The organism is Streptomyces sp. NPDC007164 (assembly GCF_040634135.1).
GTDB classification, from domain to species: Bacteria; Actinomycetota; Actinomycetes; order Streptomycetales; family Streptomycetaceae; genus Streptomyces; species Streptomyces sanglieri.
In genome coordinates, this window is record NZ_JBEYFB010000005.1 from 1 (window position 1) to 230,686 (window position 230,686).

At 71.2% G+C, this 230,686-nt stretch carries 193 protein-coding genes, 6 pseudogenes and 1 riboswitch (1 of these 200 cut by a window edge); of the genes and pseudogenes, 88 read left to right on the plus strand and 111 right to left on the minus strand.

The features are described from left to right. Positions 1-353 precede the first annotated feature (353 nt). Both ABZ622_RS10230 and ABZ622_RS10235 read left to right on the plus strand, forming a co-directional pair. Complete coding sequence (locus ABZ622_RS10230) at positions 354-581, plus strand: antitoxin (protein WP_093551072.1); 228 nt, start codon at positions 354-356, stop codon at positions 579-581. Further along, on the plus strand, positions 578-949 hold the full coding sequence (locus ABZ622_RS10235; protein ID WP_360541924.1) for a fic family toxin-antitoxin system, toxin component: 372 nt from the start codon (positions 578-580) through the stop codon (positions 947-949). Before ABZ622_RS10230 ends, ABZ622_RS10235 begins: the two co-directional genes overlap by 4 nt. A gap of 119 nt (positions 950-1,068) precedes the next feature. On the opposite strand, the gene ABZ622_RS10240 is transcribed toward ABZ622_RS10235, so the two are convergent. From ABZ622_RS10240 to bioB, 4 genes are all read right to left on the minus strand, one after another. Beyond that, entirely contained in the window at positions 1,069-1,767 is a 699-nt protein-coding gene (locus ABZ622_RS10240) for a methyltransferase domain-containing protein (protein ID WP_360541925.1), read from the minus strand. Positions 1,768-1,845: 78 nt separating this feature from the next. After that, a complete protein-coding gene (bioD, locus tag ABZ622_RS10245; RefSeq protein ID WP_360541926.1) occupies positions 1,846-2,535 on the minus strand; it encodes a dethiobiotin synthase in 690 nt (229 codons plus the stop codon). A gap of 1 nt (position 2,536) precedes the next feature. Next, positions 2,537-3,841, minus strand: coding sequence for an adenosylmethionine--8-amino-7-oxononanoate transaminase (locus ABZ622_RS10250; protein ID WP_360541927.1), 1,305 nt, complete (start codon positions 3,839-3,841; stop codon positions 2,537-2,539). Continuing rightward, on the minus strand, positions 3,834-4,997 hold the full coding sequence (gene bioB / locus ABZ622_RS10255; RefSeq protein ID WP_360541928.1) for a biotin synthase BioB: 1,164 nt from the start codon (positions 4,995-4,997) through the stop codon (positions 3,834-3,836). The genes ABZ622_RS10250 and bioB overlap by 8 nt, the downstream gene beginning before the upstream one ends. 142 nt (positions 4,998-5,139) lie before the next feature. Here bioB and ABZ622_RS10260 point away from each other — a divergent pair, with 142 nt between their 5' ends. Further along, a complete protein-coding gene (locus ABZ622_RS10260; protein ID WP_360541929.1) occupies positions 5,140-6,282 on the plus strand; it encodes an 8-amino-7-oxononanoate synthase in 1,143 nt (380 codons plus the stop codon). A gap of 88 nt (positions 6,283-6,370) precedes the next feature. On the opposite strand, the gene ABZ622_RS10265 is transcribed toward ABZ622_RS10260, so the two are convergent. Continuing rightward, on the minus strand, positions 6,371-6,577 hold the full coding sequence (locus tag ABZ622_RS10265) for a DUF397 domain-containing protein (RefSeq protein ID WP_360541930.1): 207 nt from the start codon (positions 6,575-6,577) through the stop codon (positions 6,371-6,373). A 24-nt stretch (positions 6,578-6,601) separates the two neighbouring features. Beyond that, entirely contained in the window at positions 6,602-7,462 is an 861-nt protein-coding gene (locus tag ABZ622_RS10270) for a helix-turn-helix transcriptional regulator (protein WP_360541931.1), read from the minus strand. 204 nt (positions 7,463-7,666) lie between these two features. Here ABZ622_RS10270 and ABZ622_RS10275 point away from each other — a divergent pair, with 204 nt between their 5' ends. Further along, positions 7,667-8,098, plus strand: a complete 432-nt coding sequence (locus tag ABZ622_RS10275; RefSeq protein ID WP_360541932.1) for an ATP-binding protein — start codon at positions 7,667-7,669, stop codon at positions 8,096-8,098. A 9-nt stretch (positions 8,099-8,107) separates the two neighbouring features. On the opposite strand, the gene ABZ622_RS10280 is transcribed toward ABZ622_RS10275, so the two are convergent. After that, on the minus strand, positions 8,108-9,046 hold the full coding sequence (locus tag ABZ622_RS10280; protein ID WP_360541933.1) for a LysR family transcriptional regulator: 939 nt from the start codon (positions 9,044-9,046) through the stop codon (positions 8,108-8,110). A gap of 114 nt (positions 9,047-9,160) precedes the next feature. On the opposite strand from ABZ622_RS10280, the pseudogene ABZ622_RS10285 reads away from it, so the two are divergent. Next, a pseudogene (locus ABZ622_RS10285) lies at positions 9,161-9,346 on the plus strand (LysE family transporter); the annotation flags it as partial. 124 nt (positions 9,347-9,470) lie between these two features. Further along, on the plus strand, positions 9,471-9,746 hold the full coding sequence (locus ABZ622_RS10290) for a LysE family transporter (RefSeq protein ID WP_360542135.1): 276 nt from the start codon (positions 9,471-9,473) through the stop codon (positions 9,744-9,746). 60 nt (positions 9,747-9,806) lie between these two features. Here ABZ622_RS10290 and ABZ622_RS10295 read toward each other — a convergent pair whose 3' ends face one another. From ABZ622_RS10295 to ABZ622_RS10305, 3 genes are all read right to left on the minus strand, one after another. Further along, the gene (locus tag ABZ622_RS10295) at positions 9,807-10,280 is read right to left on the minus strand and encodes a C40 family peptidase (RefSeq protein WP_360541934.1); all 474 of its coding nucleotides are present in this window, start codon (positions 10,278-10,280) and stop codon (positions 9,807-9,809) included. Positions 10,281-10,283: 3 nt separating this feature from the next. After that, positions 10,284-10,464: riboswitch (cyclic di-AMP (ydaO/yuaA leader) on the minus strand. 392 nt (positions 10,465-10,856) lie between these two features. After that, a complete protein-coding gene (locus ABZ622_RS10300) occupies positions 10,857-11,165 on the minus strand; it encodes a hypothetical protein (protein WP_266917678.1) in 309 nt (102 codons plus the stop codon). A gap of 7 nt (positions 11,166-11,172) precedes the next feature. Beyond that, the gene (locus ABZ622_RS10305; RefSeq protein WP_360542136.1) at positions 11,173-11,808 is read right to left on the minus strand and encodes an ATP-dependent Clp protease proteolytic subunit; all 636 of its coding nucleotides are present in this window, start codon (positions 11,806-11,808) and stop codon (positions 11,173-11,175) included. Between the two features lie 80 nt (positions 11,809-11,888). Here ABZ622_RS10305 and ABZ622_RS10310 point away from each other — a divergent pair, with 80 nt between their 5' ends. Continuing rightward, complete coding sequence (locus ABZ622_RS10310; protein WP_360541935.1) at positions 11,889-12,389, plus strand: winged helix-turn-helix domain-containing protein; 501 nt, start codon at positions 11,889-11,891, stop codon at positions 12,387-12,389. 109 nt (positions 12,390-12,498) lie between these two features. Here ABZ622_RS10310 and ABZ622_RS10315 read toward each other — a convergent pair. Together ABZ622_RS10315 and ABZ622_RS10320 are read right to left on the minus strand one after the other, a co-directional pair. Next, positions 12,499-12,966, minus strand: a pseudogene (locus ABZ622_RS10315) (MFS transporter); the annotation flags it as partial. Positions 12,967-13,144: 178 nt separating this feature from the next. Then, positions 13,145-13,699: pseudogene (locus ABZ622_RS10320) on the minus strand (MFS transporter); the annotation flags it as partial. Between the two features lie 287 nt (positions 13,700-13,986). Here ABZ622_RS10320 and ABZ622_RS10325 point away from each other — a divergent pair. Then, a complete protein-coding gene (locus ABZ622_RS10325) occupies positions 13,987-14,271 on the plus strand; it encodes a type II toxin-antitoxin system Phd/YefM family antitoxin (RefSeq protein WP_360541936.1) in 285 nt (94 codons plus the stop codon). 81 nt (positions 14,272-14,352) lie between these two features. Here ABZ622_RS10325 and ABZ622_RS10330 read toward each other — a convergent pair whose 3' ends face one another. Continuing rightward, positions 14,353-15,342 carry an ABC transporter permease gene (locus ABZ622_RS10330; RefSeq protein ID WP_360541937.1) on the minus strand — a complete coding sequence of 330 codons (990 nt, stop codon included), beginning with the start codon at positions 15,340-15,342 and terminating at the stop codon, positions 14,353-14,355. 105 nt (positions 15,343-15,447) lie between these two features. Here ABZ622_RS10330 and ABZ622_RS10335 point away from each other — a divergent pair, with 105 nt between their 5' ends. The 7 genes from ABZ622_RS10335 (at position 15,448) to ABZ622_RS10365 (ending at position 20,771) form a co-directional block, all read left to right on the plus strand. After that, a complete protein-coding gene (locus ABZ622_RS10335) occupies positions 15,448-16,068 on the plus strand; it encodes a TetR/AcrR family transcriptional regulator (protein WP_360541938.1) in 621 nt (206 codons plus the stop codon). A 194-nt stretch (positions 16,069-16,262) separates the two neighbouring features. Continuing rightward, entirely contained in the window at positions 16,263-16,565 is a 303-nt protein-coding gene (locus ABZ622_RS10340) for an urease subunit gamma (protein ID WP_360541939.1), read from the plus strand. A gap of 15 nt (positions 16,566-16,580) precedes the next feature. Continuing rightward, positions 16,581-16,892 (plus strand): urease subunit beta, encoded by a 312-nt coding sequence (locus ABZ622_RS10345; protein ID WP_360541940.1) that lies wholly within the window; start codon positions 16,581-16,583, stop codon positions 16,890-16,892. Next, positions 16,885-18,606 (plus strand): urease subunit alpha, encoded by a 1,722-nt coding sequence (locus ABZ622_RS10350; RefSeq protein ID WP_360541941.1) that lies wholly within the window; start codon positions 16,885-16,887, stop codon positions 18,604-18,606. Before ABZ622_RS10345 ends, ABZ622_RS10350 begins: the two co-directional genes overlap by 8 nt. 34 nt (positions 18,607-18,640) lie before the next feature. Continuing rightward, entirely contained in the window at positions 18,641-19,303 is a 663-nt protein-coding gene (locus ABZ622_RS10355; RefSeq protein WP_360541942.1) for an urease accessory UreF family protein, read from the plus strand. A gap of 26 nt (positions 19,304-19,329) precedes the next feature. Continuing rightward, positions 19,330-20,007, plus strand: a complete 678-nt coding sequence (ureG, locus tag ABZ622_RS10360; RefSeq protein WP_360541943.1) for an urease accessory protein UreG — start codon at positions 19,330-19,332, stop codon at positions 20,005-20,007. Then, complete coding sequence (locus tag ABZ622_RS10365) at positions 20,004-20,771, plus strand: urease accessory protein UreD (protein WP_360541944.1); 768 nt, start codon at positions 20,004-20,006, stop codon at positions 20,769-20,771. Before ureG ends, ABZ622_RS10365 begins: the two co-directional genes overlap by 4 nt. Before the next feature lie 20 nt (positions 20,772-20,791). Here ABZ622_RS10365 and ABZ622_RS10370 read toward each other — a convergent pair whose 3' ends face one another. The 8 genes from ABZ622_RS10370 to gcvPA all read right to left on the minus strand — a co-directional run bounded on the left by ABZ622_RS10370 (position 20,792) and on the right by gcvPA (position 29,656). After that, on the minus strand, positions 20,792-21,841 hold the full coding sequence (locus tag ABZ622_RS10370; RefSeq protein ID WP_360541945.1) for an NAD(P)-dependent oxidoreductase: 1,050 nt from the start codon (positions 21,839-21,841) through the stop codon (positions 20,792-20,794). A 64-nt stretch (positions 21,842-21,905) separates the two neighbouring features. Further along, positions 21,906-22,625, minus strand: coding sequence for a lysophospholipid acyltransferase family protein (locus ABZ622_RS10375; RefSeq protein ID WP_360541946.1), 720 nt, complete (start codon positions 22,623-22,625; stop codon positions 21,906-21,908). Positions 22,626-22,696: 71 nt separating this feature from the next. Then, on the minus strand, positions 22,697-23,914 hold the full coding sequence (locus tag ABZ622_RS10380; protein ID WP_360541947.1) for a DUF4032 domain-containing protein: 1,218 nt from the start codon (positions 23,912-23,914) through the stop codon (positions 22,697-22,699). Between the two features lie 104 nt (positions 23,915-24,018). Continuing rightward, the gene (locus tag ABZ622_RS10385) at positions 24,019-24,660 is read right to left on the minus strand and encodes a GntR family transcriptional regulator (protein WP_360541948.1); all 642 of its coding nucleotides are present in this window, start codon (positions 24,658-24,660) and stop codon (positions 24,019-24,021) included. A gap of 49 nt (positions 24,661-24,709) precedes the next feature. Further along, positions 24,710-25,456: an SDR family oxidoreductase gene (locus ABZ622_RS10390; protein ID WP_360541949.1), complete on the minus strand. Its 747-nt coding sequence runs from the start codon at positions 25,454-25,456 to the stop codon at positions 24,710-24,712. A gap of 44 nt (positions 25,457-25,500) precedes the next feature. Then, complete coding sequence (locus ABZ622_RS10395) at positions 25,501-26,673, minus strand: NAD(+)/NADH kinase (RefSeq protein WP_360541950.1); 1,173 nt, start codon at positions 26,671-26,673, stop codon at positions 25,501-25,503. Next, positions 26,670-28,268 (minus strand): aminomethyl-transferring glycine dehydrogenase subunit GcvPB, encoded by a 1,599-nt coding sequence (gene gcvPB / locus ABZ622_RS10400; RefSeq protein ID WP_360541951.1) that lies wholly within the window; start codon positions 28,266-28,268, stop codon positions 26,670-26,672. Before gcvPB ends, ABZ622_RS10395 begins: the two co-directional genes overlap by 4 nt. Next, positions 28,265-29,656, minus strand: coding sequence for an aminomethyl-transferring glycine dehydrogenase subunit GcvPA (gene gcvPA / locus ABZ622_RS10405; protein WP_360541952.1), 1,392 nt, complete (start codon positions 29,654-29,656; stop codon positions 28,265-28,267). The genes gcvPB and gcvPA overlap by 4 nt, the downstream gene beginning before the upstream one ends. Positions 29,657-29,882: 226 nt before the next feature. On the opposite strand from gcvPA, the gene ABZ622_RS10410 reads away from it, so the two are divergent. From ABZ622_RS10410 to ABZ622_RS10430, 5 genes are read left to right on the plus strand one after another with little or no spacing between them, the layout of a single operon-like run. Beyond that, a complete protein-coding gene (locus ABZ622_RS10410) occupies positions 29,883-31,139 on the plus strand; it encodes a sugar ABC transporter substrate-binding protein (protein WP_360541953.1) in 1,257 nt (418 codons plus the stop codon). Between the two features lie 4 nt (positions 31,140-31,143). Next, entirely contained in the window at positions 31,144-32,070 is a 927-nt protein-coding gene (locus tag ABZ622_RS10415; RefSeq protein ID WP_360541954.1) for a sugar ABC transporter permease, read from the plus strand. Further along, on the plus strand, positions 32,067-32,924 hold the full coding sequence (locus tag ABZ622_RS10420) for a carbohydrate ABC transporter permease (protein WP_360541955.1): 858 nt from the start codon (positions 32,067-32,069) through the stop codon (positions 32,922-32,924). The genes ABZ622_RS10415 and ABZ622_RS10420 overlap by 4 nt, the downstream gene beginning before the upstream one ends. Continuing rightward, positions 32,921-34,954, plus strand: coding sequence for a beta-galactosidase (locus tag ABZ622_RS10425; RefSeq protein WP_360541956.1), 2,034 nt, complete (start codon positions 32,921-32,923; stop codon positions 34,952-34,954). The genes ABZ622_RS10420 and ABZ622_RS10425 overlap by 4 nt, the downstream gene beginning before the upstream one ends. Continuing rightward, entirely contained in the window at positions 34,951-37,155 is a 2,205-nt protein-coding gene (locus tag ABZ622_RS10430) for a trehalase family glycosidase (protein ID WP_360541957.1), read from the plus strand. Before ABZ622_RS10425 ends, ABZ622_RS10430 begins: the two co-directional genes overlap by 4 nt. A gap of 82 nt (positions 37,156-37,237) precedes the next feature. Here the strand turns inward: ABZ622_RS10430 and ABZ622_RS10435 are convergent, their stop codons facing one another. From ABZ622_RS10435 to ABZ622_RS10455, 5 genes are read right to left on the minus strand one after another with little or no spacing between them, the layout of a single operon-like run. Then, positions 37,238-41,302 carry a hypothetical protein gene (locus tag ABZ622_RS10435; RefSeq protein ID WP_360541958.1) on the minus strand — a complete coding sequence of 1,355 codons (4,065 nt, stop codon included), beginning with the start codon at positions 41,300-41,302 and terminating at the stop codon, positions 37,238-37,240. 9 nt (positions 41,303-41,311) lie between these two features. After that, a complete protein-coding gene (locus ABZ622_RS10440) occupies positions 41,312-42,187 on the minus strand; it encodes a carbohydrate ABC transporter permease (protein ID WP_360541959.1) in 876 nt (291 codons plus the stop codon). Then, a complete protein-coding gene (locus tag ABZ622_RS10445) occupies positions 42,184-43,146 on the minus strand; it encodes a sugar ABC transporter permease (RefSeq protein WP_360541960.1) in 963 nt (320 codons plus the stop codon). Before ABZ622_RS10445 ends, ABZ622_RS10440 begins: the two co-directional genes overlap by 4 nt. Continuing rightward, a complete protein-coding gene (locus ABZ622_RS10450) occupies positions 43,143-44,450 on the minus strand; it encodes an extracellular solute-binding protein (protein ID WP_360541961.1) in 1,308 nt (435 codons plus the stop codon). Before ABZ622_RS10450 ends, ABZ622_RS10445 begins: the two co-directional genes overlap by 4 nt. Then, a complete protein-coding gene (locus tag ABZ622_RS10455; RefSeq protein ID WP_360541962.1) occupies positions 44,447-47,362 on the minus strand; it encodes a family 78 glycoside hydrolase catalytic domain in 2,916 nt (971 codons plus the stop codon). Before ABZ622_RS10455 ends, ABZ622_RS10450 begins: the two co-directional genes overlap by 4 nt. A gap of 315 nt (positions 47,363-47,677) precedes the next feature. Between ABZ622_RS10455 and ABZ622_RS10460 the strand changes: the two genes are divergently transcribed. Then, entirely contained in the window at positions 47,678-49,276 is a 1,599-nt protein-coding gene (locus tag ABZ622_RS10460) for an alkaline phosphatase D family protein (RefSeq protein WP_360541963.1), read from the plus strand. Between the two features lie 48 nt (positions 49,277-49,324). On the opposite strand, the gene ABZ622_RS10465 is transcribed toward ABZ622_RS10460, so the two are convergent. The 5 genes from ABZ622_RS10465 to ABZ622_RS10485 all read right to left on the minus strand — a co-directional run bounded on the left by ABZ622_RS10465 (position 49,325) and on the right by ABZ622_RS10485 (position 53,824). Further along, positions 49,325-49,483 (minus strand): hypothetical protein, encoded by a 159-nt coding sequence (locus ABZ622_RS10465; protein ID WP_107408259.1) that lies wholly within the window; start codon positions 49,481-49,483, stop codon positions 49,325-49,327. Between the two features lie 66 nt (positions 49,484-49,549). Next, positions 49,550-50,500 (minus strand): cytochrome c oxidase assembly protein, encoded by a 951-nt coding sequence (locus ABZ622_RS10470; RefSeq protein WP_360541964.1) that lies wholly within the window; start codon positions 50,498-50,500, stop codon positions 49,550-49,552. A 111-nt stretch (positions 50,501-50,611) separates the two neighbouring features. Further along, entirely contained in the window at positions 50,612-51,640 is a 1,029-nt protein-coding gene (locus tag ABZ622_RS10475; RefSeq protein WP_266692303.1) for a 6-phosphofructokinase, read from the minus strand. 185 nt (positions 51,641-51,825) lie between these two features. Continuing rightward, complete coding sequence (locus tag ABZ622_RS10480) at positions 51,826-52,551, minus strand: glutamine amidotransferase (protein ID WP_360541965.1); 726 nt, start codon at positions 52,549-52,551, stop codon at positions 51,826-51,828. Between the two features lie 34 nt (positions 52,552-52,585). Further along, on the minus strand, positions 52,586-53,824 hold the full coding sequence (locus tag ABZ622_RS10485) for a MurT ligase domain-containing protein (protein WP_124719156.1): 1,239 nt from the start codon (positions 53,822-53,824) through the stop codon (positions 52,586-52,588). A 114-nt stretch (positions 53,825-53,938) separates the two neighbouring features. Here ABZ622_RS10485 and def point away from each other — a divergent pair, with 114 nt between their 5' ends. Then, the gene (gene def / locus ABZ622_RS10490) at positions 53,939-54,496 is read left to right on the plus strand and encodes a peptide deformylase (protein ID WP_360541966.1); all 558 of its coding nucleotides are present in this window, start codon (positions 53,939-53,941) and stop codon (positions 54,494-54,496) included. A gap of 52 nt (positions 54,497-54,548) precedes the next feature. Here the strand turns inward: def and ABZ622_RS10495 are convergent, their stop codons facing one another. Then, positions 54,549-55,199: a TetR/AcrR family transcriptional regulator gene (locus ABZ622_RS10495; RefSeq protein ID WP_259930293.1), complete on the minus strand. Its 651-nt coding sequence runs from the start codon at positions 55,197-55,199 to the stop codon at positions 54,549-54,551. 173 nt (positions 55,200-55,372) lie between these two features. On the opposite strand from ABZ622_RS10495, the gene ABZ622_RS10500 reads away from it, so the two are divergent. Further along, entirely contained in the window at positions 55,373-56,599 is a 1,227-nt protein-coding gene (locus ABZ622_RS10500; protein ID WP_360541967.1) for an acyl-CoA dehydrogenase family protein, read from the plus strand. A 47-nt stretch (positions 56,600-56,646) separates the two neighbouring features. Here the strand turns inward: ABZ622_RS10500 and ABZ622_RS10505 are convergent, their stop codons facing one another. The 3 genes from ABZ622_RS10505 to ABZ622_RS10515 form a co-directional block, all read right to left on the minus strand. Further along, a complete protein-coding gene (locus tag ABZ622_RS10505; protein ID WP_360541968.1) occupies positions 56,647-57,135 on the minus strand; it encodes a glutathione peroxidase in 489 nt (162 codons plus the stop codon). A gap of 216 nt (positions 57,136-57,351) precedes the next feature. After that, complete coding sequence (locus ABZ622_RS10510; protein ID WP_360541969.1) at positions 57,352-57,894, minus strand: GNAT family N-acetyltransferase; 543 nt, start codon at positions 57,892-57,894, stop codon at positions 57,352-57,354. A 13-nt stretch (positions 57,895-57,907) separates the two neighbouring features. Next, a complete protein-coding gene (locus ABZ622_RS10515) occupies positions 57,908-58,489 on the minus strand; it encodes an XRE family transcriptional regulator (protein WP_360541970.1) in 582 nt (193 codons plus the stop codon). A 160-nt stretch (positions 58,490-58,649) separates the two neighbouring features. Here ABZ622_RS10515 and ABZ622_RS10520 point away from each other — a divergent pair, with 160 nt between their 5' ends. Then, entirely contained in the window at positions 58,650-59,090 is a 441-nt protein-coding gene (locus ABZ622_RS10520; protein ID WP_360541971.1) for a hypothetical protein, read from the plus strand. A gap of 18 nt (positions 59,091-59,108) precedes the next feature. Here the strand turns inward: ABZ622_RS10520 and ABZ622_RS10525 are convergent, their stop codons facing one another. Next, positions 59,109-60,428 carry a chloride channel protein gene (locus ABZ622_RS10525; protein ID WP_360541972.1) on the minus strand — a complete coding sequence of 440 codons (1,320 nt, stop codon included), beginning with the start codon at positions 60,426-60,428 and terminating at the stop codon, positions 59,109-59,111. Positions 60,429-60,607: 179 nt separating this feature from the next. Continuing rightward, positions 60,608-62,032, minus strand: coding sequence for a DUF2252 domain-containing protein (locus tag ABZ622_RS10530; protein ID WP_360542137.1), 1,425 nt, complete (start codon positions 62,030-62,032; stop codon positions 60,608-60,610). Between the two features lie 304 nt (positions 62,033-62,336). Between ABZ622_RS10530 and ABZ622_RS10535 the strand changes: the two genes are divergently transcribed. After that, positions 62,337-64,169, plus strand: a complete 1,833-nt coding sequence (locus tag ABZ622_RS10535) for a glycoside hydrolase family 15 protein (RefSeq protein ID WP_360541973.1) — start codon at positions 62,337-62,339, stop codon at positions 64,167-64,169. 6 nt (positions 64,170-64,175) lie between these two features. Here ABZ622_RS10535 and ABZ622_RS10540 read toward each other — a convergent pair whose 3' ends face one another. Beyond that, a complete protein-coding gene (locus ABZ622_RS10540) occupies positions 64,176-65,954 on the minus strand; it encodes a cation:proton antiporter (RefSeq protein ID WP_360541974.1) in 1,779 nt (592 codons plus the stop codon). A gap of 49 nt (positions 65,955-66,003) precedes the next feature. Then, positions 66,004-66,849 carry an SDR family oxidoreductase gene (locus ABZ622_RS10545; RefSeq protein WP_360541975.1) on the minus strand — a complete coding sequence of 282 codons (846 nt, stop codon included), beginning with the start codon at positions 66,847-66,849 and terminating at the stop codon, positions 66,004-66,006. 290 nt (positions 66,850-67,139) lie between these two features. Between ABZ622_RS10545 and ABZ622_RS10550 the strand changes: the two genes are divergently transcribed. Further along, positions 67,140-67,583 (plus strand): DUF6325 family protein, encoded by a 444-nt coding sequence (locus ABZ622_RS10550; RefSeq protein WP_360541976.1) that lies wholly within the window; start codon positions 67,140-67,142, stop codon positions 67,581-67,583. A gap of 60 nt (positions 67,584-67,643) precedes the next feature. Beyond that, positions 67,644-67,937: an SHOCT domain-containing protein gene (locus ABZ622_RS10555; RefSeq protein WP_360541977.1), complete on the plus strand. Its 294-nt coding sequence runs from the start codon at positions 67,644-67,646 to the stop codon at positions 67,935-67,937. 39 nt (positions 67,938-67,976) lie between these two features. Here ABZ622_RS10555 and ABZ622_RS10560 read toward each other — a convergent pair whose 3' ends face one another. Further along, entirely contained in the window at positions 67,977-68,636 is a 660-nt protein-coding gene (locus tag ABZ622_RS10560) for a hypothetical protein (protein ID WP_360541978.1), read from the minus strand. Positions 68,637-68,723: 87 nt separating this feature from the next. On the opposite strand from ABZ622_RS10560, the gene ABZ622_RS10565 reads away from it, so the two are divergent. Then, positions 68,724-68,975: a DUF6011 domain-containing protein gene (locus ABZ622_RS10565; protein ID WP_360541979.1), complete on the plus strand. Its 252-nt coding sequence runs from the start codon at positions 68,724-68,726 to the stop codon at positions 68,973-68,975. Between the two features lie 11 nt (positions 68,976-68,986). Here ABZ622_RS10565 and ABZ622_RS10570 read toward each other — a convergent pair whose 3' ends face one another. Beyond that, positions 68,987-69,859, minus strand: a complete 873-nt coding sequence (locus tag ABZ622_RS10570) for an acyl-CoA thioesterase II (RefSeq protein ID WP_360541980.1) — start codon at positions 69,857-69,859, stop codon at positions 68,987-68,989. Positions 69,860-69,908: 49 nt separating this feature from the next. Beyond that, a complete protein-coding gene (locus ABZ622_RS10575; protein ID WP_360541981.1) occupies positions 69,909-72,482 on the minus strand; it encodes a DUF3516 domain-containing protein in 2,574 nt (857 codons plus the stop codon). A gap of 78 nt (positions 72,483-72,560) precedes the next feature. On the opposite strand from ABZ622_RS10575, the gene ABZ622_RS10580 reads away from it, so the two are divergent. Beyond that, the gene (locus tag ABZ622_RS10580; RefSeq protein ID WP_360541982.1) at positions 72,561-73,352 is read left to right on the plus strand and encodes a metal-dependent hydrolase; all 792 of its coding nucleotides are present in this window, start codon (positions 72,561-72,563) and stop codon (positions 73,350-73,352) included. A 35-nt stretch (positions 73,353-73,387) separates the two neighbouring features. On the opposite strand, the gene ABZ622_RS10585 is transcribed toward ABZ622_RS10580, so the two are convergent. Next, on the minus strand, positions 73,388-74,446 hold the full coding sequence (locus ABZ622_RS10585) for a LacI family DNA-binding transcriptional regulator (RefSeq protein ID WP_360541983.1): 1,059 nt from the start codon (positions 74,444-74,446) through the stop codon (positions 73,388-73,390). A 115-nt stretch (positions 74,447-74,561) separates the two neighbouring features. Here ABZ622_RS10585 and ABZ622_RS10590 point away from each other — a divergent pair, with 115 nt between their 5' ends. Genes ABZ622_RS10590 through ABZ622_RS10605 form a run of 4 tightly spaced genes read left to right on the plus strand, consistent with a single transcriptional unit; the run spans position 74,562 to position 78,580 of the window. Beyond that, positions 74,562-75,857, plus strand: coding sequence for an extracellular solute-binding protein (locus ABZ622_RS10590; RefSeq protein WP_360541984.1), 1,296 nt, complete (start codon positions 74,562-74,564; stop codon positions 75,855-75,857). After that, positions 75,854-76,765 carry a sugar ABC transporter permease gene (locus ABZ622_RS10595; RefSeq protein WP_360541985.1) on the plus strand — a complete coding sequence of 304 codons (912 nt, stop codon included), beginning with the start codon at positions 75,854-75,856 and terminating at the stop codon, positions 76,763-76,765. The genes ABZ622_RS10590 and ABZ622_RS10595 overlap by 4 nt, the downstream gene beginning before the upstream one ends. Positions 76,766-76,769: 4 nt before the next feature. Beyond that, positions 76,770-77,636, plus strand: a complete 867-nt coding sequence (locus ABZ622_RS10600; protein WP_360541986.1) for a carbohydrate ABC transporter permease — start codon at positions 76,770-76,772, stop codon at positions 77,634-77,636. A 59-nt stretch (positions 77,637-77,695) separates the two neighbouring features. Next, entirely contained in the window at positions 77,696-78,580 is an 885-nt protein-coding gene (locus tag ABZ622_RS10605) for a nucleoside hydrolase (RefSeq protein WP_360541987.1), read from the plus strand. Positions 78,581-78,714: 134 nt separating this feature from the next. On the opposite strand, the gene ABZ622_RS10610 is transcribed toward ABZ622_RS10605, so the two are convergent. The 5 genes from ABZ622_RS10610 to ABZ622_RS10630 all read right to left on the minus strand — a co-directional run bounded on the left by ABZ622_RS10610 (position 78,715) and on the right by ABZ622_RS10630 (position 87,783). Next, complete coding sequence (locus ABZ622_RS10610; protein WP_360541988.1) at positions 78,715-80,496, minus strand: ABC transporter ATP-binding protein; 1,782 nt, start codon at positions 80,494-80,496, stop codon at positions 78,715-78,717. Further along, a complete protein-coding gene (locus tag ABZ622_RS10615) occupies positions 80,493-82,391 on the minus strand; it encodes an ABC transporter ATP-binding protein (RefSeq protein ID WP_360541989.1) in 1,899 nt (632 codons plus the stop codon). Before ABZ622_RS10615 ends, ABZ622_RS10610 begins: the two co-directional genes overlap by 4 nt. 252 nt (positions 82,392-82,643) lie before the next feature. Next, positions 82,644-84,101, minus strand: coding sequence for a Gfo/Idh/MocA family oxidoreductase (locus ABZ622_RS10620; RefSeq protein ID WP_360541990.1), 1,458 nt, complete (start codon positions 84,099-84,101; stop codon positions 82,644-82,646). A gap of 213 nt (positions 84,102-84,314) precedes the next feature. After that, positions 84,315-87,266, minus strand: a complete 2,952-nt coding sequence (locus tag ABZ622_RS10625) for an FAD-binding and (Fe-S)-binding domain-containing protein (protein WP_360541991.1) — start codon at positions 87,264-87,266, stop codon at positions 84,315-84,317. A 73-nt stretch (positions 87,267-87,339) separates the two neighbouring features. Continuing rightward, positions 87,340-87,783 (minus strand): MarR family transcriptional regulator, encoded by a 444-nt coding sequence (locus ABZ622_RS10630; protein WP_124719176.1) that lies wholly within the window; start codon positions 87,781-87,783, stop codon positions 87,340-87,342. Between the two features lie 166 nt (positions 87,784-87,949). Here ABZ622_RS10630 and ABZ622_RS10635 point away from each other — a divergent pair, with 166 nt between their 5' ends. Then, entirely contained in the window at positions 87,950-89,755 is a 1,806-nt protein-coding gene (locus tag ABZ622_RS10635; protein WP_360541992.1) for an ABC transporter ATP-binding protein, read from the plus strand. 383 nt (positions 89,756-90,138) lie between these two features. Then, positions 90,139-90,993 (plus strand): endolytic transglycosylase MltG, encoded by an 855-nt coding sequence (mltG, locus tag ABZ622_RS10640; protein WP_360541993.1) that lies wholly within the window; start codon positions 90,139-90,141, stop codon positions 90,991-90,993. Between the two features lie 12 nt (positions 90,994-91,005). Here the strand turns inward: mltG and ABZ622_RS10645 are convergent, their stop codons facing one another. From ABZ622_RS10645 to ABZ622_RS10670, 6 genes are all read right to left on the minus strand, one after another. After that, complete coding sequence (locus ABZ622_RS10645) at positions 91,006-92,118, minus strand: NAD(P)-binding domain-containing protein (protein WP_360541994.1); 1,113 nt, start codon at positions 92,116-92,118, stop codon at positions 91,006-91,008. Positions 92,119-92,240: 122 nt separating this feature from the next. Then, complete coding sequence (locus tag ABZ622_RS10650; RefSeq protein ID WP_360541995.1) at positions 92,241-93,449, minus strand: LLM class flavin-dependent oxidoreductase; 1,209 nt, start codon at positions 93,447-93,449, stop codon at positions 92,241-92,243. Then, positions 93,446-94,474, minus strand: a complete 1,029-nt coding sequence (locus ABZ622_RS10655; RefSeq protein ID WP_360541996.1) for an ABC transporter substrate-binding protein — start codon at positions 94,472-94,474, stop codon at positions 93,446-93,448. Before ABZ622_RS10655 ends, ABZ622_RS10650 begins: the two co-directional genes overlap by 4 nt. Before the next feature lie 77 nt (positions 94,475-94,551). Continuing rightward, positions 94,552-95,331 carry an ABC transporter ATP-binding protein gene (locus tag ABZ622_RS10660; protein ID WP_360541997.1) on the minus strand — a complete coding sequence of 260 codons (780 nt, stop codon included), beginning with the start codon at positions 95,329-95,331 and terminating at the stop codon, positions 94,552-94,554. After that, positions 95,304-96,164 (minus strand): ABC transporter permease, encoded by an 861-nt coding sequence (locus ABZ622_RS10665; protein WP_360542138.1) that lies wholly within the window; start codon positions 96,162-96,164, stop codon positions 95,304-95,306. Before ABZ622_RS10665 ends, ABZ622_RS10660 begins: the two co-directional genes overlap by 28 nt. A 242-nt stretch (positions 96,165-96,406) precedes the next feature. Next, positions 96,407-96,490 (minus strand): putative leader peptide, encoded by an 84-nt coding sequence (locus ABZ622_RS10670; protein WP_356089011.1) that lies wholly within the window; start codon positions 96,488-96,490, stop codon positions 96,407-96,409. Between the two features lie 92 nt (positions 96,491-96,582). On the opposite strand from ABZ622_RS10670, the gene ABZ622_RS10675 reads away from it, so the two are divergent. Further along, on the plus strand, positions 96,583-97,005 hold the full coding sequence (locus ABZ622_RS10675; protein ID WP_360541998.1) for a secondary thiamine-phosphate synthase enzyme YjbQ: 423 nt from the start codon (positions 96,583-96,585) through the stop codon (positions 97,003-97,005). Between the two features lie 358 nt (positions 97,006-97,363). Here the strand turns inward: ABZ622_RS10675 and ABZ622_RS10680 are convergent, their stop codons facing one another. The 14 genes from ABZ622_RS10680 to ABZ622_RS10745 all read right to left on the minus strand — a co-directional run bounded on the left by ABZ622_RS10680 (position 97,364) and on the right by ABZ622_RS10745 (position 111,732). Beyond that, on the minus strand, positions 97,364-97,933 hold the full coding sequence (locus ABZ622_RS10680; protein ID WP_360541999.1) for a GNAT family N-acetyltransferase: 570 nt from the start codon (positions 97,931-97,933) through the stop codon (positions 97,364-97,366). Positions 97,934-98,442: 509 nt separating this feature from the next. Continuing rightward, the gene (locus tag ABZ622_RS10685; RefSeq protein WP_360542000.1) at positions 98,443-99,192 is read right to left on the minus strand and encodes a DUF6390 family protein; all 750 of its coding nucleotides are present in this window, start codon (positions 99,190-99,192) and stop codon (positions 98,443-98,445) included. Continuing rightward, the gene (gene hypE, locus ABZ622_RS10690) at positions 99,193-100,281 is read right to left on the minus strand and encodes a hydrogenase expression/formation protein HypE (protein WP_360542139.1); all 1,089 of its coding nucleotides are present in this window, start codon (positions 100,279-100,281) and stop codon (positions 99,193-99,195) included. 8 nt (positions 100,282-100,289) lie between these two features. Further along, positions 100,290-101,393 (minus strand): hydrogenase formation protein HypD, encoded by a 1,104-nt coding sequence (gene hypD / locus ABZ622_RS10695; RefSeq protein WP_360542001.1) that lies wholly within the window; start codon positions 101,391-101,393, stop codon positions 100,290-100,292. Then, on the minus strand, positions 101,390-101,686 hold the full coding sequence (locus ABZ622_RS10700; protein ID WP_266692350.1) for a HypC/HybG/HupF family hydrogenase formation chaperone: 297 nt from the start codon (positions 101,684-101,686) through the stop codon (positions 101,390-101,392). The genes hypD and ABZ622_RS10700 overlap by 4 nt, the downstream gene beginning before the upstream one ends. Before the next feature lie 56 nt (positions 101,687-101,742). After that, a complete protein-coding gene (hypF, locus tag ABZ622_RS10705; RefSeq protein ID WP_360542002.1) occupies positions 101,743-104,295 on the minus strand; it encodes a carbamoyltransferase HypF in 2,553 nt (850 codons plus the stop codon). A 2-nt stretch (positions 104,296-104,297) separates the two neighbouring features. Beyond that, positions 104,298-104,828, minus strand: a complete 531-nt coding sequence (locus ABZ622_RS10710; RefSeq protein WP_360542003.1) for a hydrogenase maturation protease — start codon at positions 104,826-104,828, stop codon at positions 104,298-104,300. A gap of 7 nt (positions 104,829-104,835) precedes the next feature. Then, complete coding sequence (locus ABZ622_RS10715; RefSeq protein ID WP_360542004.1) at positions 104,836-105,048, minus strand: hypothetical protein; 213 nt, start codon at positions 105,046-105,048, stop codon at positions 104,836-104,838. Between the two features lie 151 nt (positions 105,049-105,199). Beyond that, positions 105,200-106,603 carry a hypothetical protein gene (locus ABZ622_RS10720; RefSeq protein ID WP_360542005.1) on the minus strand — a complete coding sequence of 468 codons (1,404 nt, stop codon included), beginning with the start codon at positions 106,601-106,603 and terminating at the stop codon, positions 105,200-105,202. Next, entirely contained in the window at positions 106,600-107,241 is a 642-nt protein-coding gene (locus ABZ622_RS10725) for a DUF6084 family protein (protein WP_360542006.1), read from the minus strand. Before ABZ622_RS10725 ends, ABZ622_RS10720 begins: the two co-directional genes overlap by 4 nt. Next, a complete protein-coding gene (locus ABZ622_RS10730) occupies positions 107,238-107,798 on the minus strand; it encodes a DUF5947 family protein (RefSeq protein ID WP_360542007.1) in 561 nt (186 codons plus the stop codon). Before ABZ622_RS10730 ends, ABZ622_RS10725 begins: the two co-directional genes overlap by 4 nt. Before the next feature lie 89 nt (positions 107,799-107,887). After that, positions 107,888-108,838: a NifU family protein gene (locus ABZ622_RS10735; RefSeq protein ID WP_360542008.1), complete on the minus strand. Its 951-nt coding sequence runs from the start codon at positions 108,836-108,838 to the stop codon at positions 107,888-107,890. Continuing rightward, positions 108,838-110,631, minus strand: a complete 1,794-nt coding sequence (locus tag ABZ622_RS10740) for a nickel-dependent hydrogenase large subunit (protein ID WP_360542009.1) — start codon at positions 110,629-110,631, stop codon at positions 108,838-108,840. The genes ABZ622_RS10735 and ABZ622_RS10740 overlap by 1 nt, the downstream gene beginning before the upstream one ends. A 45-nt stretch (positions 110,632-110,676) precedes the next feature. Beyond that, complete coding sequence (locus ABZ622_RS10745; protein ID WP_360542010.1) at positions 110,677-111,732, minus strand: hydrogenase expression protein HypE; 1,056 nt, start codon at positions 111,730-111,732, stop codon at positions 110,677-110,679. 259 nt (positions 111,733-111,991) lie between these two features. Between ABZ622_RS10745 and ABZ622_RS10750 the strand changes: the two genes are divergently transcribed. Both ABZ622_RS10750 and hypB read left to right on the plus strand, forming a co-directional pair. Then, the gene (locus ABZ622_RS10750) at positions 111,992-112,321 is read left to right on the plus strand and encodes a hydrogenase maturation nickel metallochaperone HypA (protein ID WP_360542011.1); all 330 of its coding nucleotides are present in this window, start codon (positions 111,992-111,994) and stop codon (positions 112,319-112,321) included. Positions 112,322-112,324: 3 nt separating this feature from the next. Continuing rightward, on the plus strand, positions 112,325-113,122 hold the full coding sequence (gene hypB, locus ABZ622_RS10755; protein WP_360542012.1) for a hydrogenase nickel incorporation protein HypB: 798 nt from the start codon (positions 112,325-112,327) through the stop codon (positions 113,120-113,122). 22 nt (positions 113,123-113,144) lie between these two features. Here the strand turns inward: hypB and ABZ622_RS10760 are convergent, their stop codons facing one another. Continuing rightward, entirely contained in the window at positions 113,145-114,830 is a 1,686-nt protein-coding gene (locus tag ABZ622_RS10760; RefSeq protein WP_360542013.1) for a hydrogenase maturation protein, read from the minus strand. A 514-nt stretch (positions 114,831-115,344) separates the two neighbouring features. Here ABZ622_RS10760 and ABZ622_RS10765 point away from each other — a divergent pair. From ABZ622_RS10765 to ABZ622_RS10800, 8 genes are all read left to right on the plus strand, one after another. After that, the gene (locus tag ABZ622_RS10765) at positions 115,345-119,829 is read left to right on the plus strand and encodes a hypothetical protein (RefSeq protein WP_360542014.1); all 4,485 of its coding nucleotides are present in this window, start codon (positions 115,345-115,347) and stop codon (positions 119,827-119,829) included. 138 nt (positions 119,830-119,967) lie between these two features. Next, entirely contained in the window at positions 119,968-120,690 is a 723-nt protein-coding gene (locus ABZ622_RS10770) for a Crp/Fnr family transcriptional regulator (protein WP_360542015.1), read from the plus strand. 109 nt (positions 120,691-120,799) lie between these two features. Then, on the plus strand, positions 120,800-121,585 hold the full coding sequence (locus tag ABZ622_RS10775; protein ID WP_360542016.1) for a hypothetical protein: 786 nt from the start codon (positions 120,800-120,802) through the stop codon (positions 121,583-121,585). Continuing rightward, the gene (locus tag ABZ622_RS10780; RefSeq protein WP_360542017.1) at positions 121,582-121,866 is read left to right on the plus strand and encodes a hypothetical protein; all 285 of its coding nucleotides are present in this window, start codon (positions 121,582-121,584) and stop codon (positions 121,864-121,866) included. The genes ABZ622_RS10775 and ABZ622_RS10780 overlap by 4 nt, the downstream gene beginning before the upstream one ends. After that, the gene (locus ABZ622_RS10785) at positions 121,863-122,606 is read left to right on the plus strand and encodes a hypothetical protein (RefSeq protein WP_360542018.1); all 744 of its coding nucleotides are present in this window, start codon (positions 121,863-121,865) and stop codon (positions 122,604-122,606) included. Before ABZ622_RS10780 ends, ABZ622_RS10785 begins: the two co-directional genes overlap by 4 nt. Continuing rightward, positions 122,603-122,911 carry a helix-turn-helix domain-containing protein gene (locus ABZ622_RS10790; protein ID WP_360542019.1) on the plus strand — a complete coding sequence of 103 codons (309 nt, stop codon included), beginning with the start codon at positions 122,603-122,605 and terminating at the stop codon, positions 122,909-122,911. Before ABZ622_RS10785 ends, ABZ622_RS10790 begins: the two co-directional genes overlap by 4 nt. After that, on the plus strand, positions 122,908-124,044 hold the full coding sequence (locus tag ABZ622_RS10795; RefSeq protein WP_360542020.1) for a hypothetical protein: 1,137 nt from the start codon (positions 122,908-122,910) through the stop codon (positions 124,042-124,044). Before ABZ622_RS10790 ends, ABZ622_RS10795 begins: the two co-directional genes overlap by 4 nt. Before the next feature lie 283 nt (positions 124,045-124,327). Next, positions 124,328-124,921 carry a TetR family transcriptional regulator gene (locus ABZ622_RS10800; protein WP_360542021.1) on the plus strand — a complete coding sequence of 198 codons (594 nt, stop codon included), beginning with the start codon at positions 124,328-124,330 and terminating at the stop codon, positions 124,919-124,921. Position 124,922: 1 nt separating this feature from the next. Here the strand turns inward: ABZ622_RS10800 and ABZ622_RS10805 are convergent, their stop codons facing one another. Further along, positions 124,923-126,968, minus strand: a complete 2,046-nt coding sequence (locus tag ABZ622_RS10805) for a discoidin domain-containing protein (RefSeq protein ID WP_360542022.1) — start codon at positions 126,966-126,968, stop codon at positions 124,923-124,925. 299 nt (positions 126,969-127,267) lie between these two features. On the opposite strand from ABZ622_RS10805, the gene ABZ622_RS10810 reads away from it, so the two are divergent. From ABZ622_RS10810 to ABZ622_RS10820, 3 genes are all read left to right on the plus strand, one after another. Further along, entirely contained in the window at positions 127,268-129,319 is a 2,052-nt protein-coding gene (locus tag ABZ622_RS10810) for a phosphocholine-specific phospholipase C (RefSeq protein ID WP_360542023.1), read from the plus strand. Positions 129,320-129,658: 339 nt separating this feature from the next. Further along, positions 129,659-131,899, plus strand: a complete 2,241-nt coding sequence (locus ABZ622_RS10815; RefSeq protein WP_360542024.1) for a serine/threonine-protein kinase — start codon at positions 129,659-129,661, stop codon at positions 131,897-131,899. Between the two features lie 143 nt (positions 131,900-132,042). After that, positions 132,043-132,714 (plus strand): hypothetical protein, encoded by a 672-nt coding sequence (locus tag ABZ622_RS10820; RefSeq protein WP_360542025.1) that lies wholly within the window; start codon positions 132,043-132,045, stop codon positions 132,712-132,714. A gap of 1,813 nt (positions 132,715-134,527) precedes the next feature. Here ABZ622_RS10820 and ABZ622_RS10825 read toward each other — a convergent pair. From ABZ622_RS10825 to ABZ622_RS10835, 3 genes are all read right to left on the minus strand, one after another. After that, positions 134,528-134,944: a hypothetical protein gene (locus tag ABZ622_RS10825; RefSeq protein WP_360542026.1), complete on the minus strand. Its 417-nt coding sequence runs from the start codon at positions 134,942-134,944 to the stop codon at positions 134,528-134,530. Positions 134,945-135,154: 210 nt separating this feature from the next. Next, positions 135,155-135,382: a helix-turn-helix transcriptional regulator gene (locus tag ABZ622_RS10830; RefSeq protein ID WP_360542140.1), complete on the minus strand. Its 228-nt coding sequence runs from the start codon at positions 135,380-135,382 to the stop codon at positions 135,155-135,157. Between the two features lie 66 nt (positions 135,383-135,448). Beyond that, a complete protein-coding gene (locus ABZ622_RS10835; RefSeq protein WP_360542027.1) occupies positions 135,449-136,192 on the minus strand; it encodes a site-specific integrase in 744 nt (247 codons plus the stop codon). Positions 136,193-136,477: 285 nt separating this feature from the next. On the opposite strand from ABZ622_RS10835, the gene ABZ622_RS10840 reads away from it, so the two are divergent. Beyond that, entirely contained in the window at positions 136,478-136,747 is a 270-nt protein-coding gene (locus ABZ622_RS10840; RefSeq protein WP_360542028.1) for a hypothetical protein, read from the plus strand. A gap of 387 nt (positions 136,748-137,134) precedes the next feature. On the opposite strand, the gene ABZ622_RS10845 is transcribed toward ABZ622_RS10840, so the two are convergent. Beyond that, positions 137,135-137,974: an NAD(P)H-binding protein gene (locus tag ABZ622_RS10845; protein WP_360542029.1), complete on the minus strand. Its 840-nt coding sequence runs from the start codon at positions 137,972-137,974 to the stop codon at positions 137,135-137,137. 92 nt (positions 137,975-138,066) lie between these two features. On the opposite strand from ABZ622_RS10845, the gene ABZ622_RS10850 reads away from it, so the two are divergent. Next, the gene (locus ABZ622_RS10850) at positions 138,067-138,519 is read left to right on the plus strand and encodes a helix-turn-helix domain-containing protein (RefSeq protein ID WP_360542030.1); all 453 of its coding nucleotides are present in this window, start codon (positions 138,067-138,069) and stop codon (positions 138,517-138,519) included. 198 nt (positions 138,520-138,717) lie between these two features. Then, positions 138,718-139,281: a dihydrofolate reductase family protein gene (locus tag ABZ622_RS10855; protein ID WP_360542031.1), complete on the plus strand. Its 564-nt coding sequence runs from the start codon at positions 138,718-138,720 to the stop codon at positions 139,279-139,281. Positions 139,282-139,732: 451 nt separating this feature from the next. On the opposite strand, the gene ABZ622_RS10860 is transcribed toward ABZ622_RS10855, so the two are convergent. Further along, on the minus strand, positions 139,733-140,152 hold the full coding sequence (locus ABZ622_RS10860) for a MerR family transcriptional regulator (protein WP_360542032.1): 420 nt from the start codon (positions 140,150-140,152) through the stop codon (positions 139,733-139,735). 52 nt (positions 140,153-140,204) lie between these two features. Between ABZ622_RS10860 and ABZ622_RS10865 the strand changes: the two genes are divergently transcribed. Beyond that, positions 140,205-141,161, plus strand: a complete 957-nt coding sequence (locus tag ABZ622_RS10865; protein WP_360542033.1) for an SDR family NAD(P)-dependent oxidoreductase — start codon at positions 140,205-140,207, stop codon at positions 141,159-141,161. Positions 141,162-141,246: 85 nt separating this feature from the next. Here ABZ622_RS10865 and ABZ622_RS10870 read toward each other — a convergent pair whose 3' ends face one another. The 3 genes from ABZ622_RS10870 to ABZ622_RS10880 all read right to left on the minus strand — a co-directional run bounded on the left by ABZ622_RS10870 (position 141,247) and on the right by ABZ622_RS10880 (position 144,391). Then, on the minus strand, positions 141,247-142,095 hold the full coding sequence (locus ABZ622_RS10870; protein WP_360542034.1) for a hypothetical protein: 849 nt from the start codon (positions 142,093-142,095) through the stop codon (positions 141,247-141,249). An 840-nt stretch (positions 142,096-142,935) separates the two neighbouring features. Continuing rightward, positions 142,936-143,601, minus strand: a complete 666-nt coding sequence (locus tag ABZ622_RS10875; protein WP_360542035.1) for a hypothetical protein — start codon at positions 143,599-143,601, stop codon at positions 142,936-142,938. Between the two features lie 178 nt (positions 143,602-143,779). Next, entirely contained in the window at positions 143,780-144,391 is a 612-nt protein-coding gene (locus tag ABZ622_RS10880) for a hypothetical protein (protein ID WP_360542036.1), read from the minus strand. Between the two features lie 217 nt (positions 144,392-144,608). Here ABZ622_RS10880 and ABZ622_RS10885 point away from each other — a divergent pair, with 217 nt between their 5' ends. Continuing rightward, on the plus strand, positions 144,609-145,538 hold the full coding sequence (locus tag ABZ622_RS10885) for a nucleotidyltransferase domain-containing protein (RefSeq protein WP_360542037.1): 930 nt from the start codon (positions 144,609-144,611) through the stop codon (positions 145,536-145,538). A gap of 124 nt (positions 145,539-145,662) precedes the next feature. Here the strand turns inward: ABZ622_RS10885 and ABZ622_RS10890 are convergent, their stop codons facing one another. Both ABZ622_RS10890 and ABZ622_RS10895 read right to left on the minus strand, forming a co-directional pair. Continuing rightward, a complete protein-coding gene (locus ABZ622_RS10890; protein WP_360542038.1) occupies positions 145,663-146,058 on the minus strand; it encodes a hypothetical protein in 396 nt (131 codons plus the stop codon). Positions 146,059-146,493: 435 nt separating this feature from the next. Further along, positions 146,494-147,009: a hypothetical protein gene (locus ABZ622_RS10895; protein ID WP_360542039.1), complete on the minus strand. Its 516-nt coding sequence runs from the start codon at positions 147,007-147,009 to the stop codon at positions 146,494-146,496. Positions 147,010-147,201: 192 nt separating this feature from the next. Here ABZ622_RS10895 and ABZ622_RS10900 point away from each other — a divergent pair, with 192 nt between their 5' ends. Both ABZ622_RS10900 and ABZ622_RS10905 read left to right on the plus strand, forming a co-directional pair. Further along, complete coding sequence (locus tag ABZ622_RS10900) at positions 147,202-147,453, plus strand: hypothetical protein (RefSeq protein WP_360542040.1); 252 nt, start codon at positions 147,202-147,204, stop codon at positions 147,451-147,453. Positions 147,454-147,614: 161 nt separating this feature from the next. Then, complete coding sequence (locus ABZ622_RS10905; RefSeq protein ID WP_360542141.1) at positions 147,615-148,481, plus strand: peptidoglycan DD-metalloendopeptidase family protein; 867 nt, start codon at positions 147,615-147,617, stop codon at positions 148,479-148,481. A gap of 185 nt (positions 148,482-148,666) precedes the next feature. On the opposite strand, the gene ABZ622_RS10910 is transcribed toward ABZ622_RS10905, so the two are convergent. The 11 genes from ABZ622_RS10910 to ABZ622_RS10960 all read right to left on the minus strand — a co-directional run bounded on the left by ABZ622_RS10910 (position 148,667) and on the right by ABZ622_RS10960 (position 164,044). Then, a complete protein-coding gene (locus tag ABZ622_RS10910; protein ID WP_360542041.1) occupies positions 148,667-149,215 on the minus strand; it encodes a DapH/DapD/GlmU-related protein in 549 nt (182 codons plus the stop codon). 160 nt (positions 149,216-149,375) lie between these two features. Continuing rightward, the gene (locus tag ABZ622_RS10915; RefSeq protein ID WP_360542042.1) at positions 149,376-150,371 is read right to left on the minus strand and encodes a LysR family transcriptional regulator; all 996 of its coding nucleotides are present in this window, start codon (positions 150,369-150,371) and stop codon (positions 149,376-149,378) included. Positions 150,372-150,500: 129 nt separating this feature from the next. Next, positions 150,501-152,150: a bifunctional aspartate transaminase/aspartate 4-decarboxylase gene (locus tag ABZ622_RS10920; RefSeq protein ID WP_360542043.1), complete on the minus strand. Its 1,650-nt coding sequence runs from the start codon at positions 152,148-152,150 to the stop codon at positions 150,501-150,503. A gap of 37 nt (positions 152,151-152,187) precedes the next feature. Beyond that, complete coding sequence (gene aspT, locus ABZ622_RS10925) at positions 152,188-153,891, minus strand: aspartate-alanine antiporter (RefSeq protein WP_360542044.1); 1,704 nt, start codon at positions 153,889-153,891, stop codon at positions 152,188-152,190. 21 nt (positions 153,892-153,912) lie between these two features. Then, positions 153,913-155,589: an aspartate-alanine antiporter gene (gene aspT, locus ABZ622_RS10930; protein WP_360542045.1), complete on the minus strand. Its 1,677-nt coding sequence runs from the start codon at positions 155,587-155,589 to the stop codon at positions 153,913-153,915. Positions 155,590-155,892: 303 nt separating this feature from the next. Then, the gene (locus tag ABZ622_RS10935) at positions 155,893-157,455 is read right to left on the minus strand and encodes a mucoidy inhibitor MuiA family protein (RefSeq protein ID WP_360542046.1); all 1,563 of its coding nucleotides are present in this window, start codon (positions 157,453-157,455) and stop codon (positions 155,893-155,895) included. An 8-nt stretch (positions 157,456-157,463) separates the two neighbouring features. Continuing rightward, positions 157,464-159,554: a DUF4139 domain-containing protein gene (locus ABZ622_RS10940; protein WP_360542047.1), complete on the minus strand. Its 2,091-nt coding sequence runs from the start codon at positions 159,552-159,554 to the stop codon at positions 157,464-157,466. Between the two features lie 64 nt (positions 159,555-159,618). After that, positions 159,619-160,266 carry an isochorismatase family protein gene (locus ABZ622_RS10945; RefSeq protein WP_360542048.1) on the minus strand — a complete coding sequence of 216 codons (648 nt, stop codon included), beginning with the start codon at positions 160,264-160,266 and terminating at the stop codon, positions 159,619-159,621. A gap of 39 nt (positions 160,267-160,305) precedes the next feature. Next, positions 160,306-161,943, minus strand: coding sequence for a (2,3-dihydroxybenzoyl)adenylate synthase (locus ABZ622_RS10950; protein ID WP_360542049.1), 1,638 nt, complete (start codon positions 161,941-161,943; stop codon positions 160,306-160,308). Continuing rightward, positions 161,940-163,145 (minus strand): isochorismate synthase DhbC, encoded by a 1,206-nt coding sequence (gene dhbC, locus ABZ622_RS10955; RefSeq protein ID WP_360542050.1) that lies wholly within the window; start codon positions 163,143-163,145, stop codon positions 161,940-161,942. Before dhbC ends, ABZ622_RS10950 begins: the two co-directional genes overlap by 4 nt. A gap of 68 nt (positions 163,146-163,213) precedes the next feature. After that, positions 163,214-164,044, minus strand: a complete 831-nt coding sequence (locus ABZ622_RS10960; RefSeq protein WP_360542051.1) for a 2,3-dihydro-2,3-dihydroxybenzoate dehydrogenase — start codon at positions 164,042-164,044, stop codon at positions 163,214-163,216. Positions 164,045-164,444: 400 nt separating this feature from the next. Between ABZ622_RS10960 and ABZ622_RS10965 the strand changes: the two genes are divergently transcribed. The 12 genes from ABZ622_RS10965 to ABZ622_RS11020 all read left to right on the plus strand — a co-directional run bounded on the left by ABZ622_RS10965 (position 164,445) and on the right by ABZ622_RS11020 (position 184,453). Next, the gene (locus ABZ622_RS10965) at positions 164,445-164,684 is read left to right on the plus strand and encodes a phosphopantetheine-binding protein (RefSeq protein WP_266692388.1); all 240 of its coding nucleotides are present in this window, start codon (positions 164,445-164,447) and stop codon (positions 164,682-164,684) included. Continuing rightward, positions 164,681-165,532 carry a siderophore-interacting protein gene (locus tag ABZ622_RS10970; RefSeq protein ID WP_360542052.1) on the plus strand — a complete coding sequence of 284 codons (852 nt, stop codon included), beginning with the start codon at positions 164,681-164,683 and terminating at the stop codon, positions 165,530-165,532. The genes ABZ622_RS10965 and ABZ622_RS10970 overlap by 4 nt, the downstream gene beginning before the upstream one ends. Positions 165,533-165,637: 105 nt before the next feature. Then, a complete protein-coding gene (locus ABZ622_RS10975; RefSeq protein ID WP_360542053.1) occupies positions 165,638-166,636 on the plus strand; it encodes an ABC transporter substrate-binding protein in 999 nt (332 codons plus the stop codon). Beyond that, positions 166,633-167,655, plus strand: coding sequence for an iron chelate uptake ABC transporter family permease subunit (locus tag ABZ622_RS10980; RefSeq protein ID WP_360542054.1), 1,023 nt, complete (start codon positions 166,633-166,635; stop codon positions 167,653-167,655). The genes ABZ622_RS10975 and ABZ622_RS10980 overlap by 4 nt, the downstream gene beginning before the upstream one ends. A gap of 62 nt (positions 167,656-167,717) precedes the next feature. After that, complete coding sequence (locus ABZ622_RS10985) at positions 167,718-168,647, plus strand: iron chelate uptake ABC transporter family permease subunit (RefSeq protein ID WP_360542142.1); 930 nt, start codon at positions 167,718-167,720, stop codon at positions 168,645-168,647. Beyond that, positions 168,644-169,429 carry an ABC transporter ATP-binding protein gene (locus tag ABZ622_RS10990; RefSeq protein WP_360542055.1) on the plus strand — a complete coding sequence of 262 codons (786 nt, stop codon included), beginning with the start codon at positions 168,644-168,646 and terminating at the stop codon, positions 169,427-169,429. The genes ABZ622_RS10985 and ABZ622_RS10990 overlap by 4 nt, the downstream gene beginning before the upstream one ends. Before the next feature lies 1 nt (position 169,430). Then, a complete protein-coding gene (locus ABZ622_RS10995; protein ID WP_360542056.1) occupies positions 169,431-179,396 on the plus strand; it encodes an amino acid adenylation domain-containing protein in 9,966 nt (3,321 codons plus the stop codon). Continuing rightward, positions 179,393-180,793 (plus strand): MDR family MFS transporter, encoded by a 1,401-nt coding sequence (locus tag ABZ622_RS11000; RefSeq protein WP_360542057.1) that lies wholly within the window; start codon positions 179,393-179,395, stop codon positions 180,791-180,793. The genes ABZ622_RS10995 and ABZ622_RS11000 overlap by 4 nt, the downstream gene beginning before the upstream one ends. Positions 180,794-180,902: 109 nt before the next feature. Then, entirely contained in the window at positions 180,903-181,469 is a 567-nt protein-coding gene (locus tag ABZ622_RS11005; protein WP_360542058.1) for a YciI family protein, read from the plus strand. A gap of 79 nt (positions 181,470-181,548) precedes the next feature. Next, positions 181,549-181,713 carry a hypothetical protein gene (locus tag ABZ622_RS11010; protein ID WP_360542059.1) on the plus strand — a complete coding sequence of 55 codons (165 nt, stop codon included), beginning with the start codon at positions 181,549-181,551 and terminating at the stop codon, positions 181,711-181,713. Next, positions 181,713-182,738: an FAD-dependent oxidoreductase gene (locus tag ABZ622_RS11015; RefSeq protein WP_360542143.1), complete on the plus strand. Its 1,026-nt coding sequence runs from the start codon at positions 181,713-181,715 to the stop codon at positions 182,736-182,738. Before ABZ622_RS11010 ends, ABZ622_RS11015 begins: the two co-directional genes overlap by 1 nt. Positions 182,739-182,926: 188 nt before the next feature. Further along, a complete protein-coding gene (locus ABZ622_RS11020; RefSeq protein WP_360542060.1) occupies positions 182,927-184,453 on the plus strand; it encodes a DUF4874 domain-containing protein in 1,527 nt (508 codons plus the stop codon). Between the two features lie 151 nt (positions 184,454-184,604). Here the strand turns inward: ABZ622_RS11020 and ABZ622_RS11025 are convergent, their stop codons facing one another. Beyond that, positions 184,605-186,935 carry an FdhF/YdeP family oxidoreductase gene (locus ABZ622_RS11025; protein ID WP_360542061.1) on the minus strand — a complete coding sequence of 777 codons (2,331 nt, stop codon included), beginning with the start codon at positions 186,933-186,935 and terminating at the stop codon, positions 184,605-184,607. 217 nt (positions 186,936-187,152) lie between these two features. On the opposite strand from ABZ622_RS11025, the gene ABZ622_RS11030 reads away from it, so the two are divergent. Further along, positions 187,153-187,788 (plus strand): DUF1345 domain-containing protein, encoded by a 636-nt coding sequence (locus ABZ622_RS11030; protein ID WP_360542062.1) that lies wholly within the window; start codon positions 187,153-187,155, stop codon positions 187,786-187,788. A gap of 4 nt (positions 187,789-187,792) precedes the next feature. On the opposite strand, the gene ABZ622_RS11035 is transcribed toward ABZ622_RS11030, so the two are convergent. Further along, a complete protein-coding gene (locus ABZ622_RS11035; RefSeq protein WP_360542063.1) occupies positions 187,793-189,208 on the minus strand; it encodes a PQQ-binding-like beta-propeller repeat protein in 1,416 nt (471 codons plus the stop codon). Positions 189,209-190,053: 845 nt separating this feature from the next. Further along, complete coding sequence (locus ABZ622_RS11040) at positions 190,054-190,524, minus strand: GreA/GreB family elongation factor (RefSeq protein ID WP_360542064.1); 471 nt, start codon at positions 190,522-190,524, stop codon at positions 190,054-190,056. 206 nt (positions 190,525-190,730) lie between these two features. Between ABZ622_RS11040 and ABZ622_RS11045 the strand changes: the two genes are divergently transcribed. Beyond that, positions 190,731-191,351 (plus strand): L-threonylcarbamoyladenylate synthase, encoded by a 621-nt coding sequence (locus ABZ622_RS11045; protein WP_360542065.1) that lies wholly within the window; start codon positions 190,731-190,733, stop codon positions 191,349-191,351. Here ABZ622_RS11045 and ABZ622_RS11050 read toward each other — a convergent pair. After that, positions 191,335-192,090, minus strand: a complete 756-nt coding sequence (locus tag ABZ622_RS11050) for a CbiX/SirB N-terminal domain-containing protein (RefSeq protein ID WP_360542066.1) — start codon at positions 192,088-192,090, stop codon at positions 191,335-191,337. The two genes, ABZ622_RS11045 and ABZ622_RS11050, sit on opposite strands and share 17 nt — an antisense overlap. After that, positions 192,087-193,214, minus strand: coding sequence for a uroporphyrinogen-III synthase (locus ABZ622_RS11055; RefSeq protein ID WP_360542067.1), 1,128 nt, complete (start codon positions 193,212-193,214; stop codon positions 192,087-192,089). The genes ABZ622_RS11050 and ABZ622_RS11055 overlap by 4 nt, the downstream gene beginning before the upstream one ends. Before the next feature lie 190 nt (positions 193,215-193,404). Here ABZ622_RS11055 and ABZ622_RS11060 point away from each other — a divergent pair, with 190 nt between their 5' ends. From ABZ622_RS11060 to ABZ622_RS11085, 6 genes are all read left to right on the plus strand, one after another. Next, positions 193,405-195,483, plus strand: coding sequence for a molybdopterin oxidoreductase family protein (locus tag ABZ622_RS11060; RefSeq protein WP_360542068.1), 2,079 nt, complete (start codon positions 193,405-193,407; stop codon positions 195,481-195,483). Then, positions 195,480-196,703, plus strand: a complete 1,224-nt coding sequence (locus ABZ622_RS11065; RefSeq protein WP_360542069.1) for an FAD-dependent oxidoreductase — start codon at positions 195,480-195,482, stop codon at positions 196,701-196,703. Before ABZ622_RS11060 ends, ABZ622_RS11065 begins: the two co-directional genes overlap by 4 nt. Positions 196,704-196,770: 67 nt before the next feature. After that, entirely contained in the window at positions 196,771-199,311 is a 2,541-nt protein-coding gene (nirB, locus tag ABZ622_RS11070; RefSeq protein WP_360542144.1) for a nitrite reductase large subunit NirB, read from the plus strand. After that, positions 199,308-199,709: a nitrite reductase (NAD(P)H) small subunit gene (locus ABZ622_RS11075; protein ID WP_360542070.1), complete on the plus strand. Its 402-nt coding sequence runs from the start codon at positions 199,308-199,310 to the stop codon at positions 199,707-199,709. Before nirB ends, ABZ622_RS11075 begins: the two co-directional genes overlap by 4 nt. Then, complete coding sequence (locus ABZ622_RS11080) at positions 199,709-201,073, plus strand: nitrate/nitrite transporter (RefSeq protein ID WP_360542071.1); 1,365 nt, start codon at positions 199,709-199,711, stop codon at positions 201,071-201,073. Before ABZ622_RS11075 ends, ABZ622_RS11080 begins: the two co-directional genes overlap by 1 nt. A gap of 68 nt (positions 201,074-201,141) precedes the next feature. Further along, a complete protein-coding gene (locus ABZ622_RS11085; RefSeq protein ID WP_164495262.1) occupies positions 201,142-201,297 on the plus strand; it encodes a DUF6131 family protein in 156 nt (51 codons plus the stop codon). A gap of 29 nt (positions 201,298-201,326) precedes the next feature. Here the strand turns inward: ABZ622_RS11085 and ABZ622_RS11090 are convergent. Both ABZ622_RS11090 and ABZ622_RS11095 read right to left on the minus strand, forming a co-directional pair. Then, a pseudogene (locus ABZ622_RS11090) lies at positions 201,327-201,596 on the minus strand (LysR substrate-binding domain-containing protein); the annotation flags it as partial. Positions 201,597-201,781: 185 nt separating this feature from the next. Continuing rightward, entirely contained in the window at positions 201,782-202,270 is a 489-nt protein-coding gene (locus ABZ622_RS11095; protein ID WP_360542072.1) for a MarR family winged helix-turn-helix transcriptional regulator, read from the minus strand. A gap of 75 nt (positions 202,271-202,345) precedes the next feature. On the opposite strand from ABZ622_RS11095, the gene ABZ622_RS11100 reads away from it, so the two are divergent. The 3 genes from ABZ622_RS11100 to ABZ622_RS11110 all read left to right on the plus strand — a co-directional run bounded on the left by ABZ622_RS11100 (position 202,346) and on the right by ABZ622_RS11110 (position 205,312). After that, positions 202,346-203,011: a non-oxidative hydroxyarylic acid decarboxylases subunit B gene (locus ABZ622_RS11100; protein WP_360542073.1), complete on the plus strand. Its 666-nt coding sequence runs from the start codon at positions 202,346-202,348 to the stop codon at positions 203,009-203,011. Positions 203,012-203,024: 13 nt separating this feature from the next. Then, a complete protein-coding gene (locus ABZ622_RS11105; RefSeq protein WP_360542074.1) occupies positions 203,025-204,536 on the plus strand; it encodes a UbiD family decarboxylase in 1,512 nt (503 codons plus the stop codon). 152 nt (positions 204,537-204,688) lie between these two features. Then, positions 204,689-205,312 carry an MFS transporter gene (locus ABZ622_RS11110; RefSeq protein WP_360542075.1) on the plus strand — a complete coding sequence of 208 codons (624 nt, stop codon included), beginning with the start codon at positions 204,689-204,691 and terminating at the stop codon, positions 205,310-205,312. A gap of 241 nt (positions 205,313-205,553) precedes the next feature. Here the strand turns inward: ABZ622_RS11110 and ABZ622_RS11115 are convergent, their stop codons facing one another. Next, positions 205,554-206,774, minus strand: coding sequence for an MFS transporter (locus ABZ622_RS11115; RefSeq protein WP_360542076.1), 1,221 nt, complete (start codon positions 206,772-206,774; stop codon positions 205,554-205,556). Positions 206,775-206,908: 134 nt separating this feature from the next. Between ABZ622_RS11115 and ABZ622_RS11120 the strand changes: the two genes are divergently transcribed. After that, a complete protein-coding gene (locus ABZ622_RS11120) occupies positions 206,909-207,421 on the plus strand; it encodes a nucleoside deaminase (protein ID WP_360542077.1) in 513 nt (170 codons plus the stop codon). A gap of 56 nt (positions 207,422-207,477) precedes the next feature. On the opposite strand, the gene ABZ622_RS11125 is transcribed toward ABZ622_RS11120, so the two are convergent. Continuing rightward, complete coding sequence (locus tag ABZ622_RS11125) at positions 207,478-207,882, minus strand: DUF5997 family protein (protein ID WP_360542078.1); 405 nt, start codon at positions 207,880-207,882, stop codon at positions 207,478-207,480. Between the two features lie 58 nt (positions 207,883-207,940). Here ABZ622_RS11125 and ABZ622_RS11130 point away from each other — a divergent pair, with 58 nt between their 5' ends. Continuing rightward, positions 207,941-208,738: a LysR family substrate-binding domain-containing protein gene (locus ABZ622_RS11130; RefSeq protein ID WP_360542079.1), complete on the plus strand. Its 798-nt coding sequence runs from the start codon at positions 207,941-207,943 to the stop codon at positions 208,736-208,738. 79 nt (positions 208,739-208,817) lie between these two features. Here ABZ622_RS11130 and ABZ622_RS11135 read toward each other — a convergent pair whose 3' ends face one another. From ABZ622_RS11135 to ABZ622_RS11155, 5 genes are all read right to left on the minus strand, one after another. Then, the gene (locus ABZ622_RS11135; RefSeq protein WP_360542080.1) at positions 208,818-210,146 is read right to left on the minus strand and encodes a geranylgeranyl reductase family protein; all 1,329 of its coding nucleotides are present in this window, start codon (positions 210,144-210,146) and stop codon (positions 208,818-208,820) included. Positions 210,147-210,395: 249 nt separating this feature from the next. Next, on the minus strand, positions 210,396-211,031 hold the full coding sequence (locus ABZ622_RS11140) for a response regulator transcription factor (RefSeq protein WP_360542145.1): 636 nt from the start codon (positions 211,029-211,031) through the stop codon (positions 210,396-210,398). Further along, positions 211,031-212,248 (minus strand): histidine kinase, encoded by a 1,218-nt coding sequence (locus tag ABZ622_RS11145; protein WP_360542081.1) that lies wholly within the window; start codon positions 212,246-212,248, stop codon positions 211,031-211,033. The genes ABZ622_RS11140 and ABZ622_RS11145 overlap by 1 nt, the downstream gene beginning before the upstream one ends. 95 nt (positions 212,249-212,343) lie before the next feature. Beyond that, entirely contained in the window at positions 212,344-213,006 is a 663-nt protein-coding gene (locus ABZ622_RS11150; RefSeq protein WP_360542082.1) for a DedA family protein, read from the minus strand. 190 nt (positions 213,007-213,196) lie between these two features. Further along, on the minus strand, positions 213,197-214,153 hold the full coding sequence (locus ABZ622_RS11155; RefSeq protein ID WP_360542083.1) for a DUF3048 domain-containing protein: 957 nt from the start codon (positions 214,151-214,153) through the stop codon (positions 213,197-213,199). A 709-nt stretch (positions 214,154-214,862) separates the two neighbouring features. On the opposite strand from ABZ622_RS11155, the gene ABZ622_RS11160 reads away from it, so the two are divergent. Further along, positions 214,863-216,308, plus strand: a complete 1,446-nt coding sequence (locus ABZ622_RS11160; protein WP_360542084.1) for a helix-turn-helix transcriptional regulator — start codon at positions 214,863-214,865, stop codon at positions 216,306-216,308. Between the two features lie 60 nt (positions 216,309-216,368). Here ABZ622_RS11160 and ABZ622_RS11165 read toward each other — a convergent pair whose 3' ends face one another. The 4 genes from ABZ622_RS11165 to ABZ622_RS11180 form a co-directional block, all read right to left on the minus strand. Beyond that, entirely contained in the window at positions 216,369-219,878 is a 3,510-nt protein-coding gene (locus tag ABZ622_RS11165; RefSeq protein WP_360542085.1) for a M28 family peptidase, read from the minus strand. Positions 219,879-220,104: 226 nt separating this feature from the next. Continuing rightward, entirely contained in the window at positions 220,105-220,644 is a 540-nt protein-coding gene (locus ABZ622_RS11170; RefSeq protein ID WP_360542086.1) for a hypothetical protein, read from the minus strand. A gap of 197 nt (positions 220,645-220,841) precedes the next feature. Further along, positions 220,842-222,056 (minus strand): serine/threonine-protein kinase, encoded by a 1,215-nt coding sequence (locus ABZ622_RS11175; protein ID WP_360542087.1) that lies wholly within the window; start codon positions 222,054-222,056, stop codon positions 220,842-220,844. Positions 222,057-222,413: 357 nt separating this feature from the next. Then, the gene (locus ABZ622_RS11180; protein ID WP_360542088.1) at positions 222,414-222,899 is read right to left on the minus strand and encodes an Lrp/AsnC family transcriptional regulator; all 486 of its coding nucleotides are present in this window, start codon (positions 222,897-222,899) and stop codon (positions 222,414-222,416) included. A gap of 230 nt (positions 222,900-223,129) precedes the next feature. Between ABZ622_RS11180 and ABZ622_RS11185 the strand changes: the two genes are divergently transcribed. The 6 genes and pseudogenes from ABZ622_RS11185 to ABZ622_RS11210 all read left to right on the plus strand — a co-directional run. Further along, complete coding sequence (locus ABZ622_RS11185; RefSeq protein WP_360542089.1) at positions 223,130-224,107, plus strand: alpha/beta hydrolase; 978 nt, start codon at positions 223,130-223,132, stop codon at positions 224,105-224,107. After that, entirely contained in the window at positions 224,100-225,266 is a 1,167-nt protein-coding gene (locus tag ABZ622_RS11190) for an acyltransferase (protein WP_360542090.1), read from the plus strand. Before ABZ622_RS11185 ends, ABZ622_RS11190 begins: the two co-directional genes overlap by 8 nt. A 75-nt stretch (positions 225,267-225,341) precedes the next feature. Continuing rightward, positions 225,342-226,007: pseudogene (locus ABZ622_RS11195) on the plus strand (response regulator transcription factor); the annotation flags it as partial. A 44-nt stretch (positions 226,008-226,051) separates the two neighbouring features. Then, complete coding sequence (locus ABZ622_RS11200; protein ID WP_360542091.1) at positions 226,052-227,206, plus strand: glycosyltransferase family 4 protein; 1,155 nt, start codon at positions 226,052-226,054, stop codon at positions 227,204-227,206. A 273-nt stretch (positions 227,207-227,479) separates the two neighbouring features. Continuing rightward, positions 227,480-228,550 (plus strand): tRNA (adenosine(37)-N6)-threonylcarbamoyltransferase complex transferase subunit TsaD, encoded by a 1,071-nt coding sequence (gene tsaD / locus ABZ622_RS11205; protein ID WP_360542092.1) that lies wholly within the window; start codon positions 227,480-227,482, stop codon positions 228,548-228,550. 631 nt (positions 228,551-229,181) lie between these two features. Next, positions 229,182-229,532, plus strand: a pseudogene (locus tag ABZ622_RS11210) (acyl-CoA dehydrogenase family protein); the annotation flags it as partial. Positions 229,533-229,676: 144 nt separating this feature from the next. Here the strand turns inward: ABZ622_RS11210 and ABZ622_RS11215 are convergent. After that, positions 229,677-230,438 (minus strand): (2Fe-2S)-binding protein, encoded by a 762-nt coding sequence (locus ABZ622_RS11215; protein ID WP_360542093.1) that lies wholly within the window; start codon positions 230,436-230,438, stop codon positions 229,677-229,679. After that, on the minus strand, positions 230,435-230,686 hold the 3' portion of the coding sequence (locus ABZ622_RS11220; protein ID WP_360542094.1) for an ABC transporter ATP-binding protein. The gene runs 537 nt beyond the window's last position; the window shows 252 of its 789 coding nt (coding positions 538-789); the start codon falls outside the window, past its right edge; its stop codon occupies positions 230,435-230,437. The genes ABZ622_RS11215 and ABZ622_RS11220 overlap by 4 nt, the downstream gene beginning before the upstream one ends.

The following is a 230,686-nucleotide window of genomic DNA, read 5'->3' on the forward strand; positions in this document are numbered from 1 at the left end:
GGCGGGCGGGGCGGGGGCCCCTGGTGGTCCGGCGGGTGTCCGTCCGGGCCGGTCGCGTTGTCCGGCGACGGGATCCATGGTTAGCGGCGGCCGGGACGGGGGTCAATGATGTGACGTACTACCCCAATACGGAGCAATGTCCGAAATGAACCACTCTGGGCAGTTTCTGTGCCGTTCGGACGGGCCCCGCACCTACTACCCGGCCTAGGATGTGACGTGGCCCCTATGGGTGGCATCACACCCACAGCGCCGTTTCGAGGGATTCGGCGGGCGTTCCGTGCGAGGAGACCCGGGTGTGCGGCGCCGGTGGACTCCTCTTGCCGGTGCTAGCGCATGCGCGCTAGCGTGTTGATGTGCCCAAGACTCAGCTGAACGTGAGAGTGGACGAGGCGACCGCCGAGGCCGCGCGACAGCGCGCGCTGCAAAGGGGGATGAGCGTGAACCGCTACATAGAGGAGCTCGTGCGGCAGGACGCGGGGGAGGTCGGACACACCTTCGTCGAGGCCGCGGCCGACTTCATGAAGCAGTACGAGTCGGTGTTCGCCGAAGAGTTCGGCCCGGAGCGCAAAGGCACGCGTTGAACCTCCAGATCGACCTTTCCTGGCTGCTCATGGTGGCCGAGCACAAGACCCCCGGCGATCCGCAGGTGGTCGACTGGGGTGCGCTCTTGGCCGCCGTGGCCCGCCACGAGGCCGAGATCTTCGGCAGCCCCGTCTACAGCGACCCGCATTCCCGGGCTGCCGCGCTCCTGCAGTTGCTGCTCCACGTCCCCGCGCTCGAACACTCCAACGCGATGTTCTCCTCGGCCGTCGCGTACGGCTACCTCGTCGCCTCCGGACTCAAGGTCATCACCTCGCCCGAGCAGGTGCGTGACCTGGCCCGGCTGGTGAAGGAGGGCAAGGCGGACGTCCGGGCCATCGCCGACGAACTCCGCCAGTGGAGCCTGTGACAGCCCCGGCGGCGTGACGGCGGACCGACGCCCACCCGGCACCGGGCCGACGCACGCATCGGCCCGGCCCGACGTCGGCCCGACGCATCAGCCCGGTCCGCGCCGGCCCGATACGTCAGCTACGCCCTACACCAGCTACGTCGGTGCGGCACCTCCGGCCGGCGTGCCACCCCCAGCACGCAGGTCGACACGGGCAGCCGGATCCCGCACTCCGGCATCCTGACCCTGCGGTACGTCTCCACCACGAATCCGGCCCTCTCGATGGCGGCCAGAGTGTCGCGTCCCGTATGGCACCCGCCTGTCAGCAGTGGCCAGACCGTACGGTCCAGCACCCGCTGCGTGGCCGCCATGGCCCGGTCGTCGGCCCGCACATGTTCGAAGAAGCGCAGCTCACCACCGGGCCGCAGCACCCGCACGATCTCCGCGAGCGAACGCTCCACATTCCGTACGCTGCACAGCACCAGCGAGGCGACGGCCCCGTCGAAAGCCTCGCTCTTCACCGGCAGCGCCTCCGCGGCGCCCGGCACCACATCCACCGGGAGCCCGGCACGCAGCGCCGACCGCACCGCCAGCCGCCGCAGGCTGCGCTCGGGTTCGATGGCCACCACCTCCGACACCGCGGGCGGGTAGTGCGCGAAATTCAGGCCATTGCCCGCACCTATCTCGATGACTCGCCCGGACAGGCCGGCCAACAAATCCGAGCGCACCGCGGCCAGCCCCGCCCTGGTCTCCGCGACCACGCTCATCCGGGCGTAGAACCGGGCGAAGACGGGGTGGTGGACCGCGTCCTCCGGGATTCTCGTGCTGCGCAGTCGCATGACGGACCTCCTCGACCGGGCGCTCCGGCAGAAGTACGGCTACTTAGATTCTCCCCCCGTCCGGCGCGGCTCATCCGCTCATTCGGCCGGCCGATTCCCGCCCAGCTCCGCCGCGAGCCAACTCCGGGCGCGCGCACGGAAGTCGGCGGGATTCAGGGCCCCCGCACCGGTCGGCACCGCACCCAGCAGCGGGGCGCCCGCCGCCACGGGAAGGTCCGCCAGGTTGCAGCGCGCCGCGAGGTCCGGCTCGGCGGGCATGCTGCCCACCACCACGCCGAGACACCCCAGCCCCCGGGCCCGCAGCGCCTCCGAGGTCAGCGCCGTGGTGTTGAGCGTGCCCAGACCGGCGGGCGTCACGACCAGCACCGGCGCGTCCAGCAGCCGGGCGGCGTCGGCGAGGGTGGAGCCTTCGTCGTCGAACCGTACGAGCAGACCGCCCGCACCCTCGATCAGCACCAGGTCGTGTTCGGTCGCCAGCTTCTGCGCCGCATCGGCGATCTCGTACGGCCGCACCGGCGGGAGGCCCGACCTGCGGGCGGCCGTGGCGGGCGCCAACGGCTCGGGGAAACGGGCCAGTTCGACCGCGGTGACATGACCTCCCGCCAGCCGCGCCACCTCCGCGGCATCACCGGGCTCGCCCGGTGCCAGTCCCGTCTGCGCCGGCTTGAGCACCGCGACACGGAGGTCCGGGCGCGCCGCCGCCACGGCCGCGGTCACCACCGTCTTGCCGATCTCCGTGCCCGTCCCCGTCACTACCAGAATCGTCATCTCAGCCCTCCCGCGCGGCCGCGCACACGGCGCGGCAGATCCGTGCCACATCCTCGTCACCGGTCACATACGGCGGCATCGTGTAGACGAGGTCGCGGAACGGCCGCAGCCACACCCCCTCCCTCACCGCGGCACGGGTCGCGGCCGCCATGTCCACCTCGTGATCGAGCTGTACGACACCGATCGCGCCCAGCACCCGCACATCCCGCACCCCGGGCAGTTCCGCCGCCGGGGCGAGGCCCTCCCGAAGCCCCGTGCCGATCCGCTTCACCTCCCGCTGCCAGCCCTGGCCGAGCAGCAGATCGACGGAGGCGCACGCCACCGCGGCGGCGAGCGGATTGCCCATGAACGTCGGTCCGTGCGCGAGCACCGGCACCTCGCCGCTGGAGATGCCCTCCGCAACCCGGGAGGTGCACAGCGTCGCCGCCATCGTCAGATAGCCGCCGGTCAGCGCCTTGCCCACGCACATGACATCGGGGGAGACACCCGCGTGCCCGGCGGCGAACAGCTCTCCGGTCCGGCCGAAGCCCGTGGCGATCTCGTCGAACACCAGCAGCACCTCGTGCGCGTCGCACGCCTCGCGCAGCACCCGCAGATACGCGGGGGAGTGGAACCGCATCCCGCCCGCGCCCTGTACCACCGGCTCCACGATCACCGCGGCCAGCCGGTCGGCGTGCTCGGCGATCAGCTCCCGCAGATGCCGTACGTAGGCGGCGTCCGGCTCCGCGTCGAAACCGGCCGGGGGCTCGTCGGCGAAGACCTGGCGGGGCAGCACCCCCGACCACAGCTCGTGCATGCCGCCCTCGGGGTCGCACACCGACATCGGCTGCCAGGTGTCCCCGTGATAGCCGCCGCGCCAGGTCAGCAGCCGCTGCTTGGCGGGCCGCCCGGCCGAGCGCCAGTACTGCAGACACATCTTGACCGCGACCTCGACGGCCACCGACCCCGAGTCGGAGAGAAAGACATGCCGCAGCGGCTCCGGGGTGATCTCGACCAGCCGTGTGGCCAGCCGCACGGCGGGCTCATGGGTGAGCCCGCCGAACATCACATGGCTCATCCGGCCCAGCTGATCACGGGCCGCCTCGTTGAGCACCGGATGGTTGTAGCCGTGCACCGCCGACCACCAGGACGACATGCCGTCAACCAACTCGCCCTGCCCATGGGCCGGTTCGGCCAGCTTCAGTCGTACCCCGGACGCGGACTCCACGACCAGCGGCTCCTGGCGGCCCGGCATCGGACCGTACGGATGCCAGACGTGGGCCCGGTCCAGGGACCGCAACTCGGCCGGGGAGAGGGACTCAGGCATTGGGGGCGAGGTCCGTTCCCGCGCCGCGACGGCGGACCGCCACCAGGTCCGTGCGGGCGGCCGGTACCTCCGGTGAGCCGGGCGCGGCCTCCCCGGGCGCCTCTCCGCACGGGGCGCAGCCGCCGTCGTGCGAACCGCAGCCGCCGGACTCCGCACGGTGCGCGGGCAGCGTCGTCGTGCCCGCCCCCTCCACCTCGAAACCGGCGTCCGCGATCATGTCCAGATCCGCCTGACCCGCCTGGCCCTCGCTGGTCAGGTAGTCGCCCAGGAAGATCGAGTTGACCAGATTCAGGGCCAGCGGCTGCATCGAGCGCAGATGCACCTCGCGCCCGCCCGCGAGCCGCACCTCCACATCCGGGCAGACGAACCGGACCATCGCCAGGATCCGCAGACAGCGCTGCGGAGTGAGGTTCCACTCCTTGGCCAGCGGTGTTCCCTCGAACGGAATCAGGAAGTTCACCGGCACCGAGTCCGGGTCCAGTTCGCGCAGCGAGAAGACGACATCGACCAGGTCGGCGTCGCTCTCGCCCATCCCGGCGATCAGCCCCGAGCACGCGGAGAGCCCGGCGGCCTGCGCCTGGTGCACCGTCTCCACCCGGTCCGCATAGGTGTGCGTGGTGGTGATGTCCCCGTACGTCCCCTCGGACGTGTTCAGGTTGTGGTTGTACGCGTCGGCGCCCGCCGACCGCAGCCGGTCGGCCTGCCCGTCGGAGAGCAGACCGAGGCAGGCACAGACCTCGACGCCCTCGTTCTGTTCCTTGATCGCCCCGATGGTCTCCGACACCCGGTCGACATCGCGGTCCGTCGGACCGCGGCCGCTCGCCACCAGGCACACTCGCTTGGCCCCGCCGGCCACCCCGGCGGCGGCGGCCTTCGACGCCTCGTCCGGTTTCAGCCAGGTGTACTTCAGGATCTCGGCCTTGGAACCGAGCCGCTGCGAGCAGTACGAGCAGTCCTCGGGGCAGAGTCCGGACTTGAGGTTGACCAGATAGTTCAGCTTCACGCGCCGCCCGAACCACTGACGGCGTACCTTTCCGGCCGCGGCCACCACATCGAGCAGATCGTCGTCGGAGGTCGCCAGTACGGCGAGGGCTTCTTCGCGGGTCGGCAGCTCGCGCCGCAGCCCCTTGTCCACCAGCGTGTTCAGGAGGTCCATGGCCAAGATCCTGGCCTACCGCACGGCTCCCAGCCAAGGAGGAACCGGACAACAGAGCCCGCCGAGGGTGTGTGTATTGCCACACCATGACCTGTTGCAAGCCCGGTTAGGGTCTGTGAGCTGCCTACAAAAGGGACCGCTCATGCCCTTCGACCCGTTCGACTGGATCGACGCCGAGGCGCGCCGCCGCGCGGACGCCGGACTCGTCCGTATCCTGCGCCCCCGGCCCGCCGCGTCCGGACTTCTGGACCTCGCGAGCAACGACTATCTGGGCCTGACGCGGCACCCCGACGTCACCGCCGCCGCGGCCGGGGCCGCGCGTGAGTGGGGTGCGGGCGCGACCGGATCCCGGCTGGTCACCGGCTCCACCGCACTGCATGCCGAACTTGAGAGCGAGCTGGCCGAATTCTGCGGTTTCGAGGCGGCCCTGGTCCTGTCGTCCGGCTACGCGGCCAACCTGGCGGCCGTCACGGCCCTCACCGGCCATGGCTCGCTGATCGTCTCCGACGCGGGCAACCACGCCTCGATCGTGGACGGCTGCCGGCTCTCCCGCGCCGGTACCGCCGTCGTTGCGCACGCGGATCCCGAGGCGGTGCGCAAGGCCCTGCGGGCGCACCGAGGCCGGGCGCTGGCCGTCACCGACTCGGTCTTCTCGGTCGACGGCGACGCGGCACCGCTGCCCGAACTGGCCGCTGTCTGCCGGGCCGAGGGTGCCGCACTGCTCGTCGACGACGCACACGGCCTGGGCGTGCTGGGGGAGGGCGGCCGAGGGGCGCTCGCCGCCGCCGGTCTCGCGGGCGACGCGGACATCGTCACCACGCTCACCCTCTCCAAGTCCCTGGGCAGCCAGGGCGGAGCGGTCCTGGGACCGGCCCGGGTCATCGAACATCTCGTCAACACGGCCCGTACGTTCATCTTCGACACCGGCCTCGCGCCGGCCGCGGCGGGTGCCGCACTGGGCAGCCTGCGGCTGCTGCGCCGTGAACCGGAGCGGGCCGGCCGGGCCCGCGCGGTCGCCGCGGCACTGTACGAGCAGCTCACCGGGGCCGGCCTGGCCGCCATGCGGCCGGACGCGGCCGTGGTCTCGGTACGCGCCCCATCGGCGGACGCGGCAGTCCGCTGGGCGGCCGACTGCCGTTCCGCCGGAGTCGCGGTGGGATGCTTCCGGCCCCCGTCGGTGCCGGACGGGGTGTCCCGGCTGCGGCTCACCGCGCGAGCCGATCTGACCGAGGAGCAGATCGCCCGCGCAGTGTCGGTCGTGCGGCGGGCCGCTCCTGTCGGCTGACCGGAAGGGTCGGGACTGCTCCTGTCGATCGACGGGAAGGGGCCGGACCGCTCCCGTCGGCTGACCGGAAGGGGCCGGGCCGCTCCTGTCAGACCGCCGGTCCCCGGTGCAGACCGACGACGAACGAGGTCCAGGCCGCCGCCGAGAACCGCAGCGGCGGCCTGGACACATTCTTGGAGTCCCGCACGGCCAGCCGCCCGTCACCGAACGGTGCGGCCTCCACGCAGTTGTTCATACCCGTGCTGCGGCTGCTGCGCCGCCAACGTAAGTCGTGCTGTGCGAGGCAGTCAGACATGAGGCCCCCTCGGGCGGTCCGAAGTCACCGACCGTCGCGGTCGATCGCGGCGATCAGGTCCAACGAGTGCTCCGGCGACAGTGCGTGAGCCTGCATCGTGCGGAAGGCCGAGCTGTACGCCTCAAGGTCTTCTTTCCGCTCCAGGTACAGACTACTCGTCAAATGGTCGAGAACGACCACATCCAGATCAGAAGTGCTCGGAAATGAGAAGATAACGAAAGGCCCGGTGAGGCCGGCATAGCCGCCCATCGAGAACGGCAGCAACTGAAGCTGCACATGGGGCAGTTGGGCCACACGGGCCAGATGGCGCAGCTGCTCCCGCATCACCCGGCACCCGCCGACCTGGCGCCGCAGCACGGCCTCGTCGAGCACCGCGCTCAGCCGCAGCGGCGGATCGGTCCGCAGCACCCCCTGCCTGGCCAGCCGCACCTCCACCAGCGAGTCCAGCTGGCCGGCCGGCAGCCCGTCCAGTGACGCCCGGGTCACCGCATGCGCGTAGTCGGCCGTCTGCAACAGCCCCGGCACCACCGAGGTCTCCAGCGTGCGCGCGGTCCGGGCCTGGGACTCCAGACTGATGAAGTCGCGGTACTGGGGCGGGATCAGACCGCGATAGGCGTGCCACCAGCCGGTGCCGCCACCGCCCGCCGAACCCGCGAGCGTCGCCAGGAGATCCCGCAACTGGGTGTCGTCCACGCCGTACGTGTCCAGCAGCCGGGTCACATCGGCCGGCCGCACCCCGCTCACCCCGGTCTCGATCCGGCTCACCTTCGACTGGTGCCATCCGAGCATCCGCGCCGCGTCCCGACTGGTCAGTCCCGACGCGTGGCGCAGACCCCGGAGCTCCTCCCCGAGCTTGCGGCGTCGAACCGCAGGGCCGTGCTGCATCCGCGGCCTCCCTCCCTCTTCTGCCGAGCGGACAGTGTGCCGCCCACATACGGTCTTGCGTCGCAGGGTTCACCGCTTCGAGCGACAGATATATGCATATCTTTGTGGATCGCCGTCACAGCGGGCAGCATCAGTGGCAATCTGGCGCGAAGCACAACCTCTACCGATCGCGGGTCGGTACGGGTGAGAAAGGGACGGCTCGCCATGGCAGACCACAGGGAAGCAAACGTCACTCTGCCGAGCGAGCCGGTCTCGGTCTCGGCAGCCCGCAGGTACGTGGCCCGGGCGCTCACCGAATGGGGCCTGGCCACCGACACCGATTTCGCCGACAGCATCCAGCTCATCGTCTCGGAGCTCGCGACCAACGCCGTCCAGCACACCTTCGGGCAGTCGCCCACATTCACCGTGGAGCTCCGGCTGGAGCGGGAGGAGCAGCTGCACCTCGGGGTGACGGACAGTCACCCCCGCTGGCCCCGGCGACTGCCCGCCGCCGTCCAGCAGGACAACGGACGCGGCATGGTGATCATCCGCTGTCTGGCCAAGGAGTGCGGGGGCCGGCTCACCGTCACCCCCACCGCCGACGGCGGCAAGACGGTGTGGATCGCGCTGCCGTGGAGCATCCCCGTGCAGAGCTGACCGACGCGCTCACCCGGCCCCGCCGCCCGGCCGCTGCGCCGACCCCGCCCGCCCGAACCCGCTGCGCAACAGGGCCTGGAGCGTCGCCGCGGCGGCGCTCGCCCGGTCACCGCGGTGCACCACCGAGATCGTCCGCCGGAAGGAAGCGGGATCCAGCCGCCGGACCGACAGTGGCGTCGGCGACATCGCGGCGACCATCTCCGGGACGACCGCCATCCCGATGCCCGCACTGACCAGCGCGCACACCAGCGCGTAGCCGGGCGACTCGCAGATCACGGCGGGCGTCGCCCCGGCCTCGGCCAGCGCCTGCTCGACCCCGCGGCGCGGCGGATGCGTGGGCGCGCTGCTGATCAGCGGCCGCCCCGCCAGTTCCGTCACCGGCAGTCTCCCGCTGCCCTCGGCGAGCATCTGCCCGACCGCCGTGATCAGGACCAGCTCCTCGACCAGCAGTGGTTCGGCGAAGACTCCGGCGGGCCACGGCGTCGCGGCGGCCGGCTCGTACACATGGGTCAGCGCCAGATCGACCTCACCGGCGGCCACCGCGGCGACGCCCCGGGGCGGTTCGTACTCGGTGACCGCCAGCTCCACATCCGGGTGGGCGCGCCGGAAGGCGCTCAGCACCGGCGGCAGCAGATGCACGCCCGCCGTGGTGAACGTGCCGACCCGCAGACGTCCGCCGGAAAGCCCGGAGAGGCGGGCCAGCTCATGACGGGCCCGGTCCATCTCGTCGAGGATGCGCCGGGCGCGTCCGGCCAGCAGCTCGCCCGCGGCCGTGAGCCGGGCCCCGCGGTGGTGACGTACCAGCAGTGCCGCGCCCGCCTCCCGCTCCAGCTTGGCGAGCTGCTGGGAGAGGGCCGGCGCGGTGTAGCCCAGGCGCGCGGCGGCCCGGGTGATCGATCCGGCCTCCGCGACCGCCACCAGCGCCGCCAGCCGTGTCGGGTCGTACATTAAGCGTTCCTTTTGGCAGACCCAGAAGATTGCAAGTACACGCTAAAGGCTCCGCCGGGTCAGAGTGGACCCATGGACGCACAACTGATCGCCTTCACCGGGGTCGCCGCAGGGATGGTCGCGCTGCCCGGCGCCGACTTCACCGTCGTCGTACGCAACGCGCTCGCCTCCCGCAGCGCGGGTGTGGCCGGCGCGCTGGGGGTGGCCGGGGGACTGCTGGTGCACACCGCCCTGGCCGTCGCCGGGCTCGCCGCGGTGCTGGTGGCGGTCCCCGCACTCCTGCGTACCGTCCAGCTGCTCGGCGGGGCCTACGTCCTGTACCTCGGCATCAGCGCCCTGCGCGCGGCGCGGCACCCCGGACGGGGAAGGCCCCGAGGACCGGCACGCGGACCGGGGGCGTGTACGCGCACTGCGGCAGGGCTTTCTGACCAACGCGCTCAATCCGAAGGCGCCGGTGCTCTTCCTGAGCCTGCTGCCGCAGTTCGTCCCCGACGGGGAGCCGCCACTGCCCAGGACCCTGCTGCTCGCGGCGATCGTCGTCGCACTGGCGCTGGTCTGGTTCCCCGCCGTGGCGCTTCTCGTGGACCGGCTGGGCCGGTGGCTGCGCCGGCCCCGCACCGCGCGCGCCATCGAGGGCGGCAGCGGTGTGGCGCTCTCCGCGCTGGGCCTGGTGCTGGTGACCGGTTCGCTGCCGCACTGAGCGGGGGCCGGTGGCCCGGCCTCGCTCAGTGCGGCCCCGGACCGCCGGCCGCGCGGTGCCTCAGCGGACCCGGCCGTAGTAGACGCTCTTGGTCCAGATCTTCTCCAGCCGCACCACGGCGCCGGTCCTCGGCGAGTGCCAGATCTTGCCCTTACCGGCGTAGATCCCCACGTGGTAGACGCTGCGGCCGTAGTGGAAGAACACCAGATCCCCGCGCTGCCGGTGCGAGGCCGAGATGTGGCGGGTCCGGTTGTACTGCTGCTGGGCCGTGCGGGGGAGCTTCTTGCCGGCCTTCTTGAACGAGTAGAGCGTCAGCCCCGAGCAGTCGAAGCGGTTGGGGCCGGTGGCCCCCCAGCTGTACGGCGATCCCTTCTTCGACGCCGCGATGTTGAGCGCCTTCATCGACAGCGTCGCCGCCTGGGCGTCCGTCGCGGCGCCCGGGGCGAACATGGTGCCGCCGACGGCGGCGAGCGTGAGAACCGAGGCCGTACCGGCCCGGACGAGCAGAGACGGGACATGAACCTGCGCAGTCATGCGCAACCCTTCGTCAGCCGCCTGTGAAGGATGACCTGTCGGGTTCGGGCTGGCGAAGTTGCCCGGCCGCGTTCGGCGGCTTCACCCCGAGGGTCGACCGGTGTTCAGGTCGACCCGTTGTGCTCGGGTCCTCCACTCCTGCCGATCCACTTCTGTCGACCAGGCATCCGGGCGGCGGCAGGACTCGGCGTCCGCCCGGACCGCCCCGCCGCGGTGGCGGGGGCTTGTCGTCCCAGGGATCTTGACTCACCGACTGACGGATTTCCGAGCCGAAACAGGGATATGTGAGGCTCCTCACGACTGATCCGTTCGGGTGGGCATGATGATTTTTTGCGGCTCCGCCAGTGATTCGGACCAGGTTCGTACCTGGGGCGGAAGGGCAGATTTCGTGCACCGTCCACGCGGAAGACGCAAGTTGAACGGTCCCCCCTGAGAGGGACTCCCTACGCCGAACGAGCGAGGATTTCCGGTGGACCCGTCGGGCGTGTCGGCTACGGGAGTCGGGTGAGGCCGACGGGCGCCGGACCAGGGGTGGTTGGCCGGCGCCCGTCGGGCGGTTGGCGCCGCGGAAGTCGGTCAACTCGGCGGAGCGGGGGGTACGGTGACGCGCCCCGCCCGCCGTTCCCCGTCCAGCACCCGCAGCGCACGGGCGAGCGTGGCCGCGTGGAGCTGCGCCTCGCCGCGCTCGTGCATCAACGCGAGGGCGTCCCGCAGCGTGCGTGAGTGCGCGACAAGCGCCTGGGCGGCGCGCAGCGCTCCGTAGGTGTCACTGCCGCGGGCCGGGTTGATCCGGCCGACCTGGTCGAGGACTTCGAGGTAGCCGTCGATGAACTCCCCCTCGGCGCGGGTCAGTGCGGGCAGTGGCGGGAACTCCGGTGGCCGCATCTGGTGTTCACCTCTCGCCGTGCGGCCGCAGTGCGGAATTCCGGTTCTCCAGGACGTGGTCCACCAGCCCGTACGCCTTGGCGCCGGCCGCGTCGAGGATGAGGTCGCGTTCGGTGTCCTCGGCGATCTGCTCCTCGGTGCGCCCCGTGTGACGGGCCAACAGGGTGGTGAGCATCGCGCGGACCCGTTCCAGTTCCTGCGCCTGGATCTCCAGGTCGGAGGGCTGGCCCTGCACCGGCTCGGTGAGTTCGGGCTGCCGTACGAGGACCCTCGCGCCGGGCAGTGCGTGCCGTTTGCCGGGAGTGCCCGCGGCGAGCAGTGTGGAGGCGCAGGAGCCAGCCTGGCCGAGGCAGTACGTCTCCACCTCGCAGTTGAGGTACTGCATCGTGTCGTAGATCGCGGACATGGCCCCGAACGAGCCGCCGGGCGAGTTGATGTAGAGCGACACCGGCCGGTCCGGTGCGTCGTGCTCCAGATACATGAGCTGCGCGATCAGATCGCCGGCCGCGGCGTCGTCGACCGGGGTGCCGAGGAAGACGATGCGTTCGGACAGCAGCTTGGAGTACGGGTCGAGGGTGCGGGTCCCATTGGTCGTGCGCTCGGTGAACTCGGGCAGTACATGACGGGCGGTGGGGCGGAACAGCATGGCGATGCCTCTCCTGCGGGGTCTGCACAAGCTTCTGTGAAAAATGTACAGGACGTACAGAAGGTTAGGATGGGGGCATGACTGATCAGCGTCGGGACGGTGCCGAAGTGCGGGCGAGCGCCCTTGCGTCGGGGGTGCGGCTCCGTATCATCCGGCTCACGCGCACGCAGGCCATGACCAACAAGGAGCTGGCCGAGCGGTTGGGCAGGGATCCGGCGACCACACTTCACCACGTACGCAAGCTGGTGGACGCGGGGCTCCTGGAACCGCAGTCCCCACGTCGGGGGAACCGGGGGGCCAAGGAGATCCCTTATCGGTCCAAGGGTCTCCCCTGGGCCCGGGGGCCCCGGAACGAAGGCCCCGTCGCCGAGGCGATGTTGGAGGCTTTTCTTTCCGAGGCGGGTGAGCTCGACATGAAGGATGTCGATCAGGTCCGCTTCGTGCTGGATCTCACACCGGAGCGGCGTGAGGAGTACGAACGGCGACTGGATGAGCTCTTCGAGGAGTTCGACCATGACGCCGTCGCGCCGGACACCGAGCGGACGGCGGTGTACGTCGCCCTCTATCCGAGCCTGTGATCGCCGTCCGTCCGCACCTGCGAAAGGCGCGGGTCGGGGACGGGACGGGAGGGGAGGGGACCTCTTCCTCCTGAACCGCTGGAAACTCCCGCAGGGTGCGCGGCGGGGACAGGAGGAGCGGCAGGGGAGTCAGGGCGAGTGCGGAGCACGAGACCCACAGGGTGGCCCGGACGCCGATCCAGCCTCCGAGGGCACCGCCCAGCAGGCCGCCCACGGGCATCGCACCCCAGGTGATGAAACGTACGGTGGCGTTGACTCGCCCCAGCAGTCGGCCGGGGCAGATCGCCTGCCGGTAGCTGACGTTGACAACGTTGAAGACCGTGGTGCCGTACGCCCGCAGGGCAAGACCGAGAACGCAGAGCGCGGTCAGCAGGCCGGGCTCGGCGAGGGGTACGACCAGCGCCACGGGCGAGATGACCAGCGGGATCAGCCAGATGGCGCGGGCAGGGCCGATTCGCTCGGCGCAGCGGCCTGCGGTGAGCGCCCCCAGCAACCCGCCCGCACTGCTCAGTGCCAGGACGGCGCCGACGGCGCCCGGCGTCAGGCCGAGGTTCCGTGTGAGGAAGAGGATCTGCATCGACAGCACAACCGTGATCGCCAGTGCCGTGGAGACAGTGATGGCCCGCAGCGACTTCTCTCCGAATACGAACCCCAGCCCCTCCTTCAGCTGCGTGCGCACCCGAACGCCGTCGCGGCCCACGGGCCGGGGCTCCGGGGTCCTGATGCGGAGCAGCAGGAGGCCAGAGGCCAGAGGCCAGATAACCGACAGATGTCGTCAGGGCCGTGGTCGCCGCGCCGACCAGTTGCGCGAGCCCGCCGCCGACGCCGGGGCCGATGGCCTCGGCGGCGGAAAGACTCGACTGAAGCCTGGTGTTGCCCTCCATGAGCTGGGCGCGCCCGACCAAGGACGGCAGATAGGACTGGTGGGCGACGTCGAAAAGCACCGTGGCCACACCGGCGAGCAGAGCCACCGCGATGAGCTGGGTGAGCGTCAACGCATCGGCCCAGGCGGCGAGTGGGACGGTGAGCAGCAACGCGGCGCGGGTGAAGTCGGCCGTCAGCATCACAGGCAGCCGTCGTGCGCGATCCACCAACACCCCGGTGGGCAAACCGATCAGGAGGAAGGCGGCTGTCCCGGCCGCGGTCAGAACCCCCATTTGGAACGGCGACGCCTTCAGCGTCGTCGCCGCGAGCAGGGGCAGCACGGTCTGCCCCACGTACGTGCCGAACTGACTGACTGCCTGCCCCGCCCACAGCTGACGGAACTCTTGATGGAACCAGAGGGAGCCTCGGTACATGGCTGCCAGCATGGCTCAAGTGATTGGGGGTTACCAATCACTCTCACGGATCAGGTGCGAGGTGGCACATACCGGGATCCCCTCGTGCCGAGGCACTGGGCAAGGACGACCGGAGGTCGGCCGTCGCTGATTCTCGGGGTGCGAAGCGCCTCACTCGCCATGGCTGGGCGGCACCACGTCCGCACAGGGCATCTCTCACCAACGAGAGCGCACGGGAGCACGCGCGAGCCCCTGGCGTGGATATTCGCTGTCGCCACGGACCACGGTGGACCGGGTGGACATTACATAAGCTGGGGAGCATGGCCTACGAGATTCCGGTGACGCAAGCCCGAGCTGAGCTCGCCGAACTGATCAACCGCGTTGTCTACGGTGGCGAGCGCGTGGTCGTGACGCGGCACGGCAAGCCGCTGGTGGCGCTCGTCTCGGCCGCTGACCTGGAGCGACTGGAGAAGGAGGAGGCGGCCGTCGAGGAGCAGGTGATCAGCTCGGTCTCCTCGATCGGCTCCTCGGCATCCGCTACCGGCGAACGGCGGCGCTTCGGCATCGCGGCGGAACACAGGGACCACGGCGAGCCGGGCAACTGACCCCGCCCGGCGGCCCACGACGCGGAGGAGCCGTGTACCCCCGTCCGCCGCGACGGGGGTACGGCCTGTCCGGGCGGGGGGTCAGCCCGCCAGGGCCGGTTCGCGGGTGCGTGCGGGAGGTACGACCGGCGGCCGGGTGCGGCGTCGGCCGCCGATGAGTACGGCGCCCAGTCCGACCGCCGCCCACAGTACGAGGGTGAGCAGCGGTGCGGCCGCGCCGCTGCCGTCGAAAAACGCGACCGAACGCAGCAGTGAGCCGCCCGCGCCCGGTGGCATCAGCCGGCCGATCGCCCCGACCGGCCCGGGGAGCAGTTCCGGTGCGCTGGTGACGCCCGAGAAGGGGTTGCCGAGCAGCACCATCAGCACGGCGCCCGCGCCGATGCCGGGCGGGCCGACGAGTGCGGCGAGCCCTGCCACCGTCCCGCCGATGGCCAGCACGGTGAGTCCCAGCGTCCCGGCCTCCGCCCACCAGTTTCCGGTGATCACACCGAGCCAGTCGGCGGTGAGCGCCGTCGCGCCGAGCCCGGCCGTCACGGCCACCCCGATCAGGGTCAGCGCGGCCCGCCCGCCGCGCAGCCGCAGCAGTGTGACCGCCGAGCCCGAAAGCACACCGGCGATCGCCAGCGGAAGGAAGCTCGCGCCGAGGACGCTGCCGCGCGGATCCGTGTCGGGCGCCGCCACCACGTCCGTGACCTGTGTCCGAGCCCCGTCGGGGGCCTGTGCGGTGATCGCCTCGCGCAGCAGCTGGGCGACCGCCGGGCTCGCCGCGGACGCGGTCAGGAGCCGGGCGCCCCGGGGGGAGGCCACTATCGCGCCGTACACGGACCGGTTCTCGATCGCGTGACGGGCCTCGTCCTCGGAGGCGTATCGGTGCACCTCGAAAGCGCCGTCGCGCTGTTCGAGCTGCTGCTGGAGCCGGTCGGCGGCGGGGGCGGAGCCGGCGATCGCGACGGGCAGGTCGCGGGGGGCGAGCCGGGCCGCGGGCCAGGCGAAGGCCCAGAGGGCGACCATCACCACCAGGGGGATCAGCAGGATGACCGCCACCATGCGGCGGTTCTGGGTCGCGGGCACGAAGGGCCTCGATTCAAAGAGAAGGATCGTTCGTTTTACTTGCGGCCCACTGTTCATACGGTGTCGGAACTTGTCAAGAAGGAATGTTCGTTTTAGATTCGTGGCATGGCCCGTGTATCCCAGGAGCACCTGGACGCCCGCCGTCGGCAGATCATCGACGGAGCGGCGCGCTGCTTCGCGCGCGACGGCTTCCACGGCGCGTCCATGCAGGGCGTGCTGAAGGAGGTCGGACTGTCGGCCGGGGCGGTCTACCGCTACTTCAGCGGCAAGGAGGACCTGATCGCGGCCATCGCCGACGAGGCGTTCACCAGTATCCGCCGGGCCTTCTGGGAGGCCGCGGACGCCACCCCGCCGCCGGCTCCGGACGTGCTGCTGGGCCGGGTGCTGCGCGGGCTGTTCTCCGGGGAGGTGTGCGGTCTGGACGGGCGGCAGTTCGCCTCACTGATCGTGCAGGTGTGGTCCGAGAGCCTGCGCAACGAGCAGCTGGCCGCCACTTTCGAAGACGGATACGGCGCCATGCGGGTCGTCTGGACGGGCGTGGTCGAGGGATACCGCGAGGCGGGGATCCTGCGGGCGGACGTACCCGCCGACCATGTGGCGCGGACGATGATGGCGGCCACGCAGGGGTTCTTCGCCCAGATGGCGCTCTTCGGCGATGCCGATCCGGCGGTGCTGGAGAACGGCATGCGCGGCCTGATGGCCATGGACCGGCCGGAGACCGGCTGAAGCGCGGGAATTTACCCGCCGGAATCGACGTGCCGGAAATGTCGCGCCGGAGTTAACACGCCGGAAAAACTCCGGCCCTAGTGTGCGGCGTCTCGCGCGAGTCAGCGGTTCGTTGTTCAACGGCCGTGTTGGGCACGGCCGATGCCTCGCCGCGCCCAGGGACGGTACTGGGCACCGGACTGTGAGGTGGACGCATGCGACTGACCCCGCACGAGCAGGAACGCCTGCTCATCCATGTCGCCGCCGATGTGGCGCGACAGCGCCGGGCGCGCGGGCTGCGGCTCAACCACCCCGAGACGATCGCGCTGATCACCGTGCACCTGCTGGAGGGTGCCCGCGACGGCCGTACGGTCTCCGAGCTGATGGCGTCGGGCCGCACGGTGCTCGGCCGCGACGACGTCATGGACGGGGTGCCCGAGATGATCCACGACGTCCAGGTCGAGGCCACCTTCCCGGACGGCACCAAGCTCGTCACCGTCCACGACCCGATCGTCTGACGGGAGGCACCACCGATGATTCCCGGAGAGATCCTGTACGCGGACGGGCCCGTGCCGTTCAACGAGGGGCGCACCGTCACCCGCCTCACCGTGCTCAACGCCGCGGACCGGCCCGTCCAGGTCGGCTCGCACTATCACTTCGCCGAGGCCAACCCCGGCCTGGACTTCGACCGTTCGGCCGCGCGCGGACTGCGGCTGAACATCGCCGCCGGCACCGCCGTGCGCTTCGAACCCGGCATCCCGGTCGACATCGAACTGGTCCCGCTCGCCGGACGGCGCATCGTCCCCGGTCTGCGCGGCGAGACCGGAGGTGCCCTCGATGGCTGAACTCGAACGTGCCGTGTACGCCGACCTGTTCGGCCCCACGACCGGTGACCGCATCCGGCTGGCCGACACCGATCTGCTCGTCGAGATCGAGGAGGACCGCTCGGGCGGCCCCGGACTCGCCGGTGACGAGGCCGTGTTCGGAGGCGGCAAGGTCATCCGCGAGTCGATGGGACAGGCCCGCACCACCCGCGCCGAGGGCGCCCCGGACACCGTCGTCACCGGCGCCGTGATCATCGATCACTGGGGCGTCGTCAAGGCGGACATCGGCATCCGCGACGGCCGGATCACCGGGATCGGCAAGGCCGGGAATCCGGACACCATGGACGGCGTCCACCCCGACCTGGTCATCGGCCCCGAGACCGAGATCATCGCGGGCAACGGCAAGTTCCTCACTGCCGGGGCGATCGACGCGCATGTCCACTTCATCTCGCCGACCCTGATCGACCAGGCGCTCTCCTGCGGGATCACCACCCTGGTCGGCGGCGGCACCGGACCGGCCGAAGGCACCAGGGCCACCACCATCACCCCGGGGCCGTGGCACCTCGCCCGGATGTTCGCGGCGCTGGACGCCCACCCCGTCAACATCGGGCTGCTCGGCAAGGGCAACACCATGTCGCGCGAGGCCATGCACTCCCAACTCCGGTCTGGTGCACTCGGGTTCAAGATCCACGAGGACTGGGGCGCCACCCCCGCCGTCATCGACACCTGCCTGGGCGTCTGCGAGGAGACGGGCGCCCAGCTCGCCATCCACACCGACACCCTCAATGAGGCCGGATTCGTCGCCGACACCCTCGCCGCCATCGCCGGACGCTCCATCCACGCGTACCACACCGAAGGCGCCGGCGGCGGACACGCACCCGACATCATCGGCGTCGTGTCCGAGCCGTACGTCCTGCCCAGCTCCACCAACCCGACCCGGCCGCACACCGTCAACACCATCGAGGAACACCTCGACATGCTGATGGTCTGCCATCACCTCAACCCGGCCGTGCCGGAGGACCTGGCCTTCGCGGAATCCCGGATCCGGCCCTCCACCATCGCGGCCGAGGACATCCTCCACGACCTCGGGGCCATCTCGATCATCTCCTCCGACTCCCAGGCGATGGGCCGCATCGGCGAGGTCGTCCTGCGCACCTGGCAGACCGCCCATGTGATGAAGAAGCGGCGCGGAGCGCTGCCCGGCGACGGACGGGCCGACAATCGGCGAGTGCGTCGCTATGTCGCCAAGTACACCATCAACCCGGCGGTCGCCCAGGGGCTCGACCGGGACATCGGCTCGGTCGAGCCGGGCAAGCTCGCCGACCTGGTGCTGTGGGAGCCGGCGTTCTTCGGCGTCAAGCCGCAGACCGTGATCAAGGGCGGCCAGATCGCCTACGCGCAGATGGGCGACGCCAACGCCTCCATCCCGACTCCGCAACCGGTGCTGCCCCGCCCGATGTTCGGCGCGGTGGGCCGCTCACCGGAGGGCAACTCCTTCAACTTCGTGGCCGAAGCCGCCGTCCGGGACGGGCTGCCGGAGCGCCTCGGTCTCGGCAAGCGGTTCGTGCCGATCAGCAGTACGCGCGGCGTCACCAAGGCGGACATGCGGGAGAACGACGCGCTGCCACAGGTTCACGTCGACCCCGACAGCTTCGCCGTGACGATCGACGGCGAACCGGTCGAACCGGCACCGGCCGCCGAACTGCCCATGACCCAGCGCTACTTCCTCTTCTGATGCGGAACGCATCCAGCCCGGAACGGGGCGTGCGATGAGCCGGGCGGCCCTGCTCGTCCTCGCCGACGGCCGGTTCCCCGCCGGCGGCCATGCCCACTCCGGCGGGGCCGAACCGGCCGTGAAGGCGGGCCGGATCCGTAACGCCGAGGACCTCACCGAGTTCTGCCGGGGCCGTCTGCACACCACCGGACTCACGGCCGCCGCACTCGCCGCGGCAGCCGCCCACGGCCACGACCCGCTCGCGCTCGACGAGGCCGCCGACGCCCGCACCCCGTCACCCGCTCTGCGCGCCGTCGCCCGCAGGCTCGGCCGGCAGCTGATGCGGGCGGCCCGCGCCACCTGGCCGAGCCCCGAACTCGCCGCGCTCGCCGGGGCCCGGCCGCGCGGCGCCCACCAGCCGGTCGTCCTCGGCCTCACCGCACGCTCGGCGGGGCTCGGCCCCGAGGACGCCGCACACTGCGCCGCCTACGAAACCGTCGGCGCACCGGCCACCGCGGTAGTCCGTTTGCTCTCCCTCGACCCCTTCGAGGCCACCGCCGTACTCGCCCGCCTCGCACCCGAACTCGACCGGATCGCCGCACGGGCCGCCGCGGCCGCGCACGGAACCATCGACGCGCTGCCCGCCGCCTCGGCGCCCCTCCTGGACATCACCGCCGAGGCTCACGCGGCCTGGCCGGTCCGTCTGTTCGCCTCATGAACCCGCACGAATCAGGAGCCGCACCCATGCACCTCGACCACGACCGGCACGGCCCCGCCGCTGTGAGCGCCGACGCCGCCCGCCCGGACGGCACCCGGCGCGCCCTGCGTATCGGGCTCGGCGGACCGGTCGGCTCCGGCAAGACCGCGACCGTCGCCGCCCTGTGCCGGGCCCTGCGCGACGAGCTGTCCATCGCGGTGGTGACCAACGACATCTACACCCGTGAGGACGCCGCCTTCCTGCTCCGTGAGGCCGTCCTGCCGCCCGAACGCATCCAGGCCGTCGAGACCGGCGCCTGCCCGCACACCGCGATCCGCGACGACATCTCCGCCAACCTCGAAGCCGTCGAAGACCTGGAGGACAGCGTCGGCCCGCTCGATCTGATCCTGGTCGAGTCCGGCGGCGACAACCTCACCGCCACCTTCTCCAAGGGCCTCGTCGACGCACAGATCTTCGTCATCGACGTGGCCGGCGGCGACGACATCCCGCGCAAGGGCGGCCCCGGCGTCACCACCTCCGACCTGCTCGTCATCAACAAGACCGACCTCGCCCCCCATGTCGGCTCCGACCTGGCGGGCATGGCCCGCGACGCCGGGGCCCAGCGCGGGGAACTCCCCGTCGCCTTCACCTCCCTCAAGAGCGAGGACGGCGTGAGGCCCGTCGCCGACTGGGTCCGCGGCCGGCTCGCCGCCTGGACCGCATGAGCGTCCGGGCCACCGCCCGGATCACCGCGGCCCTGGACGGCCGTGGCGTCACCTCGCTGCCCGTGCTGGCGGGCGACGGACCGTTCGCCCTGCGCCACACCCGGACCACGACCGGGTCCGGCGCCCGGGTCACCGTGGTCGGCGCCATGAGCGCACCGCTCGGCGGGGACCGGCTCGGCATCGTGACGCGGGTCGGCGAAGGCGCCCGGCTCACCGTCGACTCGGCGGCGGCGACCGTGGCCCTGCCGGGGGAGGGGCGCGAACCTGCCACGTACGACACCGAGTTGAGTGTCCAGGAGCGGGCGGAGCTGCGCTGGCTGCCGGAACAGCTCGTCTCGGCGCACGGCAGCGTTCTGCACACGACCACCCGGGTCCGGCTCGCTCCCACCGCACGCCTGGTGCTCCGCGAGGAACTGATCCTCGGTCGCCATGCCGAGACCACCGGCACCCTCGTCGGCCGTCTCACCGTGCACCGCGCGGGCCGGCCGCTCATCGACCAGCAGCTGGCGTACGGGCCGGGCGCCCCCGGCGGCTGGGACGGTGCGGCGGTCCTGGGCGGCCACCGGGCCGTGGGGCAACTCCTCGTAGTGGACCCGGTGTTCGAGGAGAGGCGCCGCGAAGCGCGGATGCTCGGGGACACCGCCGTGCTCACCCCGCTCGCCGGCCCGGCGGTGCTGGTCACCGCCCTCGCCGCCGATGCGCGCCGACTTCGCGGCGTCCTGGACGAGGCGCTGAACGAGCTGCTCGACGCCGCCGCGGGGTGATGAACCCCGAGCGCCCCGTCTCACCCCCGCCGGTCGTACGCAGCCAGCCAGGCGTCCTCCGCCGCGTAGTCGAAGAGCTTCTTCCCGTACGAGCGCAGCATCGCGGGGAAGGCCTCCGTCCAGTCCCGGCCCGTAAGCCGTGCCGCGATCCACTCCACCGTCTCCGGGAGCGACTGCACATAGCCGGTGACCGGCCGGTACCCGAGCTCACGCTCGGCGGCCGTCATGTCGTACACGATGGGGTGGGGGCTGCTCCAGGGCGTCCCACCGACGCCGTCCTCCCCGGGCGGGCCCGCCGACAGCACCGTCGAGGTGCTGCGGCCGAACACCGCGTCGACGGCCTCGCCGATCTCCGCGACCGTCGGCGCCTGCGGATCCCCGGCGTTCAGCACCCGCGAACCCGGCCGCAGGGCGGCGAGCCGGATCAGCTCGGCCAGGTTGGAGGCATGGACCGGGTGGAAGCGGGACTCGCCGCCGAACGCGAGCACCCGCCGGTCGCGGCCGTCCACGAGCCGCTTCACGAAGAACAGCTCACGCGGCGATCGGCAGTGCTTCCCGTGAATCGCCCCGGCCCGCAACAGCGTCACCGGCAGCGCGTCCCCGGCCGCCAGCAGATCCCGCTCCAGCTCGATCTTCCGCGTGGCGTACGTCGTGTCGCCGGCCGGCACGGTGCGCTGCGACTCCGGGATCGGCAGCGGGTAGTGCGGAGCACCGTCGGGTTCGCCCTGTGTGTCGAAGCTGCGGCCCCGGTCGTCCTCGTACGTCGCACCGCTGGAGATCACCACCGCCGAACCGATCCGGTCCGCGAGCCCGGTCAGCTGGCGGGCATGGCCCGCGTCGTACGCCACCATGTCGACCAGTACGTCACAGCCGTCGCCCAGCGCCGCCGCGAGCGCCCCTTCGGCGTTCCGGTCCAGGGCGGTCGTGCGCACCGCTCCGTCCCACTCCGCGTCCCGGCCGCCGCCCAGCGAAGCGGCCGTCACCTCCCAGCCGTCCTCGACGAGCGACCGTACCGCCACCCGGCCGATCTGTCCCGTCGCACCCAGCACCCACGCGTTTCCTCTGCTCATGGGACCGACGCTAGGTCCGGCCGGGCGCCCGGACCCGCGAAGTTCACCGAGCGCGGATCCGCTGTCAGCGTCGCAGTTTCGGGAACTTCCGCGACCGCGCCGCCTTTTCGGCCTGCGCGGCCTTCACCTTGCCCGCGTACTCGTCGACGTACTCCTGACCCGAGAGCCCCAGGATCGCGTACATGATCTCGTCGGTGACCGCCCGGACCGCCGCCTTCTGGTTCTCCAGCCCGGCGTAGCGGGAGAAGTCCAGCGGCTCACCGAAGCGGATGGTGACGCGCTTGATGCGCGGGACGACCTGCCCCGGCGGCTGGATCTCGAACGTACCCACCATCGCGCACGGCACCACGGGCACCTGCCCCTTGATCGCCATGACGGCGACGCCCACCTTGCCCTTGTAGAGCCGGCCGTCGTGCGAGCGGGTGCCCTCCGGGTAGATCCCCAGCAGTTCGCCCCGGCTCAGCACTCCGAGCCCCTCACGGATCGCCGCCTGCCCGGCCTCCTTGCCGGAGCGGTCCACCGGGATCTGCCCGATCCCGCGGAAGAATGCGGCGGTCAGCCGCCCCTTCACACCCGGCCCGGTGAAGTACTCGGCCTTGGCGAGGAAGGTGATGCGCCGTTTGAGGATCGCGGGCATCAGGAAATGGTCGGAGAACGACAGGTGGTTGCCGGCGACGATGGCCGCGCCGTCCTCCGGGATGTGTTCCAGACCCTCGATCCTGGGGCGGAAGAACAATCGGAGAAGCGGCCCGATGAAGACGTATTTGAGCACGTGGTAGAACACGGGGCGGCTCCTAGGGCCTCTCGTCTGGGATCATCCCTGGGCTCGCCAGGGAACGGCTCCGGGAGGGCAGCCTATGTGCAGCCGTCGTCCGCTGCAGCCGTCTTCCTGACGTAGTCCTCGACCGCCGCGTCGAGTCCGATGTCGTGCTGGGCCTGCTCGGACAGGTACCAGCGGTGTTCCAGGAGTTCGTGGTAGAGCTCGGCCGCGTCCATCCGGGCGGGCACGTGGTCGCGCGCCGCGCGCACGGTGGGCCGGAAGATCTCCCGGACCCAGCGGTGGGCCAGCACCTCGGTGCGGGCGCCGTGCCGGTCGCCGGGGGCGTAGTCGTCCTGGGTGGCCATCCAGCCCTCCAGGTCGCCCAGGAGCCGCCGCGCCTGGTTCTCCTCCGCGTCCATCCCGGTGAGCCGCAGGAGTTGGCGCTGATGATGGCCGGCGTCCACCACCTTGGGCACGAACGTGACCGTGTCCCCCTGGTCCGAGTGCGAGATCTGCATCTCGGCGACGTCGAAACCCAGGTCGTTGAGACGGCGGATGCGACGCTCCATGTAGTGGTGCTTGCCCGCCGGGTAGACGGAGGTGCGGGTCAGCTCCGTCCACAGCGCCTGGTAGCGCTCCTCGATCTCCAGGCCGAACGCGATCGGGTCGATGGACGGATGCAGCGCGCCGGCCGCCTCCAGATCGAGCATCTCCCCGCTGATGTTGACCCGGGCCAGCTCGATGTCGTATCCGCGCTGTCCGTCGCTCAACCGGGGGTGCAGCTCACCGGTCTCGGCGTCCACGAGATAGGCGGCGTAAGCGCCCGCGTCCCGCCGGAACAGGGTGTTGGACAGTGAGCAGTCCCCCCAGGCGAACCCGGTCAGATGCAGCCGTACGAGCAGGACGGCCAGGGCGTCCATCAGGCGGTGCACCGTGCCGGGGCGCATGGTCGTCTCGAACATCGACCGGTAGGGCAGCGAACCGCCAAGATGACGGGTGATCAGAACCGGTTCCAGGGGCGAGCCGTCGGCCTCGGTCCGGCCGGTGACCACGGCGAGCGGGTCCACGGCGGGTATCCCGAGCCGGTCGAGCGTACGCAGGAGTTCGTACTCGCGCAGCGCGGGCCGCTCGGCCAGCTCCTTCACGGCCACGGTCTCCTCGCCCGCCCGCGCGTAGCGCACCACGTGGCGGGAGATGCCGCGGGGGAGCGGCACGAGGTACTCGTCGGGCCACTGCTCCAGGGGGATGTGCCAGGGCAGTTCGAGCAGGAGGGCCGGGTGTTCGGGGTTGGTGGCGCTGATCTGCAGAGTCATGCGGTCACAGTCCCTGGGTCGAGCGGCGGGTCCACCGTGATCGGACCCCGAGGAGGCGGTGCGGGTCAAGACCCGTGCGGGGCCCGCACCACCGCCCCGCGGCATCAGTCCTTCAGGTGCTCCAGGATCCGGTGCATCCCGCTGTTCCAGTTCTCCTTGAGCGCCGCGACGGCCGCGTCGAGATCGCCGCGTTGCAGGCATTCGGCGATCCGTTCGTGCTCCTCCGCGGAACGCTCCAGGATGTCCTGGTCGCCCAGGGCCACCCGCTCGTAGCGGTGCATCGTCACCTTCAGGGAGGTGATCAGCTTCATCAGGCGGTCGTTGGTGCAGCCGGACAGCAGCAGGTCGTGCCACGCGTCGTCGTAGCGCTCTATGACGTCGTGCGGGGCCTGCGGGACCGAGAACGCGCGGGCCTCCTCCAGGAGGCGCGGTGCCGTCGCCGCCAGGTGCTCGGGATCGCTGGACTCCAGGGCGAGCGCCTCCAGCGTCGCGACGATCGCGGACAGATCGCGGAACTCCTGCGCGCTGAGCGGCGTGAAGCGGAAGCCCTTGCCGCGCTCGCTGGTGATGACGCCCTCACGCTCCAGCGTGATCAGCGCCTCGCGCAGCGGAGTACGGCTGACGCCGAGCTCGGTGGCGAGCTGCCCCTCGTTGATCGGCGAGCCGGTCGCGATCGTGCCGCGCCCGAGGCGCTTGATCAGTTCCTCCTTGACCTGTTCGCGCAGCGGGCGGTTTTCGATTGGCATGTGAGGCTGCCCTCCCCTTCGGTCCGGTCGATTATCCGCTACCGGCGCATCACGCGGTACCGGCGCCGTCGACGGGGATGATCGCCCCGCTCAGGAACGCCGAGGCGTCGGAGGCGAGGAACGCCACCGTCTGCGCGATGTCCCGGGGCTGCCCGATCCGGCCGAGCGGCCGGTCGGCGGCGTCGGCGTAGAACGCGTCGGAGCTCTCGCCGAGCTGGCGGGCCTCCTCGGCGAGCATCCCGGTCGCCGTGTCGCCGGGGCAGACACAGTTGACGCGGATGTTGTCGGGGCCGTGGTCGATGGCCATGGCGCGGGTCATGTTGACTACGGCGCCCTTCGACGCGCAGTACGAGACGGCCCGGACACCACCGCGGATGCCCCATCCGGAGCCGGTGTTGACGATGGAGCCGCCGCCCCGGGCCGCCATCCCCGGGATCACCAGGCGGCTCATCAGCATCACCGAGCGGATGTTCACGGCCATCACCAGGTCCCAGTCGTCCTCGGTGATCTCGCAGACCGTGGAACGGCGGATGATCCCGGCGTTGTTGAACAGGACGTCCACACCGCCGAACCCCTCCTCGGCCGCCCGCACGACGGCCTCGCAGTCCTCGCGCCGTGACACGTCGCAGCGTACGAAGGTTCCTCCGGTGTCCTTCGCGGTGCGTTCACCGCCGTCGGTGTCGATGTCGGCGATCACCACGCGGGCGCCGAGCTCGGCGAGGACCTGGGCGGTGGCACGGCCGATACCGGCTCCGCCGCCGGTGACGATCGCGCGCTTGCCGTCGAGGGAGATCATCCTGGGCTCCTTGTGTTCTGGGTCGGGGTGTCCGGGTTGAGCGGTCACATGGCCAGTCGGTACAGCGAGGTGCGCCGCCTGCCGGTGATGACGGGAAGATGGCCGGACAGCTCCGCGTCGAGCGCGTCGTCGCCGGTGTCGAGGAGCAGCGGGCGGCCGCCGAGCGCGGCCAGTTTGGCCTCCGTGCACAGCACCAGCAGGTGCTCGCGGCCACCTGCCGCGCGCAGCACGCGCGGTGAGATCTGCTGGTTGCCGCGGCCGAGGAGGAACCCCTGGCCGCCGATGGGGGAGAGGGCGATCCGGGCGGGGCCGAGTGCCAGGAGGGTGTCCTCGCGGGCGTCGCGGGCCACGACCCGGGGCGGACCGCCCGGCCGCAGGGCGAGCGCGTCGACCCCGGTGAGCGAGATGCCCGCGCCGAGCGCGGCCGCGACCGCCCGGGTGGTGCTGCCGGGGCCGAGTACCAGCAGCCCTTCCCCGACCCGTTCGGCGACCTCGGCCGCGATCCCGCCGACCGCCCCGGGCGAGACGGCGGTGCTGCCGGTCTTGCGCTGCTGCACCCGGACCGGGACGTCGGGGACGGGCAGCCACCCGTGGAGCCGGGAGGTGACGCGCCCCTCGCCCAGAGCGTCTTCGTCGCGGTCCATCACCTCGGCGTCCCGCAGCCGGACGCCGCCCGCGCGGGCGAGCCACGCCGCCGCGACCTCGCCCGCGGCACGCGGGCCGACGGCGAACACGGCCGAGTGCATCTTGACGCCGGTCGGCACGCCGAGGACCGGGCAGCGCACGTCGCCGAGGGCGCCGAGCACATCGCGCGCGGTGCCGTCGCCGCCGGCGAAGAGCAGCAGGTCGACGCCCTCGGCCACGACCGCCCGCACCGCGGCGACGGTGTCCGCGGCCGAGGTGTCCCGTCCGGTGCCCGCGGCGTACACGACCCGCCCCGCGAGCCCGGCCGCGGCGACGGAGCCGGCGCCCAGGGAGCCGGCGGCGGTGACGACGAAGAGCCCGGGGGATGCCGGGGCGTCCCGCGGACCGGTGTCGGCCAACGCGCCCCGGCGAACCGCCAGTTCACTCAGGGCCGTGGCCGCGCGCTCTCCCGCCTGCGGGCGTGCGCCCAGTGAGAGTGCCACCCGCGGCCGGTCCGGGCCGTCGGTGCCGCCCAGACCCACCCGGCCGCCGAGTCCGGCGACCGGGTTGACCACCAGACCGATCCGCGTCACCGACCGGCCTCGCCGAGCACCTTGCGGCGGTAGGCGCGCCAGGAGACCGCCCAGGTCGCGGGGTCGTCCAGGGCCTCCGGCCGTACCCGGTGGACCGTCGAACGGTGCGGCGCGGTGCGCACGGTCTCCGGGTCCTCGTACGCCTCGCGGGCGATCTCCGCAAGGATCGCCGCGTACTCGTCGAGGTCGGCGCGCGTGTAGGACTCGGTAGGCTCCAGCGTCATGGGCTCCGGCACCACGTACGGGTGGTGGCTGGTCCAGTAGTGCGTGCCGAAGTCCGCCGCGCGCAGACCGAGGTCCTCGGAGTGCAGGCCGGTGTCCTCGTGGAGCTTCTCCCAGCTGTAGCGGACCTGCTCCACGCGCGGCCGGCCGGCCGCGTACGGCACCGAGACGCCCGGGATCTGCCGGACCTTGTGGAGCAGATAGTTGTTGTTGAGCACGGCCGTCTCGGCGGCGGCCCGCAGCCCCTCCGCGCCGAGCGACATGATCCACGCGTAGGCGCGGACCAGGTTCGGCACGACGCCGTAGAACGGCCGCATCTTGCCGACCGACTCGGGCCGGTCGTCGTCGAGCCGGTACCTTCCGGTCGCCGGGTCGAACTCGACGGTCGGGCGCGGGAGATACGGGGCCAGCTCCTCGGTGACCGCACAGGCGCCCGCCGCCGGGCCGCCGCACGCGTGCGGGGTCGAGAACGTCTTGTGCAGATTGAAGTGGCACAGGTCGAAGCCCGCGTCCCGCGCCCGGGTGATGCCGAGGATGCCGTTCGCGTTGGCCTGGTCGTACGAGCACAGGCCGCCCGCCTCGTGCACGATCCGTACGAACTCCTCGATGCGCGGGTTGTAGATCCCGGTGTCCTCGGGGTTGGTGATCAGGAGCGCCGCCGTGCGCGGGCCGGCCGCCGCTTTCAGCGCCTCGATGTCGGGGTAGCCGTCCGCGTCCGGGTGGAGGGTGATGACCTTGAAGCCGGCCGTCTTCGCGCAGGCGGCGTTGGACGGGTGGGAGAAGATCGTCGTGATGACCTCGTCGCGCCGGTCCAGCTCGCCGCGCGCGGCGAAGTGGGCCCGGATCATGGCGACGTTGGTGTAGATCGCGGCGGAGCCGGCGCCCGGCTGGAGCGAGACCCGGTCCATGCCGGAGATCTCCTTCAGCAGCTGCTCCAGGCTGTGGATGATCCCGAGGACGCCCTGGACCGTGTCCTCGTCCTGGAGCGGGTGCAGCGCCGCGATCCGGGGGTCGCGGACGAACTGGTCGTTGACCTTGGGGCTGTACTTCATGGTGCAGGTGCCCTGGCCGACGTCGATGTTGAGATCGGCGCCGAGGTTCTCCTGCGACAGGCGCAAGTAGTGGCGCAGCACCTGCTGCTGGGACATCTCCGGCAGGGCGGGCGGCTCGGCGCGGCGCAGGGCGGCGGGGATCGCGGGCATCCCGACGGACGGGTCCGCGGCCGGCACGAGGACGCCCCGCTCGCCCGGCGAACCCAGCTCGAAGATCAGCTTCTCGTCCCAGGACGCCTGCTGGAACCGGCGCAGGCGAGGCTTCGGGGCGATGCGCGCCTCCTCGGGGGAGACGGGCACGGGCGCGTGCGAGGCGGTCACTTGACGATCTCCTTCAGGGTCGCGGCGAGCAGGTCGATGTCGGCCCTGGTGTGGACCTCGGTGACGCAGTACGCGGCTTCGTGGGTGCCGGTCGGTGTGGAGCCGAAGATGCCCCGCTCCTTGAGTTCGGCGCGGATCTCGGCGGCGGTCCTGCCGCCCGTGTAGCGGACGGTGAAGTCGGCGAAGTGCAGGGCGTCGCCGTACGGGACCTCGATGCCGGGCACTTCGGCGAGGCTCCTGCGCGCGTACGAGGTGAGCGCGAGGATCGTCCCGCCGATCTCCCGCATGCCCTGCGGTCCCATCAGCGCGAGATAGACCCCGGCACCGATGCCGTGCAGCGCGGCGGCCGTGCCGACCCACTCCTTGCCCTCCTCGCGCAGCGCGAACGAGGTCCGCTCATAGGCGACGTCACCGAAGCCGTACTCGCCCTCGACGCTCGTCGGCACCAGCCCGAACAGCCGTGACGGGTACTCGGCGACCAGCCTCTCCTCGTCACGGGTGGCGATGAAGCCCGCGTTGCCGCCGCCGAAGCTCTGGTGCAGGCCCAGCGGCTGGATGTCGCCGCACGCGATGTCGGCGCCGTACGCGGAGGGCGGCGCGAGCACGCCGAGCGTGAGCGGATTGCAGCCCGCCACGTACAACGCACCCGCCCCGTGGGCGAGTTCGGCGAGGCGGGGGAGCGCCTCGTCGACGATTCCGAGCGCGGACGGGGTGTCCGCGTACACCGCCGCGGTGTCGCCCGCGGCGAGCGCCTCGCGCACCGCGCCGAGGTCGGCGCAGCCGGTGTCCGGGTCGACCGGCACCACCGTCACGTCGTGGTCGGGGCGAACGTAGTCACGGATGCGGGAGAGCTTGTCGGCGTCGATCGCGGTGGCGACCAGCACCCGGCGGCGACCGGTGATCCGGCCGGCCATGCGCAGCGCCGTGCCCGAGGCCTGGAAGCCGTCGTACACCGGGACGTTGACGATCTCCACGTCGAGCAGCTCGGCCATCATCGACTGGTACTCCCACAGCGCCTGGAAGCGGCCGTGGTCCTCGTAGGGCTCGCCCGCGTACGCCGTGAGGAACTCACTGCGGTTGACCACCTCGTCCACCACCGCCGGTACGTGGTGCTGGTAGCAGCCGGAGCCGAGGAAGCTGAGCGCCTGCCGCGTCGATGTGTTGCGGCCGAGCAACTCCTCCATGTGGCGGGTGAGTTCGGCTTCCGAACGCAGTGGGGCAGGCAGGTCTAGGGGGCGGTGCAGCCGGATGCCGTCCGGGATGTCGGCGTAGAAGTCCTCGACGCCCGCGGCGCCGATTTCCTCCAGCATCGCCTGCCGCACGGCCGGCACGGCGTTGGGAATGTAGGGATGGGCGTAGGGGGGAACGAAGTCCTGGGATGACGTCATGCCGCGCCTTTCGCGTGGGCCGACTCGGTCGGTCCGGTCATCAATCACAGCAACAGAAGTCTTTGGCTGTACACCTCTTGACGGCAGGCTCCGTCATTCAGTGTTCTGAATACAGCATTAGGCATTCAGGCTCCAGGAGGCAAGAGTGTCAACGAGACCCACCCGACGGGTTGTTCTGGCCACAGGTTTCGCGGCCGCGGCATCGTCCCTGGTCAGCGGATGTGCCATGGGCGGAGCCGGCGGCGGAGAGGCCCGGGACATCGACGGCAGGAAGGACGACGAAGGGGGCCAGGTCAGCGGCAGCATCACCGTCTGGTCGTGGGACGTGGCCGCCAAGGCCATGAAGCGCCTCGCCGGCGACTTCGAGAAGCGCCACCCCGGCACCATCGTCGACATCGTCGACATCGGCTACGACAACGCCTACGACAAGATCACCGTGGGCCTGCGCGGCGGCTCCGGCCTCGCCGATGTCCTCACGGTCGAGGGCAGCTACATGCCGCGCTACACCGGAAACTTCCCCAGCGGCTTCTACGATCTGACGAGCCTCGGCGGCCGCTACGGAGGCGACTTCGACCGCGCCGCGTGGCGCACCGTCACCGGCAAGAACAGCGCAGTGTTCGCCCTGCCCTGGGACATCGGCCCCTGCGCGCTCTACTGCCGCACGGACCACTTCCGTGCCGCCGGAGTCGACCCCACGTCGCTGCTGACCTGGGACGACTACGTGGCGGCGGGCGTCCGTATCAAGAAGGCCACCGGCCGCAAGCTGCTCATCATGGACTCCACGGACGCCGGGATCCTGCCGATGCTGCTCCAGCAGCAGGGCCAGTCCTACTTCAAGGGCGGCCGGGTCGCCGTCGACACTCCCGAGGCCGTCAAGGCCCTCACCCTGATGAAGACCCTGCACGACAAGGGGCTCGTCGACTACGAGAAGGGCTGGGACGGACTCGTCACCGGCACCAAGGAGGGCAAGGCCGCCACCACGCCCACCGCCGCCTGGTGGACGGGCACGCTCACCGACGAGATGCCGGAGCTGAAGGGGAGGTTCACCGTGGTGCCACTGCCCGGATTCACCGCCGACGGCACCCGCACCTCCAACATCGGCGGCTCCACCCTCTGCGTCCCCGCACAGAGCAAGAACCCCCGCCTCGCCTGGGCGTTCATCCAGTTCCTGCTCACCGGCAGGGCGAACCAGGTCTCCATGCTCAAGCGCGAGGGCCTCTTCCCCGCCTACCTGCCCGCGCTCGACGACCCGTACCTGAGCGAGAAGCAGGAGTACTTCGGCGGCCAGGCGGCCCTCGACGTGTTCGCCCGGCTCGCCCGCAACATCCCGCCGGTCGAGAACAACAAGGACGACGCGAAGGCCTCCGACATCATGATCTCCGCCGTCACCGGCGTGATGCTGCGCGGCAAGGACCCGCGCACCGCCCTCGACTCGGCCGCGCGGCAGCTCGCCACCGCCACCGGCCGCGAAAGGGTGAAGTAGCCCGATGGCCGTCCACACCACCTACGACCGGCCGGTCGCCCCCACCCGCGCCCCGGCCGCTGCACGGCGCGGACGACGGCGCCCCACCGCCTGGATATTCGCCGGGCCCGCAGCCGTCCTCTTCGTGCTCTTCTTCGCCTACCCGCTGGGCGCCAGCCTCCTGCAGAGCTTCACCACCGAGGACGCCGGAGCCACCCGCTGGGTCGGACTCGACCAGTACCGGCGCATGATCGACGACCCCGCCTTCCTGGAGTCCCTGTTCAACACCGGGGTCATCCTCGTCGTGCAGGTCCCCGTCATGATCGGCCTGGCCCTCGTCCTGGCCGTCCTGCTCAACCAGTCCTGGCTGCGCTTCCGAGGCACCTGGCGGGCGGTCTACTTCCTGCCCGCCGTCACCACACTCGTCGCGTACGCCGTCGTCTTCCAGGTGCTCCTCAAGACCGACGGCGGCCTCGTCAACCAGATCCTCGGCGCCGTCGGCATCGGCCGGGTCGACTGGCTCAACAGCCCCACCTGGGCCCGCGTCTCCCTGATCGCGTCCCTGACCTGGCGCTGGACCGGCTACAACGCCGTCATCCTGCTCGCCGGACTCCAGTCCATCGGCAAGGAACAGTACGAGGCCGCCGCCATCGACGGCGCCACCACCTTCTCCACGTACACCAGAGTGATCCTTCCGCAGCTGCGCCCCGTCGTCCTGTTCTGCGTGATCACCTCCACCATCGGAACACTCCAGCTCTTCGACGAGAACTACGTCCTCACCCGCGGCGGCCCCGACGACGCCACCCTCACCCCGGTCGTCTACCTCTACAAGACCGGCTTCCAGCAGCTCGATTTCGGCTACGCCGCCGCCATCGCCTGGGTCGTCGTCGCCCTCATCGCCGCGATCTCCGCCCTCCAGTACTTCGCCTTCGGAAGGGAGCGCCGCCGGTGACCGCCCTCCAGCAGGCCCCCGTACGCGTCCACCCGGCCCGGCGCCTGGGCCGCTGCGCCGTACGGCTGCTGCTCGCCGCCGGTGCCGTGGTCAGCCTGGTGCCGTTCCTCTGGATGGCGATCGCCGCGACACACTCCACGTCCGACCTGTTCCACTCGCCGCCCCCGTTCCTGCCCGGCGGCCGGCTGCTCGACAACCTCGTGCGGCTCCAGGACACCATCGGCTTCGGCCGGGTCCTCCTCAACAGCGTGGGCATCGCCGTCGTCCACACCGCGCTCAGCTCACTGATCTCCGCCATGTGCGGCTACGGACTCGCCAAGTACCGCTTCCGCGGCCGGGGACTGCTGCTCGGCGTCGTGCTCGCCACCATGATGATCCCGTTCCAGGTGCTGCTCGTGCCGCTGTTCCAGATGATGGCGAGCGTCGGCTGGATCGACTCCTACCAGGCGGTGATCCTGCCGTTCCTGGCGAACTCCTTCGGCATCCTCCTGATGCGGCAGAGCTTCGTCGACTTCCCCGACGAGCTCCTCGAATCGGCCCGGATCGACGGCTCCGGCGAGCTGCGCACCTTCTACCAGGTGGTGCTGCCGTGCGTGCGCCCGCAGCTCGGCGCCCTGGTCATCTTCACGTTCATGGCGCAGTGGAACAGCTTCATCTGGCCCCTGCTCATGCTCAACTCGGAGGACAAATACACCGTGCCCGTCGCACTCAACACCCTCACCGGGCTCTCCCACGTGGACTACTCCGGACTGATGCTCGGCTCGCTCCTCGCCACGCTCCCGCTGATGCTCCTCTTCCTGCTGTTCCAGCGGCAGTTCGTGGCCGGACTGCTCGGCGGGGCGGTGAAGGGATGAGCCGCGCGACCCGCGTCCCGGGCATCCTCTACGGCGGCGACTACAACCCCGAGCAGTGGCCCGAGGAAGTCTGGGCCGAGGACGCCGCCCTGATGCGCGAGGCCGGGGTCACGATGGTGACCGTCGGCGTCTTCTCCTGGGCCCGGCTCCAACCCGGCCCGGATACCTGGGACTTCGCCTGGTTCGACCGGCTCCTCGATCTGCTGCACGCCCACGGCATCGCCGTCGACCTGGCCACCGCGACCGCCTCACCGCCCGCCTGGCTGGTGCGCGCCCACCCGCAGATCCTGCCGGTCACGGCCGACGGCGTACGCCTCGAATTCGGCTCCCGCCAGCACTACTGCCCCTCCTCGCCCGAGTACCGCGCCGCCGCACTCCGCCTCACCCGCACCCTCGCCGAACGCTACGCACACCACCCGGCGCTCGCCCTGTGGCACATCCACAACGAGTACGGCGACCACATCACCGAGTGCTTCTGCGCCCGCTCGGCCGACCATTTCCGCAGCTGGCTCACCGACCGCCACGGCACCGTCGAAGCCCTCAACCACGCCTGGGGCACGGCCTTCTGGTCGCAGCGCTACGGCAGTTACGACGAGATCGAACCACCCCGCACCGCACCCGGCCCGGTCAACCCGACACAGCTCCTGGACTGGCGGCGCTTCTGCTCCGACGCCCTCCTCGAATGCCACCGCGCCGAACGCGAGGCACTGCGCGAGATCAGCCCGGACATCCCGGCCACCACCAACTTCATGTCGATGTTCAAGGCACTCGACTACTGGAAGTGGGCCGAGCACGAGGACCTCGTCTCCGACGACGCCTACCCGGACCCCGCCGACCCGCACGCCCACGTCAACGCCGCCCTCAACTACGACCTGATGCGCTCCCTCAAGGGCGGCCGGCCCTGGCTGCTCCTCGAACAGGCACCGTCCGCCGTCAGCTGGCGGCCGGTCAACGTCCCCAAGCGGCCCGGACTGCAACGCCTGTGGTCGCTCCAGGCGCTGGCCCGCGGCGCCGACGGCATCATGTACTTCCAATGGCGCGCCTCCCGCGCCGGCGCCGAGAAGTACCACAGCGCACTGCTCCCGCACCGGGGCACCGCCTCACGGGGCTGGCGCGAGACCGTCCGCTTCGGCGCCGAACTCGCCCGGCTCGGCGAGATCACCGGCACCACCACCCCGGCGGACGTGGCGATCGTCCTGGACTGGGACTCCTGGTGGGCCCTGGAGGCCGAGGACCACCCCTCCGCCCGGATGCGCTGGCGCGACCTGCTGCGCCCCTGGTACGCGGCGCTGCACACCCGCGCCGTTTCCGTCGACTTCGTCCCGCCGCACGCCGTTCTCGACGGCTACCGGGCCGTCCTCGCACCCAACCTCCACCTGCTGCGGCCCGAGCACGCCGCACGCATCGCCGCCTACGTGCGCGGCGGCGGCCACTTCGTCTGCGGACCCTTCAGCGGTGTCGTCGACGGCCACGACCGCATCCACGACGGCGGTGCGCCGGGACCGCTGCGGGACGTGCTCGGCGTGGCCGTCGACGAGTTCTGGCCGATCCCCGACGGCGCGGAGGTGCCCCTGGCCTCCGGCGCACGGGCCACCCTGTGGAGCGAGTGGATCGAGCCCGAGGGCCCGGACACGGAGACCGTCGACACGTACGCGGCCGGCGAGCTGACCGGCCGCCCCGCCGTCACCCGCCACCGCTACGGCACCGGCACCGCGTGGTACGCCGGCGCCCACCTCGGCGACGGCATCGCCACCGTGCTCGACGAAGCGCTGCGGGCGGCGGGCGTACGCCCCGTGCTCGACGTACCCGAGGGCGTCGAGGCGGCCGTGCGCTCCGGCGCACAGGGCACGTACCTCTTCCTCCTCAACCACGGCGACCACGACACCCGCACACCACTGACCGGCCGCTACGGGGCCGGCGGCACCGACCTGCTCACCGGAGCCGCCGTCCGCGACCACCTCGACCTCGGCCCGCTCGGCGCCGCCGTCCTGCGCATCGCCACCGACTCCCCCGAAGGGACCACGACATGACCCGCCGGAGACACCGACACAGCACCGCCCACCGTCCCCTGAGCGCGCTGACCGCACTCCTGCTGGCCGGCGGCGCCCTCGCCGTACCGCAGACGGCCGACGCCCACGGACACCCGAAACCCCCGCCCGCCTACGCCGACGTCCTCGACCTGCACGGCACCCCCACCACCGCCCAGCCCGGCGACGGCGAGGACAACAACCCCGTCACCGTCTTCGCCGACCGGGGCGCCTGGCACGCCTACGCACTGCCGGAGGCCGGCGACAAGGACGCCTACGGCGGCTTCTCCGGGCCCCTCTACATCGCCCAGGAATACCCCTGGTGGCTCAGCAGGTCCTTCAGCCGCATCCGCCTCACCGAACACGGCCGCACCCTGGACCTGGCCGCCGGCGGCGCGCCCCGCTCCACCTCGCTGCCGGGCCGGCTCGTCCAGTCCTACGACCTCGGCCGCGGCCTGCGCCTCACTCTCGAACTCCGCTTCGCCACCGACCGCACCGCCCTGGTCAGGGCCGAGGTCCACAACACCGGCCCGGCCACCCGCACACTCGGCGCCGACTGGACGGGCAGCCTGCTGCGGCCCGCCGACAAGCCGATGCGCGACGCGCCTTCGCTGACCGCCACCGGCTCCGGCGTCGGGGTCGACTTCGGAGAGGTCCGCGAGACCTGGGACTACCTCACCGACGGCACGGAACGCTTCGAGGTCACCCACAAGGACCGCGTCCGCACGACCGTGGACGGCGACACGTACCGCACCGAGGCCGCGAAGCCGGTGACCCTGGCACCCGGCCGCTCGTACAGCTTCGACTGGACCGAGTCCTACACCTTCACCGCCGCCGAACGCACCGAGGAGCGGGCGAGGGTCCGCGGCGTACTGGCCAGGCCCGCCTCCGTGGCGTCCGCGTCCGACGCGCGCTGGCGCGGCTATGTCGCCGGGGTGACCCGGGGCGTTCCGGCGGAGCGGCGGCGCACGGCCGTGAAGTCCCTTCAGACCCTCGTCACCAACTGGCGCAGCGCGGCGGGACAGATCAAGCACGACGGCATCACACCGTCGATCTCCTACAAGTGGTTCACCGGCGGCATCTGGGCCTGGGACACCTGGAAGCAGGCGGTGGGCACGGCGCGCTTCGCGCCCGGTCTGGCCCAGTCGCAGATCCGCGCCATGTTCGACCGGCAGGTACGCCCGGACTCCGGGACCCGCCCGCAGGACGCCGGGATGATCCCCGACGTCATCTTCTACAACGACCCCGAACGAGGCGGTGGCAACTGGAACGAGCGCAACTCCAAGCCCCCGCTGGCCGCCTGGGCCGTGTGGGAGGTGTACGCGAAGAGCGGGGACCGGGCGTTCCTGCGCGAGATGTACCCGAAGCTCGTCGCGTACCAGGACTGGTGGTACCGCAACCGGGACCACGACCACAACGGTCTCGCCGAGTACGGTGCCACCGTCGACCCGGCCAACGACTCCCCGGAGGAGCGGCGCCTCGCCGCCGCCTGGGAGAGCGGCATGGACAACGCACCCCGCTTCGACGCCGGCCTCGGCACCGCGATCGTCGCCAACAAGGCCGCCGACGGAACGCTCCTCGGCTACTCCGTCGACCAGGAGTCCGTCGACCTGAACTCCTATCTCGCCGCGGACCAGGGCTACTTGGCGCGAATAGCGGGCGCGATCGGCCGCGGCGCCGACGCCAGGCACTGGAAGCAGCGCTCCACCGCGACCTCCGCCGCGGTGCGCGACACGATGTACGACCCGGCGGACGGCTGGTTCCACGACACCGCGCTCGGCACCGGCGCACCGCTCACGGCCCGCGGCCGCGGCATCGAGGGCGCCGTCCCGCTGTGGACCGGCACCGCGTCCGCCGCTCAGGCCCGTGCCGTGCGCGACAGACTGACGGACCCGGCGGAGTTCGCCACGACCGTCCCCTTCCCGACCGTGGCGAAGAGCTCGCCCTACTTCTCGCCGACCGCTTACTGGCGCGGCCCCGTCTGGTTCGACCAGGCCTACTTCGCCCTCGGCGGCCTGCGCCGATACGGCTATGGCAGGGACGCGCAAGCCCTGACGGACCGGCTCCTCACCCAGGCCTCCGGCCTTACGGGCGACAGTCCGATCATGGAGAACTACGACCCGACGACCGGGGCGCCGCTCAACTCACCCAACTTCAGCTGGTCCGCGGCACTGTTGCTGCCGATGCTGACCGGCGACGAGTAGGGGGGCGGACGGCAACGGTCCCCGGAGTGCGCGGGTGACGGGCCGCCCGGGACCGGACACAACGGCCCCGGGCGCTGCCCCGTCACCCCCGCCCGGTCCGCAGCCACACAGGACCGAACAGGCCGCTGACACGCTGACCGGCAAAGACGAAATGGGTCGGGCTCGTCGCGTCCAGGCGGGGCGCCAGCGTCCCGAACACGGTGATCTCCATGGTGTTGTCCCCCGGCACCACCAGACCCGTCAGGTCGAACACATACGGGGAACACACCCGCACCCCCGCGGCGACGCCGCCGACGCGGACCTCCGCCGTCCCCCGGACCCGCCCGAGGTCCAGCGACACCCGTCCGGCGACGGCATCGGCCGGCACGTTCACCACCCGGCCGTACCGCACCCCGCCGCTGTACTCGGCGAGGCCCTGCCCCTCCCAGTCACCGAGCCGGATCCGCCCGGGGCCGACCGTGCAGCGCACCGGACCTGCCAGCGCGGCGCCCCCCTCGTACCCGGGGCGGGTCCGGATCCGCAGTGCCGCGGTCACCGGACCGCCGCGGTCACCGGACGGCAGCCCGGCCGTCACGGCGCGCACCCCACGGGCATCGGGGGCGCCCACGTCGGCGCGGCACTCGGAGCCGTCCACGTACACCGTGATCGCGCCGTGCACCTGCGCCGTCAACCGGATGGTGCCGGGCGGGAGTTCGCACCAGAACCACTCCACACCGCCCCGGCTCCCCGGAACCGCGAACCGGACCGGCACCACCGTGCCGTCGTCGGCCTCCGGGTCCAGCCACGCGGCACCCGGCAACGGATGAGGTCGGCGGCGCAGACACAGCGCGGCAGGGTCACCCACCGGCGCGCGCCGCACCCCGACCGGCCCGCGGCCCTGCGGCCCCTCCGCCCACCAATGGGCGTCACTGTGCAGCGTCGCGACGGGTTCGCCGTCCTCGCCGTCGAGGACCGCGTCCACCAGGACCGCGCGCTCGCCGCCCCCGGACGTCTCGACCGTGATGTCGTTGTCACCGATGTGCAGGGCGGCCGTCACATCGTGCCGTCGCACGCGTGGCACCGCGTGCTCGGCGTACGGGTCGAATCCGCCCTGTCTGCCGATGAGCCGGCCGTTGACGCGCAGCGTGCAGGGCACCAGGGCGGCCACCTGCACGACGGCGCGGTCGGGGAGCGCGGTCAGCTTCAGTGTGGTTCCCATCGTCCCGGGCGCGTGGATCCACTCCGGACGCCCGTAGCGCCCGGGATCGCGCACAAGCGCCAGATGCGCCCGCAGATCACAGTCCTGATCGGGCGTCAGATCCAGTTCGAGCAGATGGAGTCCGGCGGTCGTCCGCACCGGGCCCAGCGCGAGATGGCCCCCGTCGTCGAGCGCCACGGGCACACCGTCGAGCCGGACCCGCTTCACCGCCCCGGCCCCGATCGCGAGGTGCCCGTCGAAGTCCTCGTCCAGGTGGATCTCCGTGCGCAGCCGCACCACTTCTCCGGCGACCGTCCGGCCGATGTGCACGAACTCCTCCGGCACATGCCCCTTCGGTCCCAGAACCGCGCGATGCACCGGGTCCTTGTGCACGCCCAGGCTCTCGGACCATTCGAGCACCGACGGGCCGTCCCGGTCCGGCCCCTCGCCCAGGACCAGCGCGCGGGGACCGAACGTCGCGTGGACGGTGGCCCGTGCCGGATGACCGGGGCCGGAGGGCGCCGCGGCCCAGCCGTCCCGTACGCCGTCCTCGCCGGGCGCCTCCACCCGGTGCCGGAAGGTCCGGTACTCGGTGACGGCCGGGCCGGTGGGCGGACCGGTCGCGGGGCGGGCGAAGTCGCCCCAGGTGTTGTCGAGCGTCGGCACGAGCACCATGTCCCAGTCCGCGTCCGGGGGGATCTCGACGGTGGTGACGTACGACGGCCCGGCGCCGGGAACCACGGGTGGGGAGGGCTCCCGGTCCCAGGCCGGGAAGACCAGTACGGCCGCCGGGCCGGTGTCGAAGGGGACGTCGACCTCGACGGCCCGGGCATCGTCGGCGACGGGCAGCACCGGCAGCCTGCGGGGAGCCCCGCCGAACGGGTCCACCACAACGGCCGGGCCCGAAACGTCCCGCACCCGCACCCGGGCGCGCCGTACGTAGCGGCCGGGGTCGAAGTCGTAGCGGGCGTCCAGCCAGCCCAGCGCCGCGCCCCGCTCGTCGGGGGCCGCGACATCCGCACGGGTCGCCCGGGGGGTTGCCGCGGTCAGGAACACCACAGTGGCGCCGTCCACCCGCCGCGCGAGCGCGGGGACCGGCGCGCGGACGGCCGGCCGCACACCGCCGAGAGCGGCGGCGAGCGCACCGGCCGGGTCGTCGGTCGGAGGAACGTGCACGGCCCGGCCGTCCGCGAAGCACGCCCGCAGGGCGTCAGCGGCCGTGGCCGCACCGGAGCCCACGACCTGCTCGGGCAGCTCGCCCCAGGCGATCAACCTCCCGCCGGCCGAAGCGAATTCCACCAGCCGGTCGGCAGTCGTCCGTTCGAGGACGGTGCACGCGGGCAGCACGATCGTCGAGTACGCCTCGTCCGCCACCCGCAGCCGTACGCCGTCGTCGAGCCGTGAAACATGGGCGCGGTCCAGCGAAGCGTCGTCGATGACATCCGCGTCGAGACCCAGCCGGTCCAGCAGCCCCGGCCGGATGCGGAACCAGGCCATGTCCCCGACGAGTTCGAGATAGGCCCACTGGGCGCGGGCCGCCGCCTCGTCGACACCGTCCAGGGCGGTGCCCGCCTGGGCGGTGGTGGTGGGCAGCAGGACCGCGACGTCGCACAGATGGTGACCGAGGCTCAGGACCGCGCAGAGCCGGGTCACCGCGTCGGCGAAGACACGGTGGTGGCGCCAGTACGGCTGGCGCCAGTCGGTCCCGGGCGGCGCCCACTCCCACCAGCCGCCCTTGGTCGTGTAGTAGACGGCATGCGGGTTGTAGAGCGTGGCCCCGGCACGCAGCCAGGGGAGCAGCCAGTCGAGGGTCTCCTCCAGGGTGCCGCCCCAGCCGGTCGAGTGGAAGGCCTCGACCCAGGTGCGGGGACGGCCGTAGAGGTGGGCGAGCGACGAGTGGACACGGGCGTCCCCGTGGTGGTCGGAGCCGGGCGCCGAGAACCAGCGGTGGGTGCGCGCGTAGTCGGCGTACAGCTCCACGCCCGCGACCGGGTGTCCGGCGCGGGCGGGATCCTGCTGGTCGCAGCCGATGAGCAGCCCGTGCCGCTCGTGCCAGGCGGCCAGCGGCCGGAAGAACGCGTCCTCGGCCAGTTCGGCACGGGTCAGGTGGTAGTCGCGGCGGATCCGGTGGACGTCCGGATCCGCGCAGTCCTCGTACAGGGCGTCCAGCCGCTCGGTGAGGTCGTAACCACGCAGGCGCAGAAAGGCGTCGGTGAAACCGGTGGACCAGGTCGGCAGGGACGGCAGTTCGTCCTGGAACGAGCCGACGACGACGGTCCCGAGCCGGTCGCCGAGCCGACGCTCGAACTCCCCGTGCACCCGGTCGAGCAGCGCCGCGCACGCCCCGGCCCCGAGATGGTCGAAACCGAGCGCCTCGTGATGGTGGAGCGTCAGACGCCAGCGGCCGGTGCCGGGCGCCCGTACGACCCCGTCGGCCACCGGCACCGCGACCGCCGGGCCGGTGGGCCGGCCGTCGTCGTCGACCGGTTCGGCACGGCCCGCGAGCGGACGGCCGTCCGGCGGGCACCGCAGCTCACCGGCCTGTGCCGCCGAGGAATCGACCACGGCCCGCACCCGGCCGAGCCGACGGCCGGCGTAGTCGGGCCGCTCGTCGACGAGGCGTGCCTGGAGATCCGCGCCGGAGAAGCCGAGCTGGTCGTAGAACCAGAGCCCGACCCCCAGCTCCCGGGCGTCCTCGCACACCCCGTCGAGCAGCGCCCACCACGCGTCGGACAGAAACGGCGGGTCGTCGGCGTCCGAGCCGAACAGCGGGCCCGACGGCGCCAGGTTGAGGAGCACCAGATTGTGCACCCCGCCCCGGGCGAAGCGCTCCAGCTGCGCCCGAAGCCGCGCCCGGTCGAGCCGCTCCCCGCTCCACCACCAGATCGCGACGGGCGAGAAGGCGCGCGGGGGCGCCGCGAGGACAGCCGCGACGCTCGGTGGCAGGAGCGGATCACCCGGGTGTGTCATGCGAGGTCCTCAGCCCTTGAGGCCGCCCGCGAAGCCCTTGATCACATAACGCTGGAGGACCACGAAGACGATCAGGATCGGCAGTGCGGCGAGCACCAGTCCGGCGAAGACGAGCCCGTAGTCCGAAACGTACTGGCCGACGAACGCGAAGATGCCCACCGGCACGGTCTCCTTGTCGGAACCGCCCAGATACAGCAGTGGAGTGAAGAAGTCGTTCCAGATGAACACCGCGTTCAGGATGATCACCGTGCCGGTGATGGGGCGCAGCAGCGGGAACACGATCCGGGTGAACGCCTGCCGGTGGTTGCAGCCGTCGATCAGCGCGGCCTGGGCGTAGTCCTGCGGCAGCGCACGGATGAATCCGGTGTACAGGAAGACGGTGAACGGCAGTTGGATGCCGGTGTAGAAGAGCACCATGCCCTGGTACGTGCCGAGCCAGCCGAGGTCGTCGACGAGCTTGTACAGCGGGATCATGCCGAGCTGGAACGGCAGCACGATGCCCAGCAGGAACAGGATGTACAGCCCGTAGCCCAGCCCCCGGGCGCGCCGCGCGAGGTAGTAGGCCCCGGTGGAGCCGAGGAAGATGAGGAGCAGCAGGCTGATGACGGTGATGACCGTGCTGTTGAGCAGTGCGGGCCCCAGCGACGCGGAGGACCAGGCGTCGCCGAAGTTGCCGAAGGTGGGCGGCGAGGGCAGCGAGAGGGGCGACTCGGAGATCTGCCGGGGGTCCTTCATCGCCAGGGTGATCAGGGCGTACACCGGGAACAGGAAGACGACGGCGACGGCGATCATGACCAGTTCGAGGGCGTACTGCCCGTACCGAGGTCTGCGGCCCTTGCGGCCGGCCTTCCGGTTCGCCGGTCCGCGGGCCGTGGTGGCGCTCACGCGGTGACCTCCCTCGCGCGCAGATAGCGGAGCTGGACCAGGGAGACCGCGGCGACGAACAGCGCGAGGACCAGGGCCACGGCGGTGCTGTAGCCGAACTTCCCGTAGACGAACGCCTCCTTGTACAGGACGGTCGACAGGGTCTCGCTGGAGGTGCCGGGGCCGCCGTTCGTGGCGGCGTAGATCTGGTCGAAGAGTTTGAGCCCGCCGATGGTCGACAGCATCAGGTTGATCGTCAGCGCCGGGGCCAGGAGCGGCCAGGTGACATAGCGGAAGCGCTGCCAGGAACCCGCCCCGTCGATCCTCGCGGCCTCGTGGAGTTCGGCGGGCACGCCCTGGAGCCCGGCCAGGAAGACGACCATCGAGTAGCCCGCGTACTGCCACACGACCATCGCCGCGACGGACCACAGGGCGAGCGAGGGATTGCCGAGCCAGTCCTGACGCAGCCCGCCGAGCCCGACGGCGCCGAGCACTCCGTTGAGCCCGGCGCCGTTCTCCGGGTTGTAGACGTACTTCCACAGGATCGCGACCATGACGGGGCTGACCACGGCCGGTGCGAAGAAGATCAGCCGCAGCACCGCACGGGACTTGATGTTGGTGTGCACACCGAGCGCCAGCAGCAGGCCGATGCCGTTCTGGACGACGACCACGGCGATGGTCAGGAGCAGGGTGTTGGTGACGGACTCCAGGGCCCGGCTGTCGTCGAGCAGGGCGCGGAAGTTCTCCGTACCGGTGAAGGAGAAGCCGCCGATGCCGGACCAGTCGGTGAAGGCGTACATCACCCCGGCGAGGCTCGGGTAGAGCACGACGACGGCGTAGACGACGAGGGCCGGGACGACGAAGAACCAGGGCGGGACGGTGTGGTCGCGGCGCCGGGCCGGCCGGCCGCGACCCGTTCGTGGAACGTCCCCGGCCTCTTCGACCACGCCGGGGACGGTCTTCTGGGGAGTGCTCGTCACGATTTCTTCCCGTAGGCCTTGTCCATCTGTCCCAGGGCGCCGTCGACATCCGTCTTCCCGGCGAGCAGATTCTGCACGGCGGCGAAGTGGGCGGGCTGCACCTCGGCGTTGGGCCAGCTCTGGTCCATGAAGGGAACGGCCCGGTTGTCGTCGATGATGGGCAGGAAGCCGGAGAGGACCGGGTCGATCTTCGTCGAGGCATCGCGCTTGAACGGGATCGCGGCCACGGACTGTGCCCAGCGGTCGACGTTCTCCTGCTTCCCCAGGAAATCGATGAACGCCTTCGCCCCGGCCGACTTCCCGGACCGGGCCGAGACGCCGAGCCCGACGACGATGCCCGCCGGGATCCACAGCTTCGCGGGGTCGTCACCACCGGGGAACGGGAACATGCCGAGGTCCTGCGGAGTCCGGGTGGCCTGGCGGAAGTTGGCGAGCACGGCGGAGACCTGGACGGCCATGGCGGCCTTGCCGCCGGCGACCATCGAGGTCTGCTGCTCGTACGTCGTCCCGTTGGGGTTCTCGTTGAAGAAGCCCCGGCGCTGCAGCTCCTGGTACTTGCCCATGGCGTCGGCCCACCCGGAGCCGCGGAAGTGCGCCTTGCCGGAGGCCATCTCGGCGTCGAACCCGGGGTTCTTCGCATAGACGGCGTTCGGGACCAGCGCGTACGAGATCAGCTGGGTGACCCACGGGGTCTGTGCGCCGAGCGCGATCGGAATGATGCCCTTGGCCTTCAGCCTGGCGCAGACGTCCAGCAGCTCGTCCCACGTACGGGGCGGCTCCACTCCTGCCTCGGCGAAGGCCTTCTTGTTGTAGATGGCGCCGATGGCGCTGCTTCCCGCCGAGTACAGATACGTTTTTCCTTCGCGCCGGTAAGCAGGGTGGAAGTTCGCCGGGACCTCCTTGGTCCACGCCTGGTCGCTGAGGTCGGCGAGCAGCCCGGCCTTGGCGAGCTCGACCATGGACATGGCGCTGCCACTGCCCGGATAGAGCACATGCACATCCGGGGCGTTGCCCCCGGCGAGCTGGGTGCGCAGCACCGTCTGCACCTGGTCCGTGGGTGCGAAGGAGGTGGCGAACGTGTCGTCGGGATGGGACTTGCGGTAGAGGCCGACGAGTTCCTCTATCGGTTTCTGCTGGTCGGCGACGCCGACGACGCGCAGCTTGCCGGAGCCGCCGCCGGAGTCCGAGCAGGCGGTCAGAGCGGGCGCCAGGGCGGCGAGCGCCGCGACCCCGCCGCCGATCCGGAGAAATCCCCGGCGGTCGACCGTGCTTCTGCCCGGCCGGAAGCGAGAACCCGTCGTCATGGTGTGTCCTCCTCGTACGAACGAGCGAACGAAGGTTTCGTCGCCGGTCCTGATGTGCGTCGGCTCGGGGTGAGCGACGGCGGCGGTTCAGCCCCGGGCGGCCCCGCGTGGCAGTCCACCGGGGGATGGGCCGCGGTGAAGCGGTAGGAGCCCGAGGACACGCGGTGGACCACGTGGTCGGAGGCGGTCGCGATCACCGCGACGTGGCGGTCGTCGGCGCCCGGCACCAGGCCCGATTCGCGAACCGAGCCGGGGTCCGTGGTGGGCACGTACACATCGGCGGTCGCGCCGGGCGGCACCTGGACGCGCAGGGCGATCCGGTCGCCCTGCCGCTCCCAGGTCACCCGCACGGTGCCGCGCACGGACTCGTGGTGGGCGCTCGCGTGGCGCAGGCCGCCGGGCCGGGGCCGGATCCGCAGCTTCCGGTACCCCGTGGAGTCGGGCGCCTGGTCCAGGCCGGCGACACCCCGGTAGAGCCATTCGCCGATCGACCCGAGCGCGTAGTGGTTGAAGGAGTTCATCGACGGTGCCCGGAATGCCGTGCCCGGGGTCCAGCCGTCCCAGCGTTCCCAGATCGTGGTGGCACCGTGCCGCAGCGGGAACCGCCACGACGGCACCTCGTCACGGAGCAGCAGGGCGTGGGCGAGGTCGGCCCTTCCGTGGTCGTCGAGGACGGGCGCCGCCAGCGCCACCCCGAGGAAGCCAGTCAGCAGGGCGGGCCCGGCCGACTCGACGAGTTCGGCGAGTCGGCGGGCGGCCGCGCCGGCGAGCCCGGCGGGCAGCAGGTCGAAGGCGAGCGCGACGAGATACCCGGTCTGAGTGTCACCCGCGACGCGTACGGACAGGCCGTCCGCGGTATTCCGGGACGTGACGAACTGCTCGGTGAACGCACGGCGGATGTCGTCGGCCAGCCGGTGGTGGCGCTCGCCGACGTCCTTGCGCCCCAGTACATCGGCGGCCCGCGCCGTGAGCCGGGCACTCTGCGCGAAGTACGCCGTGGCGATCACGTCGCGCGGGGTGGGGGTGCCCGGGGCGAGCCAGTCGGAGAAGTGCGGGCCCACCCGGTCGCGCCAGATCAGCCCGGGGTTGTGACGATGGATCAGATCGACCCAGGCACACATGCCTTCCAGGGCCCGGGAGAGGAACCGCGGATCGTCGTAGACGCGGTAGAGGTGCCACGGGACGATCACCCCCGCGTCGGCCCAGCCGGGCGCCCCCTCGTCGGCGACGCCCACGAGGCGCGGGGCGACATTGGTGAAGCCGCCGTCGGGGGTCCGGGCGTCGTCGACATCGCGCAGCCACTTGGTGAAGAACGCGGCGACATCCGCGTTGAGCGCGGCCGTGGGCAGGAAGACCTGCGCGTCGGCCAGCCAGCCGAGCCGCTCGTCGCGCTGCGGACAGTCCGTGGGCACACTCACGAAGTTCGAGCGCTGCCCCCACGCCACGCAGTCGTGGAGCCGTCTCAGCTCCGCGTCCGAGCAGTCGAACTCCCCGGCCCACGGGGTGTCGCTGTGCAGCGCCACGGCGACGACATCGGCCTCGGCCGGCTCGGGCACGCCGCTGATCTCCGCGTACCGGAACCCGTGATACGTGAAGCGCGGCTCGAACACGATGTGCTCGCGCCCGTCCCCGACCAGCACATCGGTCGCCGCGGCGGTGCGCAGATTGGCCGTGTACAGCCGCCCCGCCCCGTCCAGCACCTCTGCGTGACGGATCACCACCCGGGCCCCGGCCGCGAGCCCGCGCACGCTCAGCCGTACGCGTCCGGCGAGGTTCTGGCCGAAGTCGACGATGTGCGTGCCGGGGGAGACGCGTGTCACCGAGCGGGGGCGCAGTTCGGTCATCGCCCGCACGGGCTCGTCGGCGGAGGCCACCAGCAGGCGGTGATCGGCGTCCGTGACCCGGGCCCGGGACCAGCCGGAGTCGTCGAAGCCGGGCAGCTCCCAGCCGTCGGCGCAGCGCCGGAGGTCATGGCACTCGCCCATCAGCAGATCCGCGTGGCGGACCGCCCCGGTGCCGGTGCGCCAGGCCTCGTCGGTGACCACCACCGAACCCCGGCCGTCCGCCCCGGTCAGGTGGAGTTCGGCCAGGAACTGGGGATACGAGCCGTAGTGAGCCCCGGCCCGGCGCGGCTCGAAGCCGACGAACCCGCTCCACCAGCCGTCCGCGACGGTGGCCGCCAGGACGTTCTCGCCGTCCCGCAGCGACGCGGTCACGTCGTACGTCTGGTACTGGACGCGGTGGTGGTAGTCGGTCCAGCCGGGTGCGAGTTCGGCGTCGCCGACCCGTTCGCCGTTGAGCCGGACCTCGTACAGGCCGCGCGCGCTGACGTACAGCCTGGCGCGGGTGCCGGCCGATGCGGTGAAGGACCGGCGCAGTACCGGGCACGGGGCGAGCCCGTGGTCGTCGAGGGCGAACTCGCCCTCGGTGGGCGCGTCCATGACATCGATCGGGCGCGGGTCGTGGGTGATCCACGAGGCCCGCCATTCGTCGGTCCGGGTGAAACCGGTCTCGAACCACGAGGATTGCTCGGCGGGCGTGTCCGTGCCGGCCGGCCACACGGAGACCCGCCAGTGCAGGCGCGTGCGGCTTCCGAGCGCGGGGCCCGCGTAGTCGACGGCCGTGGCGCCGGGATCGGCCACCCGGCCGGTGTCCCAGAGGAGCCGGCCGCCTCCGTCCAGGTCCCCGGCGCACTCGGCGACGCGGACCCGGTAGGCCACCGGGTCGTCGCCACGGACGTCGGAGGCCAGCCGCCAGGAGAGCCGGGGAGCGGGTTCGTCGATCCCCAGCGGGGTGGCGCGGTGCTCGCACCGCAGGGCGTACGGGCGCAGCCTCCGGGCCTCTGGACGGCCGGTCACCGGCCCTTCGGCGGGGCGGCGGGCGGGGACACCCGCTGCCGGGGGACCGGACACGAACACGTCCTTCCGTCGCACCGAATTTCCCGATGTGAAATCTAACGTTAATTCTGTGGCGTGGAGACTATGAGCCGACCTCAGGGGTGTCAAGGGTGTTGCCGACACGTCCTCGGTCGCGTCGGAGAAGGGCTGATGTCTCCTCAACTAACCGCCTGTGAACGGCAATATGGCCACTCGTAGGTGGTCTTGTGGCGTGTGTTTCCTCTGTGATATTCAGCCTGTGATTACCACATGGACGGGCGTGAAATCACGCGCCGATCCCATCTCGTACCGGACGGAATTCCGCCCGACGAAGGGACGAGTTTCATGCAAATGAACAGTGCGTCAGGTGGTACCGGAGGCTTCGGAAGACGGGTGATGCTCGGCGGCACGGTCGGTATGGCCCTGGCCGCGTCCGGCCTGTCCGCGGGCCGGGCCTGGGGTGACACGCCCCTCCACGAGGACCCGTTCACCCTCGGCGTGGCGTCCGGCGACCCGTGGCCGGACGGGGTCGTGCTGTGGACCCGTCTCGCCCCTCAGCCCCTCGCGCCCGACGGCGGCGGCGGCATGCCGCCGTACGCCGTCGACGTGCAGTGGGAGGTCGCCCGCGACGACCGCTTCCGGTCCGTCGTACGCCGGGGAAGGACCCGCGCGGTGCCCGAGCTCGCCCACTCCGTCCACGTGGAGGTCTCCGGACTCCAGCCGGACCGGCACTACTACTACCGCTTCCGCGCCGGCCGCGTGCACAGCCCGGTCGGCCGTACCCGCACCGCGCCCCCGCCGCACAGCCGCCCCAGGGAGCTGGACTTCGCCTTCGTCTCCTGCCAGGCGTGGTTCGAGGGCTTCTACACCGCCTACCGGCACCTCGCCGAGGAGGACGTCGATCTGGTCCTGCACCTGGGCGACTACATCTACGAGAACGCCATCGACGCCATGGGAGGCGTGCGCAACGTCCCCGTCGCCGCCGAACTGCGGCCCGAGCCGATGAACCTCGTCCAGTACCGCAACCGCCACGCCCTGCACCGCTTCGACCCCGACCTCATCGCCGCCCACCAGGCCCACCCGTTCGCCCTCGTCTGGGACGACCACGAGGTCGAGGACAACTGGGCGCGCGACCGGTCCAAGGCCGACACCGAACCCGACCAGGACCCGGCGGTCTTCCGCGAGCGGGCGGCAGCCGCCTTCCAGGCGTACTACGAGCACCTGCCACTGCGGCTGCCGAACAAGCCGAACGGCTTCGAGGCACGGATGTACCGCCGGCTGCGCTACGGGCGGATGGCCACCTTCCACATCCTCGACACCCGGCTCTTCCGTGACGACCAGCCCTGCGGCGACGGCACCAAGAGCGGCTGCGACGAGCGGCTGACACCCGGCCGCACCATCCTCGGCCCCGAGCAGGAAGAGTGGCTGCACCGCGGCCTCGGGCGCTCCGACACGACGTGGAACATGATCTCCCAGCAGATCCCCGTGACCCAGGTCGACACCGACCCCGGACCCGGGCAGGCATTCGTGATGGACTTCTGGGACGGCTACGTGGACGCCCGCCGACGGCTGTTCAAGGAGCTCACCGACCGCAGCGTGAACAACCCGGTCGTCCTCACCGGCGATATGCACCGCCACCTCGCCGCCGACCTCAAGCAGAACTTCGACGATCCGGACTCACCGACACTCGGCGTCGAATTCGTCGGCTCGTCCATCTCCACCACCAAGGACGGGATGGACCTGGATCCCTCCGGGATCAAGCTGCTCGCGGCCAACGAGCACATCAAATTCACCAATTTCCAGCGCGGATATGTGCACTGCTCGCTGACCCGGGACAGCTGCCGCGCCGACTTCAAGGTGCTCCCGTACGTCACCACCCCCGGCGCACCCATCTCGACCCGGACCTCCTACGTGACCGAGGCCGGTCACCCCGGGCTCAAAGAGGCCTGAGGCCGCATCCGCCGAGCGGTGCCCCGGCCAGGGGCGCCGCCCGCGCGGTCAGGACTCGCGTGTCGCCGCCATCCCCAGGGTGATCAGGCCGAGCACCACCCAACCGAACCAGAGCCAGCCGCTGCTCCCCAGCGCCACCGTGTAGGCGGTGACCACGACCAGGGCCGTCAGCGTGAGCACTCCCATGGCCTTCGTGGATCCGGACATGCCCGCACCCTCCTCACCGGCCGCACGGCCGTGGATGCCATCGTCACCCCTGAGGCATGCCCACCGCTACTGTCCGCGTGCCTGCAATGAGGCGAGATAGGCGTTGTACGCCTGAAGCTCCTGGTCACCGTCGCGGTCGGCCGCCCGGTCGGAGCGCTTCGCCGTCCGCTGCTCGGAGCGGTACCACTGGAAGACCAGCGCGATCAGCACCAGCACCGACGGGATCTCACTGAAGGCCCAGGCGATACCGCCCGCCCAGCCCTGGTCACTCAGCGCGTCGACGCCCAGCGAGGCCGGGGGATTCTCGTACGTCTCCACCATCGGCGTCGTCGCCATCATCAGCGCGATGCCGAAGAACGCGTGGAACGGCATCCCGGCGAACAGCTCCAGCATCCGCATCACATAGCCGGGCCGGTGCGGGCCCGGATCGACGCCCATGATCGGCCAGAAGAACACCAGGCCGACCGCGAGGAAGTGCACCATCATCGCGATGTGACCGGTCTTCGAGCCCATCAGGAAGTCGAAGATCGGGGTGAAGTACAGGCCGTACAGGCTGGCGATGAAGAGCGGAATCGTGAAGACCGGATGCGTGATGATCTTCATGTACCGGCTGTGCAGCAGCTTGAGCAGCAGCTCGCGGGGACCCGTGCGGCCACGGCCCGCGACCGGCAGCGCACGCAGCGCCAGGGTCACCGGAGCACCCAGCAGCAGCAGGATCGGCGACAGCATGCTGATCACCATGTGCTGCACCATGTGCACGCTGAACATGACCATGCCGTAGTCGTTGAGCCTGGTGCACATCACCAGGGCGATGCTCAGCACCCCGACGACGAAGAACACGATCCGGCCGGCCGGCCAGCTGTCCCCGCGTCTGCGCAGCCGCAGCACGGCGTACGCGTACAGGCCGATGCCGAGAAGGCAGCCGACGAGGAAGAACGGGTCCGCGGAGAATTGGAGCCCACGTCCCAGCGTGAACGGCGGCAGATCCATGTTCATGCCGTGCCCGCTGTGATCCATCTGTTCACTCCTGCTGGGGGCGTCCCCGTTTCGTGCCGGTTGTCCCGACCAGAGTAGAACCGCCCCCGGCCGCAGCTGCGGCCGGGGGCGGTCCGTAGGACGAGGTGTCGCTCAGAGCACGCACTCGGCCTCGGCGTACCGCTCGGCCGGGACGGTCTTCAGCGTCTCCACGGCCTCACCCAGCGGGACCATCACTATGTCCGTGCCGCGCAGCGCCGTCATCATGCCGAATTCACCGCGGTGCGCGGCCTCCACCGCGTGCCAGCCGAAGCGGGTGGCGAGCACCCGGTCGTACGCGGTCGGTGTGCCACCGCGCTGCACATGGCCCAGGATCACCGGGCGGGCCTCCTTGCCCAGGCGCCGCTCCAGCTCACCGGAGAGCTGCGTGGCCATGCCGGCGAACCGCTCGTGCCCGTAGATGTCCTTGGTGCCCTGCTCGATCTCCATGGACGTGCCCTCGCGGGGCTTGGCGCCCTCGGCGACGACGACGATCGCGAACTTCTTGCCCGCCGAGAACCGCCGGCCGACCACCTCGGTCAGCTCGTCGATGTCGAACGGGCGCTCCGGCACCACAATGGCGTGCGCGCCGGCCGCCATTCCCGAGTGCAGGGCGATCCAGCCGGTGTGGCGGCCCATGACTTCGACGATCAGCACCCGCTGGTGCGACTCGGCGGTCGTCTTGAGCCGGTCGAGCGCCTCGGTCGCGACGCCGACCGCGGTGTCGAAGCCGAAGGTCACATCGGTCGAGGCGATGTCGTTGTCGATGGTCTTCGGAACGCCGACGATCGGCAGGCCCGCCTCGGAGAGCAGGTTGGCCGCCTTCAGCGTGCCCTCGCCGCCGATCGGGATGATCGCGTCGAGACCGAGATCGGAGACATGGCCCCTGGCCTGCTCCACACCGCCGCGCAGATGGGCGGGCTGGACCCGGGAGGAGCCGAGGATCGTACCGCCGCGGGCGAGGATGCCGCCGACCGCGTCGAGGTCGAGCTTGCGGTAGTCGCACTCGAGGAGGCCCTTCCACCCGTCGTGGAAGCCGATGACCTCGTCGCCGTGGTCGACCACCGCGCGATGAACGACGGAACGGATGACGGCGTTGAGGCCGGGGCAGTCGCCGCCGGAGGTGAGCACACCAATTCGCATTGCCCGGGAAACCTTTGCAACGTGGGCCGACGACCGGACCACGTCGTCCGGTTGGATCCCCGCCACCCTACCGGCGCAGGGTGGCGGGACCGAACCGGGCGTCCGCCTGCTGGACTCCGCTCAGAAGAGCGAAAGCAAGAGCGTTCGGGCAACCGGGGGCGGGAGCCCGAACGCTCAGCGCCTCATCAGGCGGGCTGTGTCGCCGACGCGATGCGCTCGGCGCGCAGCGCCTCGTACCAGCGGTCGTCCGTCGGCGGCAGGGCGTTCACATCGAGGGCCAGCTTCAGCAGCAGGTCCGCGATCAGCGGGTTGCGCGCCATGACCGGGCCGTGCATGTACGTACCGAAGACGGTGTCGTTGTACGCGCCCTCCGTGCCGTCACCGGTGCCGTTGCCCCGGCCGAACTGCACCCGGGCGAACGGCCGTGCCGTCGGGCCGAGATGGGTGACGCCCTGGTGGTTCTCGAACCCGGTCAGCGGAGGCAGGCCGAGGTGCGGGTCGATGTCGGCCAGCACGTCACCGACGCACCGGGCCCCCTCGCCGCGGGTGGAGACCACGTCGAGCAGCCCGAGACCTGGCTCGCGCTCGCCGAGATCGTTGATGAACTCGTGGCCGAGGATCTGGTAGCCCGCGCAGACCGAGAAGATGATCGCGCCGTTCGACGCGGCCCGGCTGAGCCCGCCGTCGCGGCGCAGCCGCTCCGCGGCGAGCCGCTGCGGCCGGTCCTCACCGCCACCGATCAGATAGATGTCGCCGGACGTCGGGACCGGCTGGTCGCTGCGCACATCGACGCGCTGCACGTCGAGACCGCGCTGCCGGGCGCGGCGCTCCACCACCAGCGCGTTGCCCTGGTCGCCGTAGGTGCTGAGGAGGTCGGGGTAGACCCAGACCAGACGCAGACCGTTGCTCATGCTTCGTCCTCTCCGGAGGTGGCCGGGGCCGGGGTCAGTTGCCGACACGACGGCGCAGATCCTGGAAGGCGGTGTAGTTGGCGATGACCTCGATACGGCCGGGCGGGGCCTGCTGCACGGCCTCGTCGAGGTTCTCGCAGACCCGGAAGTCGAGACCGGCCACTTCGAGACGGACGGCCAGGTCCAGCTTGCGGTCGCCGAGCACGAAGATCGGGTGACCGGCGAGCTGGGTGTAGTCCACGTCCCACAGCCAGGAGGTGTCCGTGCCGTCCGCGCCGCGCGCGTTGACGGAGAGGATCACCGGCGTGGGCGGCGGGTCGATCAGGGAAAACGTTTCGAGCCAGCCCGCCGGGTTCTTCGCCAGCAGCAGCCGCAGCTCGCGGCCGAGGAAGGAAACGACGTCGTAGCGGCCCGCGACGGCCTGCACCTGGTACATGCGCTCCAGCGCGACCTGCGGCGGCACACCGAAGACGGCGGCCACGGCGGCGGAGCTGGTGGCGTTGGCCTTGTTGGCCCGGCCGGGCAGCTGGAGGTGGATCGGCCACGCCGAACCGTGCGGGTCCAGGACGTAGTCGCCGTGCAGGACCCAGCTGGGAGCGGGCCTGCGGAATCCGCACTCGCCGCAGAACCAGTCGTCGCCGGGGCGCTGCATCACACCGCCGCAGGAGGGGCAGGACCAGGCGTCGTCCTTCCACGCCTGTCCCGCCGCGACCCACACCACATTGGGGGAGGAGGAAGCCGCCCAGACGATCAGCGGGTCGTCCGCGTTCGCGACGATCACGGCCTTCGAGCCGGACAGCCCCTCACGCCACTTCTCCGCCAGCATCCGGGTCTCCGCCGCGCGGTCCAGCTGGTCGCGGGAGAGGTTGAGCAGCGCGATCACCTTGGGCGTCGTGTCGCGCGCGACCCCGGCGAGGTACTTCTCGTCCACCTCGATCACGCCGTACTGCGCGTCCGAGCCGCCGGCCAGCGCCGAGGTGATGCCCGCCGGCATGTTGGCGCCGAGCGCGTTGGACACCACCGGGCCCGCGGCCCGCAGTGCTTCGGCGATCAGCCGGGTGGTCGTCGTCTTGCCGTTCGTCGCCGACACGAGGATCACGTCCAGGTGCTGCGCCAGCCGCCCCAGCAGGTCGGGGTCGAGCTTGAGCGCCACCCGGCCGCCGATCACCGATCCGCTGCCGCGCCCTGCGGCGCGTGACACCGCCGCCGCGGCCTTGCCCGCCGTCACGGCCAGCTTGGCCCGCGGCGACAGCGGGTCCGTGTTGCCTGCCATCGTCCTAGATCCTCCTTGCATCGGTCCACGCCCAGCCTATCGATGTCCGGCGCGGCGACCGCACCCTGGCACCGCCGGGAAGGTGGAGGTCGCGTGGAACGTACGATTGCGGCCATGCGAAACCGCCCGATCCCCGGCAGTTCCGGACTGATTCGTGCCATGAGCCTGCTCGGTGATCCGGTGTTGCACGGGGCCTGTGAACCCGTCACCGACTTCGGCCCCTCGCTCGCCCGGCTCGTCGAGGACATGTACGCCACCATGTACGCGGCCGAGGGCGTCGGTCTCGCGGCCAACCAGATAGGCGTTCCACTGCGGGTGTTCGTCTACGACTGCCCGGACGACGACGACATCCGTCACCTCGGGCACCTCGTCAACCCCAGGCTCGTCGGGGCCGACGGCATCACCGTACGCGGCCCGGAGGGCTGCCTCTCGCTGCCCGGACTCGAAGCGGCCACCCCGCGGTTCGACCACGCGGTCGTCGAGGGCCGCACGGTCGACGGCGAGCCGGTCCGGATCACCGGCACCGGGTTCTTCGCCCGCTGCCTCCAGCACGAGTGCGACCATCTCGAAGGCACGGTCTACACGGACCGGTTGACCGGGCTGCGCCGCAGAAGGGCGGTGCGAGCGGCCCGCCGCGCGCCCTGGGCGCGGCCCGGCGAGGCCGCGTCCTAGAAACCGGGGCCGGGAACCCCGGTCCTGGAAACCGGGTCCTGGCAACCGTGTCCTAGAAACCGGGTCCGCCCGGACGGTCGCCCGCCGCGGCCAGCCTGCCCCACAGCAGATCGGCCAGACTGCTCACCAACTGTTCGCGGGAGCACGGGCGTTCGCCCAGCCACCAGTCGCCCGCGGCGTGCATCATGCCGACGATGCCGTGGCCCCAGATCCGGGCCATGGCCTCGCTGTCCGGGCCCAGGTCCACCCGCTCGGCGATCACCAGCGCGAGTTCCTCGCCGAGTCTGCGCAGCAGGGGTGCCGAGTGCCGTCCGACGTCGAAGCCCTGCTCCGTGGAGGGTGCCGCGTCGTCGGACGGGTGCATCAGGAAGCGGTAGACCTGCGGGCGCGCCTCGATCGCCGCGAGATAGGTGTCGAGCGTCGACTCGACGCGCCGACGGCGCTCGGCGGGGGCGTCGAGCGCCGCCCGCAGCGCGATCAGCAGGGCGTCGGTGTGGCGCTTGGCGAGGGCGCGGTAGAGGCCGCCCTTGTCGCCGAAGTGCCGGTAGAGGATCGGCTTGGTGATTCCGGCCTCCGCCGCGATGGCGTTCATCGAGGCCCCGGGCCCGTCCCTGAGCACCACGCGGTCGGCGGCTTCGAGCAGCTCGCGGCGGCGGCTCTCGGCCGCTGTCCGCTGTCGCTCTGCCTGTCGTGTGCTCTCCATGTCGCCTCTCCCCGCCCCTGGCCGCGCAAATGCGTCCTGCCTGCGCAACGTAACACCCTGCCCGGCGCCGTGCGGATCCGAACCTGAGCGGTTGACAGAGGCTACTTGTCGGTAACAGACTGTGGTTACCGCAAGTAACGAGTGGTTTTTCACAGCAGTACGTGGAGGGGAACATGGCGGAGTTCACGCTCGAACTCAACGATGACCAGAAGCAGGTCCGTGACTGGCTTCACGGTTTCGCCGCGGATGTGATCCGTCCGGCGGCTTCGGAGTGGGACGAGCGTGAGGAAACGCCCTGGCCGGTCATCCAGGAGGCGGCCAAGGTCGGCATCTACTCCCTCGACTTCTACGCCCAGCAGTTCTTCGACCCGACGGGCCTCGGCATCCCGATGGCGATGGAGGAGCTCTTCTGGGGGGACGCCGGCATCGCCCTGTCCATCGTCGGTACGGGCCTGGCGGCCGTGGGCGTCCTCGCCAACGGCACCGAGGAGCAGATCGGCACCTGGATCCCGCAGATGTACGGCGACGCCGACGACGTCAAGGTCGCGGCCTTCTGCTCCTCCGAGCCGGACGCCGGTTCCGACGTCGCCTCGATGCGTACCCGCGCGGTGTACGACCAGGCCAAGGACGAGTGGGTGCTGAACGGCACCAAGACCTGGGCGACCAACGGCGGCATCGCCAACGTCCATGTCGTCGTCGCCGTGGTCGACGCCGAGCTGGGGTCCAAGGGGCACGCCTCGTTCATCGTGCCGCCGGACACCCCCGGTCTCTCCCAGGGCCAGAAGTTCAAGAAGCACGGCATCCGGGCCTCGCACACCGCCGAGGTCGTCCTGGAGGACGTCCGGATCCCCGGCCACTGCCTCCTCGGCGGCAAGGAGAAGCTCGACCAGCGCCTGGCGCGGGCCCGCGAGCGCGCGGCCTCCGGCGGTGAGCGGGTGAAGAACGCCGCGATGGCCACCTTCGAGGCGTCCCGCCCCGCGGTCGGCGCCATGGCGGTCGGCACCGCCCGCGCCGCGTACGAGGTGGCGCTGGACTACGCGAAGACCCGCACCCAGTTCGGCCGGCCCATCATCGACAACCAGGGCATCGCCTTCCAGCTCGCCGACATGCGTACGCGGATCGACGCGGCCCGGCTGCTGGTGTGGCGCGCCTCGTGGATGGCGACCACCGGCAAGCCGTTCACCTCGGCCGAGGGCTCGATGTCCAAGCTGTACGCGAGCGAGACCGCGAAGAAGGTCACCGCCCAGGCCGTCCAGATCCTCGGCGGCAACGGCTTCACCCGTGAGTACCCGGTGGAGCGGATGCACCGGGACGCGGCGATCTACACGATCTTCGAGGGCACCAGCGAGATCCAGCGCCTGGTGATCGCCCGCACCCTCTCGGGCATGCCGATCCGCTGACCGTGTGTGTCCCCGGCCGCCGGCCCGGCGACCGGGGACACGGCCCGTCAGGCAGGCAGCAGGGCCTCGATGGCCGCGACGAGCTCGGGCGCCTGGGGCTCGACGCGCGGGCGCAGACGCGCGACCGGTTCGCCCGCCGGCGAGATGAGGAACTTCTCGAAGTTCCACTGGACGTCGCCGGCCTCGCCGTCCGCGTCCGCCAGCCGCGCCAGCTCGGCGTAGAGCGGGTGGCGCCCCTCGCCGTTCACATCGGTCTTCTCCAGCAGCGGGAAGCTGACCCCGTACGTGGTCGAGCAGAAGGTCTGGATCTCCTCCGGGCTCCCCGGCTCCTGGCCGGCGAACTGGTTGCACGGCACGCCGAGCACGGTGAAGCCGCGGCCCGCGTAGTCGTTCTGGAGCTTTTCCAGGCCCTCGTACTGCGGGGTGAGCCCGCACTTGGACGCGACATTCACCAACAGGACGGCCCGGCCCCGGTAGTCGGCCAGGGACGTGGGCTCGCCGGTGAGCGTGCGCAGGGGGATGTCGTGCAGCGTCATGAGGTCTCCTCGTGAGGTGTGGCTTCCGCAGCCATTGTCACGCCCGAGTCCGCTCCGTACGAAGCCCGTTCCCCGGCCGTCCGGGCCCCCGCACACCACCGACCTGCGGGAGTCCGGCCACCGAGGTGCCCGAGGCATGACCCCGACGAGCGACCCGTGTACGGATACCGGCCGGGCGCCGAACTCCTGTGCCCCGACCGGGGACCGGCGCGCCGGTCACCGGCCGGGCCGCGCCTGCGCGGGCCCGATCGCCTTGTAGTAGAGCGTCGTCGGCCTCAGCACCCCGGCCGGATCGCCGGCGTAGTCCGGGATCGAGCCGCACTCCGTCCAGCCCGCCGAACGGTAGAGCCGCTCGGCCGGACTTCCGCTCTCGGTGTCCAGGACCAGCAGCGTGACACCCGCCCCGGCGGCCGACCGCTCGGCGGCGTCGAGCAGCGACCGGCCCACACCCCGGCCACGGGCCGACGGGCGCACCATCAGTTTGGCCACCTCCGCGCGGTGCCGGGCGTTGGGAAGCCGGGCCCGGTCCAGCGCGATGGTCCCGGCGACCCGTTCCGCGTCGCGCGCGATCCAGACCTCCAGACGGCCCGCGTCGACGGCCCCGGCCCGCTCCCGCCACCAGTCGGCGGCCGCCTCGCGGTCCAGCGGCGCGAGGAAACCCACCGACGATCCGCCGTCCACGGTGTCCACCAGGAGCGCGGCCAGCTCATCGGCGTAGGTGACCAGCTCATGGCCGCGTACAGGGACGATCTCGATCATGTGCGGGGTCCTCTCACGGCAGAACGATCACCAGTGCGTAGCGGACCTGCCCCGGCCCGGGGCAGTGGAAGTGTGAGGGGCCGCGCAGCCGGAAGCGGAGGCAGTCGCCGCGGCGCACGGTGTGCACGGTGCCGTCGACGGTGATCTCGACCGTTCCCTCCAGCACCCAGACGTGCTGCTCCACGCCGGACACCGGCGCGTTCTCGTACGCGATGGCGGCCCCCGCTTCGAGGGTGCCCTCGATGACCTCCGCGCGCAGGCCGCTGTGCGGCGGCGACACCGAGCGGCGCACGAAGCCCGATGCCTCGTCCCGCCAGACCGGTTGCCGTGCGGCCGGCACGAGCTGCGGGGGTTCCGCCTCCACCTCCAGCAGCAGCCGGGACATCGTCCGCCCGTAGACCGTGCACAACTTGCCGAGCAGGGCGGCGGTCGGGCTCAGCTCGCCGCGTTCCAGCCGGGACAGCGTGGACCGGCTCACCCCGCTGCGTCGCGAGAGCTCGTCCAGCGACCAGCCGCGTTCGGTGCGCAGTTCACCCAGCCTCGCGGCGAGCCGGGCATCGACGGAGCCGGGCTCCGTCTCTTCGGTTTCTCTCATCGTGGAGATGATATCCCTGTACGGAGACGGATCGGGCGCCGGTGGCGACCCTGGGAATCGGCTGTTCTGCCGGGCGCCTGCCGACGTGACACGCTTGGCCGGGGAGGCCCCGGTGGCCCACTCGGTCCGCCGGGTCGCTCGGCTACCCGAGGAGGCCGCAATGGCCAGTACCAGCAGCGGGCCGTCGGTGGCGCCCGCCGCCGCTTCGAGTTCGCACCATCCCTTCCGGATCGGCTGGACCGCCTTCGCGGGGGTGCTGATGATCTTCGGCGGAGCGATGGCGATCTTCGAAGGAATCGCCGCCATAGCCAAGAACGACGTGTTCATCGCCACCCGCGACTATCTGTTCCGGTTCAACCTCACCGGCTGGGGCTGGATCCACCTCGCACTCGGCGTCCTCATCGTGATCGCCGGCTGCGCGCTGTTCACCGGAGCCGTATGGGCACGTGTGGTGGGCATCGTGCTCGCGGGCCTGAGCGCACTCGCCAACTTCCTGTGGCTGCCCCACTACCCGCTCTGGTCGCTCGTGCTCATCGCCATCGACGTCTTCGTCATCTGGGCGCTGTGCGCGGATCCGTTCCAGGAGAAGGAGAGCGTCTGAGGTCACGGCGGAGGTCCGTCATCCCCGATCCGGCCGGGCACCGGCCGGGGACGGTGCGAGCCTGATCGTGACGACATAGGAGACCACGACCGAGACGATCACGAGCGGCATGACGGTGAGGCCCTCGGACCCCAGCAGCAGTGTCGCCAGCAGCACCGACGTCATCGGGAGCCTGAGCATCGCCACGCACATGGCGCCGATGCCCATCGCGAAGCCCGAGGTGAGGCCCAGCCCCGGCAGATGGGACAGGGCGATGCCGCCCGCCGCCCCCACGAACATCGCCGGGAAGACCGGGCCTCCCCGGAAGCTGCTCAAGGACGCGCAGTACGCCGCCGCCTTGCAGGCGACCAGCAGTACGAGTGCGCCCACCGAGTACCCGGCGCTCTGCGCCAGCAGCGGATCGAGGGCGTTCTCCCCGGAGTACAGCACCCCGGACGCGTCCCGTCCGGTGCTCTGCGCGTACACGAGCGCGGCCACGCCGACGACCGCGCCCATGACGACGGTGGCCGTCACGGTCCGCCGCTCCACCCGCTCCTGGAGGAACCCGGCGAGCCGCTGGATGCCCGTGCCGACGAAGGCCGCGGCCAGGCCGAGGACGACGGCCCAGCCGAATTGCGCGATGTCCGGTTCTGCCGCCCGGGGTACGTGATGCAGCGCCAGGGAGTACGTCCCGAGCCCGGTCCAGGAACCGAGTCCGGTGAAGATGAGCGCGCCGATGCCGGCCGCCAGCAGACCCGGCACCAGGACCATGGCGAGCATCGTCCCGGCCAGCCCCGAGGCCTCCATCAGCAGAAAGGCCCCCAGGAGCGGCGAGCCCAGCAGCGCGCTGATCGCGGCGAAGCTCCCCGCGGCCCCCACCACCGCGCTGGGGCCGGGCCCGATGCCGGGCTTGACCAGGCGCGCCGCGTACACGGCCAGTCCACCGCCGAGCGCGATGAGCGGCGCCTCGGGGCCGAGCACCGCCCCGAGACCGAGCGAGGCGATCGCCGCCAGCGCGACGCCGGGCAGCTCCACCGCCGAGGGCGCCCCCGTGGCCACCATCCCGTCGGCGGGCCGGTGACCGCCCTGCCCCGGCAGGTGGCGGACGGTCAGCCCGACCAGCAGACCGGCCACGGCGAGCAGCGGCACCGGCCACCAGGACGGTGTGCCGGCGAACCCCAGCGCCCGGGGCAGGTCGTGGTAGGTCAGCGACTGGAGTTCGTGGGTGAGCGCCAGGAAACCGAACGCCACCACCGAGACCGGGATGCCGAGGGCCGCCGCGAGTACGAGGAGCGCGGCGTACCCGCGGGTGCGGATCCGCGCGAGGGGGTCGCCCGCCGCGGCGGGTTCGGCCGACATGATCGTTGCCTCCTCGGCGTCGCGACCCGTCCGGAACGGGCTCCCACAAGCATCGACAAGCGTCCACAACGAGTTAGCACAATGTGCTGATTCATCCACGACGCACCCGCTGGGCGGATGCACCGGTTCCCGTACTGCCATCCCCCTGGACCAGTGCGCGGCGGGGCCGACGAAGCGCCTCAGCGGTCCTTGGCCGCAGGGAGCCGGCCCGCCCGCACCGCGTCGACCAGCGCCCGGTGGTCCCGCTCGTTGCGGTCGGCGTACTTCTCGGCGAAGCGGACCAGCGCCCGGTCGAACGAGGGACCGCGCCCCAGGTACGCCGCGATGGCGATCCGGTCGCCGGAACGCGCGTGGGCACGGGACAGGGTGGCGCCGCACACCTCGCCGAACACCCGCATGCCCGACGGCAGCATGTCCTCCGGCTCGACGATGCCCTTCCAGTCGCGCAACTGGCGAACGTAGAAGTCGCGGCGCCTGCCGTCGATCCCGTCCACCCGCTCCCAGCCGAGGAAGATGTCGCTCGCCGCCTGCATCAGCCGCTGCCCCGAGACCACCCGCTCACCCTGGTTCCGGTACGGCCCGGCGCCGGCGTGCGGCGCGAGCACCGAGGTTCCGGCCTCCTTCGCCTGGAGGAGGAGCGGATCCCCGCCGTCCCTGCCGAGCATCAGGATGACCCAGCAACGCGTGCCCACGCTGCCGACCCCGACCACCTTGCGTGCCATGTCCACGAACCGGAAGTCGGAGAGCAGGGTCCGCCGGTCCGACGGCAGGCTGCGGCCGTAGTTCGAGATCAGCGCACGGAACTGCTCCTGCACCGCCTGCCGCTCGTCCTCCGGGAGCAGATCGGCCGCCGGTACGAGCAGCGGCGGGTCCGCCGCGATGCGCGACTGCCCGTCCACCGTCACGGTGAGCCTTCCGAAGGCCTGGAGACTGTCCCGGGTGCGGGCCTTCGCCGCGAACCGGGCCAGCTTTCTGCGGCCGCGCTTCGCCAACTGCTGGGCCGCCAGCGCTTCGAGGCGGCCGATGTCGATCCGCGAGTACCAGACATCGAGGTTGCGCATGCCGGCGAACCGGATCATCGATTCCCGGTACGACCGCACCGTGGTCAGCACGATGTCCGCGCGCTCCCGTTCGGTGAATCCGTTCGCGCGTCCCGCGATGACGAAGCTGGCCGCCAGGCGTTTGACATCCCACTCCCAGGGGCCGGGCGACGTCTCGTCGAAGTCGTTGATGTCGAACAGCAGATTCCGCTCGGGCGAGGCGAGCAGCCGGAAGTTCAGCAGATGGGCGTCCCCGCACAGTTGGGCCCTGATCCCGGAGTCCCCGGTGGTGGCCAGGTCGGCGGCCATGATCGCGGCGGCACCCCGGTAGAAGCGGAACGGCGACTCGGTCATCCGGCCATAGCGGATCGGGACGAGTTCGGGCAGCCGGTTCGCGGACTGGGCTTCGAGGACGGCCAACGGGTCGGGCCGGTCGGCCGGCGGTTCGAACTCGGCATGGCTCGACCTCGGCGTCGCCCGCCGGGCCGCCTTCCCGCGGGCCGCCCGCTGCTCCGGCGTCGCGTCCGGTGCTGTCCTGAGCATCGAGGTCACGTCCTGCGGCATCGGGTCCTCCTGGCTGCTCACGGGCGCGCGCCACGGCTCCGCGGGCGCACACCGCTCCCGCCGGCGCCCGCCTGCCCGGATCGGGGGTGCGGCATCGTTCGGCGCGTCCGCGCCCCGAGTCCGATCATCGCGGCTCGGCCCGGTTCCGGCATCATCTGGACGCCGCCCGTCACCTCCCGTGCCCGGACCGCTACCGGCGGACCGCCGGCCGAGGCGGACCGGGCGAGCGGGCACGGGGCGCCTGGCGGATAGTGGAGCCGGAGCGGTCCGTCCGGAAACGGACGGTCACGGACCCCGGGAGTGGATGCTCATGGACCGATACCCGCCCATCGCCGAACACGGGCTCGTCGGCGACCTGCAGACGGCCGCACTGGTCTCCTCGCGCGGGGTCGTCGACTGGTTCGCCGCCCCGAGGTTCGACTCCCCGAGCATCTTCGCCGCACTGCTCGACCACGACGACGGCGGCCACTTCCGGCTGGCCCCCGACGACCCCGGGATCACCTGCCGGCAGCTCTACTACCCGGACACCGCGGTCCTGGTCACCCGGTTCATGTCGCCGGACGGCGTCGGCGAGGTACTCGACTGGATGCCACCCGTACCCACGGGGATCCCCACCGACCGGCACACCCTGGTGCGGATCGTGCGCGCGGTGCGCGGGACCGTCCGGCTCGCCATGGAGTGCCGGCCCCGGTTCGACTACGGCCGGGCCGATCACGAACTCGAACTGTGCCCCGGGGGAGCGGTGTTCCGGTCTCCGGGGATCGCGGCCCATCTCCGCACCGGATTCCCCGTGGCACGCGACGGCCGGGACGCGGTGGGCGAAGTGGTGCTGAACGACGGCGAGTCGGCCTTCGCGATCCTCACCGTCTGCGCGGCGGACGGGCCCGCGCCGCCCGAACCGACCGTCGACGCCGTCACGGAACAGCTCTGGGAGACCGTCGACCACTGGCAGCGGTGGGTGCGCGGCTCCCGCTACCGGGGCCGCTGGTCCGACATGGTCAACCGCTCCGCCATCACCCTCAAACTGCTCACCTACGCCCCCTCCGGCGCACCCGTCGCGGCGGCGACCATGGGACTGCCCGAGCAGGTCGGCGGCGAACGCAACTGGGACTACCGCTACACCTGGGTCAGGGACGGCTCGCTGTCGGTCCGGGCCCTGCTCGACCTCGGGTTCGTGGACGAGGCGATCGCCTTCACCCACTGGCTGGGCGACCGGCTCCGGGAGGACGACAGCGGGGACGAACCCCTCCGGATCATGTACCGCGTCGACGGCGAGCCCCTGCTGACGGAGGAGACCCTGGCCCATTTCGAGGGCTACCGGGGCTCGTACCCGGTACGGCTCGGCAACGCGGCCGCCGACCAGCTACAGCTCGACATCTACGGTGAGGCCCTGTACGCCTTGTCCGAAGGCCGCGAGGTGGGCCTCCAGGCGGGCCACCGGGGCTGGCAGGTCGTGGCCCGGACCCTCGACTGGCTCGTGGACCGCTGGGACCGGCCCGACGAGGGCATCTGGGAGACCCGCGGCGGACGGCAGGACTTCACCTACAGCCGGGTGATGTCCTGGGCGGCGTTCGACCGCGGCCTGCGCCTGGCGGCCGATCTCAGCCGGCCCGCCGACACCGCCCGGTGGACCCGGGCCAGGGACACCATTCTCGAACAGGTCATGGAACGCGGCTGGAGCGGGTCCGAGCAGGCCTTCGTCCAGTACTACGGCAGCGGAGTGCTGGACGCCTCGCTGCTGCTGATGCCCAGGGTGGGATTCCTCGCCCCGAAGGACCCCGGCTGGCTCGCCACGCTCGACGCCATGGACCGCACACTCGTCTCCGACAGCCTCGTCTACCGATACGACCCCGCGGCCTCCCCGGACGGACTGCGGGGCTCCGAGGGCACGTTCAGCCTCTGTACGTTCCTGTACGTCGACGCCCTGGCCCGCTCGGGCCGGCTGCGCAAGGCCCGCTACACCTTCGAGAAGATGCTCACGTACGCCAACCACGTCGGCCTGTTCGCCGAGGAGATCGGCCCCAGCGGCGAGCAACTCGGCAACTTCCCCCAGGCGTTCACCCACCTCTCGCTCATCATGGCGGCCCGGACCCTGGACGAGGCGCTGGACGCGGCACGCGCCGGGGAACGCGGCTGACGGCGCTCAGAGGCTCTCGGGCGACGGCGGCCGGGACGGGGGCCCGAGAAGGACGGCGGTGTCGCCCGGCCGGGCATCCGGGGTGTACGTGTGGGTGACCGGGGCGAGCAGCCCGTCGGCGCGCACGACGAACAGCACGTCGTGTCCGGCCGGTACGGCTCCGTCGGCCCGCCGGGTGAGCACCCGGGCCCCGGCCTCGTACCGGCGGGCCAGCTCCGGCCCGGTCAGACCGGTACGGAAGAGGGGTTCGCCCCCGGTGTACGGCGCCACCACGCCCTGGCTGTCGGTGTCCGGAGCGAGCCGGTGGACCGGGCCCTCGACGCTCTCCCGCAGGGTCATCGCGGCCAGCGCGTTGAAGTCGTCCTCCTCGGTGAGCAGCAGCACACCGGTGATGCCCTCCAGCTCCGCCCCGGCACCGGAGGCCGCCGCGAGCAGTTCGCCCGTCGCCAGGGGCAGCCCGGCTTCCTCGATCCGGGCCCGCTGGCGCTCGGCACCCGCCCACATCAGCACATCCAGCCCCGCCGAGTTCAGCGCGCGCCCCAGATCGACCGCCCAGGGTGCGCCGCCCACCAGCAGCGGCCGGGACCGGGACGGGCGCAGCACCCCCAGCCGCCGGGCGACCGGAAACGCAGTCAGGCCGTAGAGCGTGACGGTGGCGACGATCACCACGAAGGTCGCGGGAAGGATCCGCTCGGCGCCGTCGACGCCCCGCGCCACCAGAGTCGCCGAGAACGTGGAGGCGGTCGCCGCGGCGACGATGCCGCGCGGGGCCATCCACCCGATGAACCACCGTTCCCCGCCCCGGACATCGGTACCGGCCGTCGACACCAGGGCCACGAGCGGGCGCACCACCAGCACCAGGAGGGCCACCAGCGCGAGCGAGGGCAGCACCACGTGGCGCAGCGACGCCGGGGTGACCGTGGCCGAGATGGAGATGAACAACAGGCCGATGATCAATGAGACCAGGGTGTCGAGGAACGGCCGGCGGGCCGGAAGATCCAGGCCCCGAAGATTCGCCATGGCCATACCCATCACGACCGCGGAGATGAGCCCGGTGTCCTCGCGGAGCGCGTCACAGGCGGCGGCGATCCCGATCACCGCGGCGATCTGCGCCGACGTGGCCAGTTCCTCGTTCAGTCGGGCACTGCGCAGCAGCAGCCACAGCACACCGGCCCCGACCACTCCGCCCACCACGCCCACTGCGGCGCTGGCCGAGAACTGCTCCAACTGGCTCCCGAAGCCCTTGCGTTCACCGGCTACCACGGCATGGAAGACCAGCGCGCCCAGGATGCCGCCGACCGGGTCGATCAGGGAGCCCTCCCAGACGAGGATGCGCTGCAGACGCTCGGAGGGCCGTACGAAGTTGAGCAGTGGCCCGACGACCGTCGGGCCGGACACGACGAGGATCGCGCCCAGCATCACGGCCGCGCCCTTGGACATGTTCAGCACCGGCACCGCGAACAGCGCGGCGGACAGCCAGGTGACGAGCGCCCCCAGCCAGAGCAGTCTGACCACGATGCGACGGGTATGGCCCCGCAGCCGGCTGATCTCCAGGCCGAGCCCGGCCTCGTAGAGGATCACCGCCACCGCGAGCGAGACCAGCGGCGAGAAGGCCTCGCCGAGCAGCTTCTCGGGATCGACGTCGTCCGTCAGCGCTCCGGCGGCGAAGCCGACCGGCAGCAGGACCAGCAGGGCGGGAACCCGCAGTCGGCTCGCCAGCAGCTGGGAGCCGACCGCGAGCACCACGATGAGCCCCACACCCACCATCACTTGATCAGCCGTCATGTCCGTGCCTCCTCGGATGCCAGGTGACCGGCCGCCTTCGCGAACAGGGTCAGCCTCCGGTGGCGAAGCCGGGGAAGAGCGTCATCCCGCCGTCGACGTAGAGGGTGGTGCCCACGACGTAATCCATCAGGTCGGACGCCAACAGGGTCACCGCGGTGGCGATGTCCGGCGGATCGCCCACCCGGCGGTAGGGGATCAGCCTGAGGAGTTCGGCCTCGGCCTCGGGGGTGTCCCAGGCGCTGGTGTTGATGGGGGTGCGGATGGCACCGGGGGCGACGGCGTTGACCCGGATGCCTCGGGGTGCGCATTCCTGGGCCAGGGTCTGCATCATCATGAGGACGCCGCCCTTGGACGCGGCGTAGTTCAGATGTCCCGACCACGGAATGATCTGGTGGACCGAGCTCATGCAGATGATCTTCCCCGCGGCGCGGGACACCGCCGGCACGACGCCCCGGCGGTCGAACTCCTTGACCGCCTCCCGGGCGCACAGGAACTGCCCGGTGAGATTGACGTCCAGCACCTTGTTCCACTCGTCCAGGGTCATCTCCGCGGCCGCGGCGTCCCGTTGAAGACCGGCGTTGGCGACCAGCACGTCGACCGTGCCGAACTCCTCGACCATCCGGGCGAACATGGCGACGACCTGCTCCTCCCGTGAGACGTCCGCCTCGTGGGCGTACGCCCGCACACCGAAGGCCTCGATCTCCCGTACCACGTCTTCGGCCGCCTCACGGCCGGCGACGTAGTTGACGACGACATCGGCACCCGCCCGCCCCAGTTCCACCGCGGTCGCCCTGCCGATGCCGGAGCTCGCCCCCGTCACCAGCGCCTTCTGGCCCCGCAGCAGGGGCAGCGGCATCCGCTGCCGGGCCGCGTCCGCCGGTGAAGATGAAGTCATCGTCGTCTCCCGTCGTCCCGCACATGGCGCCATCCGGCCCACACAGGAATCCGGACCGGTTGCCTGCGCGGGCCGCCCGCGCGCGACAACCATCCGTGGCGGCCGGGCACGGGCGGGGCACGGCTCGCACCACTCGGCCGTCGGAGGGACCCGCTGACCCTCCAACGGCGTAACCGGGGCCGCGTCCGCCCACCGCCACGACCGAGATGCGCACCGGCTCGCCCACTGCTCCAATGACGGAGGCACAGGCCCTGGCGGACCCGGGGCAGTCGACATTCTGAGGAGCCGGTGTGAGCAGCGAGACCGACGAGACGGGGCCGATCGACTACCTGGTGATCGAGTTCCCGGGAAGCCGGATGACGGGCGAGGGACTGCCCCTGCTGGTCGACCTGGTCGACCGGGGAATCATCCGGATCCTGGACCTGGTCTTCTTCAGGAAGGACGAGGACGGCACGGTCGCGGGCCTTGAGCTCTCCGAGCTGGCCGCGAACGGCCACGAAGACCTCACCGTGTTCGAAGGGGTGTCCTCCGGCCTGCTCGGCCGGGACGACATCGACGAGGTGAGCGCGGTTCTCGAACCCGGCAGCTCCGCCGGGATCGTCATCTACGAGAACGTGTGGGCCGGACCGCTCGCGGCCGCGCTGCGCCGCTCGGGAGGGCGCCTCGTCGCCAACGGGCGCATCCCGGTCCAGGAGATCCTGGCATCGCTCGACGCTGCCGAGGCCGGCGTCTGAGCCGGCCGGCCCCTCGGCGTCGGCCCGCCCCCGCACCAGCCAGTCAAAAGGAGATGCACCATGCCAGGCCTTCTTCGTGGCGTCGCCCGTACAGCGGTGATCGCCGGAACCGCCACCTCGGTCTCCAACCGGGTCTCCCGGCGCCAGGCGGGCCGCTGGGCACAGCAGGACGCCCAGCAGGCGCAGGCCCGGCCCGCCGCCGCGGCGCCGCCCCCCGCGGCCACGTCCCTCGCACCGGAGGACGAGATGAGCAACAAGATCGCCCAGCTCAAGGACCTCGGCGACCTCAAGAGCCAGGGTGTGCTGAGCGAGAGCGAGTTCGAGGCACAGAAAGCCAGGATCCTCGGCTCCTGACCGGTCCGGAGAGGCGACCGGGACCGAGCAGGCCCCGGCTCACTCCCGCTTCTCGTCCCAGGGCGTGCCCAGCCAGCTGTCGAAGGTACGGATCAGCGCGCTCAGCGCCGCCGCGAGCCGCCAGTCGACCCACGGCGCGTGGACATGGACCTCGTCGTCGTCCGAGAGGAACTCCAGCGGAACCTCCCGGCCGGCCCGCCAGATGATGCGCCGCGGCCCGCGTGCCACATCGCCCCCACCGCCCAGGAGGCTGCCCACGCAGATCACCACCTGGGCCGGGAACAGCAGCCACCACACGTACCACCAGAAGATTCGGCCCTTGAGACCGACCGCCTCCGGACAGCCGGTCTGGGCGACCGTCCACCGGGTCCGCAGCCCCTTGCCGTACATGGCCTTCTCCCGGACGAGTGTGCCGATCGGCTCGCCCCGCGCACCCAGCACCCGGTACGTGGCCACGCCGTCGGACGCGGACTCGGTGACCAGGGTGGCCAGCCGGGACCGGCGCTCGCCGTCGGTCCACAGGACGAAGGAACGCGCCCCCGACTTGCGGGCCGCGAGGTAGGCGGGTATGCCGCCCTCCGGCAGTTCCCGCTCCACATGGGCGACCACCCGGGACTCGCCGCCGGGCGCGTCGGCGAACTCGACGACATGGCCGGCGGGCGAGGCCGCGGCCCGCTTGAAGGTCAGCACGCTGCTCACTGGTGAACCCTCCGTTGTGTGCTGCCCGGATGTCCGGGCACTGCTGGGACGTCGCGCGGTCGGACGGCGCCCTGAGAAGATCGATCCGTGGAATCCGCCGAGCCCCTCCCCGAGCCGTCCCCCGGAACCGGCACCGAGCCCCCGCCCGGGGACGGCCCGGCCGGCCGCACCGCCCGCCGAAAGGTGGTGCGCTGCCGCATGTGCGGCCGCCTGCTCACCGGTACGGTCTCACGCCGCACCGGCCTCGGCCCCGCCTGCGACGCCAAGCTCCACCCGGCACCCCCGGACATCCGCACCCGCCGCCACGAGGTCGAGCAGGACCCGTTGCCCGGCATCTGAGCCGGACACGGCTACTCACCGAGACGGCGGAACAGCCCCTCCTGCACCACGGACACCAGCAGGTTGCCGCCCCGGTCGTAGATCCGGCCACGGGCCAGCCCCCGGCCGCCCGTCGCGACCGGCGACTCCTGGTCGTAGAGGAACCACTCGTCCGCACGGAACGGACGGTGGAACCACATGGCGTGGTCCAGCGAGGCCATGTCGAACCCACGCGGCCCCCACAGCGGCTCCACCGGGATACGGACCGCGTCCAGGAGCGTCATGTCGCTGGCGTACGTCAGCGCGCAGGTGTGCACCAGCGGATCGTCGCCCAGCGGGCCGACCGCGCGCATCCACACCGCGCTGCGCGGATCGGCGTCCCTGACTTCCTCCTTCGTCCAGCGCAGCCGTTCGGCGTACCTGATGTCGAACGGCATCCGCCGGGCCATGCGCTCAAGTGCTTCCGGCAGCGCGCCCAGGTGCTCACGGACCTCCTCGGCGACGGTCGGCAGCTCCTCGGGGTCCGGGACCTCGCGGGCCGGCGGCAGCTGGTGCTCGAAGCCCGCCTCCTCCGGCCGGTGGAAGGACGCCGTCAGATTGAAGATCGTCCGGCCCTGCTGGACGGCGGTGACCCGGCGGGTGGTGAACGACCGGCCGTCCCGGACGCGCTCCACCTCGTAGACGATCGGCACCCCCGGCCGCCCCGGACGGAGGAAGTACGCGTGCAGCGAATGGACCGGCCGGTCTCCGTCGGTGGTCCGGCCCGCCGCGACCAGGGCCTGCCCGGCGACCTGCCCGCCGAAGACCCGTTGCAGGGACTCCTGGGGGCTGCGGCCACGGAATATGTTGACCTCGATCCGCTCCAGGTCGAGCAGATCGACCAGGCGCTCGGCGGGATTCGTCATGCCGTTCGTCTCCACTCTCGCAGCGGCGCCGCCCCCGCGGCGTACGCCCTCACAGCTGACCGACGGAGGTCACGCGGACCACGGCCCGGCCCTCCTCGTCGGAGGCGGCCAGATCGATCTCCGCGCTGATGCCCCAGTCGTGGTCGCCGTTCGGATCGGCGAAGGTCTGCCGGACCCGCCACAGCCCGTGTGCCGCGTCCTCGTCGATCTTCAGCAGCTTCGGACCACGCGCGTCCGGACCGGTGCCCAGGTCGTCGTACTCGTCCCAGTAGGCGTCCATCGCGTCGCCCCACGCGTCCTCGTCCCAGCCCGCGTCGCCGTCCAGAGCGCCGAGCTCGCCCACCTTGTCCAGCGCGGCCAGCTCGACCCGGCGGAACATCGCGTTGCGCACCAGCACCCGGAAGGCGCGGGCGTTGGCCGTCACCGGCTTCACCTCGTCGGCCCGCTCCTGCGCCTGCTCGGCGGTCTCCACCTCCGGGTTGGCCAGCTGCTCCCACTCGTCGAGCAGACTGGAGTCCACCTGACGGACCATCTCGCCCAGCCAGGCGATCAGATCCTCCAGGTCGTCGGACTTGATGTCGTCCGGGATGGTGTGCTCCAGCGCCTTGTACGCACTGGCCAGATACCGCAGCACGATGCCCTCGGTGCGGGCCAGCTCGTAGTTGGAGGTGAACTCCGTGAACGTCATGGCACGTTCGTACATGTCACGGATCACGGACTTCGGCGAGACCGGGTGGTCGCCCACCCACGGGTGGCTCCTGCGGTACACGTCGTAGGCGTGCCACAGCAGCTCGCTCAGCGGCTTCGGGTACGTGACCTCCTGGAGCAGCTCCATCCGCTCCTCGTACTCGACACCGTCCGCCTTCATCTGCCCGACCGCTTCGCCGCGCGTCTTGTTCTGCTGCGCGGCGAGGATCTGCCGAGGGTCGTCGAGCGTCGACTCGACGACGGAGACCATGTCCAGGGCGTACGAGGGGGAGTCCGGGTCCAGCAGGTCGAACGCGGCCAGCGCGAAGGTCGACAGCGGCTGGTTGAGCGCGAAGTCCTGCTGGAGGTCGACGGTGAGCCGGACGATCCGGCCCTCCGCGTCCGGCTTGTCGAGCTGCTCCACCACGCCGCCGTCCAGCAGCGAGCGGTAGATCGCGATGGCCCGGCGGATGTGGCGCAGCTGCGCCCGGCGCGGCTCGTGGTTGTCCTCCAGCAGGTGCCGCATCGCCTCGAAGGCGTTGCCGGGACGCGCGATCACGGACAGCAGCATGGTGTGCGTGACCCGGAAGCGGGAGGTCAGCGGCTCCGGGTCGGACTGGATCAGCTTGTCGAACGTGGTCTCCGACCAGGCGACGAAGCCCTCGGGGGCCTTCTTGCGGACCACCTTGCGTTTCTTCTTCGGGTCGTCGCCGGCCTTCTTGACGGCCTTCTCGTTCTCGATGACGTGCTCGGGCGCCTGCGCCACCACGAAACCCGCCGTGTCGAAGCCGGCCCGGCCCGCGCGGCCGGCGATCTGGTGGAACTCCCGGGCGCGCAGCGTACGCACGCGGGTGCCGTCGTACTTGGTGAGCGCGGTGAACAGCACTGTGCGGATGGGGACGTTGACACCGACGCCGAGGGTGTCCGTACCGCAGATCACCTTCAGCAGACCGGCCTGGGCGAGCTTCTCCACCAGACGCCGGTACTTCGGCAGCATGCCCGCGTGGTGCACCCCGATGCCGTGGCGCACATAGCGGGAGAGGTTCTGGCCGAACTTGGTGGTGAAGCGGAAGTTGCCGATCAGATCGGCGATCTTCTCCTTCTCCTCCTTGGTGCACATGTTGATGCTCATCAGCGACTGCGCCCGCTCGACGGCCGCGGCCTGGGTGAAGTGCACGATGTAGACGGGCGACTGCCGGGTGTCCAGGAGCTCGGTGAGGGTCTCGGTGATCGGGGTCAGCCGGTACTCGTAGCTGAGCGGGACCGGCCGGGTCGCCGAGCGCACCACGGAGGTGGGGCGGCCGGTGCGGCGGGTCAGGTCCTCCTCGAACATCCGGACGTCGCCGAGCGTGGCCGACATCAGGATGAACTGGGCCTGCGGCAGCTCCAGCAGCGGGATCTGCCAGGCCCAGCCGCGGTCCGGCTCGGCGTAGAAGTGGAATTCGTCCATCACGACCTGGCCGATGTCGGCGTACTTGCCGTCACGCAGCGCGATGGACGCCAGCACCTCGGCCGTGCAGCAGATCACCGGGGCGTCGGCGTTGACCGAGGCGTCGCCGGTGAGCATGCCGACGTTCTCCGTACCGAACAGCTTGCACAGGTCGAAGAACTTCTCCGAGACCAGTGCCTTGATCGGCGCCGTGTAGAAGGTGACCTTGTCCTGGGCCAGCGCGGTGAAGTGCGCACCCGCCGCGACCAGGCTCTTCCCGGAGCCGGTCGGGGTGGAAAGGATCACGTTCGCGCCGGAGACCACCTCGATCAGCGCCTCCTCCTGGGCCGGATAGAGGGTGATGCCCTGCGTCTCGGTCCATGACGAGAAAGCCTCGAAGAGGGCGTCGGGGTCGTCGGTCGGGGGCAGCTGATCGATAAGGGTCACGCCCCCATCTTGCCTGCCTTCCGCCCGGATGAGGGAACCGGACGACGGTATGAAGATCATGGGCGATACGCTTCCCACTCAACTCGGCCGTGCCTGGGCGGCAATGGCAGCGATACGACTCTGGGGGCGGGAAGAATCATGATGGGACCGGCACACTCTCTGTCAGGGGCAGCGGCCTGGCTGGGGGTGGGCGCGGCGGCGGCGGCCGCCGGCCACGCGATGCCGTGGCCCGTCCTCGTCGTCGGGGCACTGATCACCGCCGGGGCCGCGCTCGCCCCGGACCTGGACCACAAGTCCGCGACCATCTCGCGCGCCTTCGGACCGGTGTCCCGGGGGCTCTGCGAGATCGTCGACAAGCTCTCGCACGCCGTCTACAAGGCGACCAGGATGCGCGGCGACTCGGCCCGCAACGGCGGCCACCGGACGCTGACCCACACCTGGCTCTGGGCGGTCCTGATCGGCGCCGGAGCCTCCGCCGCGGCGATCACCGGCGGCCGGTGGGCGGTCCTGGCGATCCTCTTCGTCCATCTGGTGCTCGCCGTCGAAGGACTGCTGTGGCGGGCCGCCCGGATGTCCAGCGACGTCCTGGTCTGGCTGCTCGGCGCGACCAGCGCCTGGATACTGGCCGGCGTCCTGGACAAACCGGGCAACGGCTCGGACTGGCTGTTCACCGCCCCCGGCCAGGAGTACTTGTGGCTCGGCCTGCCGATCGTGCTCGGCGCCCTCGTCCACGACATCGGCGACGCGCTGACCGTCTCCGGCTGCCCGATCCTGTGGCCCATCCCGATCGGCCGCAAGCGCTGGTACCCGATCGGCCCGCCGAAGGCCATGCGGTTCCGGGCCGGGAGCTGGGTGGAGCTGAAGGTGCTGATGCCGGTGTTCATGGTGCTCGGGGGCGTGGGCGGGGCAGCCGCGCTGAACTTCATCTGACGGCGCGTCCGGCGTCCGGACCGGGGCGGGTCCGCTCAGGCGGACTCGCGTGGCACCAGCCGGTGCGCCAGGACGATCTCCCTGGCCGCCCCCGTATCCTCCCCGTCGAGTCGGTCCACCAGCAGCTGTGCGGCCGAACGCCCGATCTCCCGAGCCGGGTTGAGCACGGTGGTGAGCGCGGGGGAGACCAGTGAGGCCGCCTCGATGTCGTCGTACCCGGTGATGGCCACATCGTGCGGCACCCGCAGTCCGGCGGCCCGTGCCGTGTCCAGTGCGCCGATCGCGATCAGGTCGTTGGCGCACACCACGGCGTCCGGGCGCTCCGCCGCGTCCAGCACGGCCGCGGCCCCGGCCCGGCCGCCCTCGCGGGTGAAGCCGGTCCAGACGACCAGTTCGTCCGGGACCGGCAGCCCCGCCGACTCCAGGGCCTTGCGATAGCCCGCGAACCGCTCCTCGCCCGGCTCCACCCCCGGCGCACCGCCGATGAACGCGATACGGCGGTATCCGAGGCCCACCAGATGGCTGACCAGGTCGTACATGCCCTCGGTCTCGGCGGCCCGCACGACGTCGCCGAGCGCGGGCTCCAGTCGCCCGCCGAGTCGCACCAGCTTCGATCCCGAGGCCACGATCCGGTCCAGATCGCGCCGGGTGGCGCCGTACCGGCCGATCACGATGCCGTCGATCCGGCGCGCGACCAGCTGTCGGATCACCGCGGGCAGGTGCGGGCCGTCCATCGGGGCCTCGCAGACCACCGTCAGGTACTCATGGGCCAGGGCGATCTCCTGCATGCCCGCGGCGATCGAGGTGTTGAACGGGTTGGTGATGTCCGGGACGACCAGCCCCAGGGTGCGGGTGCGCTGGGTGCGCAGGCCGCGCGCCGACGGGTCGGCCTGGTAGCCGAGGCGCTGTATGACGTCCTCGACCCGGGCGCGGGTGGCGGCCGAGACGGGGCGACGGCCGCTCAGCACATGGGAGACCGTGGTGACGCTGACGCCCGCCTCGGACGCCACATCGACGATCTTGACCCGGCTCCCGCTCTGCACCATCGGCCTCCCGTAGTCGTCCAGGAATGTTGTCCTGGTGTTCGAGGTCACTCTATCCATTGTGCAAAACGTTTTGTATGGTGCTTGCGATCGCGCCGCACATGGGCCGAGTCAGGAATGCAAAACGATTTGGAGACGTGATGTCCATTGCAGGCCGGAGAGCCGTATGACGAGCTCTCCAAGCCGCAGAACCGTGCTCGGTGCCGCGCTCGCCGCGACGTCCGCCGCGGCCCTGGCGGGCTGCTCGGGCGGCCGCCCGGCGGACGGCAGAACAGCGGTACGGTTCCTCGGCCCGGAGACCCCCGAGACGTTCCGGGCGGTCATCCGAGGCTTCGAGCGGGCCAACCCCGACCTCCGGATCGACTACACGCCCGTGCCGCCGGACCAGCTCGGTGACGTCCTCCAGTTGCGGCTCTCCGCGCAGGACGACGCGATCGACGTGTACGCCGTGGACCAGCCCCGCGTACCGGCACTCACCGCGCGCGGCTTCCTCACCGACCTCTCCCCGATCGCCGGGCGGGCCAGGGCCGCCGTCACCCCCGAGCAGTACGGCGTCAGCTCCTGGAAGGGCAGGCTCCGCTCGCTGCCGATCTGGACCTCCACCCAGTACCTCTTCTACAACGCCGACCTGCTCACCAGGGCGGGCGCGCCGCTCCCCGGAGCCGCGCCCGCCGACCGGTGGAGCTGGGAGCGGACCAGGAGCACCGGCCGCCGGGCGATGGACCGGGCGGGCGCCGACTACGCCCTGCTGCTGGAACAGACCGACCTCTACTACGGACTCCAGCCCCTGGTCGAGTCCCTGCACGGCGGCTCCGGCATCACCGGCAAGGACATGCTCACCCCCGCCGTCACCACCCAGGGCTGGATCGACGCCCTGAACTGGTACCGCACCCTCTTCGCCGACGGCTCGTCACCGCGCGGCGTCCCCTCGTACCAGCTCTCCTCGCTCTTCACCTCCGGCCGGGTGCCGTTCTTCGTCGGCGGCCCCTGGAACCTCGGCGCCTTCGCCGGGCTGAAGGACTTCGCCTGGGGCACCGCGCCGCAGCCGAAGTTCGCCCACGGCCGCGCCGTCACCCCCACCGACTCCTGGTCCTGGGGCGTGAACCCGTACGCCGAACACCCCGAAGCGGCCCAGCGGTTCATGGAATACGCCGCACTGACCACCGAGGGCAGCCTCAGCACCGTCGAGGCATCCCCGCTCATCCCCTCCAATCGCCGGGCCTTCGACCGTTACGCGGCGGACCTGGAACACAAGGCCACCAGGAGCACCACAGGAGTGGCCACGATCATGCGCCACGAACTCGCGCACACCGCCGTCAGCCGGCCGCGCAGCATCGGCTACACCCAGTTCGAGACCGTCATGGGCTCCGCGTTCTCCGACATCCGCAACGGCTCGGCGGTGGAACCCCGGCTGGCGAGGGCCTCCGGAGAACTCGTGCGCACCTGGGAGCGACTGCGATGACCACCACAGCCACCCGGAACCCGAAGCGCTCCCGGCGCCGCCGCTCCACCTCGCAGGGCAGGACCGCCCTGTACTTCCTGGCCCCCGCTCTCCTCGCCCTCGTCGTGCTGCGACTGCTGCCCGCCGCGATGGCCGTCATCAGCAGCCTGCGCCACCACAGCCTCGTCGACGGCGTCACCACCTTCGTCGGCCTCGGCAATTACGCGGACCTCTTCGCCGACAGCCAGTTCTGGCAGAGCGTCCGCGTGACGCTGCTGTTCAGCCTGGTCATCAATCCGCTCCAGGTGCTCATCGCCCTCGGCCTCGCCGTCCTGCTGAACCGCCGCTTCGCGGGAGTCCGGTTCTGGCGGTCGCTGGTCTTCGCACCCATCGCCGTGCCACCAGCCGTCTCCGCGGTCATCTGGGGCATCCTCTACCGCCCCGAAGGACCGCTCAACGCCATCCTCGGCACGATGGGCATCCCGCCGCAGCCCTTCCTCACCAGCTCGCAGCAGGCACTCTTCGCCCTCGTGGTCCTGATGTCCTGGGTCGGCGTCGGCTACTGGATGATGTTCCTGATCGCCGGACTCCAGGACATCCCGCAGGAGTGCTACGACGCGGCCGCCGTCGACGGCGCCTCCGCCTGGCAGCGGTTCGTCCACGTCACACTGCCGCTGCTGCGCCGCCCGCTCGCCTTCGTCCTGGTCGCCGACACCGTCTCCAACTTCCTGGTGTTCGCCCCCGTGCAACTGCTCACCCGCGGCGGCCCCGACGGCTCGACCAATCTCATGATGTACGACGTCTTCCGCCGCGCCTACAGCGTCGGCGACATCAACTTCGCCCAGGCCGAAGTGGTGGTGCTCGTCGCCATCACCCTCGCGGTCGTCATCGTCCAGTTCCGGATGATGCAGGGCAAGGGCGAGGAGTGAACCGATGAGGACAACCACCGCTCCCCAGCAGCCGACGCGACGCCGGCCCTCCGTGCTGAGGCACATGCCGCTCGTCACCGCCGTCGTCATCGGTGTGCTCTTCGCGCTCCCGCTGCTGTGGGTGCTCACCGGATCGCTCCGCCCCGGCGACAAGGTCCTCGGCGGACTCGACCGGCTCTCCTGGAGCAGCCTGATCCCGACCGACGCCACCTTCCACAACTATGTGACGCTCTTCCAGGGCGACTTCGGCCGTGCCGTGCTCAACTCCATCGGCGTGGCCGCCGCCACCGTCCTGATCGGACTGCTGCTCTCCGCGATGGCCGCGTTCGCCCTCTCGGTCTTCCGGTTCCGCGGCCGCGGGCTCGTCTTCGCAGTGATCCTGCTCAGCTTCATGATCCCGTTCGACGCCATAGCGATCCCGCTCTCGGACATCTTCCGGGACTGGGGCCTGCAGAACACCTACACCGGACTGATCCTGCCCGGCATCGGCAACGGCCTGGCGATCTTCCTGCTGCGCCAGTTCTTCCTGGCCATCCCGCGCGAACTCGTCGAGGCCGCGCGGATGGACGGACTCGGCTGGTGGGGCGTCTTCCGGAAGATCTACGTACCCCTGTCGCGGCCCGCCCTGATCGGCGCCGGAGTGACCCTGTTCACCTTCCAGTGGCAGTCCTACATGTGGCCACTGCTCGTCGGCACCGAACCGGACAAACAGCTCGGCCCGATCGCGCTCGGCACCCTCCAGGGCCAGATGGTCGTCGACTACGGCCAGGTGTTCGCCGCCGCCGTCGTCCTGACCGTCATCCCGCTCGTCGTCCTGCTGCGCCTGCAGCGGTACTTCACCCAGTCGATCGCGGGCAGCGGCCTGAAGTGACCGCCCGCCGAACCGGCCGCCCGGCCCACGAAGCCCATCCCGAACACCCGAGGAACACCGTGACCCAGCCCCCCGCAGACATCCTTCTCGACACCGACATCGGCAGCGACGTCGACGACGCGCTCGCGCTCGGTGTGCTGCTCGGCTCGCCCGAGGCCCGGATCACCGGCGTCACCACCGTCTACGGCGACACCCTGCTCCGGGCCCGCCTCGCGCACCGGCTCGGCACCCTCGCCGGCCACGACCTCACCGTCGTCCCCGGCGCGGCCGAGACCCTCTCCGGCAAGGAGGTCTGGTGGGCCGGCCACGAGGGCAGGGCCTTCACCGACCTGGAGACCGAGCCGGTGCGCGACACCGTCGCCGCCGACCGCTTCCTCGTCGACTCCGTCCTCGCCCGGCCCGGCGCGACCGACGTCGTCGCCATCGCCCCGCTCGCCAACATCGCCCGCGCGATCCACCTGGACGACCGCTTCGCCACCGGCGTACGCACCCTGTACATGATGGGCGGCAGCTTCGGCCCCGGCGCCAAGGCCGAGCACAACATCGTCAGCGACATCACCGCCGCCCGCATCGTCTTCGGCTCCGGCATCCGCACCGTCGTCACCGGCCTGGACATCACCACGCGGCTGCGCATCGAACGGCCCGGCATCGAAGCGATCCGGGAAGCCGGCGCGTACGGTGCGGCGCTCGCCCGCGAGATCGACGCCTGGACCGGCTTCACCGGCGAACCGTGGAGCGTCCCGCACGACCCGATCACCGCGCTCTCCCTGCTGCGCCCCGACCTCTACACCACCGAGCGCGGCACGGTCGAGGTCACCGACGAAGGCCTGACCGTCTTCACGGCGGACCCGGACGGCCACGTGGACCTGGTCGTGGACGCCGACGTGGAGGCCGTCGCGGCGGAGATCGTGGCCCGGATCGTACGGGCCTCGAAGCTCGGCTGACGGTCCCCGCGGACCGGTCACGTCCGCCTGGGCCCGGTCGTCAAACCGCCGCCCTCCGGGCGACGGCAGTTTGACGACCGGGCCTGGGGGACCGGCCACGGCCTCCCGGCCGGCCGGGAGGCCATCCGCGCCGCTCAGCCGTGCCAGGACCGCCAGAGCGCCGCATACGCGCCGTCCGCCGCCACCAGCTTGTCATGGCTGCCCAGCTCGCTGATCCGGCCGCGCTCCACCACCGCGATCACATCCGCGTCGTGCGCGGTGTGCAGCCGGTGGGCGATCGCCACGACCGTGCGGCCGTCCAGCACCCGGGCCAGTGAACGCTCCAGATGGCGGGCGGCCCGCGGGTCCAGCAGGGATGTCGCCTCGTCCAGCACCAGAGTGTGCGGATCGGCCAGGACCAGCCGGGCCAGCGCGATCTGCTGGGCCTGCGCCGGGGTCAGCGCCAGACCGCCCGAGCCGACCTCGGTGTCCAGCCCCGCCTCCAGGGCCTTCGCCCAGCCGTCCGCGTCGACCGCCGCCAGCGACGCCCACAGCTCGGTGTCCTCGGCGCCCGTCCGGGCCAGCAGCAGGTTGTCGCGCAGCGAACCCACGAACACATGGTGTTCCTGGTTGACCAGCGCCACATGCGTACGTACGTCCTCCGCCTTCATCTGCGACAACTCGGCGCCACCGAGCGTCACTTCGCCCGAACGCGGGGCGTAGATCCCGGCCAGCAGCCGCCCCAGTGTGGACTTGCCCGCGCCGGACGGGCCGACCAGGGCCAGGCGCGTACCCGGTGCCACGTCCAGCGACACCCGGTGCAGCACGTCGAGCCCGGCGCGGTACCCGAAGCGCACCTCGTCGGCACGGACCTCACGGCCGTCCGGGACGACCTCCGCATCGCCCGCGTCCGGCTCGATGTCCCGCACCCCGACCAGCCGGGCCAGCGAGACCTGAGCGACCTGCAACTCGTCGTACCAGCGCAGGATCAGACCGATCGGGTCGACCATCATCTGCGCCAGCAGCGCGCCCGTCGTCAGCTGTCCCACGCTCAGCCAGCCCTCGATGACGAACCAGCCGCCGAGCATCAGCACCGCGCCGAGAATCGTCACGTATGTGACGTTGATGACGGGGAAGAGCACGGAGCGCAGGAAGAGCGTGTACCGCTCCCACGCGGTCCACTGCCGGATACGGGTGTCCGACAGCGCCACCCGGCGCGCACCCAGCCGGTGCGCCTCCACCGTCCGTCCGGCGTCCACGGTCTCCGCGAGCATCGCGGCGACCGCCGCGTACCCCGCGGCCTCCGAACGGTACGCGGACGGCGCCCGCTTGAAGTACCAGCGGCAGCCGAGGATCAGCACGGGCAGCGCGAGCAGCACCGAGAGCGCCAGCGGCGGAGCCGTCACGGTGAGAGCGCCGAGAAGCAGCCCCGCCCACACCACACCGATCGCCAGCTGCGGCACGGCCTCGCGCATCGCGTTGGCCAGCCGGTCGATGTCCGTGGTGATCCTGGAGAGCAGATCACCGGTACCGGCCCGCTCCAGCACCCCCGGCGGCAGCCCCACCGACCGCACGAGGAAGTCCTCGCGCAGATCGGCCAGCATCTCCTCACCGAGCATCGCGCTGCGCAGCCGCATCAGCCGGGTGAACACCGTCTGCACGATCAGCGCGAGCGCGAACACCCCGGCGACGCGCTCCAGATGAAGGTCCCGCACCCCCTCGGAGAGGTCCTCGACCAGCCCGCCCAGCAGATACGGGCCGACGATCGACGCGATCACCGCGATGGCGTTGAACGCGACGAGCACGGTGAACCGCCCGCGATGGCGCCGCAACAGCTCCCGTACATAGCTCCGTACGGTGGTGGGGGTGCCGACCGGCAGGGTCGTCGCCGACTCCGGCGCGGCCGGGTCGTACGCCGGTACTGCGACGCCGATCATGCCCGTTCCTCGATTTCCTCGATCGTTCCGGTCGCGCCCCTGGGGGTCAGGGCCTCGATCTCGTCGTCCGTCTCACGTGTGACGACCGCCCGGTAGTGGGGGTCCGTGTGCAGCAGCTCACGGTGCCCGCCGACCGCCACGACGGTGCCCCGGCGCACCAGCACCACCCGGTCCGCGAGGTCGAGCAGCAGGGGTGAGGAGGCGAACGCCACGGTGGTACGGCCCTGGCGCAGCGCCTTGATCCCGGCGGCCACCCGGGCCTCGGTGTGCGAGTCGACGGCGGAGGTCGGCTCGTCGAGCACCAGCGCCTCCGGGTCGGCCACCAGGGAGCGGGCCAGCGCCAGCCGCTGGCGCTGGCCGCCCGAGAGCGACCGGCCGCGTTCGGTGATCCGGGTCGTCATCGGGTCGCCGTCCGTGGCGACGGACGCCTGCGCCAAGGAGTCCAGCACATCGGCGCACTGCGCCGCCGTCAGCGCGTCCTCGGCGGTGACCCGGCCGGACGACGGAACGTCCAGCAGCTCGCGCAGTGTGCCCGAGAGCAGCACCGGGTCCTTGTCCTGGACCAGCACGGCGGTCCGGGCGGCATCCAGCGGGAGTTCGTCCAGTGGCACGCCACCGAGCAGGACGGACGGGGCCCTCCGCGCCGCGGTCTCCCGGTCCGTGGAGCCGGCCGCCGCGCCTCCCGTCGCCGCCGCGGCAGGCCCGTCCCCGTCCGGGTCGGTGTCCGCCTGGGCGTGTCCGCCGAGCCGCTCGGCCAGCCGGCCCGCCTCGTCCGGATCTCCGCAGACCACCGCGGTGAACAGACCGGCCGGGGCCATCAGGCCGGTGGCCGGGTCGTACAGATCACCGGTCGGTGCGCCGTCCACGGCCGGTGCGGCATCGACACCCGACGGCTCGGTCGTGCGGCGCAACGACAGCACCCGGACCGCACGCTGGGCGGAGGGCCGGGAGAAGGAGTACGCCATCGCGATCTCCTCGAAGTGGCGGAGCGGGAACAGCAGCAGGGTCGCCGCGCTGTACACCGTGACCAGCTGGCCGACCTCTATCCGGCCGTCCCGGGCCAGCGCCGCCCCGTACACGACCAGCGAGATGAGCAGCACGCCCGGCAGCAGCACCTGGATCGCCGAGATCAGCGACCACATCCGGGCGCTGCGCACCGCGGCCTCGCGGACCTCCTGGGAGGCACGCCGGTAGCGGCCCAGGAACAGCTCCTCGCCGCCGATCCCGCGCAGCACCCGCAGCCCCGCCACGGTGTCCGAGGCCAGCTCCGTGGCCTTGCCCGCCTTCTCGCGCTGGAGGTCCGCGCGCCGGGTCGCCCGGGGGAGCAGCGGCAGCACGGCGAGGGCCAGCAGCGGTACGGAGACCGCCACCAGGACGCCCAGCGACGGCAGATACAGCACGAGCCCCACACAGATCAGCACCAGCGCCGCGGCCGACGCGGCGAACCGCGAGAGCGCCTCGACGAACCAGCCGATCTTCTCCACGTCGCCCGTGGAAACGGCGACCACTTCGCCCGCCGCGACCCGACGCGTCAGCGCCGAACCCAGCTCCGCGGTCTTACGGGCCAGCAGCTGCTGGACCCGGGCGGCGGCGGTGATCCAGTTGGTGATCGCCGTCCGGTGCAGCATCGTGTCGCCCACCGCCATCAGCACGCCCAGGGCCGCGATCAGCCCGCCCGCCCAGGCGAGCCGGCTGCCGGAACGGTCGACGACCGCCTGGACGGCGAGGCCGACCGCGGGGGGCAGACCGGCGAGGGAACACTGGTGCAGCAGCCCCCAGGACATGGACGCGAGCTGGCCCCGGAGCTGATTGCGGCCGAGCCAGAGCAGGAAGCGAGGACCTGACCGGACATCGGGATCGCCTGGATCTGGGTAGGGAAGATCGCGAATGTGCATGACGTCCCATGGTTCGGTGTGACAGTTCGTTCGGTGTGACGTTTTGTTCGATGCGACGGTTGTTCGATGTCGCCGGTTGTCCGATGAATGACTCAAACCGTGCAAGGTTCGCCCCGGGACGTCGGTCGGGGCAATTGGTTTTCTGTCCGGAAACGGCACCGGTCGCGCCATGGCCGCGAGACGGGACGGGCGAGCCGGATACGACGCTGCGGGGCCCGGCCCGGCCGGCCCCCGCAGCGTCGTATCGGCCGGTCAGGCCTTCTCCGGGTTCTCCGAGTCCATACCGGAGCGGGCCTTCTTCCACTCACCGCGGGTGAAGTCCGGAATCTGCTGCGGAGCGCCCTTCGCCTTGATGGACAGGTGGCTGAGCGGCACCGGCGACGTCCAGGTCGCCGCGTCGTACACATCGAAGTCGGGGACGAGTCCGAGCCGTATGCACTGCATCAGCCGGAACACCAGCATGTAGTCCATGCCGCCGTGGCCACCGGGAGGGTTGGCGTGTTCCTTCCACAGCCAGTGGTCCCACTCCTGGTACTTGGCGAAGTCGCCCCAGCTGTCATTGGTGTGGTCGGGCTCGATGTAGATACGGGCGGGGTAGTCCTCGAAGACACCCTTCGTGCCGCCGAGGCTGTTGATCCGCGAGTACGGATGCGGAGTGGACACATCGTGCTCCAGCCGGACGACCCGTCCCTTGGCGGTCTGGACGAGACTGATGGTGCGGTCGGACTCGACATAGGTCTCCTTCCAGCTCGGGTCGCCGGCCGGCATGTTCTTCTCGCGGTACTCGGCGAGCCCGAGGGACGGGGAACCGACACTGGTGATGCTCACCGCACGGTCGCCGCGGTTGATGCCCATGTAGTTGGCGACCGGGCCGAACCCGTGGTTGGGGTAGAGGTCGCCGCGCAGCCTGGTGTGCCAGAGCCTGCGCCAGGGGCCCTCGTAGTAGTCCGGGTCGAACATCAGGCCGCGCAGATCGTGGTTGTAGGCGCCCGCGCCGTGCAGCAGATCACCGAAGAGACCGGCGTGCGCCATGCGCAGCACCCGCATCTCGTTCTGCCCGTAACAGCAGTTCTCCAACTGCATGCAGTGGCGCCTGGTGCGCTCGGACAGGTCGACCAGCTCCCAGAGCTGGTCGACCTGGAGCGCGATCGGACACTCCACACCGACATGCTTGCCGTTCAGCATGGCGGTCTTCGCCATCTGGAAGTGGAAGTCCCAGGGCGTCGCCACATAGACGAAGTCGATGTCACCGCGCTTGCAGAGGTTCTCGTAGTCGTCCTCGCCGTTGGTGTAGACGGCGGGCGCCGGCTGACCCGCGGCGGTCACCTTCGCCGCGGCCCGCTGCGCCTTGGCCTTGACCGGGTCGCAGACGGCGACGACCTGTACACCGCTCACGGCGAGGAAGAGGTCGATCATGCTGCCACCGCGATTGCCGAGGCCGACGATGCCGACCCGCACGGTGGACCGCCGGTCGAAGGGGACGCCCACCATGGTCCGGCCCTGGCGCTTCGGAGCGGCCGTCGGGTCGGCGGCGGCCTCCGGGCCCCGGCCGGGGGCGGCTGCGGCCGCGGCTGCGGAGGAGCTTCCGAGGGCGCCGAGTCCGAGCCCGGCCCCGGCCACCGTGGCGGTCGTCCGGAGGACCGAGCGACGGCTCATGGAGCCTTCCTCGCCATCCTGCGTACCGTCGTGTCGCTGTGCTGCGTCGTTCATCGATCCTCCAGAAAGGGGGTCTGACGTGCGCGGCTGGTGCGTGAACCTCGGTAAGGACCCTGGTAGTTGAGTCCGCTGTTGCGCAAGGGGAGGGATTGGACTCCTGTGCCGAAACCATGGACTTTCGTGGCGCACGAAAACGCCGGGCGAGCTCGAACACGTCGAGCCCGCCCGGCGATCCGGGGCGGTTGCGGGGGCCGGACGGCCCGGTGATCAGCGCGCGGCGGGCCCCGGCCGGGTGGCCCGCTCCAGCTCCATCAGCACCGAGTAGTACGACTGCCCCGTGGCCCGGTCCATGCCGATCTCGCACATGCGGTTGGCCGAGAGATAGGCGTCGTACTCGCGGGACTTCACCTCGGCGGCCTCCTTGGCGGTCGCCGAGGCCGTCAACTCCTTGTGCAGCATGCCCCGGTCGCCCGCGAACGCGCAGCACCCGGCGTCGTCGGGGATCACGACCTCCTCGGCACAGGCCTCCGCGACCGTACGCAGCTGCTCCACATCGTCCAGATGCTGCATGGAGCACGTCGGATGCAGGACCGCCGAACCGGTCTTCCGGAGGACCGTCAGCTTCGGAAGCAGCTCGTCGGCCGCCCAGACCAGGGAGTCGACAATGGTCAGCTCCCGGTGCAACTCCCGGTTGTCATCGGTGAGATACGGCACCACCTCATGGGCGATGCCCAGGGTGCAGGACGAGGCGTCGACCACCAGCGGCAGCTTTCCGCCGGCCGTCCAGCCCCACGCCGCCTCCACGATGCGGTTGGCCATCACGGCGTTGCCCTCGTCGTACCCCTTGGAGTGCCAGATCGTCGCGCAGCAGGTCCCCGCGACATCGTCCGGGATCCACACCGGCTTTCCGGCACGGGCGGACACGGCGACGACGGCCTGGGGCAGCGAAGGACCACGATGGCCCTCGGGGCCGCCGAAGATGCGGTTCACACACGCCGGGTAGTACACGGCGCTCGCCCCGACGCGGGAGGTCCGGGGCAGCTTCCGGGCGGCGGCGCCGGGGATCTCGGGCAGCCACTCGGGCACCAGATCGGGGCGCACGGCCCTGCGGGCGAGAGCGGTGATGGTCTCCAGCGGTCCGTCACCGAGCCGGTCACCGATCCGGTCGGCCGCGGCCACCGCGAGCCGCGCCGCCGCCTCCACCGCCTTGAAGTTCTTCGCCGTGAGCGCCGCGACCCGCTCCTCGCGCGGCGAGTGCCGCCGGTGGCGGAAGTCCTTCATCATCGCGCCGGTGTCGATGCCCACCGGACAGGCGAGCTTGCACGTCGAGTCGCCCGCGCAGGTGTCGACGGCGTCGTAGCCGTACGCGTCGAGCAACCGCGTCTCCACCGGGGAGCCGTCCGGCTGCCGCAGCATCTCCCGCCGCAGCACGATCCGCTGACGCGGGGACGTCGTCAGATCGTGGCTGGGACAGGTGGGCTCGCAGAAGCCGCACTCGATGCAGGGGTCGGCGATCGCCTCGACCTCGGGAATGGTCTTCAGCCCGCGCAGATGGGCTTTCGGATCGCGGTCGAGGACGATCCGGGGCGCCAGGACACCATCGGGGTCGATGATCTGCTTGGTGCGCCACATCAGGTCGGTCGCCTTCGGACCCCACTCCAGCTCCAGGAACGGGGCGATATTGCGGCCGGTGGCGTGCTCGGCCTTCAGGGAGCCGTCGAAGCGGTCCACCGTCAGCCGGCAGAAGTCGTCCATGAACGCGGCGTAGCGGTCGACGTCGGACGGCTTCGCCGCGTCGAAGGCGAGCAGGAAGTGCAGGTTCCCGTGCGCGGCGTGACCGGCTACGGCGGCGTCGAAGCCGTGCTCCGCCTGGAGCCCGAGCAGCGCCTCGCAGGCCTCGGCCAGCCGGGACGGCGGCACCGCGAAGTCCTCCGTGATCAGCGTCGTACCCGAGGGGCGGGAACCGCCGACCGCGGTGACGAACGCCTTGCGGGCCTTCCAGTAGCCGGAGATGACCTTGGCCTCGCGGGTGAACGCGTTGGTCACCGACGGGACGGGCGCGACCAGGTCCAGTCCCTCGACGACGGCCGCCGCGGCCCGCTCGTACGCCTCCTGACCGGACTCGTCCGGAGCGCGGAACTCCACCAGCAGCGCCGCGGTCTCCTTGGGCAGCTCGGCCCAGTCCGCCGGAACGCCCCTGACGCTCACCGACGCGCGCAGCGTATTGCCGTCCATCAGCTCGACGGCGATCGCCCCCGCCTCGTTGAAGCGGGGCACGGCGGCCGCCGCCGCGGTCAACGACGGGAAGAACAGCAGGGCCGTGGAGATCCGGCGGTCCAGCGGCAGCGTGTCGAAGACGACCTCGGAGATGAAGCCGAAGGTGCCCTCGGAGCCGACCATCAGACCGCGCAGGATCTGGACCGGCGTCGCACCGTCCAGGAAGGCGTCGAGGCGGTAGCCGTTGGTGTTCTTGATCTCGTACTTGGCGCGGATCCGGGCCGTGAGCTCCGGATCCGCCTCGATCTCCGCCTTCAGGGCCAGCAGCCCTTCGCACAGCTGCGGCTCGGCGCGGGCCAGGGCCTCGTCCGCGGCCGGGTCGCCCGTGTCGACGACGGTGCCGCTGGGCAGCACGAAGGTGAGGGAGGAGACCGTGCGGTACGAATTGCGGGTGGTGCCCGCGGTCATTCCCGAGGCGTTGTTGGCGACGACCCCGCCGATCGTGCAGGCGATCGCGCTGGCCGGGTCGGGGCCCAGCAGCCGGCCGTGCCGGGCGAGGGCGGCGTTGGCCCGCACGACTGTCGTACCCGGGCGGATCCGGGCCTGCGCGCCGTCGGCCAGGACCTCGATGCCCGCCCAGTGGTGGCGGACGTCGACCAGGATGTCCTCGCCCTGGGCCTGGCCGTTCAGGCTGGTGCCGGCGGCCCGGAAGACGACCTCGCGGCCCCGGCCGTGCGCGTACGACAGGATCGCCGAGATGTCGTCGATGTCCTGGGGGACCACGACGACCTGGGGGAGGAATCGGTAAGGACTGGCGTCGGAGGCGTACTTCACGAGGTCGGAGACCTTCCAGAGCACCTTCTCCGGACCGAGCAGGGCGATCAGCTCGCCGCGCAGCGGTTCGGGCGTGCCCGGAGCCTGCCGGTCGGGGACCCGGTCCACGGACGGCGTGCGCACCGCGTCGGGGCGCAGTGATTCCGGCTTCGGCTCCAGCAGTGGCATGTCGAGGTCTCCTCGGCGGTTCGGTTCGGTACCACGGCGGCGGGGGCGCCGCCCGGTGTCCAGGGGCTGCTCCTCAGCAGCGGCGCTCCGGCATTCCGTTGACCAGGGCGGACAGGAGTCCGCCGAGCACCTCGCGCTGATCGGCGGTCAGTGGGGCCAGGATCTCCTCTGCGGCGGCCCGGCGCGCGTCGCGCAGCGACCGGAGGGTGGCGAGCCCCTCCTCGGTGATCTCGATGCGGACCACCCGGCGGCTGTCCGGATCGGGGGCACGGCGCACCCGCCCGCTCGCCTCCAGCCCGTCGACCAGGGTGGTCACGGCGCGCGGGACGACGTCCAGGCGCTGCGCGAGATCGGCCATCCGGGGCGGGCCGTCGTAATGCGCGACGGTGCGCAGCAGCCGGAACTGCGCGGGCGTGATGCCGATCGGCTCCAGCTGGCGGCTTTGAATTCGCTGGAGCCTGCGGGTCACCCGCAGCAACTGCTCGGCGAGCACGCCGTCGGCGTCGGAGGAGTCCATGGAGGGAACAATATCAGGACCTCGTTCATTGTGAGTATAGGTAACAATGAGCTATGCTCTCAAAATCCGTTCGCCGGAGCTCCGTGCTCGATTCTCCGCTCCTGTCCCTTGAGCCCATCGAGTCCCTGCACCGGCCACGGCCGCCGCACGCCCGACGAAGGAGCCCATGAAACCCGACGCGATCAACTGGACACCCCCACCGCGGGACGAGAGCCGTCCGCCCGCCGAGGTGCGCCGCATCCTGCGCCTCTTCCACCCCTACCGAGGCCGGCTCGCGCTGGTCGGGCTGCTGGTCGGCGCCTCGTCCCTGGTGTCGGTCGCCTCCCCGTTCCTGCTGCGCGAGATCCTGGACACGGCCATTCCCCAGCGGCGTACGGGACTGCTGTCGCTGCTCGCCCTCGGCATGATCCTCACCGCCGTGATGAACAGCGTCTTCGGTGTCCTGCAGACCCTGATCTCCACCACGGTCGGCCAGCGGGTCATGCACGACCTGCGCACCGCCGTATACGCCCAGTTGCAGCGGATGCCGTTGGCCTTCTTCACCCGGACCCGCACCGGCGAGGTGCAGTCCCGCATCGCCAACGACATCGGCGGCATGCAGGCGACCGTCACCTCCACGGCGACGTCGCTGGTCTCCAACCTCACCGCCGTCATCGCCACGGTCGTCGCCATGCTGGCCCTCGACTGGCGGCTGACCCTGGTCTCGCTCCTGCTGCTGCCGGTCTTCGTCTGGATCAGCCGCCGGGTCGGCCGTGAGCGCAAGAAGATCACCACCCGGCGCCAGAAGCAGATGGCCGCCATGGCGGCCACGGTCACGGAGTCGCTCTCAGTCAGCGGCATCCTGCTCGGCCGGACGATGGGCCGCGCGGACTCCCTGACCAAGGGCTTCGCCGAGGAGTCCGAGAAGCTCGTCGACCTCGAAGTGCGCTCCAGCATGGCCGGGCGGTGGCGGATGTCCACGATCGGCATCGTCATGGCCGCCATGCCCGCGGTCATCTACTGGGCAGCGGGCCTCGCCCTGCAGTCCGGCGGACCGGCCGTCTCCATCGGTACGCTCGTCGCCTTCGTCTCGCTCCAGCAGGGCCTCTTCCGCCCCGCAGTGAGCCTGCTCTCGACCGGTGTGGACATGCAGACCTCCCTCGCGCTCTTCCAGCGGATCTTCGAATACCTCGACCTCGAAGTGGACATCACCGAGCCCGAGAGCCCGGTCCGGCTGGAGAAGATCCGCGGCGAGATCCGCTTCGAAGACGTCGATTTCAGCTACGACGAGAAGAGCGGCCCGACCCTCAGTGGCATCGATGTGACCGTCCCGGCCGGCGGCAGCCTGGCGGTCGTCGGACCGACCGGGTCCGGCAAGTCCACGCTCAGCTATCTGGTGCCCAGGCTCTACGACGTCACCGCCGGCCGGGTCACGCTCGACGGCGTGGACGTACGCGATCTGGACTTCGACACCCTGGCAAGAGCCGTGGGTGTGGTCTCCCAGGAGACCTACCTCTTCCATGCCTCGGTCGCCGACAATCTGCGCTTCGCCAAGCCGGACGCCACCGACGCGGAGATCGAGGCGGCGGCCCGTGCGGCCCAGATCCACGACCACATCGCCTCACTGCCCGACGGCTATGACACCCTCGTCGGAGAACGCGGCTACCGCTTCTCCGGCGGCGAGAAGCAGCGGCTCGCCATCGCCCGCACGATTCTGCGCGACCCGCCCGTCCTGGTGCTCGACGAGGCGACGAGCGCCCTCGACACCCGTACGGAATTCGCCGTGCAGGAAGCGATCGACGCCCTCTCCGAGGGGCGCACCACCATTACCATCGCGCACCGGCTCTCCACCGTTCGCGACGCCGACCAGATCGTCGTCCTGGACCACGGCCGCACCGCCGAGCGCGGCAGCCATGAGGAACTCCTGCAGCGGGGCGGGCGTTATGCCGCGCTGGTCCGGCGGGACACCCAACTGGCCCCCGCGACCAGCTGATCGGTGGTGTCGGGGGTGCCCCGTCGAGGCCGGACACGCGGCGACGCCGCCGCTCCCGTGGGACGGGGAGCGACGGCGCCGGGCGGAGCGATGGTCAGACGAGCCAGCCCACGAAGTGGATGACGCCGGCGAGCAGGTTGGTGATGACGTTCATTCGGTGTTTCTCCTTGTGCGTATTGCAAATCTGGGACAGCACAGTCGCGGTCTGCAGCCCGTCGCTTGCGCCCTGTAATCATCCAGCGCCGCAGGGGAGTTGAGCAACGAATCCTGGAACGATCACGCGTTCCAGCGAACATCCGATCCCCTGTTCGTGTGTTCCATTCAGGAACTGCGGGCCCGTGTCGTCCGGGTCCGGGTCCCGGACGGCGGGATAGCGTTCCCGCATGGTGAACGAATCGCCGGACACCCCGCCCCGTCGCACTCTCCGCCCGACCCGGCGCGGCCGTCTGGCGCTGTTCATCGGCATCGGCATCGTCCTCGTACTGGTCGTGGCAGCGGCCGTGCTCGTACCGCTGCTGACGAGGGGGCCGCAGGTCGAGCGGGCCCGCTCGCTGTTGATCCCCGAGGGACGGCGGGCCTCCCAGGTCTACGAGGCGGTCGACAAGTCCCTCGACGTCGAGCCCGGCACCACCGGGAAGGCCGCCACCACGGCGGACCTGCCGCTCCCGGCCGAGGCAAAGGGCAACCCCGAGGGCTACCTCTTCCCGGCCACGTACCCGATCACCTCTGACACGACCCCGCAGAGCCTGCTCAGGTACATGGTCGACACCGCGGTGCAACGATTCGGCGCGGACCACATCTCCGCGGGCGCACAGCGCAACGGTGTGTCGGTGTACCAGACGGTGACGATCGCCTCCATCGTGCAGGCCGAGGCGGACACCACGGCCGACATGGGCAAGGTCGCCAGGGTCGTCCACAACCGGCTGGAGCGGGGCATGCCGCTCCAGATGGACTCCACGCTCAACTACGCGCTGAACCGCAGCACCCTGCACACCACCACGAGCGACACGAAGATCGACAGCCCGTACAACAGCTATGAGCACAAGGGGCTGCCTCCCACGCCCATCGGGAACCCGGGGGAGCAGGCGATGACAGCGGCGATCAACCCCACTCCCGGAGCGTGGCTGTACTTCGTCACGGTCGCGCCGGGGGACACCCGCTTCACCAGCAGCTACACGGAACAGCAGCGGAACGTGGCGGAGTTCAACCGCAACCGCCGCAGCGCCTCCGGCGGCTGAACAGCCGCGCCGTCACACCACGGCGGGCGCGAACACCTCTTCGGCGTCCATCGCCACCGTGTCCGCCCCGTCCAGCAGTCGGCCGATCTCGCGCACCGCCGCCCGCCCCGCCCGGTTGGCTCCGATCGTGCTGGCGGACGGCCCGTAGCCGACGAGATGGATACGCGCGTCCCGCACCGCCCGGGTGCCCTCGACCCGGATGCCACCGCCCGGCTCGCGCAGCTTCAGCGGCGCGAGATGGTCGATGGCGGCCCGGAATCCGGTGGCCCAGAGGAGGACATCCGCCTCGACCGTCCGGCCGTCGTCCCACGCCACCCCGTTCGGAGTGATCCGGTCGAACATCGGGAGCCGGTCCAGCACACCCGTCTCGCGGGCCCGCCGCACCGCGTCCGTGAGCGGCAGCCCGGTCACGGACACCACACTCTGCGGCGGCAGCCCGCGCCGCACCCGTTCCTCCACCATCGCCACCGCGGCCCGCCCCAGGTCCTCGTCGAAGGGGCCGTCCCGGAAGACCGGCGGCCGACGCGTCACCCAGTACGTCTCGGCCGCCACCTCGGCGATCTCCATCAGATGCTGTGTACCCGAGGCACCGCCACCGGCCACCACCACACGCTGTCCGGCGAACTCCGCCGGACCCGGGTAGTTCGCGGTGTGCAGCTGCCGCCCCCGGAAACTCTCCTGACCCGGGTAGCGCGGCCAGAACGGCCGGTCCCAGGTGCCGGTGGCGTTGATCAGGGCACGGGTGGCGTACGTACCCTCCGAGCTCTCGACCAGCAGCCGCCCGCCGTCGCCCTCGCGCACCGCGCTCACCTCGACGGGCCGGTGGACCCGTAGGCCGAAGGTGCGCTCGTACTCGGCGAAGTACTCACCGATCACCTCGGAGGAGGGCCGGGCGTCGTCCGCTCCGGTGAGTTCCATGCCGGGCAGTGAATGCATGCCGTGGACCTTGCCGTAGGTCAGCGAGGGCCAGCGGAACTGCCAGGCGCCGCCCGGGTGTGGGGCGTGGTCGAGCACGACGAAGTCGCGATCCGGCTCCAGGCCGGTGCGGCGCAGATGGTAGGCGCCGGACAGTCCTGCCTGCCCGGCGCCGATCACGACGACATCGACCTCGCGTGCTGCGCCCACCCCAAAGTTGTTCACGCTTCTACCAACCCCGTCGGGGGTGAGGATCTTCCCTGATCGACCGCCGGCTTCCGCCGTGCAGACCCGGCCCTGCCCCCCCGCCGGTCTTCGGCCGCTCCGACCGGTCAGCGGCCCCCGGCGACCAGCAGCGGCGCACCGCCCGGCGCGGACGCCGGCCTCCCGTTCACGGCAGCCACCCCGAGCAGCGGCGACGCGGGCACCGTCGACAGCAGGCCGCGCCCCGCCAGCTCGGGTGTCACACCCTCGCCGAACCAGTACGCCTCCTCCAGATGCGGATAACCGGACAGCACGAAGTGCTCCACACCCAGCGAGTGGTACTCCTCGATCCGGTCGGCGACCTCCGCATGACTGCCCACCAGCGCGGTGCCGGCCCCGCCCCGGACCAGACCGACGCCCGCCCACAGGTTCGGCGAGATCTCCAGCTTGTCGCGCGAGCCACCGTGCAGCGCCAGCATCCGCTGCTGCCCGACCGACTCGCTCCGCCCCAGCGCCTGCTGGGCGGCGGCGATCGTCGCGGGGTCGAGATCGCCCAGCAGCCGGTCGGCCGTCGCCCATGCCTCGCGCGAGGAGTCGCGCGAGATCGTGTGCAGCCGGATGCCGAAGCGGACCGTACGGCCCTGCTCCTCGGCCAGACCACGGATCCAGTCGATCTTCTCCTTCACCGCGGCCGGCGGCTCGCCCCAGGTCAGATAGACATCGGCATGAGCCGCGGCCACCGGCCCGGCCGCAGCCGACGACCCGCCGAAGAAGATGTCCGGCAGCGGGTCCGGCGGCAGCGCGGTCAGCCCGCCCTCCACCTGGAAGTGCTCACCGTCGTAGTCGAAGGGCCGCCCGCCCCACACACCCCGCACCACCGACAGGAACTCGGCGGTCCGTGCGTAACGCCGGTCGTGGTCCAGGTGGTCACCGAACCGCCGCTGCTCCGTCGAATCCCCACCCGTGACGACATTGAGCAGCAGCCGCCCCCGGGTGATCCGCTGATAGGTCGACGCCATCTGCGCGGCCAGCACGGGCGAGATCACCCCCGGTCGGAACGCCACCAGGAACTTCAGCCGTTCGGTGTGCTGGGCCAGCGCCACCGTCGTCAGCCAGGCGTCCTCGCACCAGGTGCCGGTGGGCGTCAGCACGGCTTCGAAGCCCAACTGCTCGGCGGCCTTGGCGATCTGCGCCAGATACTCGATGTCGGGGGCGCGCACCCCGCTCACCGGAGTGATCCGGTCCCGCCCGATCCCGCCATCGGTGTACGCGTGCCGGTCGACGAGCGTACGCCCGTCACCGCCGGTGGGCAGGAACCAGTGCAGATGGACATTCATGACGAGGCCTTTCCGTAGGAGCGGGGAGCGGTGGAGGACGGCGGCAGATCGCGGTTGAAACGGGTGTCCACGTACTCCTTGAAGGAGAAGCGCCGCGGAATGAGCTTCAGATCGGCGAAGGTGTCCGCGATCGCCTGCTCGGAGGCGATCGCGGCAGGATCGAGGGCCACGGACACCCGGGTTCCGGCACTGAGCCTGACCGCGTCCATGGCCACCTCGTACGGCAGTCCGGTCTCCTTCGCCCAGACCTTCGCCCAGGCCTCCGGATGCTCGAACACCCAGGACTGCGCCCGCTGTAGCCGGACCAGCAGATCGCCGATCGCCCCGGACTTCGCGGGATCCTTCAGCGCGGCCGGCGACGCCACCTGGAAGCTGAGACCGTTCACGACGCCCCGACCGGTGGTCAGCACCCGGGACTTCGTGCCGCGCAGCACCTGCGAGGTGTACGGATCCCAGATCGCCCAGGCGTCGACCTTGCCCCGGCTGTACGCGGCCAGCGCGTCCGCCGGCTGAAGGTACTTCGGCTTCACGTCCTCGATGCCGAGTCCCGCCTTCTTCAGCGAGGCGATCAGCTGGTAGTGGGCCGAACTGCCCTGAGCCACCGCGATCGACCTGCCCTTGAGCTGGGCCGGGGACTTCAGCGGCGAGTCCTCGGGTACGACGATGGCCTCACCGGCGGACGATCCGTGCGCGGCGCCCACCACGACGATCCTGGAATCGGAGCCCGCCGCGAAGACGGGCGGCGTGTTGCCGACGCCCCCGAGGTCCACGGCCTTGGCGTTGACGGCTTCGAGGAGGGGCGGGCCCGAGGTGAAGGTCGACCACTTGATCCGGTAGTCGAGATCGTCCAGCTCACCGGAGGCCCGCAGAATCGCTTCGTAGCCACCCTTCTGGTCACCGACGTCGAGGACGACACCGCCCTTCCCGTCGGTGTCACCGGTGGTGGAGGCGGACGTGGCACCGCCGCAGGCGGACAGCAGCAGAGCGAGTGGCAGCAGGAGGGCGGGCAGGGCGCGACTTCTCATCGGATCCTCTTTCGTCGTGCGCGGAGGCGGGCGGGGTGGACGGGCGCCCGTGGGGCGACCGACGGACGGTCCCTGTCTCAGGCGGCCGCGACGGATGCGGCGCCACCGGCGTCGCCGTCGACGCCCAGCTCGGTCAGCAGCCGGGAGCGCAACGTGGCGAACCCGGCACTGCTCGCGCCGCGCGGCCGGTCCAGATCGACGGGTGTGTCGTACGCGATCGCCCCGTCCCGCATCACCAGCGCGCGGTCGGCCAGCAGCAGCGCCTCGTCCACATCGTGGGTGACCAGCAGTACGGCGCAGCCGCGTCGCTGCCAGAGCTCGGCCACCAGTCGCTGCGCCTTGATCCGGGTCAACGCGTCGAGTGCGCCGAACGGTTCGTCCAGCAGCAGCAGATCCGGCTCACGCACCAGGGCGCGGGCCAGCGAGGCGCGCTGAGCCTCACCGCCGGAGAGCGTCCTGGGCCACGCCCCGGACCGCTCCGCGAGCCCGACCTCGTCCAACGCACGCTCAGCGACCGCCCGTTCGGGCTTCCCGGGCAGTCCCAGCAGCACATTGCGCCAGACCCGCTTCCACGGCATGAGCCGCGGCGCCTGGAAGGCGACCGCCCGCCGTTTCGGCACCAGCACCGTGCCCTCGATCTCGCGGTCCAGCCCGGCGAGCACCCGCAGCAGCGTCGACTTCCCGCAGCCGCTGCGCCCGAGCAGTGCGGTGAACTCCCCGGCGCGCAGGGTGAGATCGAGCCCGTCGATGACGGCCGCGCCGCCGAAGGAACGGGTCAGTCCCGCCACCCGCACCGCGGTCTCGGCCGGTCCGGCCGGAGCGGCGGGGCTCACTGCCCCGTGAAGGTCGGTCGCCATTGCAGCAGCAGCCTTTCGAGTGTGCGGACGATGACATCGGCGGCGAGGCCGAGGAAGGCGTAGACGACCAGGCAGACGACGATGACGTCCGTACGGAAGAACTCCCGGGCCTGGTTCATCAGGAAGCCGATCCCGGCATCGGCGTTGACGGACTCGCCGAAGACCAGGGCCAGCCATGCGGTGGCGAGCGAGTAGCGGAGCCCGGTCATGGCCCCGGGCAGCGCGCCCGGCAGCACCACATGCCGGATCAGACCCCACCGCCCGAGCCCCAATGACTCACCGGCCTCGACGAGTTGGGCATCGACTCCGCGAATGCCCGCGTACACATTGAGATACAGATGAAAGGCGACGCCGAGCGCGATGAGCGCCACCTTCGGGGCTTCGCCGATCCCCAGCCAGATGATGAAGAGTGGGATCAGCCCGACCCAGGGGACGGTGCGCAGCATCTGCACACTCGCGTCCACCAGATCCTCGCCGAGCCGGGAGAGCCCGGAAACCAGCGCGAGCGCCGTCCCGACGGCACCCCCGAGCACCAGCCCGACGGCGACCCGCTGGAGCGAGATCCCCATCGCGGACGGCAGTGTCCCGTCGGCGATCAGATCCGATCCGGCGCGGGCGATGGTGCCGGGCGACGCGAGCACATCGGCGTGCAGAACACCGGTGGCACTGAGCACCTGCCACAACGCGAGCAACAGCAACGGGCCGACAGCACGCCGAACCCAACGGGGCGGCGCACCCAGGCGCACACTCCGCACGGAGGCCGGAACGACGGGCTCCAGGTCGAGCGACCGCCGATCGGAAGAAACTGGCAATTTCCCGGATTCTGAAGACATATCCGGTGGTGCGAGGGCATGGCCGATGGTCATGAGGGCTCCACGAGCAGTCCACGGGCAGGGGGAGTCGCACCGCGACCACGGCCGCGCGAACCACTGCTGCCGTTACGGCACAGGGGTCACGCCGAGCGGCGGACGGGGCGGGACACGTCGGCGCGCGTACGGGCAGGCGCGTACGGCAGCGGGAACAGACGGAAGAAACGCCTGGTCACCGACGCGACGGAGAAGGAGCTGAAGGAACGTCAGCAGCCGTGACGACACGCGGCGGAGGCCACCCGCAGCAGGTCGATGTGACCGCGCGAAGTGAGCAGGGCTGAACGGAACATGCCGCCGAACGTAGCTATCCACCACTGAAACGGTCAATGATGTCTCGCCAGGTGGACGCGCGATCTTGCCGATTGGGCGAGATGATGGACCCATGCCCCACGCCTTCGCCACCAGCGTCCTGCACATCACCACCGGCACGACGGAGACCATCACCGACCTGACCGCCGAATGCGAGCACTTCCTCACCCGGAATGCCGCTTCGAGGGACGGCCTGCTCAACATCTTCGTACCCCACGCGACCGCCGGCATCGCCATCCTGGAGACCGGATCGGGCAGCGACGACGACCTCCTGGCCACCCTCCATACCCTGCTGCCCGCCGACGACCGCTGGCAACACCGCCACGGCAACCCCGGCCACGGCCGCGACCACGTACTCCCCGCCCTCGTCCCACCGCATGCGACGCTGCCGGTGATCGGCGGACGGCTGGAACTGGGGACGTGGCAGTCGGTGTGCCTGGTCGACACGAACACGAGCAACACCAACCGTCAGGTGCGCCTGAGCTTCCTCGGCTAGGAGCGTGGGCCGGTAACGAGCAAGCGCTCAGGTTCGGGCGGCGGCCAGTCCGGGGTTCCGACCTGCCCGAAGACGGGTTCGACGATGGCTTTGCGTTGGACGCAGACGGCGCGTCCGGGTTTGGTGTGCAGTCGGCCTGGGCGTTGTGGGCCTGGATGAACGCGCCGGCCCCGTTCTTCATGATGCGCGATTCGGGGCCGGTGAAGTTGGCCTGCGCCTTGTCCTCCGGCCGCACGGTTTCGGCCGCCAGGTCTCCGGCTTCACCGTCGCCGCCGGATCCACCTCGAACAGGCCATCCCCACCAGGCATACCAGGATTCTCCCGTACGGAAGATCACGAACAGGAGGCGGCGTCGGGCTCAATCGCCTGATCGACTGCCAAGATCCGCGGACAGCGCCGCGTAGATGTACTCGCTGCCCCAGCGATCCCCGTCGAGGTCGTTCTCGACCAGGTGCGCCTCCCGGCGCATCCCGAGGCGCTCACAGACCCGCACAGACCCGGTGTTCTCCACATCCAGCCGTGCGTAGAGCCGGTGCACGCCCAGCGTGTCGAAGGCAAACCCGGCCAGCGCCGCAGCCGCCTCGGTCGCGTAGCCGTGCCCCTGGTGACCCGGGTCGAGAGTCCAGCCGATCTCGGCCTGGGAGGCGCGGGCATCGGCCAGGGCGAGGCTCACCTCGCCAAGGACGCCGGGCTCGTCGCGTCGGCAGACAGCGAGCGCCAGCTTGTCCCCGTCGGCGCGCCAGGCCGTCTGCCCCGCACGCTCGGCGGCGACCTGCTCGCTGCGCTCACGCGTGTGCGCCGGCCGGTACAAGTAGCGCGCCACGCTCGGCAGGCTCTGGTAGGCGTACAGGTCGTCGGCGTCGCCGGGAGTGAACAGACGCAGCGACAACCGGGATGTGGTCAACGGCAGCAGCGAGGCGATGTCCATGCGGACCTCCGGGACGCGGATGTGGATCAAGTTGCGGACGGATTGTCGCATCACGACTGCCCGGCAGCCACGCCTTTTCAAGAGCAGCGCTCGGCAGCCGCACTTCACCACGAGGCGCGGCATTCCAGGAGTTGTCTACTGACCAACGCTCCTAGTCACGCGCTTCGACCAGCATGCTCAGTACAACCGGCGGGACCTGCCGCCACTCCGGGCCGTGGACGGTCCGAATCATGGATGTCTTCCCCATCGATCGTGAAGGTTCACGGTCGGCTCCCGCCCGAGGGCGCACAACATCGCGGCCGGGAGTGCCTCCACGTCTTTCGTCGAGCGAGGCGCGGGGTTCGACTTCGTAGAAGGTGCAGAAGGTTCCGTCGCCGACCGTGGCCAGGAAGGCTGTGGTCCTGACGCCGGCGCCGGGCATCGACGTGAGGACCCGGGCAAGGAGGATGGCCGTCCAGTATCGCCTCGATCCGGCCTGCCGGGCCAGGAATCGACGGAGCCGTCGGGCATCAGCCCGGAGCGCCGTGGACGCCGACGCTCGGGTCGGAGGACGAGAGGCCCAGGTCGATGCGTCGGCGCTCCTCAAGGAGTTCGATGCGCAGGGCCTGCTCGTCGGTGATCACATCGCACACCCAGTCCCAGTGCAGCGCCACCCGGTCACCGGCGGCCAGCCCGTCGAGCAGCGTCAGCCCACCGGCCGAGCAGCGTACGGACTCCTCCCGCCACGCGCCGTCGGCCAGCCCCGCACCGTCCCAGCACAGCGGGCGTGACCGCACGGTCGCGATGTCCCTGTCGGCGGCCACGACCACTCCCGTACGGATGCGGCACTGGTCGAGCACGGACAGGGCGGTCGGACGGCCTGCCGACCGAAGCATCGGGGCCCACGGATACACCTCGAACACCTGGAAGCTGTGATGGGCCAGGGCCCGCCGGCCTGCGTCGCGCCAGGTACCGCCGAGCTGTCCCCGGAACCGGTCGGTCATGCGCTCCACCAGAGCGGCGGGATCGGCCCGGTCCAGCAGTTCGTTGCCGATCCAGTACGCCTCGACCACCCGCACGTCGAGCGGGTCCGCCAGCCCGGCCGTCTCCGCGAGGAACTGGAGATAGCACCAGGCACCCTCGAACTGCCGGGCCCGCCGCTCGATGTCGGCGGTCGCGTCACGGCGCAGCAGGGCCGCCGCGTCGGCCGGACCGCAGTAGCCGAGCTCGTTGGGCGGGTAGGCGTATCGCGCGAACAGGAGGGCGCCCTCGGTACTCACTCAGCAGATCCTCGGTAGTTGTTCGCCGATCGGCAGCCCGATCACCCGGCTCCCGCCCAGCCCCGTCTGCGCCACGACCATCCCGGCGTGATCCGGAACGCAGCTGCCGATCCAGCAGGCGGACCGGCCCAGGGGATGGGCCCGCATCGCGGCCAGTACCCGGTCCGCGTCCTCGGCCGGGACGATCGCGATCAGTTTTCCTTCATTGGCCACTTGGAGCGGGTCGAGCCCGAGCAGGCTGCACGCGTCGCGCACCGCGGGCGGTACGGGAAGCAGCCGCTCGACCAGCTCGACGCCCACGTCCGAGGCGCGGGCGATCTCGTTCAGCGAAGCCGAGACGCCCCCGCGCGTGGGATCCCGGAGCACATGGAGGTCGGTACCGGTGGCGAGCATGGCGGCGACCAGCCGGTGCAGCGCGGCGGTGTCGCTCTCCACCGTCGTGCCGAAGTCGAGGCCTTCCCGGCAGCTCATCACCGCCACACCGTGCACACCGATGTCGCCGCTGATGAGCACCGCGTCGCCGGGGCGTGCCCGGCGCGCGTGGATGTCGACACCGGGAGGGATCATGCCGATGCCCGAGGTGTTGAGGTAGACGCCGTCACCACTGCCGTGCTCCACGACTTTCGTGTCCCCGGTGACCAGGCGTACGCCGGCGTCCTCGGCGGCCCGGCCCACGGCCTGCGCGATCCGGCCGACGGCGCTCAGCGCGGTGCCCTCCGCGAGGATGAACGCGGTGGACAGGAACAGGGGTGTCGCACCCGACATGGCCAGGTCGTTGACCGTGCCGTTCACAGCCAGGTCACCGATCGACCCGCCGGGGAAGAACATCGGCTTCACCACGAACGAGTCCGTGGAGAACGCGAGGCGGGGGCCGGAGCCGACCGTCAGGACGGCCGAGTCACCGAGGTCGGCGGCGGCAGCGGCACCGTACGCGGGCAGGAACAGGTGCTCGATCAGCTCACCGGACATCGCGCCGCCGCCCCCGTGGCCCATGACGACGGACGGGATGTCCCGCAGCGGTACTGGGCAGGCCCATCCGTCGAAGTCGAGGTCGGGAACCTCGTTCACCAAGGCGGTCACGTCCTGCATCGCGTCAGTCACTTCGCATCGACCAGTTCGAGGCGGCGGTGGGTGTAGTACGCGGCGCACGCGCCCTCGGACGACACCATGGTCGCGCCGAGCGGGTTCCTCGGCGTGCACTCCTTGCCGAACGCCTCGCACAGATGCGGCTTGATCAGGCCCTGGAGGACCTCGCCCGAGCGGCAGAGCGACGACTCGGCGGTGCGAATGTCCGTCACGTCGAACCGCTGCTCCGCGTCGAACGCCCGGTACTTCTCGGAGAGCCGCCAGCCGCTGCGGGGAATCGCCCCGATGCCCCGCCAGGTCCGGTCGGTCACCTCGAAGACATCGGCGAGCATCTCCATGGCGGGCACATTGCCCTCCTCGCGTACGGCCCTGGGGTAGGCGTTCTCCACCTCGTGCCGGCCCGCCTCCAGTTGGACGACGGTCCGGCGGACCCCTTCGAGGATGTCCAGCGGTTCGAAGCCGGTGACCACGATCGGGACCTTGTACTTCCGGGCCAGCGGCGGGTACTCGGCCGTCCCCATCACGCTGCACACGTGGCCTGCGGCGAGGAACGCCTGCACCCGGCACGTCGAGGACTCCATGATCGCGGCGATCGCCGGCGGCACCAGAACATGGGACACCAACAGGGAGAAGTTCCGCACCCCGAGCCGCTGGGCCTGGTACACCGTCATGGCGTTCGCGGGGGCGGTGGTCTCGAACCCGATCCCGAAGAAGACGACTTCGCGGTCGGGATTCTCCCGGGCGAGCTTCAGCGCGTCGAGGGGCGAGTACACCACGCGTACGTCGCCGCCGGCGCTCTTGACGGAGAAGAGGTCCTGGCTGCTGCCGGGCACGCGCAGCATGTCGCCGAACGAGCAGAAGATGACGCCGGGACGGGCGGCGATCGCCAGCGCCCGGTCGATGGTCTCCAGCGGGGTGACGCAGACGGGACATCCCGGTCCGTGGATCATCTCCACACTGTCCGGCAGCAGTTGGTCGATGCCGTGCCGGATGATGGAGTGGGTCTGGCCGCCGCAGACCTCCATCAGCGCCCACTTCTGCGTGGTGGCCGCGTGGATCCGGTCGATCAGCTTCTTCGCGACATCGGGGTCACTGAACTCGTCGAGGTACTTCACCGGCCGACTCCTTCGGGAGAGGCTCCCTGTTGGGCTGCGCGTTCGAAGCCGTCTCCGAACTCCTCGGCCAGGATGCCGAGCCGCTCGAAGTCGGCGAGAGTGTCCAGGGCCGACCGTTCGTCGAGGCGCTGGATGGCGAAACCGACGTGCACGATGACGTATTCACCGACGGTCGCATCGGGGATGTACTGGAGGCACACCTCCTTGCGCACCCCGCCGAAATCGACCTCGGCCATCACGGTGCCATCGACTTCGGCGGTACTGAGGACACGCCCCGGAACAGCCAGACACATGGTCCCTCTCCTCTGTGGATCCCTCTTGAGGCAGGCGGTACGGTCGTGCGGCAACGTCAGCCCGATGCGGCGATCATGAGCTGGCCGAGGGCGATCCCGCCGTCGTTCGGGGGGAGCAGGCGCGGCCGCAGGACGGTGAAGCCCCGCTCGGTCAGGCCGCGTTGTGTCGCCTGGAGCAGCACGGCGTTCTGGAAGACCCCGCCGCCCAGCGCCACGGTGCCGAGACCGGTGCGCTTGTGGCAGAGGTCCGCGAGGCGGACGGCCAGAGCGGCGACGGCGGTGTGGAAGCGCGCGGCGATCAGCCCGGCCGGAACGCCGTCCCGTACGTCCGACACCACGGCCCGGACGACCGGGCCCGGATCCGCGACGGCGGGTTCCTCCCTGTTCCCGGGCCGGATGCCGAAGCAGTAGCCACCCTCCGGTGCCGCGGGGCCGGCTGCCGCGGTGCGGGCCAGCCCTTCCAGTTCCATCGCCGCCTCCGCCTCGTACGCCACCACGTGGCGGACGCCGGCCAGGGACGCGACCGCGTCGAAGAGCCGGCCCATGCCCGACGTGGGCACGCAGCCGAATCCGGTGGCGAACTGATGGGCCAGTACGTCGCGTTCGGCGGGCGGACAGGCACGGACCGCGGGCATGTCGTCGTCCCAGGGGATGCCGGCCGCGTGCAGATGTGCGAGGGCCATCCGGTACGGCCGCAGCACACTCGCGTCGCCCCCGGCCAGCGGTACGCAGCCCAGGTGCGCGGCCCTGCTGAACGACGCGTAGCCGGCCACCAGGACCTCGCCGCCCCAGGCCGACCCGTCGGCGCCGTAGCCCGTGCCGTCGAAGGCGATGCCGATCACGCGCTCGTCCGCGCCCAGGCCGTGCTCCGCCATCACGGACGCGATGTGCGCATGGTGGTGCTGCACGGTGCGGACCGGTCGCCCGCCCGCGTGGGCGCGAGCCCAGTCACCGGAGTGGTAGCCGGGATGGAGGTCGGCCACCAGCCGGGTGGGCGCCACCCCGGTGAGTTCCTCCAGATGCGTTTCGGTCCGGGTCAGGGCGTCGACCGTGGACAGGTCGTCCATATCGCCGATGTGCTGGCTCAGCCAGGCGTAGCGGCCCTCGGCCAGCGCGCAGGTGTTCTTCAGGTCGGCGCCCACGGCGAGCGTCGGGGGCACGTCGAAGGGCAGTGCGAGCGGCAGCGGAGCGTATCCGCGTGAGCGGCGCAGGGGCAGCTCGGCACCGGCGGCCCAGCGGCTGACCGAGTCGTCGCACGGCACCTGGATACGCCGGTCGTGCCGTAGCCAGGCATCGACCAGCGGTGCCAGGACGGTCAGCGCGTCGCCGTCGTCGGTGACGATCGGCTCGCCCGACAGATTGGCCGACGTCATCACGAGCGCGTCCGGGCCCGGCCGGTCGTCACCGATCCCGAAGAGCAGGAAGTGCAACGGGGTGTACGGCAGCAGCAGTCCGAGGTGGGGGCTGCCGGGCGCCACCGCGTCGGACACCCCCGCCTCGGGCCGGCCGGCGCGACGGGGGAGAAGGACGATCGGCCGACGCCCACCGCTCAGGAGCTCCTCCTCGTCCGCCGTGAGAGTCACCAGCTCACGCGCGACGTCGAGGCCGGGCACCATCACCGCGAACGGTTTGCCACCGCGCTGCTTGCGCCGGCGCAGATCCGCCACCGCCGCGTCGTCGCGGGCGTCGCACACCAGGTGGTAGCCGCCGAGGCCCTTGACCGCGATGATCCCGCCCTCGGCGAGAAGCTTCCGCGCGGTCCGCAGCGCGTCGGCGTCGTGGGACGCGACCACACCTTCCTTGCCGACGAGTTCGAGCCGCGGTCCGCAGTCGGGGCAGGCGATCGGCTGGGCGTGGAAGCGCCGGTCGCGTGGGTCCTCGTACTCCGCCCGGCAGGCCCCGCACATCTCGAAGTCCGCCATCGTGGTGGCGGCGCGGTCGTACGGAAGACCAGTGACGATCGTGAACCGGGGGCCGCAGTGCGTGCACGTGATGAAGGGGTGGCGGTAGCGCCGGTTCGCTGGATCGTTCAGCTCCTCCAGACAGTCCCGGCAGGTGGCGATGTCGGGCGAGACCAACGTCCTGGCCCGGCCGGACGCGCTGGACCGCTCGATGGCGAAGCCCGTTCCGCCGCGGATCGGCTGTTCGCTCGTGCGCACTTCCCCGACGACCGCGAGCGGTGGGGCGTCGGCGCGGAGACGGCGGCCGAACTCCTCCACGGCCCCGGCCGTTCCCTCGACCTCGGCGAGCACCCCGTCGCCGGTGTTCGTCACCGAGCCCGTGAGCAGCAGCTCCGAGGCGGTGACATAGACGAAGGGCCGGAAGCCCACGCCCTGCACGACGCCCCGCACCTCGAATCTGCGCCGGATCCGCTGCTCCCGGCCGCGGCCCATCATCTCCAGTCCCGACAGGGCCTCCCGGGCCTTCGCCCGGTCGATGAGCTCGACTGCGAAGCCCATATGGAGAAGCACCCAGTCGTCGCGACCGGGCGCCTCGTCGAGCATGCCGATGTTGACGCGGCGCTCGGCGCCCTCCACGTCCACGAGAGCCAGCTGGCCCGCATACCCGTCCACGATCTCCACGACGCGGCCAGGAATGCCTAGGCACATGATCAGGATCTCCGGGGTTCGGCGCTGTTCGCGGACGCGGTCGGTACGGACGGCACGAGCTGCTGGACCAGGGTGTGCACTGCCTGCATCGCCTCGGGCACCGTGCTGTCGACGGCTTCGCTGAGCCCGATGCCCTCCTCGACTCCGGCGGGTGTGCAGCCGACGAGGTAGGTGAGCGGAAGCGTACCGCCCAGTTGACCCAGATTTGCCAGGACCGCGACCGGATTCATCCCATGCGCGTCGAATTCACCCGAACCGAGGTCATCCACACCGATGCGGAGCACCGTCACCTCCCCGGGGGCGCCGCCCCCCGGGTACGCGTCGACCAGAACCAGCGCGTCGTACCCGTCGAGCAGGTCGTACGCGAGATGCATGCCCCGGATGCCGTAGTCCACCACCCGGACCTGCGGGGGCATCCCGCCGTCGCGGGCCAGCCGGCGCACGACCTCCGGGCCGAAGCCGTCGTCGCCGAGAAAGAGATTGCCGATGCCCGCGACCAGCACCCGGGCGGCCGTGTCGGGTCCGTTCGTCATCCTCGGCTCAGCCGCCCCCGGACTGGAGGTCGGGCGATTCCGGGTCCTGAGCCCTCTCCGGCTTCACGGAGGTGTCGGAGCGTTCGTCCGAGGGGCCCGAGGGGCGGTCGGCCGGGCCGCCCGACGGTCGGTCCGAGCCGGTGCCGCGGGACCCCTTCGGGCCCCGTTCCTCCTGCGGCTCTTCCTCGACGCCGCTGTTCTTCTCCGGTGTGTCCGCCACGGGATGCTCCTTACTCACTTCACTCGGACCGGGATTCACATCGAACGGATGCGCAGGTAGCGGCGGATGTCGGGGATCGACCTGATCCCGACCGCCATGGCGACGACCGCCACGGCCGCGGCCGCTCCGGCGGTGATGATGCCCAGGGTTTTCACGATCGGTTCTCCTCTCGTTGCTGCGCCGTCTCTTCGACGCTCAGGGGTGTCAGTTCGTCGGGCGCGAAGTAGAAATAGCGGCCGTACCAGTCGTGCAGGTCCGACGCGGGGTCGTCGACGAGGACCAGGGCGATGTGCGTACCGCCGTCCACGTCCGAGAGAACCGCGGTCACCCGGGCCACCTGGCCGGCGAAGAAGAGATCCTGCGCGTCTGCCCGCCGGGAGGGGTGGACGCGGACCAGGCTGCCCTTGGCCACCCTGACCCCGTCGATCACGACCGCGTCACTCCCGGGTCGTACCGAGGCGTCGGCCGCCGGGTCCCACCAGGGGGCGCCCGCGGTGTCGAAGGCGGCGGGCTCCGGATCCCGGACACCGGCCGCCGGGCTCACGGGAACCGCGGGCCGCGGCGGGTGCGGGTCGCGCAGCAGGCCGTGCAACTGCTGGAGGTCGGCGGGCGACATGCGGTCGCACCGGTCGATGATCTCCCGGGCCCGGGGATCGGTGGCCCGGGCCTCCGCCTTCTCCTCCTCCGTCATGGTCATCACGCGGAGGGTCAGGATCTCGTCGATCTCGGTCGAGTCGAACAGGGCGCCGGGGCTCTGCTCGGCGACCTCCGGATAGTCGTACAGGATGATCGGCGCACCGAGCAGGGTGTCGGTGGACCCTTTCGGGCCGGCCAGCACGGGCCAGCACCTGCGCTGCAGGCAACGGCCGGCGGCCGCTGCCGCCCCGGCGGGCGGTTCGAGCAGCGAGACGAACTCGGCGTCGTGCGCCCGCAGCAGCAGATGCGTGCCGATCAGCGACGACCGGATCGCGGCGTCCTTGGTGGCCGTGGGCTCCGGATGCTCGTTGCGCACCGCCACCGAGAGGCGCACGTATCCGTCGTCCATGACGGCCCGGGTACGGATCCGGACGGCCAGAGGAATCCGCCGGCGCACGATCCGGCCCACCGCCACGCCCCGCGCGTCGGCCACCGGCTCGGTGTCCTCGCCGCCCGGGACCTCGTGGACGGCGTCCGCCACCTCTCCCAACGGAAGGGCGGTCAGCACGACTTCACGTTCGACGGCCTCGTCCCAGGACATCACCGACACCCCGTCGACGGTGAGCTGCTCGACCGGTACGTCCACCCCGTCCGCGCCCGTACTCCGCACTTCGCGGACCTGGAGCTGGAGGAAGCGCAGATGCACGGTGACAGCCGCCGGCCCGTCGTGCGGTACCAGCAGGCACTGCATCTCCATCTCCGGCTCCTCGCCAAAACTCGCGGCCGTGGCGTGCGGCGGACCGAGGACCCCGAACTGCCAGCGCGACCGGTTCTTGTGCGAGCTCGCCCGGTACGGGTACAGGAGGTACCCCTCGTACAGGACGGCGTCGGCGATCGAACGCACCTGGTCAAGACTCACAGGACCACCTCGTCGTGTTCGGCCAGGAGGGCCTGGACCGTCTCGTCCCAGCTGATCAGCCCGCGCCGGGCCCGGAAGTCCGCGAAGCGCGCCAGCACCTCGTGGTCCAGCCGGATCCACCCGGTGTTCGGGTAGTGCGCCGCCACCATGCGTCGCCACACCTCGACCGGCATCGGGTGCCGGGCCTCGCAGTCCCACGGCACCTGCTCGACCCCGAAGCCATTGCTGCCGCGGGTGAAGACCGTGCCGGAGAACAGGAGGGCGAGGGGCACAGAACCCTCGCCCAGGGCGTGCAGATAGCGGGAACCGATCACGTCGAAGTCGTATGTGCAGGGCAGCGCGAGATCGACCTCGGTCGCAGCGCTGAACCCCTGCACGGTGGTGTCGCAGCTCATCCACTGGAACGGCTTCAGGGTGTCCGTCCAGCGGTCCCGGCCGCCGAACAGCGCCACCAGGCCGCTCTGTTCGGCCTCGTCGTAATGGCGCCGCTGCGGCTCGATGCGGACCTGGCAGTGCAGCGCGATGGCGTGGATCCGCCGGCCCGTCCGCTCCTCGATCCGCAGCCGAGCGGTCAGCTGCGGAGCGGCCGCGTACGGCTCGGCGACGACGTCGAGCACGGAGAACGCGAGGTCGTTCACGGCGCCCCGATCCCCGCGGCGGGCCGGCTGCGGTCCGCCACCCGCGCGAAGAAGCCGTCCATCGCGGCACGGGCCTCGGGGCCACCGTCGAACCCGCGCCACAGCGAGCGCAGTTGCCCCACCAGCTCGTAGCAGGCGTCGATCGGCACCAGATGGCACGAACCATCGCTCTCCGCCGTACGCCGGATCAGCAGCGCCTCCACGTCCGGACGCAGCACGGCGAGCTCCTGGCTCGACTCGACGACGGCCGCCCAGGCGTCCAGCGGCAGTTCCGACTCGGTGGCCCCGGCGGGCCCGGGGTAGAACGCGACCATCCGGTCCTGGACGGAGTTGCGGAACAGGAAGGCGAGCCCCACGGGAATCTGCAACTCGTCCCAAGCGCCCCCGTCCACGGTCAGCCCGGCGAAGTGCAGATAGCGCTCGGGGACCGCCCGGTAGCGCAGCTCCGCGTTCTCGTCGGTGAACAGCAGATAACAGGCCCGGCAGCCGCACATCAGGGCGCGGCTGTCGAGGTTCACCACATGGGGGTGGTTCTCGCCGATCGGTTCCGCGCACATCTCGCAGCGCTCACCGGCGGACGGCCGCGGCCGGTTGCGCGTGAGCCGAAACAGGGTCGCGGCCGGTGAGGCGGAACGGCCGGCGGCGATCACGTCGCCACCGCCGCGGGGACCGACACCGAGACCGTGGCACCGTCCGACAGCAGGGGCAGCGGGGTCAGATGCACACTGTCCCCGTCGAGGCAGACCCCGGCCCGCCGTACGTCGTAGTGCGCACGGCACTCGGCGCAGCGCAGGATCGCGTCCCCGGAACGGCCGCCCAGCCGCCGCGCCAGCGTGGCACCCTCGAAGGGCCGCTCGCAGCGCGCGCACCGGTCCTCGAAGGCGAAGAGATCCCTGCCCACCCGGCAGGCCACCACCCGCATCGTGCCGACACCGATCCGGGCCACGGTGCCGGACTCCAGCCCCGACAGCTGCGGCACGGCCTCCCACGACACGCCGTCGTCGGCGGCCGTCCCGGACCCCGCGTGCAGCCGGGCGAACAGCGAGTCCACCGCTACCAGCGGCCCCGCTGCCCCGGCGTCCCCGCCGGCCTCGGCCTCGGTCTCGACCTCGATCGAGGTGATCTCCGGCGCCGCCGCCTCCACGGCACCCTGCACGGCCAGCTTGAGTGTGACCGAGGACGACGGGCAGCCGTCACAACTGCCCAGCAGCCGCAACCGGACAGTGCCCTCGTCGGTGACGGCGAGCAGCTCCACATCACCGCCGTGCGACCCCAGATACGGTCGTACGCTCTCCAGCGCCTGCTCGACCCGGGTCTCCACGCCGTACGGATGCAGCCCGTGCACCAGTAGGACGCCGGACACCAGCTCGTCGCCGGCCAGGGCGGCCAGGACGTCGTCGTCCAGCCGCCCCCGCTCGTGCACGAGGTCGAGCAGCCGTTCCAGCCCGGCACCGTAGAAGTCGGCGACGAGCCGGACCAGTTCCTCGCTGCGCTCGCGGGCGATCGCGCCGCCCGAGCCGCTGGCGGCGATCAGGGCGTCGATGCGTTCACCGGTCGTCCGCCAGTCGGGCGCGGCCGGGGACTCCTCCCGCGCCATCACTCAGTGCCCGCGGACTGGGTGGGGGAGTGCAGGAGTTCCAGCTTCTTGCCCTCGCCGAGGTACATGTGCACACCGCAGGGCAGACAGGGGTCGAAGCTGCGTACCGTGCGCATGATGTCGATGCCCTTGAAGTTCTCCCGGTCGTTCTCCTCGAAGATCGGCTGGCCCTGCACGGCGTCCTCGTAGGGTCCGGGCGTGCCGTACGTGTCGCGGGGGCTGGCGTTCCACGGAGTCGGCGGGTATGGGTGGTAGTTGGCGATCTTGCCGTCCCGGATCACCATGTGGTGCGAGAGGACACCGCGGACCGCCTCGGTGAACCCGCAGCCCACGCCCTCCTCGGGCACCTCGAACTTCTCCCAGGTCTTGGTGTTCCCGGAGCGGATCTCCACGAGTGCCTTCTCCGCGAAGTGGAGCGCGCAGGCGGCCGCGTAGGCCTGGAAGTAGCTGCGCGCCCGGTTGCGCTCGATGGTGTTGCTCCACTTCGGGACGTGCCACTCCAGCTCCACCGGCCCCTTGAGGGCGGTCTTGGGGAGGTTGATCTTGACGCTGTGGCCGGTGGCCTGGATGTAGCCGATGTCGACCAGACCGGCCAGCGCGGTGGTCCACAGCCGCGCGAGCGGCCCGCCGCCCGTGTCGAGCGCCAGGTAGTCCTTGCCGTCGAACCACCGCGGTGACATGACCCAGCTGTACTTGTCGTCCAGGTCCCGCTTCTGCGGCTGCGGGTTGGTGTGCTGGTTCCACGGGTGGCGCCGGTCGACCGGATTGCCGAGCGGGTCGTGGGAGACGAAGGTCTCCTGCTCGTCCCAGTCGTTGTAGTACGACGAACCGAGCAGGATCCGGATGCCGAGGTTGATCTTCACCAGGTCGGTGGTGACCAGCTTCCCGTCGATGACGACACCGGGGGTGACGTACATCTTCCGGCCCCAGTCGGTCATGTCCTTGTACTCGAAGTTGCAGTGCTCCGGGTCCTGGAAGGAGCCCCAGCAGCCCAGCAGGACGCGCCGGTTGCCGACCTGCTCGTACCCCGGCAGGGCTTCGTAGAAGAAGTCGAAGAGATCGTCGTGCATCGGCACGACCTTCTTCATGAACTCGACGTACCGCTGGAGGCGGGTGATGTAGTCCGTCATCAGCTGGATGGTCGCCACGGTGCCGACCCCGCCGGGATAGAGGGTGGAGGGGTGGACGTGCCGGCCCTCCATCAGGCAGAACATTTCCCGGGTCATCCGGCTGACCTGGAGCGCCTCGCGGTAGAACTCGCCGGTGAACGGGTTCAGCGAGCGCATGATGTCGCCGATCGTCTTGTATCCGTGTGCGTCGGCGTGCGGGGAGGGGGTGCGGTTGGCCTGTTCCAGCACTCCGGGGTTGGTCTCCGCGACCATCTTCTCGCAGTAGTCGACCCCGACCAGGTTCTCCTGGAAGATGTTGTGGTCGAACATGTACTCCGCGGCCTCGCCGAGATTCACGATCCATTCGCCGAGGTGCGGCGGCTTCACCCCGTACGCCATGTTCTGCGCGTAACAGGAACACGTGGCGTGGTTGTCACCGCAGATTCCGCAGATGCGACTCGTGATGAAGTGCGCGTCCCGCGGGTCCTTTCCCTTCATGAAGACCGAATAGCCCCGGAAGATGGAGCTGGTGCTGTGGCACTCGGCGACCACCTTCTGCTTGAAGTCGATCTTCGTGTAGATGCCCAGGCTGCCGACGATCCGGGTAATGGGATCCCACGCCATTTCCACCAGGTCGTTCTTGCCCTGGCCGCCTCCGGCACCTCTGTGCTGCGTCGCGGTCATTGGCCGCCTCTTCTTTCTGTCCGTTGCGGTGATGTACGAGGTCACTCACCAGGTGCGTGTGGCGCCGGTAGTGAGTTTCCCGCCGGGCCTACGCCATTTCGGTTCGCGGTCCAGGGTGTGGGTGGTGAGGTGGCGCAGCCGCCGCATCGTCGACCCGTACAGCCCGACCGCGTTGGTCGAGAGCTTTCCGCCGGGGGGCTCGTCCATGAACGGCATGAACTTGTCCGGGAACCCGGGCATGGTGCAGCCGATGCAGATGCCACCGACGTTGGGGCAGCCGCCGATGCCGTTCATCCAGCCGCGCTTGGGCACGTTGCACTTGACCGCGGGGCCCCAGCAGCCCAGCTTGACGATGCACTTCGGCGAGCCGTACTCCGTCGCGAAGTCGGCCTGCTCGTAGTAGCCGGCTCGGTCGCAGCCCTCGTGGACCGTCGACCCGAACAGCCACGTAGGACGCAGCGCGTCGTCGAGCGGGATCATCGGGGCCTGGTCGGTGGCCATGTAGAGCAGGTAGGTGAGCGTCTCCGAGAGGTTGTCCGGCTGGATCGGGCACCCGGGGACACACACGATCGGGATCCCGGCCTTGGACTCCCAGTCCCAGCCCAGGTAGTCGGGAACCCCCATTGCGCCGGTCGGGTTCCCCGCCATGGCGTGGATGCCGCCGTACGTCGCGCAGGTGCCGACCGCGACGACCGCGGTCGCCTTCGGAGCCAACCGGTCGAGCCATTCGCTGGTCGTCATCGGCTGACCGGTGGCGGGATCGTTGCCGAACCCGCACCAGTACCCCTCGTCGTGCAACCGCTCGTTCGGAATGGATCCCTCAACCACCAGAACGAACGGTTCCAGTTCTCCGCGATCGGCCTTGAAGAACCATTCGAGAAAATCATCGGCACCGCCGTTCGGACCGCATTCGAAATCGATGAGCGGCCAGTGGACGGCGACCTGCGGAAGTCCCGGCAGGGCGCCGAGCGCGATCTCCTCGATGCTCGGCTGCGTGGCTGCGGTCAGGGCGACGGAATCGCCGTCACAGCTCAGTCCTGCGTTGATCCACAGCACGTGGATCAGTGTGTCCTCCGCCTTTACCGCTTCCTCTGTCGGCATGGCAGTATCGCCTCTCAGGATGACGGCCTACCGGCCATCGGCCCCCACAGGTGGGTACGCGCACATTGCTACCATCACGCCTCGATTCGCGGGCATCGGCAACAGGGGAAATCGCCGCTCCGGCTGGTCACCGGGGCCCGAATGACGGCATGCGGTGGGCCGCTCGGGTGGTCCGGGCGGGGGACCGGTCCTGTCGGGCGGCGCCATGGTCCTCCCGTGGCCCTACGGTCGGAGCCACCCGCGGAAGGACGAGGCACCGGTGCACGAGCTGGCCATCACACAGAGCGTCGTCGGCTCGGTGTGCGAACGCGCCGGGGGGCGTCCGGTCCGCTCGGTCCGCGTCCGCGTCGGCGTGCTCACGGCCGTGGTGCCCGACTCGATGCGGTTCTGCTTCGGGCTGGTCACGGAGGGAACGGCCGCGGAGGGCGCGCAGTTGGAGATCGACCAGCCGCCCGGCGCCGGCCGCTGCCGCACCTGTGACCTCGAATTCGCCCTGACCGACCTGATTCTGCTGTGTCCCTGCGGCAGCGCGGATGTGGAGATCACATCGGGACAGGAACTGCAGATCGTCTCCATGGAAGTGGGCTGAACCATGTGCGGTACCTGCGGCTGTGCCGAGGAGTCCGGCGGGACCAGGATCGTGATGCTGCGGGAGGAGGATGCGCCGGACCACGGACATCCGCATCCGCATCCGCATTCGGACCCGTACCCCCGTCCGCACGAGCATCGTCGGCCGAGTGAAGCCGGTGAGACCGTCACCATCGAGCAGAAGGTACTCGCCAAGAACGACCTGCTCGCTGAACGCAACCGGACGTGGATGACCGACCGCGGCGTAGTGGCGGTGAACGTGATGAGCTCGCCGGGCGCAGGCAAGACGACCCTGTTGGAACGCGCCGTCACCGACCTCGGCGGCCGCCGGCCGGTGGCCGTCATCGAGGGCGATCAGGAGACGAGGCTCGACGCCGACCGGATCAGGCGTACGGGCTGCGCCGTGGTGCAGGTGAACACGGGGGCCGGGTGCCACCTCGACGCGGAGATGATGCGGGACGCCCTCACGGCGCTGTCCCCGGCCGAGGGCTCGCTACTCATGGTGGAGAACGTCGGAAACCTGGTGTGCCCCGCCCTGTTCGACCTGGGTGAGCGCAGCAGGGTCGTGATCATCTCGGTCACCGAGGGCACGGACAAGCCGCTGAAGTACCCGTACATGTTCGCTGCTGCCGACCTGATCCTGATCAACAAGTCCGATCTGCTGCCCTATGTCGACTTCGACGTGGAGCAGTGCGCGCAGCACGCGCGCTCCGTGAACCCGGACGTGCGCGTGCTGACGCTCTCCGCGACCACCGGAGAGGGCCTGGCCCACTGGTACGACTGGCTGGCGGCGCAGCGGTAGCAGCTGCGCCGCCGCACCGCGGTCAGTCCCGGAGGAACGGGGGCTGCGGGACCGTGGTGCCCGACGCGGGGCGCTCCTTGCGGACGAAGGCCCGGCGCAGCCCGTGGTACGGGTGGTGCGGGTCCGCGAAGATGCGGTGCATGCGGACGAGTTCGGCCTCCCGGTACGGGGCCAGGTCGACCCGGTCCCGCTCCTCCTTCTTCGCGTGGATCCGGGACTGCGTAGCCGGCAGGGCTGCCAGGCGGGCAGCCAGGGCGCCGACTTCCGAGTCGAACGACTGAGGGGCGCAGGGGATCACCCTGTCGATCAGCCCGAGCCGGTGGGCCGCCGTGGAGCTGACCGGCAGGGCGTCCCGCATGAGCCGGTCGGCCGCCGCAGCACCCACCCGCCGCGGCAGCGTGTACGTCCAGTACTCCGATCCGTACAGCCCCATCAGGCGGTAGTGCGGATTGAACACCGCTCCCGCCCTGCACCACACCTCGTCGGCGGCGAGGGCCAGCATCATCCCGCCCGCTGCGGCGTTCCCGGCCAAGGCGGCGACGACCAGCCGGTCCGTGGTGGTCAGCACCGCCTCCACCATGTCGTCCATGGCATTGATGTTGGCCCAGGACTCGGCGCCGGGATCGGCCGCTGCCTCGATCACATTGAGGTGGATGCCGTTGGAGAAGAAGTCCCGGCCGCCGCCGACGACCAACACCGAGGTGGGCCGGGAGCAGGCGTACCGGTAGGCGCGCAGCAGGCGCTGGCACTGCGCGGTGCTCATCGCGCCGCTACGGAACGAGAAGGACAGGAAGCCTGTCCCGGCCTCCTCCCGGTAGCCGATCTCGGACCAGGTGTTGTCGTTCCCGGACCGGTGCAGCGGAGTCGGCCGCTCGGGTACGACGGGCAGCCTCCCGGCCAGCGCGGAGGTGGCGGGGAGCTTGAAGGTGGCCGGGCCGCCCGGCGCCCGCCGCGGCCGCAGCTCGGGGATCCACACCGCGCCATCGGTGGTGGCCCGGCAGATCGCGCCGTCCCGGGTGGCCACCACCTCCCCCGGACGCCCGCCCAGCCGGGGCTCGGGATACCCGCCGTGCAGGAACCACTCTCCGCCCAGCAACTCGTCGAGCACACCGGGCTGAGAGTCCGCCGCCCTGAGCTTGCGGACCACCGTCGCGGTGGAGTCCGACCGCCAGTCGATGCGGCGCAGCGACTGGCGGAACGGAGGACGGCAGCCGTTGCCGTCGCCGGAGGCCTGCGGTGCCGGGGTGTACGTCCCCGACGCGAAGCGTCCGACCGCCAGAAGCACCGCCTCCACGGCGGCGTCGGAGATCTCGTTGCGGTACAGGTCGCTCTTGCCCATGGGGGGCAGCGGACAGTCCACGGACGCCCAGACGTCGCCCGCGTCCATCTCCGCGTTCGCCTGAAGTACGGTGACGCCCCAGCTGTCCGCTCCCTCGTGGACGGCCCAGTCCAGGGAGGAGGGCCCGCGGTCACCGACCGGCCCCGGATGGACGACGAGACAGGCATGGACCGACCAGACGTCCCTCGGGATCGCGGTCTTCAGGTACGGCGCCACAACAAGGTCCGGGCACTCCCGGCGGACGGCTTCCCGGACTGGGCCTTCCTGGTGCGTGAGTTGCACGGCAACGGAGTGCCCGCGGTCCCTCAGCTCCGTCTGGACACGTTGGGTAAGGCTGTTGAAGGCGCTTGCGACAAGCAGGATGTGCACGGCGATCTCCCGGTGGCTGCGGTCCGTCCTGATCGAGCGTGAGCGTGGACACTCGCTCAGCGGAACTCACGCGGCGGGAACAAGCCGGGAATTCACTCGAAGCGCACACAGAGGAGGGGGAGCCGACGCGCAACCTCGTTCGCCGCAAACCATGTGGGCGGCGTGGTCCGGAAACGGACCGGACCTTGGCCCCGACCGGTCGGACTCGGGTGGTCACCCGGAGCGCCATCGGGATTCGGTCCGGGCGGCCGCATGGGCCGACCGTCCGGGTGAGCCCGTACGCCGCCCGGGTAAGCGCGGGCGAGGGCGCCGGGATCCTCGGCGGCTCGGCTGTCGCGATGCTCCCGGGCGTTGTTTCCGCAGGAATCCTGGGACACTACGGAGAGATGGGCTCAGAGGTGTCCGATTATGCGCAGGGTGCGATCGGTTGCCTTAACTGAGTTTGGTGGATATGGACAGGAGCCATCCCGACAGGCAGGTGCGGTTGAGCCTCTCCGGTCAATGAGTCGCTTCGGTGGGACGGGCAGGGGGCGCGGTGGCACCGCGGCTGGGTGGCGGGACGGGCGGGTTCGGCAACCGCTATGAGGGAGCCTGGACGATCAGACACGCCCTGCACGTACTGCTGGGCTCGGGCACGTCGCTCCGTGTCGATCCGGGCGGGCCGCTGGGCGACGGGGTCGACTTCGTCTACCGGCACGACCACGGGACGGAAGCGCACCAGGTCAAGCGGAAGAACCGCGATGCGAACAGCTGGAATGTGGCTTCTCTTCGCGACGAGGGAGTATGGGAGAGCCTGCGTTCGCACGTCGAGGCGGGCCGGGCGTTCCACTTCGTCTCCCTGGTCCCCGCCCGTGCGCTCGATGAACTCGCCGACCGTGCCCGCCGCTCCGACGACGTCGCCTCCTTCGAGACGGAGTGGCTGACGGACGGACTCCGGGGCCCCTTCGACGCCCTCGCCTCGGACGGCATCTACGGTTCGACCGCGATGGCCTGGAGGATGCTGAGAGGGCTTCGGGTGGAGCGGCACGATGAACGGGACCTCGTACGCACCAACGCCGTCCTGGCCGAACAGGTCCTGGCCGGAGCACCGGGCCGCCTGGCGGCGCTCGCCCTCGGCCAAGTCCTGATCGACAACCCGGGAACCACACTTGACGCCGCGGCCCTCACCACCCGGCTGGCGCCGTACGGACTGCGGAGTGTCGCGCGGGCCGACGCCGTCGCGGTGTCCGATGCCGTGCGCACGGTGACGCGCCGGTGGGCGGCGAGTGTCGAACGTACCCTGCTCCGGCCCGCGATCCCCCGCGAGGAGACCGTCCGCCTCGTGACGGAGGCCAGGCAGGGCACCCGACGGCTCATCCTGCTGACCGGAACCGCGGGCGGCGGGAAGAGCGCCGTGCTGCACCAGACCTTCACCGCTCTTGTCGAGGCGGCCACTCCGGTACTCGCCTTCCGGCTCGACCGTCCGGAACCCTTCGGCTCGACCCACGAACTGGGGCAGCGTGTCGGCCTGCCCATGTCCCCGGTCGGCGCTCTCGGCGCCATGGCGGACGGGCAGCCCTGCGTCCTCGTCGTGGACCAGCTCGACGCCGTCAGCATGGCGTCGGGGCGCATCCCGGAAACCTTCGACGCGGTGGCCGACCTGGTGGACGAGGCCGCGGCACATCCTCGCATGCGGGTGGTCCTGGCCTGTCGCGCGTTCGACGCCGAGGCCGACGCCCGCATCCGCAGGCTCACCGCCCCGGACCACTGCACACGCGTCTCCGTCGGATCGCTCTCCGACGCCCAGGTCGACACCGCCGTCACCGGCATGGGCCTGGACGTCTCCCGATTGGTCCCGTCGCAAAGGGAGTTGCTGCGCACACCGCTGAATCTCGTCCTCCTCGCCCAGGTCGCGGACCAGGAGGAGGCCCTCCTTCTCCGCACCACTCGGCAGCTGTTCGACGCATTCTGGGACACCAAACAGGAGGAGTGCGCCCGACGTCCGTCCGTGCGATTCCACGAGGCCGTCTCCGTCGCCGTCGCCGCCATGAGCGCGGGCCGGCGGCTGTCCGTGCCGTACAGCATCCTTGACACGGACAACCTCGCCGCCAGCCGGAGGGTGCTGGAGTCGGAAAACGTCTTTGTGCGCGACGGCCGTCAACTTGCCTTCTTTCACGAGAGTTTCTTCGACTACGCCTTCGCCCGCGGCTGGCTCCGGCGCGAAGAGAGCCTGGTCGCCTTCCTCGCCGGAGGGGAGCAGGAGCTGTTCCGTCGCGGACAGCTTCGGCAGGTGCTCGATCACCTGCGGGATCTCGACCCGGAACGGTTCGCCGAGGAGGTCGAGGCGCTGCTGACCGGTCCGGACATCCGCTACCACCTCAAGCATCTGACCCTGGCAGTGCTCCGCGGTCTGGACGCGCCCACCGCCATCGAGTGGGGCATGGTGGCCCGTGTGCTGGACACGCGCCCGCTCTTCCGCGACCGCCTCGTCGACATGCTCGGCACCCCCGCCTGGTTTTGTCGCGGCGACGACGAAGGGGTCTTCGAGAGCTGGCTCGCCGGCGTCGACACGAGAGAACAGGAGTGGGCGGTACGGCTGTTGGCGGCGGTGGTGGGTGTCCAGCCCGGTCGGGTGGCCCGCCTGCTGGAACCGCACGCCGCCGACCCCCGGTACGGTGCGTGGCTGATGCGGATCGTTCCCCGTGCCCGCCTCGCCGGCAGCCGCCCGCTCTTCGGCCTTCTGCTCGACGCCGTGCGAGCGGGGCTCTTCACCGGCCTCGAACACGCCCTGTGGGACCCGGTGGGCGACCTGGTGGCCGAAGAACCCATGTGGGTGGCCGAGTTGCTGGGCGCGCTGCTGGCGGAACGCCCGGACAATCTCCGGCTCGACGACCACGGCAGGGTGGCGGCACTGGCGAACCGGGACCACACGGTACTTCGGGCAGTGACTGCGGCCGCTGTCGGCGCACCGGAGGAGTTCTGCGTCCGGGTGCTGCCGGTCCTGCTGACCGTCATGGGCCTGACCGCCTGTCCGTCACGGACGGGGTGGCCCGTCGGTGACCGCCACTTCTCATACCGCCATCCCGACGACGACCCCGGCGACCTGGGCGAAGCTCTGCTGCAAGGCACGGCCAAGGCTCTCCGGATCACGGCGGGCCGGGACGCCGCGCGAGCGCGTCAGCTCGTGGAACACCTGGTGAGCGAGGGGTACGAGGCGGCGCAGTGGCTGCTCTACCAGGCGCTGGCCGCGGGGGGACCCGATCTCGCCCCACGGTCCGCCGAGATCCTTCTCCAGGGCGGACACCGTCTGCTGTCCGGCTACGTCGGCAATGCCGTGTGGGGCGCCCGTGAGGTCCTCGGCGCCATCGGCGGAGCCTTGCCCGACAGCACTCTCCGGCAGGTGGAGCAGTCCCTGCTCCACCTGCGCCTCCCCCCGGACCAGGAACTCTCGCCCTGGCACGAGTTCACCCTGTTGACAGCGCTGCCCGAAGGGCGGCTCTCCGAAGGGGCGAGGCGCCGGCTCGGAGAACTCCGCCGACTCCACGGCGGCCGACGGGAGCCGGACGAACCGGAGGGGGTGACAGGTGGGTTCGTCGGCCCGCCCATCCCGGCGGAAGCGGCCCAGTACATGAGTGACGACCAATGGCTGAGCGCCATGAGAAAGCACAGCCGCGACCGGATCGACTGGGAGACCCACACCGGCGGGGCGCGCGAACTGTCGCACACGCTGCGGAGCATGACGGTGGCGGACCCCGGCCGGTTCGCGCGGCTCGCCGTGCGGATCGACGCCGGGACGCACCCGGCCTACGGTGCCTCGCTGCTCCTCGGCTTCGGTGAGGCCGAGACGTACCACGATCCGGAGACCGTCTTCGCGGCGGTGCGCCACTTGGCGGGCCTGGGCAGGCCGGAGCAGGACAAGTGGCTGGGGCACGCCCTGCGGAAGTATTCCGGCCGTGTGCCGCTCGACCTGGTGGGGGTCCTCCTGAGCCGCGCGCTCGACTCGGGAGAGCCGGGCGACGCCGACGATCCGGCCAGCGAGCCCGTGTCCGGCGAGGACGGGAACAACGCGACACACGACCTGCTCTCCGCCGGGATCAACACCGTACGGGGCAGCGCGGCCGAGAGCCTGGGCGATCTGCTCGTCCACGACGCGGACGGGTCCCGTGCCGCCCTGATCGTTCCCCACCTGGGCCGCCTCGCGGCCGATCCCTCCCTCGACGTCCGGGCGTGCGTGGCCCACGTGCTGCGTGCCGCGATCCGTCACGACCGCCCGGCGGCGGTCGATGCCTTCGCGGTGCTCGTCCGGGCCCCCGACCACCTGCTGGCGTCACCGTACGTCGCCCGCCTGGCCGTCGCCCTGATGCACGGGGACCCGGCGTCGGCAGGACCACTGACACAACGCATGCTGTACTCCCCGGTCGCGTCGGTGCGCCGGGTCGGCGGCCGGATCGCCGCGCTGGCCGCGATGGAGTGGGAGACGCGTGACCTGCTGGCCGAGGTGCTCGACGGGAACGACACGGAACAGCGGCAGGGGGCCGCAGTCGTGTGCGCCCAGCGGCTCCTGAACACCGGTGACGCGGCGCTCGCCCACCATGCACTCCTCCGGTTCTTCCACGACCCCGAGGAGGGCGTGCGAAAGGCTGCCGCCACGGTGGCGGCCGAGTTGCGCGGCCGGCGTCTGGGGCCGCACCGGCGGACACTGACCGCGCTGATCGACTCGCGCGCCTTCGGGGTTGCTCTGCCCCAGTTGCTGATCACTCTTGAGGAGGCTCCCGACCGGGTGGACGAACTGGTCCTGACATGCGTACGGCGCTTTGTGACGGTGTTCGGAGCCGCTTCGGCCGACTTGTCCCGCGATGCGGCGGCCGACGCCCACCACATCGGCCGCCTGCTGGTCCGCGCGTATGCCCAGGCACCTTCCCCCGCGATCCGGTCCGCGATCCTCGATCTGCTGGACCAATTGCTGCTTCTCGGGTCCTACGGTGTGGCCGAGGCGATCAACGACTCCGACCGGAGCTGAACGAGACCCGCTCCGCCCGGATCCGGCCCGCAGGATGCTCCGGCCATGCGCCGCCGCGCGCCCCGGCGTGCATCCGGCACATCGGCGGACGGGGCCGAAACGTCCGCCGCCGCGTGGACCGAGTGCTGTGCTGTGCAGATGATGCACGGCTCGAACCCCAACCCTCGCGCGGCGTTCCTCGACACGTTGTCGACCGAAGCACGCGGGGCCCTCACCCGGCTCGGTACTCGACGCCGCTACGCCGTGGGAGACGTACTCATCCACGAGGGCGACCACGCACAGGAACTGGTGGTCCTCCACGAGGGCTTGGTGAAGGTGACCGCCCGGCTGGACCGCGACCGGGTGTCGCTCGTGGACATCAGGATCGCCGGGGACGTCGTGGGCGAGGTGGCGGCGATGGACGTCGGACCCCGATCCGCCACGGTCACCTCCTGCGGCGACGTGTCCGCCACCGTCGTCCCGCGCGACGAACTGGAGCCCTTCCTCCTCGCGCACCCCGACGCGTTCCTCGCCCTGTATCGCTGGCTCTGCGGCAGGGTGCGCCGATCCGACCGCCTACGGCTGGAGCTGGGCGGATACCCGGTCCCGGTGCGGCTCGCACGCGTCCTGGTCGAACTCGCGGAGTTGTACGGGCGGCCCAGGCGGACTTTCAGGGGGCCCGACTGGAACAGGGTGCACATCGATGTGAATCTGTCCCAGCCGGAGTTCGCCGCCCTCACCGCATCCACCACGCACACCGTCCACAAGGCGCTGGCCCAGCTGCGGAAGGACAAGATCATTACCACCGGCTGCCGGCAGACCTCCATCGGGAACATGGCCCGTCTGCGCGAGGCAGCCCTGCTGAGTGTGCCGGACACATAGGGCCACGCCGAGAAAGCCGCATTAATGCGGCTTTCTTCGTCGCCCCCGCCCCCTCGGAACACAGTTGGCGTGCATCGCACCCAACCCCTTCTGAAGGTGGCGAGTTGTCATGAAAGAGATCTCTCCTCCTCGGCCGCAGGCCGGCCTGCCGCGCCGTCGGCTGTGCCTGGCCGCGGACGTGGAGCAGTACAGCCGTCTCGACACCCGTACCCAGTCGGCCGTCCAGTCCGAGCTGGTCCGGATGCTGGACGAGGCGGCGGCACTGACCGGGCTGGACCGGGCGGCCTGGACGCGTCAGCCGCAGGGCGACCTGGAGTTCGCCGTCCTCCCCGAGGCCACGCCCGAGGATGCCGTGCTGGGCCCCTTCGTCCACCATCTCGCGGTCCGCCTCGGGGACCGCAACGCCCGTCCGGCCGCCCAGCGGGTCAGGCTGCGGATGGCCGTGGACACCGGCGTGGTCGCGGACGCCGCCCTCGGCCACGCCGGCCCGGCCCCGGTCGCCGTGGCGCGGTACGTCAACGCGCCCCAGCTCAGAGCCGTACTCGCCACCCTCACCGCGGCGGATCTCGCCGTCATGGTGTCGGACCGGCTGTACCAGGACGTCGTGCGTTCCGGGCGCCGGGACCTCGACCCCTCGCAGTACGTGCGGGCCCATGTGCGGGTCAAGGAGTTCGGCGGCTACGGATGGATCCGCGTGCCGGGCCATGCGCCGGACGACGTGCGGTCGGCCGTGGCGGAGACTCCGGAGCCCTCGCCGGACGCCGAGGCCCCGAGCTGGACGCCGCCGTCCCAGTACGTCCACCAGGGGGCTGCCGTCGGCCGGGATGTCGTCGGCGGTCTCACCATCGGCCTGCCTGTGCCCCCTCCGCCGGCCGGCTCCGGGCCCGCCCGGTGACGGCCTCCCACAAGGCCCCGTTCCGGCGTGAGCAGGCCGACGGCCAGTGGGCGGACTACGGGGTCAACGTCGGCCACGCCGTATATGGCGGTATTCACTTCCACCCGCCGGCCTCGCCCGCCGCGCGGCTCCGGCGCGGGAGCGGGACGGCGCACCCGGCCGGCACGACGTGGCACGTTGCCGTGCGGTCGGCCCTGGCGGCGCTCGCACACACCTGCGGCCGGGCTGCCGCCGCCCTGACGTACCTCCGGCCCGACGAGGCCGGAAAGGAGGAGCGATGACAACGACCGGACCAGGGGGCGTCTTCGCCCGGATCGACCGGAGCGTTCTCGGACCGCCGGACGGCACCCGGCCGTCCCTCACGGTGCACGTCGGCTCCCGCACGGTCCTGCTGTCCCCGGAGGAGAGCAGGAAGGCGCTCTACGGGGCGCGGCGGGATGCGACGCTGCGCGCCGCGGTCTGGCGGCAGGCCGTCACCGAGGCCCGACAGGAGCCGCCGGACGGTGACGGCGCCGGACGGCTGCTCGTCGTCTGGCTGGTCCTTCCCGGGCTGTACCGGAATCTGCACCGGATCCTGCGCCTCTGGCGGCGGATCGACCGGGCCGACCTGGAGGCGGAGGCCGTCCTGGCCGTGCTCGCCGCTCTCGATGCGGCGGACCCGGAGGGACCGGACACGGGAGGCTGCCTGATCAAGGAGGCGGTGAACCGGATGTGGGCCTACGCGAAGCGCGTCACACGGGAGATTCCCGTCGTCGATGTCGGTGCCTTCGCCGAGGCCCGCAACGCCACCGTCGCGCCGGAGGAAGGGACCCGCCCGCCCGAGGGATGGGAAGTGCACATCACGCCCCCGCCCCGCCGCGAGGGTGTGTGCGCAACGCTCCGCTTCGCCGAGCCGCGCCGTCGTCGAGACGGGGGTCGGACGGGTACCGGCCTGACCGACCTGGTGCTCCGGGCCCGCCGCCACGAGGAGGCCGACCTCATCGGCACGCTGGTCCTGCGGCCCGCGGGAGCCCGGCGGTGAGCGGGCGGTCCGGCCCGCCGCTCGGCTTCGCGGAGGCCCTCGACCTGCCCCTGAGCGTCGACCTGCGCACAGCCGCCCGCGCTTTCGGGATCTGCCCCGGGACGGCGTACAAGCTGATCCGCCTCGGCGCCTTCCCCTGCCCCGTGCTGCGGGTCGGTGGACGCTACCGCATCCCCACCGCCTACCTGCTGCGCACCCTCGGCATCGAGGAACGGCCGGTGTACGCCGTCCCCCTGGAGGACGACCACGCGCCCGCGGACCAACCCCACGAAACCCACCCCCGCGCATCGGAGGAGCCCTCATGAACACGTCACAGACACTCCGGCAGGAATCCGGCCGGCCCCAGAGGTGCTTCGTCGTCGGCCCCATCGGTGATCCGCACGCCGCCCACGGCAGCCCCGAGCGCGAGGTGTACGAACACAACCTCGGCATCTTCGAGCAGGTGATCGCCCCCGCCTGCGAGAAGTACGGCATCAGCGCCGTGCGCGCGGACGGCATCGCGCACGCCGGTGACAGCAACGAGCAGATCTGCCGGCACGTCGTCGAGTCCGACCTGGTTGTCGCGGACGTCAGCGGCGGCAACCCCAACGTGATGTACGAGCTGGGGCTGCGGCACATCACCGGCAAGCCGACGATCCACATCGGAGAAACCGGTCAGCTGCCCTTCGACATCGCGTCGATCAGGACGATCCGATACCAACGGACGCGCAGCCATCTGGCCGGAGCGCGCAAGGAGATCGAGAGCGCCTTGGAGGCCGGCCTCCGGGACGGCTTCGAACTCCTCACGCCGGCACGGGTGCTGCGCGGACTCCAGACCGGTGACGGGCCGGCCGCCGCCTCGGAGGCCGGCGACGGCGGGAAGGAGGAGGACGAGGATTCGCCCGGTCTGCTCGACGACTTCGCGGTGATCGAGGACGGGCTGGACGAGATGGCCAACGACATGGAGGCGATCACGAAGACGATCGAGACGATTGCAGCGCTGACCGAGCAGTCCGGCACCGAGATGCTCGACCTGACCCAGGCGAACGCGCCCATGAGCGCACGGCTCGCCGGCGTCGCCCGGTACGCGGAGAAGATTGGCGTACCCGCGGGCGAACTGCACACCGTAGCCGCCGCGTTCGCCGACCGGATGGCGACTCTGGACAGCGGGGTACGGGCCGCGCTGGGGCTCATCGAGATGACGCCGCCCGACGAGCGCGGTGAGGAAGCGGAGGAGTTCCTGGGGCAGTTGATGTCCCTGGACGATGCCGCGCAGGACGGTCTGGCGCAGATCGGCTCCTTCGGTACCTCGGTGGGCGCCATGGTCCGAGTGAGCCGGCACCTCCGCAAGCCGGTGAAGGAGATCTCCGCCGGGGTGAAGCTGATGACCTCCGCCATCACGAGGATGGGGGAGTGGGCGGCCAAGGCCCGTGAGTTGGCGGGCAGCGCCGCCGTCTGACACCGCCCTCGCGGGACCCGGTCCTCCTCGGAGGTCCGGGTCCTGTGTCGTCACGCCCGCTGCTCGCACACTCACGGGCGGCAGTCGCCCGACTGGACTGCGGGTCACTCGCCTGCGGCTCTTGAGAACACAAGCTCTTGAGGACACAAGCCCCTGTCACGGCAGGAGGGCGTCCTGGCGGGCCCGCACGGACAGTGGGGCGAGAAGAACGCGGGCCGTCACAGCGGCCCGCTGCTCCGCACCCCTGCGGCGTATGCTTGCGCCGGTCAGGGGAGGAGGCGTCATGGGGCGGATGCCGTCGGCGCAGCGGCGCAGGCAACTGGTCGAGGCTGCGATCCGGGTGATGGCCCGCGACGGCGTCGCGAAGACCACAACGCGGTCCGTCGTGGCGGAGGCGGGTGTCTCGCTGAGCGTCTTCCACTACTGCTTCGCATCCAAGCAGGAGCTGCTCGAAGCGGTGATGGACACCATCTCCGAGCACTCCGAGTCGGACGTCCTGACCACGCTCGTCCGCAGGCCCACCCTGCGCGAGACGGTCCGCGCCGGGATCCAGGCGTACTGGGATCATGTGCTGGCCAATCCCGGCGAGCACATGCTGACGTACGAACTGACCCAGTACGCCCTGCGGGAACCCGGCTACGAGCATCTCGCCCGGCGCCAGTACGAGCGCTATCTCGCGGCACACACCAAAGTCATCCGCCAACTCCCCGCGGTCCTCGGCGTGGAGCTGACGATGCCCGAACCCGCGGCCGCCAGGTATCTGGCCGCGCTGACCGACGGACTCACCCTCAACTTCCTCGTGCTGGGCGACGAGGAGAAGGCGGGCGACGTGCTGGACATCGTCGCGGACCAGATCCTGACGTTGGTGCGGGAGTAGCTCAGCGGCTGTACACCGCTGCCTCGTTGACCGAGTAGCCGTACTTGGTGGCCCGCGTCACGCCGTGGACACGGACGTACCGCGCCTGCACCGGGCTGAACACCGCGTTGTCCAGGCCGCCGTCCCCGTTGTCCGTGGACCACACCGTCCGCCACGCGGTCCCGTCGTCCGAGACCTCGATCCGGTACGCACGCGCGTAGGCCTGTTCCCAGTCCAGGGACACCTTGCCGACCGTACGGGAGCCGCCCAGATCGAGTCGCAGCCACTGGTCGTCCGACCAGCCGCTCGCCCATCTCGTGCCGGTGTCGCCGTCCACGGCCTTCCCTGCGGCGTAGCTGGTGAACGGGTTCCACTCCGTGTCACTGGCGCTCGCCGCGGCGCCGGCGGCGAGGTTGGGCTCGGGCTTGTGGAGTTCGGTCGCCTGCCAGGTGCGGAGGTAGGACTCCGCGCCGCCCAGCAGGTCCTGCACGGTGTCCGTGCCGCCGCTGAGCCGGATCTGCTCGATCCAGTCGGGCACCATGCCGACATGGGCCGCACCGTCGGTGTTGAAGTCCCAGGTGCGTCGGCCGGTCTGCTGACGGTCGACGACGGAGCCGCCGTCGGCGCTGCGGAAGGGGTACTTGACCGCGTTGGGGGCGTCGGGTCCGACCGGTCCCGGCCAGCCGCCGACGCCGTTCATGTCGGTGCCGTAGCCGAGTCCTACGCCGTACTTCTGGCGCAGTGTCCTGGTCCCGGCGGACTCCTTGGCGAAGCTGTCCGCGCTCGACATGTACGACGCCTTGAAGCCGCCGAGGCGGTGGACGCGCTCCAGCCAGCCGTCGTCCATCCAGCTGTGGCTGGAGAGCACGCCGGGGTAGTCCGCCGACTCCAGCAGGTCCAGGGCACGGCCGGCCGCCTTGACGCTCATGTGGTCGGCCTCGAACATCATGTTGCGCTTCATCAGCCCCTTGACCGCGTGCTCGCCGAGGCGGGTCAGCCCACGGGTGTTGCACTGCGCGGCGCTGTCGTATGCGGGCACCTTGATCCCGGCGGGCAGCAGTTTGGTCACCTCGGCCGGGGCGGCCACGTTGCCCGAGGGGTTGTCGTGCTGCGGACCGGTGCACTTCTCCGTGGTCCAGAAGGTGCCGGTGGAGAGGAACTGACCGATGTTCACGGCCGTTCCGATGGTGCCGGAGTCCATCCGCACCCCGCACAGGGCGTTGTCGAACTTGTGGCACAGGAACATGCTGCGCACACCCAGCTTGTGGAGCTCGTCCAGACCGCTGTCGATGTCGGCCTGGCTGCACTGGGGGACGTCGAGGATCTGCTTGCAGCCGAAGGGCTCCGAGGTCTCGACGCCGAGCACCACGGCGAGCTTGCCCTCCGCGACGACCTGGCGGGCCTGGGTGGAGTCGGTGACGATACGGAAGAAGCCCTTGCCCGTTCCGCCGTAGATCTTGTCGATGTAGTCCTGCATCTCGTAGGTCTTGCGGGCTTCGAGACGAATGGCGTCCATCTCGTCGCAGCCGCGGTCCCTGACGTAGATCGAGCACAACAGACCGTTGGTCACCAGGTCGTTGACCAGGATCCGCTGGCCGCCGCGCCAGGCGCGCTCCAGCCACGCGTAGTAGTTCTGCTGGTGGCTCAGGGAGTTGTGGGCGGGCCAGGACTTGAACGTCGGCCAGCCCACCGGGTCGTGATGGCCGTTCGAACCGCCGGTCACGTTCTCGAAGAGGGCGAGCGAGCCGTCGGGATAGTGCTCGGGGCAGTCCGTGAGCGCGTCGGCGATGCCCGCTTCGGAGAACGGCTTGCCGCAGATGATGCGGCCGCCGAAGCCCTCGTTGGACATCACGTGATTGTGTGCGTCGACGAAGCCACGGACCCGGCCCCGGCTGTCCGTGCCGTGGAAGGGCTCGCCGGTGACATCGATCCGGGAATCGGCGGCGGGCCGTGCCGTGGGTTCCCACCAGGGGGTGTCGGCGCCGACGGCCGGCGGGTTGCCCACACCGAGAGCCAGCAGGAGGGTGACGACAACGGCAAACAGTCCACGTCTGCGGAGCAGAGTCATCCGGGCTACCTTCGCTGTCCGGGATGGGCGCGCCAACTTACTCGCGCGTAGGTCCCGTCGAGGATGGCGCGAACCTGACAACCAGTCAAGAGTCCGGGACGGACGACCTATTTGACATACCGTCAGTGATTCAGGCCGGGAAAGCTTCCCCCTCGGGCGGCCTGCCACCGGGGCGCCGCCCACATTTTGCCCGACCGTCACCTCGGCCCACTTTCCTTGAGCCCGGGCCCTCTTGAATACTCCGTCTGCCCCTCTTCGTGGACGGACATCGTCGAAGCAACAGGGAGGACCCCACAGCCATGACCGAAATCAATCGGCGTCGCTTCCTTCAGATCGCCGGAGCCACCGCAGGGTTCGCCGCCCTGTCCGGCTCCATCGACCGCGCCGCGGCCATCCCCGCGGCGCGCCGCAGCGGAACCGTCCAGGACATCGAACACATCGTCGTCCTCATGCAGGAGAACCGCTCCTTCGACCACTACTTCGGGTCGATGAAGGGCGTCAGGGGCTTCGGGGACCCCCGCCCGGTGACACTGCCCAGCGGCAAACCGGTATGGCACCAGACGAGCGGCGGCAAGGAGACCCTGCCCTACCACCCCGACGCCGACGACCTGGGCATGCAGTTCATCGCGGGCCTCGACCACGACTGGGGCGGCGGCCACAGCGCGTTCAACAACGGCAAGTACGACAACTGGATCCCCGCCAAAGGCACCGGCACCATGGCGTACCTGACACGGGAGGACATCCCGTTCCACTACGCACTCGCCGACAAGTTCACCATCTGCGACGACTACCACTGCTCGTTCATCGGCGCGACCGACCCGAACCGCTACTACATGCTCTCCGGGCACGTGGGCAACGACGGCACCGGCGGCGGCCCCGTCCTCGGCAACCAGGAAGCGGGCTACGGCTGGACGACGTACGCGGAACGCCTTGAGAAGGCGGGCATCTCCTGGAAGGTGTACCAGGACATCGGCGACGGCCTCGACGCGGCCGGCGGCTGGGGCTGGATCGACGACGCGTACCGCGGCAACTACGGCGACAACTCCCTGCTGTACTTCAACAACTACCGCAACGCCAAGCCCGGCGACTCCCTGTACGAAAAGGCCCGCACCGGCACGAACGCAAAGGCGGGAGACGGATACTTCGACATCCTCGAAGCCGACGTCAAGGCCGCCAGGCTGCCGCAGATCTCCTGGATCGCCGCCCCCGAAGCGTTCTCCGAGCACCCCAACTGGCCCGCAAATTACGGTGCTTGGTACATCTCGCACGTCCTTGACGCGCTCACCTCGAACCCCGATGTGTGGAGCAGGACCGCCCTGTTCATCACCTACGACGAGAACGACGGCTACTTCGACCACGCCGTGCCGCCGTATCCTCCGGCTTCCGCCGCCCAGGGACTGTCCACCGTCGACACCACACTCGACCACTACAAGGGCGGCGTCGGATACGCCGCAGGTCCCTATGGCCTCGGACAGCGCGTCCCGATGATCGTTGTCTCACCGTGGTCCACCGGCGGATATGTCTGCTCCGAGACCTTCGACCACACCTCGATCCTGCGCTTCATGGAGAACCGGTTCGGAGTGAAGGAAACCAACATCTCACCATGGCGGCGTGCCATCTGCGGTGACCTCACATCCGCCTTCGACTTCTCCCTCAAGGTCACAGACCCGGCCGGCCTGCCGGACACCGCGGGCTACACCCCGCCCGACCGCGACCGCCACGACAGCTACGTACCGAGGCCACCCGCCCAGGGCGCCCTGCCCCGGCAGGAGGCAGGGGCGCGGCCGAGCCGCCCGCTCTCCTACGCTCCCTACGTCGACGGAGCCGCAGACCTCGCCACCGGCAAGTACAAGCTGACGTTCAGCGCGGGGGACCGGGCGGGTGCCGCCTTCCAGGTGCGCTCGCAGAAGCGCGCCGACGGCCCGTGGACGTACACGACGGCAGCCGGGAAGCCCGTGTCCGACAGCTGGAACTCGGTGTACTCCGGCGGCAGCCACGACCTCACGGTCCACGGCCCGAACGGTTTCCTGCGCACCTTCAAGGGCAACAACAAAGCCGCCGAACCGGAGGTGACGGTACGTCACGACGCTGGCAACCTGAAGCTCACCATGACCAACCCGTCGGCCACCGACGCGCACCTCACCGTGACCAACGCGTACGGCGGGGAGCGCCAGACCTTCACGGTCCGCGCCGGCGCCACCGTCGTGCAGGGCGTCGATCTGCGCGCCACCAAACGCTGGTACGACCTGACGGTCGTGGTCGAGGGCAACGCAGGGTATCTGCGGCGCATGGCCGGGCACGTCGAGAACGGTCAAGCCGGCGTGAGCGACCCGGGCATCGCAACCGTGTGAGCCCCGCACTCGGCCGGGATGCCGTGGAACGCCAGGAACTCGTGTTCGGCGCCCGCGACCTTCTTGACAGCTTTGCGTAAATTTTGCCCCGTTCTGTCAGGCTGGTGATGCTCTGCGATGTCTTCGTGGCCGAGGCCGGGCCGGCGTCGGGTTGGTGGGGCTCTGTCCTGCGGGGCCCTGCGGGGTCCTGCGGGGTCCTGCGGGGCGCGGGGGCGGTCATGAGCCCCCAGTTCGTCACCCGCTTTGCTCTGCCGTACTGCCCTGCGGCTAGTTTGTGTGCAGGACAGGTACGCAGGCCCGTGGCGGCAGAGGTACACGGGGGACGGGAGGTCGGGAAGAGTGTCGCTGCGCGGAGGTGATCCAGCCGAGATCGGCGGCTATCCGCTTGAGGCGCGGCTCGGCTCGGGTGGCATGGGCACGGTCTTCCTGGCCCGTACCAGCTCGGGGCGGCCCATCGCGATCAAGCTGATCCACCAGCAGTTCGCTGGGGACGACGAGTTCCGCATCCGTTTCCGGCAGGAGGTGGCGGCGGCGAGGCGGGTGAGCGGCGCATTCACCGCCGCCGTGGTCGACGCTGCCCCCGATGCCGAGCATCCGTGGATGGCGACGACCTATATCGAGGGGCACACGCTCGCCCAGCGCATCGCGGCGGAAGGCCCGCTCAGCGGAGCAGAGCTGAGAAGGCTCGCCATCGGGCTGGCGGAGGCGCTGCGCGACATCCACCGCGTGGGGGTCGTCCACCGTGACCTGAAGCCCTCGAACGTCGTGCTCTCGCCCGAGGGCCCGCGCGTCATCGACTTCGGTATCTCGCGCGCCGTGGACCAGCAGACGCTGACGATGACAGGACGGGTCATCGGTACGCCGCCGTTCATGTCGCCGGAGCAGTTGCAGGCGCCGCGTGGTGTGGGGCCGCGGTCCGATGTCTTCTCGCTGGGGACGTTGCTGGTGTACGCGGCGACGGGGCACGGGCCCTTCGACGCGGACAGCCCGTACATCACGGCGTATCAGGTGGTGCACGACGAGCCGTCACTGGGTGCGGTGCCGGCGGCCCTGCGCGTGGTCGTCGAGCCGTGCCTGGCCAAGGAGCCCGAGGGGCGTCCCTCGGCGGACGAACTCCTCGTGCTCTTGCGGGACCTGCCGGCCGATCTCGGCGGGGCCGACGCGAACGGGGCCGGCGTGGGTCGCACCCGCGACATGATCACCCAGCATCACCTCGCGACGCCGGCCACTCCGGCGCCGAATTCCCCGGCCACCGCCACGGCCGGTCCCGGTGCAGTGGGCGCCGGGACCTCGGTCGGCGGTCGTCTGCGTCGCCGATGGCGTCCCGTGCTCGCCGCCGCGGTCGCGGTGGCAGCGATCGGCGGGGGAGTCGCCGCGCTGGCGGCGGGCGGCTTCGGGGGGAATCGCGGCGACAAGGGCAACAGCGTCGCGGAGCCGGTTCCCGCGCTTCCGGACGGCTTCGGGCCATGGCGCAAGTCCGTGCTGGGCGGTAGCGAGGACACCCCCGACGAGCTGCGTTGCGTCGCGCGGGGCGACGCGCTGTTCTGCGGGGGCGGCGGTGTCGTCGCGACCCGGATCAGAGCCTCGGACGGCTCCCGGGTATGGACGGCGAAGAGCCCGGGCGTACCTGTCCAGGGCATGCACCTGGTGGGCGCGACCGATGACACGGTGCTCGGTTACCGCTTCGCCGCCCAGGATGCCCCGCAGGGCCCTCCCAGTGAGGTGGTGGCCATCGACGCGAACAATGGGCGGGAGCTGTGGTCCGTGCCGTCCGGCGCCCAGTCGCAGGCCGTCACGGGCCGGACTCAGGACGCCATGGTGGTCGGCTCCGCCGTTGTGACGGTCGACGCCTACAACTCCCGCTTCGAGGCCCGGGACGCGCACAGCGGCAAGGTCGCCTGGAAGACGCCGTTCCCCGCGGCCACGCAGTGCGCGCCCGTCCTGGCGGGCGCGCAGCTCCTCGCGATGTGCGCGACGAATGAGGAGGTGGACGCCTCAGCGGTGTGGCACTCCACCCTGTACCCGGTCGACCGCGCCTCGGGGACACTGGGCAGGCCCATCGCGGTCGACGGCCCCGCCGTGCCGATGGGCGTCGCCGACGGCAGGCTCGTACTCCTTCAGGAGCACATGGAGGGGCCGGCGCTGGCCGGCTACGACGGGGTGGCGCGGGTCGACCCGGTCTCGCGGAAGGTCACGTACTCCCGGCTGACCGAGACGTACTCGGGGACGCCCGGCATGGTGGACGGCACCCTCTACTTGAGCGGGCGGACGGGTCTCGTCACGGCGCTCGACCCCGCGACCGGCCGGAAGAAGTGGTCCCGGCAGATGGGCGTGGAGGGCGCTTCGGGGCCCGTGGCGGGAGTCGACGCGCTGTATTTCAGCTCGGCCACCGGCCGGGTGGTCGCACTGTCGCCGCACGACGGCAAAGCCCTGTGGACAACAGATCCGCAGGCCGACGGTCTGACCGGCGAGGAGGGCGCAAGCCCGCGCGTGACCGTCGTGGGGCGCGCGCTGATCGTGGCTGCGGCCAAGAACACACTCTTCGCCTTCGACGCTCGGAACCCGCCGAAGGCGGGCTGACCCTGTCGGTAGGTTCGGATATTCGGGCGTGCGGAACAGGGCGGCCAAGCCCATGTCTTCAGCTCGACCGGGGCACGGTGCCCCGGGAACCAAAGGGGGGTCGGGGCCCGCCGCCCCTGAGGCTACTGGGTAGCGTCCTTCTGGTGAATCTCAACCTTTTCAACGATGTGCCCGATGGTCTGACCCAACGGGCCCGCTCGTTCGTCCGAGCGCACGGTGTCAAGGTCGATGTCATGCACGTCGAGGAGCACAGACAGTGGTGGCTCGACCGAGACATCCCAGCGGCGGTCATCGACCGGATGGTGACCTATAGAGAGCGCTGGGGCGGTCTGGTTCTACCACCCGCATCGCAGTACGACGGTGGCCCGAGGTATCTCGAAGCGGACTCTCCCGAAGGCTCTGCATCCGAGGGATGGTCGTTCGAAGCAGGGGTGCAGCGGACCGCGGTCCCCTACTCGTTCATGATCGGGCCGTCCGGCGAGTTCGGTATTCACGGAGGTCAGTGGGTGCCCCTCCATGCCACCGTCGAGGGCTGGGTCGAGTCGCTCGCGCTGACCCACCACGCGTCCATGTGGGCGAGGCAGATCGTCAAGGTCACCGGCGACGATGTCGACGGCATCGTGCTGGACGGGTTCGAGCCAGTACGCGAAGTGATGGGCCTGGCCGATACCTGGTGGCGAGGAGCCGACTCTCTGGTGGCGGTCTATACAGGTATGGCCGAGGCGCTCTCCTTTCCGCGGGGGCGCACTGCATTGATCTATGCCGGCTTGGATGAGTGGGGTCTGCGCGGAGGCGTCGAGGACAGCGCTGACTGAGATCAGAAGTGATCGAGAGTCTCGTCGGCGTCTGATCGGCGTCTGATCGGCGGGCCACCTCGGCTGCCCATCGGCTGGCTGCTGCGGGGCTGATGCCGAGGAGCCGTTCGAGGACGCCCGCCGGCATCGTGGTGCAGATGTCGAGCAGGGCCGCGCAGCGAGCGGCCTCGGAGGGGAGCCCGATCTTCCGAAGTCGGGAGAGGAACTGCTTGCTGGTCAGGTGCTTTCCCGGCTGCTGGGTCGGGAAGAGCCAGGGTGCGTTGGACGCGTTTGCCATCACGGTGTGCTGGTGATCGTTGGCGATGCCGACGAGTCGTAGGACCGGGGCGTCCAGGGGCGGCGGCAGCCTCAACGGGATCTCGCGGAGCTGAAGGGCGACGCCCTTGCCGTCGTGGATGACGTGTGCGGTGGTCGGACGGCAGGTTCGGGCGGGGGTCTGGCCATAGAGCAGGACCATCAGTCCGGCGACGCGGTCCTTGGTCTCGATCGAGTCGTCGTTCAGGAGCCGACGGGCGATGCTCCAGCGTGCGTCGGCGTCCAGCGGGCGGTGGAAGACGCGCCGGGGACGGGCGGGGATGCTGATGTTGAAGGCGAACTTGCTGCGGACTGCCCAGGTGACGAACGGGCGTGCGCTGTAGGGGCCCTGGTGGTCTTCGGAGGTGAGCCAGAGGTCGATCTGTGCTTGCCGGCAGGTGGCCGGCGTCTCGCCCTGGTCCTTGATCCAGCTGAGCAAGGCGATGGCCTTGGCGATCTGGTCTGGATGATGTCGGCCGCCTGGGCGGATAGCGGCTTGCCGCGGCATCGTCGTCCGAGTCGTGCGATGCGGTCCCAGCGGGCGAACGCGGTGATCAGCTTGCGGTCCTCGGCGTCGTTGATGGCGGCGAGCTTCCGTTCGATCCAACGTTCCAGCCGGGCCATGTACTCGTCGCGGACGGGCAGGACGCCGGCGGAGACGAGGACGGCGCGGAAGTAGGACAGACGGCCATGTCCGTCTGTCCGGCCATGCGGGCATCGAGAGCTTCGTGGGTGAGCTCGCAGGTCCCGGAGGCGAGGTCGGTGACCAGGCGGGTGGCGGTCGCCGACTCCCGCAGATGGAGCAGCGTCCGGCGGGAGTTCAAGTTCAGCAGCGCGTCCACGACCTTGTCGGGTTCGGGCCGCCTGGTGCCGTCCGGTGAGGTCAGCAGGTTCCGCGGGTGGCGTTCGCCGGCGCATCGGCGGCAGAGGCCGAAGTGGAAGAGCTTCTCGACGGTGCCGCACTGCTGACAGGGCTTGCGGGCCTCGGGGGGCGTCCTCCCAGCAGTTCTCGCAGAACGGTCCTCGCGGTGTTCGGGCGACCACGCGCAAGGTGCGTCCGCAGTCGGTGCAGGGCTCCAGTTTCCTCAGGCAGGCCCGGCAGCGTGGGGTGCCGGCAGCGCTGTGGAAGCAGGGGCGGATCTTGCCGCAGGTGCCGCACTGCATCCTGGGTGGCTTGCGGCATGACGTGCAGAGCGGCCCGTTCTCGGTGCGTGCGGCAACAGCACGGTGACGGCCGCAGCCGACGCGTTCCTCCTGTCAGGTGGCGTCCTTGTTGCGGCAGTCGCTGCAGAAGGGGGCGCCGTCGGGTGTGCGTCCGGCGACGGGACGCGAGCGGCCGCAGTGCGTGCAGGGCTTGGCGGTCGAGCGGTTGCAGCAGGTGCCGCAGCCCCGGAGCCGCTTGATGGAGTGGCTCAGCCGGACGGCGCGGTCGCAGTGCGGGCACTTCGGCGTCGGAACACTGTCGGCGCCGGCCTGGTGCAGTCGCTCGGCCAGCAGGAGGGTCCGGGGCCCGTGGTGGTCAAGCCTGCCCGGCCAGCAAGGCCGGCTGGCTCTGAACGTCCCGGAGCAGGCGCCGGGTGATGGAGGTGCTGCCTTTGGTGACCTCGGCGATCACTTCCCGGAGCACGGACTCACCGAGCCCGAGGGCAAGACCGCTGAGGTAGTTCAGGAGGTCAGCGGCCGGGTCCTCGGTGCACTCGGCCCGGTAGCAGGACCGGCAGACTTCACGACCGGAGCGGTCCAGCCCGTAGCGCGGGATCTTGCTGTTGCCGCAGACGCTGCAGGCCCAGCGGGTGTCCGGGCGTTTCCCGCCGCATGAGGCACAGGTCCGCGGGCCAGAGCCATTGGTGTTCGTCAGCGGCCCCAGCCTGCCGCAACGCGAGCAGGGCGGCCGGCCGACGTTGACGGCACCAGCCTGCGCGAGAAGGCGGATCAAGCGTTCGACCGAAGCCGGGCCTTCGGCCCGGCCGAGGTCAGCAGCCCCGGATCACCCTCCGGCGTCCGTGCCAAGAGGACAGCACGCGGCTTGGCGTGTACGGCCTGAGATATCGCGTGCTGGACCGTCTGCGGTGGCAAGTCGGGCCGACCGCGGCGACGAGGCCGACGATCACCGCGTTCGGGTCCGTCTCGGCTCTCGGGGTGGTGGTCACGACGGCCGAACGATCCGGGCTCGCTTGGGCCGGAAGTCGCCGACGCCGGTGGTCCCGGTGCCGTCTGCGGCCTTGTTCGCCCGGGGCCGGCCTGCGGCGACCGGATCGATCACGTCGTCCATCGAGCAGCCGAGGGTGTCGAGCAGGGCCATCAGCACCTTGAGGTTGAGCCGTTCCGGCGTCTCGACCACCAGGCGGTAGATCTGGCCGGCCGACAGATCGATGCCCCGCTCGGTAGAGGGCGAACCGGTCCTCTGTCTCGCGGACCCGCAGCCGGCCGCCGCGTTCGGTCAGCCAGAGGGCCGGGTGGCTGGGAAGCCGTAGCGGGGACGGAGGTTGACGACGTAGTCCTCCAGGGCCTCGACCGCCCACGGCTTGATGCCGGCGACGTTCCGCCGCCGGGGTCCCGAGCCCTTGGCCCCCTCGGTCTTACGGACGTGCACCATGCCGTAGCGGCCGAACTGCGGGGCCTTCGCGCTGCGGTAGAGGTCTACGACATCCAGGCCGGATGCCTCCGAGGCTCTCAGCCCCCACCCGTAGATCGTCTTGAACAGGGTGGAGTCCCGGTAGTCGGTCAAGGCCCCCTTGCGGCCCCGCTTGATGGCCTTCTCGACCCGCTCGTCGATGTGGTCGAAGAAGAGCTGGCACTCTTCCCGCGTCATCGGCCGACGGTCTTCCTCGCCCTCATAGTCCACGAGGTGTTCACGCCGGTTGCCGTCGTGGAGGATCGGCGTCGGGTGCGTACCGAACCTCTCCAGACAGACCTCCACCCACCCGTAGACCGGGTTGAGCAGGTAGTCCATGAACACGCCCACTGCCCCCTGGTAGGTGCGGAGCGCCGTCTTGGCACGGTCGTGGCGCATCACCAGGTCGGCCATCCACTCGTCGATGTCCGCGGCCGTCCACTTCCCCGGGTACTCGTTCGTGAAGTCCCTGAACTGCTCAACGATCTCGCGACGGTCGCTGACCGTCTTCTTCTGAAGGCCACGGCCACCTATCTGTTGGCGTGCCCATCCCGCCAGCATCGCCTCCAAGACCGCGTCCTCGGGGTGTAGCAGATGCGCCCCGAGACCAGCTCCGGCCGAGCCGAGCCAGCGACCTCTCGCGTACCTTCGAACACTCCCCACCCCTCTCGCTAGAGGGCAGAATCACGCATCTGATGCAATTCCCCGGGGTTCGGCGGAACCGGCCGCCGGCCGCCTACCGTGCTGTGCGAACCCTTCAGAGGCTCACCCGGTCGTCTGCGCAGCGGGGTCGCGTCATGTGCGAGTGCGCCGCTCCAGGGGCCGGATCTCGCGGGCGAGCGCTTGGACGGAGCGGTGGGCGCCGGCTCCCACGACGTCGCAGCCGCCGTCCGGGCCGGAGGCCGGGCGATCGGCAGCCACGCTTCGGTGACGGCGACGAAGTCGATGACAGGTCGCATGATGGGCGCGTCCGGAGCGGTTGGCGCCTTGGCCGCCCTGTTCGCGCTCAGGGACGGCACGGTGCCGGCCACGCGCAACCTCGATGAACTCGACCCGCGCGTGGAACCGGACGTGGTCCGCAGTGATGTGGGGTCTCGCGGTTCGTGTCCTATTGAGCGGCTGTGAGCTGCGGCTGGTCCTGGTGTCTCACGCCGTTTCCACGCCATCCGGTCTCACGGTTGCGTCCGAATCCGCGGGTCGGCCACGAGGAGCGGGCGGCCTGGCCCGCAGGAGGCCATCCACCGGACATGGCTCCTCTTCCTGGGAGCTGACATCCGCGCCTGAGTCAAGCCGATGGAACGAGAACTCGACCCGTTCACCGGGACCGAAACAGCCGGAGAGACCTCGACTCCCTCGCCCGCTCCTGCCGAAGGCTCACCGTCGCAGCACACCAGTAGGACCCTGTCGGATCGCTCCGGCTCTTGAGCGCTGGTTGGTGGTGGGCGGTGATGGGGCCGCCCCGTGCGGCCGTAGTCGCACGGGGCGGCCCGGGCGTTTCAGTGGAGCGGTGTCTCAGCGGAATGCCGCGATGTTGCGGTCGACCCAGTCATTGAAGGGGCGTGGGGCGCGGCCGAGGACTCGTTCCACGTCGGGGCTGATCCGCAGTTCGGCCGGGTTCGGGGCAGCGATGATGTCCAGGGTGTCGTCGGCGAGTTCCGCCGGTACGAACCGGGTCATCGTGGCCTTGGCCTCGTCGCGGGTGAGTTCGTGGAACCGTACCGGCGAGTGGAGTGCCGTTGCGATGGCCACTGCCTGCTGACGGGGCGTGATCACCTCCGGCCCGGTCAGCTCGAAGATTCCGCCGGTGTGCCGGTCGTCCAGCAGGCAGGCCGCCGCGACCTCCGCGATGTCGACCGGGTCGATGACCGGTACCCCTGTGTCGCCGAAGGGCGCGGCGACCGTCCCGTGCGTGCGGACGGACTCCGCCCAGGCCAAGGCGTTGGAGGCGAAGCCGCCCGGTCGCAGGACGGCCCAGTCCAGGCCGGACTCTCTCAACGCGTCCTCCAACGCGCGCATCGCGACCCGCGACGGGCCGAGTGGCCTGGTCGCCACACCCTGCGAGGACAGCAGGACGACCCGGCGGACCCCACTGGCCGCGGCCAGGCCGATGATGTCGGCCGGCCTCGCTTGAGGGGCGTGCAGGTCGCCGGAGAGCAGGAGGAACAACGCCTTCGCCCCGTCCAACGCGGGTGCGAGGCTCAGCGGTTCGGCCAGATCGGCCGCCACGTGGCGGACGCCGTCCGGCACCTCCACCGCGTGCCGCGACACCGCTGTCACTTGCTCGCCCGCCTCGGCCAGGGCCCGCGTCAGTGGCCGGCCAATATTTCCGGTAGCCCCGGTCACCACGATCATGTTCAGCTCCTAGTCCGTTGTGCGCTGTGGCAATTGACGCTAGGAGTAGGGCTTACTTTTCGTAAGAACATACCCAGAGGTAAGCTCCGGACATGAGGGAAGGCGCGCAGCTCACGCAAGCCGGAACGAGCAGTCGGTATGACGTGTTTCACACCGACTGCCCCGCACGCGACGTGGTCGATCACGTGACCAGCAGGTGGGGCATTTGGGTGCTGATCTCGTTGCGGAAAAACGACCTTCGGTTCTACGAGTTGCGCGACAGCATCCAGGGCATCAGCGAGAAGATGCTCGCTCAGACTTTGCGCGCGCTGGTCCAGGACGGGCTGGTCCGGCGTGAGGTCGCGCCGACGACGCCACCCCAAGTCACCTACGGGCTGACCGAGTTCGGTCAGGACGTCGGCGAGCCGCTGACGGACCTGTTCAACCGGATCACACGGCGGCTGGCAACCGACGAGGCGTCCGCCACGGAGCGGCTGAGCGCAACAGGCCGCCCGGACAGTCTCAGTTCCGTGGCTGATCGGCCACGGAATGGCCACCGGCCGTGAGATTCGGCCAGCCGATCCGAGATCCCACATTCGTTTGCAGGATCTCGCCGCCGATGACATCTCGCTCTTCCGTGACCTGCTGGTTCTCTGTCGTCTCACCGCGATGTCACCCAAGATCGGTCTCAGATCGCGCACCGATGAGTTTCCCGCGCCGCGCCGGTCTGTACGCGTGAGACCGACTCACGGAAGGCTGGCGCCATGCGGAAACTGATCTACGGCATGAACCTGACCCTGGACGGCTACATCGCCGCGCCCGGCGACGACATCGGCTGGAGCGTGCCGAGCGACGACCTGTTCCAGTTCTGGTCCGACCAGTTGCAGGCGACCGACCTCTCGCTGTACGGGGGCAAGCTGTGGCGGACGATGAGCTCCTACTGGCCGACCGCCGAACGGCAGCCCAACGCCACCTCGGCGGAGATCGAGTTCGCGCGCCGCTGGCGGGACATGCCGAAGGTGGTGTTCTCCTCGACGATCGACGAGGTCGACTGGAACACCCGCCTGGTCACCGGCGACGCGGTCGCCGAGATCACCCGGCTCAAGGCCGAGGACGGCGGCCCGATGGACATCGGCGGCGCGACGCTCGCCGGGGCGGCCATGCGGGCCGGGCTGATTGACGAGTACGTGCTGGCCACCGCGCCGGTCCTGGTGGGCGGTGGCACGCCGTTCTTCACCGTGCTGGACAGCTGGGTGAACCTGAACCTGGTGGAGACGCGGATGTTTCCCTGCGGCGTGATCCTGACCAGGTACGAGACGAGGCGCTGAGCGTCCGTCACGCGACTCGACCGCCTGCCGGGTCCACGCGAACGTGAACGCCGCCGCCGGGGGGTGGGCAGCCGGCAGTGCCGCTTCACATCGACCCCTGCCGGACCCTGCTCAGTGGTCAAGAGCAATCCGGCATGCGCTTGCGAACCTGCCGCTCCACCACGGAAACTGTCCATCGCGTACCCCCGCCCCACGGGCAACGCCCCGTACAGCCAAGGGCGTCAGCCAGGCACTGACGGGCGGAGCAGGCCGGAACCTCGCCACCCGAAAGGGTGAGAACCCCGACCAGCGATGTCCTGGCGCAGGACGTCTGGCGGGTGGCAGGTTGCTGAACTGGTGGGCTGCCATCTGGTTTGAGAAAGCCGGCCTCCGGCCTTCTCAAACCAGATGGCTTCCGCGGAAGGCACGTCGGCGATGGGGGTACGCCTCGCCCCTGAATGGCTGGAACGGTTCACCGAGGCAGCGTCGGTGACCAGAGCCCGACTGCTGTCCCATCCCGAAGGTGCTGCTCGTAAGTGACGACCTTGCCGTGGACGACGTCGAGGCTCGCGTTCAGGTCGTCAATCTTGGCCCGCACGTTCCGTTCGTGCTCGCGCAGCAGAGCGAGGCGATCCGTCTCGTTACCCGGCCCCGACCGGACAAGTTCGGCGAACTTCTTGATCGTGGCGATTGGCATACCTGAGTCGCGGAGGCGACCGCACAACACGAGCCAGTCCACATCGGCCTGTTCATAGATCCGCTGCCCGCCGCCGGAACGCGGGATCGCGCGCAGGAACAGGCCCTCGCGTTCGAAGAACCGCAGCGCATGCACACTCAACCCGGTCGTCTCGGCGACCCTGCCAATGGACAGGCCGCCCGCCTCCTTGCTCACAGCCGCAACTTACCTTGACCTAGCGTGCGGTCTAGGTTTTAGCGTCACAGGCGTGATCACGAAGCAGATGAAGATCGGCACCGGATTCGGTGCCCACAGCACGGCCGACGATGCCCTCGCAGGCACCGATCTGACCGGCACTACCGCCCTTGTCACCGGCGGCTACTCCGGCCTCGGCCTGGTGACCACCCGCGCTCTCGCCCGCGCGGGAGCGCACGTCGTCGTCCCCGCTCGCCGGCCCGCTACCGCCGAACAAGCCCTGCACGACATCCCGAGGACGGAGGTGTACGCACTCGATCTGGCAGAACTGGAGAGCGTCCGAGCCTTCTCCGAACGTTTCCTGGAAACGGGCCGTCCCCTCGACATCCTCATCAATGGCGCCGGCCTGATGGCTTGCCCAGAATTGCGTGTCGGCGCCGGCTGGGAGGCACACTTCGCGATTAACCACCTCGGCCATTTCGCCCTCACCCACCATCTCCGTCCGGCTTTCGCCCCCGCCGGGGCCCGGGTGGTGTCCGTGGCCTCGTCCGGTCATTTCCTGTCCGACATCCGCTGGGACGACATCCACTTCCACACCGGCTACGACCGCTGGCTGGCCTATGCCCAGTCCAAGACCGCCAATGCGCTTTTCGCCCTTCACCTCGACACCCTCGGCGCGGACAGCGGCCTGCACGCCTTCGCGGTGCACCCCGGCAGCATCCTCACGCCGTTGCAGCGTCACATCCCCCGCGAGGAGTGGCTTGTGCAGGGCTGGGTGACCCCCGACGGCAAGCCGGCCGACGGCTTCAAATCCCCGGAGCAAGGCGCGGCAACAGCCGTGTGGGCGGCAACGTCACCACTGCTCGACAGTCACGGAGGGGCCTACTGCCAAGACTGTGACATCGCTGCACCGGCGGCCACCGACGACATGCTCATCGGCGGAGTCAAACCCTGGGCGACCGACCCCGAGGCGGCATCCCGGCTCTGGGAACTCTCCAGCAGGCTGACCGGGATGAATGCGTTCCGATGAAAATCCGCCACTGTGAATGAGAAGGACTGAGAATCTGCCCACTGGAAGACGGCAGGGCACCAGGTGTCCTGCCGAAGTGCATGTGTCAGGTAGCGGGCCGTTGACCTGCTGGGATGCCAGGTCGTTTGAGAAGACGGAGGCCCAGGGTTCTCAAACGACCTGGCGTTCGCGGAAGCCGCGATCTCGGTCGAGGCCGAACCTCCGGTAGAGGGCCGGGTCGCTGCCGCGACGGGTGACATCGGAGCCGGTGTAGCCGACGACGTACCGGCAGAAGAGCGAGTTGATCGACGCGAACGTCCTCTCCGCGATCGCCTTGTCCGTCGAGAGTCCTGGGCCGGGCGAGCTGCAGCGAGATTCCCAGCAGCGAGCAGGCGGAGGAGAAGGGGCCGGAGACGAACACCTTGTCGTGGTCGATCACGATGGTGTCCGGGACGATGACCGGCTTGGCCGCTGCTTTCTCCAACTGCGCATCCACCGCCGTGAGCCGCTGGTGCGGGAGGATCGAGTCCGACATCGCCAGGGTCTGGCCCCAGCCCGGCCGCATCGGCGCGGGAACCAGCATCCTCGCCAGCAGCACCGCGGCGTCGACGCCTATCGTGCCCGCGGGCCTGAGCAGGGCCGTGCAGATCGTGCGCGTCGTGACATCGACCGCGATCGTCAGTTCCGGGCGGGCCACGACTCTGTCGTCCAGCACCGCCATCACGTCCAGCCGCGTGGAGTCGATCTGCACGATCTTTCCGGGGCGGGCAGCCATGGACGGGGTGAACGGCCCCACGGGCCGAAGAGCCCGCTGACGGCGGACCGTGGCCGGCCCGAAGGACTCATTGTTTTTGGCGAGGCTGTTCACCAGCCGGCAGAAGGTAGCCCGCGTCGGCAGGAGTATCACCGCTTCCTCGCCGCGCTTCGCGGCGAGAATCTGTTCGGCGTGCAGCATGAGCCGCTTGCGGTCGCCTGTCGAAGGGTCCGTCTGCCCGGCCTGTGCCTCGGTGGCCGCCTTGACGACGCGCTCGTCCGTCCTTCCAGCGCCGGGGACCGGGGCCGGTGGTTTGCGGGACCGGCCGTCCACCAGTCCCCACATCCCTTCGGCCTCGTATCGGGACATCGACGACCAGGCCCGAACCGTCCTCCAGCCGTGCGAAGTAGTCCGGCGTGTGCGCGATCCGGCGTTACTTCCCCGGCCATGTCACCCGGAACGGCTGCGAGGCGCTCGTGAAGTGCCGCTGCCCGCGGTACGACGTGAACCGTCGCACCGGGAGCACCGACTCGAACCGAACCCGGGACACAGCCTCCAGCACGGACTTCCGCAGCCCGCCATCCTCGCCGTCAGCCCACTCGATATCGACCAGACTCAGATCCGTCGCCACCCCCGGCTCCGCGTACCTGCCGAGACGACCGTGACAGGTAGCGCGAGAACAGGACCAGGAAAATGAGATCAATTCCGATGTACGGGGCAAACATCATTGCTCGGCGCGCAACGCTATGAGAATCCGACAGGACAGTGTGCGTCGCAGCGGCATGGCCAACTGGCCAAACAGTGGCTATCTGCTCTGAGATTTGGCCATGAGATCTGAGACCCTACAGGTGAACGGCGCACCGGTCAGTGGTCTGCCGCGCTGGCCAACTCGTTGGGGTTCGGCGGACACAACGTCGGTCTCGTCTTCACCAAGTGGCCGCGAGGCCTTGACCACCGCCCGGGCGACGTGGGCCATCAGGCCCGGTGGCCGCCCGATGCCGGGGCAGACGCCCTGCCCGGCCCGCGCGAGTGTCGGATGGGTCACCGCCGGGAATCCGGTGTCTCGCGGTGCGGTCCGATTTCCGGGGTGGGGGAGCCGCCGAGCAAGTGGCTTCGGTGATGGGTGAGGGTTCGGTCGAGCTGTTTTGCCAGTTGGGGGACGGTTGCCGGGGGGAGGTACACCTCGGCGCCCGCGTCGAGCAGGCGACGGACCGGGCCCTGGTAGCTGACTCCGAGTTCGTCGTCCTCGATTTCGGCGACGACGACCCGGGCCTCGGGGAACGCCGACCGCAGGCTGCCGATCAGCTGCGGGCTGACCGGCGGCACCAGCAGGACATCGGCCGATACGGGAGCCGCGTGCATGTCGAGCACGATGTAGTCCGCGCCGAGTTGGTCGGAGAGTGAGGTGCGGGCCGAATCCGACAGTTTCATCGCGGTCACGACGACCGTGACGCCTTTGTGCGTGTCCGACGGCTCCTCATCGGTCGTGCCCGGCGTGACCGGATCGATGACGGTGCCGATGACTACGGCGCCGGGGACGCCAGTACTGGGGACGCCAGTACCGGGGATGCCGGAGATCCTCGCTACTGGTTCCCCGTCCCGGGTGATCACCAGGTCCTCGCCGGGGGCGAGGGCGTCGATGCGTGCCATGACGTCCTCGGGCAATCGCTTCGCGTCGATCCCACGCGCGGCGCGTCCGTCAGTCATGGGGTGCGGAACGGGAGCGGGGCGAAGCCCGGTGTGCGGCCGGGGCACAACTGTGGTGGTGGGCCCTCCGGAGAGTGAGCGATACCGGCCGGCCTGGTCCGATGGGTGCGGTGGACTGAAAGGGGAACGTCCTCACAGCGGCCGATCCTCCCATACTCAACAGGTGATCACCGGGTATTCAGGATCGAGGATCCTGTCTCTGTGACGGCAGCCCGAGCCTCTCCCGCTCGGCATAGTAGAGCCGCCTGTGCATGTCTTCCGGGGCAGGGTCGGCCGACGGTTCGGCGAGGTCCTCACCGGAACTGACAGGAATGGATATGTGCAGCTGTGCGAGCTCCGCGGCCACCTTCACGAACAGCTCGTCATCGTCGAAGGCGATGTCGTACAAGCAAGCTTCGGAGAAGGTGCGCCCGCCCAATTCCCAGTACGTCGACTCCGTATCGACCTTGATGACCGGCGGCGGCTGCTGGTCCTCCCGCTGCTGCGGGTACAGCCAGTACCCATAGAAGCTGCCGTCCTCGTCCTGGGCCACGGCCTTGAGATACTTGGCCATCCGCTCGGATGCCGCACAGTTGGCCATGATGTCGGGATTGGCGAGCTCCTTCTCGCTGAGATAGCTGGTGTCGATCAGCGGGTGTTGGGCACCGGGCTCCAAGATGGTGATGCCGAACTGCTCGAAGGGGTGTCCGCGACCCTCCCACTGTGCTGTCGCCAGGAGCCGTACGTCCTCGGGCACGGGACGTCCGCCCAGCCGCTCCCGGGAGAACTCTTTCAACCGCTCGTCAAACACAGGTGAATCCTCTCGCTGCCCAGGATGACACCTCAAAGGTTAGGAGGCACCTCTGACAACCGGTGCGCCGCGGCCGGTGACAGCCCAATTGGGTGGGGCGCATCAATGGTGAGGGCGCCCGGGCAGCGGCGTCGGGATCCGGCTCCGTAGTGGTTCGGCCAGCCGTGTTCGCAGTTCAGGCACAGGTATCCCCAATGTTCGCGGAGCGTCGAACTTCGTGATCAAGAAACCTGCACCCGTTCTGTCGGGCTGTCACCGCCAGCATGCGCGCATCCGCACGATTTCTGAGAAGGGCGTCGAGTTGACTTCTCCATATGTGATCGATTCCGACCAGGAACCGTGGGTTCTCGCACGGCGTTTCACGAATCGACTGACCGACGCCCTGGGCGACACTCTCCGTGATGTCGTGGTGGTGGGATCCGCGTCGCTCGGCGACTGGCAGGCGAACAGCGATATCGACCTTGTCTGTGTCGTGGAGCGGGGAATGGATTCACAGGCGTGCGACGCCGTCTCGCCGCTGCACGAGAACTCCGAGCACGAATACGGTCACACGATCGATGCGATGTATGTGACAAGAGACGGCCTGGCCAAGGGGCCTGACGCCCTTCGGTCCGTCGTGGCGTCGGTCGCCGGAACTCTGCACCCCGAGTCGGCGGACGGACCCATGAACTGGGCGACCTGGCTCAACATCGTCCAGTCAGGTGTCCGTGTGCCCCTCGCCGAGGACGGGGCGGTGACGGCGGTGGATCCGAGGAGCGCAGGGCTGCCGATCGAGGAGGAGACCGCGTGCGACGGGGCGATCAGGTTCTCCCGCGCCAATCTCGACAAGTACTGGCGCAACAGGATCACCCTGTCCGAACAGATCTGCCTGAGCAACGAAGCGGACCACCCGGTCTCCGCGTTCGAGGTCGAGTGGATGTCCCTGGGGCCGGCCCGCCTGCTGGCGACGGTGCTCACCGGGCGCATCGTCTCGAAGTCGGAGGGTGGCGAGCTGGCCTCCGGCAGGTCGCCGGAGTTCCGGCAGCACCTCACGCAGGTGCTCGACGCCCGCAGGGGGCCCGAAGCCACCAGGACGTGGGGCCGCGGGGACCTGGAGCGTTCGCTCGACCTCGCCCGCATCTGTGTGCGACTCGGCGCGGGCGGCTAGCCCCACTGCTTTCGCCTGCGGGCGAGGGGATGACGAGGGGATGAAGGGACGAGGTGACGCCCGTGGAGCCGGTCGAATGGTGGGAAGCGTGCGCAGGCGGGTCGCCGGACCCTGAAGAGGGCTCCTAGCCGACCTGCTGCAATGCCCAGTAGTGCGGCTCGATGGGGGTCTGCTTCACCACGAGCCGACCGATTACGTCGGGAGTGTCCACCAGCTTCCCCCATGAGCCGGAGTGGTCGCCGGGGGTGTGCTCGATGTTGGCCCACACCACGCTGCCGGGCCCGGCGGACCCGTAGGAGACGGTCCACTCGGCGTATTTGTCGGTGCAGTTGTCGCTGACCATCACGCGGTGATCCGTCGACACCCTCAGGCAGGTACTCGGGTTCGAGTCAGCCGTGGAGACTTCCATGGTTCCGTTGGGGCGTTGCCGTACCCGCCAGTTCGCCGAGGCGGTGGAGTCGTCCGTGCAGGCGCCCAGCGACACCGCGCCGGTACTCCCGTTCAGCTTCGGCCAGACCAAACACTTGCCGTCCTTGAGAGCCGCGAACCGATAGACCCAGTCGATGGGCGGGGCGGCATGGGGCGGGTTGCGTGAGTGCCGCGGCGGTCGCAACCGCGGCGACCAGGACTGGGATGACGCGTGAACGCATGAGACGGGACTCCTCGAACAGCTGTGAATCGGGCCGATCACACCTGCAGACGTGGTCGACACCCATTGCGCCGGAGGCGGCGGCACCGATCCTGGAGCATCGGCCCACCCGGCAGCAGTCCACGATGGCCGCTGTCACTCGCCTGGCTGAGCCGCGTCACCCAATGGCGTGTTGGCTTGAGGTGGTGCCCTCGTCGATGGGCGCCCGGACATGCCGAACAACGGCACCGTCGCCGAAGCCCGCACCGCACCTCCGCCCAGGACCGGGACGGGAACGCCTGAGAGGCGACGATGCGACGGGCGGGTTCATTGCTCGTCGGTGAGGCCTTGGAGATCGACGGGCTGTGTTCCGTTGAACGTCACGAGGATTCCGTAGGGGTCCGCCAGCCGGAGTCTGCTCTGGGTGAAGCGGATGGCCCAGGTCTGGTCGGCCCACACCGTTGCTTCGGGAGCCGCGATTGGCAACTCGGGAAGGTCCAGCCAGTTCAGTTCTTCGCTTGTGAGCTCAAAGTGCCGTTCCCGGAGCCGGGTGCGGCAGTACTCCAGGGCATGGTCGACGAAAGCGCCGAAGCGGCCCACAACGTCGTGAGCGAGCTGGAGGGTGGACTCGTCCGGCGGGGCCGCCGGCTCGATGACCAGAGTTATGGCGACCTGGTCCGCGTCCGCCGACTCGGCGAAGTAGCAGGTCCAGCAGGCCGACGACGGAGGGCTCTCCATCCGGCCCAGCGCAAGCCCGGCGACATGCAGGGTAGTGGGCAACTGCGATTCGATGCTCGGAACTTCAGTGCCCGAGCCTTTCGGTGGTGCGCCGTTCTCGGACATGGGCTCAAGCCTAGGCCATATGCGGCCATGGCGAAGTTCGCATACGTCTGGGTCTCGGCGACGGTGCAGACCGGTACCGCCGGCACCGTGCAACCGCACAATGGGGCCGGCGAGACGAATGGCCGGCGTTTTTGAGGGGCCCGTCTTCCGACGAGCGTGGCGGCGTGCGGCGTGCGGCGGGCGCCATGCGGCGTGCCACTCCCGCACCTCGACGGCGACTACGCGATCACCGCGATGCGCTCCGTACCCGACTACGCCCGGTACCGGGAACTGGAGCTGATCGCCGGGCAACAGAACCTTCTGACCGCGATCGTCCCTGAGGGGATCCCGCACGGGAACCGGCGGTGTGCTTCAGCCCTCGCGGAGGATGCGTGGATGTCCCGTACGAGGGCCCTGGAGTACCACCGCTCTCTCTGGCATGCTCTCGTCAAGCAACGCGCGTAGAGCGAGTGGAGACCTGAGGAGGACGGGACATGTGTGAGCAGTGCGGTCTGGTCGACGGTGCGGCGGGCGCCCACCCGGATCACCCGGATCACCCGGGTGGCCTCCGGCCGGCGGGGCCGTCACGCAGAAGGCTGCTGCTCGGTGCCGGCGCCGGGTTCGGGGTGGCGCTGACGGGCGTACCGGCCCTGACCTCACCGGCCTCGGCAGCGACGCTCAAGGACGGCCGGTGGTGCAACCCCGCCCGGGGCCACTTTCCCGCAGGCGGTCACTACGGGGCCCCGCGCGGCCCCTACCCGCACGCCGGCCAGGACGTCACCAACTCGACGGGCACGGCCGTCTACGCCGCGGCCGCTGGCACCGTGGTACGCCGGGGAACGGGCGTCCTGTCGGGGCGAACGGGGAACGGCCTGGTCATCGCGCACGGCGGCGGGCGGTACACCTACTACGGGCACCTCAGCGCGTTCCGGATCTCGCTCAACGCGAAGGTCGCCGCGGGGCAGCGCATCGCCGACATGGGTGCCACGGGCCATGTGACCGGCCCCCACCTGCACTTCGAGACCCACAGTGGAGGGTTGGGGGCCACGGTCAATCCGGTCTCCTACCTCGCCGCTCGCGGCGTGGACCTGGGCGGTGGCTGGCCGGTCATCAGCCCCGGTGCCGTGGGTGCGACCGTGAAGGCCATCCAGTATCTGATCACCCGGCGCGGAACCACACTGGTCGCCGATGGCAACTACGGCTCGGTGTCGGTCAAAGCCGTCAAGAAGTTCCAATCGTCCCGTGGTCTGGTGGCGGACGGTCAGGTCGGACCGAAGACCTGGCCGAGCCTGGTCTACTCGCTCCGGCGGGGCAGCTCCGGCGCGCATGTACGCGGCCTTCAGGTGGCCCTCAACAAGCACAGTGCGGGACTTGCCGTCGACGGCGACTTCGGTGCCGTGACCAACTCCGCCTTCCGCGCCTACCAGAGCGCCAACCGCCTGGTCGTCGACGGCAAGGCGGGCCCCAAGTCCTGGGAGACTCTCGTCGGGTGATGGTTCCGGCGGTTGCACACGTACGCGGCGGGGCGGGGTCGATTCTGCGGCTGCGCCACGTCCGGTGGTGTGAGTGTGTTTCGCCAACTGTTCGCGCCGGTCGCTCTGTTGGCGGTGAGAGATGGTTCCGTGGGGTGGTCTGACCGTCGTCGCGACGTCGGTTCGTCGCTCTGGGCGGGAGGCCGTCACCACTGGCGGCGTACGGTCGCCTTGCTGCCGGTCACCAGGCTTGCCGGTGGAACGTCATCGGCCACGACCGCGCCGGCGGCGATCACCGCATCACGGCCGATGCTGACGCCGGGCAGGATCGTGGCCCCGGCGCCGATCCACACGTTCTCCGCCACGTCGATGGGGGCGCCGGTGAGGTACAGCCGTCGCTCCTCGGGATCGACCGGGTGGCCGCTGGTGATGAACGTGACCTTCGGGCCGATCATGACGCGCTCGCCGATCCGGATGCCCGCGTAGTCCAGGAACGTGCAGTTCTGGTTGATGAACACGCGCTCGGCGCGGTCGAGGTCGAGGTTGAGGCCGTGGTCCGTGTAGAAGGGCGGATAGATCGTTACTCTCGGCGGCAGTGGCTTGCCGAGGATCTGTTCGAACAATTCCTCTTTGCCCGCTTCGTCATCGAAAGGCAGGACGTTGAGGCGGGACGTGAGTTCCGTGACCTGGAGGACCCTTTCGGCCATGGCCTGGAACTCGGCGCTGTGGATGCGCATGAGTCGGTCGCTGGACATGCCGTGACTCCTTCTGGGGTGCCGGGGTGCCGGGCTGGACTGGGCAGGACTGGACGGGACCGGGTGGGACTCGCTGGTTGCCGACGGAGGCGGCCGTCGGACAGCCGGTCGAGTCACCTCTGTCGTGGTCGGCGGCTCGTGGTCGGGCACGTGGTCGCGGTCAGGGACGGGGGCAGGGGCGGGGCCGCAGTCCGCGAGCGTTTTCGGTGTTGTCGTAGCCGCGTTGTGGCGTCGTTGCCCAGGACGGGAGCCAGGCCGTGTCGGGGAGTTCTGGCAAGGTTTTGAGGTGGGCGATGATGCCGCGGAGCCCCGGATGTGGACTCGCGCTCGGGAGGATGAGCGAGAGCGGGTACGCGAGGGCCGGATCGACGATGGGGATGCGGCGCAGGTCGTGATTGATCGGCCACATGTACCGGTCGCGTGCCCCGACCAGTGTGGCCACGTCCGCCGACTCCGCCAGGGTGTCCAGGAGTACTTCGTCTCCGAAGTGCGGGCCTGCCGCGTCGATGCGCAGGTCGAAGTCGGTGGCGAGCTGATCGTAGAATTCCGCCCATTCGCTTCGGGGTGCGATGCCCGGCACCCAGATCCGGTGCTTGCGCAATTGTGGCGGCGTCAGCCTTCGCGCGGCGGCGAGTGGATGTCCCGGGCCGACGAGAAGCTCCAGCGGGGTGTCGAACGCGTGGATCATCTGCACACCGGGCGGCAGCGCGGCCGGGTCGGTGACGGTTCGGAACGAGGCATCGATGTCGCCTGCTTCGATGGCGGCGACCACCACGCGTGGGTCGTTGACCCTGAGGGTCACCACGTCGAGATTGATTTCGGGATGCGACCGCCAGTAGTCGTGCAGAACGACGGCCTGTGCGCTTCGCAGGCCCAGAACATCGATCCGGAGGGCCCGGGAGCCCGGCCTGACCGCGGTGACGGCGCGTTCGACACCTGCGACGATGCTCTGCGCATGGGGGAGAAACGCCTGACCGTCGAGCGTCAGCTCGACCCCTCGGGCGGTGCGTGTGAACAGGCGGACTTCCAGCTCGCGCTCCAGGGTGGCGATCCGCTTGGACACCGCCTGCTGTGTCACACCCAACTCGTCGGCCGCTTGCTGGAACTGTCCGAGCTCGGCCGCCCGGACGAACGATCGCAATGCGTTGGTGTCCACCGACTCATCCTAGGGGCGCCCAACCAATCGTTGTGGCTCGCCGGGGACCGGTTGGCCCGAGTGGGTGCGGGGCGCCGCGAGCGGCGCCCTGTCAGGCCCGGCCACGCCCGCCCCGGGCATCGACGTGGGTCAGGACTCCGACGCCCGCCACTCCTCCGCGTAGTTGTCGAAGATCTCCCGCAGGTGATGCCCGATCTTCAGGTAGTCCAGGTCGTCCAGGTTGGCGAGAGAGACGCGGACCGACCACTGCGGGCCCTCGAAGCCGCCCCCGTTGAGGAGCACCACGCCTGTCTGCTGGGCGAGGCGGAACAGCGGGTCGATGGGCTCGTAGTTCTTGTCGAGGAAGGCCGCGAACGACTCGCCGTGTTCGAGTTGGGCCTGTGCCATCAGGTCCAGCTCGATGTAGTAACCGGCGCGGTGCGGGTCATTGGCGATCTTCATCCGGGAGCCCTCCAGCAGGAGTTGGAGGCGCTGCTGCACGATGGCGCGGATCCGCCGCTTGTAGGCCTGGCCCTCGTCGAGCATGCCGAAGAGGGAGAACAGGCCGAGCATGACCTGCTGCGGGAGGGAGAGTCCCGCGGTGTGGTTGAGCGCGACCTGGCGCGAGTCGGCGACCAGCCGGTCGATGAACCTGATCTTCTCCGGTTCCAGGCTCAGCGTTCCGTACCGACTGCTCAGACTGTCCTTGTCCGCCTGCGGCAGGGCGGCGATCTGTTCGTCGACGACGTTGTCGTCGTGCAGGCCGATGACGCCCAGTCGCCAGCCGGTGCAACCGTAGTGCTTCGAGTACGAGTAGACGAGGAGGGTGTTGCGGGGCAGGTCGGCGGCGAGGGACCGGAAGCCGTCCACGAACGTTCCGTACACGTCGTCCGTGACGACGAGCAGGTTCGGGTTCTTCGTCGCGACGATGTCCTTGATCTGGTCCGTCACCCGCCGGCTGAGCGCCAGGGAGGGTGGGTTGGAGGGGTTGACCAGGCAGACCAGCTTGATCTCCGGGTCCGCCAGCTTGTCGATCTCCTCGGCCGGGTAGCGCCACTCGCGCACGCCCGCCTCGGCGTACATGTTGGCCTCCACGTACGTCACGTCGAACTCGTACGTGTCCAGCTCGGGGATCTCGATGTACGGGGTGAACACGGGAACCATCAGCGCGATCCGGTCGCCCTTGTGCAGGATCCCGTTCTTCATGAGTGAGTCGAAGATGTAGCACATGGCGGCGGTGCCGCCCTCGGTCGCGAAGTACGAGAAGTCCCCGGCCGGCGGCTCCTTGGCGAACAGCTCGTCCGAGATGTAGCCGCGGACGATCTCCTGGGTGTGGTGCAGGATGCGGTCCGGCACCGGATAGTTGTCGCCGATCGAGCTGTCGGTCAGTTCGTGGACGAAGGCGTCCTTGTCGAAACCGAAGCGCGTCACCGCCGACTCGACGCATTTCTGGAGGAGTTCGATGCCGGGAAGGCCCGGGTGCTGCCGTACGAAGGCGTCGAAGCGGTCGCCGGAACCCACCAGCTCCGGCATGCCGCCGAGGTTGTCGGCCGTCCACACGCGACGGGACTCGGTGAGCGCGAAGGAGCCGAGTGCGTGGAACGCCTCACGGGGCCCGGTGGCGACCCAGTTCGGGTTGCCGCGGCCCGCGTTGAGCATCTGGACGCTCGACTTGTCCTTCTGACCGGGCCTGTCGGCCTGCGCCTCCTGGGCGAGTTCGATGAAGACGTTCTTCAGCTCGAAGGGGGAGAGCCGGGCGTACTGCTGGATCTGCTCGCGGGTCAGACTCGTCTTGTGCATGGTGTTTTCCTTACGTCCTTGTGCCCGTGAGAGGCGCTCAGTGGTGGAGGAGGACGATCACGGCGCCCCAGATGGTCAGCAGTACGTTTCCGACGGCGTACGGGATCGTGTAGCCGAGCGTGGGAACCTGGGACCGGGACGCCTCGTTGATCGCGCCGATCGCGGCTGTGGTGGTCTGGCCGCCCGCGAGGACGCCCATCAGGACCGGGAAGCGGATCTTCTGGATGTGGTGACCGACGAGGAATCCCACGATCAGGGGTACCACCGTGGCCACCGCCCCGAAGACCAACAGGCCCCAACCCGCCGTGGAGAGACCGGAGGTGAAGCCGGGGCCGGCGTTGATGCCGACGACCGCGACGAACAGGCACAGGCCGAGCGTGTCCATGAACCACTGGGCACCGGGCGGCACATTGCCGTACGTGGGGTACTTGCCGCGGATCCAGCCGAAGACCAGACCCATGATGAGCGCGCCACCGGAGGTGGAAAGCGAGATCGGTACGCCGCCCGCGGTGAGTGCGGGGATGCCGATGCAGCCGCCGAGGAAGATGCCGAGGCCGACCCAGATCATGTCGGTGGCGAAGGATGTCGGGACCGGCTTGCCGATCGCCCGGCCCGCCGGGTCCACGAGCCGTTTCGGCCCGGTGAGGATCAGCGTGTCGCCGCGCTCCACCTTCGTCGACAGGCGGTACGGGAACTCCGTCCCCGACCGGTACATCTTGTCGATGTAGACACCCACCATGAAGGGCTCCTTGCGCAACTCGGCAACCGACTTACCGAGTTGGGCCTTCTCGGAAGCGACCACGTGCAGCGTCTCGGTCCGGTAGCCGAGCAGTTCGATGTCGTCGGTCTCCGCGCCGAGGTGGGTACGGGCGTCGAAGTCGACGAGCGAGCCGCGCAGCGCGCTGAGCGCCACCACGTCGTTCTCGCGCAGCACCGTCTGCTGGGTGTGGTCGAGGACGGCGCCGTCACGGCGCACCCGCGTGATGTAGATGCGGTGGCCCAGCTCCCGCTGTTGCTGCTCGAAGTCGTCGATGGTGCGCCCGACGATGTCGGGGCGCTGGATCGTGTACGCCCGCAGCACCACCTCGTAGTAGCCCTCGTGGAGGTCGGGGTCGTCCTCCGGGGCATCCAGCTCCTGCGCCAGTGCGGCCGATTCGGCGGCGAGGTCCTTGCCGTAGAGCCTCGGCAGTACGTTCGCCAGGAGCATCGCGCACAGGATCGTGCCGAGCGGATACGTCACCGCGTAGCCGATCGCGACGAGGTTCTCCTCGGTCCTGGCCTGCCCGGAGGAGAGCCCCGGCAGATTGCCGATGGCGTCCTGTGCGACACCGATCACCGCGGACTGGGTGAGGGCGCCGCCGAGCAGGCCGGCGCTCAGGCCGGGGCCGTAACCGAGCACGGCCGCGAAGCCCCAGCAGACCAGCAGACCGGTGACGCAGACGATGACGGCGTTGACGACCTGCGGCAGGCCGTCCTTCTTCAGGCCGCGGAAGAACTGCGGGCCCACCTTGTAGCCGAGCGCGAACAGGAACATCGTGAAGAACAGGTTCTTCACCGTTCCGTCGATGGTGACCTTGAACTGGGCACCGAGCAGCAGCCCCGCCACCAGGCAGCCGGTGACGGCTCCGAGCGCGATGGCCCGGTAGCGCAGCTTCCCGAAGAGGAAGCCGATCGCCACGGTGAGGAAGACCAGCAGCTCGGGATGGGGATGGAAGATGTTGCGATTCAGGAAATCGATCATTTCCCGGAGCTCTCCGATCTATCAGGAACCGAGGACGCCGACGAGTACCGGGCCGGTCAGAGGGAGCAGGAAGTTCGAGAGGGCGTAGGTGATGGTGTAGCCGAGCATCGGCACCGACGACTGCGCCACCTGGGTGACGGCGGTGATCGCGGGCGTCGAGCACTGCTGGCCCGCGATGGCGCCGATGAGGAGCGGCTTCTCGATACGGAGGAGTTTGAGGCCGACGACGAGCGAGATCGTCGCGGGGATCAGCACCATGGCGATCCCGGCGAACGGCAGCAGCGCCCCGTACTCCTTGAGCAATGGCCAGGCCTGCGGTCCCGACACCAGACCGGTGCAGGCGATGAAGACCGCGAGCCCCATGTCCTTGATGGTGGAGGCGGCCTGCGGCGGGAACGCCCCGAAGGTCTGGCTGCGCGAACGGAACCAGCCGAAGAGCAGCCCCGAGACGAGACAGCCGCCGCCGGTGCCGAGGGACAGCGGTACGTCGCCGAACTTCACCACGACCTGCCCGAGCAGTGAACCGGCCGCGATGCCGAGCCCGAGGTAGATGAAGTCGGTGGCGTCGTTCTTGACCACGGAGCCGAGCTTCGCGACCAGTTTGTTGAGGCCCGAGCGGGCGCCCACCAGGGTCAGTACGTCACCGCGGTGCACGACCGTGTCGCCGTTCGCCGGCAGTTCCTGGCCGGTGCGCGTGACATCGGTGACGTACACGCCGGACGAGAGGAACTCGGGATTCTCGCGCTGGATCCGGTCGATCGTCTTGCCGTCGTTGGACTTGCGGGTGATCGACACCTGCTCGGTCGCGAGAGGCGAATCCAGACCGGGGACGCCCGGTGTCTCCGGGCCGATGAGCCGCCCCGCCTCGATGGTCTGCGCGCGCCGGCCGACCACGAGGATCAGGTCGGAGAGGGTGAGCCGGAGACCGGGGGAGGGCGTGAGGACCTTGCTGCCGCGTTTGACGGATTCGATGGTGATCCGCTCTTCGAGGGCGGACTCCAGGTTTCCCACGGTACGGCCGTCGGCGGTGGTCACCAGATACGTACGGCCCACCATGGTCGGCAGGGCGGGGCGCTCGTCCGGCTCCAGGGTGCCGCTGCTGCGGGTGCGCTGCCACAGCTCCCGGGCGGCGTCGCGCAGGTTGATGCGCAGCATCATCGGCATGATCTGGCTCGTGTAGAGGACGATCGTGATCAGGCCGAAGAGGTAGCAGACCGTGTACGCGGTGGCGACGTTGCCCTGGTACTCGGACACCTGCTGAGCGGTCAGACCGCTCAGTTTGCCGATGGACTCGGTGGCCGTACCGACGACGGCGGACTCGGTGGCGGCGCCGGCCAGGATGCCCGAGGCGGTGCCGACGTCGAGGTCGAACCACTTGGCGAGGCCGAAGGCGATGCCGAGGGCACAGACCAGTTCGATCCCGCACAGCACGAAGAAGCGCAGGCTCTTCTTGTTGAGGTTGTGGAAGAACTGGGGCCCGGCCATGTAGCCGAGGGCGAAGATGAACAGCGCGAAGAACACGGTCTTCACGTCGTCGGAGACCTGCGCCTTGGTCCAGGCGCCGAGGAGCAGGGACACGATGAGCGTTCCGCAGATGCCGCCCAGGGTCAGCGGCCCGACCCGCAGCTTCCCGAGAAGGTGGCCGAGTGCGAGGCTCGCGAACAGGACGAGCTCGGGGTGGTCCTTGAGTACTCCCACGGCGGCTCAGTGAATCTCAAATAAAGAAATATGGGGCATGGCTGGACAATAGGTGACGGTTCGTGGTGTCGCCACGCGACGCCCGCAACGGTCGTCACGACGCGTACGGCCGCCCCGCGGTGAACGGGTCCGGACGCAGCCCTCCGAGGACGGCCGCTCGTCCGACGGCAGTGGTCATCCGGCGGCGAACAGGGCGCAGTTGAGGCGCGCCTCTGGGGGCTGCTGCGGACTGCTGCCGTACGAGGAGAAGTGTTCCCACGCACGGGCCCTGTTCACCGGGGGCCGTCGCTCCGGCCACCGGCCTCACAAACCGGTGACCTTGGCGCTCGCCGACAGTTCGTAGGCCAGGGTGAGCGTGCGGTGGCTGCCGGGCGGGAGGGCGATGTCCCAGCGGGCGATGCCCTCGGTGTCGACCGTGTCGGGAACCGGTGAGCAGGAGTTCTTCCGCAGCCGGACCTCCACCGCCGAGACCTCGGAGACGGGGACCCGTTCCCGCAGGACGACGACCCGCTCGTCGTGTTCGCCGGGGGCGGAGAACCGGGACAGGTGCAGCCGGACCGTGCGGGTCACCACGGTGCGCTGGGTGATCCCGCCGGAGTCGCGGGACTCCTCGGACTGCCGGACCACCCGGTAGTCGTCGCAGCTGCCGAAGGCCAGTTCGGCGGGGGCGCCGGGGGAGGTGAAGTCCAGTGTGCCGCGGCCGCTGAATCCGCTGCCCCGGACCAGGTCGACGGGCCCGGCGAGCAGTGCGTGGCCGGACCGGTTGTCGAACCGCACCACCTGGGTGACCAGCGGGGACAACTCCGGTGTGCAGGCGTACTCACTGCGCGCGGCCGTGGTGAACGCGGACAGCGGCACGCGGTGGGCGCGGCCGTCACCGGGCACCGAGACCGGTGCGGGGGATCGCAGTACGCGCGCCTCGCCGCCGTCGTCCACCCCGGGCAGACCGAGCACGGGCGTCGGGCCGGGGTCCGCGATCTCCTCCTCGCGCAGTTCGACGTCGACCGTGCGGCGCTCCGCCGCCGAGCGGTCCTTGAGCGTCAGCCGGTCCTCGCCCAGTTGTGGCGGATCGGTGGCCAGCGCCGAGCGGGCCGTGGACAGGGTCAGCCGTACGTCCGACCAGTCCTCCCCGGTGCGCTGCCAGACCATCGCGTCGGTCTCCAGCGTCAGCGAGTCCCCGTCGAGCACGGCCCGGTAGGCCGGCCGCCACAGCGCACACGCGGTGAGATGGCTCAGCCGCAGCCCGACCGGGCCGGCGGCCGCGGTCTCCACGGTCAGCTCGACATGGCCGACCAGCTCCGCGGGCTCCTCCTCGGCGAGCTGCACGGCCCGCTCGGCCTCCCCGAGTTCGACGGCGATGCCGGCCAACCCGGCGTCTGCGGCGCGGAGTTGCTCGCTGTATGTGTCACGCTCCCCGTCCACCCGGTCCAGTTCGCGGGCCCAGCGGTGCTGTTCGGTCTCGCCGGAACCGGCGCCTTCGCCGATCTCCCGCAGCAGATCGGCGGCGAGGCGGCCGAGCAGGTCGAGGCGGGCCTTCAGCCGGTCGCGTCGCCGGCCCAGGGACAGCCGCTCCTCTCCGAGGTCGTGTACGCGGTGGCGCAGGGCGGAGTCGTCCTCGGTGGGCGGCAGCGGCGCGCGCGGTGTCCAGCTGCGGACGATCCGTACGTCGAGCACGGTCGCATGGTGATCGGCGGTCAGTTCGGCATGGAGGGTCCGGTCGACGGCCAGCGCACTGACCGGCCCGAGGCGCAGCCGCTGGACCCCGGTCTCCAGGTCGAGCACGACGGAGCGTTCGACGTGGGCGCGGTCCTCCAGGCAGGTGACGGCGGTGACGGGGAGAGCGATCGGCTGCTGGGCCGTGGACATGGTGGGTGTCAGCTCCTGCGGTTGCCGCCGACCAGGGCCTTGCCGGTCGGGATGCGGATCTCGTAGCCGCCGTCGAGGGCGGCGGTTGCGCCTGCGGGCAGGTCCAGGCGCCAGACGCGGGTGCCCGGCGCGTGCCGGTCGGGGCCGGTGCCTTCGTCGGGGGCGGTCCAGTCGGCCCGTTCCTCGATCCGGACGTCCGGATCGGCGGTGACCGGAATCCGCTCGCGGACCTCCACGGTGACGGGCCGCGCGAGCCCGTTGACCAGCTCCACGTGGACGCGGTGGTCGAGCACGGTGGTGTTGTTGCGCAGACCAGAGGTCGACTCGTTCAGGCTCGTACGGCGGGTGACCCGGATGCCCTCGGCCGCCCCGAGCCCCACCCGGCGGACACCGCCGGGGGCGAGCGTGGGCAGTGCGGTGGTGAGCAGGAAGTCGTCGTCCACGGTGACCTCCACCGGGCCGGCCAGCAGTGCCTGGTCGGTGGAGTTGGAGAGCACCAGCGTCGCGTACACGGTCTGGTCGACGGACGGAACGCAGAGGTATTCGGTACGCAGACCGACCGGGATCTCGCCGACGGTGACGGTGTGCCAGGTGCCGTCCGACGGGATGTCGGCGCGGGCGGCGGCGTCGAAGCGGTGGTCGAAGGAGCCCGCCGACTCCCGCGGCCGCACGGCCCGTCCGGGCAACGGCAGCGCGGCCACCGCTTCGGCGCGGCGGCGGTACTCGGCCGCCACCGGGTCGAAGGGCGAGCCGGGGAACAGCCGGCCCCTGCGCCCTCCCGTCTCCTCGGGGCCGCACAGGACGAGGCCGGCGTAGTCGAGCTCGGCGCCACTCGGCCGAGGCGGACTGGCAGCCGGCGCCGGAGGGGGCGGTGGCACGGCCCCGGCGGGAGCCGCGGGCATCATGGCGCCGGGCGCACCGGCGAAGGGGCCGCCGGCACGCCGCCTGTCGGACGGGTGCGTCCAGGCCGGTTGTGCGGGGGCGGGCATCCCGCCGCCGAAGGCCTCCGGGGGAGGGCCGCCGGGCGCCGGGAGCGCGCCCGGTGGAGCGCCGTAGCCCTGCGGTGCCGACGGGGCCGGCGGGGGAGAGGGAGGCGGCGGCGGTGGCAGAGCGGGCTCGGATGCGGCAACTGCGACGGCGTAGCCGCCCCCGGGAGCCGAGGGCGCGGCGGCCGGGGCCGGGCCGGGGCCCGCCGAGTCGAACCCGGCGAACAGCTCGACGAGCCCGGCCGGGGGCTCGCGCCAGCCGGAGGGCGCGGGGGTCGGCTGACTGCGTCCGATCCGGATCGAGCGCAGCCGCGGCAGGTCGGTGCGGCGCCGGAGATCGGCGGTGGCCAGGGCGATGCGTACGCCGGTCCAGTCCTCGCCGGTCCGCTGGGCGACCGAGGCGCGCAGCACCAGCCGGCCGCTGCCGTCGCCCTGACGGTGGGTGAGTCGGTAGGCCGGCACCCAGACGGCGCCCGGGACCCCGTATTCCAGCTCCACTTCGGCGTCGCCGGTGCCGTCGAGGGTCAGTACCGCGCAGACCGTGGTCTCCACGTGTGCCGACGGCGCGTCGGTGGAGGCACGGGCGAGTCTGTCGGCGACGCCGCTCAGCTCGTGCTCGACGTTGCGCAGCGCCTCCTCCAGCTCGACGAGACGATTGTGCAGCCCTGCCAGCCGCTCGTCGACGAAGTCGGCGAGTTCCAGCCAGGCGTCGACCGGGGTGCGGCGGTGCGGGTCGTCGCGCTTGCGGGCAGGCGGTACCGGCTGGAGGGCCCTGACCTCCTCGATCAGGCTCAGTTGCCGGTCCCGCCGGCCCTGCGCGGCCGCGTGCTCGTCGCTCAGCCGTTCCACCTCGCGCCGCAGCTCGTCGGGCGCACGCCGGCCGGCCGGCTCGGCCTCGACCTCGACCCGGGCCTCGGTGACGCGTACCCCCGAGGCGCCGAGTACCCGGGCCCGCAGCGAGCCCGGGTCCAGCGAACGGGGCAGCCCCGTCACCCGCACCCGGCCGTCGGGCGACACGCTGCCCCGGGCCAGGCGCCTGCAGATCGCGCCCTGCGCGTACACCACGACCGAATCGAGGGCCGACCCCCACCGCCGTGCCGACTCGTCCGTCATGTGCTCAGCCCCCCCCGTGTGCTGAGCGCAGCTTACGCCCGGGGCCCGCGGCGTCCGAGTCACATCAGGAGGACGGCGACAGGTTCCCTTCGAGGACGGCTCGGGTGCTCGTGACCACGGCGCATTTGCCCGCCGCCCAGCGCAGGGCCATCGCATGGTCCCCGGCGGAGAAGTCGGCCACCGCGTCGGCCACCACGAAGGCCTGGATGTCCTGCATCCAGGCGTCGCACGCGGTCATGAGGACGCCGATGTGGGCGTAGACGCCGGTGACGACGATCTGGTCGCGGCCCTGTTCGCGGAGACGTTCCAGGAGGTCGGTGCGGACGAAGCCGCTGTACTTCCACTTGGTGAGCACCGCGTCGCCCTCGTCCGGCGCGACGGCTTGTGCGATGGCGGCGGCGTACGGGTCGGCCGGCAGACCCGGGCCCCAGAAGTCCTGTTGCAGTCCGCGCTCGTCCGGGCTCTGGCCGCCCGGCTGCGCGGTGTAGAGCACCGGCATGCCGAGCCGCGCGGCTGCCTTCTTCAACTTGGCCACGTTCGCGAGCAGTTCGGGAATCGGTGCGGACGTGCGGTCGTAGGCCGACAGGAAGTAGTTCTGCAGATCGTGGACGAGGAGGACCGCGCGCGCCGGGTCGACGGTCCACTCGACCCGGTTGGGAGGCAGTTCGTCGGCGGTCGGCATGGGGTACGGGGCGATGGCGGGCAGTGCCATGTTGCGGGGATTCCGTTCAGAGGAGGAGAGTTCGGCGGGTCAGGCCGGTGTGGACGTGGCTGCGCCGCGGGCCGCGGCGGTCCGCAGGGCCTTCTTGGAGATCTTTCCGACGCCGGTCTGCGGGAACGTGTCCACGAACTCGACGCGGTCCGGCACCTTGTACGCGGCCAGATCCCGCTCCCGTACGAACCGTTTGATGTCCACCGGCTTCAGCGGACCCGCGCCCGGGCGCAGGATCACGTAGGCGCAGGTGCGTTCGCCCAGGTACGGGTCGGGCTCGGCCACCACGTTGGCGTCGTGGACGAAGGGGTGGGCGAGGATGTGGTTCTCCACCTCCTCGGCGGCGATCTTCTCGCCGCCCCGGTTGATCTGGTCCTTGGCGCGGCCCTCGACGACGATGTGGCCGCTCGGGGTGACCCGGACGACATCGCCCGTGCGGTAGAAACCGTCCTCGGTGAATGAGCGGGCGTTGTGTTCCGGCGCCCGCCAGTAGCCGCGGATCGTGTATGGGCCGCGTGTCAGCAGATGGCCCGTCTCGCCCGGTGCGACCTCGTGGTTTTCGTCGTCGACGACCAGGATCTCGTCGTCCGGCGAGATGGGCCGCCCCTGGGTGGTGACGATCACCTCGACCGGGTCGTCCAGCCGGGTGTAGTTGACCAGGCCCTCGGCCATGCCGAAGACCTGCTGAAGGGTGCAGCCGAGCGCCGGCCGGACCCGCCGCGCCGCCTCCTCGCTGAACTTGGCGCCACCCACCAGCAGGACGTCCAGGCTGCTGAGGTCGTGCGCGGTGGCGGTGGCCGCCTGGGTCCACAGCAGGGCCAGTGGGGGGACCAGTCCGGTGAGGGTGACCCGTTCCCGTTCGATCAGCGGGAAGGCCACCTCGGGGGAGGGCTGCGGGCACAGCACCACGCGGCCGCCGGCGTAGAGCGTGCCGAGTGAACCGGGGGAGGACAGGGGGAAGTTGTGGGCCGCGGGCAGCGCGCAGAGGTAGACGCTGTTCTCGTCGACGCCGCAGATCTCGTTGGAGCCGCGGAGCGAGTAGATGTAGTCGTCGTGGGTGCGCGGAATGAGTTTCGGTACGCCGGTGCTGCCGCCGGACAGCTGGAGGAAGGCCAGGTCGTCCGGGCGCGGAGCACCGTGGCCGACCGGATCCTCCGCCACGTCGGACAGCGCCTCGAACCCGCCCGGCTCTCCGCGGGCGACGAACACATGGCGCAGTGCGGGAGCGGCGGCCCGGGTGCGCGCCGCCAGTTCGCGGTAGTCGTAGCCGCCGGGTTCCGCGGCTATGACGTACGCGACCGCCTCGGTGAACTCGCAGAAGTACGAGATCTCCGTCTCGCGGTGGGCCGGCAGTGCGAAGACGGGCAGCGCGCCGATCCGGAACAGCGCGAAGACGACTTCGAAGAACTCCGCGACATTGGGCAGTTGGACCACCACGCGGTCGCCCTTGGCGATGTTCCGGGCGAGGAGACCGGCAGCCAGCCGGTCGGCGCGCCGGTCCAGTTCCGCGTAGCTCCAGCGGATTTCCGCGGCGGGGTCGACCACGGCGATCCGGTCCGGGTGCGCCTCGGCGCGTTCCCGGAGCATGGAGCCGAACGTCTCGCCGCGCCACCAGCCCGCGGCCCGGTACCGCTCGGCGAAGTCGGACGGCCAGGTGGGTGCGTCGTGCGGGCTCACAGCTCGGCCCCCACGGCGCCGAGGAAGGTACGGAACTTGGCGGCCGTCTCGGCGGTCTCCGCCTCGGGCTCGGACGCCGCGACGATGCCGGCGCCCGCGTAGAGGCGCAGGGTGCGTTCCTCGGCCTCGGCACAGCGGATCGTGACGACCCACTCGCCGTCGCCCCGGGTGTCGCCCCAGCCCACCATCCCGGTGAAGAAGCCGCGGTCGAACGGCTCGGTCTCCGCGATGATCCGCCGGGCCGTCGTGGTGGGGGTGCCGCACACGGCGGGGGTGGGGTGCAGGGCGCAGGCGAGGGCCAGGGCCGAGATGTCGGGGGAGGCGAGCGTGCCGGTGACCACGGTGGACAGATGCCACATGGTGGCGGTGCGGATCAGGGTCGGCCGGGCGGGGACGGTCAGCTCCGTGCAGTGCGGGGCCAGGGCCTGGTGGACGGCGTCCACGACGACGGCGTGCTCGTGCAGGTCCTTCGCGGACTCCAGCAGTGCGGCGGCGCGGCGGACATCCTCGGCGAGGTCGGTGCTGCGCGGGGTGGAACCGGCGAGCGGATTGGCGACCACGCGCTTTCCCTGCCGGGAGACCAGCAGTTCCGGACTGGCGCCGATGAGGGTGCGTCCGGGCCCGGTGGGCAGGGCGAAGGTGTGGCCGGCGGGATCGCGGCGGGCCAGGCGCTGGAGCATCCCGGGCAGGTCGAGCGGGGCGGCGGAGGTGAGTTCGAGGGTGCGGGCGAGCACCACCTTGCTGAACTCCCCGCGCCACATGCGTTCCACGGCCGATGCGACACCCGCTCCGTAGACCTCGGGTTCGGGTACCGGGCGTATCCGCCAGTCCGCCTGGCCGGTCACGTTGGCGGGCAGGGCGATCAGTGGATCGGAGGCGAGCGGGGGAGCGATGCGCAGTGCCGCCGGCACGCTCAGGGCGGCCGGTGCCTCGTGGTCGAACGGGACGGCGCCGATGACCACGGGCGATTCCTGCCCGGCCGCGCCGGCCTCGATCAGGGTGGCGTTCACCCGTTCGTCCAAGGGTCTCGCGTCGTGCGGTACTCGGCGTGCCGCGCCGTGCGCGAGCAGGGTGCGGCCGGGGGTGGCGAGGAAGTGATCGCCCGGGGTGTAGGCGTCCAGGAGCGAGGTGGCGGCGCCTACGGCCGGGTGGTCCGGATCGGCCGGGGGTAGGTGCGTGGCGACCTGGGAAGCCGTCGACACGGTGACTCCATTCTCGAAGGTTCTGCCGGTGGGGGGTTGAGCGGGGTTGTGACGGAGCTGACAGTGGGTCAGCGCAGAGTTGCGCCGCCGTCGACGTACAGCTCCTGCATGGTGATGTGGCGGGCGCGGTCCGAGGCGAGGAACGCGACGGCGTCGGCGATGTCCTCGGGGGCGGCGATCCGGCCCAGCGGGATGCCGGTGCGGTAGGTGGCCGGGTCTCCGTCGACGACCCGTTGCTCGGCGCCGGGGTCGGTCCACAGGGCGCGTTGCATCGCCGTGTCGGTGGATCCGGGTGCGACGACGTTGCACCGTACGCCGCTGCGGGCGAGTTCGAGCCCCAGGCATTTGGTGAACATGACCGCGGCCGCCTTCGACGCGGCGTAGGCGGCCATTCCGGTGCGCGGGATCCCGGCGGCGTTGGAACCGACGGTGATGACACAGCCGTTGCCCCGGCCGGCCATCAGCGGTGCGACGGCCTGTGAGGTGTGGAGGACGCCGTTGGTGTTCACCGCGAAGGTGTCCGACCAGTCCTCGGCGGAGAGTTCGGCGGCGGGGCCGGTGCGCAGGACTCCCGCGACGTTCACGAGTACGTCGATGGGGCCGAGCCGGCTCTCCGTACGGGCCACGGTGCGCTCCACCGAGGGCCGGTCGGTGACGTCCATGACGTACGGCTCCAGACAGCCCGTCGACCGCTCGCTCCCCGGTTTCTCCGCCTGCCGCCGGTCCCACTCCGCGGCCAGCGCGTCGATGCCGTTCCGCGCGCGGTCGGTGGCGGCCACCCGGGCGCCGAGGGTGGCGAACAGCTCGGCGACAGCCGCCCCGATGCCTTGTGCGGCACCGGTCACCAGGACAGTACGGCCGTTGAACTCCCCGTTTCTGCCCGGTATGTGCTCAGGCATGAGCAACCTCCGTTCGAGAAAGTTAGGTAAGGGTAACCTAATTGAAATTCGACGGAGAGGGGGTGGGGCGGGTTTGTGTGGCGGTGTGACGAGTGCTGGCACGGCGGGAGTTGGGGCGCGCGAGTCGCGTGGCGCCGGGGTCGCTGTTCCGTGTCCAGTGCTTGTGGGTTAGGTTAGCCTTGCCTGAGTTTGGGGCGGTCGTCGGTGTTCCGGTGCGGCCCGTCATGGACCATGGCGAACCGGCCCGCATCGCCGCCCGGACGGCCGCTGCGGTCGCCGGTTCTTCCCGTGAACGCCCTGACCAGGCGGGCGCGGACGTCGCCCCGCGCCGTGGCGTCGTACCCATCACCGCCGACGCGTCGACCGCGCTGCCGGCGTCCATTCCCGCAGGAGCAACCCGATGAATCAGACCTTGTCCCCCGAGCGCGTCCGTGCGGATGTCGCCGAACTGCTCGACTGCGATCCCGCGGGGATCGCGCCCGAGGAGAACCTTGTCGACCTCGGCCTGGACTCGGTGCGGATCATGGTCCTGGTCGACCGCTGGCGGACCGCGGGGGCGGCCGCGCTGGAGTTCGCCGACCTGGCCGAGCAGCCCGAACTGGGGCACTGGACCGAGCTGCTGACGGGTGGTGCCGCATGAGCCGCGTCGACCACCGGCACCGGCACCTGGAGCGGATCGCGGAGGTCCGGGCGGGTCGTCACGCCGAGAAGGTCGGCTACCCGATCGGCATCCGGGCGACCGAGGTGGTACGCACCGCCACGGTCGGCGCGGGTCTGCTGCGGGTGACCCTGGGCGGGGCGGGCGCGGAGGGGTTCGAGGCCCACGCGCCGGACGAGCACGTGAAGCTGCTCTTCCCGGATCCGGACGGCTCGCTGCGGCTTCCCGAGCCGGACGGGCTGATGCTGAGCTGGCCGCGACCGGCGTCCGTCTCGCGGGAGTACACCGTGCGCCGTTACGACCCGGTCGCGGGCGAGATCGACATCGACGTCGCCCTGCACGACGGCGGCCTCGCGTCGGAGTGGGCGTGCGAGGCCCGGCCCGGCGACATCATGCACCTCGCGGGGCCGCCCGGCGGGATGATCGTCCCGCACACCTACGACCGCTATCTGCTCGCGGGTGACATCACGGCCCTGCCCGCGATCGCTCGGTGGCTGGAGGAGCTGCCCAGGACCGCGAGGGGCTGGGCGTTCGTCGAAGTCGTCGACGCCGCACAGGAGATCGAGCTGTCCGCGCCCGAGGGCGTCGAAGTGCACTGGCTGCACCGCGGCGACCGGCCGGCGGGGACCGGCGACGCGCTGGCGCGGGCCGTGACCGCGGTGAGGGTGCCCGAGGGGGAGCGGGTGTACGTGTGGGCCGCCGGTGAGGCGGGGCAGATCAAGCCGCTGCGCCGCTGGGCCCGCGACGAGCTGCGGCTGGAGAAGGCCGACAGCGACATCGCCGGCTACTGGAAGTGCGGCGTCGCCGACTTCGACGAGGACGACCACTGACCGACCGGCCGGACCGGGGGCGCGCGTGCTGCCGCTCTCCGGTCCGCCCCGTCCAGAAAGCCATCTAGTAAGGTGAGCCTTACCTAACCAGCAAGGAGCATTTTCATGTCCATACGCAGATCGTCCGGCCTGGTCGGAGCCGCTTCGCTGGCCCTGATCCTGACCGGCTGCGGGTTCTCCTCGGAGAGCGGGTCGGACGCCTCGGACAAGGGCAGGACCAGGGTGTTCGCCGCGGACAACGGCAAGATCACCATCCCGGCGGCCCCGAAGCGCGTGGTGGCCACCGGCTATGCGGTGCCCGCCCTCATCGAGGCCGACGCACCGCTGGTCGGGATCTCGTCGTGGAAGCGCGGCGAGCCGATGATGTCCAAGGACGACCTGGCCGAGTACAAGAAGCTCCCCAAGGTGGCGGGCGAGCTGGCGACCGAGACCAACTACGAGGCCATCGCCGAGGCCGACCCCGACCTGATCGTCATCGGTGTGCCCGCCCCGGTACTCGGCGACATCGACGTCAAGCGGCTGGAGGGCATCGCCCCGGTCGTGGCGATCGGTCCGACCGTGCCGTCCGCGTGGCGGGAACTGTCCCGCAAGCAGTCCGACGCCGCCGGTTCCCTCAAGCAGTTCGACGCCGCGAAGAACACGTACGAGGCCAAGGCCGCGGAGCTGTCCAAGAAGTACAAGGACGTGCTGCCCCAGCTCAAGCTGGGCCACGTCGGTTCGTACGGTGACGCCGCCAAGGGCACCTTCCAGCGCGAGTTCAACGGTTCGTGGGGCACCAACATCGCCGAGGACGTGGGCGCGACGTACTACGGCAAGGTCAAGAAGCCCGGCCCCGGTTCGCAGGCGGTCAGCGAGTACCCGTCCATCGAGGAACTCCCGGCGGCCTTCCGCGAGGCCGACGTCATGACGTACTCGGTCAACGCCGACGGCAGCGTCCCCAAGTCCGTCCAGTACGTCCTGGACTCGAAGCTCTGGAAGAACCTGCCCGCCGTCAAGGCCGGCAAGGCCTTCCCGCTCCGCTACACCGAGGCCGCGACCTACGGCGAGGCCATGCAGACCCTGGACGCGGTCGACAAGTCGCTCGCTCCGCTGCTGAACCGGTGACCGTCGCGGGCCGCGCCTCCCGGGCGGCGGGAACCGGGCGGGCCGGGCCACAGATCGGCCTGCTCGTCGGCGGACTGCTGCTGCTGGCAGCGATCGCCGTGCTCAGCATGGGCGTCGGGGCCCGCCACGTTCCGCCCGCCGAGGTCGTGCGGGCACTGTTCGACCACCAGGGCACCGACGACCAGGTGATCGTGCGAGACATCCGGGCGCCGCGCGCGCTGCTGGCCATCGCGGTGGGCGCCGCGCTCGCGGTGGCCGGCGTGCTGATCCAGACGCTGGCCCGCAACCCGCTGGCCGAGCCCGGCATCCTCGGGGTCACCGCGGGCGCCGGGTTCGCCGTCACCGTCGGTTCGGCGCTCGGTCTGGCCACCGGGCAGGCGGGCGAACTGGGCTTCGCGGTCGCCGGATCCGTTCTCGCGGCGCTGATGGTCGCCGCGGTCGGGCAGCGCTCACCGCTGCGTCTGGTACTCACCGGAGTGGCCCTGACCGCGGTGCTGGGCGGCGTCGCGCTGGGCATGCGGCTGATGCTGCCGGATGTCTTCGACGTCTACCGGTTCTGGTCGGTCGGGTCGCTGGCAGGCCGTGAACAGGCCCCACTGGCCCTGCCGTTGACCGCGATCGGGGTGGCCCTGCTCGGCGCGCTGCTGCTGAGCCGGGCACTCAACGCCCTGACGCTGGGGGAGAGCGTGGCCCACACACTGGGCGCGGGCGTGGGCCGGGTACGGGCCGCCGCACTGGTGCTGATCACCGTGCTCAGCGGGGCGGCGACGGCGGTGGCCGGGCCGATCCTCTTCGTCGGACTGATCGTGCCGCACCTGGCACGCAGGCCGGCGGCGGGCTCGGTGCCCTGGCTGATCCTCTACACGATGGTGCTGGGGCCGATCCTGCTGCTGGTCGCCGACATCGGCTCGCGAGTGCTGCTGCCCACCGGTGAGGTGCCGGTCGCCATCGTGACCGCGTTCCTCGGCGGCCCCATGCTGATCTGGGCCGTCCGCCGCTACGGGGCGGGGTCGCTGTGACCGTACTCGGACTGAGGGTCGAGCGCCGCACCGTGCTGCTCCCCGCCGTACTGGTGCCCCTGATGCTGGGGCTGGGCCTGCTCGGACTGTGTTACGGGGCGTCATGGTCCACCCCCGGCGAGGTGTTCGCCGCACTGACCGGGACGGACCAGTCCGTGGTGATCCGGGACTGGCGGCTGCCACGCGTGCTGGCCGGGCTGGTCTTCGGCGCCGCACTCGGTGTGGCGGGGGCCATCTTCCAGAACCTCACCCGCAACCCGATGGGCAGCCCGGACGTCATCGGCCTCGACGCGGGCGCCTACACCGGCGCCCTGGTCGCCCTCACCGTACTGTCCGGCACCTCCGCGCAGCTCGCCGCCGGATCGGTGCTCGGCGGGCTGGTCGTCGCGGCCGCCATCTACCTGCTGTCGTTCGAACGGGGCTTCTCCGGACTGCGGTTGGTGGTCATCGGCATCGCCTTCAACGCGATGGTGACCGCGATCAACTCCTGGATCGTGCTGCGCGCCGATCTGGAGGTGGCGATCGCCGCCGTCGGCTGGAGCGCGGGCTCGCTCAACGGAGTGGGCTGGGCCGACCTCGGGATCCCGTTCACGGTGATCGCCGTGCTGCTGGCCCTGATGGCCTCGCGGGCGCACGCCATGCACCAGGCATCGCTCGGCGACGCGGTCGCGGTGACCACCGGCGTCGGGCTCGACAGGCTGCGGCTGCTGATGGTGCTGGTCGGCGTCGGCTGCACGGCCACGGTCACCGCGGTGGCCGGCCCGATCGCGTTCATCGCCCTGGCCGCACCCCAGATCGGCCGCAGGCTCGCGGGCGCCGCCGGAGTGCCGCTGCTCCCGGCCGCCCTGACCGGGGCCGTACTGCTCCTGGGCGCCGACCTGATCGCCCAGATGCTGCTGGCGCCCGTCGCGCTGCCCGTCGGCGTGGTGAGCACCGCGATCGGCGGCTGCTATCTGATCTGGCTGCTGACCAAGGAGGTGAGGCGCGCGTGACCGCACGCCTGACGGCGCGGGAGATAACCCTGCGCTATGGAGACCGGGTCGTGTCCACCCGGCTGAGCATCGACATCCCCGACGGCGCGTTCACCGCCATCGTCGGACCCAACGCCTGTGGCAAATCAACCATGCTGAGCGCGCTGGTCCGGCTGCTGCGGCCGGACTCCGGGCAGGTGGAGTTCGATGGCCGCGAGGTCGGCCGCTACGCCACCAAGGCACTGGCCAAACAACTCGGCTTCCTGCCGCAGGACCCGCTGGCACCCGACGACATCAAGGTCCGGCAACTCGTGGGCCGGGGACGGTTCCCGCACCAGTCGATGCTGGCCCTGTGGTCGCCGGAGGACGAGGAGGCCGTCGACGGGGCGATGACCGCCGCCGGCGTCGCCGACCTGGCCGACCGTCCCGTGCAGGAACTGTCCGGCGGACAGCGCCAGCGGGTGTGGATGGCCATGGTGCTCGCCCAGCAGACGCCCTACCTGCTGCTCGACGAACCGACGTCCTTCCTGGACATCACCCACCAGTACCAACTGCTCGGCCTGCTGGCCAGGCTGCGCGACCAGGGCCGCACGGTGGTCGCGGTCCTGCACGACATCAACCAGGCCTGCCGGTTCGCCGATCACCTGATCGCCATGAAGGACGGCCGCGTGGTCGCCGAGGGCGACCCCGGGGGCGTGGTGGACGCCGCGCTGATCAAGGACGTGTTCGACCTGCCCAGCGTCATCGTCCCCGACCCGGTGACCGGCACGCCGATGGTCGTTCCCACACTGCTAGGAGAGTAAGTTGAGCACCGCAAGCGTCTCCTCGGACGGCCTGCTCGCCCTGACCAGCGCCCAGTCGGGCATCTGGAACGCGCAGCGCCTCGAACCCGACTCGCCGTACTACCTGGTCGGCGACGTGGTGGAGATATCAGGCAGCGAGCCGGTCGACGTGGACGCGCTGGCGGAGGCGGTCCGGGCGACCACCGAAGAGGCCGAGACCCTGCGGCTGCGGCTGTACGACACCCCGGACGGGCCGCGCCAGGCGGTGAGCGAGGAGCCGGTCGAACTGCCCGAGGTGGTCGACGTCAGCGGCTCGGCCGATCCCGCCGCCGCGGCCCAGGCACTGGTCGAGACCGAGCGCGAGCGGGCCGCCGAGGCCTGCCGGGGGATGGTCGACCGGGCCCTGTACGCACGCACTGTCATCAAGCTGTCCGACCACGAGGTCTGGTACACCCAGCTCGGCCACCATCTGGTCTTCGACGGCTACACCGCCTCGATGCTCGCCCGCCGCACCGCCGCCCGCTACACCGCACTGGTGTCCGGCACCGAACCGCCGCGGTCGGCCTTCGGCCGGTTCGCCGACCTCGTCGCCGCCGACCGGGCCTACCGGGACAGCGACCGGTGCGCCGAGGACCGCGCGTACTGGGTCGACCGGTTCACCCCGCTGCCCGACCTCGCCGACCCCGGCACCGCCGCCTCGTTGCCGGACCGCACGCTGACCGCCCGCGCCGTCGTCACCCCCGAGGAGACGGCCCGGCTGCGCGCCTTCGCCGACCGGATCGGCGTCACCTGGGGCGAGGCGCTGATCGCCGGCTACGCCGCCTTCCTGCACCGCATGCTGGGCCGCACCGACGTGGTGTTCGCACTGCCGCTGATGTGCCGGGCCGGCTCGACCGAACTGCGCACCCCCGCCATGGCGGTCAACGTGCTGCCGCTGCGGGTGACCGTGCGCGCCGGGGACGACCTCGTGGAGCTGAGCCGACGGGTCGCCACCGCCATGCGCGAGATGCGCGACCACCAGCGCTACCGGGGCGAGGACCTGCCCCGGGACCTCGCTGCGCCCGGCGCCGGCGCGCTGCTGCACGGGCGCGGGATCAACCTCAAGGCGTTCGACCTGGCGCTCGACTTCGCCGGGGCCGGCGGTGTGATGCGCAATGTCGCGGGCGGCCCGCCGGAGGACATGGGCCTCAGCGTCCTGCCGACCCGCGAGGGCGGACTGCTGCTCGGCTTCGAGGTCGACGCCCGGTCCAAGGACCAGGCCGCCGTCGATCACCTGCTCTCCGGGCTGCGGGCACTGCTGTCCGGGCTGACCGACGGCCTGCCCGTCGGACGGATCGCCCTGACCGACGACGTGGAGCGGCTGCTCGCCGACTGGCGCCCGCCCGCCCTGCCCGGCACCCCGGTCGACGTGCCGGCCGCCTTCGGCGCGATGGCCGCCGCCGGCCCCGGGCACACCGCCCTGGTCTGCGGCGACGACCGGCTCTCCGCCGCCGAACTGGCGGGCCGGGTGCACCGGTCGGCCCGCGCCCTGCGGGCGCGCGGGATCGGCGCCGACGACGTCGTGGCGCTGGCGCTGCCGCGCTCGGCCGACTCGGTGATCGCCCTGCTGGCCGTGCTTGACGCGGGCGCCGCGTTCCTGCCGCTGGACGCCGCGTACCCGCCCGAGCGGCTGCGCGAGCTGATCGACGACACCCGCCCCGCGCTCGTACTGACCGCCGGCGCGGTCGACGGACTGCCGTGGACCGCCCTGCTCGGCGAGTCCGCCGGGCTGTCCGGCGAACCCCTGACCACCGACGAACTGGCCGCGCCCCGGCACCCCGAGCACCTCGCCTACGTCATCCACACCTCCGGATCGACCGGCCGCCCCAAGGGCGTACTCGGCCGGGCCGGCGGCCTGGCAGCGCTGCTGCACCACCAGCGGTCCACGGTCGTCGCGGAGGCCGAGCGGGCCGCGGGCCGGCGGCTGCGCGCCGCGCACACCTACTCGTTCGCCTTCGACTCCGCCTTCGACCACCTGGTGTGGCTGCTGTGCGGACACGAACTGCACGTCTACGACACCGAGACCGCCCGCGACGCCGACGCCCTGCTCGCCGCGTACGCCCGGGACGGCATCGACATCGTGGACACCACACCGTCGATGGCCTCGCCACTGATCGACGGCGGCCTGCTGGAGCTGCGGCCCACCCTGCTGGTACTCGGCGGCGAAGCCACCCCGCCCGCGCTGTGGCGGCGGGTCGCCGGATCGGGGATCGCCGCGCGCAACATCTACGGCCCGACCGAGGCGACCGTGGACAGTACCACCGCACGGATCGAGGGCGACGAGCCGACGATCGGCCACCCCCTCGCCGGCACCCGGATCTATCTGCTGGACAGCGCGCTGCAGCCGGTGCCGCACGGCACGGCGGGCGAACTGTACCTGGCCGGCCCGCACTTGGCCCGTGGCTACCTCGGCAGGCCCGGGGCGACCGCGGAGCGCTTCGTCGCCGACCCGTTCGGCGCGCCGGGCGAGCGGATGTACCGCACCGGCGACCTGGCCCGCTGGGTGCCGGGCCGGGGCCTGGAGTACCGGGGCCGGGGCGACGGACAGGTCAAGATCCGCGGCCACCGGGTGGAGACCGGCGAGGTGGAGACGGCCCTCGCCGCCGTGCCCGGGGTCACCGCGGCGGCCGCCGCGGTGCGGTCGTCCCGGCTGGTCGGTTACGTCGTGTCCGCCTCGGTCACCGGGGACGAGGCACGCGCCCACCTGGCCGAGCGGCTGCCCGAACACATGGTGCCCGCGGCGGTCGTGGTGCTGGGCCGGCTGCCGGTCACACCCAACGGAAAGCTCGATCGCGCCGCACTGCCCGTGCCCGCGCTGCACAGCGGCGGCCGGGAGCCGAGCACCGAACGGGAGCGGCTGCTGTGCGCGGTCCTCGCGGAGGCGCTCGACGTCGAACGGGTCGGCGTGGACGACGACTTCTACGCGCTGGGCGGGGACAGCATCACCGCGATCACCGTCAGCAGCAGACTGCGGGCGGCGGGCCTCGGACTGCGGCCCCGGGACCTGCTGGCGCGCCGCAGCTTCGCCGCCCTGGCGGCCTCCGCCGAGCTGCTGGCACAGGCACCCGAGCCGGTGGACGACCCGACCGGGCCGGTGCCCGCCCCGCCGATCGTGCGCGAACTGCTCGACCCGCACCCCGACGTGGACGCCGTCGCCGGATACGCGCAGTGGACCGCCCTGCACGTCGACGGACTCGGCCACGACGAACTGGTCACCGGCGTACAGGCCGTGCTCGACCACCACGACGCGCTGCGGCTGCGGGCCGGCGATGGCCTGGACGTACTGCCCCGCGGACTGGTACGGGCCGTCGTCGACGAGGCGCACGGCGAGGACGTGACCGCCCTGGCCCGGCGACTGGCGGGCGAACTCGACCCGCGCTCCGGCGACCTGCTGCGCACGGCCCTGCTCCGTACCGGCGACGACACCCCGGACCGGCTGGTCGTCGTCGTGCACCACCTCGCCATGGACGGCGTGTCCTGGCGCATCCTGCTGCCCGACCTGCACACCGCCTGCACCGGCGGCACGCTCGAACCTGTCGGGACTTCCTGGCGGCGGCACGCCGTACTCCTCGCCGGCCAGGGGGAATCCGGCGCGCGGCGCGGCGAACTCGGCCACTGGCGGACCGCGCTCGGCTCCGCGGCCCGGCTGGGTGCCAGGCCGCTGGACCGGACACGCGACAAGGTGTCGACCGCCCACCGCTCGGTCACCGTGGCCTCGGCCGAGGCCACCGAGGCGCTGCTGACCACCCTGCCCACGGCGTACCGCGCCAGGGTCGACGAGGTGCTGCTGGCCGCGCTGGTGCTCGCCCTGCGCGGCTGGGGCCTGCGCGACGACGCGGTGACCGTGTCGATGGAGGGCCACGGCCGCGAACACCTCGATCTGGGCCGTACCGTCGGCTGGTTCACCAGCGAGTACCCGGTGCGTGTGCCCGCCTGTGACGACGTCGGCCGGACGCTGCGGGCCGCCAAGGAGGCCCGGCGCGCCGTCCCCGACGGCGGGGTCGGCTACGGCGTGCTGCGCCACCTCGACCCGGAGGCCGGACGCGAACTCGCCGCCACCCCGCCGCCGGACGTGCTGCTCAACTACCTGGGCCGGTTCACCCCGCTGCCCGGAACGGGATGGCGCCTGCCGGAGCAGGACGCCTTCTCGGTGATCGAACCCGGCGCCAAGGCCCTGGAACAGGTGCTGGCACTCAACTGCTTCGTCCACGAGGAGGGCGCGCCCCGGCTCGCCGTCGAGTGGACCGCCGCGACCGGGGTGCTCGGCGCCGAAACCGTGTCCGCCCTCCAGCAGTCCTGGGCCGCCGCGCTGGACGCGCTGGCCGCGCACGCGCTCCACACCGAGGGCGGGCTCACCCCGTCGGACCTCCCGCTGGCCGGACTCGACCAGGCCGCCATCGACACCCTGGAACGCGCCGGCCGCATCGCCGACGTACTGCCCGCCACACCCCTTCAGGTCGGGCTGTCCTTCCACACCCTGGTCCGCGACGACCACGACACCGACGTCTACGTCGTCCAGGCCGTGACCACCCTGGTCGGCGACCTGGAACCGGACCGGATGGCCGGGGCCGCACGCGAACTGCTGCGCCGCCACCCCGCCCTGCGGGTCTACCTGGCCACCGCCGGAGACACCGTGGTACAGGTCGTCCCCGCCGAAGTCGCCCTGGACTGGCGGGAGGACGACCGGTTCCCCGAAGCGGCCCGCGCCGACCTGGAGCGCCCGTTCGATCCGGCCCGGCCGCCGCTGATCCGCTTCCTGCTCTCCCGGGTCGGGCCCGCCGAGCACAAGCTGGTGATCACCAACCACCACGCCCTGCTTGACGGCTGGTCGATGCCGCTGGTCGGCCGCACCCTGCTCGCCGTCTACGCCGAACTGGGCGGCGGCCCCGTCGCCCCCACCACCCCGCCGCTGTCGGAGTACTTCCGGTGGCTGGCGGGCCGCGACCGGGAGGCATCGCTCACCGCGTGGCGGGACGCGCTGGCCGGCGTCGACGACGCGACCCGCCTGGCACCCGCGAGCACCGGCACCGCCGTCGAGCGGCCGGGCCGTGAGACCGTCGGCCTGGGCCGCGAGTTCAGCGACCGGCTGCGCGCCTTCGCCCGCGAACACGGCATCACCCTGACGACGGTGCTCCAGACCGCCTGGGGCCTGCTGCTGGGCAGGCTCACGGGCCGCCGCGACGTCGTGTTCGGCTGCCCGGTGTCCGGCCGGCCGGCCGAGGTCGATGGCGTGGAGTCGATGATCGGACAGCTCGGCACCACCGTCCCGGTGCGCGTACGGCACACCCAGGACGCGACCGCGCTGGACCTCCTGGCACAGGTGCACGCCGAGAGCGTCGTACTGGCCGAACACCACCACGTCGGCCTGCCCGAGATCCAGCGGGCGGTCGGCATCGGCGAACTCTTCGACACGATGCTGGTCATGGAGAACTTCCCGCTCTCCAGCCGGAAGCGCACCCCGCTCGCCCCCGGGCTCGACCTGGCCGGGGTGGACATCACCGATGCCACGCACTACGCGCTGACCGTCATCGTGATCCCGGACGAGGAGATCACCATCGGCCTCGGCCACCAGCCGAGCGCCTTCGCCGGGGCGACCGTGCGCGACTACGGCCGCTGGCTGCACAACCTGCTGCGGGAGATCGTCGACGACCCGGCCCGGCCCGCGGTCCGGCTGCCCGCCCTCGACCCTGACGAGCGGGCACGGATGCTTCGTACCGGCACCGCCGCCGTACCCGCCAGGAACCGCGGCCACTGGCTCGACGAGTTCGCCGCCCAGGTGGACCGCCGGCCCGACGCCGAGGCCCTGGCCTGCCGCGAACGCAGCCTGAGCTACACGGAGTTGGACCGTGAGGCCAATCGCCTCGCCCATGCGCTGATCGCGCGCGGGGTACGGCCCCAGGACCCGGTCGCGGTCCTGCTCGGCCGCGACATCGAGATGACCGTGGCCCTGTTCGGCGTCGCCAAGGCGGGCGCGGTGTACGTGCCGATGGACGCGAGCTACCCGCAGGAACGCCTCGCGTACATGTTCGACGACATCGCACCGGCCGCCGTCGTGTCGACCGGCGCCGAACTGCCCGTCGAGCGCGAGATCCCGGTCCTGCGCCTCGACGACCCGGCCACCCTCGCCGCCGTACCGGACACCGACCCGGCCGGGGCACGCGAACGGCTCACCGAGGACGCCCTCGCGTACGTCATCTACACCTCCGGAACCACCGGGCGCCCCAAGGGAGTCGGCGTCACCCACCGCGGCGTGCCCGACCTGATCGCACTCCAGGAGGAGGTCGTCGGAGTCACCGAGCACGACCGGTACCTGCACTTCGCGTCGACCGGCTTCGACGTCGCGTTCTGGCAGACCATGGTGCCGCTGCTCTCCGGCGGTACGTCCGTGATCGCGCCCGAGGAGGTGCGCGTACCCGGCGACGAACTGCTCGACTACATCGTCGAGCACCGGGTGACCGGGGTGAACCTGCTCCCGTCGTTCCTGGCCGCGATGCCCGACGACCGCACCGTCGACCCCGAGGTGTTCTTCGTCGTCGGCGCCGAACGGCTCGACCCCGAGCTGGCCCGGCGCTGGGGCGAGGGCCGCAGGGCGCTGTTCAACGCCTACGGGCCGACCGAGGTCACCATCAACTCCACGACCTGGCACTACGACCCGGACGACGAGGGACCGCTGCCGATCGGCCGCCCCGACCCCAACGTCCGCGCCTACGTCCTCGACGGCGGGCTCCAGCCGGCCGGCGTCGGCGTGACCGGCGAGCTGTACCTCGCCGGGCCGAGCCTGGCCCGCGGCTACCTCGGCCGCCCCGGCCTGACCGCCGCCGCGTTCGTGGCCGACCCGTTCGGCCCGCCGGGCGAGCGGATGTACCGCACGGGCGACCTGGTGCGGTGGCGGCCGGACGGGCAACTGGTCTTCCTCGGCCGCGCCGACCACCAGGTCAAGGTCCGCGGCTTCCGGGTCGAGCTGGGCGAGATCGAGTCCGCGCTGACCGGCCACCCGGAGGTGCGCGCCTGCGCCGTGATCATGCGGGAGGGCAGGCTCGTCGGCTACGTCATCCCGACCGACGGCGCCGACCTGGACACCGCACAGGTCCGCGCGTACCTCGCCGAGGAACTGCCCGACCACATGGTGCCGACGGCGCTCGTCCCCCTCGACCGGCTGCCGCTGAGCCCCAGCGGCAAGCTCGACTCCGCCGCACTGCCGGCCCCCGAGACCGCGGCCACCGCACGGCGCGAACCCGCCACCGAGGCGGAGGCCGTCCTGCTCGCCGTGTTCCGGGACGTCCTGGGCACCGACGACATCGGTCCCGACGACAACTTCTTCGACATCGGCGGCGACAGCATCGTCTCCCTGCAACTGGTCTCCCGGGTCCGGCGCCAGGGACTCGGACTGACCCCGAAGGATGTCTTCGAGGGGGAGACGGTCGCCGGAATCGCCGCCCGCGCCCGCACCCTGGACGGCGGTGAGGCACCCGCGGTGGGCGACGCGCCGCTGACGCCGGTCATGCGGGACCTGCTGCGCCGCTCCGGGGCCGCCGCCGACGGCTTCTGCCAGTGGGTGGAGATCTGCGTCCCGCCGGGCGGCGACGAGACGACCTGGCAGGCCGTGCTCGACGACGTCCTCGCCCGCCACGACGCGCTGCGGGCCCACCTGGCCGGCGACATGCTGCGCATCCCGCCGGCCGGCGCGGTGACCGGCGCAGAGGTACTGACCGCCGTCCGGGCGGACGGCGACCTGCGGGCCGCCGTGGACGCCGGGATCGCCCTTGCCCGCAAGGCGATGGACCCGCGCACCGGTCCACTGCTGCGCGCACTGTGGGTCGACGCGGGACCCGGCCGGCCGGGCCGGCTCGCCCTGATCGCCCACCACCTGGTCGTCGACGGCGTGTCCTGGCGCGTCCTGCTGGACGACCTGGAACACGCCCACTCCGGTGGCGAGCTGACCCGGCACGGGCAGTCGTTCCTCGGCTGGGCGCGCTCGCTGCACGACGCCGACCGGCGTGCCGAACTGCCGCACTGGCAGCGGATGCACGCCACCGAGGCCCTCACCGGCCCGCTGGACCCGTCCCGGGACACCGTGGCCACCGCCACGCACCACGAGCTCCGGCTCGACACCGACACGACCCGCGCCCTGATCACGACCCTGCCGGCCGCCTACCGCACCACCCCGGACGCCGTCCTGCTGACGGCGCTCGCCCAGGCGGTACGGGAATGGCGCGGGACACCGCAGGTGCTGGTCGCGCTGGAGAGCCACGGCCGCCCGCGCGAGGTCGACCTCTCCCAGACCGTCGGCTGGTTCACCGCCATCCACCCCGTACGGCTCGACGCGGACGACGACGTGAAGGCGGTCAAGGAGCGGCTGCGCGCCCAGGGCGACGGCCTCGGACACGGCATCCTCACCTCGGCCGGTCTGCTGGACCCCGTGGAACCGGAGATCGCCTGGAACTACCTCGGCCAGTACCCCGGCGCCCCGGAACAGGAGACACCGTGGCAGGCGCCCCCGGACGCCGACCCGCTCGGCTCCGACGGCTCCGACGCGATGCCCCTGCCGTACAGCCTGATGGTCAACGCCCTGGTGCGCGACGACGCCCTCGGGGTCCGGATCACCTGGCCGGCCGCGCTGTTCACGACCTCCGAGATCGAGGACCTGGCCGGGCACCTGAGGACCGCGCTGCTGCGGACCGCCGCGGCACCGGAGATCGAAGCGCTCGACCGGGACCGCCCGGTCGCCGGCGTCCAGCCGCTCACCCCACTGCAGGAGGTGATGCTGCGGCACTCGCGGACCGAGCGCCCCGACCCGTACACCGTGCAGTCGACGTTCTCCCTCGCGGGCCGGCTCGACGCCGACGCCCTGCGCGCGGCGGGCGACGACCTGCTGGCCCGTCACCCGAACCTGGGCGCCGTGTTCCCCGCCTCGCTGGCGGTGATCCCCACGAGGCCCCGGCCGGAGTTCCGCGTCACCGACGAGCCGGCCGACGCGGTCCTGGCGGCCGACCTCGCCGAGCCGTTCGACCTCGCCCGGGGCCCGCTCTTCCGCCTCACCGTGATCCGGCGCGGCCCCGAGGCCGCCGACCTCGTCATGACCAGCCATCACACGCTCTCCGACGGCTGGTCCGCCCCCCGCATCCTCGGCGAACTCTTCACCCTCTACACCGCGCGGCTGACCGGCGGGGCCCCGGCCCTGCCCGCCCCCGTACCGTTCGCCGACTACCTGACCTGGTGCGCCGAGCACGAGCCGGATCTCGACGCCTGGGCGACCGAACTGGACGGGCTGCCGGAGGGGGACTACCTGGGCGACGGCGAACCCGGTCCGGCCTGGCAGGAGCCCGAGGTCATCACGTTCGGCCCGGACCTGGTCGCGGACCTCACCCGGCTCGCCGCCCGGCGCGGGCTGACCCTCAACACCCTGGTGCAGGGCGCGTGGGCGGTGCTCCTCGCACGGCGGTCCGGCCACAACGACGTCTGCTTCGGCGCCATGGTCTCCTGCCGTCCGCCGGAGCTGGAGGGCGTCGAGGAGATCATCGGGCTGCTCGCCAACACCGTGCCGGTACGCGCCCGGCTCGACGGGACCCTCGCCGAGACGCTCACCGCCCTCCAGTCCGGGCAGCGAAGCCTGGTCGAACACCACCATGTCCCCCTCTCCGACCTGGAACGGCTCACGGGACGGCGCAGGCTCTTCGACAGCATGGTGGTGTTCGAGAACTACCCGGTCGACCCGGACCGCCTGCGTGAACCCGCCCCAGGGCTCACCGTCACCGGCACCCGGTTCCGGGAGTCCACCCACCACCCCGCGACCCTGACCGTCATGCCGGACGGCGAGGGCTGGACCGGCGTGCTCGCCCACCGGGCCGGCACGGACACCGACGGGCTCGCCGGGGAACTCCTCGACCTGCTCCGCGGCCTGGACGCACACCTCGACCGCGACGTACTGAACCTGCTGGAGGGCCGATGAGCGCCGACGCCGCGCCCCCGGTGGAGCGTGTGGACAGACAGCTGCTGCGGATCGCGTTCATCCTGGTGCTCGGCACCTTCATGGCCACGCTGGACGCCACGATCGTCAGCGTCGGCATCGACCGCCTCACCGAGGAGTTCGGCGCGTCCGTCGCCGAGATCCAGTGGGTCTCCACCGCCTATCTGCTGGCCGTGGTCGCGGCCGTGCCGGCCTCCGGCTGGCTGGCCGACCGCTTCGGCGGCCGGCGGGCCTGGGTCGCCGCCATCGGCGTGTTCCTCCTCGGCTCGGTGCTGTGCGCGTCGGCCTGGTCCGTCACCAGCCTGATCGTGTTCCGGGTGGTCCAGGGCCTCGGCGGCGGGCTGCTGCCCGCGACCGGGCAGGCGCTGCTGGCCCGTGTCGCGGGCCCCGGCCGCACCGGACGGGTCATCAGCATCGTCGCCGTCGTCCCGCTGCTGTCACCGGTGTTCGGCCCGCTGGCCGGCGGCTCCATCCTCGCGGTGGCGCCCTGGCCGTGGCTGTTCCTGGTCAACCTGCCGATCGGCGTGGCCGCGGTCCTGCTCGCCCGCCGCCATGTGCCGGTGGTGCCCCCGTCGACCCGGCGCACCGCGTTCGACCTGCGGGGGGCCCTGCTGCTCTCGCCGGGCCTGGCCGTGCTGGTCTACGGCCTGACCGAGGTCGCCCACGGGCGCACCGTCCCGGCCACGGTCGGCGTGGCCGCCGGGCTGGCGATGCTGATCGGCTTCACCGTGCACGGACTGCGCACCCGCGGCACCCCGCTGGTCGACCCCCGGCTGTTCGCCCGGCCCCCCTTCGGCGCCGCCGCCGTCGCCCTGCTGGTCCTCGGCGCTTCGGTGTTCGGCACGATGTTCCTGCTGCCGCTGTACTTCCAGACCGGCCGGGGCATGTCCGCCTGGGAGGCGGGACTGCTGCTCGCACCCCAGGGGCTGGGCGCGGCGGCGGGTTCGGTGCTGGTCAACCGCACCATCAGCAAGGTCGCGCCGAGAACCCTGGTGGTCACCGGCATCGTGCTGATCCTCGCCGGAACGGTGCCGTTCACCCAGCTCGGCCACGGACTCCCGGACGCCGTGATCGTCTCGGCCCTGGTGGTACGCGGCTTCGGGATGGCCATGGTCGGCGCGCCCGTGATGAACATCGTCTACAGCCGCATCGAGCCCGCGCAGCTCCCGCGTGCCTCCGGAGCGCTCAACCTGCTCAACACGGTGGGCGGTTCGATCGGCACCGCCGCCCTCGCCGTGGTCCTGCAGAACCGGCTGTCCGCCCGCGGCCCGGACATCTCCGCGGCGTTCGGTGACACCTTCTGGTGGGTGCTCGCCTTCTGTCTGGTCGCCGCCGCCGGGGCCACACGGCTGCCCCGGACCGAGGTCAGGAGGCCATGAGCCACGAGCGCCGCCGATTGCCTGCTCTCCGGGGGCCGCGGGAAGGTGGGGCGGACGGCGGCAGGACGGCCGCCGGGGCCTGTCCCGAGCGCTCCGGTACCGTCTCGGCATGACGTTCTACGTTCACGCGCAAGACAGGCCGGGGGTCGCTGACCAGCTGCTGGAGTTCGGCGAGGAGCACTGGTCCTACATGGACCGGTTCGACGGTCGGTTGATACTCCGCGGCCCCACCCTGTCCGACGATGGAGAAGAGCACACGGGCAGCGTGCACATCGTCGACCTCGCCGACCGCGCCGCCGCGGAGCGGTTCGCGACCGAGGAGCCGTACTGGAGGGCCGGCCTCTACCAGGGGTTCACGGCAGTCCGGGCGGAGGTGCTGCTGCGCCGCGAGCCGGCGGCGGATGCCCCGTACACGCTCGTCACCGCCCAGTGGCCCGCGCGTCCCCGCACCCCGGGCGATGCCGAGCAGTGGTCGCCGGACGCGGAGCCGGACGGCCGGCTGAGCTTCGTGGCCGTCCTGGTCGACGACGACCGGGAGAGCACGACGGGGGTGGTCGCGGCCGTGCGGGCGCTCCCGGACGAGGCGCGGAGCCTGGTCCAGTCGTTGGCAGACCGGTTCTCCGGCGGCCCCACCCCACTCACGGCCCGGCGCTGGCAGCGCGGTGGACGCAACTGAGGGTCCGTGGTGAAAGCGGATCCCGGTCCCCGCGTCCAACCCCCTGTCAGAGCCGCTCAGGTAGAAGGAGAGAGGTTTCATGACCATCCCCGCGGCCGTTGAGAGCCAGGTCGGTAAGGCCCGGCTCCACGGTGAGCCGACGCCCGATGCCGCCCGCCCCGTGCTCCTCGGCCGCACGGTCGCTCGCGCCGCACGCCCAACAGCGGCCCGCGTCACCCGCACCCGGCGGGAGGCCCGCCGGTGATGCGCGTCGCCGTGGTCGGCTCGGGTGTGCTGGGAGCGGCGGTGGCGGACGAACTCGTGCGCCGTGGCCTGTCCGTCGTGGTCCGCACGGCGGAGGAGTCGCGGCCGCCGGTGACGGATGTGGCGTTCGGCTGGCTCAACTCGCACGGGTCGGCGGCGGAGCCGCCGTCGGGTGCGCGCGATCGGGACGAGCTCGCGCGGTCGCTCGGCGCGCTGCGCGACGTGACGGCGACGCCGCCGTTGCGCGGCCTCATCACCTGGAACGGCGCCGTGAGCTGGGCATCGACCGCAGCCGCGACGGCTCGATTCGCCGAGCGATCGGGTCCCGGCGTCGCGACCGTCGAGGCGGAGGCTCTGCGGCAGATCCTTCCCGGCGTGCGGGTACCGCCACCGGTCGCCGCGTACGCGAGTGACGAGGGCATGGTCGAGCCGGACGCCCTGCGGCACGGCTTTCTCGCCCGCGCGCGGGCCGGCGGGGCCACCGTCGTCGCCGCCCGGGTGGATCGCGTCCGGGCCCGGCGGGCGGGCGGCTACGAGCTGCGGGGCGCCGGAGAGACACTTGTCGTAGATCGGATCGTGCTCGCCTGCGGGACGGGCCTGCCCGCCCTCGCCGAGCAGCTCGGCGAGGACATCGAGGTGCCCGGTGTCCCGGCCGCGCGCTTCACCTTCTCCGCACCGGAACTACGCCTGGACCGGGTGGTGTCCACACCGGATTTCGAGATCAGGCCGTCCGCCCGGCACGGCTTCGTCGGAGCTGAGGACATGGTCCCCGGCGAGACGGAGACGGCGACCCGGGCGCGGGTGCGTGAGTCCCTGAGCGCGGTGAGGGAGGCGTTCGGACTGCCGAGGGAACCGGTGCTGGGAGAGGTGACCGCAGGGGTCCGCCCGATACCGGCGGGCGACGGAGTGCTCTGCGCACCGCTGGCGAGTGCTCCGGGAGTCGTCGCGCTGGCTGCGCATCCCGGGGTGACGCTCGCGGCCCTGTTGGCGCTGCGCGCGGCCGGACAACTCGTACACCCCGAGTAGCGGCTCGTCACCCTGGTGAGTCGCCCGGTCACGAAGGGCGGTGTACTCCCGGACGAAGGGCGGTGTGCTCCCGGACCGGGGGTCCGAGGGCCACAAGAGTCCACCCGCCCACGCGTTCCGTCCATGGCAGGGCGTGCAGCTCCCACAACACACTCGGCAGTCCACAACAGCCGCCCGGGGGAGCCGCTTTGACCACCCGCAGAGAACTGCTCGCCGCCGCAGCCGCCGGTGCCGCCCTCCCCTGGGCGATGCCCGCCTCCCAGGCCATGGCCCGGCCGGGCTGGGAGGTGACACAACACCGTGGAATCCGGCCCGACGACGTGAACGGCCGAGATCCGCCGGCCAACCCCCGCCGCGGCTACCGCTACGAGATGTCGTACAACGCCATCGACCTGACCAGCCCCTGGGCCAACGAGCAGGACCAGCCCTCCGACGCCGCACAGCGGCTGACCGCCCTGGAGGCCGAGTACGGGCCGGGGGCCGATCTCACCCAGCTCTACTTCTATCTCTGGGACTTCGCCACCACCGAGCTTCCGCCGAGCGCCCTGGACAACATCGAGCGGGTCTTCGCCGGGCTGCGCGCCAAGGGCTACCAGGCGGTGCTGCGGTTGGCGTACGACGACGGCGTGCGCGCCGAGCAGCGCTACACCGTGCAGCACATCCAGCGCCACATCGCCCAGCTCGCCCCGGTGGTGGCGCGCAACAGTGATGTGGTTGCCGTGTGGCAGGCCGGATTCCTCGGAGCCTGGGGTGAGTGGGCCGGCAGCTATTACCGGCATGAGACGTACTCCGACGCCGTCACCGCGATCATGACATCCCTCGTGCAGGCCCTCCCACCGGGCATGCACACGCAGATGCGCTACGCGGCCAAACGGGACATGGTCACGAACCGCTCGATTCTCGACCGGATCGGCTTCCACAACGACTACATCACCCTCGGCGGCGGACTGTGGGACTACTACGTCCCGTCCGACGCCGGCTGGCCCGCCTACCTCGATGTGTCACCCACCCGGGCCATGGACGGCGAGATGCCCTGGGACAAGGGGCAGAGCACCGACCCGTACGCGTGGAGCGCTGTGATCCCCGGTCCGGACACCGCCCGGCGGCTGCAGACACTGCGCTGGGACACCTTGTCGATCGCGCACAACGCCACCGTCACCGTGCCCGCGTGGAAGCAGGATCTCCTCACCGAGCAACAGGTCCGGGACGCCCTGCTACCCGTCTCCGACGGCTACTTCCGCAACGCCGCGGGCGCCTCGGCCGAGCGGACCGTTTTCGAGTACATCCGCGACCACCTCGGCTACCGCATCGAGACACGCGCGGCGCGCCATGCCGCCTTCCGAGGGGAGATTCCGGTCGAGGTCGACGTGGTAAACCGCGGCTTCGCGGCGCCCAAGGAGCCCCGCCCGGTGCGGCTGCTCCTGCTGGACGGCGCGGCACGGCCGGTCTCGTCGGTGCCGGTCGCCGTGGACTGGCGGAACTGGCTGCCGCAGGGGCGGGCGGAGACCGCCGACGACCACCGCGCGCCCGGAACCACGACGATCAGCGGTTCGCTGCCCGTACCGTCCGGCACACGCGGCCGGCACCACATCGCCGTCGCGCTGCCCGACCCGGCCCATCCAGGACGTGGCCGCGCGGTGCGGTTCGCCAACGCGACCACGGGGTGGCTGGGCAACGCGAACGTCGTGGCGACGGTGGACCTCGACGGATGCTGATCCCGGTGCGCGGCCGGCCGGGCACGACCCCACCGGACCCGCCGCCGCGGAACAACGGGCCCACCCGCTCCTGCGACGGTTCGGCCGGTGGCGGTGATGGGCGGTGATGGGCGGTGACGCGGCGCCCGGCGACGCGCCGTGCACGGGCCGCTCAGGCCGTGGGATCGATGGTGACCTTGACGTGTTTCATGATCGGCTGGTCGCTCTGGGTGCTGTAGTCGCCGAGCGCGCACAGCACGTTCATCTCCGGCATGTACCCGGCCGCGCAGCCCCGGGGGATGTCGTAGGGGACGGCGAGGTAGCCGGTGACGGATCGCCGGCTGCCGTCCCTGGCGGTGCTGGTGATGTCGACCGGACCGAGGTCGGCGATGCCGCGTTCACGCATGTCGGCCCGGTTCATGAAGACGAGCGTGCGCAGGTTCTTGATGCCGCGATAGCGGTCGTTGCCGGAGTAGATGGTGGTGTTCCACTGGTCGTGGGACCGCATGGTGCCCAGTGCCAGCATGCCGGGGGCGGGCACGACGTCGGGCAGGGCGGCGGCGGAGAACTCGGCGCGTCCGGACGGGGTCATGAAGACCAGTTCGCGGGCGGGCTGCTTGATCCGGAAGCCGAGCGGCAGGCGCACCCGGCGGTTGAAGTCCTCGAAGCCGTCGAGGACCCGGGCCATGGTGTCGCGGATCCGGTCGTAGTCCTCGATGTACCAGTGCCAGGGCGTGTTGCTGTCGGGCAGCGCCGCGTGGGCCAGGCCGGCGACGATGGCCGGCTCGGACAGCAGGTGCGGGGAGGCGGGGCGCTTCATGCCGACGGACAGGTGGACCATGCTCATCGAGTCCTCGACGGACGTGCTCTGGACGCCCTTGCGCTGATGGTCCTTCTCGGTGCGGCCCAGGCACGGCAGGATCAGGGCCCGGCGGCCGTGGACGAGGTGGCTGCGGTTGAGCTTGGTGCTCACCTGGACGGTGAGTTCGCAGCTGCGCAGCGCCGCGTGGGTGGCCGGGGTGTCGGGCGCCGCGAGCGCGAAGTTGCCGCCCATGGCGACGAACACCTTCACATCGCCGCGCTGCATCGCCTTGATCGTGTCGACGGTGTCCATACCGTGCTCGCGGGGCGGCCGGATCCCGCAGACCTCGGCGAGACGGTCCAGGAACTCGTCGGAGGGGCGGTGGTCGATGCCGCAGGTGCGGTTGCCCTGTACGTTGCTGTGCCCGCGCACGGGGGAGGGGCCCGCGCCCTCGCGTCCCAGATTGCCGCGGAGCAGAAGCAGGTTGACGATCTCCCGGACGGTGTCGACGCCGTGTTCGTGCTGGGTGAGCCCCAGGCACCAGCTGACGATGGACCGGTCGGCCTCGCCGTACACCCGGGCCGCCTTGAGGATGTCGGCGCGGCTCAGCCCGGACTGGGTCTCGATCTCCGCCCACGGCGTGGCCTCGCACAGCGCCCGGTACTCCTCGAAGCCCGCGGTGTGCCGCTCGATGAACTCCCGGTCCAGCGCCTTGGGGTCGGACTCGGCCTGCTCCAGGATCGACTTGGCCATGCCGCGCAGCAGAGCCATGTCGCCGCCGATGCGCGGTTGCAGATTGAGGGTGCTGGTCCGGGTCGTCCTGAAGAGCGCCATGTCCGTGAAGTCGTGGGGGACGATGGTGCGGGTGGCCGCCGCCTCGACGAGCGGATTGATGTGCACGATCCGGGCGCCCCGGTGGTACGCCTCGGCGAGGGCGGTGAGCATCCTGGGCGCGTTGGAGGCGGCGTTGACCCCCATGATGAACAGCGCGTCGGCACTCTCCCAGTCCTTGAGATCGACGGTGCCCTTTCCGGTGCCCAGCGACGCCTGGAGGGCACGGCCGCTGGCCTCGTGGCACATGTTGGAGCAGTCCGGCAGGTTGTTGGTGCCCAGCTCCCGGGCCATCAACTGGTAGAGGAACGTGGCCTCGTTGCCGAGCCGGCCGGAGGTGTAGAACGAGGCCTGGTCCGGGTCGTCCAGCCCGCGCAGGGTGCTGCCGACCAGCTCGAACGCGTCCTTCCAGCTGATCGGGACGTAGTGGTCCGACTCGGCGTCGTAGACCATCGGCTCGGTCAGCCGGCCCTGGTTCTCCAGGTCGTAGTCGCTCCACCCGGACAGCTCGGTCACCGAGTGGCGGGCGAAGAACTCCCGCCCGACCCGCTTGCGGGTCATCTCCCAGGTGACGTGCTTGATCCCGTTCTCGCAGATGTCCAGATGCAGGCCCTTGGTGTCGTCCGGCCACGCGCACCCGGGACAGTCGAACCCGGTGTTCTCGTGGTTCATCCGCATGATGGCCCGCGGACCGTCGACCAGCGCACCCTCGCGCACCAGGAAACCGGTCACGCTTTTCGCCGCACCCCAGCCCGCGGCGGGGTGGTGGTAGGGGCGGAACTCCGGATCGCCCTCGGGGGCGGGCCCGACCGCGGGTTCCAGGGGCTGTCGCTCGTCTTGGTCGGCGCTCAAGGCCTTCAACCCTTCCACCGTTCGGGCACGGGTGAGAAACGATCCTTGCCGGGCAGGCTATGCAGCCCGACAGGCACCCGCCACTCGGGGCGTGTCCACGGAGGGCCGCCGGGCTGCACCGCGGTGCCCGCGCGGATAGCGTGGGACGCACCCCGCCCGCCCCGTTCACCGAGGGCGGCATCCCGGCCGGGCACGGTGATCCACCGGGCCATCGAGGTGGTCACCCTTGACGTCCATGAACCGTCCGCCGGCGCTCTCCGCAGTTCCCCGGCTCATCGCCTCGGTGATCGTCGGTGCGGTGATCGGTGCGGTCACCGGCGTACTGGCCAACGGGCCGCTGGGCATCCTCGCCGGGATCGCGGCGGCGGAGACGATCTTCGTCGTGGCGGGCTGGATCGCGCTGTGGCCCATGGACGCGGACACCACCCACCGCAACGTCCGGCGCGAGGAGTTCCGCCCCGTCCTCGAAGAGCTGGTCGTCGTGGCGGCAGCCGTGTGCGGACTGCTCGGCATCGTGGTGATGCTGCTGGTCGGCCACTCGGACCTGGGCCACGCCGCGGCCGCGACGGCACTGTGCGGCGTGTTCATGGCCTGGGCGTCGCTCCACCTCATGTACGCCACCCGCTACGCGTACCTCTACTACCTCCCCTCCGAGGGCGGGATCGACTTCAATTCGCGGGACCGGCCGAAGTACGTCGACTTCCTCTACTTCAGTTACAACCTCGGGATGACCTACCAGGTCTCCGACACCGACGTCTCCAGTTCCACGATCCGCGCGATCGCCCTCCGGCACTGTCTGCTGTCCTACGTGTTCGGCGCCAGCATCCTGGCCACCACGATCAACCTCGTCACCGGAATCGTCACCGGCTGACCCCTCAGGGCTTCGCGGGGGCGAAGGACAGCATGCGGGCCTCGTGCTCGCTGTCGGAGCCGTTCACGCCCGACGGGGTGATGACGATCCGGCCGTTCACGTACGCCAGGTTCCCGGCGAACATCCTGGACTCCGTGGACCGGGCCGGTGCGGGGTGGCGCATCACCGTCCTCTCCGTGTCCGCGCCGCCGGGGCCGATACGGAGGACGCCGCCCGGCCGGGTCGTCGAGGCCGCCTCGTAGACGAACGCGGAAGTGCCGTCCGCCGCGCGCAGGGGATAGAGGCTGCTGTCCGCGGACTTCACACCCCAGACGAGTCTCCCCGTGCCGAGGTCGTAGCCGCCGGCCCGGTCGGTGCCGCCCAGGAAGACGGTGTTCCTGCCGACGGCGGTCCCGGCGCAGGACTGGAGGTGGGTGTCCGAACTGTCCTTGTCGGCGCAGAACTTGAACCCCTTCGGCCTGGCGTCGATGGTCGTACGGATTTTTCCTCCGGCCCCCAGGGAGACGACCCGCCAGTTGTCGGTGCGCTCCTCGTTGTGGACGGTGGTGAGGACGACCGGGTCGGCGGAGAGCACCTTGCCGACCTTCCAGCCCGTCCGGGTCCGGTACCGCCAGCGAACCTTGCCGGTGCGCGGATCGATCTCCCGGAGCTGGCTGTAGCTCCGGGCGCCGTCGACGCTGATCGCGCAGTCGGAGCTCACCAGGAGACGGCTGCCGCCCGCCACCCGGTCGGGGTAGCACTTCGCGGAGGTCTCCATGGGAATGTCGTAGAGCTTGCTCCCGTCCTCGACCCGGTACGCGGCTGCCCGCATGCTCTGGACGATCGCGAGAGTGCCGCCGCTGATGGCGGTGTGCACGATGATCGTGTCGTCCATGGACCCGGTCTCGGTGAGCACCTTGTGCCAGCCGGCCCTTCCGGTCCGCAGATCGATCATCCGGAGCTGGTTGCACCGGTTGCCGCTCCGGGCGTTGCTGCTCTTGTAGACCACGACGACCTTGCCGTCGGGGGTCGGGTCGGCCGGGGTCTCGCAGACCGGTGCGGGCAAGGACACGCTCCACGCCTCGGCCCCGTCGGACAGCCGGTAGGCGGTGACCTTCTTGTGCATGGCCTGGACGACGGTGTCGCCGACGATCCACAGGTCGTAGAGCTTGATGTTGCGTCCGGGCAGATCGGTCCGGTCGTCGACGATCCACCCGGTCGCGTCCTCCGGCTTGCGTCCCGCGTTGATCTCCTCCGTCGTCGGTATCCGCTTCCACTTGGGCGTGGGGGTCGCGGAGGGGTGGGGAGCGGTCCGCGTCGCGGACGGACCGGGGGACTTCTCCGCCACGGGGGCGGCGGTGCTGTCCTGCCGGCCGCCGCCTACGACGTACACCACGGTGCCCGTCACCAGGAGCAGCAGCACGACGACCGTCGCGATCACCGGCCCCCTGCCGAAGCGCCCGCGAGGCGGTGGCCCCGGCGGGTTGGGTCCCCCCGAGGCGTACGGGTTGTCCGGAACCGGCTGTTGCGGTGGGCGTGGCCGGTACCAGGGCTGGGGCTGGTGTGACATCGGGCTTCCTTTCCTGACGCGCTCCCGCGCGCTCTCCGCGTTTCCCCCCGCAGCGAACGTCGCGACCGGTTCACGCGGTCGGCCATCGCGATTGGCCATCGCGGTCGGCCATCGCGGTCGGTCGTCGCGGTCGACGGAGCCCTCGGGTGTGGACGACCGGCGGGCTTCCCGGTGATCCACAGTCATTCAGCCATAGTTACCGCGCCGTAGTCGTATGACCGGGGGATCCGGGACGAGTTCACCTGGTGGCCGCCCACGCGTCCCTTCCGGCGCGTGACACGAACGCGTGGCCACGAGGGCGGACCGGCCCCTGTGCTCTACAAGGATCGGGAGGCGGTCATGGACCGGGAAAGCAGTGGCATGACACACGTGCACCGCCACAATGCCCCGCGGCACCCGGGGCAGTTGGCCGGTACGCCCGTCCTCACCGCGGCCCGCACCGCGCCGGGCACCCGGACCGACAGTCCGACCGGCCGGGCCGGCCTCGGCAACCCGGGCCGCCCGGAAGCCCCGCACATCCCGCAAGGAGACGCGCGGAACCCAAGGGCCTCGGCGGTCAGGCGGTGGGCATGACGGTCCGGAGCAGGATCACACTGCCGCACGCCATGACCCGGGCGTGCCGGGCACCGACCCGGCGATCACCGAACCGGACCGGCCGCCAGGGCCTGTCCGTCGGGTCGAGTGGTTATGCCGTACGCCGCTCCCGACGAACTGGCCTAGGCGCTCTCATCGCCCACCGACAGCACGACAGCGGTGGTACGTCCCCCGGGCGCGTGATAGGTGACGGTCTCGCCGGCGCGACGGCCGAGCAGCGCGCTGCCGAGCGGGCTGTCGGCGGTGACCAGCGTCCGGTCCAGTGCCTCGGGGAACTCGCTGATCCGGATGGTCGTCTCCGTGGCGTCCGCGAACCGCACCTTCACCGTGCTGCCCACGCCGACCCTGTCGGTCGAGGGCGGCCCCGCGACGTCCGCCTCGCGGAGCCGGCCGTCGATCTCGGCGATACGGGTGTCCAAATGGTCGAGATCCGTGCCGCGCTGCAACTCGTCGGCCTCGTCGGCCCGGTCGCCCACCTGCTCCCCGCCGCGCAGCGTGGCGGCGACGGTGGCGCGCTCGGTGCGCAGGTCGGCGAGCTCCTGTTCCAGGGCCCTGCGGGCGGCAGCGCTCATGGGTTCGGGTCCACCGTTCATTCCATGCTCCCGTCGCGTGGGCGGCACGGTCCGGCACCGCCGGCTCGCCATAAGAGACATTCGTAAGATATCAGTCATATCAAAACGTCGCGGTGGTGAGCCCGGCGCTGTGGAGATGGGCCGGGGGGCTGCCCGCCGCTCACCCGATACGGCGTTGTCCGCCTCGAAGCGAGGGACGGATACCGGACAGCCCTTAGACTCCGCGAATGGCGAAGTACTTCGACGTGCACCCCGAGAACCCTCAGCGGCGCACCATCAGCAGCGTTGCCGACAGCATCCGGTCAGGGGCGCTCGTCGCGTACCCGACGGACTCCTGCTACGCACTGGGATGCCAGCTCGGCAGCCGTGACGGGATCGGCCGGATCCGCTCGATCCGGAACCTCGACGACCGTCACCACTTCACACTCGTCTGCCAGAACTTCGCCCAGCTGGGTCAGTTCGTGCAGGTCGACAACGATGTGTTCCGTGCGATCAAGGCGGCGACGCCCGGCAGTTACACCTTCATCCTCCCCGCGACGAAAGAGGTGCCGCGCCAGCTGATGCACCCGAAGAAGAAGACGGTCGGCGTCCGGATCCCCGACCATGTGGTCACCCAGGCGCTGCTCGCCGAACTCGGGGAACCGCTCCTGTCCAGCACCCTGCTGCTGCCCGACGAGGACGAGCCGATGACGCAGGGCTGGGAGATCAAGGAACGGCTCGACCATGTGGTGGACGCCGTGCTCGACTCGGGCGACTGCGGCACCGAGCCGACCACGGTCATCGACTTCTCCGGCGGCGGACCCGAGATCGTCCGCCGGGGCGCCGGTGACGTCACGCGGTTCGAGTAGCCGCGTCCGCCGCACGCCCCGCCGGCTCCCCGGACGCCTCGTCGAAGCGCTTCAGCACCAGGCGCGCCACGTCGGGGTGCGCACCGAGCGGGGCTGATACGAAGCAGCCCCCGGCCCCTTGCGTGCGGCGGGCGAAATGGCCGGGGGCCATCAGGTGGCGGGCCACCGCCACCCGCCGGTGGCCCGCGGCCCGAAGGGAGCGCACCGCCTCGTCCGGTGACGGCGCGTTCGCGCAGAGGTAGCCGGCGACCACCGGGCACCCCAGCCGCCGCCGGAGCAGTTCGGCCATCACCGCGGTGTCCGCACCGGCCGCCGGATCGGTGGACCCGGCGGCCGCCAGTACGACGGCGTCCGGCCCGGACGATCCGCGGCCGCCCGAGGTCCGGCCCGCCTCGGCCAGCCGGTCGGCCAGGGCGGCGGCCAGCAGCGGGTCCGGGCCGAGCGGCGCCGCCTGCCGGATGTCCGGGTGGGGCGCGGCGGCCCGGACGGCGGGCAGGTCCACCGTCACGTGATAGCCCGTGTTCAGCAGCAGCGGGACCAGCACCACCGGCCCGCGTGAGGCGGCGAGCACCTGGGCCGGCGCCGGCAGAGCGAGGTCGAGGAAGGACAGTTCGGCCTTCAGACCGGGCCGCCGGGCACGTACCAGGTCGAGCAACGCCCGGTAGGTGGCGATGCCCGCCCGGTCGCGGGTGCCGTGCGCGACGGCCAGTAGGGCCGGCGCCGCCCGCTCGCCTCTCATACCGCCGCCGCCAGGCTGTAGCCGCGCTTGGGAACCGTACGCACCAGCCGGGCATGCCCGTCCAGCGCCCCGCGCAGCCGGGCGACCGCCGCCTCCACCGCGTGATCGTCGGCCTGGCCGGTGTCCCAGACACGGCGCAGCAGCTCGGCCCTGCTGAGTACCCGCCCCGGCTGCTCGGCCAGCGCCCGCAGCACCGCGGCGAGCAGCGGCGGAAGCCGCAGCGGCGGCCCGTCGTCGATCAGTACGGCATTGCCCTGGAGCACCAACGTGCTCGGCCCGGCGCGTACTTCACGTCTGGCGTGCGCCGGCAGCGCCGCCTCGACGGTCCGCACCATGGCCCCGAGCCGCCCCCGCTCGGGGCAGCGCACCGTAACCCCGGCCTCCTCCAGCCGCCGGGCACAGACCGGCCCCACACCGACCGGCAGCACGTCACGGCGCAGCGCGGTCAGCACCTCGTCGCCCAGCCCGAGTCCGGCCGCGGCGGCGAGGAAGGCGTCGATCGCCGGTGCGCTGGTGAAGGTGAGCGCGTGCAGTTCGCGACGGACCGTCTGCTCGACCAGCCGGCGCAGCGGCGCCGGATCGGCCGGCGGACCCCACCGGTAGACCGGAACGGTGATCACCTCGGCGCCACGCTCGCGCAGCGCGGCGGAGAACGCGTCCAGCGGCACCCCGTGCTCCTGCACGGCGATCCGCCTGCCGGGCAGATCACGCGCGAGCAGCCAGGTCAGCAGCGCGTCGGTGGTCTCGGTGGCGGGGGAGAAGGTCTCGCTCAGGCCCCCGGCCCGCACCGCGCCGGTCGCCTTCGGGCCGCGGGTGAGCACCACGGCGTCCCGGCACACCTCCGCCAGGCGCGCGCCGTACCCCCAGCCGTCGGCCGCGCTCAGCCAGCCGCGCCAGCCGACCCCGGTGGTCGCCACCACATAGTCGAGCGGCCCGGTCAGACAGCGCGCGGTGGCCCGGCGCAGCGCCGCGTCGTCCTCCAGCGGCAGGATCCGCAGGGCGGGCGCCTCGACCACCGTGGCGCCGCGCCTGCGCAGCAGCGCGACGAGCTCCTCCCGCCGGCGCGCGGCGGTGACCCCGATGGTGAAGCCGACGAGCGGGCCCGCAGGCCGGTTGCTGTTCATGTCCTGAGGTTCCGGCGGCGCTGTTTCGGTCAGGTTGCGCCGCCATCACGTCGCCGTAAGCGGGAGGCCCCGCGATGTTACGCGGGATTTCCGCCATGTCACCCCGGGCCCGGCGGCCGGTGAAGGAGCCGTACCCCGGTCGCAACAGGGCCGACCCGGTCGCGAAACGGCGTCCGCCGACGCTCGGGGCATGACGACGACCGACACCCACTGCCCGTACTGCTCACTGCAGTGCGGCATGCGCCTGCGGGCGCCGCAGGACGGCGGCGAGGCGCAGGTACTGGAGCGCCCCGACTTCCCCGTCAACCGCGGCGCGCTCTGCGGAAAGGGCCGGTCGGCCACCGCCGTGCTCCGCTCCGGGGCCCGGCTCACCGCGCCACTGGTACGCGAGAAGCGGGGCGGCGAACTGCGCGAGGCGTCCTGGGGGGAGGCCCTGGACCGGGTGGCATCCGGGCTGGCGGCCACCGGCCGGCGCCACGGGCGGGACTCGGTCGCGGTCTTCGGCGGGGGCGGGCTCACCAACGAGAAGGCCTATCTGCTCGGCAAGTTCGCCCGGGTGGTGCTCCGCACCCCGAACATCGACTACAACGGCCGGTTCTGCATGTCCTCGGCGGCCGCCGCGCACCGGATCGCCTTCGGCCTGGACCGCGGACTGCCCTTCCCGATGGCCGACATCGCCACGACGGGCTGCGTGATCCTGGTCGGCGCGAACCCGGCCGACACCATGCCGCCCGCACTGCGCTACTTCACCGAACTCCGCGCCAACGGCGGCACCCTGATCGTGGTGGATCCGCGACGCACCCGTACCGCCGAACAGGCCGACCTGCATCTGCAACCCGTCCCCGGCACCGATCTGGCGCTCGCGCTCGGCCTGCTGCACCTGGCGGTCGCCGACCGCCGGATCGACCGGGCGTTCGTCGCCGAACGCACCACCGGCTTCGAGGCGGCCCGCACCGCCGCGACGGCACACTGGCCGGAACGGGTGGAAGCGCTGACCGGCGTCCCCGTCCACCAATTCCGCGAGGCCCTGCGGCTCTTCGCGGACGCCCCCACCGGCATGGTGCTCACCGCGCGCGGCCCCGAGCAGCAGAGCAAGGGGACGGACACCGTCGGCGCCTGGATCAACCTGTGCCTGGCGCTGGGCAAGGCCGGCCGGCCCGGCTCCGGGTACGGCTGCCTCACCGGACAGGGCAACGGACAGGGCGGGCGGGAGCACGGCCAGAAGGCCGACCAACTGCCCGGCTACCGCTCGATCGAGGACCCCGCCGCCCGCGCACACATCGCGGACGTCTGGGGTGTGCACCCCGACGAACTGCCGGGACCGGGCCGTTCGGCCTACGAACTGCTGGACGGCCTGGGAACGGCGGGCGGCGCCCGGGCCCTGCTGGTGATGGGCTCCAACCCGGTGGTCTCCGCGCCGAACGCCGCCCACGTCACCGAGCGGCTGCGGGCCCTGGACCTCCTGGTGGTCAGCGACCTGGTGCTCTCCGAGACCGCGCAACTCGCCGATGTGGTGCTGCCCGCGGCACAGTGGGCGGAGGAGACCGGCACGACCACCAGCCTGGAGGGCCGGGTGATCCTGCGCCGGGCGGCGCTGACCCCGCCACCGGGCGTACGCACCGACCTGCACGTGCTGCGTGAACTGGCCGCCCGGCTCGGCGTGGACGAGGGCTTCCCCGAACAGGCCGAGGAGGCCTTCGAGGAGCTCCGCCGCGCCTCGGCCGGCGGTGCGGCCGACTACGCCGGGATCAGCTATACGAGGATCCGGAACGAGAACGGGGTGTTCTGGCCCTGCCCCGACGAGGATCACCCCGGCACGCCCCGGCTGTTCCTGGACCGCTTCGCCACCCCGGACGGCCGGGCCCGCTTCGCCCCGGTCACCCACCGCCCGGCCGCCGAGGAACCCGACCGGGAGTACCCGCTCCACCTCACGACCGGGCGGGTCCTCTCCCAGTACCAGAGCGGCGCCCAGACCCGCCGGGTGCCCGAACTGAACCGGGCCGCGCCCGGCCCGTTCGTCGAACTCCACCCGCGGCTCGCGGCGCGGCTGGGCGTCGCCGAGGGGGACCCGCTCAGGGTCACCAGCCGGCGCGGCCGCGCGGTGGCCCCCGCCCGGGTGACCGCGGCGATCCGCCCCGACACCGTCTTCATGCCCTTCCACTGGGCGGGCGCCGGACGGGCCAACACGCTCACCAACCCGGCCCTCGACCCGACCTCCGGGATGCCCGAGTTCAAGGTCTGCGCCGTGCGTGTGGAGCGGGTCCGATGAGCCGCCGGATCGCGGTGGCCGGCGCCGGAATGGCGGCCGCCAGGTTCGCGCAGCAGTACCGGGCGCACGGCGGCGACGCGGAAGTGGTGCTGTACGGGGCGGAGCCGCGCGGCCCGTACAACCGGGTGCTGCTGGCGGACGTACTGACCGGTCGCCACGACCCGGAGGCGATAGCGCTGCCGCACGGCGCCGGAACGACCGTCCGCACCGGCTGCGAAGTTGTGGGCCTGGACCCCGCGGAACGCCGGCTGCGGCTGTCCGGAGGCGAAACGGCCCGCTACGACGAACTGGTCCTGGCCACCGGCGCCAACCCCGTACTGCCGCCCCTGCGCGGCCTGCACGGACCGGACGGGAGCGGCGGCGGGCGAAGAGGCGGGCTGAAGGAGGGGGTGCACGCCTTCCGTACCCTCGCCGACTGCGCCCGCCTCGCCGAGGACGCCGCCGGAGCCGAACGCGCCGTCGTGATCGGCGGCGGGGTGCTCGGGGTGAGCGCCGCCCGCGCACTGGCCGCGCTCGGCCTTCCGGTGGAAATCGTCCACCAGGCACCGTATCTGATCGAACGTCACCTCGATGAGTCAGCCGGGAACGCGTTGCGCGGCCACCTCGCCGCACTGGGTGTGGCGACCTACCCGGGCAACCGGGCCCGGGCCCTGCGCGGCGGAACACGCGTGACCGGGGTCGAACTGACCAGTGGCTATCTGCTGGACGCGGACCTGGTGGTGCTCGCCTGCGGGGTCCGGCCGCGCACCGGCCCGGCCGACGCGGCCGGGATCGCGGTGCGCTCCGGAGTCGTGGTGGACGACCGGCTCGCGGCCTCCGCGCCCGGGGTGTACGCGATCGGCGACTGCGCCGAACACCGGGGGACCGTCCACGGACTGGCCGGCCCCGCGTGGGAGCAGGCCGATCTGCTCGCGGCCCGGCTCGCGGGCACCGGCGAGGACCTCCGTTACACCGGCTCACGCCCGATGACCCGGCTCACCGCGGGACCCCTGGAGTACGCGGCCTTCGGCGAGGTGGGCGAGGACCTCCCCGGCACCGATGTGCTGCGCCTGGTCGACCCGACCCGTGGCTCGTACAAGAAGCTCGTGCTCCGCGGCGACCGCCTCGTCGGCGGCATCCTGCTCGGCGATCTCGCCGCGGCCGGCGACCTGGCCCGCGCCTACGAGCGTGACGACCCGCTGCCCGAGAACCCACTCGACATGCTCACCACCGACCGATGACCCTCCGTGACGCCACCCGAGGAGACCGCCCGTGATCGAGAAGTCCCTGATCCTGGTCGGCCACGGCATGGTCGGACAGCGCTTCCTGGAAGCCCTGTCCGAGCAGCCGGCCGCCGAGCAGAACCACCGCTGGCGGGTCACCGTACTCGCCGAGGAGCCGCGCCCCGCCTACGACCGGGTGCATCTGACCAGCTGGTTCTCCGGCACATCCGCGGAAGAACTGAGCCTGTGCCCACCCGGGTTCATCGAGCGGCACGGCATCGATCTGCGGCTGGGCGACCCGGCCACCGGGATCGACCGCGAGGCCCGCACCGTCACCACCCGCAGCGGCGGCGTACTGCACTACGACGCCCTGGTCCTGGCCACCGGCTCCTACCCCTTCGTGCCGCCGGTGCCCGGCCACGATGCCACGGGCTGCCATGTCTACCGGACCATCGAGGACCTGGAGGCGATCACCGCGAGCGCCGGACGGGCCTCCGTCGGCGCGGTGGTGGGCGGCGGACTCCTCGGCCTGGAGGCGGCCGGCGCGCTGCGGGCCATGGGCCTTGAGACCCATGTGGTGGAGTTCGCGCCCCGGCTGATGGCCCTTCAGGTGGACGACGGCGGTGGCGCGGTGCTCCGGCGCAAGATCGAGGACCTCGGCGTCCATGTCCACACCGGGGCCGGCACACAGCGGATCGACACCGACGAACACGGCCGGGCCCGCACCATGGCACTCTCCGACGGCACCGGCCTCGACGTCGACCTGGTGGTCTTCTCGGCCGGGGTGCGCCCGCGCGACCGGCTGGCCCGCGACTGCGGTCTGCCGGTGGGCGAACGCGGCGGCATCGTGGTGGACGAACACTGCCGTACGGCGGACCCGCACGTCTGGGCGATCGGAGAGTGCGCACTCGCCGTCGACGGCCGGGTCTACGGACTGGTCGCCCCGGGCTACGCGATGGCTGACACGGTCGCCCGCGAACTCACCGGCAGCGAAGCCGAGTTCACCGGCGCCGACACGTCCACCAAGCTCAAACTGCTGGGTGTGGACGTGGCCAGCTTCGGCGACGCGCTGGGTGCCACGGAAGGCGCGCTGGAAGTTCTCTACGCCAACAGCAGGGCCGGAATCTACAAGAAGCTGGTGGTCGGCCCGGACGGCCGGCTGCTCGGCGGAGTGCTGGTCGGCGACGCCGAGTCGTACGCCGCACTCCGCCCGCTGGCCGCAAGCCGATCCGAACTGCCCGCTCCGGCCGAACAACTGCTGCTTCCGGCCGCTGCGGAAGGCCGGCGGGGCCCCCTGGTGCTGCCGGACGAAGCGGTGGTCTGCTCCTGTCACAACGTCAGCAAGGGCGCCATCCGGGCGGCGGTGACGGAACAGGGCATGCGTACCGTCCCCGAGGTCAAGAAGTGCACCAAGGCCGGCACGGGGTGCGGCAGTTGCGTCAAACTGCTGGGCTCCATCTTCACCGAGGAGCTGGCGGCCGGCGGGCACGAGGTGGCCCGCGGCCTGTGCGAACACTTCACCCACACCCGCGCCGAGCTCTACGAGATAGTCCGCGTCAAGGGCATCACCGACTTCTCCCGGCTGATCGACGAACACGGCAACGGCGAGGGCTGCGACATCTGCAAACCCACCGTCGCCTCGATCCTGGCCGCCCTCGGCAACGGCCATGTCCTGGACGGCGAACAGGCCGCCCTCCAGGACACCAACGACCACTTCCTGGCCAACCTCCAGCGCAACGGCTCCTACTCCGTGGTGCCCCGGATCCCCGGCGGCGAGATCACCGCCGAAGGACTCATCACCATCGGTGAGATCGCCCGCGACCACGGCCTCTACACCAAGATCACCGGCGGCCAGCGGATCGACCTGTTCGGCGCCACCGTCGACCAGCTGCCGGGCATCTGGCGCCGCCTGGTGGACGCCGGATTCGAGTCCGGCCACGCCTACGGAAAGGCCCTGCGCACGGTCAAGTCCTGCGTCGGGCAGGCCTGGTGCCGCTATGGCGTACAGGACTCCGTGGCCCTGGCGATCGAACTGGAACTGCGCTACCGGGGCTTGCGCGCACCGCACAAACTCAAGTCCGCGGTGTCCGGCTGCGCCCGGGAGTGCGCGGAGGCGCAGAGCAAGGACTTCGGGGTGATCGCCACCTCGGAGGGCTGGAACCTCTACATCGGCGGCAACGGAGGCACGACACCACGCCACGCCGATCTGCTGGCGGCCGACCTGGACCACGACACCCTGATCCGCACCATCGACCGGTTCCTGATGTTCTACATCCGCACCGCCGACCGCCTGGAGCGCACCGCCCCCTGGCTGGAACGCCTGGAGGGCGGCCTCGGCCATCTGCGCGCCGTCGTCCTGGACGACGCGCTCGGCATCTGCGCGGACCTCGACGAACTGATGGCACGGCACGTCGAGACGTACGAGGACGAGTGGGCGGCGACCCTGGCCGACCCCGAACGGGTACGCCGCTTCGTCTCCTTCGCCAACGCCCCGGGGACACCCGACCCCACCGTGCGCTTCGTCCACGAACGCGACCGGATCCGCCCGGCCCGCCCCGACGAGGACGGGTTCCCCCTCACTCCGGCCCTGATCGCCGGACCGGCCCTGGAGGTACGTACACGATGAACGGGACCGAACCGACCGAGCACACCGAAGCAGTGGTGGAGATCGACGACGGGGGGAGCTGGACGCCGGTCTGCAGGTACCGCGACCTCGCCCCGGGGCGCGGAGTGGCCGTGCTGGTCGGCCCGCGGGGCGACCAGGTCGCGCTGTTCCGCGAGCGTGGCGGCACGGTGCACGCGCTGGCCAACCGCGACCCGTTCTGCGGCGCCCATGTCATCTCCCGAGGACTGCTCGGCAGCCGGCTCGGCGTACCGGTGGTGATCTCCCCGATGCTCAAGCACACCTTCGAACTGCGCACCGGACGCTGCCTGGACGAGGCGCACGCCCCCGACGGCAGCCCCGCCGACCTGCGCGTCTGGCCCGTGCGCGTGGCCGCGGCGGCCGCTGCGGAGGTGCGCTGATGAGCACCGCCACCGCAGCCGTCACCACCGGCCGGACCGGCTCCCGGCGGATCGAGGGCTGGGACCCCGAGGACAACGAATTCTGGACCCTGGCAGGCGCCCGGATCGCCCGGCGCAACCTGGTTCATTCGGTGCTCAGCGAACACATCGGCTTCTCCGTCTGGAGCCTGTGGTCCGTGCTGGTGCTCTTCCTCGGCCCGGAGTACCGCATCGACGCGGCCCAGAAGTTCACCCTCACCGCTCTGCCCACCGCACTCGGCTCGGTGCTGCGGATCCCGTACACCGCCGCCGTGGCGCGGTTCGGCGGCCGCAACTGGACCGTGTTCAGCGCCCTGTTGCTGCTCGTTCCGACCGTGCTGGCCGGGATCGTGCTGAAGCCCGGGGTCTCGTACGGCACCCTGCTCGCGGTGGCCGCCGTGGCGGGTGTCGGCGGCGGCAACTTCGCCTCCTCGATGGCCAACATCAACGCCTTCTACCCACAACGGCTCAAGGGCTGGGCGCTGGGCGTGAACGCCGGCGGCGGCAACCTCGGCGTACCGGCCGTGCAACTGCTCGGCCTCCTGGTGCTGGCCACCGCGGGCGCCGCCCACCCACGGCTGCTGATCCTCGTCTACCTTCCGCTGATCGTGCTGGTGGCGCTCGGCGCGGCGCTGCGGATGGACAACCTCGCCACCGCACGCGGCGAACGCGGCGCCATGCGCGAGGTGCTGGGGAGCGGGCACGGCCGGGTGATGTCGCTGCTCTACATCGGCACCTTCGGCTCGTTCATCGGCTTCGGCTTCGCCTTCGGGCAGGTCCTTCAGGTCCAGTTCCACCAGCAGTTCGACACCCCGGTGAAGGCGGCGGCCCTCACCTTCCTCGGGCCGCTGCTCGGCTCGCTCTCCCGCCCACTGGGCGGTCTCCTGGCGGACCGCTACGGCGGCGCCCGGGTGACCTTCTGGACCTTCGCCGCGATGGCGGTGGGCGCGGGCGTGGTACTGGAGGCATCACGGCACCACTCACTGGCGCTGTTCCTGGGCGGATTCGTCGCGCTCTTCGTCCTCAGCGGGGCGGGGAACGGCTCGACGTACAAGATGATCCCGGCGATCTTCCGGGCCACGGCACGGGCGGAGGTCGCCGAAGGGGCCGTGCCGGCCGAGGCCGAGCGACGCTCACGGCGCCGGACCACGGCCCTGATCGGAGTGGCGGGCGCCATCGGCGCCTTCGGCGGAGTGCTGGTCAACCTGGCCTTCCGCCAGTCCTTCCTGGAAACGGGGAACGGACAGGCCGCGTACGTGGCGTTCCTCGGCTACTACGCTCTGTGCCTGGCGCTGACCTGGGCCTGCTACCTGCGCCGGTCCGCGCGCCGCCTGCCGGACGTGTGAACGCGCCGGTGGAGCGGCCAGGGGGCCCGGGGCGATACTGGAAGGAACCGGAACGATTGGAGGGCGTCATGATCGTCCTCGGTGTCATTCTGCTGGTCATCGGCCTGGTCGCCGGAATCTCGATCCTGTGGACCATCGGTGTCGTACTCGTCGTGATCGGGGCCATCCTGTGGATCCTGGGCGCCGCCGGGCACGCGGTCGGTGGCCGGCGCCACTACTGGTAGCGCCGTCGACGGGGCCGCCGCCCCGGCCGTCACAGCCCCGGGAGCCGCCGCATCCGGAGCTCGCAGTAGGTACGCAGGCCGTCGACCAGGGTGTGGATGGCGGGGCGGGCGTAGCGGGAGGCGTCCCACCCCGCGTACAGGGGGACCGTCAGCGGGCCGTCCGGGGTGTGCACGATCAGCTCGGACAGGCCGAAGCGGGCGTCGTCGGTGACCAGGCAGACTCCGCGTCCCGCTGCGGCGAGCGCCTGGGCGAAGGCCGAGGAGCCGGTCTCGGACACGGCGGCGAAGGCGAGCCCGGCCCGGCTGACGGCCTGACACCGGAGCGCTCAAGGTCTCCTGAGCGCGTGCCCGGCAGCGCGACCGGAGCCGTGGCGGAGCCGGCGCCGTACGCCGCCGAACTCCACGTCGCCCTGCGGGCGCACCGGCTGTCCGGCGAAGCCCGGTGGCACCCCCGGCACACCGCCGAAGCGTGGTGGCGGTGCCGTCACCGCTCCCGCCGCTGCGCCGCGCGCCGCAGCAGGCCGAGGAACTGCTCCCGTTCCTCGGGCGAGAACGGCGACAGCATCTCCTCGTTCACCGCCACCACCGCGGGCGCGAGCCGGACGGCCAGTTCCCGGCCGCTCCCGGTGATGCGCACCAGCTTGCGGCGCCGGTCCTTCGCGTCCTGGGCCAGCTCCACCAGCCCGCGCCGGCGCAGGCGGTCCAGGAGCGGGGCGGTGGTCGACTTGTCGAGATGGGCCAGCGAGCCGAGCGTGCCCTGATCCATGTCGCCACGGGCGTACAGCAGGGTCAGGACAGTGAATTGAGGGCCCGTCAGGTCCTGATCCACCCGCTCGTACCAGAGCCGGGTGTGCGCCTGGTTCAGCTGCCGGGCCAGCGGGCCGACTCCGCTGATGGCGTCGGTCCGGACGCCCGGCTCCTCGTTCTCCCGCGACATCGCCGCTGCCTCCGCCGAGTTGATTATGACGTACACGTACTTTACCGTGAAGTTGAGTAGGACGTGTACGTAATAACTGTGCGTGACGTCCGTGAACGGAAGGACGGTGCGATGAAGCTCGTGGTCGCCATGACAGGTGCCACCGGCGCGCCCATCGGGGTGCGCCTGCTGGAAGCGCTGAAGGAACTGGACGTCGAGACGCATCTGGTCGTCAGCCGCTGGGCGCGGACCACGCTGGCGCAGGAGACGACGTACTCGCCGCGCGAGGTGGCGGCGCTCGCGTCGGTGTGCCACAGCCCGGACGACCAGGGTGCCGCCATCTCCAGCGGATCGTTCCGGACCGACGGCATGGTGGTCGTGCCGTGCAGCATGAAGACGCTGGCCTCCATCCGCACCGGCCAGGGGGAGGGGCTGATCGGCCGGGCCGCGGACGTGGTGCTCAAGGAGCGGCGCCGGCTCGTCCTGGTGGCCCGGGAGACCCCGCTGTCGGCCGTGCATCTGGAGAACATGCTGGACCTGACGCGGATGGGCGCGGTGATCATGCCGCCGGTCCCGGCGTTCTACAACCGGCCCCGCGGGATCGACGACATCGTCGAGCACGTCGTGGCCCGCGTACTCGACCAGTTCGACCTCGAACTCACCACCGCCCGGCGGTGGCAGGGGCTCAGGGCGGCTGCCGCGGACCGCCCGGCCCGCCGCGCCCGGCAGTCACCGAACGGCGGACCCCGCCACCCCGCCCGGCCCGTGGGGCGGCCGGAACACTCCACCGCACTCTGAGAAAGGCCCTGTCATGACCCAACGAGGCAGCGCGCTCAACTTCCGTGACTTCGTCGAGAATCTGCTCGCCACCGGCGACGCCGTCGACATCCGCGAACCGGTCAGCCCCCTGCTGGAGGCCGCGGCCATTACCCGGCGCGTCTACGAGACGCATAGCCCCGCCCCGCTGTTCAGCAATCCGACCGGCACCGAGGCAGGCTTCCGCATGCTCGGCGCACCGGCCGGCCTGAGCGGCACCGGCGGCAACGTCCACGGCAGGCTCGCGGCCCACTTCGGCCTCCCCGCCGACACTGCCCCGCGCGAGCTGCTGGAGCACCTCGTCGCTGCCATGCACGCCGAACCCGTCGCGCCGCGCGTGGTGGAGACCGGCCCCTGCAAGGAGAACGTCCTCACCGGCGACGACGTCGACCTGGAGCGCTTCCCCGTGCCGCTGCTGCACGAACACGACGGCGGCCGCTACCTCGGGACCTACGGCTACCACGTGGTGCGTACCCCCGACGGGCGGTGGACCAGCTGGTCGATCAGCCGGACCATGCTGCATGGGCGCACCACCCTGGTCGGCCCGGCCATGGCCCAGCAGCACCTCGGCATGATCCACGCCATGTGGCGCGACCGCGGCCTGCCCACACCGTGGGCCATGGTGCTCGGTGCCCCGCCCGCCGCCCTGGCCGCCGCCGGCATGCCACTGCCCGCCGAGGTGAACGAGGACGGCTACGTCGGCGCCCTCACGGGCAGTCCGGTCGAGGTGGTCCGCGCCGAGCTGCACGACCTGCACGTCCCGGCCAACTCCGAGATAGTCCTGGAGGGCTGGATCAGCCCGGACGAGACCGCTCCCGAGGGACCGATGGGGGAGTACCACGGATACGCCTTCGCCGAGAGCAAGCCGCAGCCCGTCTTCCACGTCGAAGCGATGACCTTCCGCGACGACCCCATCCTGCCGATCTGCGTGGCGGGCCTGCCCCCGGAGGAGAACCACACCATCTGGGGCACCATGATCTCCGCCGTCAGCCTGGACCTGCTGCGCGCCGCCGGCCTGCCCGTCGACCTGGCCTGGTGCTCCTACGAAGCCGCGACCTGCTGGATCGTCGTGTCCATCGACATCCGGCGGCTGGGGCGGAGCGGGATGAACGAGAAGGAGCTGGCCGACGCGGTGGCCGAGGTCCTCTTCGGCTCCCACACCGGATGGCTGGTGCCCAAGGTCCTGCTGGTGGCGGACGACATCGACATCACCGACATCGACCAGGTGGTGTGGGCCATGGCGACCCGCCACCACCCCGGCACCGGCACGTACCGCTATCCGCAGGCCCCGGGCATTCCGATGGTCCCCTACCTCACCCCCGAGGAGGTACGGACCGGCCGCGGCGGCAAGTCCGTCACCAGCTGTCTGCTGCCCGAGCAGTTCGAGGGCGTCACCAAGGGCGCCACGACATCCTTCCGGCACTCGTTCCCCGACCGCGTCCGCAGCCGGGTGGAGGAGAACTGGACCGCCTACGGCTTCGCCGAGAGCGTGCTCCCGCGCCGCTGAGCACCGCGCCCGCCTGCCTACCGCCGATCCGGCCCCGACCGGGCCCGCATTTTCGGTATACCATTCCCGGTCAGTGATCACCCCGTGCATGGCCGGTCCCGCCCCCGGAAAGGCGCGGGCCGCGGGCGGGGTGCCGGACGAGGAGGGGTGCGTTGTCGCGGAAAGTGCCGGTGGAGGCGTCAGCGGCGTCCGAGCCGAGGGAGCCGCGGGCGGCTGCGGGTGCCCGGCAGGCCCTGGCCTCGCTGCGCACCAGTCCGGGATTCCGCCTCCTGTGGGTCTCCAACCTGTTCTTCTACGGCGGCGCGTGGACCCAGACGCTCGTCATGGGCTGGCTCGTCTTCGACACCACCGGCTCCGAGTTCCTGCTCGCCGTGTTCACCGCCGTACGGCTCGCCCCCATGCTCCTGGGGCCCTTCGCCGGAGTGCTCTGCGACCGCTACGACCGGGTCCGGCTGCTCATGATCGCCTGCCTTTGGGCGCTGGGCGCGGTCGTCGTGGTGGCGGCCATGGCGGCGTTCGGCCAGGTGTCGTACGGGGCACTGGTCGCCGGGGGCCTGGCGATCGGTCTGGCGCAGTCCCCGTCGCAGCCGCCGCGCGCCTCCCTCGTCCTCGACCTCGTCGGACGGGAGAACCTGAGCATCGCCAGTGCGCTGAACGCGCTGGCGATGAACTCGCGCAGCACGGCGGTGGTCGAGGACGTGCTCGGGATACCGAGTCCGTCACGCTCCGCGCGTTCGTGGGAGATGCGCCCCTGGGTCGTTGCCTCGCCGCCGTAGGAGACCCACGGCTGCCCCCACCAGCTCTTGTCGAGATGGGCGTGCGCGTTGATGAAGCCGGGCAGGGCCAGGAGACCGCCACCGTCGAGGCGGGCATCCTCGCCGTCCGCCGTTCCGGCGGGCACTACGGAGAGGATCTCGGCGCCGGACACCACGATGTCCACGGGCGCCGCACCCCAGGGGCGGACGTTCGTCAGTATCACATGAGCCATGAGGTAACGGTATACCAAATAGTTCGGTGTCAGTCGGTCGGCCGGCGGGTGCCGGCGCCGCGCCGAGCTGCGAAGGCGAGCGGCAGTGTGGCCAGGGAGAGCACGGCCATGGCCATGAGCGCCACGGAGAACGAGGCCCCCGTCGCCAGATATCCGACGAGGAGGGCGCCCACTCCCGTACCGGCGTCGAACCCGACGTTCCACACGGCGCTCGCGATACCGCTGGACCGGTTGTCGACGGCGGCGAAGGCGTCGACCAGGGTCAGGTTCTGCAGCCCGCCGTAGCTGACCCCGACCAGGGCCATCCCGGCCAGCAGTGGGACCGGGTCCGTCGTCCCCGGTGTGGTCACGGCCCAGGCCGTCAGGGTGAGCCCGACCACCGTGACGATCACCAGCGGCCAGCGGAACGGCCCCGTCCCGTACCGGTCGGCCAGCGCCCCGAACCGCCAGCGGGAGAGGGCCGCCGTCCCCGTCAGGAGCAGCAGTCCGGCCAGCGTCGCGGTGGGGTCGTCGCTCATCTGCGGGGCGAAGGTGATCAGGGCGCCACCCGCCGTGGTGACCCCGAGCAGGAGCAGCATCGGCCGCAGCAGCGGAAGGTACGCGGCCCACTTGTCCCGCACGGCGTCCTGGTGGGCCGTGTTCCCGGCCCCGGCCGGGCGGGCGTCCAGCCGGCGGGCCAGCCGGAGCGCGGGAGCCACGCCGAGCAGGGGCAGCGCGCCGATGGCGAACACGACCCCGAAGCCGAGGTTCTGCGCGGCCCACGGTGCCGTCGACACCAGGATGAACTGCGGCCCGGCGATCGCCAGACCGTACGCACCGATCGCCTGCCCGCGCCGCGCGGGCTCGACGAGTTCGGCGACGGCACCGGCGCCGCAGACCGTGAGCACCCCGAACCCGAGTCCGCGCACCGCGGCGAGGGCGAGCACCGCGCCGAGCTGCGCGGACAGCAGATGCAGGAGCGAGGGAACACCGAGCAGGACCATCCCGCAGACCAGCGTGGTACGCCAGCCGAGACGTCGTATCGCCGTCGGAACCAGGGACTGGGCGAACACGGTACAGAGCATCAGGACGGCGTTGACCGAACCGGCGCCGGCGGCATCGGCCCCGCCGTACACGGCCCAGAGCGGCGCGGTCGGCAGCAGCACCGCGAACCCCGAGAAGCCCGTCGCCGTCAGGAGCAGCAGGGCGGGCATGCCCGGTGCGTTCCAGACCGTTTCCCGCGCGGCGCTCTTCGCCGGAGCGTTCCTCACTGGCTCGTGCCTCCGTGACGCCGTCGGCGGACCGGCTGTCGCGGCCGGCCGGCATGCGAAGGAGGGCCGCAACGAGGCCGCCCACCGTGACGTAAATGGTATACCGAATGAGGCTCGGCTGTTAGCCTGATGCCATGAGCACAGTGAACGAGCCGCAGTCTGTCACAGAGGGGGACCGCGAGTTCCTCCGCCGTTGCGTCGCCCTCGCGCGCGAGGCACTCACGGCCGGCGACGAGCCGTTCGGCTCGCTCCTCGTGGACGAGCACGGCACGGTCCGCTTCGAGGACCGCAACCGGGTCCGGGGCGGCGACGCGACCCGCCACCCGGAGTTCGAGATCGCGCGCTGGGCGGCCGAGAACCTGTCTCCGCAGGAGCGGCGCACGAGCGTCGTCTACACGTCGGGCGAGCACTGCCCGATGTGCAGCGCGGCCCACGCCTGGGTGGGCCTGGGCCGCATCGTGTACGCGTCGAGCTGCGACCAACTCGTGGCGTGGCACCGGAGCTGGGGCCTCGACGCGGGTCCGGTCGCGGCCCTGCCCATCAATGCCGTCGCTCCCGGCATCCCGGTGGCGGGACCCGATCCGTCGCTCGCGGAAGAGGTCCGCTTGCTGCACGCCCGGATGCTGGGCGTGGCCAACGACGGCTGAGGGCTTTCCCGCCCGCCCCGCATCAGGGGCAGGCGGCTTCGCCCGGACGGGCTTCCTCAGGAGCGCGCGTCGTCGGCCCGGTCCTCGCGGGCCGCGTTCTTCTCCTTGATCCGCACCGATTCCTTACGGACCTCGGCCTGGGTGGTGCGCTCCTGCTGGAGCCAGTCGGGGGCTTCCTTCTTCAGCGCCTCGATCTGCTCCGTCGTGAGGGCCTCGGTGACTCCGCCACGGGCGAGACCCGAGATCGAGACACCGAGCTTCGCGGCGACGACCGGCCGAGGGTGCGGGCCGTTGCGTCGCAGTTCCTGCAGCCACTCGGGCGGATCGGTCTGCAGCGCGTTCAGCTCGGTGCGCGAGACGACACCCTCCTGGAACTCGGCGGGGGTGGCCTCTAGGTACACACCCAGCTTCTTTGCCGCGGTCGCGGGCTTCATCGTCTGGGCGGTCTTGTGCGACGTCATACCGACAAGGGTATCGAGCATGTGCGCTACCTCTGACCAGGGCCGGTAACCTGGCGGAGTGACAAGCTCGGAAGAAACCCCTTCGTTCCGGCTCGCGTACGTCCCGGGGGTGACACCCGGAAAGTGGGTGCGGATCTGGAACGAGCGGCTGCCCGGCGTCCCGCTGACCCTCGTGGGGGTGTCGGCCGCCGAGGCGTCCGACGCGCTGCGGGGGCGTGCGGCCGACGCCGGCCTCGTACGGCTGCCGATCGACCGGACGGACCTCAGCGCCATCCCCCTCTACGCCGAGACGACCGTGGTCGTGATCCCCAAGGACCACATCATGGCGGCCGTCGACGAGGTCCCGGCCGCGGATCTGGCCGACGACATCGTGCTGCATCCCCTCGACGACGTCCTCGACTGGCAGGACCGCCCGGGGCGGCCGGCCAACGAGCGTCCCGCCACCACGGCGGACGCCGTCGAGCTGGTGGCGGCGGGAGTCGGGCTGCTCGTCGTACCGCAGTCGCTCGCCCGCCTCCACCACCGGAAGGACCTCACGTACCGGCCGGTGCCGGACGCCCCCGAATCGCGCGTCGCGCTGTCATGGCTGGAGGACGAGACCACCGACCTGGTGGAGGAGTTCATCGGCATTGTCCGGGGCCGGACCGTCAACAGCACACGGGGCCGCCCCAAGACCCCGGCCCAGCCGAAGGCCAAGCGCGCCGAAACGGGCGATGCCCGGCGGAAGCCCGCAGCGGGCAGGGCGGCCGGCAAATCGGGCGGAAAGTCGGGCGGGAAGCCGGGGGGCAAGAACCCGCGGAGCGGTTCGGCCGGCGCCAAGGCAGCCAAGCGCGGCAAACCCCGCCGCCGGCCCTGAGGCCCGCCCGCGGCCCGGACCGAGGAGCCGTTCGACGCCCGGTGCACCGTCCGCGTTCGCCGCGCGGACCGGGTCCGGCTCAGCGCCTGCGTCGCACCTTCGGTTCCGGTACGAGACGCACGACGCCGTTGAGCAGGTGGTCGACCAGGTCGTGCGAGGGCTTGTCGGTGAGATTGGTGAGCAGCCGGGCCAGGGTGTTGAGCAGGAACGGCGACCCCATGACGTAACGGTTGAGGACCGGCTGGAAACCGGAGCGGCTGAAGATCAGATCGGCCGCCGTGTTGCCGAGGCGGTAGTAGCGCCCCCAGCGGCGGTTCATCTCGACCGGGTAGCCGTGCAGCACCTGCTCGCGCCTCGGCCCCCGGGGCAGGGCGAGGGCCAGCGTCGCGGTCTCGGCGGCGACCTCACCGGCCTCCATGGCCTGGCCGATCCCCTCGCCGTTCCAGGGGCTGATCATGCCTCCGGAGTCGCCGACGAGCAGGAGCCCGCGGGTGTAGAGGGGATGGCGGTTGAAGCCCAGCGGAAGGGCGGCGCTGCGGACCGGGCCCTCCGCGTTCTCCTCGCGCAGCCCCCAGGACCCGGGGGTACGGGCCAGCCACTCGTCCAGCGTGGCGCGCAGGTCCGCCTTTCCGTGCCGGCGGTGCGGCAGCGCGCCGAGGCCGACGTTGACCCGGCCGTCGCCCATGGGGAAGATCCAGCCGTACCCGGGCAGGTAGCGATCGCTGCCGGGGAACCGGAGATCGGCCCACAGCTCCAGGTACTCCTCCGAGGAGCGCTCGGGGCTGCGGTAGTAGCGGCGGGCGGCCGTCGCGATCTGCCGGTTCCTGTCCCGCTGGAGACCCATGGCGAGGGCGAGACGGGCGGAGGCGCCGTCGGCGGCGATCACGATCGGCGCGTGGAAGGTCAGGGGTTCCTTCGCCGTGGTCGTCGCGGTGACGCCGGTGATGCGGCCGGCCCGGTCGGTCAGCGGCTCGGTCACCTTCACACCGCTGCGCAGCCGCGCTCCGGCGGCGACGGCGTGCCGGGCGAGGATGTCGTCGAAGTCGTGCCGGCTGCGCGAGAGACCGAAGTCCGGGTATCGGCCGAGTGCGGGCCAGTCGATGTGCACCTGGTGCTCCCCGGCCACCCAGCGCATGCCGCGCGAACGGGTCCACCCCGGAGCCTTGATGTCGACCCCCATCCTGATGAGCTGGTGCACCGCACGGGGCGTCAGACCGTCCCCGCACACCTTCTCGCGGGGGAAGTGCGACTTCTCCAGCAGCAGGACGTCGACGCCCGCCCTGGCGAGGTGGAAGGCCGCCGCTGATCCCGCGGGCCCCGCCCCCACCACGATCACCTGGGCCTCCTCGTCCGGGCCGTGGCCGGACCGGGCGTTGGGCCCGGACCGCTCTGGCGTCGTTTCCCGCATCGGAAACCCCTTCCTGGAGCCGGTGCCGTACCGGGGACGGCAGTCATCCGGTTCATCATCGATCAAGGACGGCCGGTGTGTGACCCGGTCCGGGAATCCGGCACCCTCCTGAGGGAACCTCAGGAAGCGGAGCATCTGAAACCTTGACAACCCACCCCTGCCGACCGGCCGCTCGGTGAAGGAACACCGTGCTGGTGATGTCGGGCCCCGGTCGTCCTCGGACTTCCGGAATTCAGGGCGGCACTGCCGCTACGACTCCAGATAGCGCAGCACCGCGAGCACCCGTCTGCTGTAGCCGGTGGCGCGCGGCAGATCCAGCTTCTCGAAGACCGAGTTGAGGTTCTTCTCGACCGAACTGAGCGAGAGGTGCAGCTGCTGCGCGATGGCGGCGTTGCTCCGGCCCTGCGCCAGCTCCTGCAGCACGGTGCGCTCCCGGGGAGTCAGCCTGGCCAACGGATCGGCATGCGTGGTCCGCACCACCAACTGCCGTACGACCTCCGCGTCGATGGACGCCCCGCCCGCGTGGATCCGCTCCAGCGACTCAAGGAACTCGTCGACCTGCGCGACCCGGTCCTTGAGCAGATAGCCGACCCGCTCGGCATTCTGGGACAGCAGCCGGACCGCGTAGTTGCGCTCCACGTGCTGGGAGAGCACCAGCACACCGACCGCGGGCCACCGCTCGCGGATCTCCAGCGCGGCCCGCAGCCCCTCGTCGGTGTGGGTCGGCGGCATCCGGATGTCGACGACGACGAGGTCCGGCCGGTCCGCCTCCACCGCCCGGACGAGCAAGTCGCCGTCGCCCACCGAGGCGAGGACCTCATGGCCCTCCTCGGCGAGCAGAAGGGCCAGGCCCTCCCTGAGCAGGGTCGAGTCCTCGGCGAGCATTACGCGCACGGCAACTCCGCGGTGATCGTGGTGGGGCCCCCGCAGGGGCTGTCGATGTACAGCCGGCCGTCCAGCGCCTCCACCCGGCCGCGCAGCCCGGAAAGGCCGCCGCCCAGCGGATCCGCACCGCCGGTGCCGTTGTCCTCGACGGAGACCGAAACCCGGTCCCCGCCGCCCCGGACACGCACGAGAATGCGGCTCGCCCGGGAGTGCTTGGCCGCGTTGGTCACGGCCTCGCAGACCACGAAGTAGGCGGCGGTCTCCACCGGCCGGGGCGGCGGCAGCGGCAGCGAGAACTCTATGCGCAGGGGAATGCCGCAGCGTTGGGCCACCCCGGCGAGGGCCTCTTCGAGCCCCAGGTCGTCGAGCGCCGACGGGTAGACCCGCCAGGCCACCTCGCGCAGTTCCGTGAGGACCTCCTGGGCGGCCCGGTGGGCCTGCTGGAGCAGCAACTCGGCCTGCTCGGGCCTGCGGTTGCGGCGGGCCCGGCCCAGCAGCATGGCCAGTGCGACGAGTCGCTGCTGCACCCCGTCGTGCAGATCGCGCTCGATGCGCCTGCGTTCCGCGTCCACCGCCCGGAGCACTCCGGCCCGGCTGGCGGCGAGTTCGGCGATGCGCAGCTCCAGCAACTCCCGCTCGGAGGGCCCGAAATGCTCGCGGGCCAGCCGGGCGTCGAGTGCGTTCAGCGAGAAGACCCCTTGAAGGTCGAGGAAGAGCAGCACCCCGCCGAGAAGTGCCTGGGGCAGCAGCCCCTGCCAGTCGGTGGGGTCTCGGACCACCCCCACTGCCAGCAGTCCGGCGAGCACGACCCCGTATCCCAGCAGCGCCAGCACCCCGGCGAACAGTGTGCCCGCGCAGGTGCGGGCGGCCAGATGGCGAAGGACATCCCGGTCCCGGGTCTGGTGGGCGGGAAACACATCGCCGAAGAAGAGGCTGCGGCGGACCCGTTCCAGCCCGGTGAGCCCGCGAGCCCCGGCGGTCAGCAGGGCCAGCGCACGCGGCCGGGTACGGGGCCACAGCACGAACGGCAGCGACAACCCGCCCGGCACGGCGAAATACAGCAGCCCGAACACGGCGGTGCAGCAGCCGAGCAGGGCGCCCGCGGCCCTGCGGGGCCACGGACACGGGTGAGTCACCGGCGCGCCCGCCCCGTCGTGCCGCGGACCGGGCACCTCCGGCAGCCGGCCGGTCGTACCGTCCGCGAAGTCCCCCTGCACGGTTGCCGAGGCTAGCCGCGCGGCGGGTGCACGGCAAGATCCTTCCGGCCGGGCGACGGGTGCGACCGACGACGTACGGGGCCTCGCCGCCCGGCTCACGGAACCCGGCGGTGCTGCGCCCGGCCGCCGGAACGAAGCCGCACGGTCACGTAACCGGCGAAGGCCACCAGGACCAGGACGAGCACGGCCCTGGACAGGAACCCGACATAGGCCTCCACCAGATCCCAGCGGTCGCCGAGCCAGTAACCGGCCATCACCAGCACCGAGTTCCACAGCAGGCTGCCCACGGCGGTCAACGCCACGAACAGCGGCAGCGACATGCGCTCCACACCGGCCGGCACGGAGATGAGACTGCGGAAGATCGGCACCATGCGTCCCAGCAGGACGGCCTTGGTGCCGTGTCTGGCGAACCACTGCTCCGTACGCTCCAGATCGGAACCCCGCACCAGCGGAAGCCTCGCCCAGATCGCGTGCATCCGCTCGCGGCCGAAGAGCATCCCGATCCAGTACAGAACCACCGCCCCCACCACCGAACCCAGCGTGGTCCAGAACAGTGCGGAGGCCAGACCGATGACACCCTGCCCCGCCGCGAACCCGGTCAGCGGGAGAATGACCTCGCTGGGCAGTGGCGGAAAGAGATTCTCCAGGGCGATGGCGAGGCCGGCACCCGGACCTCCCATGGTGTCGACGAGGTCGGCCGCCCAGCCGGCGACACCGCCCGCGGGTTCCTGGGGGAGACCGAGAATGACGAGATCCATGAACTGACTCCTGGCCGTTGTGGTGAGGCGCGAGAAGTCCGCAGCGCCTCACCGGCAACGCTAGGAACCGGCGACCGGCACCGGTACGAGGATTGCCGCCGCACCGCATACGGTTCTCCGCACCCGCCACCCTCCGGTTTTCCGTAACCGAGGTTTCGTGGCGAAGAGTCGGCCGTACTCGCCTGTCGGGTCACTTCGACGCGAAGACGATCCAGACCTGGCCCGGGGCGAAGGTCATCCGCTCGCCGTCCCGCGTGGTGAAGGAGGTCACCGCATCGGCCGCCGGGCGCGACCACCCGACGTCGTACTCCTTGCCGTTGCGCAGCACCACGGCGGAGCCCGAACCGACCGTCTCGGTGAACGGGGACTTACTGCCCCACCGGTCCTGATACAGCGAGGGGCGCACCGTCACGTACTGCACCACCACATCGGCCGCGCCGAGCCGGGTCCCGTCCGCCGTGCGGGCCGGGGCGCCGTCCATGGAGACGAGCCACCGACTCCGCTCGGCCGACCAGGTGAACGAGAAGCGCGCCGCCGGATAGCGCACCGTGCGAGCAGCGACGGGCTTGCCGCCCGGCAGGGCGGCGGCGAATCGCAGCCCGACGTCCTCGGCGGCGTTCACGCCGGTGGTGGTGTGCGAGGCGCGCGCAGGGCGCAGATAGAGGTTGTGCGGCGCGGCGCGGTCACTGCCCCGGAAGTACGCGTCCGGATCCGTCTCGGGGGTCAGCGGATCCAGTGGGGCCGCCGCGATGGCCGGAAGGAGCTTGGACTGGGCCCCGGAGAACGCGAGCGTCGGCCGGTCGAACTGGCGGAGCAGCTCCAGGTCCGTCTCCCGGGCGCTGCGCACCGGGCCGACCACGCCCGGCAGCCGGGACGAATAGGCGGCGAGCATACGGCTGAGGCCGGCCTCGACCTGCTCCACATAGATGATGTCCGCCTTGTCGAGCCCGGTCTGCGGGCGGGCGGGACCGACATTGTCGATCTTCACGGCGAGGACATGGGCGCGCGATCCGGCGGGCGTGGACGGCTCGGAGCTGCCCGGCGCGGAAGTCGTTCCGCCGCCCTGGCATCCCGCCAGTGCGGCGACCAGCAGTGCCAGCGCGACCGCTGATGCGGCGCCCGGCCTCCGCGTACCGAATGAGTGCATGACGGCCGCCCCTTCCGAGTCGGCCGACGCGACGCCTGCGGCTGCGGCCGCCCGCCGCGACGGTCCCTGCCCATCATTGCGCAGAAGGGCGCGCCAGGGGTTCCCACCGGACCGGGCGGTGCTCGGCGACGTACGGCGAGGTGCCGGACTCCGAGCTCAGTACGGCAACGGGCGGCCCGACGGGGTCCTCAGATCGAGGGGCGGCGGGCGGGACGGAACCTGCGGTCGTCGGACGATCCTGATGCGGCCCATTGCCACCACCCCCTGTTGGTTCCCGTCATATGCCCGGCGCGCGACCCGTTCATGCGGCCCCCGCGTGAATCTTCCGGCCATGGGGTCGCCCGGCCGGATCACTCCGTACCGGCCACCGGGACGACGTACCTCGTGCGGAACTCGGGCCTGCCGCACCGCTCCGCACGGCCCGGGTCCCCGGCCGGTGCCTACCTTCGCCGCCGTCTCCTTCCGGCCGTCCCGGCAGCCGCGGGCATGGTCTTCGCCGGGGCTGTCCGAGACCGCCCGGTGGACCGGACCCGGGTGGTCGGGCGGCCCCTCCTGACCGGCCGTCCGGGCAAGGGAGTTGCGCGGCGGCGCCGTCTTCCCGCCGCACAGAGGACAGCGCGCCCGCGCGCTCGCTATCCTTCCCGGCTATGAGCCATGAGCACGGCAATGGCACGGGTGGGGAATCCGGTGGGGCTCCGAGGAGTTCCGGGTGACCGAGGGCATGGGCCCGGCGCCCGATGCCCGCACCGCGGAGGCATGGCGAGCCTTCGGCACCCGGCTGCGCCAGTGGCGCAGGCGCGCCGGGCTCACCCAGGCCCAGGTAGGGGCCCGCGTCGGCTACGACCACACCGCCATCAGCAAACTGGAGCACGGCACCCGCAGGACCCCGCTCCCGCTGGCCCGCAGGCTGGACGAGCTGATGGCGGCGGACGGTGCCCTGCTCGCCGCCTGCGAGGCGGCCGAGGCCGAGGGAGCGGGCCGCGCGGGCGAGGACGGCGTGGGAACACCCCCCGCACCGGCCCCCGCACGGCAGGGCCCACTGCCCGGGGAACCCGCGGGCGGCACCCTGCTCGCGATGCTGCCGCCGGACACCGTCCTGCCCAGCAGGCTGCCCAGCTACGGGCTGATGTGCCCGGTGCACGGCCGGGACGGCTGCACCGTCCCGGTGCTCGCCGATGTCATCGCCCTGCACTCCGCCTTCTGCTCGCTCGGTCCGGCCGACGCGTCGCGCCCCGCACTGGACATCGACACGGTGCACGCGTTGACGGCGCTCCTCGCCGTCTGCCTGCGGGCCGACGAGGAGCGTGCCTGGCCCGGAGCGACCGCGGTGGTGGAGCGCACCCTGCACGCGATGCTCCGCTGGATGGCCCTGCCCGCAGCGCCCCACCAGCGTCAACTCGCGCCCCTGGCGGCCGAGTACGCCCAGTCCGCCGGCTGCCTGCGACTGCTGTGGGGCCGCAACGCGACGGCGATGGCCTGGCTCGACCGCTCGCTGGTCTGGGCCCAGCTGGCCGGTCATGTCGGAACGGAGGTGGCCGCGCTCAGCGACATGAGCACCCTGGCCCGGCTGGAGGGCGACGGCCCGTCCGCCCTCGCCTACGGGGGCGCGATCCGGCAGGCCGCCGCAGGCCGGTACTGGGCGGGTGCGATGAGCGATCTGTACCTGGCGCGCGGCCACGCGGTACGGGGCGACGCCCGGCAGACCCTGGCCCACATCGACCGTGCCTGGTCGCAGCTGGACCGGGTCGGCGAACAGGACGAGACGGAGGCGCCCTGGCTGTCCGTCGCCTCCGTGCGCCTGCGGGTGGAGTCCGGCGCCGCCGGGGCGCTGCGGGACCTGGCGGCGGCGACCGGGGACCGCCGGCTGGCGCTGCGCGCGGTGGGCGCGGCCCGCTCCGCGCTCGGTCTGCTCCCGCCGGGCATGCACTCGGCGCGGATGCTGTTCCAGGTACGGATGGCGGACGCCCACGCCTGCGCCCAGGACCCGCAGGCGGCGATCGCCATCGCCGGACCGGTCCTGGACACCACCGAGGTCACCGCGTCGACGCTGCTCGGGCAGGAACTGCGCGGCCTGCACACCCGGTTGGCCGCCCGGCGCGACAACCGGCCGGAGACGGACGACTTCACCCGCAGGCTGGCGGCCGTCGTCCGCTGACGCGCCGGAGGCGGGACGTGTGTGCGCACGCCCCGCCCCGGATGGTGAACCGCCGTTGAATCAGCTTGCGTTCAGCGTCACGTCGTCCACGACGAAGCTGGTCTGCAAGTAGGCGTCCTCACTGCTGGTGAATCCGAGAGTGACCGTCTGGCCGGCGAACGCACCGACGTCGAAGGTCTTCTGGGCGTAGGAACCGGCGGCGTCCACGTTGGAGTACGTCGCGAGCGTCTTGGTCCCCAGCTTCACGGTGAACGTGTCGTACGCGGTCGGGTCGCCCGCCGACTCGTCCGTGTCGGTCCGCAGATAGAACGACAGCTTGTACGCCGAGCAGCCCGACGGAACGGTCAGCGACTGCGAGGCGGTGTCCGAGTGCGTGGATCCCCAGCCCCCGAGCCAGGCCGTGTACGCACCCGTGTGGGCCGGCCGCTCCGACGTCCGGTTGTTGATCACGCCGTCCGACTGGGTCCACGGGGCGACGCCGTCCTCGAAGCCGCCGTTGGCGACGACCTGCTTGGCCTGGCAGGTGCTGCCACCGCCACCGACGACGAGCGAGTACGTGGTCGTGTGGGCGGCCTTGCCGGTGCCGGTCACCGTGAGGGTGTACGTGCCCGCCGCGGTCTGGGCCCCGGCGGAGACGGTCATCGTCGAGGAGGAGCCCGACTGCATGGACGCCGGGGCGAACGAGACGGTGACGCCGCTCGGCGCGCCGGAGGCCGTCAGCTGCACGGACTGCGCGGAGCCGGCGGTGGTCGCGGTGGACACCGTGGCGGTGACCGAAGCACCCGGCTGGACATTGCCGGAGACCGGCTTCACCGAGACGGAGAAGTCGTCGGTGGGCGCCGTGCTGCCGACCGAGGTCTTCCACACGGTGTACGCGACCCCGTCGGCGCTGCGGTCGAGCGCGGTCGCGTTGATGTTGGCCGTGGTGTCACAGGACGAGTGGTAGCAGGAGTCGTAGGAACGGCCCGCCGTGCCGCCCCACTTGGCGGCCTGCGCCGATGTCTTGGTGTCACTGGCGCCGGTCGCGTAACCGGAGGTGGGAATGCCGCCCTGCTGGAAGGAGTAGTCGTCGGACCGTCCCTGGCCCTCGATGTTCTCCTCCGGCGAGAGGTTCAGCGAGTCCCAGTACTCCTTCATCGGCGCCGAGGCGGCCGAGTTGACGTTGTTGATGAAGTAGCCGCCGTTGGTCGAGGCCACCATGTCGAAGTTGTAGTACGCCTTGATGGCGCTGCGCTGGGCCGAGCTGAGCTGGCCGACGTAGTGGTCGGAGCCCTCCATCCCCTGCTCCTCGCCGTTCCACCAGGCGAAGCGGACGTGCTTGGTCATGGTCGGGTTGCGCTGGGCCAGTGTGAGGGCGTTCTCCAGCAGAGTGGCCGAGCCCGAACCGTTGTCGTTGATGCCGGGACCGGCCGAGACGCCGTCCAGGTGGGCACCGAACATGATCGTCTGGTCGGACGGGCCGCCCGGCCAGTCGGCGATCAGGTTGTTGCCGCTGTAGGTGCAGCTGGTGCAGGTCTGCTCGCTGACGGTGTATCCGGCGGCCTGCAGCTTGCCCTTCACATAGGCGAGGGAGGCCGTGTAACCGGCGCTGCCGGCCCGGCGGTTGCCGCCGTTCTGGGTGGCGATGGTGTTCAGCTGCGTGAGGTGCGTCTGTATGTTGGCGACGCTGATGTCCGGTGCGCTGCCGCCCGGATTGCCGCCCCCGGTGTCGACGGTCAGGGTGTACTGCGCGGTGTGGCTCTGGGTGCCGTCACCCTTCACCGTGAAGGTGTACGCGCCGGGCGTGGCGTTCGAGGACGCCGACACGGTCATCGTCGAGGACGCCCCGGCCTGCACCGACGACGGGCTGAAGGCCGCGGTGACACCGCTCGGCAGTCCGCTCGCCGACAGGGCGACCGACTGCGCGCTCCCCGAGCTGACCGCGGTCCGCACCGTGGCCGTCACCGAACTGCCCGGCTTCACCGAGCCCGACGCCGGGTCCAGGGACATCGTGAAGTCGTTGTTGCCACTGGCGGTGCAGGTCGGGTCGCCGCTCTGCGCGGGGACACTGATGGCGTCCCAGGCGGCCTTGGTCCGGTCGAAGAGCACACAGCCGGGATCGAGGTTCTTCGCGGCGGTGAGGGTCGCCGTGCGGTAGCGCTTGTAGGTCATCCCGCTCGTCTTCAGCAGCATGCCGCCGTAGAAGACCTTGCCGGCGCTCTGGATGCCGACGCCGGTGACCGAGGAGCTGTTGCAGGTGGGGCTGGACGGCTTGCCGCCGCCCGGGTTCGAGCCCTCGGCCAGCAGGTAGAACCAGTGGTTGAGCGGACCGGCCGCCGCATGCTCCTCGGTGTTGGGTATCGAGGAGCTGTAGCAGTTCGGGTCGCCGATCTGCCCCGGGTTGTACATGATCCGGATCGGCCCGTCGCCGACCAGGTCGATCTTCTCGCCGACGGTGTAGTCCGGGTCGTCGTACGGCGCCGGCTCATTGGTGTACGCCTCGGTCAGGGCGCCCATGATGTCGCCGGTGGCCTCGCCGAGACCGGACTCGTTGTTGGCGCCGCCGGGCGTGTACTGGTCGATGCCGTGGCCGAACTCATGGCCCACCACGTCGATCGCGCCGATCCACTGATTGGCGTTGTTGTGGCCGATGGAGACCGACGAGCCGTCCCAGTAGGCGTTGACGTCGTTCAGCCCGACCTCGACCGGCCAGCTGCCGCCGTTGCCGTTGTGCCCGTTGCGGCCCAGCCAGTCCTTGAGCATGTTCCACTCGTGCTGCGCCGCCCACATGACGTCGACGCAGCCGGTCTCCTTGCTGGAGGCGTTGCCGGTGCCCCAGGAGTCGCTCGACTTGGTGAAGACACTGCCCGTGCTGTAGTCGGCGCAGCTCAGACCGGGCCGGTTGGGGTCGCGCAGCGAGTAGCTGCCGCCCGAGGCGGTGGTGTCGATGGCCAGCGGGGACGGGCCGTTCCACTGGCTGTTGCCGGTGCCCGCCTTGACGTCGTCGTAGCTGTCGATCACCTTGCCGGTGCCCGCGTCGACGAAGACGTGCAGCCGGCTGGGGGCCTTGGCGGTGCGCCCGGTGAGCACCGTCTCCCATGCCAGCCGGGACGACTTGTCCGTGGCGCGGACCACGAGCCAGCGTGATTCCACCCGCTTCACCGTGCGGAGCTTCTTGCGGGCGGTGGCCTCGGCCGCCTTCGCGGAAACGGTGGGCGCGGTCGGCACGTTGATCCGCCGGGACACCGCGGACTGGGTGCCGCGGACCCGGCCCTCGGAGTCGGCCACCACGACGGCGTCCCCGCCGACGACCGGCAGGCCGCGGTAGGTGCGCTGATAGGCGACGGAGTACATGCCCTTGACCCACGGGGTCACCATCTGGCGCTCGTACCGCTCCTCGGGCCCCTTCGCCAGGGTGTCGAGACCACTGGCGACCGCCCGGTCGGCCGCCGACACGGCGGCCGAGAGCGCGGAGGGGGCGGGCGGGGCGGGCGGGGACGGTTCGGCGGACGCCGACTGCCCGCCGGTGGCGACCAGCATTGCGGCGAGGACGGCCAGGGTCGTCCCGGCCGTCAACGGTCTGAGTTTCATCGAGGCTCCTTGACTCGGGGGGCCTCGATCACGGGCAGCCGCGTACGATGACGCACGTGCCCCGGCCGTCGCCGGCCGCCCGCGCCCCGGTGTCCGTGATCGAGCGACCGAACACTCACACGTCGTCATGGACTCGTCAACGAACTGCGAAGGTTGCGGGGAGACTTGGCAAGTTTGGTCAAGCCGCGCTGGTGGGATCGCACAACACCGGTGACGGGCGGGGCGGTCACTCCAGCCCGGAGGCCGTGAACACCGCTCGCGCGTGTCTGCGGTCGATACGGTCGGCCAACTGCCGCAGTGCCGTCACCCCGCACCGCAGCGTCCCGCGCTGCACGCAGCCGCGCACGTCCTCGTCCAGCCGGCGCCACAGCGCCGGGTTCGCGAGGAACACCTCCGGGTCGACCTCGACCCGGTGGCCGTCGGCGTCCCGGAGCACCAGCCGCTGGGCGATTCCGTCCGCCCAACGCGCCGACACCAGCCGGTCGGTGCGCACGGTCCGCTCGTACAGCAGCCCCCGTGACGAGAGCCATCCGGCACCCGCGCGGACCCGTGGCGGCACCAGGACCGCGCACAACAGGGCGGCGAGCCCCGTCCACAACAGGGCGCGCGGCCAGGTGAGATGACGGGCCGCCGCATCGACGGCCAGCAGCAGCCCGAGGAGCGCGACGGCGCAGTGGACCGCGAAGCGCAGGTCCGCGGCCCAGCCGTGGTCGTGGGCGGTCATGCCGGGAGGAGACGGCCACCGCAGGCCGATGTGGCGTTGCATGACAGCGACGCTAGACAGCCGGCCGGCCCGTACGCCCTGCGTTGACGAACCGCTGATGCCGGGGCGCGGGGTTCTGACGGGTGCTTGACGCGGGAGTCGCGGGGCGGCGGCGAGCCGGCTGCCGGCCGTCCCGGGCCGGGCCCGAACAGCCGTGAGGCCGGGCCGAGGAGAACCCGCGTCAGCCCGGCCCGGCGGGGTCAGTCCTCCTCGTCCTCCTCCTCGTCCCCGGCCGGTGGCAGCGGGGCGGACGAGCCGGACTCTCCGGGCCCGGTGGTCGCGGTCGAGCCGGTGTCCGGGGTATCGGCCGGGGCGGAGTCGGGGGAGAACAGGGCCATCCCCAGATACACGGCCGCGATGAAGGCGACCGTGCCGGCGATGGCGCTCGCCACCCTGGGCCGGCGCCGGATCGCCTCCCGGGCGCCGGTGCCCCGCCGGACGGGCGTGGTCCGCTCCGCCGGGCGCCGTCTGCGGCCACCGGACTGCGGCAGCCGGTATGTCGCCGGGCCCTGGCCCTGCTCGGCGGAGCCGTACGCGGAGGTGGGCGCCGCGGTGCGGGGAAGGCCCGGGCCGGCCGGGGCGGGTGCGGGGATGTGTGGAACGCCGGATGCCGCAGGGGGAGGGGCCGGCGCGTACATCGGCAGCGGCTCCGGCTGCCCCCGCCAGGCATCGCTCTGGAACCACTCGGCGACCTGCTGGGCGCTCGGCCGGTCCTCGGGCTGCTTGGCGAGCAGCCCCAGCAGATAGGAGTCGAAGGCCGGGGACAGGTCGACGCCCCGCTGGCGGAGCGGCACCGGCGGCGTGTCGACATGTTGATAGAGCGTGGCGGTCGCCGTGTCCGAACGGAACGGCGGATCGCCCAGCAGAAGCTGGTAGATCACGCAGCCGAGGGAGTACATGTCGGACGCCGCGCCGGCCGTGCGGCCGAGCGCGCGTTCCGGGGCGAGATAGAGGCTGGTGCCGACGATCTGTCCCGTGGTGGTCAGCGCGGCGGAGGGGTCGTCGACGAACTGGGCGATGCCGAAGTCGCCGATCTTGACCGACCCTTCGGCGTCCAGCATCAGGTTCCCGGGCTTGATGTCACGGTGCACGACGCCCTGACGATGGGCGGCGGCCAGCCCCGCGGCCGCCTGCCCGGCGATCCGGGCGACCTGGCCGGCGCCCAGCCGCTCCTCGGCGGAGAGCAGATCGCCCAGGCTCCTGCCCTCGACGAGCTCCATCACGAGGAAGAAGCGGTCCTCCCAGGCCCCGAAGTCGAACACCGCCACCAGATGGGGGTGGCTCAGCCGGGCCGCGGTCTGCGCCTCCAGCCGGAACCGGGCGGTGGCCGACTCGTCCGCGCGGTCACCGAGCAGCAACTTCACGGCGACCGCTCTGCCGAGGACCTCGTCCGAGGCACGCCACACCTCACCCATGCCGCCACGGCCGATGGGGGAAACCAACCGGTACCGACCAGCTACCAGCACTGTGCACCAATCTCGAATTGTGGGCCGCTTCTGCTGCCACGGCGGCGACCCGACGGGGTCGGGGCGAGGTGGGGGGCGCGCGGCAAGATCAGGATATCGGGCCGCCGGACCTCGCCGACCCGTGGTGCGGCCCCGTACGCTCCGGGCGGCCGAACGGCCGGGTACCGGGTCCCCGGTATCGGGCCGTTCGACGCGTTCCCGATGACCGCCACCGGCAGGATCAGGAAGGCGGATCCCGCCGGGCGGGCGTGGGCCAGGACCATGACGCCGTGAACGGCCGGCCGTACACGTCCCGCGCCGCGCCGGTCAGTCGCGGCCACCGGCCGCCGCACGGCCGACCGATTCGACCAGCGGCAGCAGCCGGTGCGGCACCCGTTCCCGCAGCGCCACCTCGGTACGCGTCCTGACCACTCCGGGCAGTTGGATCAGCCGCTGGATCACATCCTCCAGGTGCCCGTTGTCCCGGGCCACCACCCGCGCCAGCAGATCCCCGCCGCCGGTCGTCGAGAACGCCTCGACAATCTCCGGCACCGCGGCGAGCGCCTCGCCCACCTCGTCGAGATGCCCCTGGGTGACTTCGAGATGGACGAAGGCCAGCACCGGGTGTCCCAGGGCGGCGGGAGACAGGACCGGCCCGGTGCCGGTGATCACACCGTCCCGCTCCAGCCGGTCGAGCCGGGCCTGGAGGGTGCCCCGGGCGACGGCGAGGATGCGGGCGTACTCACGGACGCTGGTACGCGGCTGCTCGATGAGCAACCGGAGGATACGGGTGTCGAGGGCGTCCACCGCCATGGTCCGCCGGCCTCCTTCTGGTACGACGATCCGGGCTGCGACTGTACCAACGGCACACCGAAGGCCCGTCACGGAGAGCCGCCCCCCCGGCCCGGCCCGCGTGTCATACCTGTAGTCCCTGAGAGCTACGGAACAGGTTCACACCCCGGTTGGACGCCGATTACGAGGCGCTGTCCATAGCTTCTGTACCTGAGCACCACAGCCACCAGGTACGGGAGGAACAACCCGCCATGCCGTCCCATCCGCGCAGATCCCGTCTGCGCCGCGGCCTGCTCGCCGCACTGGTGGCCGCCTCGGTGGCCGTACCCGTCTCGGGCGCGGCGCGCCCGACGGCCGTACCGGCACCCGCCCCGGCCGTCCACGGGCCGCTGCGCACCACCGCACCCGAGGCCCTGGCCGAGCGGTACGCGGCGACGCGGGCCGACATCGGCGCGGCCGAGCGGGCGGCGGCCCGCCACGGCGACCGCAAGCGGGCCGCCGCGCTGCACGAACTGGCCGGTCCCGCCCGCCGCTTCCTCACCTTCGACGGCCGGGACGGCGGCCGCTCCGTGGAGGTCTTCGGCGATCTGTCCCACGCGGAACGCATCGCCGTGCTCGTCCCCGGCGCGGGCATGGACATCGACCACTACTGGCGGCTGCGCAACGGCGCCCGCGCCCTGCGCAAGGAACTCGGCGGGCGCTCGGCCGTGGTCGCCTGGCTCGGATACCGCACGCCGGCCACGGTGAGCCCCACCTCGATCACCTCGGCCCGCGCCATCGAGGCGGCCCCCGAACTGGCGCGATTCAGCAGGGAGCTGACACGTCTGAGGCCCACCGCCCGGACCACTCTGCTCTGCCACTCCTACGGCTCCGTCGTCTGCGCGCGGGCCGCGCGCGGACTGCACGTCTCCGGCATCGTCCTGTACGGCAGCCCGGGCACCGGCTACCGGAATACCGCCGCCCTGCACACACCGGCCACCGTCTGGGCGGGCCGCAGCAGCGGCGACTGGATCGCCGACGTACCGCACATCGAACTCCGGCTGCCCTTCGCCGACATCGGGTTCGGCACGGACCCGGTCTCGCCCGGGTTCGGTGCCAGATCCTTCGCGGCGGGCTCCGGCGGTCACAGCGACTACCTGAACACCGGTTCCGAACCGCTGAGGAACATCGCCCGGATCGTGGCCGGGGCGGCCGGATCCGCAGAGCCCACGGGAGAGCGCCATGCGTGACTTCGCACAGCGGATCGAATCCGCCACCCCCGCCGACCGCGACCGGGCCGTCGACGCACTGCGCGCCATCGCCATCCTCGGCGTAGTCCTCGGCCACTGGCTGGTCACCGCGCTCGTCGTCGACAGCGGCACCGTGCACGGAGCGAGCCCGCTGCGGTACATGCCCGGACTCACACCGGCCTCCTGGCTGTTCCAGACCCTCGCGGTCTTCTTCCTGGTCGGCGGACTCGTGGGCGCGAAGAGCCACGCCGGCGCCCGCGCCAGGGGCGAGAGTTACGGCCGGTGGCTCCGTGCCCGGATGAGCCGGCTGCTGCGCCCGCTGGCGGTGGTGCCGGTCGTATGGACCGTGGTGGCCTGCACGATGCTCGCCTCCGGCGTGGACCAGGACACCGTGCGGGCACTGTGCAAGCTGGTGTGGTCCCCGCTCTGGTTCATCGTGGTCTTCGCGGCGCTGACGGCGGCGACCCCGCTGGTGGCGAAGCTCCATCCGCTGTGGCCGTTCGCCGTCGTGCTGGTCGTCGACCTCTACCGGTTCGGCCTGGACACGCCCGGTGGCTTCGCCGCGGTCAACGTGGCAGCCGGCTGGCTGGTGCCGTACTGCCTGGGCGCGGCCTGGTCCCGGGGCGAACTGCGCAGCCGCCGGACCGGCTGGACACTGCTGCTCGGCGGTGCCGCGGCCACCGCCGCACTCGTCCTGTGGGCCGGATACCCCGCGACCATGGTCGGCGTCCCCGGCGTGGCGGTCTCCAACCTCGACCCGCCGACCCTCGCCGTGGTCACCTTCGGCCTCGCGCAGTGCGGGGCGGCGCTGCTGCTGATCGACCCGCTGCGCAGGGCGCTGCGACGCCCCGCGCTCTGGGCGGTGGTGGCCACGATGAACCTCTCGGCGATGACGTTGTTCCTGTGGCACCAGACGGCGATGATCGCGGTCGCCGCGACCGGTCTGTGGGTGGGCGGGACGCTGCCGGGTCTGCACACCCTGCCCGACGAACCCGGCTGGGTGCTGGCCCGACTGGCCTGGCTGCCGGCGTTCGCCGCGGCGCTGCTGATCTGCCGGCTCGCGTTCCGCGGTTATGAACGGCCGCGGCCGACGCGGACGAAGAGCCTGGTCGTCCGCGCGGGACGCCCCGCCCGGCCGGTGGCGGCGCGGCGTGGCTAGGACCTGCCCCGGGGCCTCCCGCTTGCACGGGCCCGGCATGATCCGGACGAAGGGCCCCAACAGGGGGGACCCCCGATGACGTCCATCCGCGTACTGATCGCCGACGACCGGATGACGGTCCGGCAGGGCTTCACGGTGCTGCTGAACGCCGAACCCGGCATCGAGGTCGTCGGCCAGGCGGTGGACGGCGCCGACGCCGTGGAGAAGGTGGCCGAACTCGCCCCGGACGTCGTCCTGATGGACATCCGCATGCCCCGGCTCGGCGGCATCGGGGCGACCCGCGTCATCACCGGCGCCGACGGTGCCACGGTGAAGGTACTCGTCCTGACCACCTTCGATCTCGACGAGTACGTCTACGAGGCACTGCGCACGGGCGCGTCCGGATTCCTCCTGAAGGACGCCTCCGCCGCCGAACTCGCCCATGCGGTGAGGGCGGTGGCGGAGGGCGAGGCCCTGCTCGCCCCGGACGTCACCAAGCGGCTGATCGCCGAGTACGCCCGGGTGGGCGCCGGCCCACGAGCTCCGCTCAAGGACCGTACCGGCGAGCTGACGGAACGTGAGACCGAGGTGCCGGCCCTGAATGCGCAGGGCCTGTCCGACACCGAGATCGCCGTGCGTCCCGTGGTCGCCGAACAGACCGTGAAGTCCCATGCGGGCAGGATCCTGGCCGAGTTGGGCCTGCGCGTCCGGACCCAGGCCGCGGTCCACGCCTTCGAGACAGGCCTGCTGCGCCCGTCCGGCCCCTGTCGACCGATTCCGTCCACGTCCGAAGGAACCGAAAGTCCATGGGCTCCACCCTTGTCGTCACCAATGACTTCCCGCCGCGCCAGGGCGGCATCGAGACCTTCGTACACGCGATGGCCACCCGGGTGCCGGACGACGACGTGGTCGTCTACACCTCGCACGAGCCCGGCGACACCGCCTACGACGCGAGCCTGCCGTTCCCCGTCGTGCGGGATGCCGCCCGCACACTGCTGCCGACCGGCCGGGTCACCCGCAGGGCCGTCGAGATCGCCGAGGCCCACGGCTGCGACCGGGTCTGGTTCGGCGCCGCCGCTCCGCTGGCCCTGATGGCACCGGCCCTGCGGCGCAGCGGCGTACGGCGCATCGTGGCGACCACCCACGGCCACGAGATCTGGTGGGCCAGAACCCCCGGTGCGCGCGGGCTGATGCGCCGGATAGGCGATGGCGTCGACGTGGTCACGTATCTGGGCCAGTACACCCGCGCCCGGATCGAGCCCGCGCTCGGCCCGCGTGCCCACATGAGCCGGCTGGTTCCCGGGGTCGACGCCGAGGTCTACCGGCCCCGCGCCGACGCCGGACCCGACCCGCTCACCGCGCTCGCCCTGCATGGCAGGCGCGTCATCCTCTGTGTGGCCAGGCTCGTCCCCCGCAAGGGCCAGGACACGCTCATCCGGGCCCTGCCGCTGATCCGGAGCAAGGTGCCCGACGCCGAGCTGGTGGTGGTCGGCCGGGGGCCCGACGAGGCCCGGCTGCGCAAACTGGCGGCGCGGCACGGCCAGGGAGCGGTCCACTTCGCGGGCGGCGTCTCGCACACCGACACCCCGCCCTACTACGCCGCGGCGGACGTCTTCGCGATGCCGTGCCGCACCCGGAGGGCCGGTCTGGAGGCGGAGGGGCTCGGGATCGTGTTCCTGGAGGCGGCGGCGAGCGGTCTGCCGGTGGTCGTCGGCGACTCGGGCGGCGCCCCGGACACCGTCCTCGACGGCAGGACCGGCCGGGTCGTGGACGGCGCCGACCCCGGGGCTGTCGCCGAGGCGCTGACCGGGATACTTCTGGACCCCGACCGGGCGGCGATGGGCGCCGCGGGCCGTGAATGGGTCCGGGAGTCCTGGTCCTGGGACGCTTCGGCGCGCCGTCTGACAGAGCTTCTGACCCCCGCCGATGAGGTCACGGCGGTGCGGCCGGGCGAGGAGTAGCGATCCGTGCGGGGGCGGTGCGGTCGCCGGCCGGGGCTCAGGTAGCCGTGACCGGCGTACCTGGCAGGTGGCTCGCCGCGTCCGCCCCGCTCGCGTCGCCATGGTCGACCACAACGCGAACAGCGTGCGGTCCAGCGGCGCGGATCCGCCTTCGGACGCGTACTCCCGCTCCCGGGCGGCGCTCGGCGGGAGGCCGCTGATTACCGGAGAGTGACGGAAGCTCTTATTGCACATATATTGCAAGTGCGAGATCAGTGCAAAAGGAGTGGCGCAGTGGGTGGACCGGTCGTCCTGGGAATCGAGTCGTCGTGCGACGAGACAGGCGCGGGGATCGTGCGGGACGGGAAGCTCCTCGCGCACGTGGTGGCGTCGAGCATGGACGAGCACGCCCGCTTCGGTGGGGTGGTGCCGGAGATCGCCGCCCGTGCCCATCTCCAGTCGTTCAACCCGGTCGTGCGGGAAGCCCTGGGCCGGGCCGGGCTGCGGCTGGGGCAGATCGACGCGGTCGCCGTCACGACCGGGCCCGGACTGTCGGGTGCCTTGCAGGTGGGTCTGGCCGGGGCGAAGAGCCTGGCGTATGCGGCCGGTGTGCCGCTCTACGGGGTGCACCACCTCGCGGGTCACGTCGCGGCCGACACCCTGGAGCACGGTCCGCTGCCCACCCCGTGCGTGGTGCTGATCGTCTCCGGGGGGCACACCTCGCTGCTCCTTGTCCGTGACCTGGTGCGCGAGCCGATCCTGCACCTGGGCGACACCCTCGACGATGCCGCCGGCGAGTGCTTCGACAAGGTCGCCCGGATTCTCGGCCTGCCCTATCCCGGCGGGCCCGCCATCGACCGGGCCGCGCGGGACGGTGATCCGAAGGCCATCACCTTTCCCCGCCCGCTGACCCGGTCCGCGGACCACCCGTACGCCTTCTCCTTCTCCGGGCTCAAGACGGCCGCGGCCCGCTGGGCCGAACAGCACCGGCTGCGCGGCGAGGAACCGCCCGTGGCCGACGGGGCCGCAGCCCTCCAGGAGGCCGTGGCGGACGTGCTGACCCGCAAGGCGCTCGCGGCCTGCCATGCGTACGACGTGAAGACGCTGATCGTGGTCGGCGGCGTGGCGGCGAACTCACGGGTCCGGGGTTTGGCCGAGCAGCGGTGCGCCGCCGCCGGGATCGAGCTGCGCGTCCCGCCGATGACCCTGTGCACCGACAACGGCGCCATGATCGCGGCCGTCGGTGACCTGCTGGTCCGCTCCGGTGCCGAGCCGGCACCGCTGGACGTGTCCATCGACCCGTCGGCCCCGCTGGAGTACGCCTCTCTCACCCCGCTGCCCGCGCGCTCGCTGAGAGTCTCCTGACGGTGGCGACGGTCCGGCGGGTTTCCGGGAAGCGACTTCTCGCCCACGCGGACGCGTTCGGAGGTCCGCCCTGGAACGAGGTACCGGACCGGGCCGACGCCTACCTGGAGCGGATGGCGGACGACACTCGTCGGCCCGGTTTCACGGCGGCGCTCGCCCTGGACGGAAAGGCCGTACCGGGCTGGGCCACCGCCTGGACGACTCCTGTCCCCTTCCCGGCCGACCGCTGCTATCCGCAGGTGTCCGCCGCCCTCGGCGCGCTGCGGACGGCGGAGTGGCTGTGCGGCGGACGCGACGTCGACGAGCTCGCGACCGCCGGCCACGCCCGCGGCGCCGGGCTCGGCGGTCGGCTGCTCGACGCCGTGACCGAGGACCGGGTCGACGGCCGTTGCCGGCTGCTGACCTCCGTCGCCGCATGCGAGGCGGTCGCCTTCTGCGAGCGGGCGGGCTGGACCCGGGCCACGCATCCCGCACCCGGGGGAGCCGGCCACGCGGCCTTCCTCGGCCCCCGTCACCCGGCCCGCGAAGCCGCCCCGGCTCCATTGAGCCCTCTCGACCGGAGCAATAGAACCTTGCGCACCGCCGGTCCGGGGCCGACGGCGTACGCGTCGTCGAGACCGGCGGCCCCCGGTCGCGCGCGTTCGGCGCTTCGCTCCTGGACGCCCAGGCACTTCAGTTCCGGCTCGCGGACATGGCCACCGAACTCGAGGCCGCCCGTGCCCTGGTCCGGCAGGCCGCCGAGGCGCTCGACGACGGCAGCCCCGCGGGAGCCGGGCTCTGCGCGATGGCCAAGCGGTTCGCCACCGACACCGGATACTCCGTCGCCGGCCGCGCACTGCAACTCCACGGTGGCTACGGCTACCTGAGCGAGTACGGCATCGAGAAGATCGTCCGCGACCTGCGGGTGCACCGGATCCTGGAAGGAACGAACGAGATCATGCGTGTCATCGTGGCCCGGGAACTGATGGAGGCCGTCCGATGACGACCCCTTCCAGCAGCCCGGTACTGCTGCGCACCGAGGGCCGTGCGGCCTACCTCACCCTCAACCGCCCCGAGGCGCTGAACGCCCTCACCCACGCCATGGTCTCGCCGTTCCGGCGTCCGGGCTCCCCGGAGCCGGCCGGTGCTACTTCGGCCTCGCGTAGGCCCGCAGCCGCTCCTCGCGGCTTGTCAGACAACAGCTCGCACAGCGCACCGCCTCCGCACTCGTGTAGTACAGACAGCAGGTGTTGCGCAGATAGACCAGCCGCTCCGGACCGTCCGGCGCTCGCCGGACCCGGACCACCTCGCCCAGCGTCGCCAGTCGGCCGGGTGCGGTGTCCACGAACTGCCGCCAGCGGGCGGCCAGCAGATCCACCCGGTCGCCGTACGCGCACAGCGCCGTGGCGCAGCCATGGGCGATACCGCCGCTCAACTGCCTGGCCCCGGCACGGGTACGGCATTGCAGCGCATCGGCGAGGGGCAGCAGATGTCCGTCGAGCACGATGCGGTGCAGCAGCCGTACGGAGTCCTCCCCGGCCCGGGGCACCAGCAACCGGGCCCGGCGCACCCTGACCCCGCCGATCCCGTGCGCGGCGGGGCGCACCAGGACATTGCCGGACCTCATGTCCGGGACCTCGTCGTACAGCGCCCAGTGGAGCACTGCGGCGGCCGTGACCCAGCCCGCGTACACCGCCATCAGGGTCAGCGCGGCCGCATGACCGGTGCGGTGGCCGCTGCCGGTGCGCTCGCGCTCCAGCAGCACGGACAGCTCCGCGCCCGCCGGATCGGCCAGCCGGTCGGCTGCCAGCCACTGCCCCGCCTCGCTCGCCGACGGTTCGCCCACGGTGACCTGCCAGCGTGGCCCGTGCCGCAACGGCGCCCATGCGGGGGAAACGTCGTCGCTCATGACAGCGGGAGGTAGACGACGTTCGGGGAGCCGGTGACCGGGTGGACGCCGATCCGGGACCGTATCCCGTAGACCTCGGCCAGCAGCTCTTCCGTCAGCACCGCGTGCGGGGAGCCGGAGGCCACCAGCCGTCCGGCGCTGAGGACGAACAGCCGGTCGCAGTAGGAAGCGGCCAGGTTGAGGTCGTGCAGCACCAGCAGATTGGTGGTGCCCAGCGTTCTCACCAGGCCGAGGATCTCCAACTGGTA

Excerpts from the sequence above, each read along its gene's own strand:
- ABZ622_RS10240 (WP_360541925.1), bottom strand. The coding sequence starts at position 1,767 with ATGCGACTGCGCAGCACGAGAATCCCGGAGGACGCGGTCCACCACCCC.
- bioD (WP_360541926.1), bottom strand. The coding sequence starts at position 2,535 with ATGACGATTCTGGTAGTGACGGGGACGGGCACGGAGATCGGCAAGACG.
- ABZ622_RS10250 (WP_360541927.1), bottom strand. The coding sequence starts at position 3,841 with ATGCCTGAGTCCCTCTCCCCGGCCGAGTTGCGGTCCCTGGACCGGGCC.
- bioB (WP_360541928.1), bottom strand. The coding sequence starts at position 4,997 with ATGGACCTCCTGAACACGCTGGTGGACAAGGGGCTGCGGCGCGAGCTG.
- ABZ622_RS10260 (WP_360541929.1), top strand. The coding sequence starts at position 5,140 with ATGCCCTTCGACCCGTTCGACTGGATCGACGCCGAGGCGCGCCGCCGC.
- ABZ622_RS10265 (WP_360541930.1), bottom strand. The coding sequence starts at position 6,577 with ATGTCTGACTGCCTCGCACAGCACGACTTACGTTGGCGGCGCAGCAGC.
- ABZ622_RS10270 (WP_360541931.1), bottom strand. The coding sequence starts at position 7,462 with ATGCAGCACGGCCCTGCGGTTCGACGCCGCAAGCTCGGGGAGGAGCTC.
- ABZ622_RS10275 (WP_360541932.1), top strand. The coding sequence starts at position 7,667 with ATGGCAGACCACAGGGAAGCAAACGTCACTCTGCCGAGCGAGCCGGTC.
- ABZ622_RS10280 (WP_360541933.1), bottom strand. The coding sequence starts at position 9,046 with ATGTACGACCCGACACGGCTGGCGGCGCTGGTGGCGGTCGCGGAGGCC.
- ABZ622_RS10295 (WP_360541934.1), bottom strand. The coding sequence starts at position 10,280 with ATGACTGCGCAGGTTCATGTCCCGTCTCTGCTCGTCCGGGCCGGTACG.
- ABZ622_RS10300 (WP_266917678.1), bottom strand. The coding sequence starts at position 11,165 with ATGCGGCCACCGGAGTTCCCGCCACTGCCCGCACTGACCCGCGCCGAG.
- ABZ622_RS10310 (WP_360541935.1), top strand. The coding sequence starts at position 11,889 with ATGACTGATCAGCGTCGGGACGGTGCCGAAGTGCGGGCGAGCGCCCTT.
- ABZ622_RS10325 (WP_360541936.1), top strand. The coding sequence starts at position 13,987 with ATGGCCTACGAGATTCCGGTGACGCAAGCCCGAGCTGAGCTCGCCGAA.
- ABZ622_RS10335 (WP_360541938.1), top strand. The coding sequence starts at position 15,448 with ATGGCCCGTGTATCCCAGGAGCACCTGGACGCCCGCCGTCGGCAGATC.
- ABZ622_RS10340 (WP_360541939.1), top strand. The coding sequence starts at position 16,263 with ATGCGACTGACCCCGCACGAGCAGGAACGCCTGCTCATCCATGTCGCC.
- ABZ622_RS10345 (WP_360541940.1), top strand. The coding sequence starts at position 16,581 with ATGATTCCCGGAGAGATCCTGTACGCGGACGGGCCCGTGCCGTTCAAC.
- ABZ622_RS10350 (WP_360541941.1), top strand. The coding sequence starts at position 16,885 with ATGGCTGAACTCGAACGTGCCGTGTACGCCGACCTGTTCGGCCCCACG.
- ABZ622_RS10355 (WP_360541942.1), top strand. The coding sequence starts at position 18,641 with ATGAGCCGGGCGGCCCTGCTCGTCCTCGCCGACGGCCGGTTCCCCGCC.
- ureG (WP_360541943.1), top strand. The coding sequence starts at position 19,330 with ATGCACCTCGACCACGACCGGCACGGCCCCGCCGCTGTGAGCGCCGAC.
- ABZ622_RS10365 (WP_360541944.1), top strand. The coding sequence starts at position 20,004 with ATGAGCGTCCGGGCCACCGCCCGGATCACCGCGGCCCTGGACGGCCGT.
- ABZ622_RS10370 (WP_360541945.1), bottom strand. The coding sequence starts at position 21,841 with ATGAGCAGAGGAAACGCGTGGGTGCTGGGTGCGACGGGACAGATCGGC.
- ABZ622_RS10380 (WP_360541947.1), bottom strand. The coding sequence starts at position 23,914 with ATGACTCTGCAGATCAGCGCCACCAACCCCGAACACCCGGCCCTCCTG.
- ABZ622_RS10385 (WP_360541948.1), bottom strand. The coding sequence starts at position 24,660 with ATGCCAATCGAAAACCGCCCGCTGCGCGAACAGGTCAAGGAGGAACTG.
- ABZ622_RS10390 (WP_360541949.1), bottom strand. The coding sequence starts at position 25,456 with ATGATCTCCCTCGACGGCAAGCGCGCGATCGTCACCGGCGGCGGAGCC.
- gcvPA (WP_360541952.1), bottom strand. The coding sequence starts at position 29,656 with ATGACGTCATCCCAGGACTTCGTTCCCCCCTACGCCCATCCCTACATT.
- ABZ622_RS10410 (WP_360541953.1), top strand. The coding sequence starts at position 29,883 with ATGGGCGGAGCCGGCGGCGGAGAGGCCCGGGACATCGACGGCAGGAAG.
- ABZ622_RS10415 (WP_360541954.1), top strand. The coding sequence starts at position 31,144 with ATGGCCGTCCACACCACCTACGACCGGCCGGTCGCCCCCACCCGCGCC.
- ABZ622_RS10425 (WP_360541956.1), top strand. The coding sequence starts at position 32,921 with ATGAGCCGCGCGACCCGCGTCCCGGGCATCCTCTACGGCGGCGACTAC.
- ABZ622_RS10430 (WP_360541957.1), top strand. The coding sequence starts at position 34,951 with ATGACCCGCCGGAGACACCGACACAGCACCGCCCACCGTCCCCTGAGC.
- ABZ622_RS10435 (WP_360541958.1), bottom strand. The coding sequence starts at position 41,302 with ATGACACACCCGGGTGATCCGCTCCTGCCACCGAGCGTCGCGGCTGTC.
- ABZ622_RS10450 (WP_360541961.1), bottom strand. The coding sequence starts at position 44,450 with ATGACGACGGGTTCTCGCTTCCGGCCGGGCAGAAGCACGGTCGACCGC.
- ABZ622_RS10460 (WP_360541963.1), top strand. The coding sequence starts at position 47,678 with ATGAACAGTGCGTCAGGTGGTACCGGAGGCTTCGGAAGACGGGTGATG.
- ABZ622_RS10465 (WP_107408259.1), bottom strand. The coding sequence starts at position 49,483 with ATGTCCGGATCCACGAAGGCCATGGGAGTGCTCACGCTGACGGCCCTG.
- ABZ622_RS10470 (WP_360541964.1), bottom strand. The coding sequence starts at position 50,500 with ATGGATCACAGCGGGCACGGCATGAACATGGATCTGCCGCCGTTCACG.
- ABZ622_RS10475 (WP_266692303.1), bottom strand. The coding sequence starts at position 51,640 with ATGCGAATTGGTGTGCTCACCTCCGGCGGCGACTGCCCCGGCCTCAAC.
- ABZ622_RS10480 (WP_360541965.1), bottom strand. The coding sequence starts at position 52,551 with ATGAGCAACGGTCTGCGTCTGGTCTGGGTCTACCCCGACCTCCTCAGC.
- ABZ622_RS10485 (WP_124719156.1), bottom strand. The coding sequence starts at position 53,824 with ATGGCAGGCAACACGGACCCGCTGTCGCCGCGGGCCAAGCTGGCCGTG.
- def (WP_360541966.1), top strand. The coding sequence starts at position 53,939 with ATGCGAAACCGCCCGATCCCCGGCAGTTCCGGACTGATTCGTGCCATG.
- ABZ622_RS10495 (WP_259930293.1), bottom strand. The coding sequence starts at position 55,199 with ATGGAGAGCACACGACAGGCAGAGCGACAGCGGACAGCGGCCGAGAGC.
- ABZ622_RS10500 (WP_360541967.1), top strand. The coding sequence starts at position 55,373 with ATGGCGGAGTTCACGCTCGAACTCAACGATGACCAGAAGCAGGTCCGT.
- ABZ622_RS10505 (WP_360541968.1), bottom strand. The coding sequence starts at position 57,135 with ATGACGCTGCACGACATCCCCCTGCGCACGCTCACCGGCGAGCCCACG.
- ABZ622_RS10510 (WP_360541969.1), bottom strand. The coding sequence starts at position 57,894 with ATGATCGAGATCGTCCCTGTACGCGGCCATGAGCTGGTCACCTACGCC.
- ABZ622_RS10515 (WP_360541970.1), bottom strand. The coding sequence starts at position 58,489 with ATGAGAGAAACCGAAGAGACGGAGCCCGGCTCCGTCGATGCCCGGCTC.
- ABZ622_RS10520 (WP_360541971.1), top strand. The coding sequence starts at position 58,650 with ATGGCCAGTACCAGCAGCGGGCCGTCGGTGGCGCCCGCCGCCGCTTCG.
- ABZ622_RS10525 (WP_360541972.1), bottom strand. The coding sequence starts at position 60,428 with ATGTCGGCCGAACCCGCCGCGGCGGGCGACCCCCTCGCGCGGATCCGC.
- ABZ622_RS10530 (WP_360542137.1), bottom strand. The coding sequence starts at position 62,032 with ATGCCGCAGGACGTGACCTCGATGCTCAGGACAGCACCGGACGCGACG.
- ABZ622_RS10535 (WP_360541973.1), top strand. The coding sequence starts at position 62,337 with ATGCTCATGGACCGATACCCGCCCATCGCCGAACACGGGCTCGTCGGC.
- ABZ622_RS10540 (WP_360541974.1), bottom strand. The coding sequence starts at position 65,954 with ATGACGGCTGATCAAGTGATGGTGGGTGTGGGGCTCATCGTGGTGCTC.
- ABZ622_RS10545 (WP_360541975.1), bottom strand. The coding sequence starts at position 66,849 with ATGACTTCATCTTCACCGGCGGACGCGGCCCGGCAGCGGATGCCGCTG.
- ABZ622_RS10555 (WP_360541977.1), top strand. The coding sequence starts at position 67,644 with ATGCCAGGCCTTCTTCGTGGCGTCGCCCGTACAGCGGTGATCGCCGGA.
- ABZ622_RS10570 (WP_360541980.1), bottom strand. The coding sequence starts at position 69,859 with ATGACGAATCCCGCCGAGCGCCTGGTCGATCTGCTCGACCTGGAGCGG.
- ABZ622_RS10575 (WP_360541981.1), bottom strand. The coding sequence starts at position 72,482 with ATGATCTTCATACCGTCGTCCGGTTCCCTCATCCGGGCGGAAGGCAGG.
- ABZ622_RS10580 (WP_360541982.1), top strand. The coding sequence starts at position 72,561 with ATGATGGGACCGGCACACTCTCTGTCAGGGGCAGCGGCCTGGCTGGGG.
- ABZ622_RS10590 (WP_360541984.1), top strand. The coding sequence starts at position 74,562 with ATGACGAGCTCTCCAAGCCGCAGAACCGTGCTCGGTGCCGCGCTCGCC.
- ABZ622_RS10595 (WP_360541985.1), top strand. The coding sequence starts at position 75,854 with ATGACCACCACAGCCACCCGGAACCCGAAGCGCTCCCGGCGCCGCCGC.
- ABZ622_RS10600 (WP_360541986.1), top strand. The coding sequence starts at position 76,770 with ATGAGGACAACCACCGCTCCCCAGCAGCCGACGCGACGCCGGCCCTCC.
- ABZ622_RS10610 (WP_360541988.1), bottom strand. The coding sequence starts at position 80,496 with ATGATCGGCGTCGCAGTACCGGCGTACGACCCGGCCGCGCCGGAGTCG.
- ABZ622_RS10615 (WP_360541989.1), bottom strand. The coding sequence starts at position 82,391 with ATGCACATTCGCGATCTTCCCTACCCAGATCCAGGCGATCCCGATGTC.
- ABZ622_RS10620 (WP_360541990.1), bottom strand. The coding sequence starts at position 84,101 with ATGAACGACGCAGCACAGCGACACGACGGTACGCAGGATGGCGAGGAA.
- ABZ622_RS10625 (WP_360541991.1), bottom strand. The coding sequence starts at position 87,266 with ATGCCACTGCTGGAGCCGAAGCCGGAATCACTGCGCCCCGACGCGGTG.
- ABZ622_RS10630 (WP_124719176.1), bottom strand. The coding sequence starts at position 87,783 with ATGGACTCCTCCGACGCCGACGGCGTGCTCGCCGAGCAGTTGCTGCGG.
- ABZ622_RS10635 (WP_360541992.1), top strand. The coding sequence starts at position 87,950 with ATGAAACCCGACGCGATCAACTGGACACCCCCACCGCGGGACGAGAGC.
- mltG (WP_360541993.1), top strand. The coding sequence starts at position 90,139 with ATGGTGAACGAATCGCCGGACACCCCGCCCCGTCGCACTCTCCGCCCG.
- ABZ622_RS10650 (WP_360541995.1), bottom strand. The coding sequence starts at position 93,449 with ATGAATGTCCATCTGCACTGGTTCCTGCCCACCGGCGGTGACGGGCGT.
- ABZ622_RS10655 (WP_360541996.1), bottom strand. The coding sequence starts at position 94,474 with ATGAGAAGTCGCGCCCTGCCCGCCCTCCTGCTGCCACTCGCTCTGCTG.
- ABZ622_RS10660 (WP_360541997.1), bottom strand. The coding sequence starts at position 95,331 with ATGGCGACCGACCTTCACGGGGCAGTGAGCCCCGCCGCTCCGGCCGGA.
- ABZ622_RS10665 (WP_360542138.1), bottom strand. The coding sequence starts at position 96,164 with ATGTCTTCAGAATCCGGGAAATTGCCAGTTTCTTCCGATCGGCGGTCG.
- ABZ622_RS10670 (WP_356089011.1), bottom strand. The coding sequence starts at position 96,490 with ATGTTCCGTTCAGCCCTGCTCACTTCGCGCGGTCACATCGACCTGCTG.
- ABZ622_RS10675 (WP_360541998.1), top strand. The coding sequence starts at position 96,583 with ATGCCCCACGCCTTCGCCACCAGCGTCCTGCACATCACCACCGGCACG.
- ABZ622_RS10680 (WP_360541999.1), bottom strand. The coding sequence starts at position 97,933 with ATGGACATCGCCTCGCTGCTGCCGTTGACCACATCCCGGTTGTCGCTG.
- hypE (WP_360542139.1), bottom strand. The coding sequence starts at position 100,281 with ATGCAGGACGTGACCGCCTTGGTGAACGAGGTTCCCGACCTCGACTTC.
- ABZ622_RS10700 (WP_266692350.1), bottom strand. The coding sequence starts at position 101,686 with ATGTGTCTGGCTGTTCCGGGGCGTGTCCTCAGTACCGCCGAAGTCGAT.
- hypF (WP_360542002.1), bottom strand. The coding sequence starts at position 104,295 with ATGTGCCTAGGCATTCCTGGCCGCGTCGTGGAGATCGTGGACGGGTAT.
- ABZ622_RS10710 (WP_360542003.1), bottom strand. The coding sequence starts at position 104,828 with ATGACGAACGGACCCGACACGGCCGCCCGGGTGCTGGTCGCGGGCATC.
- ABZ622_RS10730 (WP_360542007.1), bottom strand. The coding sequence starts at position 107,798 with ATGTGCGCGGAACCGATCGGCGAGAACCACCCCCATGTGGTGAACCTC.
- ABZ622_RS10735 (WP_360542008.1), bottom strand. The coding sequence starts at position 108,838 with ATGGCGCGGGAGGAGTCCCCGGCCGCGCCCGACTGGCGGACGACCGGT.
- ABZ622_RS10740 (WP_360542009.1), bottom strand. The coding sequence starts at position 110,631 with ATGACCGCGACGCAGCACAGAGGTGCCGGAGGCGGCCAGGGCAAGAAC.
- ABZ622_RS10745 (WP_360542010.1), bottom strand. The coding sequence starts at position 111,732 with ATGCCGACAGAGGAAGCGGTAAAGGCGGAGGACACACTGATCCACGTG.
- hypB (WP_360542012.1), top strand. The coding sequence starts at position 112,325 with ATGTGCGGTACCTGCGGCTGTGCCGAGGAGTCCGGCGGGACCAGGATC.
- ABZ622_RS10770 (WP_360542015.1), top strand. The coding sequence starts at position 119,968 with ATGATGCACGGCTCGAACCCCAACCCTCGCGCGGCGTTCCTCGACACG.
- ABZ622_RS10775 (WP_360542016.1), top strand. The coding sequence starts at position 120,800 with ATGAAAGAGATCTCTCCTCCTCGGCCGCAGGCCGGCCTGCCGCGCCGT.
- ABZ622_RS10785 (WP_360542018.1), top strand. The coding sequence starts at position 121,863 with ATGACAACGACCGGACCAGGGGGCGTCTTCGCCCGGATCGACCGGAGC.
- ABZ622_RS10795 (WP_360542020.1), top strand. The coding sequence starts at position 122,908 with ATGAACACGTCACAGACACTCCGGCAGGAATCCGGCCGGCCCCAGAGG.
- ABZ622_RS10800 (WP_360542021.1), top strand. The coding sequence starts at position 124,328 with ATGGGGCGGATGCCGTCGGCGCAGCGGCGCAGGCAACTGGTCGAGGCT.
- ABZ622_RS10805 (WP_360542022.1), bottom strand. The coding sequence starts at position 126,968 with ATGACTCTGCTCCGCAGACGTGGACTGTTTGCCGTTGTCGTCACCCTC.
- ABZ622_RS10810 (WP_360542023.1), top strand. The coding sequence starts at position 127,268 with ATGACCGAAATCAATCGGCGTCGCTTCCTTCAGATCGCCGGAGCCACC.
- ABZ622_RS10845 (WP_360542029.1), bottom strand. The coding sequence starts at position 137,974 with ATGATCGTGGTGACCGGGGCTACCGGAAATATTGGCCGGCCACTGACG.
- ABZ622_RS10850 (WP_360542030.1), top strand. The coding sequence starts at position 138,067 with ATGAGGGAAGGCGCGCAGCTCACGCAAGCCGGAACGAGCAGTCGGTAT.
- ABZ622_RS10855 (WP_360542031.1), top strand. The coding sequence starts at position 138,718 with ATGCGGAAACTGATCTACGGCATGAACCTGACCCTGGACGGCTACATC.
- ABZ622_RS10870 (WP_360542034.1), bottom strand. The coding sequence starts at position 142,095 with ATGCTGCACGCCGAACAGATTCTCGCCGCGAAGCGCGGCGAGGAAGCG.
- ABZ622_RS10875 (WP_360542035.1), bottom strand. The coding sequence starts at position 143,601 with ATGACTGACGGACGCGCCGCGCGTGGGATCGACGCGAAGCGATTGCCC.
- ABZ622_RS10895 (WP_360542039.1), bottom strand. The coding sequence starts at position 147,009 with ATGTCCGAGAACGGCGCACCACCGAAAGGCTCGGGCACTGAAGTTCCG.
- ABZ622_RS10910 (WP_360542041.1), bottom strand. The coding sequence starts at position 149,215 with ATGTCCAGCGACCGACTCATGCGCATCCACAGCGCCGAGTTCCAGGCC.
- ABZ622_RS10920 (WP_360542043.1), bottom strand. The coding sequence starts at position 152,150 with ATGCACAAGACGAGTCTGACCCGCGAGCAGATCCAGCAGTACGCCCGG.
- aspT (WP_360542044.1), bottom strand. The coding sequence starts at position 153,891 with ATGATCGATTTCCTGAATCGCAACATCTTCCATCCCCATCCCGAGCTG.
- ABZ622_RS10935 (WP_360542046.1), bottom strand. The coding sequence starts at position 157,455 with ATGTCCACGGCCCAGCAGCCGATCGCTCTCCCCGTCACCGCCGTCACC.
- ABZ622_RS10940 (WP_360542047.1), bottom strand. The coding sequence starts at position 159,554 with ATGACGGACGAGTCGGCACGGCGGTGGGGGTCGGCCCTCGATTCGGTC.
- ABZ622_RS10945 (WP_360542048.1), bottom strand. The coding sequence starts at position 160,266 with ATGGCACTGCCCGCCATCGCCCCGTACCCCATGCCGACCGCCGACGAA.
- ABZ622_RS10960 (WP_360542051.1), bottom strand. The coding sequence starts at position 164,044 with ATGCCTGAGCACATACCGGGCAGAAACGGGGAGTTCAACGGCCGTACT.
- ABZ622_RS10965 (WP_266692388.1), top strand. The coding sequence starts at position 164,445 with ATGAATCAGACCTTGTCCCCCGAGCGCGTCCGTGCGGATGTCGCCGAA.
- ABZ622_RS10970 (WP_360542052.1), top strand. The coding sequence starts at position 164,681 with ATGAGCCGCGTCGACCACCGGCACCGGCACCTGGAGCGGATCGCGGAG.
- ABZ622_RS10975 (WP_360542053.1), top strand. The coding sequence starts at position 165,638 with ATGTCCATACGCAGATCGTCCGGCCTGGTCGGAGCCGCTTCGCTGGCC.
- ABZ622_RS10985 (WP_360542142.1), top strand. The coding sequence starts at position 167,718 with ATGCTGGGGCTGGGCCTGCTCGGACTGTGTTACGGGGCGTCATGGTCC.
- ABZ622_RS11000 (WP_360542057.1), top strand. The coding sequence starts at position 179,393 with ATGAGCGCCGACGCCGCGCCCCCGGTGGAGCGTGTGGACAGACAGCTG.
- ABZ622_RS11005 (WP_360542058.1), top strand. The coding sequence starts at position 180,903 with ATGACGTTCTACGTTCACGCGCAAGACAGGCCGGGGGTCGCTGACCAG.
- ABZ622_RS11010 (WP_360542059.1), top strand. The coding sequence starts at position 181,549 with ATGACCATCCCCGCGGCCGTTGAGAGCCAGGTCGGTAAGGCCCGGCTC.
- ABZ622_RS11015 (WP_360542143.1), top strand. The coding sequence starts at position 181,713 with ATGCGCGTCGCCGTGGTCGGCTCGGGTGTGCTGGGAGCGGCGGTGGCG.
- ABZ622_RS11030 (WP_360542062.1), top strand. The coding sequence starts at position 187,153 with ATGAACCGTCCGCCGGCGCTCTCCGCAGTTCCCCGGCTCATCGCCTCG.
- ABZ622_RS11040 (WP_360542064.1), bottom strand. The coding sequence starts at position 190,524 with ATGAACGGTGGACCCGAACCCATGAGCGCTGCCGCCCGCAGGGCCCTG.
- ABZ622_RS11045 (WP_360542065.1), top strand. The coding sequence starts at position 190,731 with ATGGCGAAGTACTTCGACGTGCACCCCGAGAACCCTCAGCGGCGCACC.
- ABZ622_RS11050 (WP_360542066.1), bottom strand. The coding sequence starts at position 192,090 with ATGAGAGGCGAGCGGGCGGCGCCGGCCCTACTGGCCGTCGCGCACGGC.
- ABZ622_RS11055 (WP_360542067.1), bottom strand. The coding sequence starts at position 193,214 with ATGAACAGCAACCGGCCTGCGGGCCCGCTCGTCGGCTTCACCATCGGG.
- ABZ622_RS11060 (WP_360542068.1), top strand. The coding sequence starts at position 193,405 with ATGACGACGACCGACACCCACTGCCCGTACTGCTCACTGCAGTGCGGC.
- ABZ622_RS11065 (WP_360542069.1), top strand. The coding sequence starts at position 195,480 with ATGAGCCGCCGGATCGCGGTGGCCGGCGCCGGAATGGCGGCCGCCAGG.
- nirB (WP_360542144.1), top strand. The coding sequence starts at position 196,771 with ATGGTCGGACAGCGCTTCCTGGAAGCCCTGTCCGAGCAGCCGGCCGCC.
- ABZ622_RS11075 (WP_360542070.1), top strand. The coding sequence starts at position 199,308 with ATGAACGGGACCGAACCGACCGAGCACACCGAAGCAGTGGTGGAGATC.
- ABZ622_RS11080 (WP_360542071.1), top strand. The coding sequence starts at position 199,709 with ATGAGCACCGCCACCGCAGCCGTCACCACCGGCCGGACCGGCTCCCGG.
- ABZ622_RS11085 (WP_164495262.1), top strand. The coding sequence starts at position 201,142 with ATGATCGTCCTCGGTGTCATTCTGCTGGTCATCGGCCTGGTCGCCGGA.
- ABZ622_RS11100 (WP_360542073.1), top strand. The coding sequence starts at position 202,346 with ATGAAGCTCGTGGTCGCCATGACAGGTGCCACCGGCGCGCCCATCGGG.
- ABZ622_RS11105 (WP_360542074.1), top strand. The coding sequence starts at position 203,025 with ATGACCCAACGAGGCAGCGCGCTCAACTTCCGTGACTTCGTCGAGAAT.
- ABZ622_RS11120 (WP_360542077.1), top strand. The coding sequence starts at position 206,909 with ATGAGCACAGTGAACGAGCCGCAGTCTGTCACAGAGGGGGACCGCGAG.
- ABZ622_RS11125 (WP_360542078.1), bottom strand. The coding sequence starts at position 207,882 with ATGACGTCGCACAAGACCGCCCAGACGATGAAGCCCGCGACCGCGGCA.
- ABZ622_RS11135 (WP_360542080.1), bottom strand. The coding sequence starts at position 210,146 with ATGCGGGAAACGACGCCAGAGCGGTCCGGGCCCAACGCCCGGTCCGGC.
- ABZ622_RS11140 (WP_360542145.1), bottom strand. The coding sequence starts at position 211,031 with ATGCTCGCCGAGGACTCGACCCTGCTCAGGGAGGGCCTGGCCCTTCTG.
- ABZ622_RS11150 (WP_360542082.1), bottom strand. The coding sequence starts at position 213,006 with ATGGATCTCGTCATTCTCGGTCTCCCCCAGGAACCCGCGGGCGGTGTC.
- ABZ622_RS11155 (WP_360542083.1), bottom strand. The coding sequence starts at position 214,153 with ATGCACTCATTCGGTACGCGGAGGCCGGGCGCCGCATCAGCGGTCGCG.
- ABZ622_RS11165 (WP_360542085.1), bottom strand. The coding sequence starts at position 219,878 with ATGAAACTCAGACCGTTGACGGCCGGGACGACCCTGGCCGTCCTCGCC.
- ABZ622_RS11170 (WP_360542086.1), bottom strand. The coding sequence starts at position 220,644 with ATGCAACGCCACATCGGCCTGCGGTGGCCGTCTCCTCCCGGCATGACC.
- ABZ622_RS11175 (WP_360542087.1), bottom strand. The coding sequence starts at position 222,056 with ATGGGTGAGGTGTGGCGTGCCTCGGACGAGGTCCTCGGCAGAGCGGTC.
- ABZ622_RS11180 (WP_360542088.1), bottom strand. The coding sequence starts at position 222,899 with ATGGCGGTGGACGCCCTCGACACCCGTATCCTCCGGTTGCTCATCGAG.
- ABZ622_RS11185 (WP_360542089.1), top strand. The coding sequence starts at position 223,130 with ATGCCGTCCCATCCGCGCAGATCCCGTCTGCGCCGCGGCCTGCTCGCC.
- ABZ622_RS11190 (WP_360542090.1), top strand. The coding sequence starts at position 224,100 with ATGCGTGACTTCGCACAGCGGATCGAATCCGCCACCCCCGCCGACCGC.
- ABZ622_RS11200 (WP_360542091.1), top strand. The coding sequence starts at position 226,052 with ATGGGCTCCACCCTTGTCGTCACCAATGACTTCCCGCCGCGCCAGGGC.
- ABZ622_RS11215 (WP_360542093.1), bottom strand. The coding sequence starts at position 230,438 with ATGAGCGACGACGTTTCCCCCGCATGGGCGCCGTTGCGGCACGGGCCA.